The sequence below is a fragment of the Gilliamella sp. X-46 genome, from assembly GCF_057063525.1.
The window spans coordinates 115,343-346,028 of sequence record NZ_JBXSQH010000002.1 but is presented as its reverse complement, the minus strand read 5'-3'; the positions used below and the strand labels follow the sequence as shown (position 1 = coordinate 346,028).

The 230,686-nt window shown below is 35.6% G+C and carries 194 protein-coding genes, 7 tRNA genes and 10 pseudogenes (2 of these 211 cut by a window edge); 123 read left to right on the top strand and 88 right to left on the bottom strand.

Annotated features, from left to right (window positions below; translation table 11 throughout):
• Positions 1-720, bottom strand: the beginning of a protein-coding gene (ppc, locus tag ACYIAJ_RS04240) for a phosphoenolpyruvate carboxylase (RefSeq protein ID WP_483564386.1). 1,926 nt of this gene lie to the left of the window's left edge; 720 of the gene's 2,646 nt are visible here — the first part of the coding sequence; its start codon is at positions 718-720; the stop codon falls past the left edge of the window.
• A 354-nt stretch (positions 721-1,074) separates the two neighbouring features.
• Between ppc and ACYIAJ_RS04235 the strand changes: the two genes are divergently transcribed.
• From ACYIAJ_RS04235 to ACYIAJ_RS04180, 12 genes and pseudogenes are all read left to right on the top strand, one after another.
• Positions 1,075-1,566 (top strand): NADH-quinone oxidoreductase subunit J, encoded by a 492-nt coding sequence (locus tag ACYIAJ_RS04235; protein WP_483558664.1) that lies wholly within the window; start codon positions 1,075-1,077, stop codon positions 1,564-1,566.
• A gap of 1 nt (position 1,567) precedes the next feature.
• Complete coding sequence (nuoK, locus tag ACYIAJ_RS04230) at positions 1,568-1,870, top strand: NADH-quinone oxidoreductase subunit NuoK (protein ID WP_483558663.1); 303 nt, start codon at positions 1,568-1,570, stop codon at positions 1,868-1,870.
• 86 nt (positions 1,871-1,956) lie between these two features.
• Entirely contained in the window at positions 1,957-3,714 is a 1,758-nt protein-coding gene (locus tag ACYIAJ_RS04225) for an NADH-quinone oxidoreductase subunit 5 family protein (RefSeq protein ID WP_483564385.1), read from the top strand.
• Positions 3,715-3,729: 15 nt separating this feature from the next.
• On the top strand, positions 3,730-5,274 hold the full coding sequence (locus ACYIAJ_RS04220; RefSeq protein WP_483558659.1) for a complex I subunit 4 family protein: 1,545 nt from the start codon (positions 3,730-3,732) through the stop codon (positions 5,272-5,274).
• A gap of 6 nt (positions 5,275-5,280) precedes the next feature.
• Positions 5,281-7,029 (top strand): NADH-quinone oxidoreductase subunit N, encoded by a 1,749-nt coding sequence (locus tag ACYIAJ_RS04215; RefSeq protein WP_483558657.1) that lies wholly within the window; start codon positions 5,281-5,283, stop codon positions 7,027-7,029.
• A 186-nt stretch (positions 7,030-7,215) separates the two neighbouring features.
• Entirely contained in the window at positions 7,216-7,545 is a 330-nt protein-coding gene (yajC, locus tag ACYIAJ_RS04210; RefSeq protein WP_483558656.1) for a preprotein translocase subunit YajC, read from the top strand.
• Between the two features lie 60 nt (positions 7,546-7,605).
• The gene (gene secD, locus ACYIAJ_RS04205; RefSeq protein ID WP_483564384.1) at positions 7,606-9,462 is read left to right on the top strand and encodes a protein translocase subunit SecD; all 1,857 of its coding nucleotides are present in this window, start codon (positions 7,606-7,608) and stop codon (positions 9,460-9,462) included.
• 15 nt (positions 9,463-9,477) lie between these two features.
• Positions 9,478-10,473 carry a protein translocase subunit SecF gene (secF, locus tag ACYIAJ_RS04200; protein WP_483558728.1) on the top strand — a complete coding sequence of 332 codons (996 nt, stop codon included), beginning with the start codon at positions 9,478-9,480 and terminating at the stop codon, positions 10,471-10,473.
• Positions 10,474-10,600: 127 nt separating this feature from the next.
• Positions 10,601-10,676, top strand: a tRNA-Ala gene (locus ACYIAJ_RS04195).
• Between the two features lie 366 nt (positions 10,677-11,042).
• Positions 11,043-11,315 carry a chorismate mutase gene (locus ACYIAJ_RS04190; RefSeq protein ID WP_483564383.1) on the top strand — a complete coding sequence of 91 codons (273 nt, stop codon included), beginning with the start codon at positions 11,043-11,045 and terminating at the stop codon, positions 11,313-11,315.
• Between the two features lie 90 nt (positions 11,316-11,405).
• Positions 11,406-11,832: pseudogene (locus ACYIAJ_RS04185) on the top strand (ClbS/DfsB family four-helix bundle protein).
• A gap of 32 nt (positions 11,833-11,864) precedes the next feature.
• Positions 11,865-12,098 carry a helix-hairpin-helix domain-containing protein gene (locus ACYIAJ_RS04180; RefSeq protein ID WP_483564382.1) on the top strand — a complete coding sequence of 78 codons (234 nt, stop codon included), beginning with the start codon at positions 11,865-11,867 and terminating at the stop codon, positions 12,096-12,098.
• Positions 12,099-12,405: 307 nt separating this feature from the next.
• Here the strand turns inward: ACYIAJ_RS04180 and cas3 are convergent, their stop codons facing one another.
• A complete protein-coding gene (cas3, locus tag ACYIAJ_RS04175) occupies positions 12,406-15,111 on the bottom strand; it encodes a CRISPR-associated helicase Cas3' (RefSeq protein ID WP_483564381.1) in 2,706 nt (901 codons plus the stop codon).
• 307 nt (positions 15,112-15,418) lie between these two features.
• Between cas3 and ACYIAJ_RS04170 the strand changes: the two genes are divergently transcribed.
• From ACYIAJ_RS04170 to ACYIAJ_RS04150, 5 genes and pseudogenes are all read left to right on the top strand, one after another.
• On the top strand, positions 15,419-17,386 hold the full coding sequence (locus ACYIAJ_RS04170) for an extracellular solute-binding protein (RefSeq protein WP_483564380.1): 1,968 nt from the start codon (positions 15,419-15,421) through the stop codon (positions 17,384-17,386).
• Between the two features lies 1 nt (position 17,387).
• A complete protein-coding gene (locus ACYIAJ_RS04165) occupies positions 17,388-18,476 on the top strand; it encodes a microcin C ABC transporter permease YejB (RefSeq protein WP_483564379.1) in 1,089 nt (362 codons plus the stop codon).
• Positions 18,476-19,507 (top strand): ABC transporter permease, encoded by a 1,032-nt coding sequence (locus ACYIAJ_RS04160; protein WP_483564378.1) that lies wholly within the window; start codon positions 18,476-18,478, stop codon positions 19,505-19,507. Before ACYIAJ_RS04165 ends, ACYIAJ_RS04160 begins: the two co-directional genes overlap by 1 nt.
• A pseudogene (gene yejF / locus ACYIAJ_RS04155) lies at positions 19,504-21,078 on the top strand (microcin C ABC transporter ATP-binding protein YejF); the annotation flags it as partial. The gene ACYIAJ_RS04160 and the pseudogene yejF, both read left to right, overlap by 4 nt.
• A gap of 271 nt (positions 21,079-21,349) precedes the next feature.
• Positions 21,350-22,213, top strand: coding sequence for a hypothetical protein (locus tag ACYIAJ_RS04150; protein WP_483564377.1), 864 nt, complete (start codon positions 21,350-21,352; stop codon positions 22,211-22,213).
• 69 nt (positions 22,214-22,282) lie between these two features.
• Here ACYIAJ_RS04150 and frdD read toward each other — a convergent pair whose 3' ends face one another.
• Both frdD and ACYIAJ_RS04140 read right to left on the bottom strand, forming a co-directional pair.
• On the bottom strand, positions 22,283-22,639 hold the full coding sequence (gene frdD / locus ACYIAJ_RS04145) for a fumarate reductase subunit FrdD (RefSeq protein ID WP_483564376.1): 357 nt from the start codon (positions 22,637-22,639) through the stop codon (positions 22,283-22,285).
• A gap of 14 nt (positions 22,640-22,653) precedes the next feature.
• Positions 22,654-23,049 carry a hypothetical protein gene (locus tag ACYIAJ_RS04140; RefSeq protein WP_483564375.1) on the bottom strand — a complete coding sequence of 132 codons (396 nt, stop codon included), beginning with the start codon at positions 23,047-23,049 and terminating at the stop codon, positions 22,654-22,656.
• Positions 23,050-23,515: 466 nt separating this feature from the next.
• Here ACYIAJ_RS04140 and ACYIAJ_RS04135 point away from each other — a divergent pair, with 466 nt between their 5' ends.
• The 8 genes from ACYIAJ_RS04135 (at position 23,516) to yciH (ending at position 32,270) form a co-directional block, all read left to right on the top strand.
• Positions 23,516-25,516, top strand: a complete 2,001-nt coding sequence (locus ACYIAJ_RS04135) for a KUP/HAK/KT family potassium transporter (protein WP_483564374.1) — start codon at positions 23,516-23,518, stop codon at positions 25,514-25,516.
• 128 nt (positions 25,517-25,644) lie between these two features.
• On the top strand, positions 25,645-26,277 hold the full coding sequence (gene tmk, locus ACYIAJ_RS04130) for a dTMP kinase (RefSeq protein ID WP_483564373.1): 633 nt from the start codon (positions 25,645-25,647) through the stop codon (positions 26,275-26,277).
• A gap of 6 nt (positions 26,278-26,283) precedes the next feature.
• Entirely contained in the window at positions 26,284-27,267 is a 984-nt protein-coding gene (gene holB, locus ACYIAJ_RS04125; RefSeq protein WP_483564372.1) for a DNA polymerase III subunit delta', read from the top strand.
• Positions 27,268-27,339: 72 nt separating this feature from the next.
• Entirely contained in the window at positions 27,340-28,740 is a 1,401-nt protein-coding gene (locus tag ACYIAJ_RS04120; protein ID WP_483564371.1) for an MBOAT family O-acyltransferase, read from the top strand.
• A gap of 5 nt (positions 28,741-28,745) precedes the next feature.
• Positions 28,746-30,041, top strand: coding sequence for an SGNH/GDSL hydrolase family protein (locus ACYIAJ_RS04115; protein WP_483558628.1), 1,296 nt, complete (start codon positions 28,746-28,748; stop codon positions 30,039-30,041).
• Positions 30,034-31,209, top strand: coding sequence for an SGNH/GDSL hydrolase family protein (locus tag ACYIAJ_RS04110; RefSeq protein WP_483558626.1), 1,176 nt, complete (start codon positions 30,034-30,036; stop codon positions 31,207-31,209). The genes ACYIAJ_RS04115 and ACYIAJ_RS04110 overlap by 8 nt, the downstream gene beginning before the upstream one ends.
• A 28-nt stretch (positions 31,210-31,237) precedes the next feature.
• A complete protein-coding gene (pyrF, locus tag ACYIAJ_RS04105) occupies positions 31,238-31,957 on the top strand; it encodes an orotidine-5'-phosphate decarboxylase (protein ID WP_483564370.1) in 720 nt (239 codons plus the stop codon).
• On the top strand, positions 31,950-32,270 hold the full coding sequence (gene yciH / locus ACYIAJ_RS04100) for a stress response translation initiation inhibitor YciH (RefSeq protein WP_483564369.1): 321 nt from the start codon (positions 31,950-31,952) through the stop codon (positions 32,268-32,270). Before pyrF ends, yciH begins: the two co-directional genes overlap by 8 nt.
• A 56-nt stretch (positions 32,271-32,326) precedes the next feature.
• Here yciH and tmaR read toward each other — a convergent pair whose 3' ends face one another.
• Positions 32,327-32,647 carry a PTS system regulator TmaR gene (gene tmaR, locus ACYIAJ_RS04095; RefSeq protein WP_483558621.1) on the bottom strand — a complete coding sequence of 107 codons (321 nt, stop codon included), beginning with the start codon at positions 32,645-32,647 and terminating at the stop codon, positions 32,327-32,329.
• A 254-nt stretch (positions 32,648-32,901) separates the two neighbouring features.
• On the opposite strand from tmaR, the gene accD reads away from it, so the two are divergent.
• The 21 genes and pseudogenes from accD to ACYIAJ_RS03990 all read left to right on the top strand — a co-directional run bounded on the left by accD (position 32,902) and on the right by ACYIAJ_RS03990 (position 58,594).
• Positions 32,902-33,792, top strand: coding sequence for an acetyl-CoA carboxylase, carboxyltransferase subunit beta (gene accD / locus ACYIAJ_RS04090; RefSeq protein ID WP_483558609.1), 891 nt, complete (start codon positions 32,902-32,904; stop codon positions 33,790-33,792).
• Positions 33,793-33,798: 6 nt separating this feature from the next.
• Positions 33,799-35,070 (top strand): bifunctional tetrahydrofolate synthase/dihydrofolate synthase, encoded by a 1,272-nt coding sequence (folC, locus tag ACYIAJ_RS04085; RefSeq protein ID WP_483564368.1) that lies wholly within the window; start codon positions 33,799-33,801, stop codon positions 35,068-35,070.
• Positions 35,071-35,673: an SPOR domain-containing protein gene (locus ACYIAJ_RS04080; protein WP_483558606.1), complete on the top strand. Its 603-nt coding sequence runs from the start codon at positions 35,071-35,073 to the stop codon at positions 35,671-35,673.
• A 79-nt stretch (positions 35,674-35,752) separates the two neighbouring features.
• Positions 35,753-36,238 carry a CvpA family protein gene (locus ACYIAJ_RS04075; protein ID WP_483558726.1) on the top strand — a complete coding sequence of 162 codons (486 nt, stop codon included), beginning with the start codon at positions 35,753-35,755 and terminating at the stop codon, positions 36,236-36,238.
• Positions 36,239-36,256: 18 nt separating this feature from the next.
• The gene (gene purF / locus ACYIAJ_RS04070) at positions 36,257-37,774 is read left to right on the top strand and encodes an amidophosphoribosyltransferase (protein WP_483564367.1); all 1,518 of its coding nucleotides are present in this window, start codon (positions 36,257-36,259) and stop codon (positions 37,772-37,774) included.
• Between the two features lie 384 nt (positions 37,775-38,158).
• Positions 38,159-40,840, top strand: a complete 2,682-nt coding sequence (locus tag ACYIAJ_RS04065; RefSeq protein WP_483564366.1) for an inverse autotransporter beta domain-containing protein — start codon at positions 38,159-38,161, stop codon at positions 40,838-40,840.
• 114 nt (positions 40,841-40,954) lie between these two features.
• On the top strand, positions 40,955-42,037 hold the full coding sequence (locus ACYIAJ_RS04060) for a hypothetical protein (protein WP_483564365.1): 1,083 nt from the start codon (positions 40,955-40,957) through the stop codon (positions 42,035-42,037).
• 232 nt (positions 42,038-42,269) lie between these two features.
• Entirely contained in the window at positions 42,270-42,476 is a 207-nt protein-coding gene (locus ACYIAJ_RS04055) for a YheU family protein (protein ID WP_091348626.1), read from the top strand.
• 77 nt (positions 42,477-42,553) lie between these two features.
• A complete protein-coding gene (gene crp, locus ACYIAJ_RS04050; RefSeq protein WP_065560787.1) occupies positions 42,554-43,186 on the top strand; it encodes a cAMP-activated global transcriptional regulator CRP in 633 nt (210 codons plus the stop codon).
• Between the two features lie 51 nt (positions 43,187-43,237).
• Positions 43,238-43,969, top strand: a complete 732-nt coding sequence (locus tag ACYIAJ_RS04045; protein WP_160402100.1) for an isoprenyl transferase — start codon at positions 43,238-43,240, stop codon at positions 43,967-43,969.
• A complete protein-coding gene (locus ACYIAJ_RS04040) occupies positions 43,963-44,805 on the top strand; it encodes a phosphatidate cytidylyltransferase (protein WP_483558599.1) in 843 nt (280 codons plus the stop codon). Before ACYIAJ_RS04045 ends, ACYIAJ_RS04040 begins: the two co-directional genes overlap by 7 nt.
• Positions 44,806-44,818: 13 nt before the next feature.
• Positions 44,819-46,138 (top strand): RIP metalloprotease RseP, encoded by a 1,320-nt coding sequence (gene rseP / locus ACYIAJ_RS04035; RefSeq protein ID WP_483564364.1) that lies wholly within the window; start codon positions 44,819-44,821, stop codon positions 46,136-46,138.
• Positions 46,139-46,163: 25 nt separating this feature from the next.
• Positions 46,164-48,587: an outer membrane protein assembly factor BamA gene (gene bamA, locus ACYIAJ_RS04030; RefSeq protein ID WP_483558596.1), complete on the top strand. Its 2,424-nt coding sequence runs from the start codon at positions 46,164-46,166 to the stop codon at positions 48,585-48,587.
• Between the two features lie 35 nt (positions 48,588-48,622).
• On the top strand, positions 48,623-49,111 hold the full coding sequence (locus ACYIAJ_RS04025; protein WP_483558594.1) for an OmpH/Skp family outer membrane protein: 489 nt from the start codon (positions 48,623-48,625) through the stop codon (positions 49,109-49,111).
• Entirely contained in the window at positions 49,111-50,139 is a 1,029-nt protein-coding gene (lpxD, locus tag ACYIAJ_RS04020; RefSeq protein WP_483558593.1) for a UDP-3-O-(3-hydroxymyristoyl)glucosamine N-acyltransferase, read from the top strand. The genes ACYIAJ_RS04025 and lpxD overlap by 1 nt, the downstream gene beginning before the upstream one ends.
• Positions 50,140-50,247: 108 nt before the next feature.
• On the top strand, positions 50,248-51,549 hold the full coding sequence (gene tig / locus ACYIAJ_RS04015; RefSeq protein ID WP_483564363.1) for a trigger factor: 1,302 nt from the start codon (positions 50,248-50,250) through the stop codon (positions 51,547-51,549).
• 94 nt (positions 51,550-51,643) lie between these two features.
• A complete protein-coding gene (gene clpP, locus ACYIAJ_RS04010) occupies positions 51,644-52,246 on the top strand; it encodes an ATP-dependent Clp endopeptidase proteolytic subunit ClpP (protein WP_483558589.1) in 603 nt (200 codons plus the stop codon).
• 10 nt (positions 52,247-52,256) lie between these two features.
• Positions 52,257-53,531: an ATP-dependent protease ATP-binding subunit ClpX gene (gene clpX / locus ACYIAJ_RS04005; RefSeq protein ID WP_483564362.1), complete on the top strand. Its 1,275-nt coding sequence runs from the start codon at positions 52,257-52,259 to the stop codon at positions 53,529-53,531.
• Between the two features lie 166 nt (positions 53,532-53,697).
• A pseudogene (gene lon / locus ACYIAJ_RS04000) lies at positions 53,698-56,055 on the top strand (endopeptidase La); the annotation flags it as partial.
• Between the two features lie 210 nt (positions 56,056-56,265).
• A complete protein-coding gene (locus ACYIAJ_RS03995; RefSeq protein ID WP_483558585.1) occupies positions 56,266-58,128 on the top strand; it encodes a SurA N-terminal domain-containing protein in 1,863 nt (620 codons plus the stop codon).
• A gap of 154 nt (positions 58,129-58,282) precedes the next feature.
• The gene (locus tag ACYIAJ_RS03990; RefSeq protein ID WP_483558583.1) at positions 58,283-58,594 is read left to right on the top strand and encodes a ComEA family DNA-binding protein; all 312 of its coding nucleotides are present in this window, start codon (positions 58,283-58,285) and stop codon (positions 58,592-58,594) included.
• Between the two features lie 43 nt (positions 58,595-58,637).
• On the opposite strand, the gene priA is transcribed toward ACYIAJ_RS03990, so the two are convergent.
• Complete coding sequence (gene priA / locus ACYIAJ_RS03985) at positions 58,638-60,806, bottom strand: primosomal protein N' (RefSeq protein ID WP_483558724.1); 2,169 nt, start codon at positions 60,804-60,806, stop codon at positions 58,638-58,640.
• Between the two features lie 197 nt (positions 60,807-61,003).
• On the opposite strand from priA, the gene moaC reads away from it, so the two are divergent.
• From moaC to ACYIAJ_RS03965, 4 genes are all read left to right on the top strand, one after another.
• Positions 61,004-61,486 carry a cyclic pyranopterin monophosphate synthase MoaC gene (gene moaC, locus ACYIAJ_RS03980; protein ID WP_483558581.1) on the top strand — a complete coding sequence of 161 codons (483 nt, stop codon included), beginning with the start codon at positions 61,004-61,006 and terminating at the stop codon, positions 61,484-61,486.
• A 14-nt stretch (positions 61,487-61,500) separates the two neighbouring features.
• Positions 61,501-61,746 (top strand): molybdopterin synthase sulfur carrier subunit, encoded by a 246-nt coding sequence (gene moaD, locus ACYIAJ_RS03975; protein ID WP_483558579.1) that lies wholly within the window; start codon positions 61,501-61,503, stop codon positions 61,744-61,746.
• A gap of 4 nt (positions 61,747-61,750) precedes the next feature.
• Positions 61,751-62,194: a molybdopterin synthase catalytic subunit MoaE gene (gene moaE, locus ACYIAJ_RS03970; protein ID WP_483558577.1), complete on the top strand. Its 444-nt coding sequence runs from the start codon at positions 61,751-61,753 to the stop codon at positions 62,192-62,194.
• A 205-nt stretch (positions 62,195-62,399) separates the two neighbouring features.
• Complete coding sequence (locus ACYIAJ_RS03965) at positions 62,400-64,244, top strand: sulfatase-like hydrolase/transferase (protein WP_483558576.1); 1,845 nt, start codon at positions 62,400-62,402, stop codon at positions 64,242-64,244.
• 52 nt (positions 64,245-64,296) lie between these two features.
• On the opposite strand, the gene sppA is transcribed toward ACYIAJ_RS03965, so the two are convergent.
• From sppA to pcnB, 6 genes are all read right to left on the bottom strand, one after another.
• The gene (gene sppA / locus ACYIAJ_RS03960) at positions 64,297-66,147 is read right to left on the bottom strand and encodes a signal peptide peptidase SppA (RefSeq protein WP_483564361.1); all 1,851 of its coding nucleotides are present in this window, start codon (positions 66,145-66,147) and stop codon (positions 64,297-64,299) included.
• A 6-nt stretch (positions 66,148-66,153) separates the two neighbouring features.
• Complete coding sequence (gene apaH / locus ACYIAJ_RS03955) at positions 66,154-66,975, bottom strand: bis(5'-nucleosyl)-tetraphosphatase (symmetrical) ApaH (protein ID WP_483558572.1); 822 nt, start codon at positions 66,973-66,975, stop codon at positions 66,154-66,156.
• A gap of 4 nt (positions 66,976-66,979) precedes the next feature.
• The gene (rsmA, locus tag ACYIAJ_RS03950; RefSeq protein ID WP_483558571.1) at positions 66,980-67,777 is read right to left on the bottom strand and encodes a 16S rRNA (adenine(1518)-N(6)/adenine(1519)-N(6))-dimethyltransferase RsmA; all 798 of its coding nucleotides are present in this window, start codon (positions 67,775-67,777) and stop codon (positions 66,980-66,982) included.
• Positions 67,770-69,083: a peptidylprolyl isomerase SurA gene (surA, locus tag ACYIAJ_RS03945; RefSeq protein ID WP_483558569.1), complete on the bottom strand. Its 1,314-nt coding sequence runs from the start codon at positions 69,081-69,083 to the stop codon at positions 67,770-67,772. The genes rsmA and surA overlap by 8 nt, the downstream gene beginning before the upstream one ends.
• 79 nt (positions 69,084-69,162) lie before the next feature.
• Positions 69,163-71,529 (bottom strand): LPS assembly protein LptD, encoded by a 2,367-nt coding sequence (gene lptD, locus ACYIAJ_RS03940; protein ID WP_483564360.1) that lies wholly within the window; start codon positions 71,527-71,529, stop codon positions 69,163-69,165.
• A gap of 75 nt (positions 71,530-71,604) precedes the next feature.
• Positions 71,605-72,951, bottom strand: a complete 1,347-nt coding sequence (gene pcnB / locus ACYIAJ_RS03935) for a polynucleotide adenylyltransferase PcnB (protein ID WP_483558722.1) — start codon at positions 72,949-72,951, stop codon at positions 71,605-71,607.
• 417 nt (positions 72,952-73,368) lie between these two features.
• On the opposite strand from pcnB, the gene oxyR reads away from it, so the two are divergent.
• The 3 genes from oxyR to ACYIAJ_RS03920 all read left to right on the top strand — a co-directional run bounded on the left by oxyR (position 73,369) and on the right by ACYIAJ_RS03920 (position 75,484).
• Positions 73,369-74,295: a DNA-binding transcriptional regulator OxyR gene (oxyR, locus tag ACYIAJ_RS03930; protein WP_483558566.1), complete on the top strand. Its 927-nt coding sequence runs from the start codon at positions 73,369-73,371 to the stop codon at positions 74,293-74,295.
• A 39-nt stretch (positions 74,296-74,334) separates the two neighbouring features.
• A complete protein-coding gene (gene fabR, locus ACYIAJ_RS03925; protein ID WP_483558564.1) occupies positions 74,335-74,982 on the top strand; it encodes an HTH-type transcriptional repressor FabR in 648 nt (215 codons plus the stop codon).
• Between the two features lie 199 nt (positions 74,983-75,181).
• Positions 75,182-75,484: a hypothetical protein gene (locus tag ACYIAJ_RS03920; RefSeq protein ID WP_483558562.1), complete on the top strand. Its 303-nt coding sequence runs from the start codon at positions 75,182-75,184 to the stop codon at positions 75,482-75,484.
• A 78-nt stretch (positions 75,485-75,562) separates the two neighbouring features.
• On the opposite strand, the gene pntB is transcribed toward ACYIAJ_RS03920, so the two are convergent.
• Positions 75,563-76,960: a Re/Si-specific NAD(P)(+) transhydrogenase subunit beta gene (gene pntB / locus ACYIAJ_RS03915; RefSeq protein ID WP_483558560.1), complete on the bottom strand. Its 1,398-nt coding sequence runs from the start codon at positions 76,958-76,960 to the stop codon at positions 75,563-75,565.
• Between the two features lie 15 nt (positions 76,961-76,975).
• Positions 76,976-78,508, bottom strand: a complete 1,533-nt coding sequence (gene pntA / locus ACYIAJ_RS03910) for a Re/Si-specific NAD(P)(+) transhydrogenase subunit alpha (RefSeq protein WP_483558558.1) — start codon at positions 78,506-78,508, stop codon at positions 76,976-76,978.
• 317 nt (positions 78,509-78,825) lie between these two features.
• Between pntA and mukF the strand changes: the two genes are divergently transcribed.
• From mukF to mukB, 3 genes are read left to right on the top strand one after another with little or no spacing between them, the layout of a single operon-like run.
• Positions 78,826-80,148, top strand: a complete 1,323-nt coding sequence (gene mukF, locus ACYIAJ_RS03905; protein WP_483558556.1) for a chromosome partition protein MukF — start codon at positions 78,826-78,828, stop codon at positions 80,146-80,148.
• Positions 80,149-80,191: 43 nt separating this feature from the next.
• Positions 80,192-80,923, top strand: a complete 732-nt coding sequence (mukE, locus tag ACYIAJ_RS03900) for a chromosome partition protein MukE (RefSeq protein ID WP_483558720.1) — start codon at positions 80,192-80,194, stop codon at positions 80,921-80,923.
• 2 nt (positions 80,924-80,925) lie between these two features.
• On the top strand, positions 80,926-85,344 hold the full coding sequence (mukB, locus tag ACYIAJ_RS03895; RefSeq protein WP_483558555.1) for a chromosome partition protein MukB: 4,419 nt from the start codon (positions 80,926-80,928) through the stop codon (positions 85,342-85,344).
• A gap of 755 nt (positions 85,345-86,099) precedes the next feature.
• Here mukB and ACYIAJ_RS03890 read toward each other — a convergent pair.
• The 5 genes from ACYIAJ_RS03890 to secG all read right to left on the bottom strand — a co-directional run bounded on the left by ACYIAJ_RS03890 (position 86,100) and on the right by secG (position 88,812).
• Positions 86,100-86,801 (bottom strand): nucleotidyl transferase AbiEii/AbiGii toxin family protein, encoded by a 702-nt coding sequence (locus ACYIAJ_RS03890; RefSeq protein WP_483558553.1) that lies wholly within the window; start codon positions 86,799-86,801, stop codon positions 86,100-86,102.
• A 3-nt stretch (positions 86,802-86,804) separates the two neighbouring features.
• Complete coding sequence (locus ACYIAJ_RS03885; protein WP_160402071.1) at positions 86,805-87,017, bottom strand: hypothetical protein; 213 nt, start codon at positions 87,015-87,017, stop codon at positions 86,805-86,807.
• A 470-nt stretch (positions 87,018-87,487) separates the two neighbouring features.
• Positions 87,488-87,682, bottom strand: a complete 195-nt coding sequence (locus ACYIAJ_RS03880; protein ID WP_483558552.1) for a hypothetical protein — start codon at positions 87,680-87,682, stop codon at positions 87,488-87,490.
• A gap of 665 nt (positions 87,683-88,347) precedes the next feature.
• Positions 88,348-88,433 (bottom strand) — tRNA-Leu (locus ACYIAJ_RS03875).
• A 7-nt stretch (positions 88,434-88,440) separates the two neighbouring features.
• Positions 88,441-88,812: a preprotein translocase subunit SecG gene (secG, locus tag ACYIAJ_RS03870; protein WP_483558550.1), complete on the bottom strand. Its 372-nt coding sequence runs from the start codon at positions 88,810-88,812 to the stop codon at positions 88,441-88,443.
• 312 nt (positions 88,813-89,124) lie between these two features.
• Between secG and thiI the strand changes: the two genes are divergently transcribed.
• The 5 genes from thiI (at position 89,125) to ACYIAJ_RS03845 (ending at position 95,494) form a co-directional block, all read left to right on the top strand.
• Complete coding sequence (gene thiI, locus ACYIAJ_RS03865; protein WP_483558548.1) at positions 89,125-90,579, top strand: tRNA uracil 4-sulfurtransferase ThiI; 1,455 nt, start codon at positions 89,125-89,127, stop codon at positions 90,577-90,579.
• Between the two features lie 116 nt (positions 90,580-90,695).
• Positions 90,696-91,418 (top strand): response regulator, encoded by a 723-nt coding sequence (locus ACYIAJ_RS03860; RefSeq protein WP_483558547.1) that lies wholly within the window; start codon positions 90,696-90,698, stop codon positions 91,416-91,418.
• A 29-nt stretch (positions 91,419-91,447) separates the two neighbouring features.
• On the top strand, positions 91,448-92,827 hold the full coding sequence (gene cpxA, locus ACYIAJ_RS03855) for an envelope stress sensor histidine kinase CpxA (protein ID WP_483558546.1): 1,380 nt from the start codon (positions 91,448-91,450) through the stop codon (positions 92,825-92,827).
• A gap of 18 nt (positions 92,828-92,845) precedes the next feature.
• Complete coding sequence (gene trmL / locus ACYIAJ_RS03850) at positions 92,846-93,331, top strand: tRNA (uridine(34)/cytosine(34)/5-carboxymethylaminomethyluridine(34)-2'-O)-methyltransferase TrmL (RefSeq protein WP_483558544.1); 486 nt, start codon at positions 92,846-92,848, stop codon at positions 93,329-93,331.
• Positions 93,332-93,790: 459 nt separating this feature from the next.
• A complete protein-coding gene (locus ACYIAJ_RS03845; RefSeq protein WP_483564359.1) occupies positions 93,791-95,494 on the top strand; it encodes a hypothetical protein in 1,704 nt (567 codons plus the stop codon).
• 1,932 nt (positions 95,495-97,426) lie between these two features.
• Here ACYIAJ_RS03845 and ACYIAJ_RS03840 read toward each other — a convergent pair.
• Both ACYIAJ_RS03840 and gltB read right to left on the bottom strand, forming a co-directional pair.
• The gene (locus ACYIAJ_RS03840) at positions 97,427-98,839 is read right to left on the bottom strand and encodes an FAD-dependent oxidoreductase (protein ID WP_483558539.1); all 1,413 of its coding nucleotides are present in this window, start codon (positions 98,837-98,839) and stop codon (positions 97,427-97,429) included.
• A 13-nt stretch (positions 98,840-98,852) separates the two neighbouring features.
• The gene (gene gltB / locus ACYIAJ_RS03835) at positions 98,853-103,310 is read right to left on the bottom strand and encodes a glutamate synthase large subunit (protein ID WP_483558537.1); all 4,458 of its coding nucleotides are present in this window, start codon (positions 103,308-103,310) and stop codon (positions 98,853-98,855) included.
• A 378-nt stretch (positions 103,311-103,688) separates the two neighbouring features.
• Here gltB and ACYIAJ_RS03830 point away from each other — a divergent pair, with 378 nt between their 5' ends.
• Complete coding sequence (locus tag ACYIAJ_RS03830) at positions 103,689-104,870, top strand: BaiN/RdsA family NAD(P)/FAD-dependent oxidoreductase (RefSeq protein ID WP_483558536.1); 1,182 nt, start codon at positions 103,689-103,691, stop codon at positions 104,868-104,870.
• A 20-nt stretch (positions 104,871-104,890) separates the two neighbouring features.
• On the opposite strand, the gene ACYIAJ_RS03825 is transcribed toward ACYIAJ_RS03830, so the two are convergent.
• Positions 104,891-106,330, bottom strand: a complete 1,440-nt coding sequence (locus ACYIAJ_RS03825) for a sigma-54 interaction domain-containing protein (protein WP_483564407.1) — start codon at positions 106,328-106,330, stop codon at positions 104,891-104,893.
• Between the two features lie 258 nt (positions 106,331-106,588).
• Here ACYIAJ_RS03825 and dokD point away from each other — a divergent pair, with 258 nt between their 5' ends.
• Genes dokD through ACYIAJ_RS03805 form a run of 4 tightly spaced genes read left to right on the top strand, consistent with a single transcriptional unit; the run spans position 106,589 to position 112,025 of the window.
• Positions 106,589-107,986: an ornithine/lysine decarboxylase DokD gene (dokD, locus tag ACYIAJ_RS03820; RefSeq protein ID WP_483564358.1), complete on the top strand. Its 1,398-nt coding sequence runs from the start codon at positions 106,589-106,591 to the stop codon at positions 107,984-107,986.
• Positions 107,987-108,038: 52 nt separating this feature from the next.
• Complete coding sequence (locus ACYIAJ_RS03815; RefSeq protein ID WP_483558532.1) at positions 108,039-109,445, top strand: APC family permease; 1,407 nt, start codon at positions 108,039-108,041, stop codon at positions 109,443-109,445.
• A 25-nt stretch (positions 109,446-109,470) separates the two neighbouring features.
• Positions 109,471-110,577 (top strand): alanine/ornithine racemase family PLP-dependent enzyme, encoded by a 1,107-nt coding sequence (locus ACYIAJ_RS03810; protein ID WP_483558531.1) that lies wholly within the window; start codon positions 109,471-109,473, stop codon positions 110,575-110,577.
• A 53-nt stretch (positions 110,578-110,630) separates the two neighbouring features.
• Positions 110,631-112,025: an amino acid permease gene (locus ACYIAJ_RS03805; protein ID WP_483558530.1), complete on the top strand. Its 1,395-nt coding sequence runs from the start codon at positions 110,631-110,633 to the stop codon at positions 112,023-112,025.
• Between the two features lie 77 nt (positions 112,026-112,102).
• On the opposite strand, the gene ACYIAJ_RS03800 is transcribed toward ACYIAJ_RS03805, so the two are convergent.
• From ACYIAJ_RS03800 to aas, 14 genes and pseudogenes are all read right to left on the bottom strand, one after another.
• Positions 112,103-112,705: a MarC family protein gene (locus ACYIAJ_RS03800; protein ID WP_483558528.1), complete on the bottom strand. Its 603-nt coding sequence runs from the start codon at positions 112,703-112,705 to the stop codon at positions 112,103-112,105.
• Between the two features lie 144 nt (positions 112,706-112,849).
• A complete protein-coding gene (rplS, locus tag ACYIAJ_RS03795; protein WP_034900792.1) occupies positions 112,850-113,200 on the bottom strand; it encodes a 50S ribosomal protein L19 in 351 nt (116 codons plus the stop codon).
• 33 nt (positions 113,201-113,233) lie between these two features.
• The gene (trmD, locus tag ACYIAJ_RS03790) at positions 113,234-113,986 is read right to left on the bottom strand and encodes a tRNA (guanosine(37)-N1)-methyltransferase TrmD (RefSeq protein ID WP_483558526.1); all 753 of its coding nucleotides are present in this window, start codon (positions 113,984-113,986) and stop codon (positions 113,234-113,236) included.
• Between the two features lie 16 nt (positions 113,987-114,002).
• Positions 114,003-114,533: a ribosome maturation factor RimM gene (gene rimM / locus ACYIAJ_RS03785; protein WP_483558525.1), complete on the bottom strand. Its 531-nt coding sequence runs from the start codon at positions 114,531-114,533 to the stop codon at positions 114,003-114,005.
• Between the two features lie 22 nt (positions 114,534-114,555).
• Complete coding sequence (rpsP, locus tag ACYIAJ_RS03780) at positions 114,556-114,804, bottom strand: 30S ribosomal protein S16 (RefSeq protein WP_034900786.1); 249 nt, start codon at positions 114,802-114,804, stop codon at positions 114,556-114,558.
• Positions 114,805-115,030: 226 nt separating this feature from the next.
• Positions 115,031-115,105: pseudogene (locus tag ACYIAJ_RS03775) on the bottom strand (AtuA-related protein); the annotation flags it as partial.
• A 209-nt stretch (positions 115,106-115,314) separates the two neighbouring features.
• Positions 115,315-115,689, bottom strand: a complete 375-nt coding sequence (locus tag ACYIAJ_RS03770) for a DUF956 family protein (RefSeq protein ID WP_483558522.1) — start codon at positions 115,687-115,689, stop codon at positions 115,315-115,317.
• Positions 115,690-115,859: 170 nt separating this feature from the next.
• On the bottom strand, positions 115,860-116,771 hold the full coding sequence (locus ACYIAJ_RS03765) for a PTS system mannose/fructose/sorbose family transporter subunit IID (protein WP_483558521.1): 912 nt from the start codon (positions 116,769-116,771) through the stop codon (positions 115,860-115,862).
• A 16-nt stretch (positions 116,772-116,787) separates the two neighbouring features.
• Positions 116,788-117,588 (bottom strand): PTS mannose/fructose/sorbose transporter subunit IIC, encoded by an 801-nt coding sequence (locus tag ACYIAJ_RS03760; protein ID WP_483558520.1) that lies wholly within the window; start codon positions 117,586-117,588, stop codon positions 116,788-116,790.
• 20 nt (positions 117,589-117,608) lie between these two features.
• Positions 117,609-118,151 (bottom strand): annotated as a pseudogene (locus ACYIAJ_RS03755) (PTS sugar transporter subunit IIB); the annotation flags it as partial.
• Between the two features lie 56 nt (positions 118,152-118,207).
• Positions 118,208-118,583, bottom strand: a pseudogene (locus tag ACYIAJ_RS03750) (PTS sugar transporter subunit IIA); the annotation flags it as partial.
• A gap of 146 nt (positions 118,584-118,729) precedes the next feature.
• The gene (murQ, locus tag ACYIAJ_RS03745; RefSeq protein ID WP_483558518.1) at positions 118,730-119,641 is read right to left on the bottom strand and encodes an N-acetylmuramic acid 6-phosphate etherase; all 912 of its coding nucleotides are present in this window, start codon (positions 119,639-119,641) and stop codon (positions 118,730-118,732) included.
• Positions 119,628-120,815 (bottom strand): lysophospholipid transporter LplT, encoded by a 1,188-nt coding sequence (gene lplT, locus ACYIAJ_RS03740; protein WP_483558516.1) that lies wholly within the window; start codon positions 120,813-120,815, stop codon positions 119,628-119,630. The genes murQ and lplT overlap by 14 nt, the downstream gene beginning before the upstream one ends.
• Before the next feature lie 15 nt (positions 120,816-120,830).
• Positions 120,831-122,972, bottom strand: a complete 2,142-nt coding sequence (gene aas / locus ACYIAJ_RS03735) for a bifunctional acyl-ACP--phospholipid O-acyltransferase/long-chain-fatty-acid--ACP ligase (protein ID WP_483558514.1) — start codon at positions 122,970-122,972, stop codon at positions 120,831-120,833.
• Between the two features lie 188 nt (positions 122,973-123,160).
• On the opposite strand from aas, the gene ACYIAJ_RS03730 reads away from it, so the two are divergent.
• Positions 123,161-124,135 (top strand): ornithine cyclodeaminase family protein, encoded by a 975-nt coding sequence (locus ACYIAJ_RS03730; RefSeq protein ID WP_483558512.1) that lies wholly within the window; start codon positions 123,161-123,163, stop codon positions 124,133-124,135.
• 70 nt (positions 124,136-124,205) lie between these two features.
• Here ACYIAJ_RS03730 and gpsA read toward each other — a convergent pair whose 3' ends face one another.
• The 3 genes from gpsA to ACYIAJ_RS03715 are packed head-to-tail and all read right to left on the bottom strand — an operon-like array spanning position 124,206 to position 126,208.
• Entirely contained in the window at positions 124,206-125,219 is a 1,014-nt protein-coding gene (gene gpsA, locus ACYIAJ_RS03725) for an NAD(P)H-dependent glycerol-3-phosphate dehydrogenase (protein WP_483558510.1), read from the bottom strand.
• Between the two features lie 46 nt (positions 125,220-125,265).
• Entirely contained in the window at positions 125,266-125,742 is a 477-nt protein-coding gene (gene secB / locus ACYIAJ_RS03720) for a protein-export chaperone SecB (protein ID WP_483558508.1), read from the bottom strand.
• Positions 125,743-125,767: 25 nt separating this feature from the next.
• Positions 125,768-126,208, bottom strand: a complete 441-nt coding sequence (locus ACYIAJ_RS03715; protein WP_483558507.1) for a rhodanese-like domain-containing protein — start codon at positions 126,206-126,208, stop codon at positions 125,768-125,770.
• A gap of 153 nt (positions 126,209-126,361) precedes the next feature.
• Here ACYIAJ_RS03715 and ACYIAJ_RS03710 point away from each other — a divergent pair, with 153 nt between their 5' ends.
• From ACYIAJ_RS03710 to ACYIAJ_RS03655, 12 genes are all read left to right on the top strand, one after another.
• Positions 126,362-126,859 carry a DUF4952 domain-containing protein gene (locus tag ACYIAJ_RS03710; RefSeq protein WP_483558717.1) on the top strand — a complete coding sequence of 166 codons (498 nt, stop codon included), beginning with the start codon at positions 126,362-126,364 and terminating at the stop codon, positions 126,857-126,859.
• Between the two features lie 301 nt (positions 126,860-127,160).
• Positions 127,161-128,570, top strand: a complete 1,410-nt coding sequence (glnA, locus tag ACYIAJ_RS03705; RefSeq protein WP_483558505.1) for a glutamate--ammonia ligase — start codon at positions 127,161-127,163, stop codon at positions 128,568-128,570.
• Between the two features lie 75 nt (positions 128,571-128,645).
• Complete coding sequence (glnL, locus tag ACYIAJ_RS03700) at positions 128,646-129,695, top strand: nitrogen regulation protein NR(II) (RefSeq protein ID WP_483558503.1); 1,050 nt, start codon at positions 128,646-128,648, stop codon at positions 129,693-129,695.
• An 11-nt stretch (positions 129,696-129,706) separates the two neighbouring features.
• Positions 129,707-131,161 (top strand): nitrogen regulation protein NR(I), encoded by a 1,455-nt coding sequence (glnG, locus tag ACYIAJ_RS03695; protein ID WP_483558501.1) that lies wholly within the window; start codon positions 129,707-129,709, stop codon positions 131,159-131,161.
• A 221-nt stretch (positions 131,162-131,382) separates the two neighbouring features.
• Positions 131,383-132,336 (top strand): siderophore ABC transporter substrate-binding protein, encoded by a 954-nt coding sequence (locus ACYIAJ_RS03690; RefSeq protein ID WP_483558499.1) that lies wholly within the window; start codon positions 131,383-131,385, stop codon positions 132,334-132,336.
• Positions 132,337-132,347: 11 nt separating this feature from the next.
• Entirely contained in the window at positions 132,348-133,304 is a 957-nt protein-coding gene (locus tag ACYIAJ_RS03685; RefSeq protein WP_483558715.1) for an ABC transporter permease, read from the top strand.
• The gene (locus ACYIAJ_RS03680) at positions 133,294-134,265 is read left to right on the top strand and encodes an iron chelate uptake ABC transporter family permease subunit (protein WP_483558497.1); all 972 of its coding nucleotides are present in this window, start codon (positions 133,294-133,296) and stop codon (positions 134,263-134,265) included. Before ACYIAJ_RS03685 ends, ACYIAJ_RS03680 begins: the two co-directional genes overlap by 11 nt.
• Entirely contained in the window at positions 134,262-135,017 is a 756-nt protein-coding gene (locus ACYIAJ_RS03675; RefSeq protein WP_483558495.1) for an iron ABC transporter ATP-binding protein, read from the top strand. The genes ACYIAJ_RS03680 and ACYIAJ_RS03675 overlap by 4 nt, the downstream gene beginning before the upstream one ends.
• 198 nt (positions 135,018-135,215) lie before the next feature.
• Positions 135,216-136,223 carry a catabolite repressor/activator gene (gene cra / locus ACYIAJ_RS03670; protein ID WP_483558493.1) on the top strand — a complete coding sequence of 336 codons (1,008 nt, stop codon included), beginning with the start codon at positions 135,216-135,218 and terminating at the stop codon, positions 136,221-136,223.
• A 213-nt stretch (positions 136,224-136,436) separates the two neighbouring features.
• A complete protein-coding gene (gene fruB / locus ACYIAJ_RS03665; protein WP_483558492.1) occupies positions 136,437-137,609 on the top strand; it encodes a fused PTS fructose transporter subunit IIA/HPr protein in 1,173 nt (390 codons plus the stop codon).
• On the top strand, positions 137,610-138,545 hold the full coding sequence (gene fruK / locus ACYIAJ_RS03660) for a 1-phosphofructokinase (RefSeq protein WP_483558490.1): 936 nt from the start codon (positions 137,610-137,612) through the stop codon (positions 138,543-138,545). It begins immediately after the preceding gene.
• 9 nt (positions 138,546-138,554) lie between these two features.
• Positions 138,555-140,309 (top strand): fructose-specific PTS transporter subunit EIIC, encoded by a 1,755-nt coding sequence (locus tag ACYIAJ_RS03655; protein WP_483558488.1) that lies wholly within the window; start codon positions 138,555-138,557, stop codon positions 140,307-140,309.
• Positions 140,310-140,363: 54 nt separating this feature from the next.
• Here the strand turns inward: ACYIAJ_RS03655 and ACYIAJ_RS03650 are convergent, their stop codons facing one another.
• Complete coding sequence (locus tag ACYIAJ_RS03650) at positions 140,364-140,939, bottom strand: LOG family protein (RefSeq protein ID WP_483558486.1); 576 nt, start codon at positions 140,937-140,939, stop codon at positions 140,364-140,366.
• Between the two features lie 148 nt (positions 140,940-141,087).
• Between ACYIAJ_RS03650 and ACYIAJ_RS03645 the strand changes: the two genes are divergently transcribed.
• The 5 genes from ACYIAJ_RS03645 (at position 141,088) to pflA (ending at position 146,288) form a co-directional block, all read left to right on the top strand.
• Positions 141,088-141,163: transfer RNA gene (locus ACYIAJ_RS03645), tRNA-Asn, on the top strand.
• Positions 141,164-141,378: 215 nt separating this feature from the next.
• Positions 141,379-141,612 carry a hypothetical protein gene (locus tag ACYIAJ_RS03640; protein WP_483558485.1) on the top strand — a complete coding sequence of 78 codons (234 nt, stop codon included), beginning with the start codon at positions 141,379-141,381 and terminating at the stop codon, positions 141,610-141,612.
• Positions 141,613-142,058: 446 nt separating this feature from the next.
• Positions 142,059-142,907, top strand: coding sequence for a formate transporter FocA (gene focA / locus ACYIAJ_RS03635; RefSeq protein ID WP_483558483.1), 849 nt, complete (start codon positions 142,059-142,061; stop codon positions 142,905-142,907).
• Between the two features lie 68 nt (positions 142,908-142,975).
• Complete coding sequence (gene pflB / locus ACYIAJ_RS03630; protein WP_483558481.1) at positions 142,976-145,258, top strand: formate C-acetyltransferase; 2,283 nt, start codon at positions 142,976-142,978, stop codon at positions 145,256-145,258.
• 250 nt (positions 145,259-145,508) lie between these two features.
• Positions 145,509-146,288 (top strand): pyruvate formate lyase 1-activating protein, encoded by a 780-nt coding sequence (pflA, locus tag ACYIAJ_RS03625; protein ID WP_483558479.1) that lies wholly within the window; start codon positions 145,509-145,511, stop codon positions 146,286-146,288.
• 52 nt (positions 146,289-146,340) lie between these two features.
• Here pflA and rarD read toward each other — a convergent pair whose 3' ends face one another.
• The 10 genes from rarD to recA all read right to left on the bottom strand — a co-directional run bounded on the left by rarD (position 146,341) and on the right by recA (position 153,965).
• Positions 146,341-147,234 carry an EamA family transporter RarD gene (gene rarD / locus ACYIAJ_RS03620; protein WP_483558478.1) on the bottom strand — a complete coding sequence of 298 codons (894 nt, stop codon included), beginning with the start codon at positions 147,232-147,234 and terminating at the stop codon, positions 146,341-146,343.
• 66 nt (positions 147,235-147,300) lie between these two features.
• Positions 147,301-148,593, bottom strand: a complete 1,293-nt coding sequence (gene serS, locus ACYIAJ_RS03615) for a serine--tRNA ligase (protein ID WP_483558476.1) — start codon at positions 148,591-148,593, stop codon at positions 147,301-147,303.
• Between the two features lie 152 nt (positions 148,594-148,745).
• A tRNA-Arg gene (locus tag ACYIAJ_RS03610) sits at positions 148,746-148,822 on the bottom strand.
• A gap of 20 nt (positions 148,823-148,842) precedes the next feature.
• Positions 148,843-148,919 (bottom strand) — tRNA-Arg (locus ACYIAJ_RS03605).
• Between the two features lie 18 nt (positions 148,920-148,937).
• Positions 148,938-149,014: transfer RNA gene (locus tag ACYIAJ_RS03600), tRNA-Arg, on the bottom strand.
• A gap of 18 nt (positions 149,015-149,032) precedes the next feature.
• Positions 149,033-149,125: transfer RNA gene (locus tag ACYIAJ_RS03595), tRNA-Ser, on the bottom strand.
• A 129-nt stretch (positions 149,126-149,254) separates the two neighbouring features.
• Positions 149,255-149,449, bottom strand: coding sequence for a carbon storage regulator CsrA (gene csrA, locus ACYIAJ_RS03590; RefSeq protein WP_483558474.1), 195 nt, complete (start codon positions 149,447-149,449; stop codon positions 149,255-149,257).
• A 139-nt stretch (positions 149,450-149,588) separates the two neighbouring features.
• A complete protein-coding gene (gene alaS / locus ACYIAJ_RS03585; protein ID WP_483558472.1) occupies positions 149,589-152,222 on the bottom strand; it encodes an alanine--tRNA ligase in 2,634 nt (877 codons plus the stop codon).
• A gap of 197 nt (positions 152,223-152,419) precedes the next feature.
• Complete coding sequence (locus ACYIAJ_RS03580; RefSeq protein WP_483558471.1) at positions 152,420-152,926, bottom strand: regulatory protein RecX; 507 nt, start codon at positions 152,924-152,926, stop codon at positions 152,420-152,422.
• A complete protein-coding gene (recA, locus tag ACYIAJ_RS03575; protein ID WP_091349058.1) occupies positions 152,919-153,965 on the bottom strand; it encodes a recombinase RecA in 1,047 nt (348 codons plus the stop codon). The genes ACYIAJ_RS03580 and recA overlap by 8 nt, the downstream gene beginning before the upstream one ends.
• A gap of 491 nt (positions 153,966-154,456) precedes the next feature.
• On the opposite strand from recA, the gene ACYIAJ_RS03570 reads away from it, so the two are divergent.
• From ACYIAJ_RS03570 to ACYIAJ_RS03560, 3 genes are read left to right on the top strand one after another with little or no spacing between them, the layout of a single operon-like run.
• Complete coding sequence (locus ACYIAJ_RS03570; protein WP_483558470.1) at positions 154,457-155,701, top strand: PqiA/YebS family transporter subunit; 1,245 nt, start codon at positions 154,457-154,459, stop codon at positions 155,699-155,701.
• Positions 155,702-155,716: 15 nt separating this feature from the next.
• Entirely contained in the window at positions 155,717-157,354 is a 1,638-nt protein-coding gene (gene pqiB / locus ACYIAJ_RS03565; protein WP_483558468.1) for an intermembrane transport protein PqiB, read from the top strand.
• On the top strand, positions 157,354-157,938 hold the full coding sequence (locus tag ACYIAJ_RS03560; protein ID WP_483558467.1) for a PqiC family protein: 585 nt from the start codon (positions 157,354-157,356) through the stop codon (positions 157,936-157,938). Before pqiB ends, ACYIAJ_RS03560 begins: the two co-directional genes overlap by 1 nt.
• A 44-nt stretch (positions 157,939-157,982) precedes the next feature.
• Here the strand turns inward: ACYIAJ_RS03560 and pabB are convergent, their stop codons facing one another.
• Together pabB and ACYIAJ_RS03550 are read right to left on the bottom strand one after the other, a co-directional pair.
• Complete coding sequence (gene pabB, locus ACYIAJ_RS03555) at positions 157,983-159,737, bottom strand: aminodeoxychorismate synthase component I (protein WP_483558465.1); 1,755 nt, start codon at positions 159,735-159,737, stop codon at positions 157,983-157,985.
• A gap of 1 nt (position 159,738) precedes the next feature.
• A complete protein-coding gene (locus ACYIAJ_RS03550) occupies positions 159,739-160,314 on the bottom strand; it encodes an anthranilate synthase component II (RefSeq protein ID WP_483558464.1) in 576 nt (191 codons plus the stop codon).
• A gap of 290 nt (positions 160,315-160,604) precedes the next feature.
• Between ACYIAJ_RS03550 and manD the strand changes: the two genes are divergently transcribed.
• The 4 genes from manD (at position 160,605) to ACYIAJ_RS03530 (ending at position 165,768) form a co-directional block, all read left to right on the top strand.
• Positions 160,605-161,819 (top strand): D-mannonate dehydratase ManD, encoded by a 1,215-nt coding sequence (manD, locus tag ACYIAJ_RS03545; protein ID WP_483558462.1) that lies wholly within the window; start codon positions 160,605-160,607, stop codon positions 161,817-161,819.
• Positions 161,820-161,834: 15 nt separating this feature from the next.
• Entirely contained in the window at positions 161,835-162,851 is a 1,017-nt protein-coding gene (locus ACYIAJ_RS03540) for a Zn-dependent oxidoreductase (RefSeq protein WP_483558460.1), read from the top strand.
• Between the two features lie 62 nt (positions 162,852-162,913).
• Positions 162,914-164,263, top strand: a complete 1,350-nt coding sequence (locus ACYIAJ_RS03535) for an MFS transporter (RefSeq protein ID WP_483558458.1) — start codon at positions 162,914-162,916, stop codon at positions 164,261-164,263.
• 23 nt (positions 164,264-164,286) lie between these two features.
• A complete protein-coding gene (locus ACYIAJ_RS03530) occupies positions 164,287-165,768 on the top strand; it encodes a mannitol dehydrogenase family protein (RefSeq protein ID WP_091349081.1) in 1,482 nt (493 codons plus the stop codon).
• Here the strand turns inward: ACYIAJ_RS03530 and ACYIAJ_RS03525 are convergent.
• Positions 165,731-166,066, bottom strand: coding sequence for an IS3 family transposase (locus tag ACYIAJ_RS03525; protein WP_483558713.1), 336 nt, complete (start codon positions 166,064-166,066; stop codon positions 165,731-165,733). The two genes, ACYIAJ_RS03530 and ACYIAJ_RS03525, sit on opposite strands and share 38 nt — an antisense overlap.
• A gap of 13 nt (positions 166,067-166,079) precedes the next feature.
• Between ACYIAJ_RS03525 and ACYIAJ_RS03520 the strand changes: the two genes are divergently transcribed.
• The 5 genes and pseudogenes from ACYIAJ_RS03520 (at position 166,080) to ACYIAJ_RS03500 (ending at position 168,934) form a co-directional block, all read left to right on the top strand.
• Complete coding sequence (locus tag ACYIAJ_RS03520; protein WP_483558456.1) at positions 166,080-167,099, top strand: DUF4225 domain-containing protein; 1,020 nt, start codon at positions 166,080-166,082, stop codon at positions 167,097-167,099.
• 14 nt (positions 167,100-167,113) lie between these two features.
• On the top strand, positions 167,114-167,443 hold the full coding sequence (locus tag ACYIAJ_RS03515; protein WP_483564357.1) for a hypothetical protein: 330 nt from the start codon (positions 167,114-167,116) through the stop codon (positions 167,441-167,443).
• A gap of 110 nt (positions 167,444-167,553) precedes the next feature.
• A pseudogene (locus tag ACYIAJ_RS03510) lies at positions 167,554-167,742 on the top strand (hypothetical protein); the annotation flags it as partial.
• Between the two features lie 238 nt (positions 167,743-167,980).
• A pseudogene (locus ACYIAJ_RS03505) lies at positions 167,981-168,175 on the top strand (IS3 family transposase); the annotation flags it as partial.
• Between the two features lie 75 nt (positions 168,176-168,250).
• Positions 168,251-168,934 carry a GntR family transcriptional regulator gene (locus ACYIAJ_RS03500; RefSeq protein ID WP_483558451.1) on the top strand — a complete coding sequence of 228 codons (684 nt, stop codon included), beginning with the start codon at positions 168,251-168,253 and terminating at the stop codon, positions 168,932-168,934.
• Between the two features lie 83 nt (positions 168,935-169,017).
• Here ACYIAJ_RS03500 and ACYIAJ_RS03495 read toward each other — a convergent pair whose 3' ends face one another.
• Positions 169,018-169,614: a CHAP domain-containing protein gene (locus ACYIAJ_RS03495; RefSeq protein WP_091349107.1), complete on the bottom strand. Its 597-nt coding sequence runs from the start codon at positions 169,612-169,614 to the stop codon at positions 169,018-169,020.
• 282 nt (positions 169,615-169,896) lie between these two features.
• Between ACYIAJ_RS03495 and yccX the strand changes: the two genes are divergently transcribed.
• The 5 genes from yccX to ACYIAJ_RS03470 all read left to right on the top strand — a co-directional run bounded on the left by yccX (position 169,897) and on the right by ACYIAJ_RS03470 (position 173,508).
• Positions 169,897-170,175, top strand: coding sequence for an acylphosphatase (gene yccX, locus ACYIAJ_RS03490; RefSeq protein WP_174786400.1), 279 nt, complete (start codon positions 169,897-169,899; stop codon positions 170,173-170,175).
• An 81-nt stretch (positions 170,176-170,256) separates the two neighbouring features.
• Entirely contained in the window at positions 170,257-170,820 is a 564-nt protein-coding gene (lptC, locus tag ACYIAJ_RS03485; protein ID WP_091349112.1) for an LPS export ABC transporter periplasmic protein LptC, read from the top strand.
• Positions 170,821-170,823: 3 nt separating this feature from the next.
• Positions 170,824-171,366, top strand: a complete 543-nt coding sequence (lptA, locus tag ACYIAJ_RS03480) for a lipopolysaccharide transport periplasmic protein LptA (protein ID WP_483558450.1) — start codon at positions 170,824-170,826, stop codon at positions 171,364-171,366.
• 1 nt (position 171,367) lies between these two features.
• Positions 171,368-172,093, top strand: coding sequence for an LPS export ABC transporter ATP-binding protein (gene lptB, locus ACYIAJ_RS03475; protein WP_091349119.1), 726 nt, complete (start codon positions 171,368-171,370; stop codon positions 172,091-172,093).
• On the top strand, positions 172,093-173,508 hold the full coding sequence (locus ACYIAJ_RS03470) for an RNA polymerase factor sigma-54 (RefSeq protein WP_483564406.1): 1,416 nt from the start codon (positions 172,093-172,095) through the stop codon (positions 173,506-173,508). Before lptB ends, ACYIAJ_RS03470 begins: the two co-directional genes overlap by 1 nt.
• Before the next feature lie 30 nt (positions 173,509-173,538).
• Here the strand turns inward: ACYIAJ_RS03470 and ACYIAJ_RS03465 are convergent, their stop codons facing one another.
• The 5 genes from ACYIAJ_RS03465 to leuA form a co-directional block, all read right to left on the bottom strand.
• Positions 173,539-174,303, bottom strand: coding sequence for a class I SAM-dependent methyltransferase (locus ACYIAJ_RS03465; RefSeq protein ID WP_483558448.1), 765 nt, complete (start codon positions 174,301-174,303; stop codon positions 173,539-173,541).
• A gap of 46 nt (positions 174,304-174,349) precedes the next feature.
• Positions 174,350-174,952, bottom strand: a complete 603-nt coding sequence (gene leuD, locus ACYIAJ_RS03460; RefSeq protein WP_483558447.1) for a 3-isopropylmalate dehydratase small subunit — start codon at positions 174,950-174,952, stop codon at positions 174,350-174,352.
• Positions 174,953-174,963: 11 nt separating this feature from the next.
• Positions 174,964-176,364, bottom strand: coding sequence for a 3-isopropylmalate dehydratase large subunit (leuC, locus tag ACYIAJ_RS03455; RefSeq protein WP_483558445.1), 1,401 nt, complete (start codon positions 176,362-176,364; stop codon positions 174,964-174,966).
• Positions 176,365-176,450: 86 nt separating this feature from the next.
• Complete coding sequence (gene leuB, locus ACYIAJ_RS03450) at positions 176,451-177,530, bottom strand: 3-isopropylmalate dehydrogenase (RefSeq protein WP_483558443.1); 1,080 nt, start codon at positions 177,528-177,530, stop codon at positions 176,451-176,453.
• A 68-nt stretch (positions 177,531-177,598) separates the two neighbouring features.
• Complete coding sequence (gene leuA / locus ACYIAJ_RS03445) at positions 177,599-179,146, bottom strand: 2-isopropylmalate synthase (RefSeq protein ID WP_091349132.1); 1,548 nt, start codon at positions 179,144-179,146, stop codon at positions 177,599-177,601.
• 436 nt (positions 179,147-179,582) lie between these two features.
• Here leuA and nfsB point away from each other — a divergent pair, with 436 nt between their 5' ends.
• Positions 179,583-180,227, top strand: a complete 645-nt coding sequence (gene nfsB, locus ACYIAJ_RS03440) for an oxygen-insensitive NAD(P)H nitroreductase (protein WP_483558442.1) — start codon at positions 179,583-179,585, stop codon at positions 180,225-180,227.
• 65 nt (positions 180,228-180,292) lie between these two features.
• On the opposite strand, the gene ACYIAJ_RS03435 is transcribed toward nfsB, so the two are convergent.
• Positions 180,293-181,147: a hypothetical protein gene (locus ACYIAJ_RS03435; RefSeq protein ID WP_483564356.1), complete on the bottom strand. Its 855-nt coding sequence runs from the start codon at positions 181,145-181,147 to the stop codon at positions 180,293-180,295.
• A gap of 218 nt (positions 181,148-181,365) precedes the next feature.
• Here ACYIAJ_RS03435 and ettA point away from each other — a divergent pair, with 218 nt between their 5' ends.
• Complete coding sequence (gene ettA, locus ACYIAJ_RS03430) at positions 181,366-183,033, top strand: energy-dependent translational throttle protein EttA (protein ID WP_160401998.1); 1,668 nt, start codon at positions 181,366-181,368, stop codon at positions 183,031-183,033.
• Between the two features lie 93 nt (positions 183,034-183,126).
• Here the strand turns inward: ettA and ACYIAJ_RS03425 are convergent, their stop codons facing one another.
• Genes ACYIAJ_RS03425 through ACYIAJ_RS03415 form a run of 3 tightly spaced genes read right to left on the bottom strand, consistent with a single transcriptional unit; the run spans position 183,127 to position 186,692 of the window.
• The gene (locus ACYIAJ_RS03425) at positions 183,127-184,755 is read right to left on the bottom strand and encodes a DUF2813 domain-containing protein (RefSeq protein WP_483564355.1); all 1,629 of its coding nucleotides are present in this window, start codon (positions 184,753-184,755) and stop codon (positions 183,127-183,129) included.
• 16 nt (positions 184,756-184,771) lie between these two features.
• Positions 184,772-185,575, bottom strand: a complete 804-nt coding sequence (gene rfaP, locus ACYIAJ_RS03420) for a lipopolysaccharide core heptose(I) kinase RfaP (RefSeq protein WP_483558436.1) — start codon at positions 185,573-185,575, stop codon at positions 184,772-184,774.
• Positions 185,568-186,692 (bottom strand): glycosyltransferase family 4 protein, encoded by a 1,125-nt coding sequence (locus tag ACYIAJ_RS03415; RefSeq protein ID WP_483564354.1) that lies wholly within the window; start codon positions 186,690-186,692, stop codon positions 185,568-185,570. The genes rfaP and ACYIAJ_RS03415 overlap by 8 nt, the downstream gene beginning before the upstream one ends.
• Positions 186,693-186,908: 216 nt before the next feature.
• On the opposite strand from ACYIAJ_RS03415, the gene mnmL reads away from it, so the two are divergent.
• Both mnmL and ACYIAJ_RS03405 read left to right on the top strand, forming a co-directional pair.
• On the top strand, positions 186,909-187,835 hold the full coding sequence (mnmL, locus tag ACYIAJ_RS03410; protein ID WP_483564353.1) for a tRNA modification radical SAM protein MnmL/YtqA: 927 nt from the start codon (positions 186,909-186,911) through the stop codon (positions 187,833-187,835).
• A 331-nt stretch (positions 187,836-188,166) separates the two neighbouring features.
• Positions 188,167-189,822: a hypothetical protein gene (locus tag ACYIAJ_RS03405; protein WP_483564352.1), complete on the top strand. Its 1,656-nt coding sequence runs from the start codon at positions 188,167-188,169 to the stop codon at positions 189,820-189,822.
• Between the two features lie 763 nt (positions 189,823-190,585).
• Here the strand turns inward: ACYIAJ_RS03405 and ACYIAJ_RS03400 are convergent.
• Both ACYIAJ_RS03400 and ACYIAJ_RS03395 read right to left on the bottom strand, forming a co-directional pair.
• Positions 190,586-190,732: pseudogene (locus ACYIAJ_RS03400) on the bottom strand (hypothetical protein); the annotation flags it as partial.
• 15 nt (positions 190,733-190,747) lie between these two features.
• The gene (locus tag ACYIAJ_RS03395) at positions 190,748-190,918 is read right to left on the bottom strand and encodes a hypothetical protein (protein ID WP_483564351.1); all 171 of its coding nucleotides are present in this window, start codon (positions 190,916-190,918) and stop codon (positions 190,748-190,750) included.
• Positions 190,919-190,969: 51 nt separating this feature from the next.
• Here ACYIAJ_RS03395 and ACYIAJ_RS03390 point away from each other — a divergent pair, with 51 nt between their 5' ends.
• Positions 190,970-191,122 carry a hypothetical protein gene (locus ACYIAJ_RS03390; RefSeq protein WP_483564350.1) on the top strand — a complete coding sequence of 51 codons (153 nt, stop codon included), beginning with the start codon at positions 190,970-190,972 and terminating at the stop codon, positions 191,120-191,122.
• A gap of 187 nt (positions 191,123-191,309) precedes the next feature.
• On the opposite strand, the gene ACYIAJ_RS03385 is transcribed toward ACYIAJ_RS03390, so the two are convergent.
• From ACYIAJ_RS03385 to ACYIAJ_RS03295, 19 genes are all read right to left on the bottom strand, one after another.
• Positions 191,310-191,750 carry a hypothetical protein gene (locus ACYIAJ_RS03385; protein WP_483559663.1) on the bottom strand — a complete coding sequence of 147 codons (441 nt, stop codon included), beginning with the start codon at positions 191,748-191,750 and terminating at the stop codon, positions 191,310-191,312.
• 1,045 nt (positions 191,751-192,795) lie between these two features.
• Positions 192,796-193,698 (bottom strand): triphosphoribosyl-dephospho-CoA synthase CitG, encoded by a 903-nt coding sequence (gene citG, locus ACYIAJ_RS03380; protein WP_483564349.1) that lies wholly within the window; start codon positions 193,696-193,698, stop codon positions 192,796-192,798.
• Between the two features lie 101 nt (positions 193,699-193,799).
• Positions 193,800-196,796 (bottom strand): DNA translocase FtsK 4TM domain-containing protein, encoded by a 2,997-nt coding sequence (locus ACYIAJ_RS03375; RefSeq protein WP_483564348.1) that lies wholly within the window; start codon positions 196,794-196,796, stop codon positions 193,800-193,802.
• 112 nt (positions 196,797-196,908) lie between these two features.
• Positions 196,909-197,220: a gamma carbonic anhydrase family protein gene (locus ACYIAJ_RS03370; RefSeq protein ID WP_483564405.1), complete on the bottom strand. Its 312-nt coding sequence runs from the start codon at positions 197,218-197,220 to the stop codon at positions 196,909-196,911.
• A 365-nt stretch (positions 197,221-197,585) separates the two neighbouring features.
• Positions 197,586-197,723 (bottom strand): hypothetical protein, encoded by a 138-nt coding sequence (locus tag ACYIAJ_RS03365; RefSeq protein WP_483564347.1) that lies wholly within the window; start codon positions 197,721-197,723, stop codon positions 197,586-197,588.
• 83 nt (positions 197,724-197,806) lie between these two features.
• Positions 197,807-198,064: an EexN family lipoprotein gene (locus ACYIAJ_RS03360; RefSeq protein WP_483564346.1), complete on the bottom strand. Its 258-nt coding sequence runs from the start codon at positions 198,062-198,064 to the stop codon at positions 197,807-197,809.
• A gap of 145 nt (positions 198,065-198,209) precedes the next feature.
• Complete coding sequence (locus tag ACYIAJ_RS03355) at positions 198,210-198,404, bottom strand: gamma carbonic anhydrase family protein (RefSeq protein WP_483564345.1); 195 nt, start codon at positions 198,402-198,404, stop codon at positions 198,210-198,212.
• Positions 198,405-198,409: 5 nt separating this feature from the next.
• Positions 198,410-199,651 carry a Bcr/CflA family multidrug efflux MFS transporter gene (locus ACYIAJ_RS03350; protein WP_483564344.1) on the bottom strand — a complete coding sequence of 414 codons (1,242 nt, stop codon included), beginning with the start codon at positions 199,649-199,651 and terminating at the stop codon, positions 198,410-198,412.
• Between the two features lie 133 nt (positions 199,652-199,784).
• Positions 199,785-200,474 carry a 16S rRNA pseudouridine(516) synthase RsuA gene (gene rsuA, locus ACYIAJ_RS03345; protein ID WP_483564343.1) on the bottom strand — a complete coding sequence of 230 codons (690 nt, stop codon included), beginning with the start codon at positions 200,472-200,474 and terminating at the stop codon, positions 199,785-199,787.
• A gap of 21 nt (positions 200,475-200,495) precedes the next feature.
• Positions 200,496-201,227: a class I SAM-dependent methyltransferase gene (locus ACYIAJ_RS03340; protein ID WP_483564342.1), complete on the bottom strand. Its 732-nt coding sequence runs from the start codon at positions 201,225-201,227 to the stop codon at positions 200,496-200,498.
• On the bottom strand, positions 201,214-203,241 hold the full coding sequence (prlC, locus tag ACYIAJ_RS03335) for an oligopeptidase A (protein ID WP_483564341.1): 2,028 nt from the start codon (positions 203,239-203,241) through the stop codon (positions 201,214-201,216). Before prlC ends, ACYIAJ_RS03340 begins: the two co-directional genes overlap by 14 nt.
• 95 nt (positions 203,242-203,336) lie before the next feature.
• Positions 203,337-203,594, bottom strand: a complete 258-nt coding sequence (locus tag ACYIAJ_RS03330; protein ID WP_091346317.1) for a BolA family protein — start codon at positions 203,592-203,594, stop codon at positions 203,337-203,339.
• Between the two features lie 117 nt (positions 203,595-203,711).
• A complete protein-coding gene (locus ACYIAJ_RS03325; RefSeq protein ID WP_483559647.1) occupies positions 203,712-203,984 on the bottom strand; it encodes an STAS domain-containing protein in 273 nt (90 codons plus the stop codon).
• Positions 203,985-203,990: 6 nt separating this feature from the next.
• Positions 203,991-204,635, bottom strand: coding sequence for a phospholipid-binding protein MlaC (gene mlaC / locus ACYIAJ_RS03320; protein ID WP_483559646.1), 645 nt, complete (start codon positions 204,633-204,635; stop codon positions 203,991-203,993).
• 9 nt (positions 204,636-204,644) lie between these two features.
• Positions 204,645-205,235: an outer membrane lipid asymmetry maintenance protein MlaD gene (gene mlaD, locus ACYIAJ_RS03315; RefSeq protein ID WP_483559644.1), complete on the bottom strand. Its 591-nt coding sequence runs from the start codon at positions 205,233-205,235 to the stop codon at positions 204,645-204,647.
• A gap of 11 nt (positions 205,236-205,246) precedes the next feature.
• Positions 205,247-206,026 carry a lipid asymmetry maintenance ABC transporter permease subunit MlaE gene (gene mlaE, locus ACYIAJ_RS03310; protein WP_483559642.1) on the bottom strand — a complete coding sequence of 260 codons (780 nt, stop codon included), beginning with the start codon at positions 206,024-206,026 and terminating at the stop codon, positions 205,247-205,249.
• Positions 206,026-206,841: a phospholipid ABC transporter ATP-binding protein MlaF gene (gene mlaF / locus ACYIAJ_RS03305; RefSeq protein ID WP_483559640.1), complete on the bottom strand. Its 816-nt coding sequence runs from the start codon at positions 206,839-206,841 to the stop codon at positions 206,026-206,028. The genes mlaE and mlaF overlap by 1 nt, the downstream gene beginning before the upstream one ends.
• 211 nt (positions 206,842-207,052) lie before the next feature.
• Entirely contained in the window at positions 207,053-207,652 is a 600-nt protein-coding gene (locus tag ACYIAJ_RS03300; protein WP_425337775.1) for a methionine ABC transporter permease, read from the bottom strand.
• 100 nt (positions 207,653-207,752) lie between these two features.
• Complete coding sequence (locus ACYIAJ_RS03295) at positions 207,753-208,796, bottom strand: methionine ABC transporter ATP-binding protein (RefSeq protein WP_483559638.1); 1,044 nt, start codon at positions 208,794-208,796, stop codon at positions 207,753-207,755.
• Positions 208,797-209,067: 271 nt separating this feature from the next.
• On the opposite strand from ACYIAJ_RS03295, the gene ACYIAJ_RS03290 reads away from it, so the two are divergent.
• Complete coding sequence (locus ACYIAJ_RS03290) at positions 209,068-209,916, top strand: MetQ/NlpA family ABC transporter substrate-binding protein (protein WP_091346300.1); 849 nt, start codon at positions 209,068-209,070, stop codon at positions 209,914-209,916.
• Positions 209,917-209,951: 35 nt separating this feature from the next.
• Here the strand turns inward: ACYIAJ_RS03290 and ACYIAJ_RS03285 are convergent, their stop codons facing one another.
• Both ACYIAJ_RS03285 and pepN read right to left on the bottom strand, forming a co-directional pair.
• Positions 209,952-210,281, bottom strand: a complete 330-nt coding sequence (locus ACYIAJ_RS03285; RefSeq protein ID WP_483559636.1) for a rhodanese-like domain-containing protein — start codon at positions 210,279-210,281, stop codon at positions 209,952-209,954.
• A gap of 129 nt (positions 210,282-210,410) precedes the next feature.
• On the bottom strand, positions 210,411-213,044 hold the full coding sequence (pepN, locus tag ACYIAJ_RS03280; RefSeq protein WP_483559634.1) for an aminopeptidase N: 2,634 nt from the start codon (positions 213,042-213,044) through the stop codon (positions 210,411-210,413).
• A 156-nt stretch (positions 213,045-213,200) separates the two neighbouring features.
• Between pepN and pncB the strand changes: the two genes are divergently transcribed.
• The 6 genes from pncB (at position 213,201) to mdtH (ending at position 220,649) form a co-directional block, all read left to right on the top strand.
• Complete coding sequence (gene pncB / locus ACYIAJ_RS03275) at positions 213,201-214,394, top strand: nicotinate phosphoribosyltransferase (protein WP_483564340.1); 1,194 nt, start codon at positions 213,201-213,203, stop codon at positions 214,392-214,394.
• Positions 214,395-214,555: 161 nt separating this feature from the next.
• Positions 214,556-215,959 carry an asparagine--tRNA ligase gene (gene asnS / locus ACYIAJ_RS03270; protein ID WP_483564339.1) on the top strand — a complete coding sequence of 468 codons (1,404 nt, stop codon included), beginning with the start codon at positions 214,556-214,558 and terminating at the stop codon, positions 215,957-215,959.
• Between the two features lie 291 nt (positions 215,960-216,250).
• A complete protein-coding gene (locus tag ACYIAJ_RS03265; protein ID WP_483564338.1) occupies positions 216,251-217,399 on the top strand; it encodes a porin in 1,149 nt (382 codons plus the stop codon).
• A 301-nt stretch (positions 217,400-217,700) separates the two neighbouring features.
• Positions 217,701-218,843, top strand: a complete 1,143-nt coding sequence (locus ACYIAJ_RS03260; protein WP_483559626.1) for a porin — start codon at positions 217,701-217,703, stop codon at positions 218,841-218,843.
• A gap of 135 nt (positions 218,844-218,978) precedes the next feature.
• Complete coding sequence (locus ACYIAJ_RS03255) at positions 218,979-219,437, top strand: methylglyoxal synthase (protein ID WP_091346288.1); 459 nt, start codon at positions 218,979-218,981, stop codon at positions 219,435-219,437.
• Positions 219,438-220,649 carry a multidrug efflux MFS transporter MdtH gene (mdtH, locus tag ACYIAJ_RS03250; protein ID WP_483559624.1) on the top strand — a complete coding sequence of 404 codons (1,212 nt, stop codon included), beginning with the start codon at positions 219,438-219,440 and terminating at the stop codon, positions 220,647-220,649.
• On the opposite strand, the gene ACYIAJ_RS03245 is transcribed toward mdtH, so the two are convergent.
• Together ACYIAJ_RS03245 and lpcA are read right to left on the bottom strand one after the other, a co-directional pair.
• Positions 220,627-221,406 carry a class II glutamine amidotransferase gene (locus ACYIAJ_RS03245; RefSeq protein WP_483564337.1) on the bottom strand — a complete coding sequence of 260 codons (780 nt, stop codon included), beginning with the start codon at positions 221,404-221,406 and terminating at the stop codon, positions 220,627-220,629. The genes mdtH and ACYIAJ_RS03245 overlap by 23 nt on opposite strands.
• Position 221,407: 1 nt before the next feature.
• Positions 221,408-221,986 carry a D-sedoheptulose 7-phosphate isomerase gene (gene lpcA / locus ACYIAJ_RS03240; protein WP_483564336.1) on the bottom strand — a complete coding sequence of 193 codons (579 nt, stop codon included), beginning with the start codon at positions 221,984-221,986 and terminating at the stop codon, positions 221,408-221,410.
• A 394-nt stretch (positions 221,987-222,380) separates the two neighbouring features.
• Here lpcA and ribH point away from each other — a divergent pair, with 394 nt between their 5' ends.
• The 10 genes and pseudogenes from ribH to hldE form a co-directional block, all read left to right on the top strand.
• A complete protein-coding gene (gene ribH / locus ACYIAJ_RS03235) occupies positions 222,381-222,851 on the top strand; it encodes a 6,7-dimethyl-8-ribityllumazine synthase (protein WP_091346282.1) in 471 nt (156 codons plus the stop codon).
• 4 nt (positions 222,852-222,855) lie between these two features.
• Complete coding sequence (gene nusB, locus ACYIAJ_RS03230; protein WP_091346280.1) at positions 222,856-223,275, top strand: transcription antitermination factor NusB; 420 nt, start codon at positions 222,856-222,858, stop codon at positions 223,273-223,275.
• Positions 223,276-223,296: 21 nt separating this feature from the next.
• The gene (locus tag ACYIAJ_RS03225; RefSeq protein WP_483564335.1) at positions 223,297-224,352 is read left to right on the top strand and encodes a TrmH family RNA methyltransferase; all 1,056 of its coding nucleotides are present in this window, start codon (positions 223,297-223,299) and stop codon (positions 224,350-224,352) included.
• A 159-nt stretch (positions 224,353-224,511) separates the two neighbouring features.
• Complete coding sequence (nadR, locus tag ACYIAJ_RS03220; RefSeq protein WP_483559616.1) at positions 224,512-225,444, top strand: multifunctional transcriptional regulator/nicotinamide-nucleotide adenylyltransferase/ribosylnicotinamide kinase NadR; 933 nt, start codon at positions 224,512-224,514, stop codon at positions 225,442-225,444.
• 61 nt (positions 225,445-225,505) lie between these two features.
• Entirely contained in the window at positions 225,506-226,282 is a 777-nt protein-coding gene (gene ubiE / locus ACYIAJ_RS03215; protein ID WP_483559615.1) for a bifunctional demethylmenaquinone methyltransferase/2-methoxy-6-polyprenyl-1,4-benzoquinol methylase UbiE, read from the top strand.
• Positions 226,283-226,296: 14 nt separating this feature from the next.
• Complete coding sequence (ubiB, locus tag ACYIAJ_RS03210) at positions 226,297-227,838, top strand: ubiquinone biosynthesis regulatory protein kinase UbiB (protein WP_483564334.1); 1,542 nt, start codon at positions 226,297-226,299, stop codon at positions 227,836-227,838.
• Between the two features lie 98 nt (positions 227,839-227,936).
• Positions 227,937-228,155, top strand: a complete 219-nt coding sequence (gene tatA / locus ACYIAJ_RS03205) for a twin-arginine translocase TatA/TatE family subunit (protein WP_483559611.1) — start codon at positions 227,937-227,939, stop codon at positions 228,153-228,155.
• Positions 228,156-228,158: 3 nt separating this feature from the next.
• Positions 228,159-228,437 (top strand): annotated as a pseudogene (tatB, locus tag ACYIAJ_RS03200) (Sec-independent protein translocase protein TatB); the annotation flags it as partial.
• A 56-nt stretch (positions 228,438-228,493) separates the two neighbouring features.
• Entirely contained in the window at positions 228,494-229,255 is a 762-nt protein-coding gene (gene tatC, locus ACYIAJ_RS03195) for a twin-arginine translocase subunit TatC (RefSeq protein WP_483559610.1), read from the top strand.
• Positions 229,256-229,309: 54 nt separating this feature from the next.
• Positions 229,310-230,686 carry the 5' portion of a bifunctional D-glycero-beta-D-manno-heptose-7-phosphate kinase/D-glycero-beta-D-manno-heptose 1-phosphate adenylyltransferase HldE gene (gene hldE / locus ACYIAJ_RS03190; protein ID WP_483559608.1) on the top strand. Its footprint extends 48 nt past the window's final position, so the window shows 1,377 of its 1,425 coding nt (coding positions 1-1,377); the start codon lies at positions 229,310-229,312; the stop codon falls past the right edge of the window.

Below are 230,686 nucleotides of genomic sequence, written 5' to 3'. Positions count from 1 at the left end.
CACATGATCAACTGGTAATTGCTCATCAAAAGCATCTACCAATTGGTCATTAAGCTCACGCAAAAATAGAGGCACTCCTTCCCATAAGCTATCTTCAATGACCGAAAAACCCCATTTGGCTTCATCAATGGGGGTAGGGCGTTTTTTGCGGATTTCATCGGTATACCATGCCTGACAAACTAGCTGTTTTAAGCGGCGCATAATTCGTTCTATTTCATAGTCGGCTAAATCATCATGATCCAGTTGAGATAAACAGTTATTAATAGCCGTATAAGTATTTATCATGGTTCGGCGATTAATTTCGGTCGGGTGTGCAGTTAGCACCAATTCAATCGATAACTCATTAATCGCTTCTGTAATAGTTTGATTTGAAAAATTGAGATTTTTAAGTGTACTAAATAATTCAGTCATTTTTTGGGGGCTACTAGATGCTTCTCCATGGGGAGAAATACCATAATATTCAGCAGCCGTATTGACTAAATTTAAAAACTGATTAAATGCGCGTGCAACATGTAATAAATCATCATCATTAAGGTTTTCAATTAATTTGAGTAGCTTATTATGTGCTTGGGTGTTTCCTTGTTGAGCTGATTTTGATAGCTTTCTTATTTTTTCAACTAAATCAAAGGTTTCATTGCCAGTGGCGCGTTTTATCGCATTTCCCAGTAAAGTGCCTAACATATTGACATTACTTCGCATTGAGGAATATTTATGATTCATGATTTTCTCGTCTTCGATTTTATTATGCCTAAGCACCTTTAAGCTGCATGACCCAAAATGACAAATTAATGGGATAGGTATAATGATTGGTTAATGTGCTTAATTTATATACTTTATAACAATTTCGCTTTGAATTTAAATAATAAAATTTTATGGTTTTTATTTTTTTTAGTTGTTTTAATTATATTCACCATGAAAGGTTAACAAATAAAAATGTCACATTTAATTGTGATATACTCCCCCTAAATACAGTTTAATAAGCTTATTTTTCGATGAACACGGTGTTTGTAAACTGTATCTTGATATCATTTGGGTATATACTAACAGTATTATCAATACATATTGGATTATTTAATGATCGCTGTTTTTTATATTGCGTCGATTATTGCAGTTGTTGCTAGCGTAAAAGTGATTAGTTGCTTACGGATAGATAAAGCAATTTTATATCTTGTGATTTCGCTTTTTGCTTCAGCATTGATATTTATTCTACTTGATAACTATTTTTCTGCTGTTTTATATATCTTATTATTTATTGGTGGATCGGTAACTATTTTTTTACTTGTTGCTTCAATTTTGAAAATTAGTTCGGATAATGTAGAGCACAACAAACACGGTATTAGTCCAAAAATTTGGTTGGGACCGCTAATTTTAGCTTTTATTTTACTTGTTGTTCTTATTTATGGTGTAGTAAGTGCTAATTATTCAGAATTAAAAGAATCTTATGAATTAATGCATGAAATGTCCATATATGCCTACATTTTGATGGCGGAATTAGCCTTGTTTTTATTATTAGGTGCAGCCGTGATTTCTTATCATTTTATGCATCGGCTTATGTCGGAGAAATAATATGATTCCACTCATGTATTGTCTTATTTTGGCTTCTATTTTATTTGTGATTGGGCTATTAGGAGTAATGATTCGACGTGATTTTTATTTTTTATTACTTAGCCTGACCATTATGAATAATGGTGCAATAATTGCATTGTTTGCAGCAAGTAGCTATTGGCAACAATCTGATGGACAAGTACTGGCAATATTAGCGGTAATAACAACTTTAGCTGAAGTTTGTGTTGGTCTTGCATTAATGATGAAACTATTCTACCGTCGAAAAATCTTTAATATTGACTCATTGAGTGAAATGAAAGGATGAATTTACTTTATTTAACTATTATTGTTCCCTTGCTCACTTTTCTAATATTAGTTTGCTTCGGAAGGCATATTCGATCAATTAATGTGATGATTATTGGTATTAATACCATGCTATTAATTACATTAATTACTATCTTTTCTTGTATTGACTTTAGTTCAAACATAGTCCCAGACATGAGCTTAGTTTATACTAGGCCGTTGTGGAATTGGTTTTCAGTGGGCGATTTTATTGTGCCTATTTCTTTAACCTTAGATGGTTTATCACTAATTTTTTTAGTTTTAATCTCATTCTTCGGTTTTTTGATCTACTTCTTTGCGGCTTGCTATTTAACGTCAAGCAAGGATATTTATAATTTTTACGCTTACAGTAATTTATTAATTGCCAGTATATTAACCGTCATATTAGTTGATAATTTGTTTGTTCTGTTAATTGGCTGGGAAGGTGTGAGCATAAGTACTTACTTACTTATTGGTATCTACTACAAACAGGTTCGTAATGGTTATGCGGCAGTAAAAGCCTTTATCATTATGCATTTAACAGATATCTTTCTAATTATTGGCATATTTTTATTGTATCAAACACTAGAAACATTAAATATTCATGATGTATTGGCGCAAGCACATGATAACTTGGCCGTTGACTCAGACATCATATTTTGGATAACTTTAATGTTGTTCCTTGGTGCAATGAGTAAGTCTGCACTATTTCCTATGCATTCATGGTTTGCTCAAACAACTTTAGCACCAATGCCTGCGGTAGCTTTATTACAATCTTCAACAGTGATTTTAGCGGGAGTATATTTAGTTTTGAGGCTAAGTAATTTATTTATGATGTCGAGTGATGTTCTTGCTATTATATCGGTAATTTCATCATTAACTATATTATTTGCTAGCACTATTGCCTTAGTGCAATATGATATTAAACGAATTATCACCTATATTAATTTAGCGCAAATTAGCTATCTATTTTATGCTTTTTCAACGCAGAGTTGGAGCTTGTCTCTTAATTACTTAATTAATTATGCCGTAACAAGCACATTGCTGATTTTAGCTTCATCAATTTTAATCAAAAAATGCCAAGGTGAACGCGATATAAGCAAAATGGGAGGCTTAATTAAATCGTTTCCGATGTTATATTCGGTATTTTTGTTTATTATGCTATCACTGAGTGCTATGCCTTGGATCTCATCATCATTTTATATTAAGGGCGATATCATATTAGGCTTAATGACTCAAAATAAATTGATATCTGGGACTATTGGTTTATTAGGTATATTGCTTTCTAGTTTAAATATTTGGCGTTTGATTTCAATTGTATTTTATCACAAACAAAAACAGTATGATTTTGCAAAAACTAAATGGATAAGTTATTTTCCAATTTTTATATTATTGATATTCCCTACTGCGTTATTTATCTATTTCCCATTGCCAATTCGCGGTATTATTCCAATCGCCGAGTTAGACACTAACGGACAATTGCTCTTCCAGTTACTGTTAGCCGCAGTGACAGGATTAAGCTTCTTGATTGCCTATATTTTATATGCGCGTCCAAATAACGAAGTACAAGAAGTTTTAAATACGCCAATGATTAAATTCTTTTTAAGATTATGTAATAGTGATTGGCGTTATGATTATTTGTTGCATACTCTATTTGTTAAACCTTATGTCTACCTAGCTAATTTGTTAAAAAAAGATCCATTAATTTTATGGGATAGTTGGGTCATGTGGGGTATTAGAAAGATAAATGAATTCATCGTTGACTTAGAAAATGGGCAAATTCGATGGTATATGCTGTCAATGGTTATAGGTAGCATTACCATATTAATGTTACTGATTTTTATTTAAAAGGTGTAATCATTCATGTTGTTATGGCTTGTTTTTTTACCTGTAATAGGCGGATTTATTGGTTGGTTATGCCATGTATGTCTACAACGAGGTGTTGTTTCTGTCAATGTACAAATTCGTTGGTCTAAACTACCAATAATTGTGGCATTTATCACTATTTGTCTTACATTATTAATAACGATAATATTATGGATAGATGCCGTAAATGTATTAAATCAAGGGGAAAACTGGATAAAAGAAGTTAATCTGGATTGGATCCCTTTGTTAGGTATTCATTTTCACCTTGTTTTAGATGGTCTATCGATAGTCGTTATCACATCAACTCTATTCATCGTGTTATTGACGATTGCCTATTCGAGTAAAGAAAATCTAAATAATCTTGGCTTATTTTATTTATGCCTATTATTTATGACATCAGCCATTATGATGTTATTTGTAATCACTGACTTATTTTTAATGTTCTTCTTTTGGGAAGCGGTCGCAATACCTATCTATTTTTTAATTTCGCTATGGGGAAGACGAGATTCAAGCTCACAATTACGTTTTAATGGAGCAAGCAAATTTTTGATTTATACTCAATTGAGCAGCTTACTTATGCTTATCTCCATTGTATCATTAGCCTTAATTAACTGGAACTTAACAGGGCATTGGACGTTTGATTATCAGGTACTAACAAAAACACCAATTTCAAGTGATACTGAATTTTTGCTCATGCTTGGATTCTTAGCCGCTTTTATTGTGCGAATCCCTTTTGTTCCTTTTCATGGCTGGTTTATTGAAGCTCATATGGAATCTTCAACAACGGGATCAATGATGATCAGTGGTTTATTACTCAATACAGCAGCATTTGGTTTATTGCGTTTTGTTATACCACTATTTCCAAATGCTTCCATCATGATTATGCCAATTATGTTAGTTCTTGCTTTGCTTACAATTGTTTATGCAGCGCTAGTTGCATTTAATCAAACGGATATTAAAAAACTTATTGCTTATATCCATATAGCGTTAATGGGATTTGTTACAGCAATTATTTATAGTGGTTCTGTGATTGCTTATCAAGGCGTGGTTATTCAAATGATAGCCATTAATTTAGCAATAGTTGGCATGTTTATTATTAGTGGATTATTGGGTGAATGTTACTCAACACGAAACATAACTCAATTTATTGGGCTTAAAGAGCGAGTACCTTATCTATCTTCATTTACCTTGTATTTTATTTTAGCAGTATTGGGGATTCCTGGAACAGCTAATTTTGTTGGCAATTATATGATGTTACTTGGTAGTTATAGTGCCTTTTCCTTTTATACAATTTTGCTCGTAATTGGCTTATTATTGCTTTCTATTTCATTTATTGTCCGTATGCAGCCTATTTTTTATGGTGCTGTCGATAAAGGGGGAGCACCAAAATATCTTCTTAGTAAAAAAGATCTTTTGTTATTATCAAGCACCTTAATTGTCCTTATCTTTATTGGCTTGTATCCTCAAGTGGTTTTAGATATGTCTTATTCTGTTATGAATCAAACACAACAATACATAACTACAGAGCGAGTGGGAGAGTAATCACCTATGATAGCTTTATCGCCTATTTTTGTATTAAGCTTTGTCATCATTGTTTTATTATTTTTATTGTTTGTTTTTAAAATAGGTACCAAAGGGTGTGCTATTTTAACGGTATGTGGATTATCCTGCGCATTAATTTTCTCTGTGGTGGTTGGTTATAAAATTTCGTTTAGCACGCAAGCTATTACTGATATCAGCAGTGACAATATGCAAATATCGGTACCAGTTTCTGACCCTATTAAAGAACCCAATCCATCGGACGAAGAAACAATTGCAATTGATTCTGTGCCTACAGAATCGGTGGAATCACCGAATGAAAATATAAGTATTGACGATAATATTAACAACAGTGCTGTTGATAATACTAATACCGATATAAATATGGATGCTAACTCTAATTCTCATATTGATGATGGTTCTAACATTGATGACCCTTCAATGGCAGAATGGAAAGCACGCCATATCACCGCTCTTTTTACCTGTGATGGTTATGGATTACTTTATACGAGTTTGATTTTGATGATATCCATTGCAGTTGCATGCTTTGCTTATCGTTGGTTTAAACAAGAACAGGTTCAGCACGGATTATTTTATTTAATTCTGCTTTTTATGGTATTAGGTGGTGTAACACTGGTATACGCCAGCCATTTAATCGCATTTTTTGTTGGAATTGAACTATTATCCATTCCTTTTGTGGGATTAATTGGTTATCAATATACGCAGACTCATTCATTAGAAGCTGCTGTTAAATATATGATTTTATCGGCTGTTGCAAGCGTATTTTTATTGATGGGAATTGCTTTTTATTATGCAACGACAGGGGAGCTGACTTTCAGTGGGCTAAGCTATCAGCTTTCAACAATGTCTTACCCAAGCACGTTACTACTAATAGGTGTTTGTTTAATGTTGGTTGGTATTGGTTTTAAATTATCACTGGTGCCGTTTCAACTTTGGCTGCCTGATGTTTATCAAGGCGCGCCAACGGTTGTCGCCTTATTATTATCAACAGTTGGAAAAGTTGCAGTTTTCTGTGCCATCGCAAGGCTATTCCTATTGGCACCGATCGTTAATAATGAAGCTATCCGTATTATTTTAGTTATTATGGCTTTTTGTTCTATTTTGTGGGGCAATTTATTGGCGTTAAAGCAAAGTAGCTTAAAGCGATTACTTGCCTATTCATCAATAGCGCATTTCGGCTATCTATTTACGGCTTTAATTGCTGTCCAATATCAAGTACTTGCATTAGAAACTATTGGCGTTTACCTAATTGGGTATATTTTAGCTAATATCTGTATATTAGGTGCGATCAGTTTAGATTCGCATTCTAACGAACTGCAAGATCATGAAAGCGAAATTGATCTTTCAGGGCTATTTTGGCGCAGACCAATTCTTGCATTAGCGATGGGCATTGGGTTTTTATCTTTAGCAGGGACACCACTAACAGCGGGGTTTGTTGGGCGATTTTTACTGGTGTTATTAGGTGTAACTGCTGAATTATGGTGGTTAGTTGCCGCCGTAGTTATTGGTAGTGCATTGGGGCTTTATTTTTATGCTCGTTTAATTATCAATCTTTATATTAGGCCGCCTTGTCGTGATGGACAAATGTTAAGTGGAACTTCAATTAAATTAAAATGGAAAGATATTAGAATAAGTGAGTTAATCATCGTATTATGTGCCTTATTGACACTGCTTTGTGGAATTTACCCTAGATGGTTATTTAACTTAGTTAGTATGGCGCAATATTTAACTACGTAATTAACGTTTATCCGCCTTCAATCGCTTAGTTGGCGGAGTTATATTAACCAAAGTAGCTTAAAGCACTTTTTATACTAAAACGCATGCTTTCCTGAAATTTTTTGACAAGAAATAGTTAATAACAGATTTATTTATTGTGTTATAATTCCGACCTTTGAAAATTTAGTTTGAAACAAGAGGACCAGTATGGATTTTTTAATCTCTAATGCCTATGCAGCCGATGGTAGCCAACCAGGTGGCGATTATTTGATGCCAATTATGTTAGTTGTGTTTGGTTTATTTTTCTATTTTATGATTATGCGCCCACAGCAAAAACGCGCTAAAGCACATCGTGAGTTAATGGCATCAATTTCAAAAGGTGATGAAGTTTTAACCAATGGCGGGCTTATCGGTCGTGTATCAAAAGTTAACGAAAATGGTTACATCGCGTTAGAATTAAATGATACGACTGAAGTTGTGATCAAGCGTGACTTTATTACATCAGTTTTACCAAAAGGAACAATGAAATCACTATAATAGGCTGTTATCTATTATCTTTCATTGTATTAATTACCTAATCCTACAAGAGAATATGTCGTGTTAAACCGCTATCCTTTGTGGAAGTACATTATGTTGGTCGTTGTCATTTGCTTCGGCCTTCTTTATGCACTTCCAAATATTTATGGTGAAGATCCCGCTATACAAATTTCAGGTTCAAATACTACTGAAATCGATGTTGCTACACGAGATCAAGTTAAAAAACTTTTGTCTGATAATCATATCCAACCGAAATCATTAGTTTACGATAATAAATCGATATTGATTCGTGTTGGTGATAACGATACCCAGCTTAAAGCAAAAGAACTTATATCTGAAGCATTGGGTGAAAAGTATATTGTTGCATTAAATTTAGCACCAGCAACGCCTACATGGCTTACTGTGTTAGGTGCAGAACCTATGAAATTGGGTCTTGATTTGCGTGGTGGTGTTCACTTCTTAATGGAAGTCGATATGGCCACCGCATTAAGTAAACTCACTGAACAATCTATCGAAAACATCAAAGCTGAATTTACTAATAGCAAGTTAAATTATAAAACGATCAGCAAAGATAGTGATCAGCAAATTGTAATGCAATTTGATAATACTGAAGATCGTAATAAAGCCATTACCAAGATCAATGGGATACAAGATTATAAAGTGATATCCCAACGCGACAACAGTATCGTCATCAATGTCAGTGAACAACGTTTACAGCAAGCGAAAAATGATGCTGTCCAACAAAACACTACCATTCTACGTAATCGTGTTAACCAACTCGGTGTTGCTGAACCAATCGTTCAACGTCAAGGGGCAGATCGCATTGTCGTTGAATTACCCGGCATACAAGATACTGCATTAGCCAAGCGTATTTTGGGAGCAACAGCAACATTAGAATTTAGACAAGTTAACGAAGAGAGTACGTCTAATTTGCCAGCTATTCTAAATGGTGAGATGCGTATTCCTTATGGTTCAGAAATTCAGTATATGGAAAACGGTCGTCCTGTACTACTGTATAAACGTATTGTATTAACAGGGGATCATATTACCGATTCTTCATATCGTGTTAATCAATATGGCCAACCCGAAGTAGCTATTACACTTGATGGTTCAGGGGGTAAAAGAATGCTTGATTTTACCCAAAAAAATCTTCATAAAGCGATGGCAACCCTATTTGTTGAATACAAAGATACCGGTAAACGTGATGAAAACGATAAACCGATCTTTGAAAAACAAGAACGAGTTATCAACGTTGCGACTATTCAAGGTATTTTTAGTGATCGCTTCCAAGTAACCGGTATTGGTAATATTGATGAAGCTAAAAATTTATCACTATTATTACGTGCTGGGGCATTAATTGCACCAATTCAAATTATTGAAGAACGAACAGTAGGGCCATCAATGGGTCAAGAAAATATTACCCAAGGTCTAGAATCTTGCGCATGGGGTTTAGCAATTTCTGTCATCTTTATGCTAGTTATGTATCGTTTGTTTGGCGTGTTTGCTAGCCTTGCATTAGTTGCAAACTTAATTTTAATTGTTGGTGCAATGTCTTTACTTCCTGGGGCAACGCTAAGTATGCCTGGTATCGCAGGTATTGTGTTAACTGTGGGGATGGCAGTTGATGCTAATGTACTGATTAATGAAAGAATAAAAGAAGAACTTAGTAATGGACGTGGTGTTCAGCATGCAATTAATGAAGGGTACGCGGGCGCTTGGAGCAGTATTTTTGATGCCAACCTGACCACTTTAATTACTGCTGTTATTCTTTATGCAGTTGGTACAGGATCAATTAAAGGTTTTGCCATTACACTAGGCATCGGTATTGTAACATCAATGTTTACATCGATTGTCGGTACTCGTGCATTAGCCAATCTTATTTATGGCGGTCGTCGCGTTAATAAGTTATCAATTTAGAGGTTTATTGTGAGTATTACTAAAAAACAAAATCATGATGTTAGAGAGTTAAATCATGGCCGCAGAGTCCTCGACTTTTTAAAATTTGGCTTTATTGCTTTTGTTATTTCAATGTTATTAGTTGTCGCATCGTTTGTGGTTATTTTTGTTAAAGGATTTAATCTAGGACAAGATTTCACTGGCGGTACAACTGTCGAGCTCACCGTAACAAAAGCCGTTAACCTTGATGACCTTCGTAACAGCTTACGCAATGCTGGCTACCACGAACCGATAGTACAATATTACGGTAGTAGTAAAGATATCATCATTAGATTACCTTCGGCCAAGCAAGAAGATGGTAGTGCCTCATCCGCTATTGATAATGCACTAGGCACCAAAATTTCCAATTTAATTCATAAAGATATTGATGCAGATGCTCAAATTAAACGGATTGAATTTGTTGGTCCAACTGTTGGTTCTGAACTTGCGCAAGATGGTGTTTTGGCAATCTGTGCCGCATTAGTGTGTATTTTAATCTATATTGCCTTTCGTTTTGAGTGGCGATTTGGTACAGGTGCAGTTGTGGCCTTAGCGCATGATGTTATCATCACCGCAGGTTATTTATCGCTATTTGAACGAGAACTTGATTTAACAATCATTGCTGCGATGTTATCGATTATTGGTTATTCTCTTAACGATACCATTGTTGTTTTCGACCGAATTCGCGAGAATTTTAGAAAGATTCGCCGAGCAGAACCTTACGATGTTATTAATATTTCATTAACACAGACATTGCATCGTACTTTAATGACATCAGGTACAACTCTTGCAGTGGTCGTTATTCTGTATATCTTTGGCGGTTCAATGTTAAAAGGCTTCTCTGAAACATTAGGCGTTGGTATTGTGCTTGGTACAATCTCATCAATTTATGTAGCGGCTTATATGTCACTTAAATTGGGCGTAAAACGTGAACACTTTATGCCACCTAAAATTGAAGCCGAAGGTGCAGATCAACCTTCAATATTACGTTAATTATATAAACTCTGCCATCAATAGGCAGAGTTTTATCAGGCTGTTTTTCAAACAAATAATATCAAATCGATTGACACTTATTATTTAGTTGCATATTATTAGCCACAGTTTTATCCCTTACTATTTGGGGGCCATAGCTCAGCTGGGAGAGCGCAACGCTGGCAGCGTTGAGGTCAGGGGTTCGATCCCCCTTGGCTCCACCAAATCAATATTCTGTAAGATTCTTTAAAACCCATTAAAAAACACAAAATCTGCGCCTCCTTGACTAGAAGGTATATAAACAAAATTTTTAGTTATATTATTGTGTTATTGGGGGGTATCAATATAGAACAAAATTGATTTAATAAATAAAAAAATCAATTAATTGTTGAATATCTCCAAATATGAAACTCAATTCTATTAAAAGTGAATGATCAATTTTGTATATATAAATATAGTGCAACGATGAAACCCACTAAGTGATACTTTTGTACATAATCTAATAGTGATAGGATATAAAAAGTTAAATAAACAAAAGGTATAAAATCGTGAATTATAAGCCTACCCAAGCGCCAAACAAATGTGAGAATATGAACCACATTCGTGCCGAAATAGATCGGATTGACCATTCCATAATTAAATTGCTTGCTACACGTTTTGAATACGTCAAAGCTGCCAGTAAGTTCAAAAAAAATACCACTGACGTACAAGCCAAAGAACGTTTTGACAGTATGCTAGAACAACGAAAACAATGGTCGAATGAATTAGGGCTCAATGGAGAAATCATCAAAGATCTATATGCAAATTTAGTACGATATTTTATCGATGAAGAATTGAAATATTTCAAAAACAAAGAAAAATAAAAACAGAAATTTCATTAAAAATAGTTATAAAAAATATTTATTTTATATGATATTTTAACAATATTAATGATCTCATAAGGAAGAGGTAACATGGCTTATACAAATAAACAGCAGTTATTAAATGAAATAAACAAAACAGCCAAGTTATTTATTGATGAGTTTATAGTTTTATCTGAATCACAAAAAGACATCTTAGTGGAGGGGGTTGATCGTACTCCTGCACAAATGATTGCTTATCAACTCGGTTGGCTTAATTTGGTGAAATCTTGGGATGATGATGAACTTGCTGGTCAAACACCTGAATTACCGGCTTCTGGATACAAATGGAATCAATTGGGTAATTTGTATCAGCAATTTTATAAAACATATCAATACCTATCATTACAGGCATTAATTCAAGCATTTAATCAGCAAATTACCATTTGGAATGATTGGATTCAATCTCAATTCTGTGGCGCCGGTTAAATCGTTTAGAGCAAAAATCAGAAAGTGGAAAAAGCTAAATGCATCAGTTTAAAATTATATTCAATATAATGTAAGGAAAATAATATGTCATTTACAGAAACAGAACGACAGCAATTGATGGAACTTAAATTCGTGGGTGCCAAAATTATTGAAAGACTTGAAGAGATGAGCTTCGATTCTTTCGATAAATTGCGTAATGCTAGTTTAGATGAAATCCTTAATAAAGGTGCGTTATTAACAGGTTCAACTTGTTGGAAAAACAGTCATCAAGCAAAAACGGCAATAAGTAATATTTTGAGTTTGGTTAACAATACTTAATATTCCTTGTATAGGCGGTAAGTGCATCCAACCGTTCAATTGAACAATGATAATCAATTTTTGGGTTTAAGATATTTATACTGAAACGTATAGTTATCTGAAACTTTTTTACAAAAATTAATTATCTCTAGTGTTCAAGGAACAGCGGCATTTCGACGGAAATACTGTTTTCTAACTCAGTTTATTCCCACACATATAGGGAGCAGACTAATTATCGCTAATGGTTATATAATTAAAATAAAAAAGTAAAACTCCACCAAATTTTTAATTTGATTTTTAATCATATTATTAGTAAATATATACGTAATTAACTTGCATAAAATCCTATCTCTTTTGAGTAAAAAGTTGAGTCTTTACCTTGTTCAATTAAGATAATAATGGCTTGAGGTCTATGTATTTGCAGTCTAATCTTTTCTAAGCTTTGTTGATCAAGTTGTGGGATAGCCTTTTTTATTTTTTCCCATTTTGAAATGCTTAGCGGAACACGACTTTGTTCCCACGCATATTCACTATTGGTGCAATAAGGTATTATTTTATCTTCTAGCTTATAAGCTAAATACAGATCGACGTTATCTTCTGATAGTCGGGTAGATAGTTCAATACTCTTTTCCCATCCGTTGCAAGAGATTTGATTATATCCATCATTAAGCTTTAATAAACTTTGATTTGCGATCGAAGCTTGGCCAAGTGATTTTCCTTGTGCAGAATAAAAGGCTTCTTGTAATCCTGTTGGTGGTTCAATGTCTTGTGCATAAACTGACTCAATTAACAATCGGGCATCTTCAGGCATTTTGATAACGCGTTGAGTCAGTAATATTTTTTGGGTAAACCATAAATAAGCATGGTTAGGGTAGACATAACTGGTATTGCGAAAGGTTGGATTATCAAGCCAATCTTTTTGGGGATCGTCCTGCCAATGTGGCGCAAGTACAGTTAAAATGGGTTGTCCACGATCATCATAAGGCTGAGTTTTTTCATCAAAAGGTTTAACATTACCTTGTTGATCTCGTACATGGCGTCTTAAACGGCCGGCACGTTGTATCAATAAATCAATTGGGGCAATATCACTAATCATCTCGTCAAAATCAAGATCTAACGATTGTTCAATAACTTGAGTTGCAATAATCACCTTTGCGTGGCGAGTATTACGGTTAGATGTTTTACCTGCCCATTTTAGTGTTTTTTGTTCAATTTCAAGGCGATCACAAAAAGCAAAACGACTATGAAAAAGTAATATATTATTGCTATCTATCTCTAACTTTAATTGCAATTGTTGATACAAACTAATTGCATCGTCAATACTGTTTTTGATCCAGCAGATAATTTTACCTTGTGCTATCGTGTGGCGGATTTTGTTTATACCTGCATCAATATCATCTATCCATTCAATGTTTACTTGACGTTTGACTTCATCTCGAGTATCTATTGCTTGTTCTATTAAACCATTATGATTTAGTTGTGTTATGAGAGGGAAAGGTAAGTTATGGTTTAAAAGTAGATTTCGAGGGTGATTTGTTAAGCCTGTATAAAATGCATTGAGTAACTTTTCACGTAAAAAATAGGGTAAGGTAGCGGTAAGAATAATGGCACTACCACCTTGTAAGGCGTGATAATGCAATAACGATTCTAATAATTTAACCATGTAACTATCATAAGCATGAACTTCATCTAATATGAGTAACTTATGCCTTAGACCTAATAATCGTAATGATTGATGTTTAAATGGCATAACCGCCATTAATGCTTGATCCAAGGTCCCGACACCAACTTCAGCTAATAATGCTTTTTTTCGAGTATCAACAAACCATTCCTGACACTCTGCGCTAATGGTCTGTTCACCTTTAGGATATAGTTGTTCGCTGTTATCCTCGCTGCTGATAATTGATTGATTAAAATGAGGGTTCATATAGCTAGTACCATGCGCTAATACTAGCGAAGGGCGACTATCGTCTTGATATAACTGACCATAAATTCCCGTTGTACGCTGATAAATGGCATTTGCGGTTGCTTGGGTTGGTAAGCCAATATAAATACCTTGAGCTTTTTTAGCTGTCATTAGTCTATGTGCTAAAACCATTGATGCTTCGGTTTTCCCTGCTCCTGTAACATCTTCCATAATAAATAATTCCGGACCAGAATCAGACAATTGGCATGATAATGCTTGCTGTTGCAGTGGTGTGGGCTTTTCAATAAATGGAAATAGATTTTTGATATCAATAAAAGGGGCGATGGGCGATATTTTGGGTAAAGTGGATATCGCTTTTTCTGCTTGAATAATAGCATGCTTATGCCAATATTCAGCAAGCGGTATTACTTGGGAACAAAAGGGAAAAAATGATTCGTTAGATCCTAACCAATCACTAATAACGGTTAAACCAGCAATTAACCAACTTATTTGATTAAGTTTTTTTTGCAATTCTTTATCAAAAAAGAAAGAGCAATAGTCTGCTAATTTATGTTCGCTAATAAAAAACTCATTAATTGCTTTTATATAATCTAATGCTGCTTGTTTATCTTGTTGATTAAATGACAAATTTCCATTTACTCCCAATTCTGGTGGCTTGCCATGATGCCCTGTCATGATGAGTAACCATATATCCAAAAAACGGTTTATCTTCCTATTATAGTTAGATAACTGAATTTCGGTTTTATCCATAAGAAAAGTATCCCATAACCAAAATCCAAGAGAATCATGTCTGGACATATATCTTTTTGCGGGATCAGCAGCAACGAGTTGAGGATTGTTGTGCTTAAACAACTGTTGGAACCCATTGGCGAATTTTCCTATATCATGCCAAGTCAAAAAATAGGCAAACCAGAGGGCTGCCTTTTCATTGTCTTGTGGAGTAAAGCCGATTTGCATAAATAGTTCAGCTGAATTGAAATAGTTGTGTTTAACTATTTGGTATCCACAAGCGGCTACGTCTAAATTATGATATGGGAGTAAATGGTAGTTATTATTATCAGAGCCTTGACGACATTTTCCCCAATATTGATAAAACGATTCGGACATTGAGTTTTATTCCTTTATTACTATTTAGAAATAGATGTTGTACAACGTATGTTTTTAATTATATAACGATACTCATTATTTATAATTAATTTAATGCAGCTTTTTTAATATCAAAATAAAGGTATATTTAGGCTGCATTATTATTTTAAATTCACTTTATTAATTAGGTTTTGCTCATTTAGTTGAAGTTTGGCAAAATAGGCAACTTAATTAAGGATTGTGACTGCCTTAAATGACTGATTTGTTAATAATCAATAAGAAGTTACATAAATATGCTATTATTAAATAAAGTAGGAACGGAATTGGGATGATGAGTCGAATTAAACAATTAATAAAAACATTATTCGTCTTGAGCTGCCTAAGTGGTATAGTCATTTGTTCTGCACCGGTTTCTGCTGATGAAGAACAGCCAGTGCTTCTTCAAGCAGAGTCTCAAACCGAGGTCGAAGTGGGTGTTAATCCCCTAACTCAATTACCTGAAACGAAGCAAATTGATATTGTTGGTCCACACCAAATACATGAGGAAATTTATCATAAGACTATCTATTCACTTTCAGGTCACCCTAAGTATCCAGATGATTTTCAACATCTTGATTATGTCAATCCTAATGCACCAAAAGGTGGTGTGATTAAACTGGCCGAAATTGGCTCTTTTGATAATTTGAACCGCTTTGCTAGCCGTGGTGCACCTGAACGTAATTCTGGGGCGCTATATGATAGTCTTTTTACTAATACTGAGGATGATATTACCAGTTTTTATCCACTTATTGCGACGTCAATTACCTATTCTAACCAATATCGCTGGGCAGAAGTGGCGATTAATCCTAATGCCCGTTTTCAAGATGACAAACCCATTACGGCACACGATGTTGTGTTTACTTTTGATAAATTTATGACTGAAGGGGTGCCTCTATATCGTGTTTATAATAAAGGTGTTACGGTTAAAGCGATAGATGATTACCATGTTAGGATTGATATTCCAGAGTCAGATCGTGAGAAGCTTCTTTCATTTGTTGGTAGTATGCGAGTTATCCCTAAACATTTTTGGCAACATCATGATTTTTCAGAGCCATTAAGTACGCCGCCAGTTGGTAGTGGTCCTTACTATATTAGTGATTATAAAATGGGGCAATATGTTGTTTATCGACGTAATCCCAATTATTGGGCGCGCGATTTGCCAATTAATAAGGGCTTAGATAATTTTGATGAAAAGCGTATTGATTACTATATGGATAATAGCGTTTCGTTAGAAGCCTTTAAAGCGGGCGAATATGATTTACGCGATGAAGATCAACCTAAAAATTGGTTTACTCAATATCAAGGTAAATATTTTGATGCTAACCATATTATTAAACAAGAAAAACCGGTTAAAACAGCAACCGACACTAAGTGGCTTGCATTTAATTTACAAAAAGAGCTATTTAAAGATATTAAAGTGCGAAAAGCTATCACACTGGCGTTTGATTTTGAATGGTTAAATCATGCCTTTTATTATGACAGTTACAAAAGACCTTATAGTTTTTTTGAAAACACTATTTATGCGGCAAAGGGTAAACCAACAGAGCAAGAATTAAAGTGGTTAAATCCTTATAAACATATTATTCCAGAAGCCGTTTTTAAGAATGCTTATTCTATTCCAAAAAGTGATGGTAACGGCTTTAATCGTGATAATTTATTAAAAGCTGCTGAATTATTAAAACAAGCCGGATGGGTGATTAAAGACGGTAAGTTGATTAACGATAAAACGCAGCAACCGTTTGAATTTGAGTTGATCAGTTATCTTGGTAACGATATTAAATATGCGGTTCCATTTCAACAGAATTTAGCCCGTTTAGGGATCACCATGAAAATCAGCTTATTAGATTCAGCACAACACTTACGTCGTGTTCGTGAGCGTGATTATGATATGGTTGCACGTGATTATTATGCTGTAAATTATCCAAATTCTAATTTGTTGATGTTTTGGGGTAGTGAGTATCTTAACTCGTCATGGAACGCTTCTGGTTTACATAATAAGGCTATCGATAGCATTATCGCTGAAATTATTAAAAATGTGGATAATCAAGAAGCACTTGTCCCATTAGGGCGTGCGCTTGATCGTATTTTAACGCAAGAATATCCAATGATTCCTATGTGGTATAATAGCAAATCGTACTATGCATACTGGAACAAATTTGGGCAACCAACTATACAGCCAACTTATGCGATAGGGGTTGATAGTTGGTGGTATGACGCAGAAAAAGCAGCTAACCTGCCTAAAAATCGGGAACATTAATATGCTAAATTACTTTATTCGTCGATTGTTACTGATTATTCCAACATTATTTGTGATTTTAACAATCAACTTTTTTATTGTGCAAGTGGCGCCAGGTGGACCGGTCGATCAGGCGCTTGCTATGATTGAAAATGGACCGCAAGCAGGGCAAGGGCTATTGCCGGGGAATGATGGTACGTCTACATCAGTACATCAATATAAAAATGAGTCAAACTATCGTGGATCACGTGGGCTTGATCCACAGGTTATCTCGATGATCGAAAAACAATACGGCTTTGATAAACCAATATTTGAACGTTATATCGAAACGCTAAAGAAATACATATTATTTGATTTTGGTAACAGTTTTTTTAAAAGTGAATCGGTATTAGGATTGATAGTCAAAAGTTTACCTGTTTCAATTTCATTGGGATTATGGAGTACGTTAATTGTCTATCTAATCTCAATTCCTTTAGGTATTCGCAAAGCGGTGAAAGATGGTTCAGCATTTGATTTTTGGTCAAGTACCTTAATTATTATTGGTTATGCCATACCACCTTTTTTATTAGCAGTGTTGTTAATTGTATTGTTTGCCGGTGGTAGTTATTGGGATGTTTTTCCACTTCGCGGGCTTATTTCGAATAATTTTGATCAACTTGACTTTTGGGGCAAGGTAAAAGACTACGCATGGCACATGTGCTTACCGACTATTACTATGTCAATTAGTGGTTTTGCTTCCTTGACAATGTTGACAAAGAACTCGTTTTTAGATGAAATCCGCAAGCAGTATGTAATCACTGCACGAGCGAAAGGGTTGAGCGAAAGGCAAATTATGTATAAGCATGTTTTTCGCAATGCAACGTTACTGATTGTATCGGGATTTCCTGCTGCTTTTGTGGGTATTTTATTTACCGGTTCGTTACTAATTGAGATCATATTTTCTCTTAATGGGCTTGGCTTATTGGGCTATGAGGCAATTATTCAACGTGATTACCCTGTGATTTTTGGGACGCTTTATATTTTTACATTAGTTGGACTCATCACAAAACTGCTGTCTGATTTATCTTACATGATGATAGACCCACGCATTGACTTTGAGGCTAGAAACTGATGACCACTCATTATTCTTTTAATCAACAACGCTGGCAACGATTTAAACATAATCGTCGTGGTTATTATTCACTTTGGTTATTTTCGATCTTTTTTGTGATTAGCTTATTTGCTGATTTTATTGTTAACGATAGGCCCATTTTTATTAAATATCAGGATAATTACTATTCACCAATTTTTCATTTTTATCCAGAAATGGAGTTTGGAGGGAAATTAGAAACGCAAACCAATTATCTTGATCCTGCCGTGCAAAATAAAATAGAAGCGAATGGCTGGATTTTATGGCCGCCGTTTCGCTACAGTTATAGTACGCTAATCTATGATACGCAAAATACTTTCCCTACTCCGCCTTCAACATCGCATTGGTTAGGTACAACTGATGCGGGTTTCGATGTACTGGCTAATATCTTATATGGTTTTCGTATTTCGATGTTTTTTGCTATTTTTTTGACGTTGTTTACTTCATTTATTGGTGTCAGCATCGGTGCAATCCAAGGTTATTATGGTGGAGCAGTAGACCTGATAGGGCAGCGATTTATTGAAATCTGGTCTGGTTTACCGGGTTTATTTGTGATTATTTTATTAGCCAGCATTTTGCCACTTAATTTTTGGTGGTTGTTGGGTATTACTGTTTTATTTGGTTGGATGGGGCTAGCCAATGTTGTGCGTACCGAGTTTTTACGGACTCGCAATTTTGATTATATCCGAGCAGCTAAAGCAATGGGGATTAGTGATAGTAGCATTATGTTTAGACACATCTTACCTAATGCGATAGTGGCAACATTAACCTTTTTACCGTTTATCCTTTGTGGCGCTATTACGACGATAACTTCGTTGGATTTTTTAGGTTTTGGCTTGCCGATTGATTCACCATCTCTTGGTCGATTATTGCTGCAAGGTAAAAATAATTTACAAGCTCCTTGGCTTGGTATTAGTTCATTTTTAATTATAGCTACGTTACTTTCTTTACTTATTTTTATTGGTGAGGCAGTAAGGGATGCATTCGATCCAAGCAAAGGAGCGTATCGATGAGTTCTCCTTTATTATCCGTTCAGGATTTAAGTATCGCTTTTAAATGTGGTGCGCAAACTATATCACAAGTCGTGAATCATGTTAGTTTTGATATTCATGGGCAAGAAACATTGGCTCTTGTTGGTGAATCAGGTTCTGGAAAAAGTGTTACCGCGCTGTCTATCTTACGTTTGTTAGGTCAAGAGCAAGTGGTTTATCCTACTGGCGATATTTTGTTTGAAGAAATCTCTTTGTTGCATGCGCCAGACAAAGCTCTTCGTAAAGTACGCGGTAATCAAATTAGCATGATATTCCAAGAGCCGATGGTGTCATTAAACCCTCTACATACGGTTGAAAAACAACTTTATGAGGTTCTGGCGTTACATCGTGGTATGCGCCACAACGATGCGCGTTGTGAGATTTTGCAATATCTTGATCGTGTGGGAATTAAAGAGCCAAAAAGTAAATTATCGGCTTATCCCCACCAGTTATCAGGTGGCGAAAGGCAGCGAGTTATGATTGCTATGGCAATTTTAACCCACCCAAAGTTATTAATAGCAGATGAACCAACCACCGCTTTAGATGTGTCAGTTCAAGCTCAAATTATTCAGTTATTAAAAGAGTTAAAAAACGAACTGAATATGAGCATGCTATTTATTTCGCATAATCTTACCATTGTTAAAAAATTGGCCGATAAAGTAGCTGTTATGCAAAAAGGCGAAATTGTTGAATATAATAATAAGCAGCGTATCTTTTTACGTCCAGAACATAAATATACGCAAACACTATTAAATTCACAGCCAAATGGTGATCCGGTACCTTTGCCTGATACTCCTGGAATACTGCTTAATGTAAATCACCTGAGCGTTGAGGTTATTGCCAAAAAACGTTTATTTAGTAGTCAAAAAAAACAAATAGTTAATAATATTGGTTTTACTGTGCACCAAGGTGAAACTGTTGGGATTGTTGGTGAATCAGGATCGGGAAAAACGACCGCTGCACTAGCCATTTTACGCTTGATTAAATCACAAGGTAACATTGTATTTGATAGCCATTCTATACAAAACCTAACTGGCAAAAAACTATTACCATTTCGAAGCCGTATTCAAGTTGTGTTCCAAGATCCGTTCTCATCACTTAACCCACGCTTTAATGTCGAGCAGATTATTTGTGAAGGGTTAATGACACACAAAAAACTAAGCAAAACTGAGCGTGAAAAGGCCTTAATTGATATTATGCAAGAAGTTGGTCTTGATCCTGAAATGCGTTATCGCAATCCTACTGAATTTTCGGGTGGTCAGCGTCAGCGTATAGCCATTGCCCGAGCTTTAATTTTACAACCAGAATTATTGATTTTAGATGAGCCAACTTCATCGTTAGATCATACCATTCAAAAACAGATTATTCATTTGTTAAAGTCATTGCAAGAAAAGTATCAGCTTAGTTATTTGTTTATTAGTCATGATTTAGCGTTGGTTTATGCAATGTGTCATCAAGTAGTTGTAATGAAAGAAGGCCGAATTGTTGAGCAAGGTACGCGTGAAAAGGTTTTCTACTCTCCAGAAGAAGAATACACCAAGGCGTTACTTTCATTTTTAGACAAACGACCTCGTAAACAAAGTAAAATCTTGATACATCAGGAAAAGATTGAAGCTGAAAAAGTAGAAACTACAGCAAAATTTGCTCATAGCGATGATACTCAACAACATCAACAGAAAAATAAGGAGCCAGATAAAAAGGTCAATTGGGGCGATGCGCTGTTAATGCGTAAAAAATAAATATCTAAATCCGTATTTTAGCAATGATTTATATGACAAATCATTGCCAATAAATCAATATATTAATCTATTTAGCAGGTCGATTATGCAAAAACGAATACTACCTTTTTTATTAACACCTTGTTTATCACTGATGTCGATAAATGCGCTAGCGTTAACTTGTAGCGAAAACCCAGCTCAAAATATAGTTGAAGCAAATAACTATATTTTTCAAATTTTGGATTATATTGATTCGCCAGTAAAAGGCATTAAACAAGAGATTAGAACTTCAACGACTCAATTGGGTAGTGATGCCAATGGTACGACCGCTAAGCACTCATTAGAATATGATCCCAATGGTCTTATTACGCAAAGCAATTATGATCTTTATTCCGATAAAAATATCCGAGTTTATTCTGAACATCTACAAAAAAATAAATCGGGCTGGGAAAATATCATTGAAGATATAGAAGACAAAACCAATAGCATTATCCAATTTAATACCGATGAACAAGGCAAAATTGTCTTTTCACTACAAACCAAAAAAGCTGTCGATTTTGTTTTTATTGAAATGGATAATTATGTGTATGACAATAATCATTGCCTCATTAATAAAAATGTACAATGGCAACTAAAAGAGATTGATGAGAACGGTAAATACACAGGTACAGATCAAAAAGGGTCTTCAAGTTATACCTTTGGATATCGAGAGCAACAGCTTGCTAAAGTGTCGTACCAATTTAGTAACAATATGACAAACGAAAGTGATTTTTCGTATCAATATGATAACGATCGTCATCGATTAACTACCATTGAATCTTCTTACTTATCATCAGGAAAAGAAGTTTCACATTATTTAACTAAATTTTTAACTTTTAATGAAAAAAATGATTGGCTTATGGCAAGTAAAGTTAAAAATAATCAAGAGAATAAACAAACTAATATTACCCGCGAACTCACATATTATTAGTTTTTGAAAATATAAAAAGCGTTATTTTGTTTATGACGCTTTTTATATTCCTATAACTAAAAATGCCAGCTATACCCGAATAAACAATATATAAATAGCATGTATTGTCCATGCTAATGCTAAGCCAAAAGTCAGTAACTTTTCGCGTTTTGGATAGATTTTACGCTCGTGCAAAAGCGTTAAAATTTGTTGTAATCCACACCAGATAGGTAATGAAATCATCGAAAATAAAAACAATTTCCCCATTTCAGTATTGGCTATTTTTAGAATATGAGAACGTGTTGCTACATCACCAAAAGAAATCATAAATGTCATAATGATTAGCACAATAGGTGAAAACATAGCAGCCCATGTTCCGCCAAGTGTAAACAAACTTTTTATTACTTTTCCATCTGTGTTTTTTGTTTGAATTTGTTCATTTTTCATTGATGCAATACCACTTATTTCAATACAAGTAAAAATAAAAAAATCGATACAGTTAGCATAACTGTCCATAGCCCTACAGTCAGTAATAATCTGTTAGATTTTTTATTGAACATTGCACTAGGAATCGTTTTAGAGACTAAATTAAACCAAGTTATCGTATGGAAAACACTAACCAATAACACAATACAATTAAGCACGACAACAAAAGGACTATGCAAAAAGAAAATAAAACGGTAAAACTCATCTTGCCCAACGGTATTTGTGTGCATACACACTACACCATACATTAAAATTAAACTTAGCCAAATCATGGAAAAAGGAACTAATTTGTGCATAATAGTAATTATAAAGGGACGTTTTACATCGGTTTGAACAGCATCAAGGCGATGATTGTTATTTTGTTGATTCATAAATTTCTCTAGGTTGTATTACATTTTATGCTAGTTATTGTTTGGTGGGGTTATTGTTCATTTGGTTATTATAAGCGTTAATCTATTTTATGTCGTTAGTTTAAAGTAAGTTATAATATAGCCTTTAATACCGTAATGCTATGCAAAAAATGCGTCATATTTTAATGAAGCTATATTTAGGCAATAAGTAATTAAATAGATAATCAAATAAAAAGGACGCTTAATATTGAGTAAGGTATCTTATAGAATTTTATAAGATTTATATTATATAAATATATTTTGACGATTTTAATTTATTCATGAACAATTGTTGTTAAATAGAATGAAAAAGAAAAGTTTTGAGCAATTTTGCTAATTTCACTGTAATTGATAATTAAATGTAAATTATCAAAAAACTTTATGTATATTATTTTGATTAGCAGTATCATTCTGAGCTTTATTGAGAATAATTTTAAGTCATACTAAAATGAACAACTCAAATCATAAAATCCCAGTTGGAATTGTTGGTATTATCAGTGCTATTGGCATTGTATATGGTGATATTGGTACTTCTCCTCTTTACGTTTTAAAGTCTATTATTCACGGATTACCTGATAATCAGTGGGCTAATCCATTTTATATTTTGGGGGCAGTATCGTGTGTGATTTGGACATTGACTATTCAAACCACTTTGAAATATGTCATTATTACATTACGTGCAGATAATAAAGGTGAAGGTGGCATTTTATCTTTATATGCTTTAATTCGTCGGCGTTATAAATGGACATTTGTTATTGCTATTATTGGCGCTGCGGCGTTACTTGCAGATAGCGCCATTACTCCAGCAATTACTATTATTACGGCGATTGAAGGGTTAAATGTTATTTACCCTCATATACCTATTATCCCGATCACGCTGTTTTTGATTCTTACCTTGTTTGTTATTCAGCCTTTAGGGACTGGCGCATTGGGAAGATACTTTGGTGTTAGTATGGCAATTTGGTTTACCATTCTTTGCTTATTAGGGCTATATCGATTATTACCGCATTGTGATGTTTTAGCTGCTTTTAATCCTATTTATGCAATTAAATTTATTATTGAAGCACCAGATGCATTAGTTATTTTAGGTGCTATTTTTATGTGTACTACAGGTGCTGAGGCGCTCTATTCTGATTTAGGACATTGTGGGCTCAAAAATATTCGTATTTCATGGGGCTATGTAAAATTTTGTTTAATTATTAATTATCTAGGCCAAGCGGCCTGGGTTATTTATAATCCTCACTTAATTAATGCTGATATCAATCCATTTTTTATGATAATGCCTGAATGGTTTAGATTAATTGGTATTATTATGTCAACTTGTGCAGCCTTTATTGCATGTCAGGCGTTAATTAGTGGATCATTTACTATCATTAGCGAAGCGATGTCATTAGATCTGTGGCCATATGTTCACGTTCAGTATCCTACCTTAATTAAAGGACAAGTTTATATTCGTTCAATTAATTATATTTTGTGTGCACTTTGTATTACGATGGTACTTGGTTTTCGTTCATCAACTAATTTAGAGGCAGCTTATGGCCTAGCGATTACTTTGAGTATGTTGATGACGACAGTCTTATTGTTTTTCTATTTTATGAAGAATAATAAACCACTTTGGTATAGTATCCCGTTAACCCTCTTTTTTATGTTGATTGAAGGTGGCTTTTTTATCGCAAATATTCAAAAATTCTTCCACGGTGGTTTCGCCTCGATTCTTATAGCTGGTTTTATTTTTATTATTATGTATGCGTGGATAACCGGGAGAAATTTAAAGCGTGAACATAACTCGTTTGATAAACTGGATGATGAATATTTGGCTAAAATTATTGCTGTCAGTCATGATAAAAGTATTGAAAAAATAGCGACACATCTGTTTTATTTAACACGCGCCCAAAGTGCTCATGCGGTTGAAAGTAAAATTACTTACTCACTATTCGAACGAAAACCAAAACGTGCAGATACTTATTGGTTTATATCGATCAACCGCATGGATGAGCCATATCAATTCGAATATGAAATTGAAGTGTTAGTTCCATATAAGGTTTTTCGTATTGATTTGAATATTGGTTTTAAAGTAGATATGCATGTTGAACAGTATGCCCAACTCATTGCGACACGCACGGAACAGCAGAATTTAGTTAATTTATCTTCACGTTATTCTTCCGTTAAAGATCGTCGAGGTGATAGTTTATATGTAATTGTTGAGAGAACATTACGTAATGTAGATATTAATTTTATTAACCGCCCAATTTTAGCTATTTACTCATTCATTAAGCGTCAATTTACTTCGGATATTGACATGTTTGATATCGATCCCTCTACAGCATTAGTTGAATTTGTTCCAATTGTTGTTAGTGAATATGAGAACGACAATAAAACATTAAAACAACTTATTGAGCAATCGAAAATGAGTGTTACAGGTAATTTAGAATCGATAGATAAAGAATAACACATTGATAAATTTAGGATAGTAATCCCTAAAAATAAAAATTAGTGTACAATAATGCAATTTAGTGGGAAAAGTTCTCCTGTGTTGGTTATATTTAAAAGTATCATAATAAATAATAGGAACTAAGCATGACAGGTAAATTTATTGTCATCGAAGGACTTGAAGGGGCTGGTAAAACAACAGCTATTAACACCGTTGCACGCATTTTGAATCAACACAATATTGACGATTTGCAATTTACCCGAGAGCCGGGTGGAACACCGATTGCTGAAGCATTACGTCATATGATTAAAAATGGTTTAAACAAAGAACCTTTGACTGATAAAGCCGAATTGTTAATGCTATATGCAGCGCGTATTCAACTGATTGATAATGTCATAAAACCAGCACTTGAGGCTGGTAAATGGGTTATTGGTGATCGTCATGATTTATCAACACAGGCTTATCAAGGTGGTGGGCGTCAGTTAGATAAAAACTTTATGGCGACATTAAAAGAACAAGTATTGGGTAACTTTAAACCTGATCTTACTTTATATTTGGATATCGATCCTGAAATTGGTTTGATGCGTGCAAGAACGCGTGGTGAACTCGATCGTATTGAGCAACAATCATTGCCATTTTTTGAACGAATTCGTCAACGCTATTTAGAAATTGCTAAGCAAGACAAAACAGTTATAACTATTGATGCTGAAAAATCAATTGACGATGTGACTAAGCAAATTGAACAAATTTTAACAAAATGGCTAACAAAACAGGTTTAATATTCAATGATCTTAAATGACTATCCTTGGCTTTCGTTACCTTATCAGCAATTAGCATCAGGAATTGTACATAAGCGCGCTCATCATGCTTTGTTAATTAATTATGTTCAAGGTAGTGGTGAAGACCAATTTGTTTCAAAACTTGCAAGCCGTTTATTATGCCAATGTTCACAGCAATTAGAACCGTGCTTAAAATGTCATAGCTGCCAACTGTTTTTGTCTCACCATCATCCTGATTATTATGTAATAACTAATGAACAAGGTAAGCAGTCAATAGGTATTGATCAAATCCGTAATATATCCAGCAAAGTTTACGAAAAATCCCAACAAGGTGGTAATAAAGTTCTTTGGATTAAACATGCGGCTTTAATGACAGAAGCTGCTGCTAACGCCTTGCTTAAAACGTTAGAAGAACCACCCCAAAAGACATATTTTATTTTAAGCGATGAACATAATAGCCAATTATTGCCAACAATTCATAGCCGTTGTTTTTCTTATTGTTTGCCTGTTCCTAAATTGGAACAATCTATTGAATGGTTAAAAAAACAATATAGCCAACAATACAGCGATAATGAACTTGCCTCTGCATTATTATTAAGCGAAAATGCACCACTAAAAGCAGCTGCACTATTAATGCCAGAAAAGTGGCAACAACGAAAAGCGTTTTGTGAACATTTATTAGAAGTTGTACCGCAAAATAATTATTGGCAGTTGGCTAAAACTTTTGATAACGAAGATTTTATTGAACGCATTATTTGGTTTTGTGCATTATTAAGTGATGCACTTAAAGCGAAGCAAAAAGTAGGGCGTTTTATCGTTAATCGTGATCAAGTACCATTAGTTCGATTACTTGCAACTAATAGTAATGAGAGGCTTTCTGAGCTTTATAATTTATGGTTACAAGCAAGAAACCAGCTGTTAACAATTACTGGATTGAATAAAGAACTCATTATTTGTAATGTTCTTGCTCAATCCGAATTAGTTGATTAAGTAAAAATGAAGTAATATAAGGCAAGGTGTGTTTTTATTTTCAGGCATACGTTTAAGTAAAAAAGGATGACCGTGAGTTATTTATCTATTGAATTTGGTTTACTTTTTATCGCTTTTTTTGCCCTATATTGGGGATGCCGTTTATCGCCTAAAATCCAAAATGGACTACTTTTAGTATCGAGTTACCTTATTGTTGGTAGTTATAGCTGGCAATTTGCGCTTATCCTTTTTATTTATACTTGTGTGATTTATTTGTTTTCGTTGTTGATTGCGGCATCGGAACATCATGCAAAACGATGGCTCGTTTTAGGGTTATGTGCATCAATTATTAATCTTGCGTTGTTTAAATATTTTGATTTTTTCCGTTATGAGCTGCAATATTTGTTTAATTTATTAAATTTTCCTATTTTATTGCCTGCTATCACTTTATTAATCCCTATTGGCATCTCATTTTATACTTTCCATTCGGTAAGTTATTTAATTTCGGTAAAGAAAAAAGAGTTACCGGTTGCTAAATTTTGGGACTTTGCTCTATTTTTGTCATTTTTCCCAAGTATTATTGCAGGCCCGATTAACCGTGCTAAAGACTTTATGCCGCAAATCAATGTTGCCCAACCTCGCGAAATTTTGGAACCGTTTCGTGCATTTACATTGCTTATTTTGGCTGTTATTAAGGTTTACTGTGTAGGTGGTTTAATTAGCGAATATTGGGTTAAACCAATTTTTGCCAATCCATTAGAATTTAGTGTGATTGATTTGCTTGTTGGGCTTTATGGTTACGCAATGCAGATTTATTTGAATTTTTCTGGCTATACTGATTTAGTTACAGGTATTGCTTTATTGCTAGGATTTCGTTTGCCAATTAATTTCAATTTACCATATTTAGCACTGAATTTAAGAGACTTTTGGGGGCGCTGGCATATTAGCTTGTCACGTTGGATTCGTGACTATATTTATATTCCTCTTGGTGGAAATCGTCTAGGGTTTGTGCAAACGCAAATTAATGTCATGCTTGCCATGTTATTATCGGGATTATGGCATGGTGCAGGGATTAATTTTATTATTTGGGGTGCATGTCATGGTATTGGTATCGTAGCACTTCATATTGGTGATCGTTATTTAGGTAAAGATTGGGTAACACGACGTTCGCCAACGGTGGCACGATTACTAACATGGCATTATGTTTGTTTTACATGGCTCTTTTTTTATTGTGAAAGTTTGCCCGATGCTTTGGATTATTTGACCGCATTAGTGCATAACTTTTCGATACAACCACTTTATGCAGGGGATTTTCTCGTTATTTGTTTTATCTATTTTGTCTATCCAATGTGTAAAAATTTCACTCAATGGTTTATTATACAACTAACTCAAATACCTCTTATTTTTTTGCCTTTTGTTTTTATTTTTATTTTATGGATGGTTATTTATATTGCACCATCAGGTATGCCAAACTTTATTTATGCTAATTTCTAATTATGATGATATATAAAAAATCGTTTTCAAAAAATAACAAAAAAACAAAATCGAATTTGAAAAGACAACGTCATAAATCGCGGAATAAAATTGCGCTTAAAAAGGATCCTCAAAAAAATAAAAAGACAAATCCCCATTCTGCTCTTGTTATTAAACATTTATCTGTCTGTTATATATGGATAACATTATTTGTTACTGCAATAGCACTAATGGCACTTTATTACAAATCCATATTGATTTATTGCCAGCAAGCATATCATCTCGATTTATTTGATAGTGATACGTTTTTCGTTCAAGAAACATCTACTCAAGTGCTTGAAGAAAGCAAAAATGACGAGTCAAATGTTCAACAAGTTGATGTTATGTTGCCTATCATTGAAAATGAAGACTCAAAATTAAACTCTCCTCAGTTTCAAAATGTACAACAACATAATGAGCTTGAAGCGGTACAAAAAGTAAATACAGAAACAGAAATAAACGTAAAAAGTGAGCAACAAGGTAGTATTGCAAATGGTAAATTAGACGCCGATTTAAAAACACATTTAGAAATTATTGAGCAAAACAAACCTGCTCCCGAGCTTGTATTGCGAGATAAACCTAAAACTACACAAGTAGATATTGAGTTACCCCATGAACCACTACCTATTGTATTAACGAGTAACGATAAAGTGTTTTTTGCTGGTGATTCTTTAATGCAAGGCGTTGCACCATATGTTAAAAAAATGTTGTTTAAGCAGTATAAAATAGAAAGCCTTAATTTGAGTAAACAAAGCACTGGGCTTGCTTATCCGAGCGCTTTTGATTGGTCAAAAACAATTAATGATAATCTAATTGCCGACCCTTCTATTAAATTACTTGTTGTTTTTCTTGGCGCAAATGATCCTTGGGATTTCCCAGTTAAGGGATATACAAAATATGCTAAATTCAAATCTGAATTGTGGGAAGAGCAGTATCGTTTGCGTATTGAATCTATCTTAAATAGCGCTATAGAACATAATGTTCAAGTGCTTTGGCTTGCTGCCCCTTGTATGCGCAAAGCAAAATTAAACGAGGGCATGGTTTACTTAAATAACTTATATAAGTCTGAAATAGAAAAAGTTCAACAACACTTTTTAACAACAAATGAATTATTAGGTTGTACGTACGAAAAATTCAGTAATTTTATCGAAACCGGTAAAACAAAAATTAAAGTAAGGGTTGATGATGGGGTTCATTTTACTCCAACAGGCCAAAAAATTCTGGCAAAGACCATTATGGAAAAAATAATCTATAAAGAATTAGAGGATCCCCATAGTGATTAAATTTTTAAAATATATTACAGCTGTAATTGCCATAACCATTACTGTTGGGTGTAGTATTGCTGAAAGTAAAACGTCTAGCGTATCTGCTGTTGTTGATTTTGGTGATCCTAATGCTAAACAATTTGCTAAACGTTTAAAATTGTTAGCGAATAACAAAAAAGCTAATCAAGTGATTAATATTACCCAATTTGGTGATTCTCATTCAGCAGCCGACTTTTTTACTGGTGAATTTAGAGCACTAATGCAACAAAAGTATGGTAACGCAGGTATTGGTTGGATAACGCCTGTTGCTATAAAAGGGCAAAACCATACTGCAGTGACGTGGAAATCTAATAATTGGGAGGTGTTAAGTAGCCGAACGTTAAATAATTTAGATTTTCCTATGGGCGGTTTTATAGCTAAGCCCAATAAAGATTCATCTACTATCCAAATTATACCTCGAGCATTAAATAATCAAACTTGGCAAGTTAAGCTAACTTTTAAGATGCTTAAAAACAATTCAAATTCACTAACGCTTTATGATGTAAATAATAATAAACTTGATTTAAGTTATATGCCCAAACCAAATATTTGGCAAACTTCAACGGTTGTATCTAAATTACCTTTAGTTATAAAAGGTCAAAAAGATCTTGAGCTTGGTGGAATTTGGTTAACTCACTATCAACAACCTGGAGTTATTGTTTCATCGATTGCTACTAATGGTGCTAAGCAAGCAATTTGGCAAAAGTGGGGACAAAATTGGCTTAAAGAACTAGGTGTATCAAAAAGTGATTTAGTCATTCTTGAATACGGGACGAATGAAAGCTTTGATGAAACATTAGATGTGAATCAATATCGAGATAATTTAGTGAATAATATTAGGCTGATTCGTAAAACATTACCTAATGCGGCAATTTTGATAATGACACCACCAGACACAATGGCAAATGAAACAGATATGCCTCTATCTTTTACTAAAATAATAAATATTCAGAAACAAGTTGCCAAATCTGAAAAAACATTATTTTGGGATTGGCAAGTGGCGATGGGCGGTAAGTTTGTCATTAAACAGTGGCGTCAACGAGGGCTAGCTCGTCCAGATCTCGTACATCAAACTCTACAAGGCTATAAAGAAAGCGCTCGTATTTTTTATGCCGATTTAAATGAATTTATTAGAAAAAACAGCTAAATTTTTTATTAAAAGGAATAAATGAGTTATGTTATCACCAATTATCGTTGCAGTTGATTTTGCGGATGTTAAATCAGCATGGAATTTTATTGATCAAGTAGATCCTAAAGATTGCCGTCTTAAAATCGGTAAAGAGCTTTTTACATATGCTGGGCCTGATTTTATCAAGCAGATTATGAAAAAAGGTTTTGATGTTTTTTTAGATCTTAAATTTCATGATATTCCAAATACTGTTGCAAAAGCAATTGTAGCCACTGCTGATCTTGGTGTTTGGATGACCAATGTGCATGCTAGCGGTGGTTCTCGTATGATGACAGCCGCTAAAGATGCGCTTTATTCATATGGTAAAGATGCGCCAATTTTGATTGCTGTGACAGTATTAACCAGTATGGAATCACCTGATCTTAAAGAAATCGGTATCAACGTATCGCCTTTAGAACAAGCGACTAGATTAGCGATGCTAGCTAAAAACTGTGGGCTTGATGGTGTAGTGTGTTCGGCAAAAGAAGTTCAAAGTTTCAGAACACGCTTGGGGGGAGATTTTAAATTGGTGACACCAGGTATTAGACCAGCAGGAACCAATCCGGATGACCAACGCCGAATTATGACACCTCAGAGAGCTCAAGCGGCTGGTTCTGATTATTTAGTTATTGGACGCCCAATTACTCAAGCAGAAGATCCAGCCAAAGCGCTACAAACAATTTTAGCAACACTGGATACAAGTAAGAGTGAGCCACATTATGTCTAGTAATCCACTTGTATATTCAACTGATAAAGGTCGAATTAAACCTGCTGAAGCTATCATCTCTCGCCCTAAGGGGGATGGTATTATTCGAATTCAACGACAAACATCAGGCCGTAAAGGGAAAGGTGTTTGTGTTATTACAGGGTTTGATATCGATGATGCTCAATTAATACAGTTGGCTGCAGAATTAAAAAAACGTTGTGGTTGCGGTGGTTCAATTAAAGATGGCATTATTGAAATTCAAGGTGATAAACGCGATTTATTAAAGTCATTGCTGGAAGATAAAGGATTTAAAGTTAAATTAGCAGGGGGATGATTTATCACTAAAATAGCGTCCATAATAAAAAAGACGCTATTTATAAAAATAGCCTTTTAATTAGAGCGATAACTACGCATTTTTTTGCTAATTTCGCGACGCTCTTTAGAAATTTCAGCATTTTTAATAATATAATCATCAACACGATCATCATAATCGCTTTTCATATTAGCAATAATCGCTTGAAGCTCTTCGTAAGTCATATCTGGCTTAATATATTCACTTAAATTTTCAAGTAATAGCACTCGTTTTTGGTTGTCACGAATTTTTTTTTCGTTATCCGAAATTTCGCGTTTTAATTTATTTAAGCGACGCGATAAACGAATGTATTCTAGTACGTCTTGAAACGATGGTGTAGTTGATTTTTCCTTGTCCATCTATAACCCCTTATTTCAAAAAATGGAAAATAAACTTTCATCAATTATATACCAATAATTTTTTAAGGTCATATTAATTATATTTTAAAACGTAAATGATATTTTTAGTATTAACTATTTTATTTTTATGCCGTGTTTTCCCACAAAATTTATTTACAAAATAAGATAAAAATAAAAACAACTATTAAGAATTAGAATAAAGTATTGTACAATAGCCCCAAATTTATAAAGAGTGCCAGAGTGCGAGAATCATAATGAGCTGGATTGAAAAAATTCTTAGTAAAAATAATATATCGTCAGATCACAAAAAGGCGAATATTCCCGGTGGTGTTTGGACAAAATGTAGCAACTGTGAACAAGTCATTTATCAAGTTGAACTTGATCTTAACTTACAAGTCTGTCCAAAATGTGACCATCACATGCATATTCCTGCCCGTGTGCGTTTGTACCGTTTTCTAGACGAAGGTTCAGATGTAGAGATTGGCTCAGATCTTCTGCCTAAAGATATCTTAAAATTTAAAGATACTAAAAAATATAAAGATCGTTTAACAGCTGCACAAAAAGAGACACATGAAAAAGAAGCAATGGTTGTGATGAAAGGCTCATTGTTTGGTATCCCTGTCGTTGTTGCTTGTTTTGAGTTTGCGTTCATTGGTGGGTCAATGTCTTCTGTTGTTGGTGCATTATTTACGCGCGCAGCAGAACAAGCCATTGCAGATAAGTGTCCATTAATTTGTTTTTCAACAAGTGGCGGTGCGCGAATGCAAGAAGCTCTATTTTCGTTAATGCAAATGGCAAAAACCAGCGCTATTCTTGCTAAAATGCAAGATGAAGGTTTGCCTTATATTTCAGTAATGACCGACCCTACCATGGGGGGCGTATCGGCAAGTTTGGCAATGCTAGGTGATATTAATATTGCTGAACCTAAAGCATTAATTGGTTTTGCAGGCCCTCGAGTGATTCAGCAAACAGTGCGTGAAACATTACCTGAAGGGTTTCAGCGTAGTGAGTTTTTACTTGAAAAAGGCGCAATTGATATGATCATTCATCGCAAAGATATGCGACCTAAAGTTGCCAGTTTAATAGCAAAATTAATGAAACTAACCGATCCGTTTAACGATGTTATCCTTAACGAGACAGTTTAATTGAGAATGCAAAAAACACAACCAAATGCCATGTCGAATTTAAACACATGGCTTTGTTATTTAGAGCAATTACATCCTACTACTATTGATTTAGGTTTAGAACGAGTAAAGACGGTTGCTCAGCGTCTTGATTTATTACAACCAGCGCCTTATGTTTTTACCGTTGCAGGTACCAATGGCAAAGGAACCACTTGCCGAACACTTGAAATGATACTGCTTGAGAAACCTTTGCAGGTTGGTGTTTATAGTTCTCCTCATTTATTACGTTTTACTGAGCGTGTGCGTATTAATAACCAAGAGTCAAGTGAGCAAGAAACCGTAAAAGCCTTTGTCGAAATAGAAAAAGCTAGAGGTGATATATCACTTACTTATTTTGAATATGCAACGCTTGCTGCGCTTTATCAATTTAAAAAAGCAAAATTAGATGTTGTTATATTAGAAGTGGGACTTGGTGGACGGCTCGATGCAACGAATATAGTTGATGCTGATGTGGCAATAGTTACAACAATTGGTATCGATCATGTTGATTATTTAGGTGACACCCGTGAAAGTATAGGACGTGAAAAAGCAGGCATCTTTAAACCTAAAAGTATCGCTATTGTGGGTGAACCGGAAATGCCAACATCTATTTTAAATGTGGCTAAATCGGTCAACTGTCCTATCTATGTAATGGGTTGTGATTGGTGTTATCAACCAATTAACAAAAATTTATGGACGTTTGAATCGCCAATAAAACAGTATAAAAATCTACCTATTGCTAATGTTCCTTTAGCTAATGCCGCAACAGCAATTGCCGCCTTAAGTTTTTCATCACTTGAAGTAACACAAGACCAAATAACTAAAGGATTGGAAAATTCCAATTTGACAGGGCGTTTTCAAATTATTCAACGATTGCCACTTGTGATCCTTGATGTAGCACATAACCCACATGCAGCAGTTTATTTAACACAACAATTAGAAAAACTAAAAGCAGAATATTTGAATGTGGGCAAAGTTAGATTTGTTGTTGGTATGCTTAAAGATAAAGATATTAAAAGTACTTTATCTATCTTAAAAGGCGATAAATGGTATTGTGCTTCACTTTATGGTGAACGAGGTTGTGAAGCCGAGGTATTAAAACAACACTTATTGAATAAAGGTGAGCTTAATGTATCAACATTTGATACAGTTTCTAAGGCTTATCAAAAGGCAATATATGATGCAAAAAAAGACGATATTATTGTCGTATGTGGTTCTTTTCATACAGTATCTGATGTTTTAGCTGAAATTGAGCATTAAGTGAAATTAATCATGATGAACAATCAGCAAATTAATCCCAAAAATCAAAATAGAGTAAGAAATCGGCTTATTGGTTTCGCTACATTATTACTTATTATCGCAATATTTGCTCCATGGATAATAACGGATAAGCCCAACTTACGAACATCAGCAATGCCTATTTTGCAATCAGAAGTTATTAATCATCAAAAGACTGCAACATCACCTAGTAGTATTGATGATAGTTTTACCAATAATATTCCAGATATCCCTTACATACCTGATTCTGAGCAAAATCCAAGTTCAGATAATTCATCAGATAGTATTGATGATGCTGATATCTCCACAATACAAACTAATCATTCTATGTCTCAACAGACACAGCAAGAGTCTAAGCCTTATATGATTCAACTTACAGCGTTAAAAAATCGGCAAAAAATAGAAGAGTTAGTTGCATTATTAAGGTTAAATAATTATAGCGTTAGAACAGTTCCTCAAAAACCTGAACCTAATCAGTTAATTAAATTACAGGTTGGTCCTTATGCTAAAAAAGAACAAGCAGAGCAGGTGATTATTAACTTAAATAACCTAACAAAATTAAAAGGTATTATCGTTTCTAATTAATCGTTGCTTTGTTTTTTTGTGTTGTAAACAATAATTAAAATAAAATATTAATAATATAAAGTTGTGAGCTATTATGATGATGAATTGGGTTGATTTTACAATTATTGGTGTGATTGCTTTTTCTGCATTAATTAGCATAGTGCGGGGATTTGTACGAGAAGCATTATCACTTATTAGCTGGGTTTTAGCTTTTTTTATTTCTAGTCGATTTTATATCTATATTACCGATTATTTAACTTATTTTGATAGCGATGTTATCCGTATTGCAGTTGCAATTGTTATTTTATTTATCGCTACATTGTTGGTCTGTTCAATTGTGTCGTATATTATTGGTCAATTAGTTCAAAAAACGGGGTTATCTGGCACTGATCGTGTATTGGGTATTTGTTTTGGTGTGCTACGAGGAATTTTAGTTGTAGCTGCTGTTCTCTTTTTGGTTGATACGTTTACGCCGTTATCACAATCGGTGTATTGGACCCAATCACAACTCATCCCTCATTTTCATTTTATTATCCGCTGGTTTTTTGATTTTATACAACAGTCATCTTCGTTTTTAGTGCAATAAATTTGAGGTAATCATAGTATGTGTGGTGTTGTTGGTATTGTAGGGTGTACTACTGTTAATCAATCTATTTATGATGCATTGACAGTATTACAACATAGAGGGCAAGATGCAGCCGGTATTGTTACTATTGATAATCAAAATCGCTTTCGTTTACGCAAAGCGAATGGTTTAGTTAAAGATGTGTTTCAAGAACATCATATGCAGCGATTGCAAGGTAATTTGGGCATAGGGCATGTTCGTTATCCTACCGCCGGTAGCTCTAGTCCATCCGAAGCTCAACCCTTTTATGTCAATTCGCCTTATGGTATTACGCTTGCTCATAATGGTAATTTAACAAACACAGAGAAGTTACGTGATAAAGTATTTGAACTAGCACGAAGGCATATTAATACGAATTCTGATTCTGAAGTTTTACTCAATATTTTCGCTAGTGAGCTCGACAAATTCCCAACTTATCCACTTACCGCAGATAACATTTTTACCGCAATACATAATGTACATAACATAATTAAAGGCGCCTATGCTTGTGTTGCAATGATTATTGGCCATGGTCTTGTCGCTTTTCGTGATCCTTATGGGATTCGACCTTTAGTCATTGGAAAACGGATACTTGAGAATCAAAAAATTGAATATATGGTTGCATCCGAAAGTGTTGCATTGGATATTCTTGATTTTGAATTTATGCGTGATGTCCTGCCGGGCGAAGCAATTTATATTACACAAGATGGGCAATTATATTCTCTACAATGTTCTGATAATCCTCAATATTATCCATGTATTTTTGAATATGTTTATTTTGCAAGACCAGATTCATTGATGAATGGTGTATCGGTTTATCAATCACGCATTTTAATGGGGCAAAAGCTAGGGGAAAAAATAGCAAGAGAGTGGAAGGATATTGATATTGATGTTGTCATTCCTATTCCTGAAACATCATGTGATGCAGCTCTTGAAATTGCTCGTATTTTAAACAAACCTTACCGACAAGGGTTTGTTAAAAATCGCTATGTTGGTCGTACATTTATCATGCCAGGGCAAACAGCCCGTAAATTATCGGTAAGAAGAAAACTTAATGCTAATCGTATTGAATTCGAAGGAAAAAATGTACTATTAGTTGATGATTCTATTGTACGAGGTACCACTTCAAAAGAAATTCTTGAGATGGTACGCTCAGTTGGTGCTAAAAAAGTCTACTTAGCTTCTGCTGCACCAGAAATTAGACATCCAAATGTTTACGGTATTGATATGCCTGTTGCCAGTGAACTTATTGCTTATAGCCGGACGGTTGATGAAATAGCGAAAAATATTGGTGCGGATAAACTTATTTTTCAAGATTTATCTGATTTAATTGATTCAATCACAGAACAAAACCCGAATATTCGCCATTTAGAGTGCTCTGTTTTTGATGGAAAATATATTACCGAGGGAGTTGATGAAAACTACCTATTATTATTAGAACAAAAAAGAGGTGAAAATAAAAAATATCCAGTTTCTAAAGAATCTGAAAACTTAGATATTTATAATGAAGGTCAATAAATAAAGATAATCATTATGAAAAAATTTTATCTAAAAGCTAAAAATTACAAATTTAGTTGTTATTTATTTATTTATTGTAATTTTTATTTAAACTTTTATCTGTTATTTTCCCTAATTTCTTAATAATAACCGTAATTTTAATTGATTAATTTATTGTATTTTATTAATATAAAATGCAATTTATGAAAAAAGTCAAAAAAAGAAAAAAATAATTTGGATAAATGACTTTTCTGTAATACAATTACAGAAGCTGTAATGTAAAGAAATGTAAAGCGCGTGAAATATAAAAATAAATGAACACATAAATGTTTAATGAAGACAAGTTAGTCTTAGCTATAAGTTTTGTGTTATGTTGGTTTTCGTAGGAAAATAAGGAATGTTAAGATGAGGAAAAATCTTAATTTGACAATTATCTCTGCATTTGTCATTGCTACATTAGGATGGCAGTCAGCTTTTGCAGTTGATTCTCAAATGTCGCAAGATTCTGTAGATAGCAGTAAGGTAATTAAATTAAAAGATGGTTCAAAAGCTCGTGAGATGATAAATAATCAACAACGTAGCCTTTATCAAATAGCTCTTTTAAGTAGTATTTCGGTTTCGGAGTTACGGGCAATGAATGCAGGGCGCTTTGATAAAAAAGATATAGTTGAAGTCGGAGAGCGTTTAGTCTTACCTGAAAACTCGCCTTTATTACCTGCAGTTAAACAAAAAAATGATAAAAATGACAAACATGCCAATTTGCCTCAGCTAGGCTCGGATGAAAATTATAATGTAAAAAAAGATAAAGACGCACTTTCGACCCAAGTGGCTTCAACATTACAAACCTTAGCTAATCAAGATTGGAAACAAATAACTTCGTCGGATAACGGTGGTTTATCTGGGCATTTAAAGAATAGAGGTAAAGATTACGCAGACAGTTATGTGCGTAATGGAGTTAAAAATCAAGTTGTAGATCCTGCTCGTAGCGCCGTTCAAGACTTTCTAGGGCGTTTTGGTACAGCTCAATTGCAGTTTGATTTGAGTGACAAAGGTACATTTAATAATGTCAACTTGAAGTTATTTAGCCCATGGTACGATACCGAAGATACATTAATATTTAGTCAAGTGTCGTTTCAAGAATATGAACATAACCGTCGAATAGGTAACTTTGGTATTGGTCAACGTTGGGATGTAGATAATAAAAAATGGTTACTTGGTTATAACGTATTTTTTGATCATGATTTTCAGCGCTCGCACAATCGTTTAGGTGTCGGTGCTGAGGCATGGACTGATTATATGAAGTTTGCTGCCAACTATTATCATCCTTTATCTGATTGGAAGGATTCTAAAGACTTCGATGATTACTTAGAACGAGCTGCAAGAGGTTTTGACGTTCGATTCCAAGGTTATTTACCACAATATCCACATTTGGGCGGATCACTTATGTATGAGCAATACTATGGTGATAAAGTCGCATTATTTGGTAAAGATAATTTACAAAAAGATCCAAGAGCTGTTACGGTTGGGCTCGATTATACACCAGTTCCTCTTTTTACTATCAAAGCAGATCATAAACGAGGGCAAGATAACAAAAAGGCAACTAAAGCTGAGTTAACGATGAACTATCGTATTGGTACTCCATTAAAAGATCAATTAGATCCAGATATGGTTCAATCTGCCCGTTCTTTGAAGGGGAGCCGCTATGATTTAGTCGATCGTAATAATTACATTGTTCTTGAATACAAAGAAAAGAAAATGTCTGTCGATTTGGGGCTTGAACAAACTCAGTTAATTGAGGGCCAAACTTATCCATTAAATGTTAGCGTTCATAATGCTAAAAACTTAACAAGTTTAGCATGGGCAGGTAATATGCTTGACATTGATGCTGGTGGTGGTTTTTTATGTGCGACAGTGGGGGCATGTACTGCTTCTTCATGGCTTAATCCACCAATTGATACAAATAACTGGAAAATTGTTGCCCCTAGTTATGTTAATGCAAATGGGCAGCGACTACCTGTTAGTACAAGTGGAAAATATTCCTTATCTCTATCTGTCTCAGATAGTCGCGGTAAATCTGCAACATCCAATACTGTTAGTTTTGAGGTATTACCAGATCCAGTGATGCGTAAAATTGGTGTATGGGCAGTTGATACTTTTGGGAACAAAACGGTAATGACGTCTGAAACCGCTGATGGCTTAACTAGTTTGACAGTATTAGCAACTCTTGTTAAACCTAAAGTGTACAATGGCGCAATCAACACATCTCAAGATGTAGATGGATTTAGTGATGAAAATGTAATGAACAGTGTTCCTGAAACATTTAGCGAATTTTCAAAGTTGTGGACGGCAACGAGTAATGGTAGAAAAATTGCTTTAATTGACGGTACTTCTGGCAATATCAATCAATGTCCAGGGCAAATTGCTTGTGTTATTGTGAAATCGTTTGAAAAAATAGCGAAAGACCATAATGTATCATCTCGCGCTTCTACTGCTGCTGGTTTACAAGTAATTGGCGATAGTTATGCATTGGATGTTGCTTCAAATATTACTGGAGCAGTTAATTTTTCAATTTCTCTAGAACAGTATGGTTTGGGTAAGTCATTTAATAGTGCTACTGTTGATTTTATCGGTGGTAGTGCTGCTCGTCTTGAAGTTTGGAATACTTCTGGAGTACTAGTTGCTAGAAGTTCAGGCTCTTTACTTCAGTTTGACCCTGCAGGTCCAAACGAATGGCGTGTTGGTCAGGAATATCTTGTTAAAGCCTTTGCAGCTGATGGTACTCCAATCGTTAATCCATATGTGATTTGGTCATTGGTTGGTTCAAATGCAGATGCTTGTCTTGGTGTTGCCCCAACAATATTACCAAATGCTGCTAGTAATCCAAATGGACCTTGGTTTAACGTTGCAATGGGAACTGATGTCCATTATACGATAAAAGGTAGAAACAGCAGTTATGCAACATCAGGTACTAGTATTCCAGCGGCACAAGGTGCACCAAATAATCTAGATTTAAGGCAAGTAACATCTTCTCCTCTTGCATGTGCTGGGGACCAAGGGTTCAAATTGCAAGTAACAGTTTTAAGATAAGTAAAAGTTTAGATTACCGATAATTGTCGGTAATCTAGTAGAAGGGACACCAACTTAATGGTGTGTTTGTATAACTATAATACATTAGTTTATAGAAAAAATAGGAAGTTAAATATGAAAAATCTTACAATTAAAAAAGTTGCACTAGGCTTGTTTTTAGCTGGCTATGCAGCAAGTAGTGCGTTTGCTGCGTTACAGAAAGAAACTGCTAATCTTATCAACGGTAATGCACCAGTATTGAAATCCCGTGCAGATGTAGCTAACAAATTGACTGTCGATATAATCCATGCGGATGGCTCAGCATATGTTGCAGGTGACGTAGTTAGAGTAGGTGATAAAGTTCATATCAAATATCGATTAGCCGATTTAGATGGTGATACTGATAATAGTACTGCAGGAAAAGTAAAAGCGTCACTCGAAGTTTCTGGAAAAGATTCAAATAATACTTGGACTGTCATTCCAACACCTACGGTAGTATCAACTTATGATCCTGCCGACCCGGAATTAGGTGAACTTGTATTTGAATTTACCAATGATTTCGTTGGTAAAAGCAGCATTGGTTTCAAGCTTAGAGCAGAAACTGAATTTGGTCTTCCTACAAAAGGTCAGTGGGCATGGACAAGCGATATCTTTGGGGCAGGCATACCTAATCATGATGATATTAATCCAAGTAACCCTGGAGCTCCAGATTCTAATGGTACCCTTCCTGGAGGGCCTGGTGAAGGTAACTCTAGTAATAACGGTAATGGTACAAATCCTGGCCCTGTTATGCCTTCAAGTGGTATGTTAGGTATTTTCCTAGTTGATAGCACAGGTAACCTTTTAAATCGCGAAAGCTATACTAATTTAGGTTCTACTTTAGTACCTAAATATGGCGAAAGATATGCAGCTATAGTATGGGATGATGCAAATACTGATGGTATTTATCAAGCTACTGAATCTGAGTATACTCGTGGCTTTAGGTTTGAATGGCATGTAACAGGTAATAGTAATGACGTCCCAGCTACAGATGGTTTTATAGGTAATAATATAACAGCTGACACAACTGCTCTTACCGGTAATGGAAATAGATTAGGCACAAATGATACTATCTTCTTAGGTTCTGATACCTCTGGTACTAAGCATAACAGTGTTTATAGCTTTAGCACCCATAAAGCAGGTATTCAAGGTTACAAACTTCAAGTTAAAACAAACTAATTGTAAGCTAGATTCTTACATTATAAAAGCCACTCTTCGGAGTGGTTTTTTATTAGCTTGTGGTTTTAATTTAATATTGAAGGTATTAGGTAAAATACAGTTTGTATCTTGTCTATTTTAGTCTTGATATAAAACCGATAAACTCAGTAAAACTATAATAATTAAATTCTCACTTCTTATTATTAACTTAATGATTTAAAATGGCACTAAATTTAACTCGATGTAATTTACAATGAATATTCCTTGGCAAGATCTTGACCCTGAAACGTTAAATAACCTTATAGAATATTTTGTATTGCGTGAAGGTACTGATTACGGTTTACACGAAACATCATTACAAGAAAAAGTTAACGATGTTAAACTTCAGTTAGCAAATGGTTCTGCAGTCATATTTTGGTCACAATTACATGAAACAATTGATATTAAACTAATTAAATAATGATTGTATGTTAATATATGATTTATTGTGTAACTTTGTTATAGTGTCTTGGATGTAAATTAAATAGAGAGGTAGCAATAATGATTGGTAAACCGCAATCGGATACAACGTTAGAATGGTTTTTATCTCACTGCCATATTCATAAATACCCAGCTAAGAGCACCCTTATACACCAAGGTGAAAAAGCAGAAACTCTCTATTATATTTTAAAAGGTTCTGTCGCTGTTTTGATTAAAGATGATGAAGGTAACGAAATGATTTTGTCTTACTTGAATCAAAATCAGTTTTTAGGTGAATTAGGCCTTTTTGAAGAAGGCACCGAGCGAAGTGCTTGGGTTAAAGCTAAAACAAGTTGTGAAGTGGCCGAAATTTCATACAAAAAATTTAAACAACTTGTCCAAGTTAATCCTGATATTTTAATGCGTCTTGCGAGCCAAATGGCAAGTCGATTACAAGTAACTTCTGAAAAGGTCAGCAATTTAGCATTTTTGGATGTAGCTGGACGCATTGCACAAACACTTTTAAATCTTGCAAAACAACCTGATGCAATGACTCATCCTGATGGTATGCAAATTAAAATTACACGGCAAGAAATAGGGCAAATAGTTGGTTGTTCACGAGAAACAGTTGGCCGAATTTTAAAAATGCTTGAAGATCAACATTTGATTTCTGCACATGGCAAAACGATTGTCGTTTATGGTACACGTTAATTGGTCAAAATAATAAATTGATAAAATGATTGATACAATACGAGATATGGCATGACTCAAGAAAGATGTATTCCAAGTCATGTGGCTATAATTATGGATGGAAATGGACGCTGGGCACAACAACGTAACCAATTGCGTGCCATTGGTCATCGAGCAGGTTTAAAAACTGTACGGAAAATTGTTGCTTATGCGGCAAGATTGAAGGTGAAAGTCCTTACTTTATACGCATTTAGTAGTGAAAACTGGAAGCGTCCGCCTAATGAAGTTTCAGCTCTGATTTCCCTTTTTATTTATGCATTAAATCGAGAAATCAAAAACTTACATAAAAATAATGTTCGCTTGAATATTATTGGTGATATTTCTCGGTTTAGTGAACATTTGCAAGAAATGATTGTTCGCGCAGAAGATCTAACCAAAAACAATTCAGGCCTTGTTCTGAATATTGCTGCCAATTATGGTGGACGTTGGGATATCTTACAATCTGCAAAAAAAATGGCTATGCAAATAAAAAAGGGGGAAATCACTTTAGAACAAGTGACAGAAGATCGTTTTGCTTCAATAATGTGTATGGGAAAATTTCCCGAAGTTGATTTAGTTATTCGTACAGGTGGCGAATATCGGATTAGTAATTTTTTACTATGGCAAATTGCTTATTCTGAGCTTTACTTTACCGATACCTTATGGCCTGATTTTAATCAGACTTTATTTGATGAAGCAATCAATGTATTTAATGCCAGAGAACGACGTTTTGGTGGCATTCATAATAAGGAACACTCATGTTAATCCATCGTATATTGGCCGCAATTGTGCTTATTCCGCTTGTTATAGCGGTTGTTTTTTTTGTCCCATTATCAGTATTTTCTTTAATTATTATTCTGGTTTGTGGACTAGCAGCGTGGGAATGGGCTCAGTTTCTTCATATTACTAACAAGTATTCAAGGTTGATTTTTGCGGTTTCAATCGTAGTTTTGCTAAGTATACTTTATTTGATTCCCAACTCCTGTGAATTAAAAATAAGGTTATTTGGCGTTATTTTATTTTTATCGATTATATGGTGGATAATTGCTTTGTGTTTAGTACTTAGCTATCCCGATACAACTAAATATTGGCGTAATTCAATTGTTATAAAATTGTTATTTGCTTTTTTTACACTAGTGCCGTTTTTTATTAGTATGATTGAATTACGCTCCATTAACTATAATTCTAATTCTTACATAGGCGCAATTTGGCTGCTTTATGTCTTTGTGCTAGTATGGGCTACAGATACTGGTGCTTATTTTGCAGGGCGAACATTTGGTAAGCGAAAATTAGCAGCAAAAGTATCACCAGGTAAGACTATAGAGGGCTTTATTGGTGGTGTTAGTTTGGCAGTCATTATTAGTCTAATTGCTTACTTTTTTAATTTGTTTGATATGGCATTTAGCGTATTTTTTATTAGCTCTTTGTTAGCAATTTTTGTTTCAGTATTAGGCGATTTAACTGAAAGTATGTTTAAGCGTGAAGCTGGTATTAAAGATAGCGGTCATTTAATTCCTGGGCATGGCGGTATTTTAGATCGTATTGATAGCTTAACTGCTGCTGTTCCTGTTTTTACTGCATTATCTTTTTGTTTACTATAAAAGGTGATAGATTTTGCTGTGGTCACTATTATTATTTGTAATTACTATCAGTATATTAGTTACTATTCATGAGTTTGGGCATTTTTGTATTGCTCGCTTATGCAAGGTTAAAGTTGAATGCTTTTCAATTGGTTTCGGTAAAAAAATTTGGTCACATAAATTTTTAAGTGGAACCGAGTTGGTAATCGCTATGATTCCACTTGGTGGTTATGTTAAAATGCTTGATGGAAGAGCAACAATCTTATCAAGCAATGACGAAAAATTTGCATTTGATAAAAAAAAGATTTGGCAACGTGCTTTAATTATTTTTGCCGGTCCATTTGCTAACTTTATCTTGGCTTTGATTATCTATTGGATTATTTTTTTGATAGGGGTAGTACATTATCCAGTTAAAGTTAAAGATGTGATACCTAACACACCAGCAGCTTCGGTCGCAATTCCACCTGGCGCTGAGTTGAAGACCATTGATAATGTTAAAATTGAAAATTGGAATGATGTCAATTTGGCCTTAATTGCTGTAATGGGTAAGACAAATATAACTTTTTCTTATATTGATAGTACTGATAATAGTAATCAAAAAGAAGTGAAAAAAAGTGTAGATATTAACAATTGGCGTTTTGATATAGAAAAAGATTCGGCTATTATGGCGTTTGGTTTTGTGCCTAAAGAGTTGGAAATTTATCCGATTGTGAGTAAAATTGTACCAAATTCTGCTGCTGAGCGGGCTGGTTTACGTGTTGGCGATAAAATTATTGGTTATAATGAGCAATCGTATGTAGATTGGAATGATTTTTCCAATACAATTAAAAAAGCTCAAGCTATCATTTTAAAGGTTAATCGAGCAAATAAAGATATTTATCTTAAACTGGTACCGACTGTTCAAAAGAACGGAGAAGGTGTTGCGGGTTTATATCCTACATCTGATGCAAGAGTTGTTCAGTATGGTTTTTTAGATGGGTTTAATAAGGGTATTGCGCAAACACTGTTAACTACAAAGTTAACAATTCGTTCGCTTTATCAATTAGTAACAGGGGTTATTGGACTAAAACATTTATCAGGACCAATAACAATAGCAAAAAGCGCAGGGCAAACAGCAAGTTATGGTTTTACTCCTTACTTATATTTTCTAGCCTTTATTAGTATAAGTTTGGGGATTATCAATCTTGTTCCATTACCTATGTTAGATGGCGGCCACCTTATTTTTTTATTGTTTGAAAAAATAAACGGAAAAGCCTTATCAAATAAAGCACAAGAGCGTTTTTTTCGTATTGGCTTTTTTTTATTAATGGTAATAATGGGAATTGCACTATTTAATGATATTTTACGATTGTGATGGAATGAGGTTATAAACATTTACGATGAAAATAAATAAATTACTTATAGCATCTTTGCTGTTCAGTACTACAGCCGTATATAGTTCCAATGCATTTTGTGTTGATGATTTTGTGGTGAAAGATATCAAATTTGAAGGTTTGCAACGTGTGACAGTTGGTGCTGCATTACTTGAAATGCCAATTCAAATTGGTGATTATGTTAATGAAGCTGATTTAGGCCGTATCATCAAATCACTTTATTCTAGTGGTAACTTTGATAATATTACTGTTTCTCGTGATGGCGATCAGCTAATTATTCATGTTGAAGAACGCCCTACTATTGCTAGTATCACTTTTTCTGGTAATAAATCAGTGAAAGATGATATGCTCAAGAAAAACCTAGATAGTTCAGGTATCCGTGAAGGCGAAGCGTTAGATCGCACAATGCTTTCAGGTATAGAAAAGGGCTTAGAAGATTTTTATTACAGTGTTGGTAAGTACAATGCTCAAATTAAAGCTGTTGTAACTCCTCTATCTCGTAATCGTGTTGATTTAAAGTTAGTTGTTGCTGAAGGCAAATCGGCGTTAATTGATCAGATCAATATTGTTGGAGCTAAAGCTTTTTCATCAGAAGAACTCATCGCACGCTTTACTTTGCGTGATGAGGTTCCTTGGTGGAATATGCTTGGCGATCGTAAATATCAAAAACAAAAATTATCTTCAGATTTAGATGAACTGCAGAGCTTTTATTTAAATCGGGGTTACGCTCGTTTTAATATAGAGTCAACACAAGTTAGTTTAACGCCAGATAAAAAAGGCATTTACGTTACAATTAATATTCATGAAGGTGAACAGTATAAATTATCTCAACTTGAATTTATGGGTAATTTTGCAAATCATAAAGATGCGATTGCTAAAATTGCTAATGAAAAAGTAGCGATTGGTGAACTTTATAATGGTAAAAAAATAACCGAAATTGAAGATAATATTAAGCGTTTACTTGCTAATTTTGGTTATGCATATCCTAGAGTTTCAATCCAACCAGAAATGGATGATAGTGCACATACAGTTAAATTAAATGTACTTGTTGATGTAGGTCAACGTTATTATGTTCGTAATATTAAAATCGTTGGTAATACGGTAACAAGCGAAACCGTAGTGCGTCGTGAACTGCGCCAAATGGAAGGCGCATGGTTAAGTAATGGATTAGTTGAATTAGGTAAAGAACGTTTAAGTCGACTTGGTTTTTTTGATACTGTTGAAGCAAATACTGAACGAGTACCAGGCGTAGATGATCAGGTTGATATCATTTATAAAGTTGCTGAACGTAATACTGGTAGTATTAAATTTGGTGTCGGTATTGGTTCTGATAGCGGTCTTAGTTTCAATGCCGGTATTTCTCAAGATAACTGGTTAGGTACGGGGAATAGTGTTTCATTTGATGTTAACACTACAGATACAGATAAAACTGCATCTATTTCTATTGTTGATCCTTATTTTACAGTTGATGGAGTAAGTTTAGGCGGCAGTATTTACTATAATACCTATAAAAATGACGATAAAGATGATGAGTCAGAATACTCAAGTAAAACATGGGGAGCATCGGCAAATTTAGGTTTCCCTATTAGTGAAAATAATTTTGTTCGATTTGGTTCGGAATTTGCCAATCATAAATTATCGGATATGCAACCACAGTATAGTATGTGGCGTTATTTTGATTCTATGGGTAAAAATGTAAAAGATAAGAATTCATTTACGTATGATACAAATGATCTATTGTTGAATGCTTATTGGACATACAACTCTTTAGATCGTGGATTCTTTCCTACTGACGGTTTAAAAATGACTGCTAGTGCAAAAGTCACCGCACCTGTATTTGATAATCGATTCTATAAACTGATATCAGACGCATCTTACTATTATCCAATTGACAATGATCATAATTGGATATTTTTAACCCGTGCCCGATTTGGTTATGGAGGTGGTTTAGGTGGTAAAGAGTTGCCATTTTATGAAAACTTCTATGCTGGTGGGGCATCAGTATTGAGAGGGTTTAAATCAAATACCGTTGGTCCTAAAGCCGTATATTTTAATAAAGCTGGCGTTTGTGATAGTTTAGAACATACATCAGGATGCACAAAATCAAAAGATGCCGTAGGTGGTAACGCTATAGCTTTTGCTAGTACAGAGCTGATTGTTCCAACTCCATTTGCTGGAGAAAAATACGCGGATAACATTAGAACATCGCTATTTTTTGATGCGGGTACAGTATGGGATACTGAGTGGAACTTAAAGGGGAGAGATATTCCCGATTATAGCTCTCCATCTGATATTAGAATGTCAGCTGGTCTTGCTGTTCAGTGGATGTCACCATTAGGTCCTTTGGTATTTTCTTATGCTCAACCATTCAAAAAATATGATGGTGACTCATCACAACAATTTCAGTTTAATATAGGTTCTACATGGTAATTCATGTTATAAACAAAAATACATAGGTGATTAAAGTGAAAAAAATTATAGCTGTTTTAGGTATTAGTGCTGCATTACTTTTTGCTGGATTTGCTAATGCTGAAGTTAAATTTGGTGTGATTAATGTTGAATCAGTATTAGAACGGATGCCTCAACGTGAATCAGTAAGTAAAATGTTGAAAAATGAATTTGAAGCAAGAGCCAACTCATTGAAAGAAGAAGAAAAAAAATCTAAAGAAGCTATCGCTCGTCTAAAGAAAGATGGTTTAACATTATCTTCTTCTGAAAAAGCTAAATTAAATAAGGTAATTTCTGATTTTGAAAATAAAGCTGATGCGTTTTCAGTAGATTATCAAAAGCGTCAAAAAGAAGAATTTGAAAAATTAATTACTAAAATCCAAGAGGCAGTTAAAAATATTGTTGCAGCAGAAGGATACGATGTTATTTTAAACGCTGGAGCTACATTGTTCGCATCAGATGCAGTTGATATTTCAGATAAAGTGTTGGAAAAGGTTAAAAACTAATGTTTTCCTTTCGTTTAGAGCAATTAGCTAAGCAACTTGATTCTGAGTTACATGGTGATGGTAATATAACTATCACCGGTATAGCATCAATGAAAAGTGCGGTATCTGGGCAAATTACTTTTTTGTCTGATAAAAAATTACAAAGTAATTTATCAACATGTAAAGCTTCTGCTGTCGTAATGACTAGAGAGAGTGTTGAACATTGGGGCGGGGCTGCTCTTATTGTTAAAAATCCTTATCTTGCATACGCAAAATTAGCGCAAATCCTTGATACCACGCCAACACCAGCAAAAGATATCGCACCGACAGCTGTAATTGATTCAACTGCTAAGCTAGGTAGCAATATTTCGATTGGTGCTAATGCTGTTATCGAAAGCGGTGTCGTGTTAGGTGATAATTGTATTATTGGTGCAGGTTGCTTTATTGGTAAAAATACAATAATCGGTGCCGGTACAAAATTATGGGCTAATATTTCTATTTATCATAATTGTGTTATTGGTGAAAATTGCTTAATTCAGTCTGGAACTGTAATTGGCGCTGATGGATTTGGTTATGCTAATGATAAAGGTAAATGGATTAAAATTCCCCAACTAGGTCGTGTTGTTATCGGTAATAACGTTGAAATTGGAGCCTCAACAACAATCGATCGTGGTGCTCTTGATGATACTATTATTGGTAATGGTGTTATTATTGATAATCAATGCCAGATTGCTCATAACGATATTATTGGCGATCATACTGCAGTTGCTGGTGGTGTTATTATGGCAGGGAGTTTAACTATTGGTCGTCATTGCTTAATTGGTGGAGCTAGTGTGATTAATGGACATATGGAAATATGTGATCAAGTTACCGTAACTGGTATGGGGATGGTAATGCGCCCAATTACACAGCCGGGTGTTTACTCATCGGGCATTCCATTGCAAGAAAATAAAGTATGGCGTAAAACTGCGTCGTTAGTTTTACATATTGACGAGATGAATAAACGCTTGAAAGCACTTGAGAAGAAACAATTAAATGTCTCGACGTAGACGATTACGGTCGGTATAATGCATGCCTATTTTTAATATTTTTTTAGCTCAGTTATCGTTTTTATATAATTATGGACGAATAACATTCAATAATTTCGAGGTATAAAGATGCAAGTTTCGGTAGAAACAACAAAAGGTTTAGGTCGACGTTTATCAATTACAATTAAATCAGAAGACATCAAAAAAGCGGTTGATAAAGAACTAATTAATACTGCAAAAAAAGTACGTATTGATGGTTTTCGTAAAGGAAAAGTACCTTTAAAGATTGTTGAACAACGTTATGGGGCTTCTATTTTACAAGACGCATTAGGCGATTTGATGCAACGAAATTTTGTTGAAGCAATTATTCAAGAAAAATTAAATCCAGCAGGCGCCCCAACTTATACTCCACAAGAATATAAAAATGGTGAAGATTATACCTTTACTGTTGAATTTGAAGTATACCCAGAAATCAAAGTTGAAAATTTAGATAAAATTGAAGTTGAAAAACCTGTAGCAGAAGTTGGAGATGCTGATATAGAGACTATGATCGAAACTTTACGCAAACAACAAGGTGCTTGGAAAGAGGTTAAAAAAGCAGCTCAAGATCAATATCGTGTTACTTTGGATTTTGTTGGTCAGGTTGACGGTGCGGAGTTCGAAGGTGGTAAAGCCAATGATTTCGCGTTGGTGTTAGGTCAAGGCCGTATGATTCCGGGGTTTGAAGATGCAATTATTGGTCATAAAGAAGGTGATCAGTTTGATATTAATGTGACCTTCCCAGAAGATTATCATGCCGAAAACCTAAAAGGTAAACCTGCTATATTTGCAGCAACACTTAAAAAAGTTGAGGAACTTGAATTACCAGAGCTTACAGAAGATGTTATTAAACGTTTTGGTATCGTTGATGGAACTGTTGAAAGCCTACGAGCTGAAGTTCGTAAGAACATGACTAGAGAGCTCAATGCAACAATTCGTAATAAAGTCAAAACACAAGCTATTGATGGTTTAGTTAAAAATAATGAAATTGATGTACCTGTAGCATTAATTGACCGCGAAATTGATGTATTACGTAAGCAAGCTTTATCTCGTTTTGGTGGTAATGTAAAACCCGGTATGGAGTTACCTAAAGAACTATTTGAAAACGAGGCAAGAAGACGAGTGGCTACTGGTTTATTATTTAGTGAAATCATTGAAAGTAATAAACTAACTGCGGATGAAGCGCGTGTTCAGGCATTAATTGATGAAATTGCAACTGCATATGAAGATCCAAAAGAAGTTTTAGAATATTATCGTAAAGATAAAAAAGCGATGGAGAATATTCGAGCTGTAGCATTAGAGGATCAAGTTGTTGATCTATTATTAGCTAGCGCAAAAGTAACGGAAAAGAATTACTCGTTTTCTGAATTAATGAATCAGCAAATAGCTTAACCTATTAGCTTTTTTCATTTAGTCAAAAAAGAGCACTTTAAAGCCCAAATAAGGAATATCTGTTTGGGCTATTTTGTTTAATTAGGAGATAAAAATGCCTTTAGAATCATATATGGGTGTTATTCCAATGGTTGTTGAGCAAAGTTCTCGTGGCGAAAGAGCTTACGATATTTACTCACGATTATTAAAAGAACGAATTATATTTTTGACAGGGCAAGTTGAAGATAATATGGCAAATCTTATTATCGCTCAAATGTTATTTCTAGAAGCGGAAAATCCTGATAAAGATATTCATTTGTATATTAATTCACCGGGTGGGGTGGTTACAGCTGGTATGGCAATCTATGATACTATGCAGTTTATAAAACCAGATGTCAGCACAATCTGTTTGGGGCAAGCATGCTCAATGGGTTCATTGCTTTTAACAGCGGGAACTAAAGGTAAACGTTATTGCTTACCTAATGCTCGTGTCATGATTCATCAGCCATTAGGTGGTTTTCAAGGGCAAGCTTCTGATATTCAAATACATGCACAAGAAATTTTACAAGTAAAGAGTCGTTTAAATAACATTTTAGCAATGCACACAGGTCAAGATATAGGTGTAATTGAAAAAGATACCGATCGTGATAACTTTATGTCTGCCGAAAAAGCAGTTGAATATGGTTTAGTTGATGCCATATACAATAAACGATCTTAATATTAGATAGGTGGTAGAAGTGAATAAAGAAAGTTCAGAAAAATTACTCTATTGTACTTTTTGTGGTAAAAGTGAGCATGAAGTCCGTAAACTTATTGCTGGGCCATCATCTATTTATATCTGTAACGAATGTATAGGATTGTGTAATGATATCTTAAAAGAAGAGACAAAAAGTTTTCTTTCTCATGAAGAGTTTATCAGTAAGCCATTACCAACACCACATGAAATTAGAGAGCATCTTGATGAGTATGTAATTGGTCAAGAACGTGCAAAAAAAGTTTTATCCGTTGCTGTTTATAATCATTATAAACGATTGCGTAATTATGCAAGTAGAAGTGATGTTGAATTGGGCAAAAGTAATATTTTGCTTATAGGACCTACAGGAAGTGGTAAAACGTTATTAGCTGAAACATTAGCTCGTTTTTTAGATGTTCCTTTTGCAATGGCAGATGCAACAACATTAACGGAAGCCGGTTATGTAGGTGAAGATGTAGAAAACATTATTCAAAAGCTATTACAAAATTGTGATTATGATGTTGAAAAAGCTCAACGTGGTATTATTTATGTTGATGAAATTGATAAGATTTCACGAAAATCAGATAATCCATCTATTACGAGAGATGTCTCTGGCGAAGGTGTTCAACAAGCTTTATTGAAAATTATTGAGGGAACAATTGCTTCAGTCCCACCAAAAGGAGGGCGTAAGCATCCTCAACAGGAGTTTTTACAAGTTGATACTTCAAAAATTTTATTTATTTGCGGTGGTGCATTTAGTGGTCTAGATAAAGTTATCGAAAACCGCGTATCAACTAATACAGGAATAGGTTTTGGTGCTGATGTAAAAAGTACGAAAAATAAAATTTCTGAGTCAGAATTATTAGCGCAAATAGAAGCAGAAGATTTAGTTAAATTTGGATTAATTCCAGAATTTATTGGGAGATTGCCTGTTATTGGTACTTTATCGGAGTTAGATAAGAATGCTTTAATTAATATTCTAACTGAACCTAAAAATGCGTTAACTAAGCAATTTCAAACTTTGATTGAATTAGATGGCGTTGAGCTTGAGTTTACAGAAGAAGCACTGGACGCTATCGCTATAAAAGCAATGCAACGTAAAACAGGGGCAAGGGGATTGCGTTCAATTGTTGAAAATATATTATTAGATACAATGTACGATTTACCGTCAATGAATTCTGTTAAAAAAGTGATTGTAGAAAAAGAAACGGTCGAAAGATATCAAGCACCAAAGTTAGTGTACCGCGAAGATGCTGAACTATCTGCTTGAAATATAAATTTGCCATCATAAAAATATGATGGCAAATTTATAGCCTCAAATTAGTACTAAAATAAAGTTACTTTAAAAACTGTCAATATGTCCCAAAAATAGGCTTGAATGTCTAAAAACGATCCCAATATTTATCTAATGGGTTTGTACTACTAGAGAGAAGAAAATGAAAATAAAACGAACTAAACACATGATTATGCCTATTTTACCATTGCGTGATGTTGTTGTATTTCCACATATGGTAATTCCTCTCTTTGTTGGTCGAAGTAAATCAATACGTTGCCTAGAAAGTGCAATGGAAATGGATAAGCAAGTTTTTCTTGTAACCCAAAAAAATCCTTCTCAAGATGATCCTGATGTAGATGATTTATATGAAGTCGGAACAGTGGCTAATGTCGTACAATTACTTCAATTACCTGATGGAACTGTAAAAGTTCTTGTTGAAGGTGTTGAACGTGCCAAAATGATGGATATTGCTGTGCATGAAAATAATGAATTTTTTATTGCAAAAGTCAAGCCATTAAGCGAAGTTAAAAAGGCAGAAGATATAAGTGAAGCTATGATCCGCTTAACTTTATCTAACTTTGATGAATATTCAAAACTTAATAAAAAAATAACTCAGGAAGTTGTTGATTCTATCCGTTTAGTGAAAGAACCATCGCGTTTAGCTGATTCTATTGCTGCTACGCTTTTTTTAAGAGTTGAACAGAAACAAGAGATTCTAGTTGCAGCTAATCTTGTAAAGCGTTTTGAGTTGCTTATTTCATTAATGGAGTCAGAAATTGATTTATTACAAGTCGAAAAAAATATTCGACAACGTGTTAAGCAGCAAATGGAAAAGGCTCAAAAAGAGTATTATTTGAACGAGCAAATTAAAGCTATTCATAAAGAGTTAGGTGATATAGACAATAAACCTGATGAATATGAAGAGTTAAAAGAAAAAATTATTAAAGCTAAAATGTCAAACGAGGCTACAGATAAAGCATTAGCCGAACTTAATAAATTAAAAATGATGCCGGCAATGTCTGCTGAAGCGACAGTAGTTCGAAGTTATATTGATTGGATGATTCAAGTTCCTTGGTATAAGCGTAGCAAAGTTAAAAAAGATATTGAAGGTGCACAAAAAGTTCTAGATAAAGATCATTATGGACTTGAACGCGTAAAAGACAGAATTTTAGAATATTTAGCTGTTCAAGGCCGTGTTAATAAAGTTAAAGGTCCTATTTTGTGTTTGGTTGGGCCTCCAGGTGTAGGTAAAACATCGCTAGGTCAATCGATAGCTAAAGCAACAGGCCGTCAGTATATTCGCATGGCTTTAGGTGGAGTGCGCGATGAGGCTGAGATTCGTGGACATAGACGTACTTACATTGGTTCAATGCCGGGAAAATTAATTCAGCGTATGGCAAAAGTAGGTGTTAAGAACCCATTATTCTTATTAGATGAAATTGATAAGATGGCATCGGATATGCGTGGTGATCCTGCATCAGCATTATTAGAAGTGCTTGATCCAGAGCAAAATAATGCTTTTAGCGACCATTATTTAGAAGTTGATTACGATTTATCTGATGTGATGTTTGTTGCAACGGCTAACTCTATGAATATTCCCGCACCATTGTTGGATAGAATGGAGGTGATTCGTCTTTCTGGTTATACAGAAGATGAAAAATTGAATATAGCTAAGCAACATTTAATTACTAAGCAGATAGAAGATAATGGTTTAAAGCCAAAAGAAATTAGCATTGATGATTCAGCCATCATCGGTATTATCCGCTATTATACTCGTGAGGCGGGTGTTCGAAGTTTGGAAAGAGAGATTGCAAAAATTTGCCGTAAAGTTATTAAACAGTTAGCATTAGACAGTAAATTGAAACAGGTAACTGTGACACAAGACAACTTAAAAGATTTCTTGGGAATACAGCGTTTTGATTACGGTAAAACGGATAGTGAAAATCGCATCGGCCAGGTTGTTGGTCTTGCTTGGACAGAAGTCGGAGGTGATTTACTCACTATTGAATCGGTAAGTGTACCTGGAAAAGGGAAATTAACTTATACAGGTTCATTAGGTGATGTGATGCAAGAGTCAATACAAACGGCATTGACAGTTGTTCGGTCTCGTGCAGAAAAATTGGGTATTAATAGTGATTTTTATGAAAAACGTGATATCCATGTGCATGTACCAGATGGCGCAACACCAAAAGATGGGCCAAGTGCTGGTATTGCTATGTGTACATCATTAATTTCAACATTAACGGGTAATCCAGTTCGCTCAGATGTTGCTATGACGGGGGAAATAACATTACGTGGTGAAGTTTTACCCATCGGTGGACTAAAAGAGAAGTTATTAGCTGCGCATAGAGGTGGAATTAAAGCTGTATTGATACCGATTGATAATGTTAAAGACTTAGAAGAAATCCCTGAGAATGTGAAGGCTGAAATTGATATACATCCTGTAAAATGGATTGATGAAGTATTAACAATTGCATTACAAAATAATCCATTAGGTATAGAGTTCGTAGCTAAAAAAACGACATTAAAGCAACCTGTAAAAAAGGCTATTAAAAAAATAAAAAATAGTGTTGGCCGTTCTGCTAGCTTAAATTAATTATTTTTTTATTTGAAAAAGATCAACTTGGTGTTGATCTTTTTTTGGACTTAATATTCTGACAATAGTTAATTTAGTTAAATATGCTATACTTTCAAAATTAAATATTAGGTATACGGAGAATCGCAAGAAATGATGGAAACAATCCGAACAGCAGCAAATAATCTTGTTGTTAAAATTATTTTTGCAATAATTATTTTATGTTTTATTTTCACTGGCGTCGGATTTTTAGGTTTTGGCGGTGGTAATAGTAGTGCACGTGATCAGCAACAATACATCGCAAAAGTTGATGGTGACGGTATCAGCCGCACTGAATTTGAAGCCCAAGCTAGACGAGCAACAGCAAATACTGGAGGGGATAGTTCTTTTATCAAACAGATACGTCGGGGTGTATTATCAAATCAAATTGATAATTATTTAGCTTATAAATTTTCAGAAAAGATAGGTGTAACTATTAGTAATGAACAGATTAAAAATTTCATTAAGAAACAAAGAGATTTTTTTAGAAATGGTAAATTTGATACTCAAAAATATTTAACCCTTCTAGCTGAAAATAATATTACTCCAGATGCTTATGCCGAAATTATAAGAACTGTATTGCAGCAACAACAGGTGATTAATGCTTTGACAAATAGCAGTTTTGTTTTGCCAATCGATTCTGAAATATCTTCACTCAAAAATCAAACTAGAAGCGTATATGCTACTTCAGTTAATACTTCAATAAGTGATATTGATGAAACACGTATTACGATAGATGATGAACAAAAATACTATAACGAAAATTTAAAAGAGTTTTTTAGGAAAGAGAGAGTAAAAGTTAAATATATTTTTGTATCAGAAGATGCTATAAGAAAAACAATTGACGTTACTGAAGACGAGATTAAGAATGAGTATAATAAAAATATTAAAACTTATTCATATCCAGCTAAGAAAGCCTATAGTGTAATTTTTGTTACTGATGAACAACAAGCTAATAAAATTGCAAAGGATCTTTCTTCTGGAGCTGATTTTGATAATATTGCTAAAACTGTCAATCAAAATCATGATATTTCTCCATACGGTAAAAATGGTTCATTAGGATGGTTTGCTGATGATGACTCTTTACCTCAAGTTTTTAAAAATGCTCAGTTGAAAAAAGTAGGGCAAATTTCATCACCAATTAAAGTTGACGGCGGTTATGCAATCGTGAAATTAGATGATATACAGGCCTCTAAGGTTATGGATTTTGATTTTGCGAAGTATCAAATTGATTCAAAACTGACTCAACAAAAAATACAGCAGACTTTGGAAAATGACGAAAATAAAATTAAAATTGCATTACATGACTCTCCTAAAAGTATTGAAGAGCTTGCTAAGAAAGTTGGACTAGAAGTAAAGACCTCTGATTGGATATTTTTCAACGATAGATTTGGAATAACTACTCATCCTGAAGTTAGTGACGTAGTTTTTAGTGAAGAAATGATAGCCGATGGTAAAGCGACAGGGCAAATTTCTGATTTAATCATAGCTGAAAGGGATTATGGTAGATATGATTTTGTTGTACAAACAATTGATTATCGTCCTGAAGGTGTTGCGCCGTTTGATGAGGTGAAAAATCAAATTCATGAAAAACTCTATGCAAAAATGGCTCAAAACCAGTTTAAATCTAGTGTCGATAATATATTGACTCAATTAAATGAAACAGGAGAAGCTAAAAATGTTCAGTTTGCACAAAAATACACCTTGAAGCGGAGTTCAACCGAACTCGACCCAAAAGTTGTTAATATGGTATTTAATTTAAATCCATCAGCATCAGGAAAGAGGGTTTTTGGTTCGGAATTTATCGATGATAAAAGTGCTTATATTGTTGTGCTAACTAAGGTAGATACCCCAACAAAATATGAAGATATTTCTTCTGAGTTGTTACCTTTATTCATTAGTGAAATGCATTATTATCTTGCTGCTGACATACGCTCTAAAGCTAAGATAGAAATTATGCCTGATGCTAATCTGTGATTTAGTTCTCAAAATAGTAGCAATTATCGAAAAAAAGAAAAGTCACTTAGGTGGCTTTTCTCATTCTTGCCATTCATGAAATTTGTTTTATTTGATTAAGTGAGATAGTTATAAAGCAAATTTATTTGCGTAACTATTTTTGGAGATTAATCAAATGAAAGTATTTTCACTATTATGTATTTTATTATCAAGTTTTGTTTTTTCTAACATAAGTTTTGCTGATTCCACTCCAGTGACATCGGCTAAAGTTAAACAGGAACAAAAACAAGTTGTTCAAGTAAATATTAATACTGCAACGGCAGAAGAATTATCAAAAGTATTGACGGGGATTGGGGCAAGTAAAGCCCAAAAAATTATCGAATATCGGGAAAAATTTGGTCCTTTCGTTTCCGTCGAGCAGTTAAAGGAAGTTTCTGGTATTGGTCAAGCAACACTAGATAAGAATGCCGGTAAAATAATTTTATGATTTATTATTTCCACCAATTAATATTGGTGGAAATAATATCAATCTAATTATCAGTAGGATCGACATCAATACTCCATCTCACTTTCGATGTTTCATTCCATTGACCTATTTCCGTTAATAGTTGATCTAATATTTGCTGCAAATATTGCCTATTTGTATGTTGAAGCAGTAATTGCCAACGATGGTACCCCGCTTTTTTGGGTTGGCTTGCAGGCATTGGCCCAAGTTGCCATAATGTATGATTATAATGTGCTTTTAACCAATCATAAATATGTTGTAAAAGTGTTGGTGCGTAATGATTATTGCGATCTGCTGCACGAATCAATGCTTGGTAACTAAATGGTGGTAGTTGGGTTTGTTGTCTTTCTTGTAATGTCAGTTTGGCAAATTTTTGATAGCCTTCAGTTAGTAAAACATTAAGTAAAGGATGATCAGGATGATATGTTTGTAAAATGACTTGACCTGCTTTTGCTTCACGGCCAGCCCTTCCTGATACTTGTGTATAAATTTGCGCAAATCGTTCAGTTGCTCGAAAATCACTTGAAAATAAAGCCCCATCAACATCTACAATTCCAACCAAAGTTATATCAGGGAAGTGATGTCCTTTTGCCAAAATTTGTGTGCCAACTAAAATGTGTGCACCACCTTGTTGAATACTGTGTAAATAGTTATCTAATGCACCTTTTTTACTAACTGTATCCCGATCAATACGACTAATTTTGATGTTAGGAAAAAGAATCTCAAGTTGTTGTTCAAGTTGTTCTGTTCCAAATCCAATCGGCATTAAATGAGTAGAGCCACATTTTGGGCATTGTTTGGGAATTGCTCTTGGTGTATCGCAATAATGACAAATCAGCTTGTGTTGTTTCTGATGAAATGTATAGGGTCTATCACAACGAGGACATTCAGCAATCCAACCGCAATCATGACATATTAATAATGGTGAAAAGCCTCGACGGTTTAAAAATAACATTACCTGGTTATTATTAGATAAATGTTTTTTTATTTCCTCAATTAATGGTTGTGATAAACCAGCAGTAAGTACTAACCCACGCAAATCTAAAATTGACTGTTTGGCTAACGTTGCATTACCGGCTCTTTCTGTTAATTGTAGTAAGCGGTACTTGTCGTTTTGTGCATTATTGAGTGTTTCAAGCGATGGTGTTGCAGAGCCTAAAATAATTGGAATATTGTTAAATTTAGCTCGTATAATTGCTAAATCTCGTGCATGATAGCGCCAACCTTCTTGTTGCTTATAGGAGCTATCATGTTCTTCATCAATAATAATTACCCCTAAGTCTTTAAATGGAGTAAAAAGTGACGAACGAGTACCTACCACAATAGCATTTTCTCCATTTTTGCTTCTTAACCAAACAGCTAGTCTTTGTTTATCAGTTAGTCCCGAATGAAGAATATCAATTGGTGCATTAAAACGTTGTTTAAAACGTTTAATTGTTTGTGGTGTTAAACCAATCTCAGGCACAAGTACTAATGCTTGTTTACCGGCAGTTAAAATATTTGTGAGTATATTCAAATAAACTTCAGTTTTACCTGAGCCAGTTACACCTTCCAGTAAAAATACCTCAAACTGGTGATTTTGTTTATTGACTGTTTCTATCGCATAATTCTGCTCTTTATTTAACTGAATTGAACTAGCATTAGTTGAAAAGTTTGTTTGCCATGGAATGTAATCTGGTTGGCAGCTTACTTGCTCTATAAGCTGCTTTTTCTGTAATTCGTGATAGACGGCGTTACTTATGTTAGTGTTAGAAATAGTATTATTTCTAAATGATGATAGTAATAATTGTTGTTTTGGGGCTCGTGATAGCGATTCTAAATCAATTTGCTTCCCCAATTTGGTTAATTGCCATTGTTTGGTTTCTTCTTTGACTGCATGGCGCCCTTGTCTTAACAAAATAGGCATAGCATGAAACAGAACCTCTCCGATGGGATAGTGGTAATAACTAGCAGCCCAGTTCAATAGCTGCCAAATGGAAGGTGAAAAAACTGGTTCACTATCGATAATTGCCTTAATGGTTTTTAATTTTTTAACATTAAATTCGGTTTTTTCATCAATGTTGACAATAATACCTATTGTATCTCTTTTACCAAAAGGAACTTTAACCCGCATTCCAACTTGAGCTGGCATCGTTAAGCTATAATCATAAAGTTGGTAGAGCGGTACGGGTAAGGCTACATGAGCAATAAGCATTGAAAAGTCACAATTATAATTAATCAAAAGTTATATTGTACGCAGTTTTCGTTTAACTCGCAAAACCTAACCTGATATATTCTATTTTAACAATTTTCGTGTGTTATTGATCTAATCAAATGTGGTGGTATCTATTTATAAAATTTGCTATCTTGGCAATACAATATAGTTTTACTTTTTTGAGGAATATATAGCAGATGTCTGAATCATTTTCACACATTAATCGTCAAGGCGATGCCCACATGGTTGATATATCAAATAAACCGAGCACTACTAGGGAAGCAAGAGCTGAGTCCTTTATTATGATGAATGCTAAAACATTAAATAGTATTATTGAGGGGAAACACTATAAAGGTGATGTTTTTGCAACGGCAAGGATTGCGGGCATTCAGGCTGCAAAAAAGACGTGGGAACTTATTCCTTTATGTCATCCTCTTTTATTGAGTAAAATTGAAATTAATATTGAAGCTGATTTAGTGAATTGTTGTGTGAAAATTGAATCTATTTGTCGATTGAATGGTCAAACTGGTGTCGAAATGGAAGCGTTGGTAGCAGCATCTGTTGCTGCGTTAACTATATATGACATGTGTAAATCTGTTCAAAAAGATATGGTGATTACTCAAGTAAGATTATTGACAAAGAAGGGTGGTAAATCTGGCGATTTTATAGCTAAATCATAAATATAGTGAATAGTATGAATAAAATTATTTTTTTTGCCCAAATTAGAGAATTAATTGGTGTGGAGAGTTTGATGTTAGATGCAGATCAACTTTCAATTTTTCGTCTTATTGAACAATTAAGTGAGCGTGGTGATCAATGGTTATTGGCTTTCAAGGAGCGTTCTGTTTTATGTGCTGTAAATCAAACATTGGTTGATTTTGATTATATTGTTCAAGCTGGCGATGAAATTGCATTCTTTCCTCCTGTGACTGGAGGGTAATATTATGGACCTTATCAAAGTCAGCCAAGAACCTATTGATGTTAATAAGCTAACTGATTGGCTTTCACATTTACCACAAGATGGTGCTATTGTTACTTTTATGGGCAAAGTTCGTAGTATTGAAAAATATACAATAAGCCTATTTTTAGAGCATTATGCAGGAATGACTGAAAAGGTTTTGGTTAATATTATAGCTCAAGCTAGAGAACGGTGGCAATTAAGCCGAGTAGCTATTATTCATCGTGTAGGTAAAATTAATGTTAATGAACAAATTGTATTTGTGGGGGTGAGTAGTGTACATCGGGCTGATTCATTTGCAGCAGCTGAATTTATTATGGATATATTAAAAAACGAAGCCCCTTTCTGGAAAAAAGAGAGAACTACTGATGGCGATATATGGGTTGATGCAAAAAAATCCGATGCTGAGGCATTGAAAAAATGGTATTAGTGGTTATTTAGGTTATAATGGTATTAAGTTATATCATGTATTTTTACGAGAGGTGATTAATGAAAAATTATTTACCTAACGCCTCAAATTTTGAATAGGAAGGTAGCCGCCTTCAATTTGTTTGAATTAAATAAAGGGCTCTGAATTTGAGCCTTTTTTGTATATAAAATTCTTATCATTAAGTCATTACTCAATAGCGAATACTATGAAAAAATTATACTATTTTGTTCTAATTAATATCTTTATTTCATCAATACTAGCAATTCGATTTTTTATTGTACCAGGTGCATCATTTAATTGGGCTGGAGTGTCATTTTCAGTATTTGCTGTATTGGGGCATTTTTTCTCTGCTTATCTATTACTTTTTATTATTTGTATACCTTTTCTTTGGCTTAAACAGTCTATTCGGAATATTATTCTTGCTGCAATATTTAGCTTTATTCAAATTGGATTATATATCGATACTATTGTTTTTCAACAGTACCGATTTCACGTAAATCAATCTGTTTTAGCAATGGTTTTATCTGGTCAGGTTGTTGATTTTTCAATAATTACTTATTTATTGATGTTGACTGTTATTATTGTTTCATTCTGTGCTGAATATTTTATTCTTTATCTTGTTAATAAAAAATTCACTGTACAGCATAATAAATCAAGAATTCTTTTGATATCAACAATATTTCTTTTTAGTTCATTTTTAGTGAACCATGTAGTACATATGGTTGCCTTTTATTATGCTTATTCACCTATTATGGTTGTGAAAGAGTATATTCCACTTTATAAGCCATTTACGTCGAGAAAGATCATGAGCTTTTTTGATGCAAAAGGGCAGAGAAAAGTCGTATATAACAAGAATAATGACAATGCTGGTGTTGATTATCCCAAAAAAGCATTGGTGATTAATCCTGAAAATAATAAGCCACAAAATATTATGTTTATTGTCTTAGATTCTTGGCGATATGATACCTTTAGTGAAGATATCTCTCCTAATACATTCCGTTTTGTTAACCAAAATAATGGTGTGGTTTTTGATAATCATTACTCAACAGGAAATGCAACTCGTACAGGTATCTTTGGGCTATTTTATGGTATTCCTGGTACGTATTGGGATTCATTTTTACGAAATAGTATTCCTTCACTGTTTATCACAACGTTACAAAAAGAAAACTATAATATCGGCATCTTCACTTCAGCCAAAGTTTCTGCTCCAGAATTTGATCGAACGGCGTTTGTCACCATCAAAAATTTAAGAATTAGTAGTAAAGATGGTTCGGCATCTAGTCGTGATAAACAAATCACAGAGGATTGGCTTGCATGGTATAGAGCACGTGATACTTCTCGACCGACATTTTCTTTTTTATTTTATGATGCTCCTCATGCTTATGACTTTCCTGCCGATTTTTCGGTGAAGTTTAAACCTATTGGGGATCTGAATTATATAACATTGAATAATGATACAGATCCTTTGCCAATTTTTAATCGTTACAAACAAAGTGTTTATTATGATGACTATTTATTACAAAATGTCTATGATGAGCTTGCTAAATCAGGTTCTTTAGATAACACAATATTGGTTATTACTGGTGATCATGCTCAAGAAATGAATGATAATAAACTCGGATTTTGGGGGCATAATGGTAATTATACTGATGCACAAACAAAGGTTCCTTTTATTATTATTGGTGCAAGAGAGTTAGAAAATCTTAAAAATAATAGTGCAAAATTAACTAGTCACGAAGATGTCGTTCCTACCTTAATGAAACATTATTTATATGTGAAAAATGATATAACCGATTACTCGACAGGTTATGATTTATTTAGTCCTATAACTAATCGTAATTGGCTTTTGATGTCAAATTATAGTTCTTATGCAGTTAGAACGTCTGATCATATTTATTTCGTGAATCGATTAGGTATTAATCATTATATGGATTTACATAATCGTGAAACAGATGAAACACCAAATTATCAATACATTCAAGAAGCGATGAACCATATGCGTTATTTTTCCCAATCAGGGCTAAATAGTTTAAAAGATAAAAACAATTAGGTATAAATTGGCGAGATCATTATCTACCACGAGAGTGGTAGATAATCTGTGATTAGTGCACATCGGCACAATTTAGACAATAAATATAGCGATTTTGCGGGTCTTGAAACTTATTCCATAAAGAAACATGCTCTTTAAGTTGTTTCGCTGCTGGTAGTTGTTCAAAAAATATTTCTGCAGTGGATTTAGGTAACATAGCTATCATATCCGAATAAAATGCATTAAACCAATTTCCTTTTGGTTTTTGCCAGTCAATTTCATAATCAGTTACATTCGCTAATGTTGCAGCAGTTTCAATAGCATCATCTATATCGCCTAACTTATCAACAAGTCCAATTTTGCTTGCTTCTGAACCTAACCAAACTTGGCCTTGTCCTATTTTATCTACTTGTTCGGTTGTCATATTTCTTGCTTCTGCTACTAACGAAATAAATGTTTGATAACCGTTATCAATATTCATTTGAATTAATTGACTCATTTCTTTAGGTAGATCCTGCGTTGAAGTGTTGCTTGCTAATGGTGATGTAGTTATACCATCACTATAAACACCAATATGAGATAAAGAATTTTCGAAAGTTGGAATAATACCGAAAATGCCAATAGAGCCAGTAATTGTATTTGGGTTTGCAACTATGTAATCAGATGCGGTGGATATCCAGTATCCACCCGAGGCAGCCATTCCTCCCATAGATACAACAATAGGAATCTGATAATCACGTAATGCTTCTAGTTCACTACGAATTGCTTCAGATGCATCTACACTACCTCCAGGGCTATTTACACGTAATACTATTGCTTGTATGTTATGTTTGTTTAAGTTTTTACGGATATTTCTCAGCTGTTCAACTATGTCTTGGCTACCAGCGACATTACTACTATTTTCACCATTGGTAATAGTACCATTGACAAATACAACTGCAATCAGTGGTTTTTTCCCCTTGGAGTCACTGTCTAATTTTTCATTTTTTGATTTAAGCTGATAATCATAAATGCTAACCTCATGTTGGTTATTGAACTCAAGTTCATATTGGTAGTTAGATGCAATAGCATCGACTAATCCATTAGATATAGCGTATTGAGCCATGTTACCATTAGCTTCTTTTAAAGCTGTTAACATAATATCTGGGGCGGGAACTAATTGTGTATCGGCTTTTTTCCGTTGTGTTGAAATGTCATTAAGATAGTTATTCCACATAAGTGTTAACCAGCGTGTCGTATTACTTTTTGCTTCTTCAGACATGTCATTGCGAATAAATGGTTCAATGGCTGATTTATAAGTACCTACTCTAAAAACATGTGTATTGATTTTTAAATTATCAAGTAAGGTTTTATAGTATAGATTATTAGCGGATAGCCCATATACATTAACAGAGCCAAGTGGTGCTAAGTATATTTTATTAGCATAGCTAGCTAAATAATATTGGCTTTGATTGAAATTTGAACCAAAAGCATAAATAGGTTTCTTTGCCTCGCTAAATTTGGTTAAATATTTGCCAATATATTGTAGCGAACTTATATCGGCACCAGCAAAATTATCTAATTTAAGGACTATACTTGTAATTTTGGGATCTGTAGTAGCTTGAGCTATTTTTTGAGTTAATTCAAATAAACTATTTTCACGGGAAGTATTGACTTTTTTGCCATAAATCTTGTTTTGTAAAGCATAGATTTCATCACTGTAAAGTGTATTGTCAACAATAATACCTTCGATATCTAAAACTAATGAACCATATTGTGGAACAATTTCTTGTTTTTGTGCTTCTTTTACTAATGCAATAAAGCTAAATATCAAAATAATAATAATTAGAAAAATTAAGTTAAGAAATATTTCTCTAATAAAGTTAATTATTTTCCATATTGATTTAATGGCAGATAAAGCAGACATAATCATTGATCCTTTCATAATGGTTTACCTAGTTTTTATTTCGATGTTTTTCTTTTTAAAATATTTTCTATCTTCAAATCGCAAGCATGTCAGTTTTCCACCCCAACAACATCCTGTATCGAGTGCATAAATGTTTTCTGGTGTACCTTTTCCGTTTAATGCCGCCCAATGTCCAAAAGCGATACTATATTCGTTTGGGATTTTACTGGGTAATAAAAACCAAGGTTTAAGTTTTGATGGCGCTTGTTCGGGTGATTTTTTATAGTAGAAATCTAGCCGCCCATCCTCATAGCAAAAACGCATACGAGTTAATGCATTAGCAATATAACGTAGCCTATCTAAGCCTTGTAATTCTGGTTGCCATTCATCAGGAAAATTACCATACATTTTATCAAGGAATAGGATATAAGAATCGCTAGATAACATAGCATTCAAATCATTGGCACATTTTTTTAGTGTTTCAATATCCCATTGTGGTGAAATACCTGCATGAGTCATAATTAGTTTTAATGATTCGTCGATTTGAACTAATGGTTGTTTACGTAACCAATTCATTAATTCATCAAGATCTGTCGCACGGATGATTTCTTCGAGATTATCCTTCTTTTTGGGCTGCGTAATATTGGCATAAATCGATAATAAATGTAGGTCATGATTACCTAATACCAATCGAATCTGGTTGGAATTATGTTTAACAAATCTTAGAACATCTAATGATTTTGGACCTCTAGCAACAAGATCACCAGTTAGCCATAAAGTATCAGATGATGAGAATTTTGCTTTTTCAAGTAACCGCATAAATTCATCATAACAGCCATGAATATCGCCAATAAGTAGATTTGCCATAATATTATTTCCATGCATTAGCTAGTTGGCAGTATTGTTGTACTGTTAAGTTTTCAGCACGTAAATTTGGGTCAATATTCAATTCAACTAACTGTTCAACAGTAAACATATTACTTAAGCTGTTACGAATAGTTTTACGTCGTTGGTTAAATGCCTCTGTAGTTACACGAGAAAGTGTTTTTATATCATTAACAAGATAAGGTTTTTCTTTATACGGTACTAATCTAACTACTGCAGAATCAACTTTTGGTGCAGGTTTAAATGATGTTGGTGGTACTTCAAGAACCGGAATGATTTGACAATAATATTGAGCCATTACGCTCAATCTACCATAATCTTTACTGTTAGGCGCTGCAACTAAGCGAGTGACTACCTCTTTTTGTAGCATGAAATGCATATCGGTGATGATATCTGCATGTTCAAATAAATGGAACATCAAAGGGGTTGATATATTATATGGTAAGTTACCAAATACTCTTAATGGTTTATCTAATTGCTTGGCCAAAAGATTAAAGTCAAAGGTCAATGCATCTTGTTCAATAACGGTTAGTTTATTATGTAAAAATGGATTTTCAATTAATCTATGGGCTAAATCTCTGTCGATCTCTATAACAGTTAAATGATCAAGATATTTACTTATAGGTACAGTTAACGCTGCCAGTCCTGGACCAATTTCGACTAGGGCCTGATCTTTTTTAGGTTGTATAGCTGCAACAATATTTTCGATGATATAGTTATCATGTAAAAAGTTTTGCCCGAATCTTTTACGGGCAAAATGCCCTTGGTGAACACGATTATTCATGTTTATCTTCACCTGTAATTTTGATGTAAGCGTCACCTTTTACTTCTTGAATCCAAACTTGAGCTTCTTCTGAAAATTTACGATTAAAAATAAGTCGATAAGCCTGATCTTTTTTCATCGCATTTGTTCCATCAATTTGTCTTGTATCGATTAATTGGATTAAATGCCAGCCATAAGATGATTTTATTGGTTGACTAATTTCTCCTTTTTTTAGCTGAGCCAAACCGTTTCTAAACCCATTATCATAAATTTCAGGACGATTCCAACCTAAATTGCCTCCTTTCTCGGCTGTACCTGTATCTTGAGAATTTGCCTTAGCTGCAGCTTCAAAGGTTATTTTGCCATCAGTAATTGATTTGCGAATATCGGTTAGTTTCTGTTGAGCGATTTTGTCGGTAACTAATACGTTTGTTTTAATCAAAATATGACGAGCGTTAACTTCTTGAATTTTAATGTCTTTTGGTGCTTCTGAACGAGTGTCATCAACTTTTATTATGTGTAGACCAACGCCTGAACGGATTGGGCCAATAATACTACCTTTTGGTGCACGTACTAAGCGTTCTTCAAAGAGAGTTGGCAATTCATTTAGTTTATGCCAACCCATGCTGCCGCCTTTTAAAGCAAGATCGTCATTTGAATAAGAGGTAGCTAATTTAGCAAAGTTTTCCCCTTTTTGTGCTCGATTGATAATATCTTGTGCTTTATTTGTGGCATTGTCTATTTGTTGTTTAGATGCTTTTTCTGGAATAGAAATCAAAATATGACTGATTTTTACATCGATATTATTGGCTGGTTGGCTAGTAATATTTTTTGCTAAGTTTTCTACTTCTTTTTCTGAAATTTTGATTCTAGGTCTTACTTCATGCATTCGAGTTTCTTCAATCAACATATCATTGTGGATCCTTTCTCGATAAGAGCTATAACTGATCCCCATTGTTGAGAGTTTGCTTCGAAGTTGATCAATGGTCATATCATTTTCAGACGCAATTCTATCGATTGCACTGGTTATTTCGTCATCACTAACTGTGATTTTAGCTTTAGCTGCTTTTTGTAAAATTAGGTTTTCAATAATTAAACGATCAATAATTTGTTGTCTAAGTATTTTGTCATTAGGTAGATTTTGGGCGTCAGTGCTTGCTTTAATTGTTTTTAGCATATCATTAACATCACTTTCTAAAATGACATTGTTATTAACAATCGCAGCAACCTTTTCTACCATTTTTGGTGCGGCATTCGCAGATAACGGAGTTATGATTCCTAAGCTTATACTTAGGTTTAATGTGATAAATAGTTTTAATAATTTCATGTTCACTCAACTCACTTTGTTGTTGTGGCATTGGTAGCCTACAATAAATTTATCAGTAATGTATAGTTACAGAAGTATTTTATTCAAATGTTGTTGTATATGGTAGCTTACCGAAATTTAACATTTTAGCTTTGGTATCTCGGTTGTTTCCTAAACCTTGTAATTCGAAGTTAATAGACAATTTATTTTCATATTTACTTTTTCGAGAAATATTGTCCCAATCTGTTAGCTTTCTACCATATTGTATTGTCATCCCCCAACAACAATCACTATAATGCAAACCAACAAAGCTATCTGCAGTTTGTTTTAATTTAACATCATAATAATATGAACCAACAGCACTAACTGTTTGCGATAATGGCCAAGCAGTCATTATTCCTGCTTGAGAAATATTTTGCTTATAGCCTCTATAAGAAGGGTTTTTATCTACAATGTCAATATAGTTATGGTTTGCATATCGATAAGATAATTGCATTAACTTATCACCTGATGGTCGGTACTCAAATATTGTATTAGCTAATGAAATCGTATCAATTCGAGTATCATATTGAACACCACTTCGAAAGATTATATCATCACTTATGCGCCAAAAATTATCAGATGCCCAAGTAATGCTACCTGTATCAGATTTTTCATCTAAATCATTATTATGTTCACTAGTTTTTGATTTAGTAAAATAAGTAATTTGTCCAATGGATAAGTTAAATTTTTCAACCTTGTTATTATCATAAAACCGAGTTGTTACACCAGTTGATATTTTATTTGTTGAGGCAATTCTATCTAGACCACTATAAGGTTGATCTCTAAATAGACCTATATAATCTGATTGTAATATAGTGGAATCATAGGCGCCAATATTGGATTGATTTCGATATGGAATATAAATGTATTTTACTCTCGGTTCCAATGTTTGGGTATAACCATCAATAAAACTCACATCACGTTCAAAAATGACTTTACCATCGATGCTGAATTTAGGTAAAAAACGATTTACAGTTTTGTCTAAGTTTATATCTCTATCTCTATCTTTATCGATTCTATCTTGATTATAATGTGTTGCCATAAAACCAGCTTCAGTGGTTAATGATGACCAAGAATTGGTTAAGGTATAGTTTAGAGTTGGTTCGACATGAGCTCGCCATGCTTTAGGTTTATTTTCCCCTGATGTCAGAAAACGAGATATTTGAGAAAATGTTCTAAATTTGAATGGTCCCAAATCATTATTATAATAACTCATATCCAACTGCGGTTCGGTTTGATAAAGCGAGTCTTTTAGTTCTGAATGAAATGGCTGAAAGTGCCTATAGCCTAAATTAATATCCCAATTTTCATCATTATAAGCGATTTTGTAAAACTGTGTTAAATATCCAGCAGTTTGAGAAGCGTATTTAGAATTTAGATTAGTAAGATACTGATTGTCACTAACTCGAGTTGTATCGGCATAAAAACGCCAATTATAGTTAATTAACTCTTCATTTTTCCAATGGAACAACCAACGATGGTTATTATCATCATAATTGTTACCATTAACATGATTGCTTCTATCTTCATTATATTTATTATCATGTTGTAGCCAGTCAAATGCGAGTGTACCTAATCCTAATTCATTTAAATAGCGAAATTCTGTTTGTAATTGCACACCACGGTTTTGCAAAGCTCTTGGTGTAAAAGTGGCATCATAATTTGGTGCAATATTCCAATAAATTGGCATTGAAAAATCAATACCATCGATACTGTCATAGCCTAAATTAGGCATCAATAAACCTGAACGGCGTTTATCTCCAGTTGGTAGCTGTAAATACGGTGAGTACAGGACTGGGACTTTGCCAATACTAAATATGGCATTCCAAACTTCTAGTAATTGTTCTTCATTGTCATGAATAACCGTTGTTCCCTTAATGTTCCATGTACTGTCATTAACAGGACAAGATGTGTAACTGCCATTTTTTAAAATAACATATCGATTTTTTTCAAGCTTCATTTGATCAGCATTGCCGCGACCTAGTCTATTTACAAGCTGATACTGACTTGGGCTCATATTTGCATCATTGTTATTTAAATTCATTGATGCATTATCGCCTTTCATTTGTATTAAATTATCTTGATAAGTAATATCACCTTCTAAGGTTACTGCTCGATTATTGTTATCTTGAGTATCGATTGTTACGGTATCTGCTTGGACTGTGCGGTTACCTTGTTCTATTAATACATCACCTTTATATATGGCAATATTTGGGTAGAATACTTCCAATCGGTTAGCTTGAGCATTTACAGGTAAGCTGTTTATGTCTCCATTGACTAAAGGGCGATCAAACCTAGGAACATCTATAAGACATTGAGGGTTATTGCTAATGGCGGCTTTGGGTAAATCTATAGCATAACTAGAGTCGTTATACAAAGAAAGAGTAACAGCTATTGCAATAAGAGAAGGCGCTAATTTTTTCATCAATGATTAAAAAGTTGTTATGATTATTTTAATTACAGCATTATAGCTGTTATTTATAAAAGTGCGAATTAAAAATTAACGTTTCCCCTTGCGTTTATTCATTTTGTTTAGCTGTTTTACCATCACTATTCTTTTTTCGAGTGAAGTGTATTGAAACTCATCCCACCATTTAGCTAATTCCAAAAGCTCACTTTTTTCGATTGATGCTCGTATTTCTAAAAGATCATAGGCAGCTCGAAACTTAGGGTGTTCTAAAATAGAAAATGCTCGTTTCCCATCTCGTTTTTTCATACGTAGCTGCAAACGCCAAATGTCTCCCATTATTGTGGTTAAGCGTCTAGGTATAGCGATATTTTTACATTGTTCACTAAGCACTTCATTAATTGCCATCGAAAACGAATCATAAAATGGCAAACCGCTTTCAACACTTGTTGCTTTTGCTTGTTCAATAATTGGATACCAAAAAAAGGCAGCAAATAGGAATGCAGGATTGACTCGTTTATTGTTGGCGATACGATAATCAGTATTTCTTAAAACTTGCTCAATGATTTTTTCTAAATGACTATTTTGATTGTTAGCCAACAAACGCTCAATAGTCGGAAATAATTGTTCAAAAAGACAATATTTTCTTAGTAACTGGTAAGTTTTATAACCATGTCCTGCTTGTAATAGTTTAAGGGACTCGTCAAAAAGCCGAGCAGAAGGAATATTTTTCAATAATGGTGCAAGATCTTTAATTGGCCCTGAGGTAGCTGGCTCAATTTCCATATTCAGTTTTGCAGCGAAACGGACGGCTCTTAGCATTCTAACGGGATCTTCTCGATAACGTGTTTGTGGATCGCCAATTAGTTTAATAATGCCTTTTTGTAAATCTTTTAATCCTCCACAATAATCGCGTAAAGTGAAATCATTTGCACTATAATAAAGTGCATTCATAGTGAAATCGCGACGAATTGCATCTTGTTCAACGGTTCCGTAAACATTATCACGTAACAGCATACCAGACTGTGAACGTTTAGATATATTGTTTTGCCCATCCTTAGAATCATGATCTCCACGGAAAGTCGCTACTTCAATAATCTCTTTACCAAACATAATATGGGCAAGACGAAATCGTCTTCCTACCAATCGACAGTTGCGGAAAATTTTTTGAATCTGTTCTGGTGTTGCATTAGTTGTGATATCAAAGTCCTTTGGCATTTTGCCTAATATGAGATCTCTGATGCATCCTCCAACTAAATAAGCTTCGTACCCTTGTTTGTTTAATCGATGAAGGACTTTTAATGCATTTGCACTAATATCTTTACGGGATATATTATGCTCATTACGTGCAATAGACACATAACCAATTTTTTGTTGTTTGTTGTTTTTTTCTTCATTGCGAAAAAATTTTCGATAAAAACGTGAAACTTGTCTAAAAATAGCGCACCTCAAAAGTGTTTTTGGCTTAATAACAACTATAGCGCGCGATTATATCGTAATTGCCAATAATTTTCCATGTTTCTTAGCATTGGTACTTATTAGCGCAATAAATTGTAATTTTATTAAATAGTTTAAATATTATATTTGATTTTTTTAATATAATTATCAACAATAGTAATATTGGCAGTATTTAATTAAAAGCGACAGATTTTGTTTTGCTCTGATTAGAGTATTTTAATTAGCTGATTAAGACTAAATAAAACTATACTCGGCATTTCTTTTTATTTATTTGTTTTACAGAATATAAATTATAAAGCATTATAGTTTAAGAAATTATGAAGAATGTTATTTGTTATAACTTTACATATGGAAGTTGTTTGAGTATATACTATTAACTGATAACTTATTGGGGACATTATGAATATTCGTGATTTGGAATATTTTGTTTCATTAGCTGAATTTCGTCATTTTCGTAAAGCTGCTGATGCTTGCAATGTGAGTCAACCAACTCTTAGTGGTCAAATTAGAAAATTAGAAGATGAACTAGGCGTAATGTTATTAGAACGTACTAGTCGCAAAGTATTATTTACTCAAACAGGCATGATGCTGGTTGAGCAAGCTAAAGAGATTTTGCGTAACATTCAAATTCTAAAAGAGATGGCAAGTCGTCAAGGTGAAGAAATGTCAGGACCAATGCATATCGGCTTGATTCCTACGATAGCACCTTATCTTTTACCTCATGTGATTACTGTGTTACATGAATGTTTTCCTCAGTTAGAGCTTTATTTGCACGAATCTCAAACCGCTAGCATTGTTGCTCAGCTTGAAAGTGGAAAACTTGATTGTGCCATTGTTGCTCAAGTTAAAGAAACCTCACAGTTTATTGAGTTACCATTGTTTGACGAACCAATGTTTTTAGCTGTCCCAGCAAGTAATGAAATTGCTAACAAAAAAGTCGTTAAATTATCTCAGTTAAAAGGGCAAAAATTCTTAATGTTAGAAGATGGTCACTGTTTGCGAGATCATGCAATGGGTTACTGTTTCCAAGTTGGTATTGATGAGGATAAACAGTTTAAAGCAACCAGTCTAGAAACACTTCGTAGTATGATTGCTGCTGGTCGTGGTATCACTTTATTTCCAGAGCTTGCGGCACCTAATGAGCGAGTTCGAGATAATATTTGCTATATTCCGTGTGCAGATCCAGTACCATCACGCAGTATTACTTTGATCTATCGTCCTGGTTCGCCATTACGTTCTCGCTATGAAACTATAGCTAAAACTATCCGAGAGCATATGCCGAAAGTGTTTGCTGAAAAAGAGAGATTATTAAAATTAGCAAATTAATATTAGGTTAAATATAAACAACTAGGATTGAGCTATAAAATGAAAAATACCAAGATCGGCGGCGGTGTTCGAGCTCAACAGAAAGAAAGAACCCGCCGTACGTTAATTGACGCGGCATTCAATCAACTTAATGCTGAGCAAGGTTTTGCTAGTTTAAGTTTAAGAGAAGTTGCCCGCGAAGCAGGTATTGCTGCAACTTCGTTTTATCGCCATTTTCGCGATATGGATGAATTAGGTTTGGCCATGGTTGATGAAAGTGGTTTGACTCTTCGTCAATTATTGCGACAAGCACGTAAGCGTATTGAAAAAGGTGGTAGTGTACTACGGACATCTGTTACCACATTTATTGAGTTTATTGATAAAAATCCCAAAGTCTTTTTATTACTTCTCCGCGAAAAAGCAGGTACGTCATCGGCTTTCCGCTCTGCTATTGCTAGAGAAATTCAACACTTTATTGTAGAGCTTGTTGATTATCTCGATAATGCTAACCAGATGCCTCATCATTACAATGAGGCTCAAGCAGAGGCAATGGTTACTATTGCATTTAATGCTGGCGCTGAAGCGATTGATTTTGACACCGTACAGCGTGAAAAATTAATTGAAGATCTTATTTTTCAACTTCGAATGGTTTCGCGTGGAGCTTATTATCTTTACCATAAAGAACAAATCAAAAAAGATAATCATTAATTATTATAATCCCAAGCCTATTTCTAAATTAGTAAATTATTAGCAATATTAAAGTTTTATACCATTTATTATATTATTCATTATTTGCATAGGTAAAAATTGAAAGGGATATATTTTAAAACAGTAATTAATTTAATTGCTAAACTATATTTTTATTGCCTTATTTTGTTTTCCTTTTTTCAATTATGCCTATTAAAATGTGGTATTTAAAGAAATCTATTATAGCAAAGAGGACTGTAGGTCTTTAAATATTGCAATATGGTATCCGACTAATAATCGACAAAAGAGAACAGTCATTGGCGATAATGCAGTTTTTTATGGTTTTAAAGTTATTTCTAATGCAATGCATTTTAGTTTTATACTAATTTGTAAATTAGGTGCTATAGATATTTTAGAGCAAGACGCTAAAAGAGAAGAAATAATTTGTAAAGGCGGCAGAAATCAAACAAGGATTGAGATACATCGTGAAATAATAGATCGAATAAATGATTTTTTTATCTAAAGTGAATTTAAATTAGGTTCCTTAGTATTTTATAAAATTACTGCGGCAAAAGCCGCAGTAATTTTAATAAATTAATTATTAAAGATTTTGTAGTACTTTTTCAACACTATCTTTAGCATCACCAAATAGCATATAGCTATTTTCTTTAAAGAATAGTGGATTTTGTACTCCTGCATAACCAGTATTCATTGAGCGTTTAGATATAATGACGGTTTTTGCTTTCCAAACTTCAAGAACTGGCATGCCTGCTATTGGGCTATTTGGATCTTCTGCTGCTGCAGGGTTTACCGTATCATTTGCTCCAATAACCCAAACAACGTCAGTATCAGGGAAATCATCATTGATTTCATCCATTTCTAATACAATATCATAAGGGACTTTTGCTTCAGCTAATAATACGTTCATATGACCAGGTAAACGTCCTGCAACAGGATGAATACCAAATCTTACTTCAATATCCATTGCACGCAGTTTTTCTGTTATATTACTTACAGCACCTTGTGCTTGCGCAACAGCCATCCCATAACCAGGAACAATAATAACTGAACGAGCTTCTTTTAATGTTTGCGCAACTTCGGCTGGTTGCATTTCACGGTATTCACCTTGTTCTTCGTCTGATGAACTAGCTGTGCTACCATCGCTACCGAAACCGCCAGCAATAACACTAATAAATGAGCGGTTCATTGCTTTACACATAATGTAAGACAGAATTGCCCCTGATGAACCAACTAACGCACCAGTTACAATTAATAGATCGTTACCTAACATAAAGCCCGCTGCTGCTGCTGCCCAACCAGAATAAGAGTTTAGCATTGAGATTACCACTGGCATATCAGCACCACCAATTGAAGCAACAAGATGGAAGCCAAATACAAATGCAATTATTGTCATAATTAATAGACTAATGAGTGCACCTGTTCCTTTTTTTTCTTCAATGAAGGTATACATTAATATGATCGAAACAACAATCGCAGCTAAATTCCAATAATGTTTATTTGGAATAGAAAGCGGTTTAGAGCTAATACGGCCATTTAATTTACCGAATGCAACAACAGAACCTGAGAAAGTTACAGCACCAATGAATACACCCACAAAAATTTCGACTAAATGTACAGTAAGCTCATTACCATGAAATAGTTGTGAATGATCGTTTAAGTCTAAAAAGCTATTTAAACCAACAAGTACAGCTGCCATACCAACAAAGCTATGTAGTAGCGCAACAAGTTCTGGCATTTGCGTCATTTCAACTTTCTTAGCAAGGTATAGCCCAATTGTTGCACCAATAATCATTGAGATTACGATCCAGTGTAACCCACCTTTGATACTAGCTACTGCTGCAATAAGTGCAATAGCCATACCAATCATACCGTAGATATTTCCTGATTTGGCTGATTCTTGGTTAGAAAGACCACGTAAACTAAAGATAAAAAGTAATGCAGCAATAACATAGGCTGCTTGAATGATTCCATTACTCATGGTTTATTCCCTCCCTTACTTGCCACGTTGAAACATTTTCAGCATTCTTTGCGTAACAAAGAATCCGCCAAAAATATTAATGCTAGCGATTAAAATAGCAACAAAGGCAATTGCTGTACTTAGACCGTTGTCATCACCGATTTGCAATATTGCTCCGACTAAAATAATACCAGAAATTGCATTAGTTACTGACATCAGTGGAGTATGTAGAGAGTGCGTAACATTCCATACAACGTAATAACCAACCACGCAAGATAAAGCAAAAACAGTGAAATGCCCTAAAAAGCTTTCGGGTACAGAATTCGCAAGCCAGAAATAGGCTAGAATGGCTAATGCAAAAATTCCATATTTTTTGCGTGGATCCATTGGTTTTGGTTCAGGTTTAGCAATTGGCTCAGAAGTTTTTTTCTGAGGTTGTGCTGATACTTGAATTGGTGGTGCTGGCCAAGTTATTTCTTTTTCTTTAACCACTGTTACACCACGGATAACAACATCTTCAAAGTTAATATTAATATTGCCATCTTTTTCTTTAGCTAGCAGTTTTAATAAGTTAACAATGTTAGTACCATAAAGTTGTGATGCTTGAGCTGGCATACGATTAGCTAAATCGGTATAGCCGACAATTTTTACATTATTTTCAGTTTCGAAAACTTCGCCCGGTTTAGTTAATTCACAGTTACCTCCAGTTAATGCTGCTAAATCAACAATAACACTACCTGGTTTCATGGATTCAACCATCTCTTTAGAAATAAGTTTTGGTGCCGGTTTTCCCGGAATTAAGGCCGTGGTAATAATGATATCTACATCTTTAGCTTGTTCAGCAAATAGCGCCATTTCAGCTTCAATAAAGGCTGCTGACATTTGTTTAGCATAGCCATCGCCAGAACCGGCTTCTTCTTCAAAATCAAGCTCTAAAAAGTCAGCTCCCATGCTGTTAATTTGTTCAGCAACTTCAGGGCGGGTGTCAAAAGCACGAACAATCGCACCTAAACTTACTGCAGCACCAATTGCTGCAAGGCCAGCAACACCAGCACCAATAACTAACACTTTGGCTGGAGGGACTTTACCCGCAGCGGTAACTTGACCAGTAAAGAAACGACCAAATTGGTTTGCTGCTTCAATAACTGAACGATAACCAGCAATATTAGACATTGAACTGAGCGCATCTAAAGATTGTGCACGTGAAATACGTGGTACACAGTCCATTGCCATTACAGTAATATTTTTAGCCGCTAGTTTTTCTAATAACTCTTTGTGTTGCGCTGGGTAAATATAACTGATGAGAGTTAACCCTTCTTTCATTAATGCGATTTCATCATCAGTTGGCGCATGAAATTTCAAAATTAAATCATTTTGCCAAATGTCTTGTGTATTTTGGATTGTGGCTCCAGCATCAATAAAAGTTTGGTCTTCAAAATGAGCAGCATGCCCAGCACCTTGTTCTACAGAAACTGTAAAACCAAGTTTTAACAGTTGTCCAACAGTTTGGGGAGTTGCTGCAACTCTAGCTTCATTGGCTAACCGTTCTTTAGGTATACCGATATGCATTTTGTTACATCCTTACGTTAGTTTATATAGAGTATATTAATTTTAGCATAAATAGGTATCAGTGCGAGTAGGGAATCTATTTTTTATGCAAGAAATAAGATTTTAATTTATTTTGATGATATTTATTAATTAATATTATTATAAGTTTAGATTTAAGTCGCCATAATGTTAATAATACAGTTTTAATTCTTTCATCGAATTCCGTTACAAATTTACTCTATATTGTTATATAATTGACGATATTTTTGTTTATACCGTAAACAATGGAAGCTCTACGGTATGTTTCGATTTTGTTCTCCTTGAATTGAGGAACTTTTATGATTGATTTTTCCCAATCAGTGCCGGAACTGGTCTCTTGGGCAAAAAAGAATGATTTTTCGATCACTTTGCCAGTTGAAAGGTTAGCTTTTTTATTGGCTATTGCCGTATTAAATAGTGAACGTTTTGATGGTGAAATGACAGAATCTGAATTGATTGATGCTTTTAGGCATGTTTCACAAATTTTTGAACAAAGTGAAGATACCATCACTATACGAGCCAATAATGCAATTAACGATTTAGTGCGTCAGCGTTTTATTACGCGGTTTGCAAGTGATATGACTGATGGCTTTTCAATTTATCGTTTAACGCCATTAGGAATAGGTATTTCTGATTATTATATTCGCCAGCGTGAATTTTCAACATTGCGCTTATCTATTCAATTATCTATTGTTGCACAAGAATTAAAACGTGCTGCAGATGCAGCTGTCGAAGGTGGTGATGATTTACATTGGCACCGAAATGTCTTTGCACCGTTAAAATATTCGGTCGCAGAAATTTTTGATAGTATTGATATCACCCAGCGCGTCATGGATGAACAGCAAGCCGATGTGAAACAAAACATCTCGGCGTTATTAAGTCAAGATTGGCAAGCCGCAATTACCAGTTGTGAAGGATTACTTACCGAAACATCGCAAACATTGCGTGAGTTACAGGATACTTTAGCAGCTGCTGGAGATAAATTACAAGCCAGCTTACTGTTGATACAAGATGCGACGCTTGATAAACCTGAACTAGATAAAATTAACAACGTAGTCATGGATCTACAAGGTAAACTTGACCGCATTATTGGTTGGGGACAAAAAGCGATAGATCTTTGGATAGGTTACGATCGTCACGTTCATAAATTTATTCGGACAGCTATCGACTTAGATAAAAACCGTGTATTTTCACAACGTTTACGCAAATCGATTCAAGGGTATTTTGATTTACCTTGGTCACTCACTTTTGCTAATGCCGAGCGCTTACTTGATATGCGTGATGAGGAGTTAGCGTTACATGATGCCGAAGTGACAGGGGAATTACCAACAGAGCTTGAATTTGAAATGATTGAAGAAATTCAAGAACATATCATTTCGCATATTGAACAAAATTTATTGGTTTTTAAACAAGAAAATAAACCACTTGATATGGGTATTGCCATTCGCAGTTATTTAGCTCAGTTCCCACGTGAGCAGCATTTTGATATTGCAAGGTTATTTATTGATCAAGCTATTCGTCTCGGTATTGCCGAAGATGATCTGCTTGGTATTCCTGCTGAATGGAAACTTATTAACGATTATGGAGCTAAGGTGCAAGCACATGTCATCGACAGATACTAAAGATTTAGAAATAGAACAAACGGCTCATCATCTTGATGATGTCATGGGACGCATTGCGGCAAGTTCACAGGCGTCCATAGATAAATATATGCCTGTAAAATTGGCTCAAGCGATTGCTAATCCTATTTTTCCAGAGCTGGACAGTTTATTACGTTCAGGCCGTCATGTTGGTATTGATGAACTTGATCATCACGCGTTTTTAATGGATTTTCAACTTGAGCTTGAACAATTCTACCAACGTTATAATGTTGAATTAATTCGAGCTCCTGAAGGTTTTTTCTATCTTCGACCTCGTTCAACAACATTAATTCCAAGATCTGTTTTATCTGAACTTGATATGCTTGTTGGTAAAGTTCTTTGTTATTTATATCTAAGCCCTGAACGATTAGCACACGAAGGTGTTTTTACCCTACAAGAGCTATTTGATGAACTAGTTTCGTTAGCCGACGAAAGTAAATTACTTAAATTAGTGAATCAACGCTCAACGGGGTCAGATTTAGATCGCCAAAAATTATTTGATAAAGTAAAAACGGCGTTAAATCGCTTACGACGGCTTGGTATGATTTTTTTTATGGTTGGGAACGACAGCTCACGCTTTCGTATTAACGAAGCTATTTTCCGATTTGGGGCAGATGTTCGTAGTGGTGATGATGCGCAAGAAGCTCAATTACGTTTAATCCGAGATGGTGAAGCAATTAAAATTGAATCGACCTTAATCTTGGATAATGATAACAGTGAAGAACAAGATGATGATGTTAATGAGGAGATAGAATAAACATGATTGGACACGGCAAATTTCACTCATTAACTCTGATAAACTGGAATGGTTTTTTTGCTCGAACGTTTGAGCTTGATCAGCTAGTCACAACCTTATCTGGTGGTAATGGTGCAGGTAAGTCGACCACGATGGCGGCTTTTGTTACAGCATTGATACCCGATTTAACCCTATTGCATTTTAGAAACACCACCGAAGCAGGGGCAACATCAGGCTCACGTGATAAAGGTTTGCATGGTAAGTTAAAACCAGGTGTTTGTTATTCAATACTGGATGTAATTAATTCTCGTAACCAACGAATTATCTGTGGTGTACGTTTACAACAGGTTGCTGGGCGTGACAAAAAAGTGGATATTAAACCGTTTTTACTGCAAGGTTTACCTGTCGTTATTAGTCCTACAGAATTAGTTACTGAACGTTTAAATGATAAACAAGCACGCATTTTATCGTTGCCAGAGTTAAAAGATAAAGTCGAATCAATGGACGGCATTATCTTCAAACAATTTAACTCGATTACTGATTATCACTCAGTTATGTTTGACTTTGGTATATTACCTAAACGTTTACGTTCTTCATCTGATCGTAGTAAATATTATCGCTTAATTGAAGCCTCGCTGTATGGTGGGATTTCAAGTGCGATTACTCGTTCACTACGCGACTATTTATTACCTGAAAATGGTGGTGTACGTAAAGCTTTCCAAGATATGGAAGCGGCACTGCGTGAAAACCGAATGACACTAGAAGCGATTCGAGTTACACAATCCGATCGTGATTTATTCAAACATCTTATTACTGAATCGACCAATTATGTCGCGGCCGATTATATGCGTCATGCTAACGAACGCCGAGTGCATATTGAATCGGTACTTGGCTTGCGTCGTGATATGTTTAAAACGCAAGATCAGCTTATAAGTAATCAATACCGCCAAGTAGAAACGGCGAAAGAACTTAAAGAATATCAAGAAGCGCAAAGCGATTTGGAAACTGATTTACAAGCCGCTAATGATCACCTCAACTTAGCACAAACAGCGCTACGCCAACAAGAAAAAATCGACCGCTATCAAGCAGATTTAGATGACTTAAATTTAAAGCTTGAAGAACAAAACGAAGTGGTACTTGAGGCGAATGAACAATACCAAGTTTACCGTGATCAGGTTAACGAAACAGAGCAAGAAGTCGATGAAATCAAAACACAATTAGCGGATTATCAGCAAGCACTTGATGTTCAACAAACACGAGCAATTCAATACCAACAAGCTTTACAGGCACTAAAAAATGCTCAGTCATTATGTCAGCTACCAAAACTAGGTATTAGCAATATTGAAGATCACTTTGCCGTGTTTGATGAAAAGCAAAGAGAGATCACTGAACAAGTTCTTGAACTTGAACAAAAATTAAGTGTATCTGATGCCGCCATTAATCAATTCGATCGAGCTTATCAATTGGTCGTTAAATTGGTTGGTGATGTAACTCGTAGTGATTCTTTTGTAGCTGCTAAAGAAGCATTAAGACAATGGCCATCACAATGTTATCAAGCTGAAAAAGCAGAACATTTACAGCTACAACTAGATGAACTAGAACAACGCTTTTTTGAACAAAAAGAAGCGGAATCATTATTAACACAATTTTGTAAACGTATTGGCCGACAAATTAATTATGATGAGCTTGACGAATTAAAACAAGAGATCGAATCCCAGTTAGATGAGAATGCTGAGCGAGCTAACGAATCAAGCGAAAAACGTATTGAATTTAGGCAAGAACTTGAACAAATTCAATCGAAAATTGCTGATTATCGACAAAAGGCACCATTATGGTTAAAAGCCCAAGATGCGTTAATTGCTTTGCAAGAACAAACCGGAGAAACGTTTAAGAACAGCCAAGCTGTGACACAACATATGCAAAAGCTGCTTGAGCAAGAGCGAACATTAGTTACTGAACGAGATCAAATTAGCTTTAGACGTAATCAATTAGATGTCCAAATTGAACAACTTAACCAACCTAGTGGTGTTGATGATGGTCGTTTATCTGCATTGTCTGAACGTTTCAACGGTGTATTACTTTCTGAAATTTATGAAGACGTAACCATTGATGATGCGCCTTACTTTTCAGCCCTCTATGGTCCAGCAAGGCAAGCTATCGTTGTACCAGACTTATCATTAGTTAAACAGCAATTAGAAAGTCTTACCGCAAGCGATGAAGATTATCCAGAAGATATCTACTTTATTGAAGGTGATCCTTCATCATTTGATGATAGTGTTTTTGACTGTGAGGAAATGAATAAATCCGTACTAGTCAAAACAGGCGATCGTCAATGGCGATTTTCGAGTTTCCCAAGTGTACCACTATTTGGTCGTGCCGCGCGTGAAGTTCATCTTGAAAAACTATCGGCTGAACGTGATGAATTACATGAACGTTATGCAACGATTTCATTTGATTTACAAAAATTACAACGCATTGAGCAAAATGTTGGACAATTTATAGGACAATATCTGGCTGTTGCTTTTGATATTGACCCTGAAGCGGAAGCACAAAAATTAGCAATAAGACGCACCGAAATTGAGCGTCAATTATCATCTCAAGAAAGCATTGATCAGCAAAACCAACAACAAGTTATTAATTGCAAAGAGCAATTAGTTACCGTCAATAAGCTTGTTGCTCAGATGCACTTACTTGCAGATGATGATTTAGCGGATCGGGTTGATGAATTACGTGAGCAATTGGTTGCAGCGCAAGAATCTGCACAATATGTTAACCGTAATCGTAACACTGTTTCAGAACTTGAACCTTTAGTGGCAGTCTTACAAAGTGATCCTGAACAAAATGAATCGCTTCGTGAACATTACAACACAGTTAAAGCACAGCAACAAACGATTCGTCAACAAGTCTTTGCTTTAACTGAAGTCATGCAACGCCGAGCTCACTTTAGTTATGAAGATTCGGCCGGCATGTTGAGTGAAAATAGTGATTTAAATGAAAAATTACGGTCTCGATTAGAAGTGGTTGAAGCTCAAAGAGCTGAAGCGCGTAGTCAGATGCAGCAGTATCAAGATAAATACAATCAATATAACCAAACGCTTGCCTCGCTTAAAAGTGCATTTGAAACTAAGCGGGATATGTTGCAAGAACTACAAAAAGAGATCGAACAAATTGGCGTAAAAGCGGACGCGATCACAGAAGAACGAGCGCGATTACGCCGTGATGAAGTCCATCAAAAATTAAATAATAACCGCCAACATTGTACATCGCTTGAAAAACAACTGATTATGTGTGAAAGCGAAATGACACAGATGCAAAAACGCTTAACTCAAACACTTCGCGATTATAAACAACTTCGCGAACAGGTAGTACAAGCGAAAGCAGGATGGTGTTTAGTATTAAGGTTGGTTAAAGAAAATAGTGTTGAACGTCGATTGCATCGCCGAGAACTTGCTTACTTAAGTGCTGATGAGCTACGTTCTATGTCCGATAAGGCGTTAGGTTCGTTACGTCTAGCTGTTAATGATAATGAACATTTACGTGATGTATTAAGACTATCAGAAGATCCAAAACGGCCTGAACGTAAAATTCAATTTTATATTGCAGTTTACGCTCACTTACGCGAGCGAATTCGTCAAGATATTGTCAAAACTGATGATCCTATTGAAGCAATTGAACAGATGGAAATTGAATTATCACGTTTGACCGAAGAGTTGACATCTCGTGAGCAACAATTAGCGATCAGCTCAAAAAGTGTGTCTAACATTATTCGTAAAACGATTCAACGTGAGCAAAATCGTATCCGCTTACTTAACCAAGGTTTACAAGCAGTGGCTTTTGGGCAAGTTAATGGTGTGCGTTTAAATGTCAATGTTCGTGAAGCCCACTCCTCACTGCTAGTCGCATTGTCTGATGAGCAAAATGAGCATCAAGATCTGTTTAGTAATAATCGCATTACCTTCTCTGAAGCGTTAGCTAAACTCTATCAACGCTTAAACCCACATATTGATATGGGGCAACGTACTGCTCAAAATATTGGTGAAGAACTACTCGATTACCGAAATTACTTAGAAATGGATGTTGAGGTCAATCGAGGTGCTGATGGGTGGCTACGTGCTGAAAGTGGCGCATTATCAACAGGTGAAGCAATTGGTACAGGGATGTCGATTTTACTGATGGTGATTCAAAGTTGGGAAGATGAATCTAAGCGTCTGCGCAACAAAGATATTTCACCATGCCGATTATTATTTTTGGACGAAGCTGCGCGTCTTGATGCCAAATCAATTGCAACATTGTTCGAGCTATGCGAACGGTTACAGATGCAATTGATTATAGCTGCACCAGAAAACATCAGCCCAGAAAAAGGCACAACTTACAAATTGGTTCGTAAAGTGATCAATAACCAAGAACATGTTCATGTGGTTGGTTTGAAAGGTTTTGCGTAATTTTCTATTATGTTGTAACGTTTTCGCCGACAAATTGTCGGCGAAATTTTATTTTTAACTGCAAGTAGCCTATTAGTATCTTCTTTTACTAAATTATATAAATAAAACGTTATGATAGCCTAAATAAAAGTGACTACTTGGCTAATCTTGCTGATTGGTTTCTTCTCTCTTGTGCCTTTAGGTTCTTTAATGTTTTTGACATTTTCAGTCGCTATAGACGCCATTTTACTCATAGTATCCCTTAAGATTTTGCCATCATCAGTTTTAAATGATGCAAGTTATTCTAGTCCATTTTGATCTACTTCAAAATAGATTGCTTCAACATACGAGCTATACGTAAAAGGTATTATTACAAGAATTATAAGCTGCTTTAAGTTGCTGAAATAGTCTTCAAGGCTTTTTATTGCTGGATTTGATGTGCTTTATAGGATTTAAAAGAATGTTACTGTTTATTGATTTGGTGCGTGGGCGGGACTTGAAAGAAGCTTTTCGATTTCAACCATTATACTTAAATCTATATATTCTAACTGCCACCAATGAAAAATATCCCACATTTTGCAATTAAGTAATTTAGCGGCTCTTTCAAAAGTACAATACGTGGCGGTAATGCCATACGCCCCTCACGTCCCTAATAGATATTTGCGCCAGTTTGCTAGGGTTGCGAATGTTTGGGGATCGACCTAGACTCAAATAATACATTAATATACAGTTAGGTACATTATAGCACTGTGTTTATATACATGGAATGGGGATGGTTACTTTTGGTTTTCTAGATAGGATAAAAGCTTATTTAAGCTATCATTTAGTATGATGTTTATATTTTGTTCAGATATACCTAAATTAATACAATTCGTTGAATATTTATCTTTATTTTTTTCTATATCATTAGCCGCTATCTTTAACCCATTTATAATGCTATTGCCATAAATCATCTTTGCATTTAATAAGGCAGATTGAGGTATACTTCCCCAACAATGGAGCATAAATAAAATATCAATGATATCTTTATAGGGTGGTTGTGTGGCTCTGTCGGCATTAGCTAAAAGCTTAGTGTAGAAACAGCTCTCTTTATCTAAATATGGTATAGGAAATAATTTGCCTTGTTTTCCTGTTAACTGATATTTTTCAAAGCTAACAATTTCAAGTTTTATGGGTTTTGGATTTTCTTTAATAAACGCACGTACAGCATAACGGTCAAAAGATATCTCTCTAATATATTGAAATTCTTTTTTTACCAACAATCCTAAACTATCTGAGGTTACCGTATTTCTTACTGCTCTGTAGGATTCAATAGTAGGGCACAATAAATCTATATCAATTGATTCCCTAAACTCATTTAATTCTAATGCTATTCGAGTTCCGCCACCAAAATAAATATTGTTGTCCACTAAAAAATCGATATTAAAATTATTTAATAAATGGTCTATTATTTGGTGATGAGTTAACTTATATGACATAAACTAAACGCATGTAGGTAGGAAATAGCCATTTCCATACTCTTTAATAAGTTTATGGATTAATTTTTTTTCGTTGGCAGCAAGCTTTACATCTTTAATAAAGCACCATCTTCTTTCATAAATTTTGAAAGCTTCGTCTTCTGGAATTGTTTGCCCTTGATAGTCCCACAAAATTTTATTTAACGCAGGATATCTATTTACTTGGATATTTTGCATTTATTGTCTCGTTAAAATAAAAATCGCATTTAAATAAATTGACGGTGACCATTTAATAGATATGCAGGTTCTCATAATACCCTGTATTTAAAAGTATATAACTGAATATATATGAACACAACTTAATTATGTTAAAATTACAGAATTAAAATAACATTTTAGGGTAAATAAATGAGAGCATTTGCAAAAAATAGCAATAAATATTTAAGCCGTCGCGCCGCTTCAAAGCATAAAGCACGTTTATCAGCAAAATAATAAGACCCTATCGGGCTTTTTTTAATTCAACTCCATAAAAAAGACTATAATTATAAGATGTCTTCATAATAAAGATAACTGTCTCCATTTTTTGTGGAAGCAAGCATTAGCAATTATTCCCGCTTTTGCTTAGATTAGTATCCTTTACTTTAATGTTTTTTCACTGGATACCTATTTTATAGATTTATTAACACTAGTGATTATATACATGAAATTTATTCATCTTTTTTAGTAGATTTAGATTTAATGTCATTAATATAAAGTTTAGGATTATCTAATATTTTTTGTAAATCTTTTAGTTGTATATCTTTTAGTAGCTCATTACTTCGCTGTTTTTGTTTATTTTTACATTGCTTAATACCAAATAAAACAATAGATAATATCATTAAAACTATCTTAAATTTATTCATTTCTATTTAGCTTCTCAATTATCGCCAATCTCACAAACTCAGAACGGTTTTTACTGGCTAGATGACTTCTATCATGTTTAATAAAGTCGTCTATTTCATCAACTATTGATTGTTCAATCGATACAATTAATCTTATGTTTGGTACACCATGAAAATAGCAATTTATCTTTTTCTTTTCTAACGTGTCTTTAAATCATCAAAGTTACTGTACCATCCTCTTTTTTATGGACTGACAAAATTATAATTTTAATCAGTCCAGATGTAATTATATTAATAAAAAGTATTATTTGTAAAAACACCCCATGCAATCAAAGTTATTATATTTTTCTAACATGCCAGAAAATTCTTCAAGCCAAGTCAGCAGGAGGTGGTAAATTTCTGCAATTTTTAGGCTTCCAAACCGCTCACCCTGCTTTTTATGCAAAACCACGAATTGAAATAATTTTTTGACTATCACTGAGCAGGTGATTGTTATTATTAAATGGGTAACCTAAATAGCTATTGTTGAGTAATTCAATCTAATTTTTGTTTTCGAACTATAGCGTAAAAGGTATTATTACAAAAATTACAAACTGCTTTAAGTTGCTGAAATAGTCTTCAAGGCTTTTTATTGCTGGATTTGATGTGCTTTGTTGGATTTAAAAGAATGTTACTGTTTATTGATTTGGTGCCGTGGGCGGGACTTGAACCCGCATGCCCTTAGAGCACTACCCCCTCAAGATAGCGTGTCTACCAATTTCACCACCACGGCGCCGTTTTTATTCTGGAATATCTGATGTCGAATTTTGTTGCACTGGTTGAACAAGTGGTGCTGTTACAGGTGCTGTATTGTCTTCGTTTGATTGTGTTGTTGGTACAACATCATCAATGATGTTAAATTCATTGGTTGAAGTGACGCTAGGTTTGCTACCTAAATTTGATAGTAAAATGCTTATCACAAAAAACAAAATACCCAATAGTGTTGTAGCACGGGTTAAAAAATTCCCACTTCCTGAAGAGCCGAATAAAGTTGCCGATGCGCCTGCACCAAAAGATGAGCCCATATCTGCACCTTTGCCTCGTTGTATTAGAACTAATCCAATGATAACAATTGCAATAATTAAATAGATTATAATTAAAAACTCGTACATTTCAACCTGTCAATTTTATGTGTTATACAACAGAATTTATTGATGCGAAATATTAGCGAAAGACAGAACAACAAGCAAGTAAAATTTAAGATATCATTGATATGTTTTGAACATTTATCCAATTTAATAAGTAAAAACACGCTATTTATAGCTGAAAATTATCTTTTTACATAAAGTATTATTGCTTTATTAAAAAATAAACTCATTGGAACTTTCTTCATTTTATAATTTCACTATTTTTCATAATCGATTGTATGTTTTGGAGGAAAACCAGTATAATGTCGCCATATTTATATAGTTCGCATTGATTTTATGAAATTTATTGTTAAGCTCTTTCCTGAAATCACCATTAAAAGTGATTCTGTCCGTTTACGCTTTATTAAAATATTAACGAGCAATATTCGCAACATTTTAAAGCATCACATCGAAAATGTTGCTGTTATTCGTCATTGGGATTTTATTGAGGTTCGTCCAAAGGTTGAAAATAGCGAGGCTCAGATACTTGAGCTATTAACACGTATTCCAGGTATTCATCACATTCTAGCTGTTGATGAACTTACCTTTGTTGACGTTCACGACATATTCGAAAAAGCATTAAATTATTATGCACCATTAATTGAAAATAAAACCTTTTGTGTGCGAGTTAAACGCCGCGGAAAACATGACTTTACTTCAATTGATGTTGAACGCTATGTTGGCGGTGGGCTTAATCAACATGTTGTGTCGGCTAAAGTGAAATTAACTAACCCTGATATCACCATTAACCTTGAAATTGACAAAGACAAATTACTACTAGTCAAAGGGCGACATGCTGGGATTGGTGGTTTTCCAACAGGCACACAGGAAGATGTTTTATCGCTCATATCAGGTGGTTTTGATTCTGGCGTATCAAGTTACATGTTAATGCGTCGCGGTAGTCGGGTGCATTATTGCTTTTTTAATCTAGGTGGAAAAACTCACGAAATTGGTGTCAAACAGATGGCTCATTATTTATGGGAGCGATTCGGAAGTTCGCATAAAGTGCGTTTTATAGCCGTTGATTTTTCTGATGTTGTGGGTGAAATACTTGAAAAGATTGATGATGGGCAAATGGGGGTCATTTTAAAAAGAATGATGATCCGCGCCGCATCGAAAATTGCTCAACGTTATAATGTCGAAGCGCTTGTCACAGGCGAAGCATTGGGGCAAGTATCGAGCCAAACACTAACTAATTTACGATTAATTGATAATGTAAGTGATACATTGATTTTACGTCCACTTATCACGCACGATAAAGAAACAATTATCAATCTTGCACGTCAAATAGGCACTGAAGACATTGCTAAAACAATGCCAGAATTTTGTGGTGTTATATCCAAAAGTCCAACGGTTAAAGCTATCAAAGAAAAAATTGAAGCTGAAGAGTTGAATTTTGATTTTGCCATTTTAGATAAAGCCGTTGAGAATGCTGAAAATATCGATATTCGTGAAATAAATAAACAAACTAACACCACAATTACCTTGGTTGAAACGGTTACGATGCTTAATCCAGATGATGTTGTTATCGACATTCGCTCTCCGGAAGAGCAAGAAAATAATCCACTCATATTGAGCGACAATGACATCAAACTTATCCCATTTTATAAGTTAGCAACGAAATTTGGGGATTTGGATCAATCAAAACAATATTTGTTATATTGTGAACGAGGCGTTATGAGTAAATTACAAGCACTTTATTTAATTGACCAAGGTTTTAATAACGTAAAATATTTTGCATATAAAACTTAACAATACTTTACTATATTATTGGTATTTTTTACATATATAATGGGCGTTATATATGGAAATTGTATTGGTTATTAAGGTAAAAAGTATCAAAAATGTATTATATAAAGAGGACTGTAATGAGCAGTAAATTACTTGTAGTTGATGATGATCCTGAAATTGCTTTATTATTGCGCGAACTACTTGAATTAGAGGGATATCAAGTTGAAGTAGCCAACAATGGTATTGAAGCTTTAGAGAAGTTTGACAGCACAATAGATCTCATCTTACTTGATATTATGATGCCTGAAATGAATGGATTTAGTGTATTGTCTCAACTTAGAGGTAAGTTTACTGTTCCTGTTATATTTTTAACGGCTAAAGATAATGAGTATGATAAAGTTATTGGGCTTGAACTAGGTGCTGATGACTACATCTTAAAGCCATTTAATGATAGAGAGCTTATTGCTCGAATTAATGCACTTTTACGCAGAACTCATTGGGATAATATTATTGATGAAGATTTAAGTAAACCGAATCAATATACTATTGATAAACTGAATGTAAATCGAAAGCAACAATCAGTCTATTTTGATAACAAATATATCGGATTAACGGGCATGGAGTTTCAAGTGTTAATTAAACTCCTTGAAAATGCAGGTAAAATAATTTCGCGCGATACATTAAGTGAAACAGTTTTAGGCAAAGAGTTTGTTCCACTTGCTCGATCGATTGATGTTCATGTTTCTAATTTACGAAAAAAACTTCCGCCTAGGAGTGATGGTTTGCCGTGGATTAAAACATTACGTTCTAAAGGTTATTTATTTGTCATTGATCAAAATGATGATTTGTTGCAAGGCTAAGATAATATTTATATGAAGGTCAGTTAAAAATGTGGCTTTTTGATCGCCTAACAATTAGAATTTTTACTATATTTTTACTGACTATAGCGTTTTTTCTCATGTTAATTATGGTGTTACCAAGTCTTGATTCTCGAAATTTGACTTATTTGGCAAATAAAGATAAAGAAAGTGGTAACCTATTAGCTAACCAAATTGAACATGATCTTGTTAAAATACCTAAAGATAGCTTTCGGTGGTGGATGCGTTTCATCGTTGCTATGGATAGTCATCAAAAACCAGGGCAATCTTTATTTATTGTTACACCTAATGAACAAATCATTACAGCTGAAACTAAAAATATTGATTTAATCAAAAATTTCAGTGAAAAATCGCATAATGTTGCCGATCCAGCAAGAAAAATCTATGATTCTCAAGAAATTATAGGACCTTTTTTACTTCATTATGCTAATGCAGAATATCAACTATATATTTTGCAACAAGCCACAGATACACAATCTCAATTTGTTAACTTCATCTTTGATCACCCTTTGCTATTATTAACCTTGACTATGCTTGCAAGTTCTCCATTTTTACTTTGGTTATCTTGGAGTATAGCTAAACCAGCACGACGCTTAAAACAAGTAGCAGATCAAGTAGCAAAAGGAAATTTACAAGAAAGGCCAGAGCTTGAACAAATCGGATCGTCTGAATATAAAGCAACGGGGGCTAGTTTTAACCACATGTTAAGGGAACTAAAGCGAATGCAAGATGTGCAACAGCGCTTGTTTTCTGACATTTCTCACGAATTACGTACGCCTTTAACTCGCCTACAACTTGCGACCTCGTTATTGCGACGCAAACAAGGTGAAAGTAGCGAAGTTGTACGAATTAATAATGAAGCATTAAAACTTGATTCAATGATTGGGGATTTGCTCTTATTGGCAAGACAGCAATATGACAATAACGAAATTAGAGAATTTAATAAAATTAATGTACTATTTAAACAAGTGCTTGATAACGCCAGTTTTGAAGCAGAACAGATAGGGAAAACATTTTCAGTCGCAACGCCACCAAATAGCCAGACCATATTATGCTATCCCACAGCCCTATGTAGCGCGCTTGAAAACGTGATTCGTAATGCATTTCGTTATTCAAATAAAGAAGTTATTATCAATTTTACGGTACAACAACAAAAAATAACCATAACCATCGATGACGATGGCCCTGGTGTTTCAGAAAGTGAACTTGAGCAGATTTTTAGGCCATTTTACCGCACAAGCGAAGCTCGCGACCGCGAATCAGGCGGAACAGGGCTAGGGCTTGCTATTGTCGCTAATGCCATCATCCGCGATCACGGCACTGTCAAAGCAGAAAAAAGTCACCTTGGTGGACTGAGAATTGTGATAATATTACCAATTCATAAATATTAAAAATAGAAGAGAAAAGTTTTGTCCACATCAGCTTTAAACATCGTTTTATTTGAACCCGAAATTCCAGCCAATACTGGTAACATTATTCGTCTATGTGCTAATACAGGCTTTAACTTACATATTATTGAGCCTATGGGATTTTTTTGGGACGACAAAAAGTTAAGACGAGCAGGACTAGATTATCAAGAATTTGTGGATGTAAAACGCTACAAAAACTTTAACTGCTTTATGGACGAAAACCAAATAGACCTACAAACTCAACTTTATGCACTAACCACAAAAGGACAAAAACCACATAGCGAAGTCAATTACAAACCAAATGACTTTTTAATATTTGGTCCCGAAACCCGAGGTTTACCTGCAACCATACTCGACTTATTACCCCAAAACAAAAAAATACGCATTCCCATGCTAGCAACAAGCCGCAGTATGAATTTATCTAACTCGGTAGCGGTTGTGGTATACGAATCGTGGCGCCAATTAAATTACTTAGGTGCAAAATAGAGTATTCACTTTCAAAAAAACTAATTCCATAAAAAGTTGGTCAGGAAAGGCATTGATTTTATTGAAGTTTTTGTTTTGCTATTTTTAAGCTAAATCAATCACTTACACAACCTAAGCAAGGTTCCGGCATACAAAAAATCAACAAAACTACGAATAGCATATTTTAATAACAGCCGTTTAATCACCTAAAAATTGGTCAGAAAAGGTACTGATTTTATTAAAGTTTTTATTTTGTGTTTTTTTTATTTAAAAACTCCGCCAAAACCATTCCCCAAAACCATTCCCCAAAACACACCACCAAAAGATCAACATTATACACTTAACAAAAATTTACAAATTTTTAACAAAAAAAGTAGCGCATTATAAATCAACCGGTTATAATTTAAGCGCTTTAAAGCAAAGGAAAGCTCGTTAGTGAGCAGTTAGTTATAAAAAAATGTAAATAAAACAAAAATTTACTTGACAGGACGATCGAAATGCATTACCATGTATGGCACATGGCACATGGCCTGCCAAACCTATGCCCTAAATCTTTTTCAATTTCACTGTAGTCGAAATCAGGCACAGTTCTTATTTTCATCACCGAAGTTATCGAGTTCATCGCGTTTGGCGAGGTTGCCGAATTTATCGCGGTCTTCGGGCTTGGCATTATTGCCGAGGTTATCGTTGTGGTTAAGTTTTTTACTTAGCTTACTTAGTTTTTCTAATTTTTCTATCTTACTTAGGTTAGCTGGTTTATTTAGGTTATCTAAATTACCAAGCTTACCTAGATTCTTGTTATTCTTCTTCGTGCTGCTCTTATTGTCATATACACAGAGTTCTGTGGCATTAACGGCGCATACATCAAGAGTCATTGAAGGTACTCCGCCATATTTAACGTTCGACGGTGGTCGAACAAAGGTAACAGATGCAGACAGTTTGTTGTCTATTAGGTTGCAGGATGGTCGGGTTATCACGCCATCTACTAATCCATCAAGTGCAGCAAATCCGATAAGTTTGCCGTATGTGGGGAGTAATTTAGGCCATATAGCAATGGTCATTCCTTCGTCACAAAGTTCAATTAGTATAAATGATTTGGTTGTTCAGGGTAATTGGGGAGATGATGATGGAGATGGACAGGGTACAAGTGGTGTTACCGCATCGGGGAGTATATCGGTATCGTTTACGGATAAGGATGGCAATACGGTTAATCGTAGTGATGCATTGGATATATGTAATGCTCCTTATAGGGTAAGGTTAGTAAGTACAGAAGGACGTTTAACTACTCAGTATGGAGTGCCAAGGAGTAGTAGTTTTAGTGGAGCTACGGTGGATTATTATATCAAGCCGTATAACACTGTTGCTCGTATTTGTCACGCAAGGCCGAATCTTACTTATGGCATAATCTATCGCGCCGGCCCATCTAACATATGGTCTCCTACAAAAGGTTTTTTAGTTCAGTCAACAAGTCCATCATCTTACAACCGAAACTTTCCGACAATGGGTGCTGATGGGTTGTATTTTGATTTGCACATAGAAGGAGTCGATGCAAGTCAGTTGACGTGGTCTGTTGTCACGAATGGTAGTATAAAAGCAACGGTAAGTTGGAGGCAGCCAAATCAAGGCAAAAACGAAGATGAATGGATTAAAGATAAATCCAGTTATGTCACACGGGTAACGTTAAGCGGTCCTAGGGCGGATAGCACTCAGGTACAGTCAGCTACTCCTAATCCATTGATTGTGCCATCTTTGCCACAGACGTTTGAGTTAGTCGGTAGGGATGGTCGTGGTAATGAGGTGAGGTATGGATTTGTGTTAAAGCAGTGGTTCGTCCATCGGGGTGGTGAATTCGATACTCCGTCTAACCACTCATCTTGGTGTAGTCGTTTGGGTTATCGTATTGCTAGGGTAAGTGATTTAACCAATGCAGTCAGAACAGATTTTCCTAGTATTTCTATTGCCACGCCGTCATCAGGTTATAATGGTTACTCGCGACAAATAGGTGCAGGATTTTTTTCTGAGTGGGGTTGGATGGACAAATACACTAATGCAGGCTTCGCCAACTACTTCTACTGGACGAGTGACTCGGTAGGTAATAATCAGTTCTATGTCAACTCGACCGACGGCTACATCACTTACAACCACATATTCTATAAAAGCAATGGCGTTTGCGTCACACCTTAGCTTTTGATATTTAATCCTTGGGCCGCGGGGGCGGTTATGGTGCTTGAGAGGGCAATCTAACAAAGAATAAAGCCCCCGCGTCAGTTGGGGCATTTTCCCTTCGGGTTGTGCTGTTGCGGCGAAGCCACAATAGCGCCGCCCCCGCCGCCAACGCTGAAAGGTGGTTGGCAGTCCTAGTGATTACACTGTGGCGGTTTAAATGTGTGCTCTATTTATAGTGCAACAAGGTTTCGGACGTTTTGACCTTTAGTGAACAAAATAGCTACAGTGACCACGTCCAAGCAAAGGAAATTAAAGCGAATTCCCTTTGCAATCCCACGCTTTGGCTGCAGAATGTGGCCTGCGGCACTACTCGTATCATCCTGATACTCGCCTCTACGAGGCCATCTTCGCTGTGCTCAGATGTTCAAATTTATTCCAGACAAATTTGTCAGACACACCACAAACACGCCAAACATCCCTGTTTGGCGTGCTAACCTCGCTCTGTTGTCGGCACATTCTGACGCCGGAATAAGACAAATAACATAATCTTAGGTGTTTTGAGTGAATTGTTTTTTGTTAAAAGTAATGTAATTACATCCAAAAAGTGGTTAGGAAAGGTATTGATTTTATTGAAGTTTTTGTTTTTGTATTTTCAAGGAAAATCAATCGCTTAAACAACCTAAGCAAAGCGCCGACATACAACAAATCAACAAAACCACGAATAGCACCCCAATAACAGCAATTTAACCGCTCCAACCCCTTTTTTTAACGACAATTTAAAATTAAATAAAATCAATAAATTATAAAACAGCTCAAAAAAAGAATTTTCAAAGATGAAATTGTTGTTTATCTTTATACAGCAAGATTTATCAAATCTTGAGCTCTACCTTAACGCCGTGTAGGCGGTTTAGAAATTTCCAGTTAAAACGCTCAAACAGAGACCACGCCTTAACGCGTGCAGGCGTTTAATTAAAATAAATTATATAATTATAAAAACATAATATCTTCCAAAAAAGATGGTTGTGTTGTTTGTTTTATTCCGGCGTCAGAATGTGCCGACAACAGAGCGAGGTTAGCACGCCAAACAGGGATGTTTGGCGAGGCTATGCTTCGCTTGGAGCGAATCATAGCCGGTGCGTTAAGACCGAGCGCCGGCGTCGGGCAGCCGAAGGCCACATTCTGCAGCCAAAGCGCGGGATTGCTAAGGGAATTCGCTCTAATTCCCTTAGCTCGGACGTGGTCACAATAGCTATTTTGTCCACCCAAGGTCAAAACGTCCGAAACCACCGCACCTAATTCATTCTATCCACCAACCCAAAAAAAGACCTGATTTTCCGCCAAAAATCGGTCAGAAAAGGTGTTGATTTTATTAAAGTTTTTTGGGCTGTTTTTTAACAAAAAAAACCTTATAAAAACACAATAACCCATCCCAAAAACGATGGTTATGTTGTTTGTCCTATTCCGGCATCAGAATGTGCCGACAACAGAGTGAGGTCGGCACGCCAAACAGGGATGTTTGGCGAGTTCTGCTGCGTCTGGAACGACAAATTTGTCTGGAACAAATTTGAACATCTGAGCACAGCCGAAGATGGCCTCGTAGAGGCGAGTATCAGGATGATACGAGTAGTGCCGCAGGCCACATTCTGCAGCCAAAGCGTGGGTTGTTAGGGAATTCGCTTTAAATTCCCTAACTCGGACGTAGTCACGATAACTATTTTGTTCACCCAAGTCCAAAACGTCCGAAACCACCGCACCCAATCCATCCTATTCACCAAAACAAAAAGGCCTGATTTTCCGCCCAAAAATCGGTCAGGAAAGGTATTGATTTTATTAAAGTTTTTTTGGTGATTTTTAACCAAAAATACCCCAAAACCCAATTAAAAAGCCCGCTTATAACAAGCGGGCTTATACTAATATCTAATTTAATTTTAATTTAAACTACAACAACCTTCAAACTTCCAAATAACTCAAAATACCTTCAGCCGCTTTGCGCCCTTCACTAATCGCCGTTACCACTAAATCCGACCCCCGAACGGCATCGCCACCGGCAAAAATTTTAGCATTACTCGTTTGGTAACCGTTAGCTTCTGGCGCAATGATTCGACCTTGTGCATCAAAATTAACCCCTTGTTCTTCCAACCATGGCATAGCATGTGGCTTAAATCCAAATGCCATTACCACTGCATCGGCAGGGAGGACAAATTCTGAACCTTCAATTATGACTGGCGAACGTCGACCTTTTGCGTCGGGCTCGCCAAGCTCGGTTCGGACCATTTTTACGCCTGTCACTTGCCCAGTGCTGTTAATTTCAATGCTTAGTGGTTGTACATTAAATTGAAACTGTGCGCCTTCTTCTTTGGCGTTTTTTACTTCTCGCTTTGAGCCTGGCATATTGGCTTCGTCTCGGCGATAAGCACAAGTGACTTCGGTAGCGCCTTGGCGAATCGAGGTACGTACACAGTCCATTGCCGTATCACCACCACCAAGCACAACCACACGTTTATTTTTCATGTCAATGTAAGGCGTATCTTGGCTTTGTTGATGTTGCATGAGGTGCTTGGTATTGGCAATTAAAAATGGTAGTGCATCGTAAACACCATTAGCCTCTTCGTTTTCAAGTCCTGCTCGCATTGATTGATAAGTACCTGCACCAACAAATACGGCATCAAATTCATTGATTAAGTCGGCTAATTGCACGGTTTTGCCTACTTCAGTATTTAGTCTGAATTCAATGCCCATTTCGGTAAATATGCGGCGTCGGTTAATGAGTACTTCTTTGTCTAATTTGAAAGCAGGGATACCAAATGTCAGTAATCCGCCAATTTCAGGGTGACGGTCAAACACCACTGGTGTTACACCATTGCGCACTAAGACATCAGCACATGCAAGGCCTGCTGGGCCTGCACCAATAATGGCGACTTTTAGCCCTGTTTGTTCAACATTCGATAGGTTGGGTTTCCACCCCATTTTAAAGGCTTCATCAGTAATATAACGTTCAATATTTCCAATGGTAACCGCACCAAATTCGGCATTTAAGGTGCAAGAGCCTTCACAAAGGCGATCTTGTGGACAGACTCGACCACAAACTTCCGGCAGGCTGTTGGTTTGGTGCGAGAGTTCTACCGCTTCTAGAATTTTACCTTCGTTAACCAGTTTTAACCAATTGGGAATATAGTTATGTACAGGGCAGCGCCATTCACAATAAGGATTACCACAAGCTAGACAACGATCGGCTTGTGCTTGTGATTGCGAGGCAGAAAAGCCCTCATAAATTTCAACAAATTCAATTTTGCGGATGTTTAACGATTTTTTAGGCGGATCAACACGTTGTAAATCGATAAACTGATAAACATTTTGACTCATTTTCGTGTTCTCCTTACTGTGCTTGAACGCGCAGTTCTGCCGATGAGCGACTGCGGTGTCCAAGTAATGCTTTGACATCACTGGATTTTGGTTTGACTAGGGCAAATTGTTTAGCAAAATTGTCCCAATTGGCCAAAATATTTTCGGCTCGTGATGAGTGGGTTAGTTGAGCATGTTCCATAATTAAACCTCGAAGGTGTTCTTCATGAATGGCGTAATTTGCGACGTTTAGCATTTCGACCAGCTCTTTGTTGATGCGTTTGTGTAGTTCGCCATCTTCATCTAAGATATAAGCAAACCCACCTGTCATACCCGCACCGAAGTTGACCCCTGTTTTTCCAAGTATACAAACAATACCGCCTGTCATATATTCACATCCATTATCACCAATGCCTTCAACAACGCTGATGGCACCGGAATTACGTACGGCAAATCGTTCACCTGCTCGGCCGGCGGCAAATAATTTGCCACCTGTTGCGCCATATAAGCAGGTGTTACCCGCGATGGTTGCTTCATGACTTAAAAATGCCGAGCCTTGCGGTGGGCGAATGACAATGCGTCCACCAGCCATGCCTTTACCAACATAGTCGTTGGCATCGCCAGTTAGGGTTAGATCGACACCACCAGCATTCCATACACCAAAACTTTGCCCCGCCGTGCCGTTGAAGTTTAGCGAGATCGGATCGGTGACTAAGCCTTGATCGCCATATTTTTGAGCAATATAGCCTGATAGGCTTGTGCCAACCGAGCGATCGGTGTTTTGAATGTCAAAATAGAAGCTTTTGCTTTGACGGTTATCAACAAATTGTTGTGCTTGTGTGAGGATCTCTTTATTGAGTACCCCTTTATCAAAGGGTTTGTTATCTTCTATGCAGTAAACCGGTTTGCCTTCAAGTGGGGTGGCGGTTTTTAGCAGTCCAGATAGATCTAGTTTTTGTTGTTTCGCAGTGATGCCGTCAAGTTCTAATAATAAATCAGTCCGTCCGATTAAATCGACAATTCGACTTACGCCTAGTTCTGCCATCACTTCCCGTGTATTACGTGCAATAAAGCGGAAGTAGTTCATGGCTTTTTCTGGCAGGCCATGATAGTGCTCGCTACGTAATTTTTCATCTTGTGTTGCAACACCTGTTGCACAGTTATTAAGGTGACAAATACGAAGATATTTACAACCCAATGCGACCATTGGACCAGTTCCAAATCCGAAGCTTTCCGCTCCTAAAATGGCAGCTTTGACAATATCGGTACCAGTTTTTAATCCACCGTCAACTTGTAGACGGATTTTGTGGCGTAACCCATTGGCGACTAAGGATTGTTGTGTTTCAACCAGTCCAAGTTCCCACGGTGAGCCGGCATATTTAACCGACGTTAATGGGCTAGCACCGGTTCCCCCGTCATAGCCAGAAATGGTGATGAGGTCAGCATAAGCTTTAGCAACACCGGTTGCAATGGTTCCAACCCCAGGTTCAGATACTAATTTGACCGAAATCATTGCGTTAGGGTTAATCTGTTTAAGATCAAAAATAAGTTGTGCCAAGTCCTCAATTGAATAGATGTCGTGATGAGGCGGCGGCGAAATCAATGTGACACCCGGTACCGAAAAACGTAATTTTGCTATATACGGTGTGACTTTATCACCAGGTAGCTGACCGCCTTCACCCGGTTTTGCTCCTTGTGCGACTTTAATTTGAATAACATCAGCATTCATTAAGTAACTTGGCGTTACGCCAAAACGGCCTGATGCAACTTGTTTTATGCGTGAAACTTTTATGGTGTTGTAGCGTGCTGGATCTTCACCACCTTCACCTGAATTGGAGAAACCTCCGAGTGTATTCATGGCTTCGGCAAGCGATTCGTGCGCTTCAGGGCTCAGCGCACCAATTGACATGGCGGCTGAGTCAAAGCGTTTGAATAGCGATTCTTCAGGTTCGACTTGTTCCAGTGGAATAGCTGCATCTTTAGGGGGATTGAGCTTTAATAAATCACGTAATGTAGCAATAGGGCGATTATTGACGATATCAGTATAACGTTTGTAATCGTCATAATTGCCATTATTGACCGCTTTTTGTAGTGACTGCACCACATCAGGGTTATAGGCATGATATTCGCCACCATGAACAAATTTAAGTAGTCCACCTTGTTCTAATGGTTTTCTTTTTAACCATGCACTTTTCGATAAGTTAAATTGGTCTTGCGTAAAATCATCAAAATTAGCGCCACTAATACGGCTAGTAACACCTTGGAAACAAAGTTCAACCACATCCTTATGTAATCCAACCGCTTCAAACAGTTTTGAGCAGCGGTAAGAGGCAACGGTTGATATCCCCATTTTAGACATGATTTTGTATAGGCCTTTATTAATCCCATTGCGGTAATTAAGAATTGCTTCGCGATAAGATTTATTTATTGTGCCATTATCGACCATTTGACCTAAGGTTTCATAGGCTAAGTAAGGGTAAATTGCTGTTGCTCCAAAACCAAGCAGTACTGCAAATTGATGTGGGTCACGACAACTTGCGGTTTCAACAATGATATTGGCATCACAACGTAAATTCTTTTCAACTAAACGCTGTTGTACAGCACCCACCGCCATTGGTGCCGGAATTGGTAAGCGATCGGCCGCGATGTTTTTATCTGATAAAATCAGTAATACTGTACCATTACGAACTTTTGCCTCGGCATCACCACATAATTGTTCAATGGCATCACGTAAGCTGCCATCAATGTCATAGGTGATGTCTAATGTTTCTGATTTGTAGTAACGCGATTCTAACGCGGTTAATTGTTGTAAATCAGAATAAACTAAAACTGGATATTTAAATGCCACACGATGCGCTTGACCTTCTGCTTCGGCAAATACATTCATTTCTCGACCGATGCTGGTTGAAAGTGACATAACATGCGCTTCACGTAGTGGATCGATAGGCGGATTTGTGACCTGTGCAAATTTTTGGCGGAAATAATCATAAATTAAACGAGGTCTACTTGATAATACGGCAAACGGCGTATCATCACCCATTGAGCCCGTGGCTTCTTGCCCATTTTCACCGAGTACACGAATGCATTGGTCAAGTTCTTCAGCGCTATAACCAAACTGTTTTTGATAAGTGGCAAGTAACGTGTCGTCGTAATTGCGTGAACCAATGTTATCATCAGGTAGGTTTTCAAATGGTATTAGCTGTTTAACATTTTTTGCCATCCATTCTTTATAAGGATGACGTTTTTGTAAATCGTTGTCTGTTTCAGACGATTGTAGTATGCGACCTTCTTCGGTATCAATAACTAATAATTCACCCGGACCAACACGACCTTTAGTGACGACTTCGTCAGGTTGGTAGTCCCAAATACCAATTTCAGAGGCGCAGGTAATAAGTTTGTCTGTCGTTATTACATAACGTGCAGGACGTAATCCATTACGGTCTAAATTACATGCCGCATAACGTCCATCAGACATGACAATACCCGCAGGTCCATCCCAAGGCTCCATATGCATTGAGTTGAAATCGAAAAAGGCACGTAGGTCTTCGTTCATGTCAGGGTTATTTTGCCAAGCAGGGGGAACAAGCAGGCGCATAGCTCGTACAATATCCATTCCACCAACAAGGAATAGCTCTAGCATGTTATCTAATGAACTCGAATCAGAACCAGTGACATTAACAAACGGTGCGGCATCTTGTAAGTCTGGAATGAGTGGCGTTTTAAATTTGTATGAGCGCGCTTTTGCCCATTGTCGGTTACCTTCGATGGTATTGATTTCACCATTATGCGCCAGATGGCGAAAAGGTTGCGCTAATGGCCAACGTGGCACGGTATTAGTTGAGAATCGTTGATGGAATAAACAAATAGCCGTTTCCATGCGGATATCAGCCAAATCTAAATAGAACCGAGGTAAATCTTTAGGCATACATAAGCCTTTATAGATATTGACCTGATTGGAGAAGCTGCAAACGTAAAATGTATCGTCTTTCACCCGTTTTTCAATTCGACGACGCACCATATATAAACGACGCTCTAAATCGATTTTTGTCCAACCGGCAGGGGCGTTGACAAACACTTGTTCTATTTTTGGTAGTGATGATAATGCTATTTCGCCCAGTACGCTTTTATCAATCGGTACTTCACGCCAACCTAGAATAGATAAGGTTTCTTCAGCGAGTTCTTGTTCAACAATCTCGCGGCTTGCTTGTGCTTCTTTTTCGTCTTGGCTTAAAAACAGCATACCAACGGCGTAATTGGTCGCTAATCGCCAACCTGCATCTTGTGCTACTAATCTAAAAAAACGGTCAGGTTTTTGTAATAAAAGACCGCAACCATCGCCTGTTTTTCCATCAGATAAAATGGCGCCACGGTGTTGCATTCTGGCTAAACCGTGAATTGCTGTACGCACCACTTTATGACTTGGTTGCCCTTCAATGTGAGCAATTAGCCCAAATCCGCAGTTATCTTTTTCATGATGCTGGTTATATAACATATCATTGCCTCTAGTTCATCGCTTTTATAATTTGAAAAAGTATAGGCATTAATCCCATATTGGCTATGAAATTAAAGAAAAATCGTATTTTGGTCAAATAAATATTACTTATAAGTCAATCTTTTAATAACTGTTATTGGCGTTATTAATAAAGCTAATAATGGTAATTATTGCTATGATTTTTAATGGTTTTATAAGTCAATACTAGATTTTGGTAATTTTGGTGGATATGTGGGATATAAGTTCTTTTTCTTTTTTGTTAAAAAGTTTCATAAAAAATTGTCTTTTAGTATAAAACATATCGCAAAATTCAATGGCTATTAGTGGTGGTTGTATACTGTTATAATTTATTATCTGTAAATTTTTAATATCTCAATTATGCAAACGAAAATTACAATTGTAGGCGCTGGCGCTGCAGGGCTTTTTTGTGCCGGCTTGCTGGGGCAAAAGGGCTATGATGTTACTGTGATTGATAATGGTAAAAAAGTAGGACGCAAAATTTTAATGTCTGGCGGGGGGAAATGTAATTTTACTAACTTGAATATTGAGGCTAAGCATTATTTGTCCCAAAATCCGCATTTTTGTAAATCGGCATTAAAACGTTATACGCAGTGGGATTTTATTCATTTGGTTAATCAATATCATATCGCTTATCACGAAAAAGAGCATGGGCAGCTGTTTTGTGACGATTCAGCTCAACAGATTGTGAATATGTTAGTTAAAGAGTGTCAAAAAGGTGGCGTGAGTTTTATGTTGCAAACGCAACTTAATGATATTGAATCTGATACTGAGAAATTTAAATTACATACTTCAAAAGGTGTAATTGAGAGTGATAAAGTTATTATTGCAACAGGTGGATTATCTATGCCTGCGTTGGGTATGACGTCGGTAGGATATAAAATTGCCGAAAAATTTGATCTGCCAGTTGTTGCTGTAAAGGCTGGCTTAGTGCCTTTTACACTGCATAAACCTTTGTTAGATGTGCTGTCAACGCTGTCTGGTATTTCGGTGCCGGTTGAAGTGTCGAACTCAAAAATTTGTTTTAAAGATAATCTGTTATTTACTCATCGGGGATTATCAGGTCCTGCCATTTTGCAAATTTCAAGCTATTGGCAAACTGGTGAAGCAATTAAGATTAATTTGTTACCTGATAGGCAATTCGAAACGGAATTTAAACCATTACTTGAAGCAAATCGCAATCAAAATATAAAAAATTGTTTAGCGCAGATTTTACCTAAAAGACTCATTGAAGCATTAATACAATTAAATTTAGTGTCTGATTTAACGGTGAAGCAACTTACTTCTAAACAGCAACAAAATCTTTATGATACTTTGACGCAATGGTCCATTGTCCCTAATGGTACGGAAGGGTATCGTACTGCCGAGGTAACATTAGGTGGGGTAGGTACTGATGCGTTATCATCAAAAACTATGGAGACAAAAAAACAGCCTAATCTTTATTTTATTGGCGAAGTCGTTGATGTGTCAGGTTGGCTAGGAGGGTATAATTTTCAATGGGCTTGGAGTAGTGCTTTCGCTTGTGCTCAAGCGTTTGATTGATTGTTTTGGGGGTGATTAGATTAATCACTAATTACCCCCATTTGAATACGATATTTTTTGACTTTATATTGTAAAGTTGTGCGTGAAATATTTAATATTTTTGCAGCTGTGATAATTTTACCATTGGCTTGATTTAAGGCATCAATGATAAGTTGTCGTTCATAGTTTTCTACTTGTTGGGTTAAGTTGTTTCCATTTGGTGATGTGTTTTGTGTTGTTTTGTCTGGTTTACTGCTGTTCTCGTCCTGATAAAATGAACTATTGAGATCAAATAGCTCTTCATCAAGTGTGATATGCTGTAATTCACCAGGTTCGCTTTGTAATACCATACTTCTGACTATTGCATTTTCAAGCATCCGGACATTGCCAGGCCAAGGAGCTGATATTAGTTGTTGTAGCGCATGTTCGCTGATACCGCTGATGATGATATTTATATCGTTTTTATGCTTATCAATAAAATAACGCGCTAAAACGGGGATGTCTTCTGTTCTGTCGCGTAAAGCTGGGAGCTTTATTAAACCAACGTTTAATCGATAAAACAGGTCGTTTCTCATTTTTCCTGTTTTTAGTAATTCTGCTGGTGATTCGTTCATCGCTGCAACAATACGAACATCAGAATACATTTCTTTATTACCACCTAGTGGCCAATAGGTCTTTTCTTGTAGGAATCGTAATAATTTGCTTTGCATATCTAAAGGCATGGCATTTAATTCATCAAGAAATAAGGTACCACCATTGGCAAGTTCTAAATAACCTTGTCGAGTTTCTGCTCCTGTGAATGCACCTTTGACTGTACCGAATAATGTGCTTTCAATTAGTGTCGTCGGTAATGCGCTACAATTAAGGGATATGAAGGGTTTTTGTCGGCGTTGGCTTGTTTGGTGTATTAAACGGGCAAATAGCTCTTTACCTGTGCCTGTTTCGCCAACAATTAATACAGGAACATCATTTGCACCTAACACATTGGTTTGATCGATAACCTGTTGCATTTTTTGTGAAACAAAAACGATTTCGGGTAATGGCTGTTCTTTGTTTTGGTATAACTTGCTATTTAGGGTAAAAACTTGGTCTTGCAATTGCCTTACAGTAGATAAATTTCGTCCTATTTCTATTGCACCGATAATTTCTTTATTTGTGTTATAAAGTGGCACTGTTGTGTGCATGTAGTCAACAAGCTTGCCGACATGATTGTAATAGCTTTGGTAATTATCTTGATATTCTTTGCCTTGTTGTAGAGCTTGCAGCATGGTGCTGTCTTCTTTTCTCATCTTTGGATAAACTTTGAGTATTGGTTTGCCAATAGCTTGTTCCATCGGATAACCATCTAGTTCTGCACTTTCTTGATTATAATAAATATATTTTCCTTCCTTATTGATAATGGCTATTGGTTGATGGATTAGATCAAAAAAATGTTTAAATATATCTAGCGATTGTAATAATTCAGGATCGATTGTCATGATATTAGTGCCTTTTAATTTTGAATTATTTTTTAAGTCTTGCTTAGGTTAATTTAAATCCTTTTCAACTCTCACTGGAATGACGAATTTTTGTCATAAAGATATATTTTACACTATATGACTAATTTTGTTTGTGGTGATTATTTTTTAACTTTATGATTATTATTTATTTTTTATTTGGCATACTGATTGCATTACAGGTAAGAAGCCATTTTTCTTATTCATTATGTTCTTTTTATGTATTAATTAACTGGAGGTCATATGTCTGACTCAATTATGTCAAATTATAACAAAATACGTACAGATCTTGTAACTAAAGATCGTCGTTTTAGTGCTGAAAGTGGCAAACTATGTTTTGATGGTATTAATTTAGAAAAGTTAGCCGAAAAATATCCAACTCCTTTTTATGTGTTTTCTGAAAAGGAAATTGATCGTAATGTGCAAGAAATCAAAAATGCATTTAAAGCGCATCCAAATACAAAAATTTTCTATGCGTCAAAAACCTGTTCTGTAATGGGCGTGCTTAAAGCGATTAAAGATGCCGGTATTTACGCAGAAGCCAACTCAATGTTTGAAGTGCGTAAATGTTTAGAGATCGGTTTTCCAGGTAGCCAAATTGTTTTCAATGGTGTTGTTAAAAAACCTGTGGATTTAGAATTTGCTATCCAAAATGATCTTTATATTATCAACGTAGATAGTTTATATGAACTTGATATTATTGATGACATATCAAGACGTTTGAAAAAAGTAGCAAATGTTTGTGTGCGTGTTGAGCCAAATGTTCCATCAGCAACTCACGCAGAATTGGTAACGGCTTATCATGCTAAATCAGGTATTGATTTAGAACAAGCAGAAGAGACATGTCGTCGTATTTTGGCAATGCCATATGTGCATTTACGTGGTTTACATATGCATGTTGGTGATCAGGTGCCTGAAGCAGAACCTTTTGCTAAAGCAACGAAGGTTTTAGTTGATGAATCACGTCGCTTAGAAGAAGTGCTTGGTATTAAATTTGATTTAATCAATGTAGGTGGGGGGATTCCTGTTCCATATAAATATGATGAAGAAAATGGTAATCCATTAGAAGATAACATGTATGCAGGTATTACCGCACAAGATTTTGCTGATGCTGTTATTAATGAAGTGCACAAGTGGCGCACTGATGTTGAAATCTGTATTGAGCCTGGTCGTAAAGTAACTGGCTCTGCTGGTGTGCTTGTAACTGAAGTAGCCTGCGAAAAATGTAAAACTAATTACGATTTGGACGGTAATATTGAAGAACATGTTGAATGGAAATTTGTTGATGCAGGCTATAGCGTTTTATCTGATAGTCAACATTTTGATTGGTTCTTCTATGTTTATAATGCCTCTAAAATCAATGAAACACATGATGAATACATCAAATTAGCAGGTCCTTTATGTGATGGTGGTGACTATTTCCACGTTGGTGTTAAAGGCGAAGAATTCTTAATGCCAAAAGACACTCAAATTGGCGATATTGTTGCTTTCCTTGATGCTGGTGCTTATACCATCGAAAGCCAAACTGTTTATAACAATCGTCCTCGTACTTCTGTTGTAATGATAGATAAAGAAGGTAAAGATCGATTGATTCGCCGCGAGGACACTTACGAAGATATGGTTGGGTACGACATCTATTAATCATCAATATCTGGGGCATTTTATGCCCCAGATATTATAAAGTGAGGTTATTATGAGTGATTCTAAAGATTCAAGTTTGCTGGGTATTAAAGACATTGTATTTATGAATGTCATTGCAATACTGAGTTTACGACAAATTCCAAATGTTGCTCCATATGGCGCATCAGCAATGGTACTTTGGTTACTTGCCGCATTTTGTTTATTCTTTCCATTAGCGATGGTGTGTGGTGAACTTTCAACCGGTTGGCCAAAAGATGGTGGGATTTTTGTTTGGGTAAAAGAAGCATTTGGTAAACGTATTGGTTGGATTGTTGTTGTTTGCTTTTTGTTTTCTTGTGTGCTTTTCTTCCCATTAATGTTGCAATTTGGTTTTACTGCAATAGGGTATATGTTTAGTGCTGATTTAGCCCAAAACCAAGTATTTATTGGTGTTGGTTCTATGGTTGTCTTTTGGATTTTGACACTAATGAATATTAGGGGAATGCAATGGACTAAAATTATCAATAGTGTTAGTGCATGGCTTGGTGTATTTATTCCTGCTGCTATTCTTATTGTTTTAGCTATTGTATGGTTGTTAATGGGTCATCCAATGGCAACGAGCTATAGCCATGTTAGTGATTGGATTCCTGATTTAAGCAGTTGGGATACTATCGTATTTTTATCAAGTATGATGTTTGCGTTCGCAGGTCTCGAAGTGGCGCCAATGATTGCTGGACGGACACGTGATCCTCAGCGTGATTTTCCAAAAGCGATGTTGGTTTCAGCTGTTGTAATTGTTGGTATTTATATGGTGGGTTCATGGGCAATTAATACGTTGTTACCTGCAGAAGATACTGATATTGTTGCTGGTGTTATGCAGGCGATGGAAGCTGCTGCCAATGAATTACATATGCCTTGGTTATTACCTGTTATGGCAATTTGTTTATTCTTTGGTGCATTAGGACAAATTAACTCGTGGTTAGTAGGCCCTATTTATATGTTACAAGAAGCATCAAAAGAAGATAATTTGCTTGGTGAACGTATAGGTCGTTTACACCCAGTATATAAAACACCTGCTTTTGCTTTAATTATTCAAGCAATTATTGTGACTGTGCTTTGTTTTTCAACATTTGTGTCACCAAGTATTGCAGCGGCATATTGGATGTTAACAGCACTTACAACAATTTGTTATTTTATTCCGTATTTAGTGATGTTTATTGCGTATTATCGTTTACGCTTTACTCAATCTGATGTACCGCGTAGCTTTAAAATCCCAGGTAAGGTTATGCCGATTGTTTTACCTGCATTAGGGTTTTTATCAACGCTATTTGCTGTAATTTTGGTCTTTATTCCACCAGCCCAAATTGATATGGGAGGGTATGTTGAGTATATCGCCAAAATAGTAGGTGGTGCTGTGCTTGCTATTGGTTTAGCTGAGTGGATTTACTATCGAGCACAAAAACGTAACCGTTCGCAATAGTAACAATATATAGAGGAGTAATTGTATGTACAAACCTATATTAGAAATTGATTTGCGTAAATTAAGAAATAATGCTCGTGTTGAAAAAGAGTTATTAGCTAAACACGGCATTGAAGTGATGGCTGTCAATAAAGTTTTTGATGGCTGCATAGAAACCGCCAAAGCTGTGCTTGACGGCGGTATTGATGTGATTGCCGAATCAAGAACTTACAATTTAAAAAAATTGAAAGAAGCTTTAAATTGTAAAACATGTTTATTGCGTAGTCCTTGTTTAAGTGAAATTAGTGATGTGGTTAAATATGCTGATATTAGCTTAAATAGCGAAAAACAAGTTATTCAAGCACTTTCTGATGAAGCGGTTAAGCAACAAAAAGTTCATCAAGTTTTACTGATGGTAGATATGGGAGATTTACGAGAAGGAATTTGGTTTGAACATATTGATGAAATTATTGATACGGTTAAATTAATTCTTTCTTTACCAGGTGTTGAGCTCTATGGGCTTGGCACCAATTTTAACTGCTATGGTACCGTTTTACCAACAGTAAAAAATGGAGTAGACTTTTTACATATTGCGCGTAAAGTAGAAGAGTCTTGTAATATTAAAATTAAATATTTATCGGCGGGTAATTGTACAAGCTATCATTTATTAGATAAAGGTATTTGGCCTGAAGGGTTGAATCATTTAAGAATAGGTGGATTGCATGAGTTTGGTATTGAGTATGTAGATATGAAATATCTTGATGAATTTCATCATTCAAACAAGCCTGTTGATAAAGCATGTAGTAATTTATATAAATTATATGCGCAAGTTATTGAGGTTAATAGCAAGCCAACGGTTCCTGTTGGTGAGTTAGGTGTAGATGCATTTTTAAACAGTAAAACGTTTGTTGATAACGGTACACGCAAACGAGCACTTCTTGCCTTTGGACGGCAAGATGTACCAGCTGAAAGCTGCGTACCTATCAATGATAAGATTACTGTTTTAGGGCAAACGAGTGATCATACTATTGTTGACATCGAAGATGTTTCTGAAACATTACATGTCGGTGATACGATCGGTTTTGAACTTGATTATACCGCTTTACTTATGGCTTGCCAAACAAATGGTGTAGAAAAACGGTTTATTTATTAATTGTGTTAGCTGCTGGGCAACCAGCAGTTTTTATTGATTATTAGGCGGTTTACATGACAACATCAGAATCACAAGAAAACCCTTATCCCAGTAGTTTAAAGAAAAACTTAAAAAATCGTCATCTTTTGATGATTTCTTTAGGTGGTTCGATTGGTACTGGGTTATTTATCGGTATCGCATCTCCACTTAGTACGGTTGGGCCATTAGGAACTATTATCGCCTATTTAATGGCAGGCTGCATAATGCTTTCAACTATGTTATGTTTAGGCGAGCTTTCTTGTGCATTCCCTCATGCAGGCTCTTTTCAACATTATGCGTTAATGTTTATACCCAATCCAATTTGGAGTTATACAATAGGTTGGTTATATTGGTTAAGTTGGGTGTTATCTATGGCTGCCGATTTGACTGCAGCATCAATGATCGCTAACCAAGTTTTTCCTTCCATTCCTATCTATCTTTTTAGCCTTTTCATTTTAGTTATCATTACGTCAGTGCATTTAATTTCGGTTCGTGCATTTGGCGAAAGTGAGTATTGTTTTTCAACGATCAAAGTATTTGCGATTATTGCTTTTATTTGTATTGGTGTTTATTTACTTTATCATCAATATACCCAAACACAGGTATTGCCAACATTCAGAACAGAGAGTGGGTGGTTTCCCAATGGTTTTTTTTCAATTTTTGTTTGTATGACTATTGTGACTTACTCATTTCAAGGCATCGAATTAATTGGGAATGCTGCAGGTGAAGCGCAATCTCCTCAATCAGTATTACCTAAAATTATTACTGGCGTTGCTTTTCGTGTTATTTTATTTTATGTTTTAGCTATTGCCGTTTTAGCCCTTGTTTACCCATATGGAACAGTACATGATGAAATTAGCCCATTTGTATGGGTATTTAATCAAGCTGGAATTACATTTGCTTCGTATATGATGCTTTTTGTCATTTTTTGTGCAGCTATATCTGCAGCCAACTCAGCAATTTACGCTAGTTCAAGAATGTTATGGTCTATGGCTCAAGATAATTTAGCACCAAAATATTTTTCAGAAGTCAATCAACGAGGTGTGCCAACAAAAGGTATATTATTTATTGCTATTATTGCATTAGTCTCTTTGTTTTCTAAGTACATTGCAGCAGAAAAGCTTTATATTTATTTAGTCGCAAGTACTGGCCAAGTTGGGTGCTTTGCGTGGATTATTATTGCTTGGTGCCAGTATCAATTTCGTCACGGGGTGAATAGTGGTAAATATCCTAAGGAGATGATTAAGTTCAAATCACCATTGTTTCCTTGGCTTGCTGTCATTTCTATTATTATGAATATTGTTATTATTGTTGGAGTGTGGTTTGGTGAGTCGGGTTACTTTATTTTGTTGTCAGAAGTGGTATTAGTTATCGCTATTCTTATCTCTTACTTTTTTTATAAAAAGCGAAATCCAATTAAAAGTTATTAATGTAATTTGTATGTAATCACCTAGCAATATTATTTAAGTGTGATTACATACAATCAGTTTTGAATTATTTTGTTTGGTTATTTTAAAAAGGCGGATATTCCCGTAAATACAACTTGTGCGGCAATGGCTGATATGAGTAATCCTGTTAGTTTTGATAGAATCGCAATGCCTGTATTTTTTAATACTTTTGCAATACTTTTGGCGCATAACAGCATAATGTAAATACCCATTGAGGCAACAAATAGTGAAATAGCACCAACCGTATTTGATACAATTCCAATTGAGCTTGTTCCCATAACGATGATGGTACCAATAGATGCAGGCCCCATACATAGTGGGATAGCAAGTGGGACAACGCTAATATCATCATCACTGTTAATTTTGTTTTTTTCTGGCGAATCGTTCATAAGTGCAACTGCGGTGATAAATAATAATGCTCCTGAACCAATGCGAAATGCATCAAGAGTAAAGCCGAAAACGCTAAACATGGTGTTACCAAAAAAGAATAGTACAATACCAATGATAAAAACAGAACAAGATGTTTTGAGTGCAGTTTTGCGTCGTAGCTGTTCATCATATTGTTTGGTGCCACTTAAAAATGCACTCAAGACAGCAGGCGGCGTCATTAATGCAAATAATTTTACTGTTGTGGACAAAATAGCAAAAATATAGTCAATCATAGCTTATCTTTTATATTAATTTTTTTAACTACGTTAATTTGTCAACGTTATTGCTGCGTTGACATTATTTTTATCATATATAAAAACGGTCACCATAAAGGTGACCATCTTAATCTGATATTTTTATTGATAGCCAATAAAAAATTAGTTAAGGCGCTCTTTAATTCGAGCTGCTTTACCACGAAGTTCGCGTAAGTAGTAAAGTTTAGCTTGACGTACTTGACCACGACGTTTCACAGTAATTGAATCAACAATTGGTGAGTGAGTTTGAAATACTCGTTCAACACCTTCGCCATTCGAAATTTTACGTACTGTAAATGCAGAATGTAAACCACGATTACGAATCGCAATGACGACACCTTCATAAGCTTGAAGACGTTTTTTATTACCTTCAACAACCCATACTTTTACTTCAACCGTGTCACCAGGGCGAAAAGACGGGATGTCTTTTTTCATTTGTTCTTGTTCTAATTGCTGAATAATTGCATTTTTCATAATGTTATCTCTTATGCTAGTTACACTGAAATATTAATCGCTTTGTTTATTACTGTATTCATGTTTAAATTCAGCAAGTAAACATTGCTCTTCATCAGTCAGAGCTAGATTTGCAAGAAGATCTTCTCTTCTTAACCAAGTTCGTCCTAGTGATTGTTTTAATCGCCAACGACGAATCGCTTCATGGTGACCAGACATTAACACATCAGGCACCGCCATTCCATCTAACACCTCAGGCCGAGTATAGTGTGGACAATCAAGTAAACCGTTAGCAAAAGAGTCTTCTTCTGCTGATGATTGATGATTTAATACACCAGGAATAAACCTTGCAAGTGCATCAATCATTGTCATCGCCGGTAATTCACCGCCACTTAACACGTAATCCCCAATTGACCATTCTTCATCAATTTCGGTTTGGATAACGCGTTCATCTATGCCTTCGTATCGTCCACAAATTAAAATTAATTTTTCATTTTGGGACAATTCGCAAACACCTTGTTGGTTTAATTTGCGCCCTTGTGGGGAAAGATAGATTACTTTTGTATCGTCCCCAGCTACTGCTTTTGCCGCATGAATTGCATCTTTTAGTGGTTGTACCATCATTAACATGCCTGGACCGCCACCATAAGGTCTGTCATCAACAGTCTTATGCTTGTCATGCGCAAAATCGCGCGGGTTCCAATAATCTATTGTTAACAGTCCGTTTTTAACTGCTCGACCAGTCACACCATAACAGGTAATGGCTTGAAACATTTCGGGAAAAAGGCTAATAATGCCAATCCACATAGCTTTACCTTACCGATTAAAAAGCAGGATCCCAATCGACCACAATCGTTTTTGTTGTTAAATCTACTTGTTTAATAAATTGATCTTCAACAAAAGGAATCAAACGTTCTGTTGCTCCAAATGCATCTTTTAGATTTGCTTTAACGACCAATACATCATTAGAGCCGGTTTCCATTAAGTCTGTTACCAGACCTAAATCATAACCGTTAATTGTTTTAACTCGACAATCAATGAGATCTTTCCAATAAAAATCACCATTGCTAAGCGCTGGTAATTTTTCTGCATCAACAAATACTTCAGCATTGGTTAATGTATTAGCCTGATCACGATCATCAATGCCTTTGAGTTTCACAATCATGTCATGATTATGCGGTTTAAAGCTTTCTACGATTACTTCTTGCCATTGTCCAGCACGCTGGATATACCAAGGGGTGTAATCAAAAATGTTATCTGGAAATTCTGTAAACGAAAAAATCCTGAGCCACCCACGAATGCCGTAGCTTGAACCAAGTTTACCAACAACAATGAGATTCTCAGTATTCATCATTACAGGACTATTAATTACTAAATTAAGCAGCTTTTTGTGCTTGTTTGATCAATGCGTTAACACGATCAGAAACTGTTGCACCTAAACCAACCCAATGATTTACGCGATCAAGATCTAAACGTAATTCTTCTGCTTTACCTTGTGCAATTGGATTAAAAAAGCCAACGCGCTCAATAAAACGACCATCACGTGGGTTACGGCTATCAGTGACAACTACTTGATAAAAAGGGCGCTTTTTAGAGCCACCACGAGCTAAACGAATAGTTACCATAACATCCTCTTAAATTAAAAAATAATCTTTTTTCTGCCCAACACGGACAAAATCAAAGCCCCAGAATTATACTCTTTCTAGCAAAAAGTGCAATGGCTGTTTCTTATCAATACCGGTAGTAGCTTAAAAAGTATATTTATTGAAAAATAGAATAAATAAACATCCCAACAACTGACCTTGTCGGGATTTTTAAGTCCTAATATCCAATGTAAATATAGGAAAAGCGTTATTCTATATCCATCAATGTAGCACTAAGGCCTTTACCATGCATATCAAGAGCTAAAGAGCATGTAATGCAACCACTTAATGCTTCATAACTACAGGGTTAACGTTGTTCTAGTTTGAACATGGGAATATTGCTATTATCCTCTTTAAATGCCTTTCATTAAAGTGGGTAGTATATTTGATTAGGAAAAAAGAAAGGCAATTATCTTAACAAGCCGAAAACACGTTATAATCTTATTAAGAATAATCATATTAATGATTAATCAATAATTTTTTATGTATACATTATTTTTTTGTTTTTTTCTTTATAAAAGCCCGTTTTAAGACATCAAAGAAACCAAGTGATCTGACCATTTTTTGCCCGTCAACATAAACTCGAATGGCTTTTAATACTTTTTTGGGCTCTTTAGATGCAAAGGTAAAAGTTCCATTTTTCTTTGTCTGAATTGAATAACGGGGAATCCATTTGCCACCCAATAGTACTGATGCAACAACATAATCGATTTCATTCCACGGTATTTGAATATATTTGCGAGGGTCATGCTGGTGGTAAAATTCAAAGGCTTTGTCACCAATCATAATGTTGCCATACTCTGAAAAACCAACGAAAGCAGTTGCTTGAATGGTTAAGTCTACTTTAGTGTTTAATGATTGAGCCATTATTATCCATAAGTAAGTTTGTGTTTTGTAAATTATACTACTATTTAAACCATAAAGTGGGTTGAAAATAGCTACTTTATTGAGGTTTTATAAAAAAGATGACGATATATAAAAAGCACTATATATAAAAATATAGTGCTTTTTAAGAAAATTTTATAAAACGTTATGTTTTATAAAAGGCCAATTACATGGCCAACGACACCAACAATAAATAATCCAAGGATAATTAAAATTGGTGATACTTTTTTGCGAAGTAGCCACATACATAAGAAAGTTAATAGTAATGGTACTAACCCTGGTATCAACTGATCCAAGTTATTTTGTAAGGTGGTGACCTTTTCTTGGGTTAGTGATAATCCGCTTTGCATTTGTTGTAACGCTTTTTGAATGCCTTCTGCGCCTATTGGTAATGTATTCCAATCAATAAATGCACCTTTATCTAATTTTACAGTCGAGACAATAGGTTGGAATTTTATTGATACCCACCTTTGTACTAAGGCAGCGAGGATAAACATCCCTAAAATAGAGGCTCCTTTAGTAATTTTTTGCAGTAAACCGCCCGATAAATTATCAGTAATTTTAGAACCTGTACGGTAACCAAATTCTTGGGTATACCACATAAAGGAACATCGAATAATATTCCATAATAAAAAGAATAAAATAGGGCCAATGTAATCACCAGTTATTGCTAGTGAAGCACCCAGAGCTCCAAGCATTGGTCGAACGGTAAACCAGAATACAGGATCACCAACTCCCGCTAATGGTCCCATCATTCCCACTTTTACCCCTTGAATAGCAACATCATCAACGGCTGCTCCATTGGCTCGTTCTTCTTCAAGAGCAAGTGTTACGCCTAGCACTGGGGAAGCTAAATATGGGTGGGTATTAAAAAATTCTAAGTGGCGTTTTAGTGCCGCTGAACGATCTTCTTTAGTAGTATATAATTTTTTGATAGCAGGAATCATTGAATAAACCCAACCACCATTTTGCATACGTTCATAATTCCAAGAACCTTGAAGGAAAGTTGAACGCCAAGCAACTGCTAAACGATCTTTTTTACTTAATTGAATTCTATCAGTCATTTTTTTCTCCAAGTTTCTAGTAATCATTTAAAATGTCATCAAGTGGGTCACCTTTACTGCCACCATTTGATGAATTGCCGCGTTCAGAAAGATTGAGATAAATCAATGCTAATGCAATACCTAATGCACCAAGTGCAATTAGCGTAAGTTGTGATATGGCCGCTACCACAAAACCAATAATGAAAAATGGCCATACTTCGCGGTTTGCCATCATGTTGATTACCATTGCATAACCGACAGCAACAACCATTCCACCACCAATAGCCATTCCCGTTGTTAGCCATTCAGGCATTGCTTCTAGTGCGCCTTTGACGGCTTCAGCAGGAATAAAGAGTAATGCTGCTGCTGGAATTGCGATTCTTAAACCTTGTAAACAGATACCTAAAATTTGTAATGATTCAATTTTTCGGAAATTGCCTTCTTCTGCTGCTGTATCCATCATATGCACTAACGGGACGGCAATGGTTCGAACTACCATAGTTAAAAATAGCCCTGCAACTGCTAAAGGAATAGCAATAGCAATGGCGGTAGATACACCAGCAACGCCTTGTCCACCTAATACTAAAATAATAGACGAAGCAATAGAGGCAAGCGCTGCATCCGGAGCAACAGCTGCACCAATATTAGCCCAACCAAGTGCTATCATTTGCAATGAACCACCTAGTACAACGCCAGCTTCTAAATTACCTGTTACTAGTCCAATTAACGAACAAGCAACTAAAGGTTGATGGAATTGGAACTGATCTAAGATGCCTTCCATTCCTGCTAAAAAGGCGATAACTATCACCAAAATAATAGCAACAATTGATAATGTCATAATATAACCCCTTAAATAAACTAATTTTTTTGTTCAGCTAATTCTTCTTTCGCTTTTTTTAGCAATTCGTCCATATTGCTATTAGAATCGTTAGGTACTTTGCGAACATCAAATTTCACATTTTTTGCTTTCAATTTTTCAAATGTTTTAACATCTTCAGCATTCATTGATAGTACTTTATTTACCATAACTTTACCTACTGAATGTGCCATTGAACCTACATTAATAACATTAATATCGACACCGCCTTCTATAGTTCTTAGTACATCTTCTGGGTTTTCAAATAGTAATAATGCCTTGGTATTACCAAAACGAGGATCGTGAGAAACCTCAATAATTTTTTTGATAGGAACGACATTCGCTTTTACACCAGGAGGTGCGGCTTCTTCAATGAGTTTTTTTCTTAACTCATCTTTGGATACTGAATCAGAAACAACGATAATACGATTAGGGTTGGTTGATTTAGTCCAAGCTGTAGCAACTTGCCCATGCAATAAGCGAGAATCTATACGTGCTAATACAATTTTCATTTTTCCATTACCCAGTACAGTGCCTTCTGGAATGGTTGATGATTGTTTAGTTGATTGAGTGTTGGCAGTTGGTGTGGCGACTGTTGTGCGTACGCCTTCTTTGGCTGGTTCAATAATTGCTGCTGCAATTTCTTTTGCTGTTTCCATCGAAAATCGAGAAGAATAAGCTTCAATTAGCATGGGTAGATTTAACCCTGCTACAATAGCCCAATTACTATGTTCTCCGCACAAATTGTTAGCTTGATTAAATGGTGTTCCCCCCCATAAATCGACTAAAAAAAGTATTTCATCTTGATTATCAAATGTAGCTATTGCTTCAAGCATTCGTTCTTTCAAACTTTCTGGACTATCACTTGGATGCAAGGTAACTGCTTTAACATTTTCTTGCTCTCCAAATATCATTGTTCCTGATTGTAGAATACCTTCTGCAAACTCACCATGAGTTGCAAGGATAATTCCAACCATATAACTACCTCCTAATTTTTATATTAATTACATAATATAAAGCCTATAAAATAAAAATACCTAGTTATTTTACACTACAAATAAACTAAGAAATATGTGTTTATTACATTTTGGTAAAAAAATTAAGCTTTTATTGTTCATTAAAGCTAATCTTGTTTGTTTTGTAATGCTTGGCGAATAAAACCATGTTCTTTTATAATTTTTTGTTTGGCCTGTTCTGCATTTATATCTAAAAGAATCATTAAAATGGCAATTTTACAGTGTTTTTTACTTTGGTTTAATGCTTGAATAGCAACTTCCCGACTACAATCAGTGGCTTGCATGACTATTGATATTTGTCGTTCAATGAGTTTTGCATTGGTTGCTTCAACATCGACCATGAGATTGCCGTACACTTTGCCTATTTTAATCATGCTGGCTGTGGTTAGCATATTTAGCACTAATTTTTGTGCAGTTCCGGCTTTCATTCTTGATGATCCAGTAATTACTTCAGCACCGACAATAGGGGTGATTGCTATATCTGCTATGTTGATCATCGGGGCTTTAAGATTGCAGCATAAACTGATGACAGTGGCTCCGATTGATTTGGCATATTTCATACCGCCTATGACATAAGGGGTGCGCCCACTAGCTGCTATGCCGACTAAAATGTCATTTGCGCTAAAATGGATATTTTTTAAGTCATTAACTGCTAATTCAGGGGTGTCCTCGGCATTTTCAACTGCTTTAAAAATAGCTTGTTTTCCCCCAGCAATTAACCCAATAACTTGTTCATGTGGGGTGCCATAAGTTGGTGGGCATTCACTTGCATCTAAAATACCTAATCGACCAGAAGTCCCTGCACCGATATAGATTAATCGCCCTTTATTTGAAAACCTTTGACTAATTGCATCAACAGCTTTTGCTATGTTTACTAGCTCCTTTTCAACAGCAAGCGCGACTTGCTTATCTTCATTATTGATGATTTGAAGTATTTCCAACGTTGAACAGTCGTCTATTTTTTCACTATTAGGATTACGACTTTCAGTTAACATACCAGATAGGTTAATTTGTTGCATTTTTTCTTAATCCTAACCATAACAAAAATATCACTATAGCAAATAAACTACCAAAGCCAACACCGATAGTAATAACTGATAATTTCTTGTATATAGCTAATGCATAAAGTCCTAGCATTAGCATCATTGCCGTATATTCGCTTAAGTTTTGTACCGAAATGATACTGCCAGCACCGACTAAATCTTTACCTATTTTTTGAATAAAAGCATTCAATGGTACTAAAAAGAAGCCACCTAATGCCCCAATGACAATAAGTAAAATATAAGATGCAATGATATTGCTTTGCAATGTGAAGGCGATTACTGCTATGCCCATCATTATCCCTGCTGGAATGCAACGTAACGTGTTCTTGATTGAAATAAATGTACTTGCCAGCCCGGCTCCAATAACAATGCCGATAGCGACAATCGCGTTTAGATTTGTTGGTGTTGCATTGTCGTGTATGTTTAAAATAGCAGGAACCCAACTAATTAACAAAAAGCGTAAAGTAATACCCGCTCCCCAAAATAAACTAGTACCTAATAATGTGAATAAGACATGCTCATCGGTGAAGATAATTTTAATTGTGTTTGCAAAATCTTTTATCATACCCATAAATTGCCATGGAATATTTTGTCGTGCGGCAGGTAATTTAGGAATAAAAAGGTTAGCAATAATGGCTAGCCCATACATTAATACACAAATCAATATAGATATGCTTACATTAAGATCGGCAATATGACCACCCGCTAGCGAGCCAAGTAAAATTGCCGCAATGGTTGATGCTTCAATTAAACCATTTGCTTTAACCAAATTATCGCCCGTGGTGAGTTCGCCTAGAATACCATATTTAGCTGGAGAGTATGCCGCTGCACCTACCCCAACTAAAAAATATCCAGCAAAAGGACTAATGTTTAAACAGATACAACCAGCACCGAGTAATTTTATACTATTTGAAATCATCATAGCCTTGCCTTTTGACATGCTGTCGGCAAATTGACCAACAAAAGGGGAAAGAATGATGAATGGCAGCACAAAACTAATTTGTAATACTGATTGGTTCCAAGCTGGATAATGTAGATTTTTTATGAGAGCAAGGATAGCAAAAAAGATGGCGTTATCGGCAAATGCTGAAAAAAACTGCGCCAGCATGGTTGCGACCATGCCTTTGCTTAAAAGAGAATATTGATTCATGTGGTATCCTTTTATTTATTCGTCAGCCATTTTTCGTAGTGTAATAAAGTCGATTTTACCTGTACCAAGTAGTGGTAATTCTTTAACTACACGAATATCACGAGGAATAGCTAATGCAGGAATACCAAGTTCTTGAGACACTTGGTTAAGTTGCTCTCGATTTAATTTGGTCGAAGTAGTAAATAAAACAATAGCTTCTCCTTTTGCTGCATCGGCTTTAACTGTTGCGCCGTGCATGGCATCAATGTCGACTTTTTTTGCCAAGGCTTCAACACTTTCTAATGAAACCATCTCTCCCGCAATTTTAGCAAATCGTTTTAAGCGCCCTTTAATTGTGACAAAGCCTTCGTTATCAATAGCAACGATATCGCCGGTGTCATACCAACCTTTTTCTGATTGTCCATGTTCATCGATTGCAATTGGTTCTTCAAGTTTGCCTGGATTTTCAACACGTAAATAGCCTTTCATCACATTAGGGCCTTTAACTTGCAATTGACCGCCATCACTAATACCTGGAACATGAATTAATCTTGATGTCATACCTGGCAATAATCGACCTACTGTACCGGATTTAAACGCCATTGGGACATTAAGTGCCACTACGGGCGCACACTCAGTAACACCATAGCCTTCTAAAATACGGATACCATATTTATCTTTCCATTGCTCACGTACTGTGTCTGATAATTTTTCTGCCCCAGCAACAACATAGCGTAAACGCATAAAATCATATGGATGTGCGTAACGAGCATAGTTTGCTAAGAAAGTCGGCGTACCAAATAAGACAGTGCAATTTTGATCATAAATTATTTCAGGCACCATACGATAATGTAATGGATTTGGATATAAAAATGTGCGGCTACCAGAAAACAGCGGTAAAAACAATCCAGCAGTAATACCAAAAGCATGGAATAACGGTAGTGCAGACATAAAGCGATCGGCTGGCGTTGGATCAATAACGGTTCGAATTTGCTCAACATTAGCAAGCAAGCTACCATGACTATGGGCAACACCTTTAGGATTACCTTCTGAACCCGATGTAAACAAGACGAGAGCTTCGTCATCACTTGATTGAGAGCGTTTAACCAAACGAGGGATATACTGATGAACTGCGACATAAAGTTTATCTGTAAGAGTTAAACTGTTACGTAAATCTTCAAGAAAACACCATTTAACATCTTTTATTTGTTCAAGGAGATGATCAAGCTTTCCTTTTTGAATAAATTTTCGTGAAGTAATGATAGTTTTAATTTCAGCAGCTGCAATTGCACAAGTCAGCCCTTTGGTACCAGCAGTATAATTGAGCATAGCTGGAATTCGGTTTTTAACCGATAAACCAAAAATTGTCGCAACGGTAATGGTTGCATTAGGTAATAAGACGCCAACACGTTCTTTTTTCTGAGTGATTTTAGCGACAATACAGCTAACACCAATGATTTGTTTTAATAAATTACGATAAGATGCTTCATGAGTTGTCGGATCTTGGACCATTCGCGATTTGACACCATAGCGGACTTGCGCTTCAAGCAAAGCTTCAAATAGCGTTAATTTGGGGCGGCTTGCCATACGCGCATTCATCATAATTTGATGAAGTTTTTCTCCTGCAATATAACGTCTTTCACTAGCCTTAGGCGCATCAGGCATAGCTATAGATGTCGGCTCAAGCACATGAATGGTTATTTTAGGAAATAAACGACGTTTAAATAATCCTTTTAAACGACTGGTTAAAGTAAATTCAGCTCCTTCAATCCAGACAGGTACAATTGTTGCTTGAGAACGGGCTGCAACAAAAGCAGCACCATCATAAATTTTCATTAATGAGCCAGTTACAGTAATTCTTCCCTCAGGGAATATGACTATTGGGCGGCCTTTTTCAACTTCGCGAACTAATCGCTTAATTGCCATTGGGCTCAATGGATCCATAGGCACAAAATCAACATAATGCTTTGCTAAACGGACCAACCAGTGATTAATATAGCCAGCATAAATAGCAAATACTGGTCTTACAGGTAAAAACATGCCGATTAGGATACCATCGAGGAAAGATACATGGTTAGGAGTGATAAGAAGTCTATCTTGCTTTAAATTGTCAAGATTGCCATGAATTTTGACATGGAATAAAAACTTTAAAAAAAATTTTAATATTTTAAATAACATCTGATTTCTCAATTATCGTACAAAATTGTACTCTGTAATAATAGTGAAAATATATAAAATATACAAGGAGGTGTGTTTTTTAATATAAAACAAATTGTTAGAATTTAATTAATAATGATTCTTGATTTAAAAAATAGATAATGGATACTAACTATAAAATAAATATAAAAAGCAATTAAGGAACAAAAATGCTCATTTTAACAGCTAAAGATATTGAACAGTTTTATACAATGAAAGATGCGATAGCAGCAGATAAGCAAGCTTTAAAAATTTATACACAAGGGAACTGTGATGTGCCATTGCGAATCAATTTTGATATGCAAAAAGGCCAATGTTTGTTTATGCCAGCACATATTAAAGGTAGTGATGTTGTGGGTATCAAAATTGTTTCAGTTTTTCCTGAAAATTCTAAGTTAGGCAAGCCATCAGTACCTGCTCAAGTTTTAATGTTAGATCCACAAACAGGTGAAGTTTGTGCCATGTTAGATGGTACTTTTGTAACCCAGCTTCGTACAGGGGCTGTTCAAGGTGCGGCAACTGATTTATTGGCGCGTAAAAATGCTAGTCGTGCAGTGTTGATTGGTACTGGTGGGCAGGCGATATCCCAACTGGAAGCGATGCTAACTGTGCGTTCACTGACTGATGTTGCTATTTTTGATATTGATACTCAAAAAGCAAAACAATTTACGAATGATATGAAACAACGTTTCGCTCATTTTTCGACTAATCTTTATTTTTCACAAAATTTGGATGAAGACATTAGTCAAGCCGATATCATTACTTCGGTTACAACATCAAAAGTTGTTACGTTTAATGGTGATAAAGTAAAATCCGGTACACATATTAACGGTGTCGGTGCTTATACACCAGAGATGCACGAAATTCCGAAGAGCATTGTTGAAAAAGCTAATATTCGAGTGCTTGATACCAAAGAGGGGGTGTTTGCTGAAGCAGGTGATATTATTGATCCAATTAAACAAAAATTAGTATCGGAAGATGATTTTTTAGAGTTAGGAGATTTAGTGCTAGATCCAACTCAATGTCGCCAAAATAATCAACAAATTACTTTATTTAAAACGGTTGGAACTGCAGTATTAGATGTGTATATTGGTTACGATATCTATCTTAAAGCCAAAGAAAAAGGAATTGGCACATATTTATAGTAATTACTTGTGGGATTAAGGTGCTTTTTTGTCAAAAAATTTCAGGTAGCTAAGCTTTTTTAGTATAAAACTAGCTTTTTAGTTCTGCTTTTTGTGAACGCCCAAGTAATGCCATTGCTGCTTGTTTTGGATCTTTATTCTCATAAAGGATTTGATAAATTTGTTCCGTGATCGGCATATCAACATGATATTTTTGAGCTAGTAGCCAGACTTCTTTGGTGTTATTACGACCTTCGACAACTTGAGCAATAGCATCTTGGGCTTCCTGAATTGATTTATTTTGACCAAGTAAAATTCCAAAACGGCGATTACGGGATTGATTATCTGTACAGGTTAAAACGAGATCGCCCAGCCCAGCCATCCCCATAAAAGTTGCAGGATCTGCACCTAATGCAGCTCCTAATCGCATCATCTCAGCAAGGCCACGGGTAATTAATGCTGTTCTAGCATTGGCACCAAAACCAAGACCATCAGATAATCCAGCACCAATGGCTATAACATTTTTGATTGCACCACCAAGTTGTACTCCAATAAAATCTCTGCTGCTATAAACACGGAAACTTTTACTACAATGGAATAGATGTTGTAATTCTGTTAAGAAGTTCTTATCCGTTGAGGCAACAGTTACTGCTGTGGGTAATCCTGACGCCACTTCTTTGGCAAACGTTGGACCAGAAATAACGGCTAATGAAATTTGATTGCCTAAAATTTCTCTTGCGACATCTTGCAATAATCGACCGGTATTGACCTCAAGTCCTTTTGTTGCCCAGACTATTTTAGAATCTTGCCGTAAAAATGGTTTGATTTGAGTTAAAATACTTGCAAAAGCGTGACTTGGTACCACAATAAGTAAAATAGATGCAGCTGAAACTGCTGTTTTTAAATCGCTTTCAATTTGTAGCAAATCAGGAAAAGGAATATCAGGTAAAAATTGTTTATTTTGCCTATCATGCTGCAAAATGACCATTTTATCAGGGTTATGACCCCATAATAGAGTTGAGTGGCCATTTCGTGCCAGTAAAATAGCTAAAGAGGTTCCGTAAGATCCTGCGCCAATTACTGTAACTGCAGCATTTTTTTTCATAATAATCCAATAAACTTATCGTTAACTAACTAAAATATAATAATTATTATTGTAATGTTTCAGTAGATTTGGCTTGTTGTTGCTGTTGTTGAAGATAATTAATAAATAATGCTTCAAAATTTACTGGCTCTAAATTTATTTGAGGGAATGTCCCTTTATTGACTAAACTAGAAATGACCTCACGTGCGTAAGGGAATAAGATGTTTGGACAATAGGCACCTACACAATGTTGAATTTGACCTTCATCAAATCCGATAAGTGAAAAGATACCCGCTTGAGTCACTTCACAAATATATACTACTTCGTCTTGTTGTTTTACTGTTACAGTGACGCGAAGCGCAACTTCATACACATTTTCGCTTAGCCCTTGTGAAGATGAATTTAATTCAATATTTAATTCTGGTTGCCATTGTTTTGTAAAAATTTCAGGAACATTATTAGTTTCAAATGAAATATCTTTAGTATAAATACGTTGAATAGAAAACTGTGTTTCAGGTTGTTGTGTATTGTTTTGTTCTGTCATGATAACACCTTATTTTAAAATTATATTATTTTCTAACTAATGGTAAATTTTCGCCATTCCATCCAGCAATGCCATCTTTTAAAGCATGCACATGTAAAAAACCTTGTTTGACCAGTGACTCACCAATGCCAACGGATGATAGGCCATTTTCATCAATTAAAATGATGGGAATTTCTTTAAATTTTTCAATTGATTTTGCACTCGCGTTTTTTATATCTATCGGTAAAATATTATAAGATTCAGTAACATGACCTTTTTTAAAACTATCACTAGATCGAATATCAATAATAACCGCGTTTTGTTTGTTGATCATATGAATAGCTTGCACATTATTTATAATTTGGACCTTAGATAATTTACTTTTAATTGTTAATACAATGATTGCAATAAATAAAACGATCCAACCTAATGAAAGCAAAAGATGATTTTTTATAAAAGGTATAATTTCGAGTGTAATAAATTCCATACTTGTATGATTACCTAATTTTTTCAATTTTAAGGTGAGATTATAACGATAATGCGTAATGAAATATAGTGCCAATAATTGAAAAATTGTTTTATAGTGAATTGTTTTATTTTAAAAGGTTATAAAATGTGTTGGATATAAGGAAAAATTTTGATGCAATTTAGAGTGCCTATCTTACTATTTTTATTATTTTTTTTTGTTTCTTCTGTGATTGCTAATGGTAATTACGATGTAGTTTTAGAGCAAGTTAGTGGTGAAAAACATGCTTCACTTATTGAACCTTCGAGTTATGATCCAGATTTGACTTGCCGTGATTTTTTACGTGAATTTGATGATGCTGCACCGGATTATTTTCAATATGAACGTTGTGATGTTGATGATTATGGGCAAACAAGATCGATTGAAGCCATTTATAAAATAGAAGGAAAAGATGCAAAACAAGCTCAAGAGTATTTAACTCAGAAAATGGGAATGACTGAACTAAAGTTGGTTTGTTGCCATTGGGAAATGGGCGGTCAGAATGTAACGATAATTAATCCAAAAGATAATATGTACTATTATGTTGTATTGGTTTCAGAAGAAACCGTTGAACATGATCAGGATAAGGTAACATTTTACTTAATTGTCTCTGGTGATAGATCTCCAGTGTAGTTTTGGGAGTATTATTCGGCAAGTGATCTGCAGCGTGGTAATTTATCATCAATTCAAGTGTAAATATTGTCGATTTAGACGATTAAACGATTGTGGAAGTATGATGAATTATTTTGGTGCATTAAGTTGGTGCTTATCTAACCATTATGGTGCAACATTAAGATCTATGTTACTATTTGTGATGCTTGCTTCATGAATGCACCGTTGAAAAATTGGCATTATATTTGCATAGGTTATAACAGTTTGGCAAAAATGCCTTGAAAACTGAACAATTATTATTTGTCCTTAATGGAGAAGATACATGTCTACACAAAAAGTTTTAACACTAATTAAAGAAAACGACGTTAAGTTTGTTGATTTACGTTTTACTGATACTAAAGGTAAAGAACAACACGTGACAATTCCTGTTAGTCAAATAGATGCCGATTTTTTTGAAGATGGCAAGATGTTCGACGGTTCATCCATTGCTGGGTGGAAAGGGATTAATGAGTCAGATATGGTGTTAATGCCTGATGCTTCAACAGCCGTAATCGATCCATTTTTTGAAGATACAACGTTAAACCTTCGTTGTGATGTATTAGAGCCAGCAACTTTACAAGGGTATGATCGTGACCCTCGTTCAATCGCTAAACGTGCCGAAGAGTATCTAAAATCATCGGGTATTGCTGATACTGTGATTTTTGGGCCTGAACCGGAATTCTTCTTATTTGATGATGTTCGTTTTGGTTCACCAATGTCTGGTAGTTTTGTGCATATCGATGATATTGAAGCGGCTTGGAACTCTGGTACAAAATATGAAGAAGGTAATAAAGCGCATCGTCCAGGCGTGAAAGGTGGATATTTCCCACTTCCACCAGTTGATTCATCGCAAGATATCCGTTCTGAAATGTGTTTAATTATGGAGCAGCTTGGCTTAGTGGTTGAAGCTCACCATCATGAAGTTGCAACTGCGGGTCAAAACGAAATTGCATGTCGCTTTAATACGCTAACTAAAAAAGCTGATGAAGTGCAAATCTATAAATATGTCGTACAAAATGTGGCTCACGCTTATGGTAAAACAGCGACATTTATGCCAAAACCAATGTTTGGTGATAATGGTTCTGGTATGCACTGTCACCAATCATTAGCGAAAGATGGTGTAAATTTATTCGCTGGGGATAAATATGCAGGTCTTTCAGAAATGGCATTATTCTATATTGGTGGTATTATCAAACATGCTAAAGCCATCAATGCATTTACTAATCCTGCAACTAACTCTTATAAACGTCTGGTACCGGGCTATGAAGCACCAGTTATGCTTGCTTATTCTGCACGTAACCGTTCTGCATCAATTCGTATTCCTGTTGTGACTAACCCTAAAGCTCGTCGTATTGAGGTTCGCTTCCCAGATCCAGCAGGTAACCCGTACTTATCATTTGCTGCGCAGTTAATGGCTGGTTTAGATGGTATTATTAATAAAATTCACCCTGGCGATGCGATGGATAAAAACTTATACGATTTACCACCAGAGGAATCTAAATTAATTCCTCAAGTTGCAGGTTCGCTTGAAGAGGCACTTAATGCATTAGATGCAGATCGTGAGTTTTTAACACGTGGTAATGTCTTTACTAATGATACTATTGATGCATACATTGATTTAAAACGCCAAGATGTTGATCGTGTACGTATGACGCCACATCCGGTTGAATTTGAATTGTACTATAGCTTATAAATTATTTTTTATATAACTTAGTGTGTTACCCACCGCTTATTAGCGGTGGTTTCTAATCAGGACGGAAATCCAACGATGACATTTAATAATGAATCTGATGCTAATCTTGTTCTTGATTCTATGATTACAAGTATTTTATTACTTGATACAAAGCTCAATATTCTCTATGCCAATACCGCTGCACAGCAGTTATTAGCACAAAGCTCTAAAAAATTATTAGAAAGTTACTTTCCTGATTTATTGGGGTATTTTTCTTTAGATATTAATTTGATGCTCAGTGCATTAGCTCAAAATCAAGGTTTTACAGATAATGAAGTTAATTTAGTTATTAATAATGAATTACATATTTTATCGTTGACAGCTCAGCTGTTAGTTAATGGTCGAATTTTGATTGAAATGGCACCGTTAAATAATCATAAACGCCTTAGCCAAGAACAATTACAACAAGCTCAACAAAGTGCCGCTCGTGAATTAGTTCGAGGACTTGCTCATGAAATTAAAAATCCATTAGGTGGGCTCAGAGGTGCAGCTCAGTTATTATCACGAGAGTTACCTAAAAATGAATTGCAAGATTATACAAAAATCATTATTGAACAAGCAGATAGATTACGTAATCTTGTAGATAGATTATTAGGTCCGCAACAACGGTTGCAACAAAAAGAACAAAGCATTTACCAAGCAATAGAGCGTATCTATGCTTTGCTGTGTTTGGAAAAGCCCATCAATATTGAAATTTTACGTGATTATGATCCAAGCTTACCCGATTTTATTCATGACTCTGAACAAATAGAACAAGTAATTTTGAATATTGTTCGCAATGCTTTGCGGGCTATTGGTTCGAATACTGGCACAATTACCATTAGGACAAGAACAGCTTTCCAAGTTACTTTACATGGACAACGTTATCGGTTATGCGCTCGTATTGATATCGAAGATACGGGACCAGGTGTGCCAGTTCATATACAAGATACTTTATTTTACCCTATGGTGAGTGGGTATAAAGATGGTACAGGTATTGGGCTTTCGATTGCTCATAATATTGTTGATCAACATTGCGGTAAAATTGAATTTAATAGTTGGCCTGGGCATACAGTGTTTTCTGTCTATTTGCCAATTAAGCAGTGAGGTAAATTAAAATGAATGTTTGGATTGTTGATGATGATAGTTCAATTCGTTGGGTATTAGAAAAAGCATTAACTCATGCCAATTTCAAGTGTGTCAGCTTTTCAACTGGTCAAGATGTGATGGATGCTTTGATCACTTATGCTGAAAAGCCAGCGGTATTAATATCAGACATCAAAATGCCTGGGATTGATGGTTTAACATTGCTCCACTATGTTAAAGAAAAATTACCTCATTTACCTGTTATTATTATGACTGCACATTCGGATCTTGATGCGGCAGTAAATGCCTATCAAAAAGGTGCTTACGATTATATCCCAAAACCCTTTGATGTGGATGAAGTTATACAACTGGTTGAGCGTGCAATTTCACAAACTCAAAGCAATAAAACCAGCAATAATACAACAGCAAAAGCATCAACAGGTATTATTGGTGAAGCACCTTCAATGCAAGAGGTCTTTCGTATTATTGGACGATTATCTAAATCGTCAATCAGTGTATTAATTAATGGTGAATCAGGGACTGGTAAAGAATTAGTTGCTAAAGCACTACACACCCACAGCCCTCGTTCACAATCCCCTTTTATTGCATTGAATATGGCGGCGATTCCTAAAGAGCTGATTGAATCTGAGCTTTTTGGGCATGAAAAAGGCGCATTTACAGGTGCTGCTCAAATTAGACATGGGCGTTTTGAACAGGCTAATGGTGGTACTTTATTTTTGGACGAAATTGGTGATATGCCACTTGATGTTCAAACCCGATTATTAAGGGTGCTTGCCGATGGGCAGTTTTATCGTATTGGTGGCTATTCTCCCGTTAAAGTTGATGTGCGTATTATTGCCGCTACACATCAAGATTTAGATGCAAGAGTCAGGGAAGGCAAATTTAGAGAAGACTTGTTTCATCGTTTAAATGTTATTCGTATATTACTTCCACCTTTACGCGATAGAGCGCAAGATATTCCAAAACTTGCTGAACATTTTTTACATACAACGGCAAAAGAGCTTGGAGTAGAAAGTAAAATACTAAGCTTAGAAGCATTAGATGTATTATGCCAATTTAATTGGCCTGGTAATGTCCGACAGCTTGAAAACACCTGTCGTTGGGTTACAGTAATGTCTTCAAATAAAGAGGTTTTTGTTAAAGATTTACCTCCAGAGTTGTTGCAGTTATCAACAACTAAAACCATTGCTACAAATGAACATATTACATTATCTGCTAGTCACTTACCACAACAACAAACAGATTGGAAAATGTCACTAGAACAATGGGCAAAACAAGCGCTTACAAGTGGCCAAACGGGCATTTTAACTGAAGTAATGCACGATGTTGAATGTATCTTATTAAAGAGTGCGCTCAATTTTACACGGGGACATAAACAAGATGCTGCTCATCTATTAGGATGGGGACGTAATACATTAACTCGTAAGCTTAAAGATTTATCAATTAATCCAAATCAGGAATTCTAACTATTGATATTCACTATGCTACCGAAATAAATCGGTAGCTTTTAGTCTGGTTATTATCGTTTTACTTCTATTTAGTCTGTCTTTTATTGCATATTATGGTTTTAAACACTTAAAGTTCATTGAACCTTATATCTTTTTTAGTTACAATCTTAATGTAAATGATAATTATTATAATTTATCGTTTTGTTGATTTTTATTTAGGCTGATAATTAGGAGTTATAATGTATTCATATATCAAAGCTAAATCCGTAGTTTTACTTACGGTATTACTTGTTTTAGTTGGATGTGACAATAAAAAAGAACAGCAACCATCTGTAAAAACGGTTACCATTGAACATTCTCAAGGCAAAACTGAAGTACCTGACAACCCTAAAAAAGTTGTTGTTTTTAATACAGCAACGCTTGATATTATGGATGCATTAAATATTCCTGTTACAGCAGTGCCTCAATCAGACGTACATTTCCCAACTTTCTTATCCAAATATGACAGTAAAAAATACACTAATGTGGGTACTTTATTTGAACCAAATTATGAGGTTTTAAGTTCTATTCAGCCTGATATTATTATTGCTGGTGGTCGAGCCAATGATGCTTATAATAAATTAAATGATATCGCGCCAACGATTTCGTTAGATATTGATTACAACAATTTTTTAGGAAGCATAACGCAAAGAACCCAACAATTAGGTGATATTTTTCATAGGCAAAATGAAGCTAATAAGTTATTGGCTGATTTTAATCAAAAAATAGAACAACTAAAACAAAAAACAAGCACGGCAGGAAGTGCATTAGTTATCATGGTTAATGGTGGCAAAATGTCTGCTTATAGTGAAAAATCTCGTTTTGGTTTTGTATTTGATGTATTAGGATTCAAACCAGCCACAACTTTCCAAGAAGCAGGACGCCACGGTAATGCTGTGACTTCGGAATTTATCTTAAGTGTTAATCCAGAATGGTTATTTGTTTTAGATAGAGATAATGCAATTGGTAATAAAGAAGCACAATCAGCACAGCAAGTATTGAATAATGAATTAATTCAAAAAACCTCAGCATGGCAGCACAATCATATTGTTTACTTAGATTCAACATCGATCTATATTTCTGGCGGTATTCAAACTTATAGCCATTTAATGGATCAAATAGGTGTTGCTTTGCAAACTGAACCAGCTCATTAATGTAAAGCATGATTAAATCTTTTTATTTTATTGCAGGCATTTTCATTTTATTGATCATGACTGCAATAAGTTTGTTTATTGGTGCTGGGAATGTGACGCCATTGGATTTATGGTCTGATAGCAACATGTGCGAAATTTTCTTTGTTAGCCGTGTACCTAGAACGGTTGCTTTATTATTAGCAGGTAGTGCCATGAGTGTTGCTGGCTTAATAATGCAACTATTAACTCAAAATCGATTTGTTGAACCCTCTTTAGTTGGCACGACGCAATCAGCGAGTCTTGGTTTATTAATTATGATGGTGTTAGCTCCTAGCGCAAGTGTTATGACTAAAATGACTGTTGCCAGCTTATTTGCAATGGTTGGTACGATGGTTTTTATGATAATTTCTCGTAAAATCATTTTTAAATCAGCATTGATGGTGCCTCTTGTTGGTATTATGTTAGGGGCTGTTATTAGCGCTGTTACTACATTTTTTGCTATGTATTTTGATTTGCTACAATCACTAGGAGGATGGGAATCCGGTGATTTTTCTGGTATTTTGCAAGGTCGTTATGAATTATTATGGTTAGTCGGCGGATTAACGCTACTTGCTTGTTGGAGTGCTGATCAATTTACCGTTGTTGGCTTAGGTCGAGATTTTTCCATCAATGTTGGGCTTAATTATCGTAGAGTTATGTTGACAGGACTCATTGTTATTGCATTAATCGGTGGTATTGTCGTTGTTGTGGTCGGTGTTTTACCCTTTCTTGGATTAATTGTACCAAATATTGTCAGCTTATTATTTGGTGATAATGTTCGTAAAACCATTCCATGGATCTGTTTGTTTGGTAGTGGGCTGGTTTTAATTTGCGATATCATTGGACGAATAATTCGCTATCCTTTTGAAATTCCTGTGAGTGTTATTCTTGGCGTAGTCGGTGCTATTATTTTTTTAATCTTATTGAGTCGAAAACGCCATGTTAATTAATCAAAAACGTTATCTTTCAAGTCAAAAAAGAGTCTTTTGGTTATTTATAATTGCGTTAATTTGTATTACTTGCTTTATGACGATAGGCCTTAAAGGTAATATTAGCTATATTTTGATGCATCGAACTTGGATTATGCTGACGATGATTTTAGTTGCTTTTTCGGCAGCAACATCAACATTGCTTTTCCAAACTGTCACGAACAACCGAATATTAACTCCTTCTATTATGGGGTTTGAATCGCTGTTTGTATTAATACAAACTCTTGTGATCTTTTTTATTGATACACAAGGTATTCCCTATATTGGTATGGTTGGTAGATTCATCTTTGAATCACTTTTATTAGTCTTATTTTCATTATTTTTGTATCGAGGATTATTTACTAAGCTAAAGCAAAATTTACATTTGGTATTATTAATTGGTATTATTTTAGGAACATTATTCCGCAGTTTATCTAATCTATTACAGCGTTTAATGACACCGTCTGAGTTTGCGATATTACAAAGCCGCATTTTTGCAACCTTTACCCGTGCCGAACCGATATTGATCGTCTTTTCATTAGTGATTATTGTTATCATCGGTTTGTTTTTATGGATAATGCGATATCAGTTTGATGTTTTGGCTTTAGGGCGTGATAATGCGATAAATTTAGGTATTGATTACCAAAAAAGTATTACGATTATTTTATTGTTAGTCTCTGTTTTGGTCTCAATATCTACAGCATTAGTTGGACCTTTTACTTTCTTAGGGCTTTTAATTGCTAATTTAGCTTATAGTGTTAGTGGATCAAGCAAACATCGTTTTTTACTTCCTACTGCTTTTTTATTAGGTGTTATTTTTCTTGTTGGCGGGCAGATGTTCTTAGAGCGGATATTAAATATGGTTGGTGCATTATCTATTGTGATTGAATTTATTGGCGGTTCATTGTTTATCTTCTTATTATTGAAAAAGGTGCCGATGTGATAGAAATTAATAATATTAGTAAAAACTATCAAACAATACCTGTATTAAAAAACGTCAACGCGACAATTTCAAAAGGTGGCATTACTGCAATCATTGGTCCAAATGGAGCAGGTAAATCGACATTATTATCGATCATAAGTCGACTTTTATCTGCTGATAAAGGGCAAGTTAAAATTCAAAATATGGATGTTGTGAACACACCAAGTGATAAGTTGGCCACCTATTTATCCGTATTAAGACAAGAGAATCGTTTTACTAGCAGATTAACTGTTTTTGAATTAGTTGGATTTGGGCGTTACCCTTATAGCAAAGGGCGATTAACTGCTGATGATTATGAATATATCCACCGAGCTCTTGATTTTTTAGATCTTACGCAATATAAAGATCGCTTTTTAGATGAGCTTTCTGGTGGGCAAAGGCAACGTGCTTATGTTGCCATGGTGTTATGCCAAGATACGGAATATGTATTACTTGACGAACCACTCAATAACCTTGATATGAAACATGCTGTCGCAATGATGAAGCAATTACGCCGTGCTGCCGATGAGCTAGGTAAAACAATTGTGATCGTTATTCATGATATTAACTTTGCATCCGTCTATTCAGACTATATTTTAGCCATGAAAAATGGAGAACTGGTATATCAAGGTAACCCACAACAGATTATGGATGCTATTATTTTAGAAGATATATTTGATACACCGGTCAAAATTGAAAATGTTCATGATCAAAATATTGCTATTTATTACTAATGATTAATACGTTTATTATTATGGATATGATTTAGATATTAACTAAATTTTATTTTTTGGAGATTAATCATTTTTATCTTTAGGCTTTTTTATAAAACGTGAAATCAAGCTAACTTATTGAGTAAAATTATAATTATTATTTACAAATTATTTTGATTCAGGTTAAATAACTAACTATATTCTAGTTGGGATAGCGTTATGAAATTAGAACAAATCGCACTTTTAGCTGGTGTTTCAAGGACAACTGCAAGTTATGTTGTTAATGGAAAAGCCAAAAAGTACCGCGTTAGTGATAAAACAATCGAAAAAGTAATGGCGGTTGTCAAACAGTATAATTATCGACCTAATGCAGTAGCAGCAGGGCTTAGAGCAGGTAAAACGCGAACTATCGGCATTATTATTCCCGATTTGGAAAACAACAGTTATACTCGCATCGCCAATTATTTAGAACAATTAGCCAGAAAAGAAGGATATCAATTATTACTGGCATGCTCAAAGGATAACCCACAAATTGAAAAAGAATGTGTCAAGCATCTTCAACAACGTCGTGTCGACGCGTTACTGATTTCATCGTCATTCGTTTCTAATCAAGATTGTCTTTTTTATGATGACTGGCAAAACGAAAAAATTCCTCTATTTGCGCTAGATAGAGTATTGTCTACATCGAAATTTAGAAACATTGTAGGTGCAGACAAACAAGACTCAAAATCGCTAGCTCAAGCATTCAATAACTTTGTACAAGATTCTGTCGTATATATCGGGGCTTTGCCTAATTTATCTGTTAGTCAACTTCGTTTAGATGGTTTTAACGATATCAAACTTAATCATTGCAATAAAGTTGATTTTTTATATGCAAATAATTATAGTCGTCACGATGCTGATTTTGCTTTTAGTCAATGGCTAGAAAGTCACGCAATGCCTAATGGCATTTTTACAACTTCTTTTTCTTTATTACAAGGAACCATTGATGCAATTTTAAGAAAGTTTGGACGTTTACCCGAAACCTTAACAATTGCTACTTTTGGTGATAACGAACTGTTAGATTTTTTGCCATGTAAAGTAATATCACTTTCACAAGATCATAAAGAAGTTGCTAGCGTCACAATAAAACTATTTTTAAATTATTTGCATAATCAAAACTATCAATCTGGTACCACAATAATCCCAAGACGCTTAATTTATAGGGGTAGTTTAGGTCGTAAATAAATTGATAAATAAAAATTTTATTATTTATTTTAAATTAGTTTAAATAAAAACAAGATCCAGATCACAAATAAATTATTAATAGACATAATTTATTGGATAATTAATGTTAATCAATTCATTATTGCTGAAACGATTCAATTAAGGTTAATTAAAGGATTTGCTTTTGTGCGAATTTTTAAATCTACCTACATTTAACCCAGAGGTATTTATGATATGTTTCATTTAGTTAAAGAGAATATTCATTTAAATGAACAAGCCACTAATAAAACTGAAGCGATAAAAAAAATTGCTGCAACCTTAACTAATGCAGGATTTGTTGAACAAGGTTATGTCGACGGAATGCTTGAACGAGAATCTCAAGCGGCTACCTATCTAGGTATAGGTCTTGCTATTCCTCATGGCACAACCAAAACTCGCCATTTAGTCAAAAAAACAGGGGTGCAAGTCTTTTGCTTTCCTAATGGTGTTGAATGGGGAGATGAGGGGGAAAAAGCCTATCTTGCAATCGGTATTGCTGCAAGTTCTGATGAACATTTAGAATTGCTTCGACAATTAACCCATATACTTAGTGCAGATGGTGTTGAAGAACGAATTAAAAAGATCCAAACTGCCGACGAAGCCATTGCCATTTTAACTGGCAAAACAAGTGCTCAAGACAGCCAATTTACTATTGACTCATCATCATTGCTACTTGATATTCCCGCAGATAGTTTAACTATGATGCAAGCATTGAATGCCTCACGTTTGAAACAACAAAATGCGGTAAATGCAACTTTTATTACTGACGTGTTAGACAGCAAGCCAAATTACCTTGGAAGCGGTGTTTGGTTAAATGATAGCAAAAATGGCAATATAAAAAATGCCATTGCCATTAGCCGTACAACTAGCAATCTAAACGAAATCGGAAACCCGGTTAAATTACTTATCACAATGTCTGTTGTTGATGATGCTATTTCTGACGTTGTCAGTAATATTGCCTCTTTAGTTTACAATCAAAAACTAGACCAACTAGTATCAGCTAATGCTGATAAACTCATTAATTTGTTGCTTTCTGAGCAGCAGGTATCAACTTCAAATTCTGCACTACAGACAAGCTCAAATAACGACGGGCTCACTTGTGAATTTATTGTTCCTAACGAAAACGGCTTACATACCCGTCCATCGTCGGTTTTAGTCAAACTCGTTAAAGAATTTAACTGCAAAGTGACTGTTGCTAATTTAGACGGTAAAGGTGAACCAGTAAGTGCAACGAGCTTAATGAAAATTGTTGCACTAGGTGCCAAAAAAGGCAGTCGATTACAATTTACCGCCGTTGGAGATGATGCCGAACAAGCACTTGAAGCAATTGGAAAAGCGATTGAAAGCGGTTTAGGTGAGGGTGTTTAAATGACTTATCGTATTGCAACAATTACATTAAATCCTGCTTATGACCTTTTAGGTTTTTGCCCAAAAGTGGAGCTTGGCGATGTTAATTTAGTTCAAACTAATGCGTTACTTGCTGCTGGTAAAGGCATCAATGTTGCTAAAGTTTTGTCGGATTTAGATGTTCAATTAACCGTTGGTGGTTTTTTAGGTAAAGAAAACCGTGATGGATTTAATTTATTATTTAAATCATTACATGTGGTTGATAAATTTGAAACAATTGAAGGCCGTACACGTATTAATGTCAAATTGACCGAAGAAAATAGTGAAGTAACAGATCTGAATTTTTCGGGCTTTACTATTAGTGAGCAAGATTGGCAAAGCTTTGTAAAAAATTCTCTTGAATGGTTAAAAAACATTGATATGGTTGCTATCTGCGGTAGCTTACCTGCTGGGGTATCACTTGATAAATTTACAAATTGGATGGAACAAGTTAAAGCGATTTGTCCAAAAATTGTATTCGATAGTAGTCGAGATGCATTGGTCGCAGGATTAAAAGCAAAACCATGGTTAATCAAACCAAATGATAAAGAGCTTGAAATGTGGATAGGTCGTAAATTATCGACATTGGATGATGTAAAAAAGGCTGCTATGGAGTTAGTTAATGGCGGCGTTGACAATGTTATCATTTCGCTTGGAAGTAAAGGTGCATTATGGGTCACTAAAAATGAAGCATGGTTAGCAAAACCACCTAAATGCCAAGTGGTTAGTACGGTGGGTGCTGGCGATTCAATGGTCGCTGGTTTAATGTATGGTTTAATCACTGAGCAATCAATTAAAGACACTTTAGTCTTTGCATCAAGTGTTGCGGCTCTATCGGTTGGACAGGCTGGTGTGGGTATTGCTGAGCGCCAAGCTGTAAATAATATGCTAGAAAAAATTGAAATAATTGCTGCATAAGGAGTATTCATGAATATATATATTATTGAAGGTAGTCATGCAGGTCCAGTTAATGGACGTTTAGCTAAAGCAGAATTAGCTTTAGCGGCAAATGCCTTAAATTTAAACATCGTTGACACTGCTGCATCAGCAGATATTATTGTTGCTGTCGGTTCGGGAACCATTAGTGATAAATCTGTGGTTGGCAAAAAAGTGTATGTGGTTGAAGAGTTAAATCAACTTTTTGCTAATCCAAAACAGATTTTAACTGATGCACAAAGTAAAGCGAGTGTCTATGAACAATCTGCTGAGGTGGCACCAACAGCAATGCCAAGTCATGGTGTAAAACGTATTGTTGCTGTTACTGCTTGTCCAACAGGCGTTGCTCATACTTTTATGGCGGCAGAAGCCATTGAAGAAGAAGCCAAAAAACGTGGTTGGTGGTGTAAAGTTGAAACTCGTGGTTCAGTTGGTGTTGGTAATGAATTAACGCCAGAAGAGGTCGCATCTGCCGATGTGGTTATCGCTGCTTGTGATATCGATGTCGACTTAAGCAAATTTGCGGGTAAAAAACTTTATCGCACCAAAACAGGTCCGGCCCTGAAAAAAACAGCACAAGAATTTGATAAAGCATTTGAAGAAGCAACCGTGTATCAACCAAGTGCTAATGCTTCGGTAGCTAAATCTAATAAAGAAAAAAAAGGATTTTATCAACACCTTTTAACGGGTATTTCGTACATGTTACCAATGGTTGTAGCTGGCGGTTTGATTATTGCTCTATCATTTGCATTGGGTGAATTTCGAGATGTACCAAAAACGGTTGAGGTCTTAGAAAATGGCGTAAAAGTAGTAAAAGAAATATTAGTTAACGAGCTTGTTGGAGAGCCGCACTTAAAACAAATTGGCGATATAGCTTTTAAACTTATGATTCCACTATTAGCTGGATATATTTCTTATTCTATTGCTGATAGACCAGGACTTGTTCCTGGACTTGTTGGAGGAATGATAGCTGAGTCAACCAAGGCTGGATTTTTAGGAGGTATTTTTATTGGTTATTTTGCCGGATATTTTGTTTTGCTCATGACGAGATATCTGCGATTACCAAAAAGTATGGAAGCGTTAAAACCGATTTTGATTATTCCTTTATTAGCAACCCTAATAACAGGTCTTACGATGGAATATACAGGGATCCCTATCTCATGGTTAATGGCTTTCTTGAATTCATGGCTAGATTCGCTGAATTCAAATCCAAATACTGCTGTGCTTTTGGGGGTAATTCTAGGTGGAATGATGTGTACTGATATGGGAGGACCTATTAATAAAGCAGCATATTTATTCGGAACAACATTAATTTCACAACATCAATATATGCCAATGGCAGCCGTTATGGCCGGCGGCATGGTTCCACCTTTAGCAATGGGACTTGCAACACTTATTGCACGCAAGAAATTTGCTAAACCTGAACAAGAAAGCGGTAAAGCTTCATTGGTATTAGGCTTATGCTTTATTTCAGAAGGAGCAATTCCATTTGCTGCGCGCGACCCATTACGTGTTATCCCATGTTGTATTATTGGTGGTGCTATTACTGGTGGTATGGCGTTAGCCTTCGGTTCAACATTAATGACGCCGCATGGTGGTTTATTTGCTTTAGCAATTCCGGGGGTTGTTAAACCAGTGGTTGGCTACTTATTATCTATTGTTGTTGGTGCCGTTATTGCTGGTGTGGCTTATGCATTTATTAAACAACCAGAGCCAGAATCAACTAATGAAGTTGAAACAGTTTAATAACTTATATCAACAAAAACGCCATCAAATGATGGCGTTTTTTTATTCTTCAAACTACTTCTTAACCCAACGTTGCAAATCTTTAGGAACAAAGTTATCCATTTTTTCAAGCATACTTTCAGGGTTATTATCAACAATTAATGTGTTGTAAAAGGTCTCACGGACAAAACCTTCATTCACCACATGCTGTAAAAAATTGAGCATAGGCTGCCAAAATTCAGCTGGATTAAATAAAGCCACCGGCTTTTCGTGATAACCGATTTGCATACCCGTCCAGACTTCAAAAATTTCTTCTAGCGTACCTGTTCCGCCCGGCATTGCAATAAAGCCATCGGCAAGCTCAGAAAGTCTTGCTTTGCGCTGATGCATATTATCCACCACTTCTAAACGAGTGATACCGTGGTGAGCCGTTTCGGCTTTGACTAAACGTTCAGGAATGATGCCAATTACCTCGCCTCCATGAGCTAAGACTGCGTTAGCAATAATACCCATTAAGCCTTTATTACCACCACCATAGATTAAACGCCTGTTTTGCTCAGCTAATATTTTACCTAATTGTTCAGCATGAGTCCGATATTCTAGACGACTACCATCGCTTGCACCACAAAAAACACAAATATTTTTTTTCATCAATTTTATTCTACCTTTTATATCTCTTACCTATTATTTTAACACAGTAATCACAGAATTTGCTTACAAGCTGAGCAGTTGATTCTGTTTAGTGTTTTAAAGATTGACATTGTCATTATAAATAGTTAATATTCTGCGTGTTAAGTGTTCCTCCATAGTTCAGTCGGTAGAACGGCGGACTGTTAATCCGTATGTCACAGGTTCAAGTCCTGTTGGAGGAGCCAATTTCCGAATCCTTAAAACCTGTTTATAAACAGGTTTTTTTTATGTCAATAATATACGTATTGATTCCTTTCATTGTTGCAGTAAATACGCTTAAAACCACATCTTTTATTAGGTATTTATCTAATTTATATATCATTATTATAAAAATATATTTGGAGAGTATCTAAGTTTAGTGATAATTTTTTAACATTTTTATTTAAATCAAATTCAAAATATGTCAAAACTAGAAATTCATTTAATTTGTATAACATTATCGACCTTATTTGTCTTTATTTTTTGGTTTTATCCTATTTCTAATGCAAAATATACGATAAACGACCAAGGAGCAAATGGTAATTACACTTATTCCGTCAACACAAAAAAACACGGTGCTAAAATCAAAATGATAGTGAGTGAAAAGTCTTTATTCAACATGCATGAAAATAAAAGCGATATAGCTGATTTATAGCATCTTGGGATTAAAATTACTGATTATGATCAAACGCTATTACCCAACAATTTGATTAATTTATCATTAATATTAGAACCGAAAATCTACCTTTTATCGAAATTAAACCAGTAAAAGCAATTCGAAGTTGTGTTAAGCAACAACTCTCTCCATTGAACTCATTAATAATAGCGAGTTTATTGCTCAGCTAAAAAGGTATTTTTTGTAAAAATATTTAATAACATATTAATTTTATTTGTTTTTGTTAAAAACAAACGTCTCCAAATCAAAAATTCCTACTTTCCCTTAGAAAAAATCGCCTATGAAATTTTTATTATTAGCAACTTCTTTAATAAACATAGATTTTTTTAGTTTTAAAGTTTTTTCATAAAAAAAAACGTGATCTGCCTCAATTTTTGAGTATACTATGCGTCTCATAAAACCCTAGTTTTTTTGAGGATGTTAGTTTGAGTACTGATAAACTTGTGGATTCCAATTCTCCCGCACAAATGACGAAAATTGCCGAAGATATTGGTAATTACAAAGTAAATAAGCCCCTATGTAGCACAATTTTATCTGCGATTCTTGCGGGTGTTTTTATCTCTATTGCTTTTGTGTTTTATATTACCGTAACAACCGGAACCGCAACCGTCGCTTTTGGTTTAGCAAAATTGGTCGGTGGTATCTGTTTTTCATTAGGACTAATGCTGGTTGTTTGTTGTGGTTCGGACTTATTTACTTCAACCGTATTAACCATTTTACCTAAAATGACTCACAAAGTGAGCTGGGCGAAAATGATCCGTAATTGGATTTTTGTCTATATCGGTAACTTTATTGGTGCTATACTGTTTGTCACAGTTATTTGGTTTTCTGGTCAGCATATGGTTGCTAATGGTTTGTGGGGATTGAATGTTCTGCAAACAGCTGATCATAAATTACATCACACCTTTATTGAAGCTGTGTGTCTTGGTTTTCTCGCTAATTTAATGGTTTGTTTGGCTGCTTGGATGAGTTATGCTGGACGTAGTTTACTCGATAAAATGCTCATTATGGTATTGCCTGTCGCTATGTTTGTCGCTAGCGGTTTTGAGCATAGCATTGCAAATATGTTTATGATCCCCATGGGCATTGTCATTAACAATTTTGCTTCTCCTGAATTTTGGCAAGCAGCTGGTGTATCACCTGATGCATTTAAAGAGCTGACAGTAACGCATTTTGTATTTAATAATTTAATTCCAGTGACAATAGGGAATATTTTAGGTGGTTTAGCTGTGGCGCTACCTTATTGGGCTTTATATTTACGTAAGCCGCATTGATTTTATAATCTTTACCCTCATATATAAGAGGATAAATAGATATTTTTGTAAACCTGAGGTGAAAAACTATGAGTAATTTAAACGAAGTACAAGCAGCTGCTTGGAAAGGCTTTAAAGATGGTGATTGGCAAAATAATGTTAATGTCCGCGATTTTATTCAAAAAAACTACACGCCATATGAGGGCGACGAGTCTTTCTTAGCTGGCGCAACCGAAGCCACAACTAAGTTATGGGATAAAGTAATGGAAGGCATTAAAATTGAAAATGCTACCCATGCCCCTGTGGATTTTGATACTAGTGTTATTTCGACAATTACTGCTCATGATGCAGGTTATATTGAAAAAGATTTAGAAAAAATTGTTGGTTTACAAACTGAAAAACCACTAAAACGTGCGATTATTCCGTTTGGTGGTATCAAAATGATCGAGAATTCTTGTAAAGCTTATAACAGAACTCTTGATCCTTTAGTTAAAAAAATCTTCACAGAATATCGTAAAACACATAACCAAGGTGTTTTTGATATCTATACTCCAGATATTCTTCGTTGTCGTAAATCTGGTGTTATCACTGGTCTTCCGGATGCTTATGGTCGTGGTCGTATTATTGGTGATTACCGTCGTGTTGCACTTTACGGTATTGACTACTTAATGCAAGACAAATTTGCACAATTCAATTCATTACAAGCAGATTTCGAAAACGGTGTTGATTTAGCAATGACTATGCAACGTCGTGAAGAAATCGCAGAACAACATCGTGCGCTTGGTCAAATTAAAGAAATGGCCGCTAAATATGGTTATGATATTTCAGCTCCAGCTAAAACTGCACAAGAAGCAGTACAATGGACATACTTTGGTTATTTAGCTGCGGTTAAATCACAAAATGGTGCAGCAATGTCATTAGGTCGTACGTCGACTTTCTTTGATATTTACTTCCAACGAGATCTTGAAGCAGGATTAATTACTGAAAAAGATGCGCAAGAAATTGTCGACCATTTCGTTATGAAATTACGTATGGTTCGTTTCTTACGTACTCCTGAATATGATGAATTATTCTCTGGCGATCCAATTTGGGCAACTGAATCTATCGCAGGTATGGGGGTTGATGGTCGTACTTTAGTTACTAAGACTTCTTTCCGTTTCTTAAATACTTTATATACAATGGGTCCATCACCAGAACCTAATATGACTATCCTTTGGTCTGAAAAATTACCAAGTGGATTTAAAGAGTTCGCATCTAAAGTATCAATTGATACTTCATCATTACAATATGAAAATGATGATTTAATGCGTCCTGACTTTAATAATGACGACTATGCTATTGCATGTTGTGTAAGCCCAATGATTGTGGGTAAACAAATGCAATTCTTTGGTGCTCGTGCAAACCTTGCTAAAACACTTCTATACGCAATCAACGGCGGTGTGGATGAAAAATTAAAAATGCAAGTTGGTCCTAAGGAAGCCCCAATCACTGATGAGTATTTAGATTTCGATACAGTATTTGCCCGTTTAGATCACTTTATGGATTGGTTAGCAAAACAATATGTAACAGCATTAAATGCTATTCACTACATGCATGATAAATATAGTTATGAAGCATCATTAATGGCACTTCATGACCGCGATGTTATTCGTACTATGGCATGCGGTATTGCGGGTCTTTCTGTTGCTGCTGACTCACTTTCTGCGATTAAATATGCAAAAGTGAAAACTATCCGTGATGAAGATGGTTTAGCGACTGACTTTGAAATCGAAGGTGAATATCCACAATTCGGTAACAATGATCCACGAGTCGATGATATTGCTGTTGATCTAGTTGAACGTTTCATGAAGAAAATTCAAAAACTTAAAACTTATCGTAATGCAATTCCTACTCAGTCAGTATTAACTATTACTTCAAACGTTGTTTATGGTAAGAAAACGGGTAATACTCCAGATGGTCGTCGTGCTGGTGCACCATTTGGCCCAGGTGCTAACCCAATGCACGGACGTGACCAAAAAGGTGCAGTGGCTTCATTAACATCAGTTGCTAAATTACCATTTGCCTATGCTAAAGACGGTATTTCTTATACTTTCTCTATCGTTCCAAATGCATTAGGTAAAGATGATGATGTGCGTAAGCGCAATTTAGCTGGCTTAATGGATGGTTACTTCCATCACGAAGCAACAATTGAAGGTGGTCAACATCTAAATGTTAACGTATTAAATCGTGATACATTATTAGATGCAATGGAGCACCCTGAAAAATATCCACAATTAACTATTCGTGTTTCTGGATATGCTGTACGCTTCAACTCATTAACTAAAGAACAACAAAATGACGTAATTAATCGTACATTTACGCAAGCAATGTAATTGAGTTAATTGATTAACTGAATCAAAATAGCGTCCTTTAAGGGCGCTATTTTTTTTATCAAATTTAAAAGAATATTGATGACAACTTTAATTAAATATCAATATGATGAGAATAATTGAATATTGTTAATATTTATTCGGTATAATTAAACAAAATATAATTAGGGTCGATTAATATAATTGGTGTAAGCCAAATGCTATCGGCGTTAAAATTATTAAAAGCAATATGAGCAATGATTAGAGATTATCTATGGAACAACAAAATATTATTATGACAACCAAATCACCTATTAAAGGTCGTATTCACTCTTTTGAATCCTTTGGCACTGTTGATGGTCCAGGAATCCGCTTTATTGTTTTTTTTCAAGGTTGTTTAATGCGTTGTTTGTATTGCCATAATCGTGATACTTGGGATTTAAAAGAGGGAAAAGAAGTTACTGTTGATGAATTGATGAAAGAGATTGTTTCTTACAAGAGCTTTATTATGCCTAATGGTGGTGGTGTGACGGCTTCTGGTGGTGAGGCAACGTTACAAGCTGAATTTGTTACAGAATGGTTTAAAGCCTGTCATCAAGAGGGGATCAGCACTTGTTTAGATACAAATGGTTATGCAAGACAGCTCGATCATGTTGTTGATGAACTTTTAGATGTCACTGATTTAGTTATGCTTGACTTAAAACAAGTCAATGATGATATTCATCAAAAATTAGTCGGTGTCCCTAATAAGCGGGTTCTTGAGTTTGCCAAATATTTACAAAAAATCAATAAACGAACTTGGATACGCTATGTGGTTGTTCCTGGATGGACCGATGATGATGATTCAGCACATTTACTGGGGCAATTTATTCAAGGGATGGACAATATTGAGCGTGTAGAATTGCTTGCTTACCATAAAATGGGGGCATATAAATGGGATACGCTTGGTGATAAATATAAATTGGAAGGGGTTGAAGCACCACCAAGAGAGACTCTTGATAGGATAAAAGGCATCATAGAGAGTTATGGTCATTATGTGACTTTTAGTAAATAAAAAAATAACCGGTTGATAAAAGGCACAATGAATTGCGCCTTTTTAGTATCCATTAAATTCTTTTGCGTTTTATTGCTCGCATAACAAAAATCCCACCCTCCAAAGCTAGAATACCAACTGATAACCAAATAAATCCATATGATACAATATGCTTTGATGAGACTGTTTCGTGTAAAAACACTATTGAAATAAGTGTTAGTAGTATGGGTTCTACATATCCCAGTAAGCCAAATAATCCCATGGGCAATAAACGACTAGCAACGAAATACATTGCAAAAGCAACCGCAGTGATGATACCTAACATAGGGATATAAATATGAAAATGAGAAATATCACTGATTACTTTGCCTAAATGGTAGTTTAAAGCACAATATATAAGGCACCCTAGGAAGATAAACAAAAAATCAGAAAACGTGCCAGAAATGCCATCTATTTGCAATTTTCGCCTTACTATAAAGTATATTGGGTACCCTAGGGCAATAACAGCTGTTTCCCATGAAAATGCCCCAGTAATGTAGATTTCAATAGCAACGCCTAATACAGCGAGTCCAACGGCTATTTTTTGCAAAAAGCTGAGCTTTTCTTTATAAACGATCTGTCCAGAAATCACCATCGCTAGCGGTAATAAAAAATAGCCTAGTGAGGCTGATAACCCATGCCCATTAAGTGGTGCCCAGATAAAAATCATCATCTGTATTGTGAGCAAAGCCGAAGAGAATAATAATCCTAATAAAAAGAGTGGCTGTTGTTTTATTCGTCTAAAAAGTGTAGTTATAGCTGACCACTGTTTTCCTACAATGATCAATACAACTATTGCAGGAAATGAAGTTAATAATCGCCAACAAAAAATATCAACAACAGATAAGGGATGTAACAAAACGGGATAGTAATAAAGTAACCCAAATAAACATGATGCAAGTATTGAAAGTACTACACCTTTTATCATTTTTTCCACCGTTGTTAATAAAAAAGCGCTAACAAGTAGCGCTATTATCTACATGAGAAAGAGTGTTTATTTAATAAACTCAACACCATTCATATAAGGTACTAAAACTGATGGCACTTTAATTGACCCATCTGCTTGTTGATAGTTTTCCATAATTGCAACAAGTGTACGTCCTACAGCTAAACCAGAACCATTTAGCGTATGTACTAAATAGGTTTTATTGTCAGCTTTATTACGATAACGAGCTTGCATACGTCGGGCTTGGAAATCCCACATATTTGAACAGGAAGAGATCTCACGATAGGTATTTTGAGCCGGTACCCATACTTCCAGATCATAGGTTTTGCATGAACCAAAGCCCATATCACCAGTACACAGTACAATTTTTCGATATGGCAGTTCAAGTAATTGTAGTACTTTTTCTGCGTGAGCAGTTAGTTCCTCTAGCGCCTTCATAGACTCTTCAGGCTTAACAATTTGAACCAACTCTACTTTATCAAATTGATGCATACGAATTAAGCCGCGAGTGTCTTTACCATAAGATCCCGCCTCAGAACGGAAGCAAGGAGTATGTGCTGTCATTTTTAATGGTAATACACTTTCATCAAGAATTTCATCGCGTACAAGGTTAGTGACTGGCACTTCAGCTGTTGGAATTAACGCATAATTGCTGCTGTCTGCTTCTTCATCTAGTGGTTTAGTATGAAATAAATCACCTGCAAATTTAGGTAATTGTCCTGTACCAAAAAGTGTTGCTTGATTTACAAGATACGGTACATAAATTTCGGCATAGCCGTGTTGTTCGGTGTGTAAATCTAACATAAATTGGGTGATAGCACGATGCAAGCGTGCTATTTGTGATTTCATAACCACAAAACGGGCACCTGTTAGTTTTACTCCAGCTGCAAAATCAAGCCCACCAAAACGTTCACCTAATGCAACGTGATCTTGAACTGGAAAATCAAACGTTCTTGGTGTACCAAAACGTGATATTTCGACATTATCATTTTCATCTTTACCATCAGGTACAGAATCGTCAGGAATATTCGGGATAGTAGAGGCAATATCTTTAATTTGATTGAGTAATGTATCAAGCTCTGTTTTTGCTCTATTAAGTTTTTCACCTAGTTTGTTGACTTCTTCACGAACAGTTGTGATATCTTCACCACGAGCTTTTGCTTGACCAATAGCTTTTGAGCGAGCGTTACGCTCAGCTTGCAAGTTTTCAGTTTCAACTTGTAATACCTTGCGCTTTTCTTCTAGATGACGAATAGCATCAACATCTAATTTAAATCCACGACGTGCTAATTTATTAGCGACAAGATCCAATTCATTTCGGAGTAAATTTGGGTCCAACATACATAATGTCCATTATTAATTAGGGAATATCTTTCTACTTTGTTGTTATTCTAATATAGATAACAGAACATATAAATCAAAAGTAGATTGATTTATTGATATTAAAATTTGTGAGCTTAGTATACTAGAATTATATCGGGATTCAACCTAAATGGCGCACCCGAAGGGATTCGAACCCCTGACCGCTCGGTTCGAAGCCGAGTGCTCTATCCAGCTGAGCTACGGATGCGTGTAAGTTCGTTAAAAAAATGGTGCATCCGAAGGGATTCGAACCCCTGACCGCCCGGTTCGTAGCCGGGTACTCTATCCAGCTGAGCTACGGATGCGTTTTGAATTTATTAAAATGGTGCATCCGAAGGGATTCGAACCCCTGACCGCCCGGTTCGTAGCCGGGTACTCTATCCAGCTGAGCTACGGATGCATATTTTAATTTTTTAAATGGCGGTGAGAGAGGGATTCGAACCCTCGATGCAGCTTTTGACCGCATACTCCCTTAGCAGGGGAGCGCCTTCAGCCTCTCGGCCATCTCACCAAAACATCATGACTTTGCTTGAACAACAAAATCATAATGTGTGGCGCACATATTACTTTTTACAAAAAATAAGTCAAACATTTTTTTATTTATACGTGCTGGTTGTTTATTTCCTGCCCAATATTACCATCAGGATTTGGGTGATTCATCGTTTATTTCTTGTGGTTGATGAATTCTGTTATATATTTCTTCTCTATGAATAGAAACTTCTTTTGGTGCATTAATACCAACTCTGACTTGATTACCTTTTACGCCCAAGATGGTAATAACTACATCGTCACCAATTATTAGTGTTTCACCTACTCTCCTAGTTAAAATTAACATTAGATCTCCTAATATCAGTTAAGTATATATCCAACAATTTTAAGATATAGCTTCGTTAGCCTCCATCTATAAAAACAGAAAGATGGAATTTTAAAGAAAAACTCTAATATTTAATTATCAAACATTTGAGTATATATGGCTAACTTGCTTGTAATTTGCTACTGATTTCTTTTTTCACCGAAGATAACGCTTCTGGTAACGCTGAGAGATCCGTTCCTCCTGCTTGAGCAAAATCAGGTCGCCCACCACCTTTACCACCTATCTTTAATGCTAATTGAGAAACTAATTCGCCTGCTTTAACAATATTGACTAAATCATTGGTTACACCAGCAGCTAAATTAATTTTGCCATCATTAACGGCAGCTAAAACAATTACACCTGTTTTTAATTGATTTTTAAGATCATCAATCATTGTCCGTAATAATTTTGCTTCGACGTTATCCAGTTTAGCAATAAGCAAATTTTTGTTATTTATTGTTTCACATTGATTAAGCAATTGTGTACTTTCTTGGCTAGCTTTCTGTGCTTTTAATTGTTCAATCGTTCTTTCAAGCAGCTTAGTTTGATCAAGTAATTGTTCAATGCGTGTTATAACTGCAGATTTGTCACTTTTAACTAATTGCCCAATTTGAGTTAATAGATTAGATTCATTATGTATCAGATCCATTGCATTTTGTCCTGATGTTGCCTCGATACGGCGTACACCAGATGCAATGCTTGACTCTGTTATTATTTTAAATAAACCAATATCGCCAGTTCTATCTACGTGAGTACCACCACACAGTTCAATTGAAAAATCGCCCATTGTTAGAACTCTAACAATATCTTCATATTTTTCACCAAATAAAGCCATAGCACCTTTATCTTTAGCCTTATCAATTGGCATTAGCTCAATATCTACTGGTAAATTACGACGAATTTGCTGATTAACTAAGTTCTCTATTTCAATAATTTGTTCTGGTGTAATGGATTGATTATGTGAAAAGTCAAAACGCAGATAGGTATCATTAACTAAAGATCCTTTTTGATGAACATGGCTACCTAAAACACGTTGTAAAGCCGCTTGTAATAAATGTGTAGCGGAATGATTACGGCGAATACGTTCGCGTAACTCGATATCAATAGCAGCAGTGACATTATCGCCAATTTTTAAAGAACCTTTAATTATTTTTCCTAAATGGCCAATACTTTTACCATATTTTTGGCTATCAAAAACGCTAAATTCAAGATTAGCTGCTGTTAATAAACCTTTATCACCAATTTGACCACCTGATTCTCCATAAAATGGTGTTTTGTCTAAAACGACAATCGCTTCATCGCCAGCACTAATATTTTCAACTTTCTGGCCATTTTTAAATATAGCAATAACTTTTCCTGAGGCTTCTGTTGCTTGATAGCCTAAAAACTCAGTTTTATCATCAAGTTTAATAACATTGCTATAATCGACATTAAATGAGCTTGACTCGCGGGCTCGTTTTCTTTGCTCTTCCATGCATTGATTAAAACCCGCTTCATCAATAGTGATATTTTTTTCGCGACATACATCAGCCGTTAAATCTAACGGGAAGCCGTAAGTATCATAAAGTTTAAATGCAATATCACCAGGTAATATTTGACCAGTTAGCTTTGCTAATTCTTGATCAAGTAAAAATAACCCGCGCTCTAATGTTTTTAAAAACTGCTCTTCTTCAATTTTTAGCGCATCTTCAACTAATTTTCGATTAGTTTCTAGTTCAACCGCTGCGCTTCCCATAACATCAATTAAGGGTTTAACAAGTTTGTAGAAGAAAACATTTTTTGCACCTAGCATATGCCCATGGCGCACAGCACGTCGAATAATACGTCTTAAAACATAACCTCTACCTTCGTTTGAAGGTAAGACCCCATCCGAAATTAGAAAAGCACAAGAACGAATATGATCAGCAATAACGCGTAGAGATTTACTTTCTAAATCTTTAGTTTGAATAACGTGGGCTGCATCATTAATTAATTTTTTGAATAGATCTATTTCATAATTAGAGTTGACATGTTGCAATACTGCCGCAATACGTTCTAGTCCCATACCAGTATCGACTGATGGTTTAGGTAATGGTTCCATTGTACCGTCAGGATGGCGATTAAATTGCATAAAGACAATGTTCCAAATTTCGATAAATCGGTCACCGTCTTCTTCAGCGCTACCAGGAGGTCCTCCCCAAATATGATCGCCATGATCATAGAAAATTTCGGTACAAGGGCCACAAGGTCCAGTATCTCCCATCTGCCAGAAATTATCTGAGGCATACGGGGCACCTTTATTATCACCAATACGAATTATGCGTTCTTTAGGTATTCCTATTTCTTTTTCCCAAATTGCATAAGCTTCGTCATCTGTCTCATAAACGGTAACGGTTAATTTATCTTTAGGTAGATTAAACCACTCTTTGCTAGTTAACAATTCCCATGCAAAATGTATGGCATCATGCTTAAAATAGTCACCGAAACTAAAGTTTCCTAACATTTCAAAAAAAGTATGGTGTCGGGCTGTATAACCAACATTGTCTAAATCATTATGTTTACCACCAGCACGGACGCAACGTTGTGATGTTGTTGCTCTAGTATAAGAACGTTTATCAATACCAAGAAATACATCTTTAAATTGATTCATTCCAGCATTAGTAAATAATAATGTTGGATCATTGTGTGGAACAAGGGAACTACTTGCGACAACTTCATGTCCTTTGTCACGGAAAAAGTCAAGAAAATTTTGACGAATTTCTGCTGTGCTTTTCATTTATGCTTCCATATAAAACGATAGATATTTAAATGTAGTAATATACCTGTTACAACAAAAGTTGAAAAGTAAATATTCTTATATTGGGGTGGAGCTAATTAATACTACAAGTAAATAAGGAAAAAAGAATTAGTGAGCTTTTATTTGTAATCGGTTTTACTAAATTGTATATATTCTATTCTAGATATTATCACTATTTAAGTCAATAAATTGTACACTGCTTTAATATCATCTTGTGTATAACCTCTTGCCATTAAAAATTGAATACCTTTTTGTTTTTTATTGTTATTTTTAGAATCAATTTGTTTTAGCTTTTTTAGCAATTGTTCATATGCTAGATTGGCCCAGTTGATATTAGCCATTTGCAATAGTTGTTGAGTTAAATGAACGGATAAACCTCTTTGTTTAAGTTCCATTGCAATTTTATATTTTCCATAACCTTTATTGGCACGCATAACAATATATTTTTCAATATATTGCTCATCATTAATCCAATTTTGATTAATACAATGCTCAATTACATCTCGTATTTCTGTTTTTAGTTTGGCTAACAGATCATGATATTCTTCATCTGTACTTTGTTGTTTCTTTGCAAAAAAAAATGTTATTTTTTGGCTTAGCTCATATGAAGAGTGATCGCGCTGTGCAAGTAACTGCACAGCTTTATTTAGGATTAATTTATTGAGTTTTTTCTCATTATTCAATGCTTTCATCCTCAGATGAAATATTTTCGTCATCAGCTGTAAAAACTGCTGGACTATTTAGTAATAAATCACGTAGTTTGATTTCGAGTTCTTTAGCAATTTCGGGATGTTCTTGTAAAAACTTAATTGAGTTAGCTTTACCTTGCCCCACTTTCTCGCCATTGTAGCTATACCATGCTCCAGCTTTATCGACCAATTTGTGTTTAACCCCTAAGTCAATTAGTTCACCTTCTTTTGAAATCCCACAACCATACAAAATCTGGAATTCAGTTTGTCTAAATGGTGCAGCAACTTTGTTTTTAACCACTTTTACTCGAGTATCGCTACCGATAATATCTTCGCCTTCTTTCACTGAACCAATACGACGAATATCAAGACGAACAGAGGCATAGAATTTAAGCGCATTACCACCGGTTGTTGTTTCAGGATTACCAAACATTACACCGATTTTCATACGAATTTGGTTGATAAACACAACTAAACAATTGGCGTTTTTGATGTTTGCGGTAAGCTTACGCAAAGCTTGTGACATTAAACGAGCTTGTAATCCCATATGAGAATCGCCCATTTCTCCTTCAATTTCAGCCTTTGGTGTTAAAGCAGCAACGGAGTCAACAATAATTACATCAACAGCACCAGAACGAACTAAAGCATCACAAATTTCAAGTGCTTGTTCACCAGTGTCAGGTTGAGAAACTAATAGATCATCAACTTTTACACCTAATTTTGCAGCATAAATTGGATCGAGAGCATGTTCAGCATCAATAAATGCACATGTTTTACCTTCTTTTTGAGCTTGTGCTATAACCGATAAGGTGAGTGTTGTTTTGCCGGATGATTCTGGTCCAAAAATTTCAACGATTCGACCCATTGGTAAGCCGCCGATACCTAATGCAATATCTAGCCCTAAAGAACCAGTAGATACCGCATCCACATCTAACGTTTGGGTATCCCCTAAACGCATAATTGAACCTTTACCAAATTGTTTCTCGATTTGACTTAATGCAGCGGAAAGTGCGCGTTGTTTATTTTCGTTCATATTATAAAATTCCAATGAGTTAGGATACGGATATATTATACTGTATTATTATACAGTATCAAGTTTTTTTTATACACAAACAGTTATTTAGTTAGTTATGGGAGCTTGTTCACAGTTTTTTTACCAATAGTCCATTTGGTGTAATAATTGAAACTAACAGATGGTGATGAAATATTAATATTCAAGATTAAATTTATTGGATTATTCTACTCATTTTATGATTATAATACTCAAACAAATTTAAACAAATAATGATTGTTTAAATATAAATAAGAAAAGCGGTGTATTTTATAAAAATTGTTATATATAAAATCTAATAATAATCAAATTTTACTAATTTAATTCAGTAATACTTACAAAATATTCAATTTGACAAAATGAGATTTGAAGTGTTTTTAACCTAATTTTATTTGTTTAAGTATTTATACTTAAGTTTAGTATTAATTTGAAATATCTTTATAGGTTAAATATACATCAGAAAAAGGAAAATAATGATTATTGATAGACAACATTATGTTTTATGCTCACACTGTGATTTGGTCATCGAATTATCAGATATAACGATAGGGCATAAAGCTGTGTGCCCACGTTGTAATACAACGTTAGCTAAAAATAATAGTAATATGAAGTTTAGTGCAGCTATGTATGCAATATGTTCATTAATTATGATTATTGTAGCTTATGGTTTTATCTTTATTGATATCCGTATTGTGGGTAATTTCATCGGTGTTAGCGTATTAGATATTCCTAAAACCCTTTTTTCTGATAATTATAGCTATATTTCAGCACTTTTTATCTTGTTTGTTTTACTTTTTCCTATATTCAATTTATCAATTATTGTTTTACTCTGTTCCAAACTACAGTTAACAAAGTATCGTAAACGAGATCTGCTTGTTGTTTATGAAAAGTGTCAACATTGGTGTATGCCTGAAATATTTCTTACTGGTATTTTAGTTAGCTTTGTTAAATTAATGAGTTATGGCAGTATTGGTGTGACAGGTACATTTTGGGCGTTTTGTCTATTTGTCTTTTTTTATATAAAGTCTTTAGTGATTTTTTCACCGGAAACAATTTGGGACGAAATTCATCGTAGTAATTTTGCTACCGATATACCAAAAGTTGGTAAAACTGGCATTTGTCAAAATTTAAAACTATGCAAATGCTGTCAGGCTATATTGCCAGTGCACTATGTAAAATGTCCAAGGTGTAAACAAAAAAGCAAGGTCAGAGATCTTGATAAAATACAATGGACCCTAGCCTTATTGGTTACTTCATTAATTCTTTACATTCCCGCCAATTTATTTGGAATTATGATAACTGTTGTTTTTGGGGCGCCATCAACTTCCACTATTATGGATGGCGTTATTTATATGTGGCAAGCCGGCGATGTACCTGTTGCACTTGTCATTTTTATTGCGAGTGTTGTTATTCCAATCTTAAAGATTATTTCACTTAGTTGGCTTTGTTATTTTGCATTAGCAGTAAAACGAAAAAACAAACATAATTGCTTAAAAATGAAAAGATTGTACACTGCAGTTGAGTTTATTGGTAAATGGTCAATGATTGATATATTTGTGGTTGCTGTTATTTGCTCTTTAGTTAGAAATCAGCAAATGATGGGCGTTTACCCAGATATTGGTGTTACATTTTTTGCAACTGTCGTTATTATCACGATGATTGCATCACAAAAATTCGATCCTCGGTTAATTTGGGATCGTCCGCAAAAAAGAAAATAGATTAATAGGAACAATATGGCAACATCAAGTAAATTAGCAAAAATAATTAAAATTAGAGCTATTTCAGCTATATGGATTATTCCGATTGTTACTGCAATTGTGGGTATTTGGATAATCTATGCCCATTTTGCTGATAGAGGTACCTCGTTCACATTGCTCGCAAAAGACGCAAGTGGCATTATTGCAGGAAAAACGGTAATTAAAAACCGTAGCGTTGATGTTGGTATAGTTGATGAAGTAACTTTATCTGATGACTACAAACAAGTGGTAATAAAAGGCCGTATTTATAATGACATGGTTCCGTTACTTAAAAATGACTCAATTTTTTGGGTTGTTAAGCCTGAAATTGGTCGTGATGGAGTGACTGGACTAGGTACTATCTTATCGGGCGTTTATATCGAATTAGTTGCGGGAAGCGATACGCATAGTTTTCAACATAAACCTTTCGTGCTTTCTGATACACCACCATTGTCTGATCCAAGTATTAAAGGAATTCGTTTAAATTTAGAAAGTGAGCAAAATGGTGTGATCCCTCGAGGTGCTTCTGTTATGTTTCATGGCTATCGTGTAGGTAATGTTGAGACATCAGAATTTGATATTGAAGCACGTAAAATGAAATATCAAATATTTATTACAAAACCTTACGATGTGCTAGTAACACAAAATGTTCGTTTTTGGAAAGAAGGGGGGATAAATTTAACACTTTCATCTCAAGGTGCAAGCCTAGATGTACCTTCTTTAGATGTGTTAATGTCGGGGGGAATCAGTTTTGATTTACCAGATGGTTCTAAATTAGGTGCTCCTGCCGAACAAAATGCAGTTTATAAATTATATGAAGATAAAAAATCTATTAAAGATTCGCAATATACTGAATATAAAGAATTTCTTGTTATGCTTTCCGATTCTATATCTGGATTATCAGAAGGTGTACCAGTTGAATATCATGGTATTAGACTAGGTACAGTATCTAAAGTACCATTTTATACTGCAGAAATGTTAAAAAGATCCTCAATTTTAAATAAAAGGGTACCAATATTAATTCGAATTGAACCAGATCGCTTATCTGAATTAGTTGATGAAAAAATTGATATTGCCGCATTGATTATGAAAGAACAAGAAAATGGATTAAGAGCTTCACTAAAAACATCAAACATGTTCACCGGTGCGATGTATATAGATCTTGATTTTTATCCTGATCTGAAAAATAAATATGATCCAAAAATGGCAAAACAATTTGGTTACGATACTATTGAGGCGACTTCAACAGGAATTGCTCAAATTCAATCAAAAGTTATGCAGTTATTAGATAATTTTAACAATTTGCCTATTAATAATACGGTATCACAGCTTAATCACTCGCTCGCTTCAAGCCAACGCTTAATGGATTCATTAAATCGAGTTATGGCAAGTAAAGAGATGCAGAATATGCCAAAAGATCTGCAAAAAACATTACGCTCATTAAATGAAACAATGAAAGAATTACAACCAGGTTCTGAGCTCAACAATCAAATGAAAGAGAGTTTACAAAAAGTGCAACAGATGATGGATGAACTCACTCCATTACTCAATACGCTTAATGATAAGAGTAATGCACTAATTTTTTCTGCTCCATCGAAGAAAGATCAAGAACCCCAAGCAAAAGGTAAAAAATAATGAACAGAATATATAAAAAGTTATTTATAGCTATATTTATACCATTATTTGCCATATTAGTGGGTTGCTCAGCTGGTAACTCAAGTAAAAGTTATTTTCAACTCACTAGCAATTTACAGATTCCTGTATCGCAAAATATGAAAACCACGAATCAATTTATTTGGATTGAGTCGATTGATGTGGCGAGTTTTTTAAATAAACCTGGCATTGTATTACAAACCGATAATATCAAATATGAAACAGCAACGAACCATTTATGGATATCGACGCTATCTCAGCAATTACAAGACCGAGTAACGCAGGATTTAACTGCTATGTTACCCAATTATTTAGTGTCCAGTAAATCAATTACAACACCAACAATAACGGTAAAATTATTTATAGATAGCTTTCATGGCAGTTATATGGGGGATGCGATAATTAAAGGCCGATGGGTTGTTACTGACCGTAAAAATAATATTGAAATCAAACCATTTGAGCGCCATATTCCTTTAGCAACCAATGGTTATGATGCTTTAGTTAAAGCGTTATCAAAAGGATGGCAAGATGAAGAACTAGACTTTGCAAACTCAATAAAACATTAGTGTTACACTGACATTCCGTCAGCACGCTGACGGAATGTCTAAACTTAAATGGCAATAGATCTTAGTGACAATTTAAATTGACTAAAAACCTTATCATCAATGTCCACCCATTTACGAACACTATTGATAAAAGCGATTTTTTGGGCATTTACCAGATCATCTTTTAAAATCGTTTTTTCTAACAATTGATTGTGATCCAGATAAAATTGCCGCATGGTTCCAGCTAATAATCCCGATTCTTTTTTAGGTGTAACCCATTGATCATTAATCAATAGCGCGATATTACCATTAACAAATTCAGTTATCTCATTGTATTGATTAAAATTAATATATTCTTTTCCTACAGTTAAATCCGGAAAGTGCTCACGATTTGATGTTTTATGATACAAATAGACATTTTGGTTATCAACGCACTGTGTTGCAAGTTGAATTTCATTAATTTCTATCGGCCTGTTAATGATCTCTTTACTAATAGTGTAATGCCCATCTTTTTGCTGTAAGATTCTCACTTTATAAAGGTTGTTAGGCACTGAATTTGCTAACTTAATAAGTTGCAACTTAATTGTATTAATATCACAGTTAAAATCAAAATAATCAGCTGATTGAGCAAGTCTGCTTAAATGTTCATCTAATAATAAAAATTGTCCTTTTTCAAGCAACAACGATTCAATAATATATTTTGGGATAGAAGTAGTGCGATTTAAAATGGCTGTTTTCGCTAAGATCTCACTATATTCGTCTTGAGATGTTGAATCCCAAGTGATTCCACCACCAACACCATAGTGCATTTGTTTATTGTGTATGGTTAATGTACGAATTGGGATATTAAATATAGCTTTATTCATATAAGGTTCAACATAACCAATTGTCCCACAGTAAACTCCCCTGTGGGAGTTTTCAATATCTGCGATAATTTGCATGGTACTGGTTTTTGGGGCACCGGTAATTGAGCCACAAGGGAATAGGGCTTGAAAAATTTGATATAAACTGACATCTTCCTTCATTTCAGCTTGAATCGTTGAAGTCAATTGCCAAACGGTTGGATATTTTTCCGCTGAAAATAATTTCGGAACTGTCACCGTTCCTGGTTTTGCAATGCGACTTAAATCATTACGCAACAAATCAACAATCATCATGTTTTCAGCTTGATTTTTTTCAGAAAATAATAACTTTAATTGTTGTTTATCTTGTTGAATATTTAGGCCACGTGCTGTGGTCCCTTTCATTGGTTTTGTCGTAATAATGGTATTGTCTAACTTAAAGAATAATTCTGGTGAAATCGATAAAATATGATAATCGTCAAACTCAAGATAAGCGCAATAATCAGCCTGATTGTTTTTTTGTAGAAAATGGTAATAATCCATAGCGCTTTCATTAAATGGTGCGGTAAATTGAATGGTATAGTTGGTTTGATAAGTATTACCTGATTCAATTTGTGATCGAATAAAGGCAATTTTTTGATTATATTCATCTCTTGATGTATCGCTTATTAAATCAAAGCTTGGAGGTGTATAATCATTTAGTTCTATTTGTTCAACGATAGAAAAATGATCAAAAATACCAAATAACAATAGTGGTATACCTTGATGGACATCATTATTATGTTTTGTTTTATTTTCATTATTTAGCCCCGTTGCACTTTCATAAGCGAGATACCCAACCGCATAAAAACCTTGTTGCGTAAATTTTTCGATTAAATCGAATTGTTGTTGAATTGTCGAGTAATCATTTGATCTTAAAATGGCAATAGGATTGCAAAAATATTTATGCTGACCTTCAAAATCTATATAAATTTTCATATTAAGATTGCTCATGGACAAAATTATTAATCATTTGTAAACCTGATTCGGTTTTTATCGCTTCAGGGTGGAATTGAACTGACTCAATGGGTAACGTTTTATGACGTAATCCCATAATCAACCCTTGATTGTTTCTAGCGGTTACAATCAGGTGAGAATCTTCTTGTGAAAAATTATCACATGCAATTAATGAGTGATAGCGAACCACTGAAAGCGGGTTTTTGACTCCTTTAAATACCCCCTGACCATCATGCATTATTTCATCAACTTTACCGTGCATCGGTGTTGGTGCTTTGGCAATGTGGTACCCATAATATTGTGCAATGGCTTGATGTCCTAAACAAATTCCCAATATCGGATAAATATGAGCAAATTCGGCAATAATAGCAAGTGATATTCCTGCATTAACTGGTGCCCCTGGGCCAGGAGAAATGATAATTTTAGAAAAGCTTAGTTCTTTTATTTGTTCGATTGTTAGTTCGTCATTTTTGATAACTTTAACTTCGGCGCCAACTTGGCATAAATAATCGTTAATATTAAATGTAAAAGAATCATAATTATCTATTAATAATATCAAAATACAGTCCATTAATTACAAAACATATTGATTTAAAAACCGGTAACTGTAACAGTTAAAATCCAGTCGTAACAGGCTTTATTATATCGTTAATACACTTAAAAGAAGAAATCATTGCGATTTTACCCTCTTTTTATCTCTCTTTTATACTTAAACAATATTTTTAATGAAACTTTTTTACAAAAAGCAGTTTTTCTGTGATTGATTTCACAAAAACATACAACTCTACTTGTATGGTAGTATTTGAGTTGTTATTTTAATAACGTCTAAATTTACACGAGAGGTATTGAATGAAAATTGTAAAAGCAGATGTTTTTGTATGCAGTCCAGGAAGAAATTTTGTCACATTAAAAATAACCACCGACGAAGGAGTTTATGGTGTTGGTGATGCAACGCTTAATGGACGTGAATTGGCCGTAGCTTCTTATCTTAAAGATCATCTGTGCCCTCAACTAATTGGGCGTGATCCGCATCAAATAGAAGACATCTTCCAATATTTCTATAAAGGCGCCTATTGGCGTCGTGGTCCTGTGACTATGTCAGCTATTTCGGCCATTGATATGGCTCTGTGGGATATTAAAGGAAAATTAGCCAACATGCCTCTTTACCAGTTATTAGGAGGCGCGTCGCGCACAGGAGTTATGGTTTACTGTCATACTACTGGTGCAAGCATTGACGAAGCATTAGATGACTATGCTAAACATAAGGAAATGGGGTTTAAAGCAATTCGTGTGCAATGTGGCATACCGGGTATGAAGACAACCTATGGTCAAAGTAAAGGGAAAAACCTAGCTTATGAACCTGCCACTCGTGGCAACTACCCAGAAGAACAATGTTGGGCAACAGAGAAATACCTCGATTTTATGCCTAAATTGTTTGATGCCGTACGAAATAAATTTGGTTTTAATGAGCATCTACTACATGACATGCATCACCGTTTAACACCAATCGAAGCTGCTCGTTTTGGAAAAAGTATAGAAGATTACAGGCTGTTTTGGATGGAAGATCCGACACCGGCCGAAAATCAAGAATGTTTTCGTTTGATACGCCAACATACAGTCACTCCAATTGCAGTTGGTGAAGTGTTTAATAGCATCTGGGATTGCAAACAACTTATTCAAGAGCAATTGATTGATTATATTCGAACTACAATTACCCATGCTGGCGGTATTACTCATATGCGCCGTATTGCTGATTTTGCTGCACTTTATCAAGTAAGAACAGGATCCCACGGACCATCTGATTTATCCCCTATTTGCCATGCAGCTGCACTGCATTTTGATATGTGGGTACCTAATTTTGGTGTGCAAGAATTTATGGGTTATTCAGAGCAAATGCTAGAAGTCTTTTCACCAAACTGGACTTTTAATGATGGCTATATGCACCCAAGCGATAAACCAGGCCTTGGTATAGATTTCGATGAAAAACTTGCCGAAAAATATCCATACAAACCAGCTTACTTACCTATTGCTCGTTTAGAAGATGGTACGTTGTGGAATTGGTAAATTATAGGAGGTTATATGAAAAGTATTGTAATCAAACAACCTAATGAATTGGTAATTGAGGAACGAGAAGTTCCTCAGCCTGCAAATGGGGAAGTAAGAGTAAAAGTAAAATTAGCAGGTATTTGTGGTTCAGATAGCCATATATACCGCGGACATAACCCATTTGTTAAATATCCACGAGTTATTGGTCATGAATTTTTTGGTGTGATTGATGAAGTTGGTGAAGGGGTTGATAGATCTAGAATTGGAGAAAGAGTATCTGTCGATCCAGTTATTAGTTGTGGGCACTGCTATTCTTGTTTAGTAGGTCGTCCTAATGTTTGTACATCTCTTACTGTATTGGGTGTTCATCGAGATGGTGGATTTAGTCAGTACGCAGTAGTTCCAAGTAAAAATGCTTATGTTATCCCAGATGAAATTAGTGATGAGTTTGCAGTGATGATTGAACCATTTACTATCGCAGCAAATGCAACCAGCCATTTAAAACCAACTGAAAATGATATTGTACTAATTTATGGTGCAGGCCCAATGGGACTAACTTCAGTACAAGCGTTAAAAGGAGTTTATAACGTTAAAGAGGTCATTGTTGTTGATCGAATTGAAGAACGTTTAAATATGGCAAAAATTAGTGGTGCTGACAGAGTAATAAACAATACCTCTTTATCTTTAAAAGATGAGCTGGATAAGCTCAGTATTAAACCGACGGTTATTATAGATGCAGCCTGTCATCCATCCATTTTGCAAGAAGCAATTAGTATTGCATCACCAGCAGCAAGAATCTTGATTATGGGGTTCTCAAGTGATGCCTGTCAGATAACTCAGCAAGGTATTACAAGTAAAGAATTATCTATTTTTTCATCTCGATTAAATGCTAATAAATTTCCAGTTGTAATTGATTGGCTTAAGAAAAAATTAATTGACCCGCAAAAGTTAATCACACATCAATTCGATTATATGCAAGTCATTCAAGCGATAGAAACTTTTGAAAAAGATCAAAAACAGTGTTGCAAGGTGTTACTAACTATTAGCTAGGAATTTTTAAACACATTTTTATTGATGATCTTTTATATATAAAATTATAAGGCGAGTAAAATATGAATAACATAGGAAAGATTAAATGTGAAAGAAATGCTTCAGATTTAGTTAAAGCGGCTGTTTCTGGATGGCTTGGAACAGCATTAGAATTTATGGACTTTCAATTATATTCTTTAGGCGCTGCACTAGTATTTCGTGAAATATTTTTCCCCGAACAATCGGCAATTATGGCACTAATCTTAGCTATGGGAACCTATGGGGCAGGATACATTGCCCGAATTGTTGGTGCTTTTATCTTTGGACGAATGGGAGATGCAATTGGTAGAAAGAAAGTATTATTTATTACAATTACTATGATGGGTATTTGTACAACACTAATTGGTGTATTACCAACTTATGCTCAAGTAGGTATTTTAGCTCCTTTAATGTTGGTTCTCTTACGAATAGTTCAAGGTTTGGGTGCTGGTGCCGAAATTTCAGGGGCAGGCACTATGCTTGCAGAATATGCACCTATAGGAAAAAGAGGAATTATTTCTTCATTAGTTGCAATGGGCACTAATTGCGGTACATTGAGCGCTACCGCAATTTGGGCAGTTATGTTTTTTTGGTTAGATAAAGAACAGCTAATTGCATGGGGATGGAGAGTACCTTTCCTTGTAAGTGCGATCGTTATGATTTTTGCGATATGGCTTAGAATGAACTTAAAAGAAAGCCCTGTATTTGATGGTGTTAATGATGTAAATACCCAATCAATTAATGACAAACAACCAATCAAACACATTTCATTAGTTGAAATGATAAAAAGTAAATCATTTTGGCTAGCAACTGGTTTACGTTTTGGGCAAGCAGGAAATTCAGGGTTAATTCAAACTTTTTTAGCAGGTTACTTGGTGCAGGCTTTATTATTCGAAAAAGGTATACCTACAGATGCTTTAATGATTAGTTCTATTGTAGGATTTGTTACTATTCCTTTTTTAGGGTGGTTATCTGACAAAATTGGTCGACGAATTCCATATATTGTTTTGACTGTTTCTTCAATTATTCTTGCTTATCCAATGCTATCTATTGTTGTTGATAAAAGTTATTCAGTTAGCACTATAATGTTATGCTTAATTATTATTCATAACATTGCAGTACTAGGGTTATTTGCGCTAGAAAATATTACTATGGCGGAAATGTTTGGTGCTCGTAATCGCTTTACTCAAATGGCAATATCTAAAGAATCCGGAGGTCTTATTGCAGTTGGGTTTGGTCCTTTATTAGCCGGAATTTTCTGTAATATTGTCAACGATTGGTGGCCAATTGTTGTTATGATCATTGTTTATTCTTGTATTGGTCTGATATCAGCGATTTTTATGCCAGAAATTAAAGATCGTGATTTATCTGATTTAAATGATGCTGCATTATAATTTAAGGTTTTGAAGGAAAAATAATGAAACTATCAAATCTAACTTTATCACAACTACCTGAAAAGGTAGTTGTACCGAACTATGATAGAAATAAGCTTAAAACTAAAATAGTTCATCTTGGTTTTGGTGCTTTTCATCGTGCTCATCAAGCCGTTTTTACTGACATTTTGGCAACAAAATATGGAAGCGATTGGGGATATTGTGAAGTTAATTTAATCGGTGGTGAAAAACAAATTGAAGATTTAAAGCAGCAAGATTACCTATTTAGTGTGTGTGAAATGGCTTATGATAATTGGAATTCACGAGTTGTCGGGGTTGCCAAAGAGGCATTACATGCTGATATTGATGGTATTGCAAAAATATTAGAAGTTATGACACGCCCTGAAATCGCTATCATTTCAATAACTGTGACTGAAAAGGGATATTGTTATTTACCGTCAACGGCATCAATTGATCTAAATAACCCGCTGATTAAACACGATATTGAAAATGCAGCTAAACCGAAAACTGTTCCGGGTCTGATCGTTGAGGCATTACGTTTACGTAAAGAAAAAGGTTTAAAACCGTTTACGGTAATGTCTTGTGATAACATGCCAGAAAATGGTCATGTGACACGTAATGTTGTTTTGGCGTTAGCCAAACAACGTGATCCAAGTTTGGCTAGTTGGATCGACCAAAATGTGACATTCCCATCAACAATGGTTGACCGAATTGTACCTGCCGTGACACCTGAAACCATGGAAAAAATCCAAAAACAACTGGGTGGTATTGAAGATCCGGCTGGGGTTGCCGGCGAGCCATTTAAGCAATGGGTTATTGAAGATAACTTTGTTGCTGGCAGACCCGAGTGGCAAAAAGCCGGTGCTGAACTTGTTAGTGATGTCTTGCCTTATGAAGAGATGAAGCTACGTATGTTAAATGGTAGTCACTCGTTTTTAGCTTATTTAGGCTATTTAGCAGGTTATTTACATATTGATGAATGCATGCAAGATCCTAATTATGTGAAAGCTGCAAGACATTTGATGATAAATGAACAAGCAAGCACATTACGAGTAAAAGGAGTTGATTTACAGGCTTATGCCGATTCGTTGCTTGATCGTTATCGCAATACAGGTTTAAAACATCGTACTTGGCAAATAGCCATGGATGGTACTTTAAAATTACCCCAACGTATGCTCGATTCAGTCCGTTTTCATTTAGCGAATAACACACCTTTTGATTGTCTAGCTTTAGGTATTGCAGCTTGGATGAGATATGTAAGTGGGACTGATGATGCAGGTAAGATGATTGAGATAAGTGATCCAATTGCTGATAAGTTGAAAGAACTAGTAGCAAACAGCCAAGATAATCAAGAACGGGTAAAATCGCTATTGTCATTATCACATGTATTTGGTGATGATCTACCTAACAATAAATGTTTTGTTGAACAGGTAACTAAAGCTTATTTAGCTTTGCGGGATACTGGCGCTAAAAAGTCAGTTGAACAATTAGCAGAAAGTTTTTAAAGTTTTTTTTAAACATTACTAACACAACTAACATAATTAATAAAAACAAAGTGTAATTACCTGCAAGGGCGTTACACTTTTCACTTGTACTCCAATTTAGTACAAATAACCTTTCTATATTTATTTCATTGAAATAGCAACACATTTCAAACAAAAAATTAAGGCGTAAGTGTTTTTTAAATTCAACGGAAGGCAAGTAGCCTAACGAAGAATGTAATCGTTTATGATTGTACCAATAGGCATAAGCCGAAAAAGCGCGTTGTAACTCAGCCGTTGAGTTTAAGCGATTAACTCTTATTCTTTTTGTTGATGTGGCACCCTATTATACAAATAAGTCAAATTCTATTAATAATACATTTTCAACAATCGCGCAAAATGATATTCACACACAAATTAATTCATTAGTAGCATCAAATGAAGATAAAATAAAGATTCGCCTTGACACTCAAAATTTACTTGATTGTGCGCATGAAGTTTGTGAAAAACACCTTTACCATGATGATATAAAACAAGATTTTATTGATGATATTAATAATTTTGCCACGCACATTGTAAATCAAGTCGAAAGCGGAGCGATGAGTTATGAACAAGGCTCAGAAGCGATAAAATCTGAAGAAAAGAGTTTATGGGATCAAAGTATTCACTGGATAGGTCGGGGACTAAGTGTTTTAGGTGGTGCAGGCTTGATGGTGACGGGGGTTGCAATGTGCACAACTGGTATGGGTTGTATACTTGGCTCATATGTAGCAGCGCATGGAGTTAATAGTATTCAAGAAGGGATAACCGATGAAGATGGTTTTTTAAAATCAGTGTATCAAAATGCGGCGGTAGGATTAGGAATGTCTAAAGAGGCCGGTTCTTTGGCTTATGATTTAGTTGATATCGGTATATCCGTACATGGTAAACTTAAATTAGTTCCTAAAATAGATAAAAGTTTTGCAATTAATCAATTTAATCGCGCTAATTCAGCAAAATTCAAATTATTTCATTATGGTAGAAAGGATTTGACACGAGCATATAGACAGATGAATAAATGGTTGTTAGGTTCTGAAATATTTAGTGATGGTATATCATTATATGAAATTTATCAAGAGGCTGAAAATATATTAGTTAAAGATAATGAAAGTAGTGAGACAAATTTATATATTTCAAAACCAGAAAAGATTGATAATATAGAGAAAATTGTAGATAGTTGTACAATAGTAATACGTGTTACAGGTAGTGAATCTGATGTAGATGACCAACCTAATTACTCGTTGTGTACGCGCTTGGATGGTACTACATATCGGCAATATTTTGATGGCCATATTGAAGAAGGTTCTATTGAATAACAGGAATAACACAGATGATTATATTGATTTACATTGCGTATTACTTTTTCTCTATTTTGCCTATTATTATTACTTATCGCTTTAGAAAATATACAATAAGTGATTATCAATATAATAAAAAGTTGAAATGGCAAAGGTGCATTATGTTGGTTTTCAATTATATTGCTGCAGCTGTTCAAATTATAATTGGATATGAACTTAAACGTATCGCTCGTTCTAATCAAGATTATGGTCCTCTTTTATTATCAGCATTTATATTTCTAATTGTTTATAGTCTTTTTCCAATATCCTGGTTAGAAAGCCCAAAAGAGTATTTAAAAAAGAAAAAGAAAAAATGGAAATAATAATGAATTTAGTGAAGTTAGCTTTCCACCATTAACAACTGTCGCATTACCTTCCAAACAAATTGTAGAAATTCCTCACATTGTTTACAGTAATTTGAGAAACGACTGTAATGAATATACATAAAAAAACAAAATTAACGCCTTATCACAGACAAGAAATATGGCGCTTATATCATAAAGAAAAAATAACGGTCACCAATTTGGCTAAACGCTATAACAAAATCTATCCGGGTGAAATACTACACGTTGATACCAAACGTTTACCTGTACTTAAAAATGAAACAAAACAGCAAACTCGATAATACCGTCTATTGATATCAATTTGATGTTAATTGGTTTTTTACATAAACATGGTGCGATCCTAAAACTTTTTCACAAAAATGACGCTGTCTTGATTTGTTTAGATAAACTGCGTGATAACCAGCGTATCAATCAAAAATCGACAAAAATCACCTGCAACGACAATTTGATGTAGGTGATAAAGAACAAATTGTTGTTGCGGATTTAACCTAATGACAAAGGGTAGCGGAAGCGACATTTAAAACAATTAAAACGGAATTTGTAAAAGGCCAACGTTTCAACTCAACGGCTGAGTTACAATGCGCTTTTTCGGTTTATGCTTATTGGTATAATCATAAACGATTATATTCTTCGTTAGGCTATTTGCCTCCCGTTAAATTTAAAAAACACTTACCCCTTAATTTTTTGTTTGAAAATGTGTTTCCATTCTAATCAAAAAAACTTTTCTTATACCTAAAAATATCCTACTATTCTCCCTTATTTTGTTCCTTACCATAAGAATGATATATGTTTAAATCTGCCGACTTAAATATTTCAGAACCAGTTAATCAACAAATTTACCGTAAATTAAGAAAAGCGATTATTACTTGTCAAGTATTGCCTGGTGTTTTACTGTCAGAAAAAGAAATTTCTAGTCAATTTAGTGTTTCAAGGCAACCGGTTAGAGAAGCGTTCATTAAATTAGCTGAAGCGGGACTTGTGCAAATTCTTCCTCAACGAGGAACATTTGTTACAAAAATATCGATTAAAAAAGTTATTGATGGCCAATTTATCCGAGATGCTGTTGAGTGTGCAATTATTAAACAAGCTGCACTAAGGATTAGTGAGGCAGATATTTTATTGCTACAAAAAAATCTTGATGAACAAAAAGAAGCTAATAAACATAAGAATATTCATTATTTTCTTGAAAAAGATGATGAGTTTCATCAAATTTTAATGAATGTGATAGACTGCCAAATGGCTTGGGAAAGTGTCGAGAACATTAAAGCAATGATGGATAGAGTCAGATTTCTTTCATTAGAACAGATTTCTCCGCCAGAGGATCTTGTTAAACAACACGAAAAAATTCTGATAGCTTTAAAAAATCATGATCCTGAGCTTGCTGCTATAGCTCAACATGAACATTTATCGGCTATTTTAGAGACAATAAAAATAGTGTCTAAGCAGAAAAATGAATGGTTTGTTGATTAGTATTTATTAAAGCTATGGATTGTTCTTTTTGTTGTAAATAAATATGTCGTTTATCTTTTTTATAACTTGATTTATTTGAATGATTATTTATTTTTACGCAAATAGCCTAAAGCGCCAGCAATCTTTATTGTCCATATTCCATTTTTAAACATTAAAGGAAACGTTGCTCGACTGCTTGCATTAGGTCCTGGGTTTTGTTGCACTATTTCGATTTCGGTATCAGTTACTTTACTGATAATAGCTACATGCCCATAGCTAGACCAATTAAGGACAACAATATCATCCACCTGCGGTTTAGTAGGTGAGCCATTGTGGAATTGTAATAAATTGCGTTGTCGATTAATTTTGCCATCAGCAACTAATGGATCAAAGAAATCTTTTGCATGCCCATAGCTATTAGGCATTTTGTGATTAAAGCGTTGATAATAATAGCGTTTAATAAATTCAACACATTGATATTTCAAACCTAAGTTATAGCCGTCTTTAGCAATATTTCTTCCACTTACATTATTGATGCTACCGTTATAATAGACTTTCACACCATTAAATTCGTCAACGACTTTACCAATTTGGGGGTTATTAATTTCAACATTGGCAAAAGCACACGAATAAAGTATATAGTAGCTTAATATTGATAATAGCAAAAATAAGAACAGACTTTTTTTATAGTTTAATAGCATTTTTTATTTCCATTGTTTTTATAATCTATTATTAATTCTAATTGTTATTTTATTAAAAAAACAAAATAAAAAAAATCTAAATAATAACAACTTAATAGTAATATTATTACGTTATTTTATATTAAACGTACTAGTGTAGTAATTATGAGTACAATAACATCTATTTTTGTATAAGTTAGTGACTTATGATCATGAATGATTATTTTCTGCTGACAATTTGTATAATCCTATTCATCATTACGATAACTATGTTTGAGTTAATAATAGCGGAGGGATTGTAGGATGATTAAGAAAGTTAAAATAAATGTGAAAGGACGAGTGCAAGGTGTTGGATTTCGTTTTTTTACATATCAGCAAGCGCAACAGCTTGGTTTGGTTGGATATGTCCGGAACTTAGATAATGGCGAGGTTGAAATTATTGCTCAAGGTAATAGTTTACAAATAGCAAAATTAACACAATGGATTGAAAATGGCGGACCTGCTTCGTCACGTATTTCGCATGTAAAAATTTATGAATTATTGCCACAAAACGATTTAACTTCTTTTAATGTTCGATATTAATTTAACGAAAAATAAAGTAAAATATATAAAATTTTGAACATTCGAAATAATAATTTCTTATTAACGTGATTAACGTATGTTATGAATAAAAAAAATCTGATCTGCCTTTTACTTCTTATTGCTGTTATCGGTGTTTATTACAATTATCAAAAAGGAGATGGGGTTGCAAGCCAATCTACCCAAGATATATCAGATAAACCGATTTATCAAAGTGATGAGATGTTGACAGATATTTACGACTTATCAGGTGAACTTGTGTATAAAATTGAGTCGAGTCATGTTAGGCATTATGATGATTCAGATAATACTGAATTTGATTTGCCTAATTTCACCATTTATGATCAACAGAATGTAGCTACATGGCATATTAAAGCAAAGAAAGCGACGTTAACGAGTAATAAATTTTTGTACCTTTATCATGATGTACAGTTAGATAATTTGACACAAGAAGCTCAATTAAAACAAGTGAAAACAGATAATGCAGTGGTAGATTTAACTTCACAGTTAGTTACATCAAAAGATCCTGTCATCATTAATGGGGTGGGGTTTTATTCAACCGGTATTGGTTTAGCTGGCGATTTACGTGCAAAAACGGCTAACATACTTGAAAATGTAAAAACATATTATAACACCGAGGCAAAATAAAACATGAGTTCGCTAAAAAAAATTGTTTGCTCCTTCATTTTATTGCTACCTATCTCTTTAAGTAGTTTTGCAAATGAACCGATTACGCAATCAGAAAATCCTAAGATATTTGCCGATAATAAACCCATTGCAATTGATGCTGATAATCAACAAATTGATATTGAAAATAATACTATTACATTTATTGGCAATGTGGTGATTGTTCAAGACGGATTAACCATAAAAGCGGATAAAGTTGTTATCACTGAAATGCAAGATACAGAAAAACAAAAAATTACAGCTTATGGTAATCCAGTGAATTATAAGCAAATTTTGCCTCAAAATAATAAAGTTGTCACAGGACATTCTTCACAAGTGATTTACAATGTCAAACAAAATAATATTGTTTTACAAGGTAATGCTGAATTATTTCAACAAGATAATCATATTATTAGTGATCAGATTACTTACGACGTCAAAAAACAGCAAATATTTGCACAGCCAGGTAAAAATGGGCGAGTAAAAAGCACTATCATCCCAAATCAAGTTAAAGAGATGAACAAGTAAAATGTCAATTTTAAAAGCGGAAAATCTAGCCAAAGTATACAAAAAACGACGTGTTGTTGAAGATGTCAGTTTAACCGTTAATTCAGGCGAAATCGTTGGACTATTGGGGCCTAATGGTGCTGGTAAAACCACCACTTTTTATATGGTGGTTGGTATTGTGACCTTAAATGCGGGTAAAATTTACCTTGATGATCATGATATCAGTATTTTACCTTTACATGAGAGAGCACAAAAAGGCATCGGCTATTTACCGCAAGAGGCCTCTATTTTCAGAAAATTGTCTGTAATTGATAACATTATGGCAATTTTAGAAACGCGCAAAGATATTGATAAAAATGAAAAAATTGACCGTGCTGAAGAATTACTTGAAGAGTTCCATATTACGCATATTCGTGACAGTATAGGGCAATCTTTATCAGGTGGTGAAAGGCGACGAGTTGAAATTGCTCGCGCGTTAGCGGCTAATCCTAAATTTATTTTGCTTGATGAGCCTTTTGCTGGTGTCGATCCGATTTCGGTCATCGATATCAAAGGTATCATTAAACATCTCCGTGATCGGGGTTTAGGTGTATTAATAACTGATCACAATGTGCGTGAAACGTTAGATGTTTGTGAGCGTGCTTATATTGTAAACAAAGGACATTTAATTGCTGAAGGTTCGCCTAATGATATTTTAAGTAACGAATATGTAAAACGCGTTTACTTAGGAAACGAGTTCAGGCTATGATAAAACCTAGTTTACAACTGAAAGTATCTCAACAATTGTCTATGACGCCACAATTACAATTGGCGATTCGGTTACTACAGTTGTCAACTTTAGAACTCCAACAAGAGATTCAAACTGCTCTAGAAAATAATCCATTGCTTGAAATTGCTGATCAATATGACGAAATTAACGTTGAACAAAGCGATGACATTGAACATATTGATACGCGGGAAGCTTTAGATAGCCGAGAGATCCCCGACGATATCCTATTAGATGCATCGTTAGATGATATCTATACCGCAGGAACCCCATCAGGAACGAATTCAGATTATCGTCATGATGAGTTACCTATTTACCAAGGTGAAACTCACGAAACATTACATGATTATTTAGAATGGCAGCTTGAACTCTCTCCATTTAGTGATACTGATAGGGCTATAGCCATTTCGATTATTGAAGCTATTGATGAACGGGGCTATTTAACGGTTACCACAGAAGAAATACTTGAAGGGCTGGGTAATGATGAAATTGAGCTTGCTGAAGTTGAAGCCGTATTAAAGCGCATTTTAAATTTTGATCCGATTGGCGTTGGGGCCAGAACTTTGCAAGAGTGTTTGTCTATTCAAGTGCAACATTTAACACCACCGTTATTTGTTCATCAACTAATTGATAAATACATCGATTTATTGGCTAGTCATGATTATAGAACATTAAAAAAAATATTAGGCGCTAGCGATGAGCAGTTAAAAGAAGCAGTCAATTTTATTCAAAATTTACAGCCATATCCTGGTGATTCAGTTAATACTACACCACCAGATTATGTGATCCCTGATGTTTTAGTAAAAAAAGTGAATGGAAACTGGGGTGTCGATTTGAATAATGACACCATGCCGCGCTTACGTATTAATCAGCAATATGCTGCAATGGAAAAGATAGCAAATGAAAGTGATAGTCAGTATATTCGATCACATTTGCAAAATGCGAATTGGTTTATTAAAAGTATTGAAAATCGTAATGAAACATTACTTAAAGTAAGTCAATTTATTGTTGAGCATCAGCAAGCATTTTTTGAACACGGTACTGAATACATGAAACCAATGATTTTGTCTGATGTTGCAACGGCAATTGATATGCATGAATCAACGATTTCCCGTGTGACAACACAGAAATATTTACAATGCCCTACAGGAATATTTGAATTAAAATTCTTTTTTTCTAGTCATGTAAACACAGAATCAGGTGGTGAAGCCTCATCGACGGCTATTCGTGCTTTAATTAAAAAATATATATTAGCAGAAGATAGCAAAAAACCGTTAAGTGATAGTAAATTGGCCGCAATGCTTGAAGAGCAAGGTATAATTATTGCTCGTCGAACTGTAGCAAAATACCGCGAAGCCTTATCAATTCCTTCATCAAGCCAACGTAAACAGCTTTAAATTTAAAACTGTTTACGGCAACGGATTATTTTAAATGACTTTTTCAGTTTCAATAATCATCATATCCGTAGTAAAAGAACCATCAGCTTGAAGTTCAAAATAACTTTTTGTATCGTCAGCTGCTGTTTCTTGGTAAATTCGTATTGCCTCAATTAACTGTTCAGGAGTACGCATTCGTTTAACCCATGTATCAAAAGAGAGTGTTAAACGGTGGCGAGCTATATTATTAATGACAAAACCTGATTCAGTTAAAAAGGTTAACCACTCACCGGGGGTATAGTCGCGAACGTGTGATGTGTCACGCAAGGCTTCAACAGTTTGTAGCCAAATATCTAGTACAGGATGACCAGGTGAAACAACATCCATAATAATTAATTTACCACCAGGTTTAGTTATGCGATGGAGCTGTCGAATACTTTTGCCCACATCATGCCAGTGATGTGCTGAATAACGGCTGACAACAATATCAAATTGATTATCAGCAAAAGGTGGATATTCAGCATAACCCTGCTTAACGGTTATATTTTGTAAACCGCGCTCTTTTGCTGTTTGCTCTACAACCGATAACATTTCATTTGAAAGATCATAGGCAGTAACATGTTTAACATATTTTGCTGCAATAAAACTGACATGACCTGCGCCACATCCCATATCAAGTAGACTTGCCTCGGAATGTGGTATAAGTAGGTTAGATAAATATTCAAGATCAGGCCCTTGAGCATGTACTTTACTGGTTAAATAAGCATTGGCTTGTTCGCCAAACTGCTGTTTTACATTGTCATGATGTGTTGCCATTGTTTATTCTCATTATTGGGCGCAAATAAGCGCCCAAAAGTTAAAGTTAAGCTAAAAATGAAGGGATTTTCTGTTCAAAGTCGCTAATCGCTTCTTCATGTTGTAAGGTTAAGCCAATATTATCTAACCCATTTAACAAGCAATGACGTTTAAAAGCATCGATTTTAAATGTATATTGCTTGTCGCCGGCAATAACAACTTCATTGACTAAATCAATGGTAAACTCAATGCCTTCATTGGCTTCGACAATTTTAAACAGCTCATTGACATCCTCTTCGGATAAATTAACCAATAATAACTGATTGTTAAATGAGTTATTGTAAAAAATATCGGCAAAGCTTGAACCAATAATAGTCTTAAAACCATAATCAGCTAATGCCCAAGGGGCATGTTCACGAGAAGAACCGCATCCAAAATTTTCACGTGCTAATAAAATGCTGGCACCTTTATAGCGGGGTTTATTCAAGACAAATTCAGGATTAGGCTGTTCGCCAGCATCATCTAAAAAGCGCCATTCATGAAAGGCATGTTGACCAAATCCAGTACGTGTTACTTTCTGTAAAAACTGTTTTGGAATGATTGCATCTGTATCAACATTAGCCGCATCCAAAGGAACAACTAATCCGGTATGTTTTGTAAATTTAGCCATGACAAGTCTCCTTAAAACGGTTTGCGAATATCAGTAAAATGACCAGTAATAGCCGCTGCAGCAGCCATAGCAGGGCTGACTAAATGTGTTCTGGCATCCCGCCCTTGGCGGCCTTCAAAATTACGATTACTAGTTGATGCGCAGCGATCCCCTGGTGCTAATTTATCGTCATTCATTGCAAGGCACATTGAACAGCCCGGCAACCGCCATTCAAAACCAGCGTCGATAAAAATTTTATCTAATCCTTCGGCTTCGGCTTGTTCTTTGACAGGACCTGAGCCTGGCACGACTAATGCTTGTACACCTTCTGCCACTTTACGACCCTTAGCAATTTGCGCCGCTGCGCGTAAATCTTCAATTCTCGAATTTGTACATGAGCCAATAAACACTTTATTGATCTTAATATCTGTCATTTTGGTGCCTGCGGTTAATCCCATATAAGTTAATGCGCGTTCTGCGGAATGTTTCTCGATAGGATCAGAAAAAAACTCGGGATTGGGTACTGTTGCATCAATGGACGTGACTTGACCCGGATTTGTTCCCCAAGTGACTTGAGGTGCAATATCTTTACCTTCAAGTGTGACCACGGTATCAAACTGCGCACCGTCATCGGTTTTTAGAGTTTTCCAATAGGCAACAGCTTTTTCAAAATCTTCCCCTTTTGGTGAAAATTGACGACCTTTTAAGTACTCAAAAGTCACTTCATCTGGCGCAATAATGCCAGCTTTAGCCCCCATCTCGATTGCCATATTGCATAATGTCATGCGTCCTTCCATTGATAATGATTTAATGGCATCACCACAAAATTCAACCACATGCCCAGTACCACCAGCACTAGTGGTTTTACCAATAATCGCTAATATAATATCTTTGGCCGTGATTCCTTCAGCTACTTGACCTTTGACCTCGATTTTCATGGTTTTAGCCCGACCTTGTTTTAAGGTTTGAGTGGCTAAGACATGCTCAACTTCAGAGGTGCCAATCCCGAATGCTAGTGCGCCAAATGCACCATGAGTTGCGGTATGTGAATCACCACACACAATAGTCATACCGGGTAAAGTCATACCTTGTTCAGGACCGACCACATGGACAATACCACGTAATGGGCTTTGTAAATCATATAACGAAACACCAAACTCTTTGGCATTTTTTGCCAGTTCAGTTAATTGAATGCGAGCCATTTCGCTGCAAGCATTTAAATCATTACTTTTGGTTGAAGTATTATGATCCATGGTTGCAAAAGTTTTATGAGGCTGACGCACTTTACGATTCATTGCACGCAAACCATCAAATGCTTGTGGAGAGGTGACTTCATGCACTAAATGACGATCAATATATAAAATAGGTGTTTCGTTTGGTGCTTCATAAACGACATGTGCATCATATAATTTTTGATACAGTGTTTTTGACATTGCATATTCCTTATTATTTTTACAACAAGTACTAACGAATTAGTTTATCGCATTATTTTATTTACGGTTGTAATCAAACCATGCGGTTAAATCAACTTACAAATAATATCACCCATTTCATCGGTCGATACTGGCTGTTCTTTTTGGGCTAGATCAATAGTACGATAGCCTTGCTCTAATGCTTTATTTACGGCTGTTTCGATAGCTGAGGCAATATCATCTCTTTTTAAGCTATAACGTACTAGCAATGCTAAAGATAGAATTTGTGCTGCTGGATTGGCAATGTTTTTACCAGCAATATCTGGCGCACTACCGCCTGCAGGTTCGTATAATCCAAATCCTTGTTCGTTAAGGCTGGCAGAAGGTAACATCCCCATAGAGCCCGTTATCATAGCGCATTCATCAGACAAGATATCACCAAATAAATTTGAACATAAAATAACATCAAACTGTGAAGGATCTTTAACTAATTGCATAGTGGCATTATCAATATACATATGTTCAAGAGCAACATCTGGATAGTTTTTAGCAACTTCACTCACCACTTCACGCCATAAAATTGAGGTTTGTAATACATTAGCTTTATCAATTGATGTCACTTTCTTACGGCGTAAACGCGCGGCTTCAAAGCCCATTTTGGCGATGCGTTCGATTTCAAAACGGTGATACACTTCAGTATCAAAAGCCTTTTCTTGCGCACCACTTCCTTCTCGTCCTTTTGGTAGACCAAAATAGATACCGCCAGTTAATTCGCGCATACATAAAATATCAAAACCACGCTCGGCAATATCGGCGCGTAATGGGCAAAGATCTTCTAATCCTTGATATAAGCGAGCAGGGCGCATATTAGCAAATAATTTGAAATGTTTGCGTAGTGGCAATAACGCACCGCGTTCAGGTTGTTGGTCGGGTGGTAAGTTAGTCCATTTTGGTCCGCCCACTGAGCCAAATAAAATAGCATCCGCTTTTTCGCATCCTTCTAGTGTTTCTTTCGGTAATGGACAGCCATGAATATCAATTGCTGCACCACCGACATCATATTCGCTAGTAGTAATAGAAAGTTGATATTTTTGGCGGATAACGTCCAATACTTTATAGGCTTGTTTCATTACTTCAGGGCCAATGCCATCGCCAGGCAGTACTGCAATATGATAGTTTTGTGACATTTTTTATTCCTTTATAATCTCATTTAATCTTCTTATTTTGCTGTTAAACGAGCAAAACAAATAATTTTTTAATCTTGGTGTAATTTTTGTTTTTCTTGGGCAACTTGATTTGCTCTATACACATTATTTAATACATTAATTAAAGCCAACGCCGATGAGTGAACAATATCAGTTGCAAGTCCAACACCATGGAACTTACGCCCCTTATATTCGGCAACAATATCCACTTGGCCTAACGCATTTTCGCCTTGTCCTTTAGAAGCTAACTGGTATTTGACAATCGAAATCGGCTCGCCAGTAATCCGATTTATGGCTTGGTAAACTGCATCGACCGGGCCATTACCTGTTGCTGCATCGGAATACTTTTTATCGCCAATTAATAAACTGACTGAAGCAGTTGAAACCACTGTTGAACCCGACTGAACATTAAAATAATCCAAAACATAATGTTCTTTTTCATCTTTCAATTGGTTGATAAAGATTAATGCTTCTAAATCATAATCAAACACTTGACCTTTTTTATCAGCCAGTTCTAAAAACGCTTCATAGACTTGATCTAAGTTATAATCTTTATCGTGATAACCCAGCTCTTCTAAACGATGTTTAACCGCGGCGCGTCCAGAGCGAGAGGTTAAGTTTAATTGAATCTGATTTAAGCCGATTGATTCAGGGGTCATAATCTCGTAAGTTTCACGATTTTTTAAAACCCCATCTTGATGAATCCCTGATGAGTGAGCAAAAGCATTACTACCAATAATTGCTTTATTGCCCGGAATTGGCATGTTAGTAATTTGGCTGACAATTTGGCTGGTACGATAAATCTCTTGATGATTGATATTGGTATGAACATTTAAAATATTTTGGCGAACTTTGATTGCCATAATCACTTCTTCAAGTGCGGTATTACCTGCACGTTCGCCTAAACCATTCATCGCCCCTTCAATTTGCCGAGCGCCTTCTTGAACCGCGCTAATCGAGTTAGCCACCGACATGCCCAAGTCATCATGGCAATGCACAGAGATAACCGCTTGATCAATGTTCGGGACACGTTCAAATAAGGTATGAATAATGCCACCAAATTGATAAGGGACAGTATAACCGACAGTATCCGGAATATTGATCGTTCTTGCCCCGGCTTTAATTGCTGCCTCAACGATCCGACATAAGTTATCAATTGGGGTACGACCTGCATCTTCACAAGAAAACTCCACATCATTAGTATAATTACGTGCACGTTTAATACAGTGCACCGCCCGTTCAATGACATCATCAAATGTCATTTTTAATTTATCTTTAACATGTAAGGTTGATGTTGCCATAAAAGTATGAATTCGAAATTGATCAGCAACTTTTAATGCCTCGGCAGCAACATCAATATCTTTATCAACACAACGAGATAAGGCACAAACACGGCTATCTTTAATGGTTTTAGCAATCGTTTGTACCGATTCAAAATCACCGGGTGATGATACAGGAAAGCCAACTTCCATCACATCGACTCGCATTCGCTCCAGTGCAAGCGCTATTTGTAACTTTTCTTTAACACTTAAACTTGCTTGTAATGCTTGTTCGCCATCACGTAACGTTGTATCAAAAATAATGACTTGATCGCTCATTGTTTTTCCTTTTATATATTTTAGCGCTATTACGGTATTTCAAGTTAAGAAAACAAAAAAACCCGCACTTTAGCGCGGGTTCTTGTAATTTGTTGAGTCTTTATTTAACTACTTCTTTTACTCCACACACAAGCTATCCGCGCAAATTGATGCGAGGAGGAGGCTGAGGTCGAGTGATAAATAGTTAACAAACATAAAAATCTCTATTTTGATTGTAATTAATACAGACTAAAACTGATGATATTTTTACCAAATGATATTAGTGGTGTCAATGATTATTTGCAGCCAATCTTAATATATTCTATTTTTATTAAAACAAAGTACCCAATACTAATAAGCATTGCTTCGCTATTTGACAAATCTATTAAAATAATAAGTTGAGACATAATGAAACCGAATTATAATAATGAAAAGAATAACTCACGAGGGTATAACAATGAACATAGTTGATATTTCTCAAAAACGCTATACGACCAAACATTATGATCCAACCAAAAAAATTCCTGCCGACAAGATTGAACAATTATTAACTGTTTTAAGAAATAGCCCATCATCAGTTAACTCACAACCATGGCATTTTTATGTTATTGATAGTGATGCGTCAAAAAATAAAATTTTACCGGCTATACTTGAATTTAATCAACCAAGAGTGACTGGCGCTTCGCACACTATTGTCTTTTGTATTAAAACACCATTAGACGAAGCTCATTTAGTCAATCTACTTAATCAAGAAGAGAAAGACGGTCGATATCCTTCAACCGATCTTAAACAAGCACAAGATCAAGGTCGTCGGCACTTTGTAAAGCTTAATAGCACAACCATTGAATCGCAACAATATTGGGAAAGTAAACAAGCTTACCTCGCATTAGGGCAACTGCTTTTTGCAGCAGCGGCAATAGGTATTGATTCAACGGCTATTGAAGGATATGACGCCCAAAAAATGGACGAGATTTTAGAGCTCAAAAGCAAAGGGCTTAAAAGTGTTATTGTAGCCACATTAGGCTATCGAGCCGAAAATGACGGCAATGCGCATCGACCAAAATCACGCTTATCGAAAGAGCAACTTTTTACGTTTTTATAAACAAAAATAACGTTTCCAAATTATCCCACCTAGTAAAAGGTGGGATACCTTAAAATGGCTTTATATCATTTTTGATAATAATTTTGATATTGCTTGAGTTTATCTTCTAGTACTTGTTGTTGTTCTGGAGTAAAGTCTTCGTTAAAACAGAGATAACAAGCATATTTTTGAATATAGAACAAATAGCCTTTGTTGAATTTTTCAATTTTATAAAATTGAAAATATTTTATATTAAACGTTAATATTATATTCTTAGGTATGAATTCAATGCGATCTTCATAAAAAATACAACTCATATTTTGAAATGAATCATCTAATGTTTTAACACTATTTTTTGCGAATTCTTTTGTACTATTTTTAGAACAAATAACTGACAAAAATGAGAGTAAAAACAGCAAGCCAGATACAAGAAAGTTTTTTGAAAAAAATAAAACACTACCAAGAAAAAAGAAACACGCTACTATCATAAAAAATAAGGATGTTTTACGAAATACATAACGAGCCAAAGTATAAATTCGGTGATAGTCCAGTACGTAATTTTTAATTACTGCTATTTGTGTTTCTTGATTTTTAGAAAAGTAAGGCTCTAAATAGCGTTTAACCATAATTAGATCATCAGGTTTAAACAGATCATAGCTTACAAAGTCAAAATACGTTTTATTGATAAAAAAAACAAAACCTTTTTGTGCTTGATGTACCTGATACAAGTCAGAGTAATAAAATGTATTGACTTCATTTTTATCTTTATTTCGTTTTACCCATTTTTCATTATCGAAAGTGATGGCAAAATTCCGCATATTATTGGCAATTGAGTTGTTTAATTTTTGCGTGAACTCTTCGTCTAAAGAACCAAGATATGCACAATAAGAATCTTGTATATATTGATGATCAATGTGATACTCAACGACTATTTCTTGCATAATAAATACAATCTAATTTAAGGTATTGTTGATTATATATGCACATGGGGTGAATTTGAACGGTTTTATATAAATCTACCGTTAACACCATTTAACCAAATTACTCACATTATTACAAATAACCCTAGACCCAATCTTCAGAATCGCTACAATATACGCCATTAGTCATATAGCAAATGCCTTTTGCTATTTTTAACCCAATAAACGGATGATGTTTTATGGCGCAATATGTTTATACCATGAATCGCGTTGGGAAGATTGTTCCTCCTAAACGCTATATTTTAAAAGATATCTCTTTAAGCTTCTTTCCGGGTGCCAAAATTGGTGTGCTTGGTTTAAATGGGGCGGGTAAATCCACCTTACTGCGAATTATGGCAGGGGTGGATACCGAAATCGAAGGTGAAGCACGCCCACAGCCTGGCATTAAAATTGGTTATTTACCACAAGAGCCGAAATTAGATCCTAAACAAACCGTACGCGAAGCCGTTGAACAAGCGGTTGGTGATGCTAAAAAGGCGTTAGCACGATTAGACGAAGTGTACGCAGCTTATGCTGATCCTGATGCTGATTTTGACAAATTAGCCAAAGAACAAGCGGAACTAGAAGCCATAATTCAAGCACAAGATGCGCATAATTTAGATAACCAATTAGAACGAGCTGCTGATGCACTGCGTTTACCTGATTGGGATGCAAAAATTGAAAACTTATCAGGTGGTGAACGCCGTCGTGTAGCTATTTGTCAGTTATTGCTAGAAAAACCTGATATGTTATTAATTGACGAACCAACCAACCACTTAGATGCCGAATCGGTTGCATGGTTAGAACGATTTTTACATGACTACGAAGGTACCGTTGTTGCGGTAACCCACGATCGCTACTTTTTAGATAACGTAGCTGGTTGGATTTTAGAACTTGACCGTGGTGAAGGCATTCCTTGGGAAGGGAACTACTCATCTTGGCTTGAACAAAAAGATCAGCGTTTAGCGCAAGAAGCTTCGACCGAATCAGCACGTCGTAAATCGATCGAAAAAGAACTCGAGTGGGTACGGCAAAATCCAAAAGGGCGCCAAGCAAAAAGCAAAGCCCGTTTAGCCCGTTTTGAAGAACTCAACAGCAACGATTATCAAAAACGTAACGAAACTAACGAACTATTTATTCCACCTGGGCAACGTTTGGGTGATAAAGTGATTGAGGTCAATAACCTAACTAAATCGTATGGCGATCGCGTGTTGATTGATAACCTCTCTTTTAGCATTCCAAAAGGGGCAATTGTTGGCATTATTGGTCCAAATGGGGCAGGTAAATCCACGCTATTTAGAATGCTATCGGGCAAAGAGCAACCCGATTCAGGTACCATTACTTTAGGTGAAACCGTGCAGTTAGCTTCGGTTGATCAGTTCCGCGATAACATGGATGATAAAAAAACCGTTTGGGATGAGATCTCAAATGGTCAAGATATTATGCGTATCGGCAATTTTGAAATTCCAAGTCGTGCTTATGTTGGTCGTTTTAACTTTAAAGGTGTTGATCAGCAAAAACGTGTAGGTGAACTTTCAGGTGGTGAACGTGGACGCGTGCATTTAGCCAAATTATTGCAAGTAGGCGGTAATGTTCTGTTACTTGACGAACCGACCAATGACTTAGATGTCGAAACGCTACGTGCGTTGGAAAATGCATTATTAGAGTTCCCGGGCTGTGCCTTAGTGATTTCGCATGACCGTTGGTTCTTAGATCGCATTGCCACCCATATTTTGGATTATCAAGATGAAGGCCATGTTGAATTTTTTGAAGGTAACTTTACCGAGTACGAAGAGTGGAAAAAACGCACACTAGGTGCTGAGGCATTAGAGCCAAAACGCGCTAAATATAAACGAATCACCAAATAGATTTAACCTTCATTCCATTCCGCTGAAATGATGCCAGCGGAATGGTTTATCTTCTTGATATCAATCTTAAACTATTTTTTACACGTTAGTGACTTAAACTAGCGCCTTAGATACTTTAATAATTTTGGCAAAGGTATCAGTTAGCAAACGTGGTATAGCGTTTATACCACGTGATTTTGCATCATCACAAATGGCAATCGCAAGATCAGGTTTTGAACTTTTATGAATCGCTTTTTGAATAATTTGATGTACAGGCAGATCAATATGCTGTGTTGTATTATAAGCAGCAAGTTTATAAACATGACTAAAACCATGTTTAAATAAAAAGTTTTCAATATCTCGGGCTGGTAAAACGGTTAAGTAATCATCGGGATTTTTATCGTCACCACATAGCGATTTTACGGTATCGGCATATTTCTTGCCAGCCATATCTCCATCGGTTATCACATACCAATGAATGCCCATTTTATTAGCATATTTAATCAATGGTTTTAAACCACATTGCGCAAACTCAATTAACTGAACGCCTTCAGAACTTAAATGGTAACCGCTCTGTTCAGCCAATTCACGCAGTAGCCAAACTTCGGTTTCTCCTTCGACTAACAGCCAACAACGGGCAAACAGTGCACTGGCACGGCGGTAAAAAATATGGAACAAAATGCGCCGGCTATCATCAATCCCAAAAGATTGGGGCGTGATATATTTGGGCACAATTTTATCGGGTAGACGAATCAATCGGTACAGACACTCTAATGGAAATAACGAAACTAAATCACTTGAATTAGACGTAATGATTTTTTGTGTTGGCAGATGCTTCAACAATCGAAAGCCAACCGACAAAATAATCGGATGTAACTGACTTTCTGGCTCTTCTAAAATCAAAATAGGCACAGCGTGTTGTGAAAGCGTATTATGGCCTTTGGCATTAATGATCGACCCCAAAATCCCTAACAGTGCAGTTCGCAAATAGTCGTTATCAAGATCATCTAACACATTATTAATTCGCTCAAGCGAATTCCAATCTTCACTACGTGGTGAGCCTTTTTGGGCAACATGCTTATAATGGTCACGGTGCTCTTGATCGGCAAAATAATACTCTAAAAGCGCTCTAGCAGCTTGCAAACCGCGGTGTAACTCATCTTGTGTCAATTGTGTCGAATACGCTTTTAATTGCTCACAAAGTTGCAAAGTATAGTATTCGGATAAGGGCTGATTGGTAATGGGTAAATTCTGCAGACTAATCGAGCTCTTTAGTGCCATAACAGGGTTAAGCATAATTAAATGGGCAATTAACGCCTTGTGATCAGCAAAAGCGAAAGTTCTTTGTTGCAAATCCACCAAAGAGTGTTGGGTTATAATCTTATCGGCTTGTTTATTGGCGGTAATAAGGTAAGTGATTCGACGCAGTTTATCTTGATCAACAGTATAAGCAACGGGTAATAGTCGTTGATAGATGGGATTATTAAGTTCATTAAAATAGGACTCACAATAGGTTATTTTAATCACAATCTTATTGCCATAGACATCGTATTTATCGTGATAAAAATCAGAATCCACAAATTGATAAAACTGATTATCAAGTGACAGCAATTGCAAAGCGCTAATCAAACTTGACCGACCCCAACGGTTTTCGCCCATTAGCACGCTAACGCTTGGATTTAAGGTTAAAGATAGCGATTTGATACCTTTAAATCCTGAAATATCCATTTGCTCAATAAACATGGTACCTCCTTATGCTTTAAAGATGATACTTTTCTGTCCTTTTACGAATTCGTTCAACTTTTTGATGCGTACTAGCCATTAACTTAGCTTCATTACGCAAAATCGTTTTTAAAGGTTGATTAAAATACACTTTCAAAAATCGCCAAATATCGCGATCGGTTAGCCCAATATTCATGGCTGAAAAATAAAGCCCAATTAAATCTTTATCACGCCAACGTACAGGAACCGTTTTACGAACCTGAGCACGGTGTAAATCAATCACCGATAATTTTATTTGCTGATGATTTTCAAAAAGTGGAATATCAAGCAAAAAGTGACACAAATAACAATCACGATGATTAACCCCAGCGGCGTGCATTTGGGCGACCATTTTTGCCAAATAAATAACTAAACAACGCTTTATATGATAGCTAGGTGGGTTAGTTAACCATGGCTTGGTAAAATCTTCTAAACTCACAGTCGGGTTAAGATCTCTTGTCACAATAAACGAATGACGAGTCAGTGGATTTAATCCCTTACGACCAAATGCACGCCCATCCATCGTATTAACGCCAACTTGCTCCAAACGCTCAATCGCATCCCACTCTTGCTTAGCATCTAAAACAGGTAAACGTAGCGAAATAAGATTCTTCACAATCTCTTTTATTGTTGAACCGCGGTGAATTTTAATAAAATACGATTCGCCATCAAGCTCAAAATTCAACGTCTTACGTTGCTTAACCGCGCGATAAACTTTACCCGAGATTAACTCAACTTCCGCAAACGGATCTTTATCTTTCCACAAAGCATCAAAAGGGGATTTTAACTTCAACTCATTCATAATGATCACAACCTAAAATAATATCTGCGGCACGCTGAGCTAAATGATATAAATCAGCCGTCTGGCCATAGTGTACCGCATTGTTATGCCATGTTAGTAATTGATCGTGATTGGTTATGGCATTTTGCACCGCGTGATTGAGATCTGCTTGTACAAAAGGCTCGGCAAGGATCACCCCAGCATTTGCATCGTGTATATGATAAGCATACCCTGAAATGCCCGATACAATAACTGGCACACCAGCGGCCAATCCTTCAACCAAAACCATACCGGCGGCTTCTTGCCTTGCAGGGTGTAATAGCAAATTTGCTGCAAATAAAAAGTCAGGGATATCATTACGTCCTGCAAAAAAACGAACTTGATGCCCAATGCCCAGTTTTGCAGCTAGTTTTTGATAAGCATCGGGTTTGTCTTGCCCTACCACTAAAAAAGTGACTTTTTGCTTTAATTCATCAGGTAAAGCGGCAATGGCAGTTAACGAACGATCCACCCCTTTACGTTTAAAATCCGATCCAATTTGCACAATCACAAAATGATCTTCATCAATTTGATTGGCTTGCCTAAATTGCTTACCTTTAGCTAGCGACTCATGATTGTATTGGCGATCTTGCGCAATACCGGGTGGCAAAAGGTAAAATCGAGACGGATCAGTATGGTAATAGTGATCAAAATCACTAATTTGCTGTTTAGTCAAAACCATGATTTTGGTTTGGCTATGTTGATTAAATACCGCATCTTCAAAAGCCAAATAATGCTTACAGCGTTTAGACAATTTATAAAAAAAGCCCTTATGCGATACTTTTTCAGCAAAGCAGGTATCCCCTGCAAAATAGACATCAAGACCGGGCATTTTATTAAAGCCAACCACACAATCAACCGGATTCGCTTGTAAGTGTGCCTTCACCCAATGGTAATAAGATAGATTACGGCTATGGTTCGACCAACCCTTTTTAGGCACTAAAATAATATCAAACCCAGCAGGTTTATCGCCTTGCCACGCCATTACATAAATCCGCACATGGTGACCACGAGCTTGACAAGCCTTAGCAATTTGCAAAAAATCGCGTTGCAAACCACCAAAAGGGAAATACTTATAAATACAAAACGCCAGTTGCATGCAGATTGCCTCAAGTTAGAAAGGGCTATTATATACTTGTTGATAAGCAAGGTGCAAAAATAGCGACAACGGTTACAATATGCACAAAAATCGGTCAGGAAAGGTATTGATTTTATTTAAGTTTTTTTAATGAGCAAAAAGTGCAATCTAACAAATCTAGCTTGAAGTCAGCCCACTAACTCCGTAAAATACCCAAAACGCTTATTTTGGTCTATTATGCAACTTCATCTTGTGGTTAACACCTTTGGCTCTGATCTCCAACGTCGATACGGCGAAAAGATCTACAAGCTCACCCTACACGGAGGGTTTAGCTGTCCTAATCGTGATGGCACTATCGGAATGGGGGGGTGTACTTTTTGTAATGTGGCATCGATCATCGATGAATCAATACAAGTTAAATCAATTGCCGATCAACTGGTATCGCAAGCTCATCAAATGAAAAAATCCAAACGCTATCTTGCATACTTTCAAGCCTACACCAGTACTTATGCTGAAGTTGCAATCCTAAAAAATATGTACGAACAGGCGTTAAATAGTGCCGATATTGTTGGACTTTGTGTGGGGACTCGTCCTGATTGCGTACCGAATGAAGCACTTGATTTACTGGCAGGTTATCAATCTCAAGGTTTTGAAGTATGGTTAGAACTGGGTTTACAAACGGCTCACGATAAAACCTTGCACGACATAAATCGTGGACATACTTTTAACGATTATCATCAAACCGTACAAAAAGCTCGTAATCTTGGTATAAAAGTGTGCACGCACTTAATTATTGGCTTACCCAAAGAAACCAAACAAGATAATTTAATCACGCTTGAACGGGTATTAAATAGTGGCGTTGACGGCTTAAAATTGCACCCTTTGCATATTGTTGATGGCAGTATTATGGCAAAAGCATGGCGAGCTGGTCGTATCAATATTTTATCATTGGATGAATATGTTGATATTGCAGGCGACATCATCAGACAAACCCCAGCCAATATTTTATATCACCGCATATCCGCCAACGCCAGAAAGCCAACCTTGCTAGCGCCAGATTGGTGCGAAAACCACTGGCAATCAATGAACGCAGTCGATCACAATTTGCGTCAATATGGTGTTCAAGGCAGTGCCATTGGGGATGAGTATTGTTTTAAGGAGTAGCAGGAATGTTTTTGTGGAAAAAAACAATGCAATTACATCCAAAAAGTGGTCAGGAAAGGTATTGATTTTATTAAAGTTTTTATTTGGTGTTTTTTTATTCAAAAAAACTCACCAAAACCATTCCCAAAAACACACCACCAAAAGATCAACTTTATACACTTAACAAAACTTTACAAATTTTTAACAAAACAGGTGGCGCATTATTAGTCAAGCGGTTATAATTTAAGCGCTTTAAAAGCAAGGGAAAGCTCGTTAGTCGAGCAGTCAGTTATAAAAAGTGTAAATAAAACAAAAAATTACTTGACAGGATAATCGAAATGCGTTACCATTTATGGCATCTGGCATCTGGCATCTGGCATGCCAAACCTACGCCTTAAAACTTTTTCATTTTCACTATAGTCTAAATCAGACACAGTTCTTATTTTCATCACCGGGGTCATTTCGCGTAGCGAAATCGGAGACGTTATCGGCAGGGTTATCGCCGAGGTCAAGGCGTTTACCTCTTCTATCTAAATTTTCAGGTTTACCAAGTTTACCAAGTTTACCAAGCTTATCAGGCTTATCAGGTTTACTTAGATTATTTAGATTATTTAGATTCCTTAAATCGGCGTTGTTCTTCGTGGCATTGTTGTTGTCGTATACACAGGGTTCTGTGGCATTAACGCCTTGTTCACAGCCATTCATGGCGTGTACTTCAAGGACAATAAAGGGTAGTGCGCCGTATTTAGCGTTCAACCATGGTCGAACAAAGGCAACAGATACAGACAGTTTGTTGTCTATTCGGTTGCAGGATGGTCAGGTAATCAGGCCATCTAGTAATACATCAAGCGTATCAAATCCAATAAGCTTACCTTATGAAGGAAGTACTTTGGGAGATATAGGAATGATATTCCCACGAACAACAGCTAGTTCAGTGAGTTTAAGTGATTTAGCCACAAGGTATAATTATTGGCGAGATGATGATGGAGATGAGCCGGCTGCAAATGGTATATCAGGGAGTATATCGGCATCCTTTACAGATAAGGATGGCAATGATGTTAGTTTTAATGAAGAATTAAGTGGATGTAAGGCTCCTTATAGGGTAACTTTAAGTAGTACAGGGGGATATTTACAGACCCAGTACGGTGTTCCTAATAGGACCAATTTTAGCAGTCAGCGGGTGACATATTATATCAATCCGTATGGTGTTACAGGTCCTGTTGCTTGTTACTTTGTGAGTTACGCAAGGCCGAGGCTCGCCCGTGGCACAGACAATTACGCAGGCCCATCTAACATATGGGACCCTAATAAGGGTTTTTTAACTCAGTCAACTGATTCATCCTCTTACGACCGAAATTTTCCTACAACGGGTGCTGATGGGTTGCATTTTGATTTAGAGATGCCTGCAAGAGTGAGTGGAAGTCGGTTTACGTGGTCTCCTGTTGCTCGTGGTGGAATAACAGCTACAGTCCGCTGGCAGTCAAATAATGCAAGTGCACGGGTAGTATTAAACGGTCCTAGGGCTGATAGTACTCGGGTAAATTCAGATAATCCTAGTCCGCTAGATGTCCCATCTTTGCCACAGACCTTTGAGTTGGTCGGTAGGGATGGTCGAGGTAATGAGGTTCGGTATGGATTTGTCTTAAAGCAGTGGTTCGTCAATCGGGGTAATAAAGAGGGTACTCAGTCTAAACAATCCACTTGGTGTAGTAGTTTGGGTTATCGGATGCCTAGGGTCAGCGATTTAACCAATGCAGTCAGAACAAATAATCCTTCTATTTCTGGCGCCTTGCCTCATTCATCTGGTAATCATTATATGCGTCACATAGGTTCTGGTTTTTTCACGGAGTGGGGCCGCATGTACTACTACGTTGCGGGCTTCGTCGACTCCAGCTACTGGACAAGCGACGCAACAGGTAGCGGTGGGTTCCGTGTCGGCTCGGACAACGGCACTGTTGTCAGCTTCAGTGCTAGCTCTAGCCGCTCTGGCCTTTGTGCCGCACCTTAGCTTTTATATCTTAGTCCTTAATCCTTGGGCCGCGGGGGCGGTTATGGTGCCTGAGAGGACAATCTAACAAAGAATAACGCCCCCGCGCAAGTTGGGGCATTCCCTTAGGGTTGCGCTGTTGCGGCGAAGCCACAATCGCGCCGCCCCCGCCGCCAACGCTGAAAGCGTGGTTGGCGATGGCTCAAGGGTAAAATAAATAAGAATAACCAAGCAGTTGGTGGTAATGATAAGTGTTTGCTGTGTACTTTAATATAGTGGTGTTAATGCAACTGATGGCATCTATTCAATGCTAGGCATAGTATGCCTAACAGTAAAATGAGCACTACTAACATAGCACTTATTCATCACCCAAGACTTTCAACCTAAAATTGTCAGCAAGCTTGCTGATAAAAAGGACGAAAGTAAGGGGATATTGTTAAATCAGCGATATACGCATCTTAGGCTGCAACTTCCCAACTGGAGTGCGAAAGGTTTTTGATTTTGCTTATATCAAAAAACATCAACTGACTTGGCCCTCAAAACAAAGTTAAAAAACAACTACACGGCAATCTGTAAAAATGACATAGTAAAAATCGGTCAGAAAAGGTATTGATTTTATTGAAGTTTTTATTTTACTGTTTTTAAGATAAATCAATCACTTACACAACCTAAGCAAAGTGCCGACATACAACAAATCAACAAAACCACGAATAGTGCCCCAATAACAGCAATTTAACCGCTCCAAACCCTTTTTTTAACGATAATTTAAAATAAAATCAATTAGTTAATGTTTTTTAAAGATGAAGTTGTTGTTTATTACACCAAGTACAAACGTTACTTTACCGTCTATATTGTCAACTGATAGCCTTGGTATTGGTTGTGAGCCAGTGCGACTTAATTCAATGTCTTTTAACTTATATGGATACGGTAAATATTTTTTACCTTATCATTTTATTGATGGTAAATTCTCAGTGGCAAATGACGCCCACCCGTCAGGCGAAATATTATGAGCATGAAATCTCAGTATTTCATCAAACCCCAATTTTGTGTCTTCCACTTTTATTAGTTGTATAAGCTGTTTACCCTCAATGGCTTGTAAATCTAGTGTTATTGGCATAATTTTCTCCAGACGTAATACATAAATATTGGCTAGAAAAGAAAGAAATAGATGAGCTTGCTAACAGGTGTACCAAACGAAGTTGTTGATATGGTTTTTGATAATAATTATTCTCCAGCACAAGCATGGCGTGAGTATTTAAAATTATCCCAAGTTGAAGTTGCGAATAAAATAGGTACTAGCCAATCAGCTTATTCTCAATAGGAAAAAAGCCAAAAGTTAAGAAAAGCAACTTGGATTAAAATTGCCAAGCACTACAAATCAAGCCTGAGTTACTAAATTTTTAATAAAAACTCTCTAAGGGGGGATTGAATTGCTTTGGTGGTTAATAATAAATTAACTAAATTTAAATAAGCCCTTTCGGGCTTTATTTTAGTAGTGATGAGAATGCTTATTTTATTCGGGTACAAATCACTTCTGTTTTGGTTCTAAGATCAATAACATTATTATTGTTACTATTAATTTTGTTTATTTCATTCAAAATTGTGAAATTAAAAGTGTCACTATTAACAATTTTTGTTGTTGTTTTTGTGTTAATCTTGGCGTTTTCTGTAACTTCATTTTTATTAGTGTCCATTTTATTTGGGTCAATCAAGATTTTTGTTCCATCCTCATTTATTTGATAAAGTTCATTATCTAACATTTTAAATGTCATTGTTTTTTCTGACGACGACACTGAATCACCAAAATCTTCATTAGCGTCACTGTTTTCCTTTTCATACTCATTACCGACACAATGCCAATTACCTAAAAGATACTCTTTTGTAATTTTATTTTCTCCACAGCCGAATAAAGCAAGACTAACTAAACTTATTATCAATATTCTTTTCATACCATCTCCTTAATTTTTTGATAATAGTATGAAATTTGTTAGCCAAGTGCAATAAAAAAAACGCCAGAAAGGTATTTAATTTAAATAAAATCAATTTTATAACTATAAAAACATAATATCTTCCAAAAACGATGGTTATATTGTTTGTCTTATTCCGGCGTCAGAATGCGCCGACAACAGAGCGAGGTTAGCACGCCAAACAAGGATGTTTGGCGAGTTTGTGCCGCGTCAGGAACGCGTCACAAACGGTGCGTTAAGACCGAGCGACGGCGTCGGACAAATTTGTCTGGAACAAATTTGAACATCTGAGCACAGCGAAGATGGCCTCGTAGAGGCGAGTATCAGGATGATACGAGTAGTGCCGCAGGCCACATTCTGCAGCCAAGCGCGGGATTGCTAAGGGAATTCGCTCTAATTCCCTTAGCTCGGACGTGGTCACTGTAGCCATTTTATTCACCCAAGCTCAAAACGTCCGAAACCACCGCACCCAATTTATTCTATTCACCAAAACAAAAAAGGCCCGATTTTTCGCCCAAAAATCGGTCAGAAAAGGTATTGATTTTATTAAAGTTTTTCTGACTGTTTTTTTAACAAAAACTGCCTTACAAAAACACAACAATCTTTCTCAAAAACGATGGTTATGTTGTCTGTTTTGTTCCGGCGTCAGAATGTGCCGACAACAGAGCGAGGTTAGCACGCCAAACAGGGATGTTTGGCGAGGCTATTCTCCGTCTGGAACGGATAATAGCCGGTGCGTTAAGACCGAGCGACGGCGTCGGACAAATTTGTCTGGAACAAATTTGAACATCTGAGCACAGCGAAGATGGCCTCGTAGAGGCGAGTATCAGGATGATACGAGTAGTGCCGAAGGCCACATTCTGCAGCCAAGCGCGGGATTGCTAAGGGAATTCGCTCTAATTCCCTTAGCTCGGACGTGGTCACGATAGCTATTTTGTTCACCCAAGGTCAAAACGTCCGAAACCTGCGCACTTAATTTATTCTATTCACCAAAATAAAAAAGACCTGATTTTCCGCTAAAAATCGGTCAGAAAAGGTATTTATTATATTGAGACAAAAACCAAGTGATCGCAATTAAATCAGCCGAACCACCCGGGCTTAAATTGCGTTTTATTAATTCGGTATCAAGTTGATACAAATTTTCCCGTACTTTGGGATTCATTATGCCACCTTGTTTGATGAGTTTTTTCGCTTGTTCTTGCACAAAAGCCAAGCCATCAAGGCCGCCTCGTGAAACCAGATTAGTATCTTGATTAAAAGCCAGTAAATATAACATCGCTTGTAATAAGCAAGTTTCTTCATCATAACCACTGTTTTGCATTTGTTGATAGATAGGTAGTGAAATGTTTCGAACTGTTGCATAACCTGATTCTGCTTCGCCACGTGCGCCAGATAAGTGATGACGTTTAAATAGCTTTTCGCCTATCGAATTAGCTTGGTTATTTTGCTGTAGTTCGCTTTGAACTATACCTTGGCAAATGGCTGAAACTTGGTCACAGATGCTTTGTGCATGGGTGGGTAAGCCAAGTTGTTCTAATCGTCCAATTGCACCCAATAGCAATCCAAAAGCAAATATGCCGCCTTTATGGGTATTAACTTGATTGGTGGCTTGGAACATGGCTTGTTCACACTCAATACCAATCGGTCTAATCCCCGCTAAAAATAGTTTGTTATCGTGTAAAGCGGATGCTTTGCCATATTGATAAAAACGTTCAAACCAGTTGCTAATGGCGCTGATACTGTGGACAAAGGTTTGAAAATCCATGTCGCGGTGGGCGCCACTGTTATTCATGTCAACTAATCCCGGCTTAGGTGATAGGCAAATTTCTTTAATTAATGCTTGGGTTGCTAATTGTGCAGGTAAGCATCGATTGGAGTCATTATTGAGTTTTAGTTCTAATAATGCTATTTGCTGATAATAAGCGTTCATTATTATTTGTTACCTATTGGGGATGATAGTTATTCTGTTGTGCGCTGTAATGGCGTAATAAACCAATCCATTGTTTTAAATGGCTTGGTTTATTATAAGGATTAATAATCACTATGCGTTGATACCGCAAGTACTTCTCGATTACCATTGTGGCTTGGGGCGCTAATAATGCCTTCTACTTCCATCTGTTCCACAATGCGGGCAGCTCGGTTATAGCCAATTCTAAATTTGCGTTGTACGCTAGAAATTGACGCTCTTCTTGTTTCAACAACAAAAGCGACAACTTGATCAAATAATGGATCGAGCTCTTCACTCAACATATCTGCGTTACCGTTTTCACTTTCGTCGGTTGCTACAGTGACATTTTCGATATATTTTGGTGTGCCACGTGCTTTCCAATCTTGTACAACGGCGTGCACTTCTTCATCACGGACAAAGGCACCGTGAACGCGAATTGGAATGGAACTATTAGGGGCTAAATAAAGCATATCCCCCATACCAAGTAGCGATTCAGCGCCCATTTGATCTAAAATAGTACGCGAGTCAATTTTACTTGATACTGTAAAGGCAATGCGTGTTGGAATATTCGCTTTGATTAAGCCGGTAATAACATCAACCGATGGGCGTTGGGTTGCTAGTACCAAGTGAATACCAGCCGCCCGTGCTTTTTGCGCAAGCCGTGCAATTAACTCTTCTACTTTTTTACCAACGGCCATAATAAGGTCAGCAAACTCATCAACCATAACCACAATGTACGGTAATTTCTCTAGTGTCGGCATGTTAAGATCCATGCTATCGGTTGGTTTCCAAAGCGGATCGGGAATAGGCCTGCCCATTTGTTCTGCTAGTTTGATTTTTTCGTTATAACCGGCAATATTACGAACCCCTAACGCCGACATGAGTCGATAGCGTCGTTCCATTTCGTTAACACACCAATTAAGCGCATTGGCAGCATCTTTCATATCGGTTACCACTTGGGTTAATAAGTGTGGTATCCCTTCATAAATAGATAGCTCAAGCATTTTCGGGTCGATCATAATGAACCTGACATCTTCAGGCTGTGATTTATACAAAATACTTAAAATCATTGCATTAACGCCGACTGATTTACCTGAACCTGTCGTACCAGCAACTAATAGATGTGGCATCTTTGCCAAATCAGCAACCACTGATTGCCCAGCGATATCTTTCCCTAATACTATCGTTAGTGGTGATTGCGCATCTTTAAACTGTGGACTATCTAAGACTTCTCTAAAATAGACCGTTTGGCGATTTTTATTGGGTAATTCAATGCCAACATAAGGCTTACCTGGAATGACTTCGACTACACGTACTGATGGCATGGATAGTGAACGCGCTAAATCACGGTCTAGCGTTGAAATTCGTGCCGCTTTAATACCCGGTGCCAGTTCAATTTCAAAACGAGTAATTACAGGCCCCGGTAAATAATCAACTACTTTAGCTTTAACGCGGTAATCCGATAAACTTTTTTCTATTAGTTCAGACATGGCATTTAAAGCAGCATGATCGACTTCGATTCGCGCTGTTGGTGGCGCAGTTAATAAGTTTAGTGACGGCAAAGGTGTAGTTGGTTTTGGTAATGGTTTATCATTTCGTCGTAATAATGGATGAATTAAACTTTCTTCGTCGCTTTCGTTGGAATGGTAGTGTTGTACATCTTCAACACGATCTTCTTCAGGATAGATGTCGTCAATGATTGGATTGGCTTTTTTTAGTGCTTCGGTATCAATATATTCCAGTTGTTTGGCTTCTGATTCTGCTTTTACTTCTGTGTCAGCTTCTGTATCTGCGATGTCTACTATGCTAACAATATTTGCTTGGTCAGTATTAACCTCTGGTTCTTGGATAAATGGTTGCTTAGATTCAATTATTTCAACCTTTGCTACGTCTATAGCAGGTTCAATGTGTGTTTGTTCATGAGTGAATTTAATTTCAGGCTCATTATGTACCGAAGTAAATAAGGGTTTACTTGGAGCATCAGAAATAGTGTATTTGTCTGGCTCTTCAAATGATAATTTTTCTGCTGATTTTTGCGTTTGTATTACCTGTTTTATTTGCTCCATTGATGAAGACAATGCTTGTTCTTGATCGGGTGTAGCTTTGGCCGCATTTATGTTTTGAATAATCGATTCAAGGCGAGATAAAATTTCGTCTGGATTGAGTTCTTTTCTTGGCGGATTGTCAATTGTTTGCGAGGTTATGGTTGACGGTGGTAATTGAGCTTCTTCGTGCGATGCTCCTATTAATTCCGCAGTAGTTTTGATTGAAATTTCTTCATGGCCAGTCGATTCGGTAGTATTTGATGACTGCTCTTGTGATACTTCATTGCTTGGGATAGTAGTTGATGTTTGAATAATATGAGGATTATCATTTTTTGTTTCAAACGGTATTGTAAATTGAGGTGATTTTGTTTCCTCATCAGACTGTACTATTGTTTTTTCATGAAGTGAATCAGGTCGTTCATATTTATTTGTTGGGCGAGATTTAATTAACCATCTAATCGGTAACAGTAGAAGCATGACAAAAGCACCTAGTTTTTCGGTTAGATTGAGCCATGATAATCCAGTTAATAACGTGACACAAGCTAGGCAAGTACCAAGAAGAATGAATGATAAAGCAACGTTATTTATAATGGGTAAAAGGCTTTCAATGACTATCGCACCCAGATAACCACCCGCTTCGAACTGTTCAGAATCACGAATATTTAAAGCAAAAAATCCTGTAGCACTAAATATAAACGCTAAAACTCCAATAATCCGAAATGAAAGGCTAAAGTAGTTAATAGGCTCATTAGCATGCTTATAAAAATAGATGATTGACTGTAAACAAATAAAAATAGTAATGAAAGGTAGGCTGTAAGCGATAAAACCTAAAAATTGAAAAAGAATATCACAGGTATATGCCCCAATATAGCCGCCAAAATTACTAATAGGATCGTGCCAAGCAGTACGAGACCAACCAGGATCAGACGGATCGTAACTGTACTGTGATAAAAATAAACAAACAGCTAACCCGATTATTGTAAATAGAATAAATTGAGTTGTAATTTGTTTTCTTGTAATTTTGGGCTTTTTCAAACACGTACCTAAACATTGTCGCTATTAAAATTGTGGGCATTTTATCATAAATTGCACTCTCTCAAAGAGCGAATAAAAGATAAAACCGCATTTATTATTATCAATAGTGTCGTTATGGATTAACTGGGGTTAGATTTTGGTTAAATCGTTTTCCATTTTGTACATAATGTTGTGCATTTTTTATATTGCCGTTGATTTCTGCTTCGGTTAATTTTCGGATAATTTTCGCTGGTGATCCCATAATTAGACATCCTTCTTCATAAGGTATAGTATGTGTTACTAGCGAGTTAGCTGCAACAAGACAATTTTTTGCAATTTTGGCATTGTTTAATATAGTACTACCCATACCAATTAATACATTTTCTTCAATTGTGCAACTATGTAGGATAACATTATGCCCAATAGTGACATTCTTGCCAGTAATGCAAGGGATATCTGTTTTAATAAACGATGGGATGACATCTGTATAATCAGTATTATTATCTATTCTTATGACATAAGGCTGTAGTTGTTTTAACGGAAATAAAAAACACTAGCGACAATACATATTAATTTTCTAGATTATTAAACATGTTCTTTTCGAAAGTTCTACTTTATTTTGTTAATAACAGTACAATTGTATCTCCACCGTTAACGGCTAACTCCTTAAACTGTTTTACAGATGCAATTGTAATATTTATCAATCCGTTTGTATCAAATGCGATAGAAGTAATTATAGATATCGTTAATATTCGATGTAAATTTTCTGATATGGCAAATCGCCTTTATCCCAAGGCGATATTAATAGATTTAAAAGTTACCCATAGCAATATAAAAGTACCATATACTTCTTATCGTATTTGTTATTCTCAAAACTTCTGGTGGACTTTCTATCCCCTGCAATGTTTGATCAACAACGCTCTGCAAAGAAGAAAAAACACCTGCCATTTATTATTTCCTATTTAACATCTATCGGACTTTTTGAAAGAGATATCCTTTCATTCTTAGAATTACCTATCATGCATTTCTGTTTATTTTCTATTAAGTTTTTCTTTCAAAGTGTCATGCAAACCTTGGAAAAAATCTGTTGTCGGATCTCTTGAAAGAGATATCCTCGCATTTTCACAGTTTTGAGAATCTCTGTTAATATCTCCATTCGCACATTTTCTCAAATAAACATTTCTTTCTTCTTTATGAGAGTTCCAATATTCAACAGTGTAATTCTTTTCACAACCAAGCAAAAAAAAGGTTGTTGTTGTAATAATAAAGATAGATAGTAATTTTTTCATTTCATTCTCCTTGAATTGATTAGACTTTCTTGATTTTTTTCTATTAAATTCGTTTTGCAATTCTTGAAAAAACTCCGTTGTAGGTTGTAAATTTTTCTTTTCTGATGCAATTTCTCTTTGTTTATCTATTAAATTTCTATTTAACTCATTGGATGGTAGTGTTATCTTGTACGTTACTATTTTTGCCAATACGTATGGGGGCTATATCACCCCGTAAAACAGCGTTACACCAAATAGATACGCCTTCTTGTAATACAACATCACCAATGATATCGGCAGATTTTGCGATAAAACGATTTTGATGAATTTGTGGGGGTAAATTACCTATTTGATAGACCATAATTATTAACTTTTATTATTTTTGACACTCAAAAATAAGCTAACAGAAAGAAAATTACATAACACCATAGAGCCAACCATTAGGCACTCGGTTGTATTATTGACCGTTATGGATTGAGCAGTTGGTGTTGATACTAATAATGATAATATTATACCTATTGCTCCAGCGATTGCAAAACGAATTGTACCGGCAAGAGATGAGGCTGTACCTGCAATATAGGGATAAAAGTCTAAAACGACGGCCATGCTATTGCCTCCAATGGTTGACATACAACCAATATAACCAGCAACACAAGCAACAAGATAGGCAAATCCCAAATTAAATACTGTGACGAGCATCAGCCCTATTGCCATAATAAATTGGAGCAAAAGACCGAGCCGCATCATTTTTATAGCGCCAACATGTTTAACAAATCGACTATTTAATGTATTCATGAAAACCATCACTATGATATTGAACGCAAAGTAGTAGCCAAAATTAGTTGATGCAACACCATGCAGATTCATATAAACAAAAGGCCCTAAGCTTAAAAATGAAAACAATCCTGCACCAGAAAACGCACCTATCATCATATAAGTTAACACTTGTCTATGGCGAAATAGTGTAATGAAATTACTTAATATACGCATTAAACTGAATTTATTGCGTTTTGCTTTGGCTAGTGTTTCAGGAATCAAAGTAATGACTAGAACAAAGCAGGTCAAAGCAATCACGCTGATAGTGTAGAAATTGGCTTGCCAATTAAACCAATATAAAATAAATCCACCAATAATTGGCGCTAATAATGGTGCAACATTAGATATCAGCATCACAAATGACATCATTTTAGAAAATTCATCTCGATCTCGATAAATATCTTTCATTAGCGCATTAATCACAATTGTTGTTGCTGCTGCCGCAATGCCATGAAAAAAGCGGGCAGTAATTAATTGATTAATATTGACTGCAATACCACAGTTTAACGCTGCAACTATAAAAATAATTAGCCCAAAAATTAATATGTTGCGTCGCCCATAGCTATCAGTGAGTGGCCCAAATAAAAGTTGTCCAACAGAAAATCCTAATAAATAGCAGCTAATGGTTAGCTGTACAGCCGAATCAGCTACATGAAAATCACGAGCGATAGTTGGCATACTTGGTAAATACATATCTATGGATAAAGGCATTAACATAGAGAGTAATCCAAGAATAAAAATCAGTACTTTTTTAGAAATTTTAAGATTAACTAAAGTATTTTGAGTTGGCACGTCGTACTTCCTTTAAATTTTATTCAAAATGCACATAACAAAATGCGCGACAATCAATGACACAAAATTATTTAAAAAATCTTTAATTATCTAAATGAAAAGTTGTGGTTTAGATCTCTGTAAATTGTACCTATCAATTAAACGAGTTGATTTCATCTTGCGTAAGTGGTCGATATCCCCCTTCAGGTATATCAAGGATTACTTTGCCTATCTGTTTGCGATGCAACGCAACAACATGATTATTGACTGCAGCAAACATGCGTTTAACTTGATGATATCGTCCTTCACTAATGGTTAATTCAGCATGAAAATCATCAATAATATGTAATTTAGCGGGTTTAGTGAGTGATTTCTCACTTTTTAATTGAATGCCATTTTTAAATATATCAATCAGTTCAATGCCTAATGGTTGTTCAACCGTGACGGCATAGACTTTTTCACAATGATGTTTAGGTGAGGTAATTCGGTGTGACCATTTACCATCGTCAGTCAGCAATACCAGCCCAGTCGTATCAAGATCAAGCCTGCCAGCTGCATGCAATTTTTCAGGCATCGGCTCATCAATAAAATAAAGAATAGTGGGATGGTCGGGATCATCGGTTGAACAAACATAGCCTTGAGGCTTATTGAGCATGAAATAGCGTTGGTTGGTAACTTGTTCGATTTGATAACCATCATAATGAACAATCTGTTTTGGCGATAATTGATAAGCGCCTGATTTTATAATCTCACCATCGACAGTCACTTTTTTCGCCTTGAGTTCTTTGGTGACAATTGTGCGACTGGCGCCTAAGTGATGAGCAAGAAATTTATCTAATCGCATAATTTAAAACGTGTTCCTGTGTTACTTTAAAGGTGTATATATATCAAAACGGTGATTTTTAGTTTTTATTTCAGCCGTTGGTTTTTGATTAGCTAAAAACGGCGCATAATCGGGTCTTTTTACTACCACTCGTTTTTTAGCTAATTTTCTTGCTGGTTCTAATAAACTATCCGCATCATTATCACTACCAACCAGTTGTTGAAAAATGCGCATCTCTTTTTTGACAAGTGCACTTTTTTGACGATGTGGAAACATGGGATCGAGATAAATCACATCGGGTTTTTCAGGGTAAGTACTTAATCCCTCAATGCTTGAATGATAAATTAAACGTAAATGCTGCTTAAGCCAACTACCAATGTGGGGATCTTGATAGGCACGCTGTAAACCATCTTCTAATAATGCAGCAACGACAGGGTGCCGCTCAAACATAGTGACATGACAACCGATAGATGCTAAAACAAAGGCATCTCGACCAAGCCCAGCTGTGGTATCAACAACGGTAGGTAAATACTCACCTTTTACCCCGACTGCTTTAGCAATTGCTTCACCACGACCACCACCAAATTGACGACGATGAGCCATTGCCCCTGAAACGAAATTAACACATATCAAACCTAATTTGGGTTCGTCCGTCTTTTGTAACTCAAGTTGATTGTTTTGGGTAATCAGAGTGAACGGTAAATCGGCATGTGCCGATAACCACTGCTCAGCTAATAATTTTAGCTGAGCTAAGTTAGGACTAGTGGATACCATAATGACGAAGTAATGCTTCAAGTTGAGGTTCGCGGCCTCGGAAATTTTTAAATAGTGTCATTGGTTCATCGCTACCGCCTTGCGATAAGATGTTATCAAGAAAGGCATTACCGGTTTTAGCGTTGAAGATGCCTTCTTCTTCAAAACGTGAAAATGCATCAGCAGATAATACTTCTGCCCATAAATAGCTGTAATAACCTGCAGCATAACCACCAGCAAATATATGACTAAATGCATGCGGGAATCGACCCCATTCAACAGTAGGCACAACAGCGACTTGCTTTCTTACTTCGGCTAATGTGTTTAAAATATCTGGATCTTTTTGTGTATGTAATTTAAAGTCAAAAAGGCCAAATTCCAATTGACGTAAAATAAATAGCGCGGCTTGGTAGTTTTTAGCATCTAGCATTTTTTCTAACATTTCTGCTGGCAGTGGTTCGCCAGTTTGATAATGTCCTGATATAAATGCAAGCGCTTCGGGTTGCCAACACCAGTTTTCTAAGAATTGACTAGGTAATTCAACCGCATCCCAAGGTACACCATTAATACCTGCGACAGATGAAGTATCAATTTCGGTTAACATGTGGTGTAAACCATGACCAAACTCATGAAATAGGGTGGTGACTTCATCGTGCGTAAATAGCGCTGGTTTGTCGCCAACCGGGTGATTAAAGTTACAGGTTAAATAGGCAACTGGTTTTTGTACATGTCCGTCAGCAAAACGCATACGACCAATACAATCATCCATCCAAGCGCCACCACGCTTGTGCTCGCGTGCATATAAATCAAGATAGAAGCTACCTTTTAATTCACCGTTAGCGGCAAACAGATCATAAAATTTTACTTCAGGATCCCAAACTTCAACGCCTTGTCGTTCTTTGGCTGTCATACCAAAGATGCGGTGTACTACCTCAAATAAACCACTGATTACTCTTTGCTGTGGAAAATAAGGACGCAACTCTTCATCGTTAATACTGTATAAATATTGCTTTTGTTTTTCACTATAGTAAGCCACATCCCATGGTTTGATATCACTAGCACCAAAAAACTCATAAGCATAACGTTTAAGTTCAGCTAGCTCTTTTTCGCCTTGAGGTTTAGCTTTAGTTGCTAAATCATTTAAAAATTCGATGACTTGCGAGGTAGATTCAGCCATTTTTGTTGCAAGTGATTTATCAGCATAAGTATTGAAGCCTAGTAATTGTGCAAGTTCATGACGTAGCATTAAGATTTGTTTGATGATCTCTGTATTATCCCACTTACCAGCATGAGGGCCTTGATCTGATGCTCGAGTCGTATAGGCTTGATAAATTTCAAATCGTAAATCACGGTTATCACAATAAGTCATAACAGGAAGGTAACTTGGCATATCTAAAGTCAGTAACCAACCCTCTTCGCCTTTTATTTTGGCTTGTTCTTGAGCAGCAGCAAGCGCGCTTTCAGGCATGCCAGAAAGTTCTTTGATATCAGTAATTAATTTTGACCAACCCATGGTCGCATCAAGTACATTATTGCTATATTTTGAGGATAATTCTGATAATTTTGCGACAATTTCACCATAGCGTTTTTGTTTATCATCAGGTAAACCAATTCCAGATAATTCAAAATCACGTAATGCATTATTAATAACTTTTTTCTGTGCTTTGCTTAATGTTGCGTATTGTTCGCTTTCTTTGAGTTGTTTATAGGCTTGATATAAAGGTTTATGTTGTCCAACCCATGTGCTGTATTCAGATAATAATGGCAGACAAGCTTCATAAGCTTCGCGTAGTTCTGGGCTATTTTTAACTGAATTAAGATGGCTAACTGGCGACCAAGCTCGACCAAATTTTTCGTCTACTTCATCAATTGGTTGGATTAAGTTATCCCAAGTGTATTGGCTATTTTGTTTTAGTACTGTTTCAATTGTATTTCTGCAGTTTTTTAAAGTTTCTTGTATAGCAGGCAAAACATGCTCGGGCTTAATTTGTGAAAAGAGTGGTAATGGTGCATCTGTTAATAATGGATTAGTCATGTAGCGATACCTTTATACACATGGGTTGTCTATTGATAGAACATAATATGGTGGCAAATTCAGTTAATTCAAGAGAATGTCATGCTTGGGAAGCATTATAATCCCATCAATTTGCGTTCGCGCTGCCATTCAGTAGGGGTATAAGTTTTTATAGAAAGAGCATGAATACGGTTGTCATGGATGAATTCTGCCAAAGGGGCATAAATTGCTTGTTGTTTTTTTACGCGACTTAAATCGGCAAATAATTCACCGACAGCAATAACTTGAAAATGACTACCATCGTCGGTTAGGACATGTACATCATCAAGCTCAAGCGAACTTTTTAATTTATCTATAATTTCTTGTTTATTCATTAGTAATACTCATCATTAATATAAATTTAAAGACTATTTTTTGTTAAAAGGCTTTGGTAATTCTGCGTTGTAGTGCCGTTTTTTAGCTTGGTATTTCAGTACAAAACCTAATATATTTTAAATGTTGATTACAGGTTGTAAATCATACAAGGTAATGAGCGTTTGCAATTGAGGGTTAATACCTTTGAGTTTGACATGATATTTATTGCAAAAGTAAATTAACGTCGCGAGCCCTGAAGAGTCAACCCGAGTAAGTTGCTCTACATCAATGCATTTTATACCATTTAAAATAGAGTCTTGTGTTGACCATAAGTCGTTTAAGGAGTGAACATCAAGTTCACCCTGTAAACATAATATATCTTGTTGTTTTTCTGTTTTGATTCGCGACATTATCGACTAACCTTTTTGTTTAGCATTTGGATCAATATTGCGATTTGAAAGTTCAGTTAATTGTTTGGTTAATGCATCAATACCATCTTGACGTAAAATAGTTGACCACTCATTTTGTTTTGTGGTGATCATGCTTACACCTTCAGCAACTAAATCATAAGCTTTCCATTCGCCTGTGATAGAGTTTTTACGCCATTGAAAATCAATACGCAATGGTTGTTGATTTTTATCCGGTTGATTTAATAAAACACGAATAGAAATAAGTGTTTTGCCAGTTAAATCTTTAGGCGATTCAACTTGATAGGTTTGACCATTATACATAGATAATGCTTGAGCGAAAGCTTGTACAAGGTAGTTTTCAAAAGCTTCAAAATAAGCCGTGCGTTGTGCCTCTGTTGCACTTTTATAATAATTACCTAAAATCAATGCGCCAGCATATTTTACTTGCACATAAGGTAACAGATCCGATTTTACAATCTCTTTGAGTTTGTTAGGATTTGATTTTAATGCTGCGGATTGTGCATTCATGGTGCTAAAAATCTTATCAGCAGAAACTTGCATTTCTTTATAGGGATCGTTTTCAGCAAAGGCTGTAGAACTAAACAATAAAGCTAATACTAAAAAAATAGTTGTTTTAAATTTGTTTAACATGTTAACTCCTTAGTTTTCAGTTGTATCTTCTTTTTTATCTTTGTTGGCTTTGTCTTTATCTGATGAGCCTCCTATACTGTAAAGGAATTTACCAATCAGATCTTCTAAAACGAGAGCAGGTGTGGTGTTTTGCACAACAAAACCTTCGAGTAAGTATGGCGGAGTTTTATTTTTTTTTGCTTTAGCTAAAATAGCTGGATCAACGCCTGATGCGTCAATACTAAATTCTGTTTCTCTATCAACGCCTATATTGATATCAATAAACTGTTCTCCAAGTATTCCAGATGTCTTAATTGAAAGTGAACTTGAACTTGGAATTTTATCATATTGTGCATCAATATCCATGGCTACATAAGGTTTGTATTGATTGCCATTTGACGAATTTAGCGAAATATTACTGACGCGACCAATGACTACCCCACCAATTTTGATCGGAGAACGTGCTTTTAATCCCCCAATATTCTCAAATACAGCATAAACTCGATAGGAATTATGGCTTGCAAATGATGTTGGATCGGTTACTTTAAAACATAAAAATAGCACTGAACAAATGACCAGTACCATAAATAATCCTACTGTAATTTCGATTTTACGACTCATGTTTAATGACCTCAATGACTAAACATTAATGCGGTTAAAATAAAATCTAACCCCAAAATAACTAATGATGAATAAACAACAGTGCTTGTTGTTGCTCGACTAATTCCTTCTGATGTTGGTACACAATCGTAACCATTAAAAAGTGCAATCCAAGTGCTAGCGATGGCAAATGCAAAGCTTTTGATAAAACAGTTTCCTAAATCATGCCACCAATCAACATTGCTTTGAATAGATGACCAAAAAAAGCCCGCATCAATACCTTTCCAATCAACACCAACAAGCGAGCCACCTAAAATGCCCACGGTGACAAAAATTGCAGTTAAAAACGGCATACTAAAAAATCCAGCCCAAAAACGCGGAGCGATAATACGTCGTAGTGGATCAATTGCCATCATCTCCATACTTGATAACTGTTCAGTTGCTTTCATTAAACCAATTTCGGCTGTTAAGGCAGAGCCTGCACGGCCAGCAAACAGTAGACCTGCGACAACAGGCCCTAATTCGCGAAGTAGGGCTAGAGCAACCATCATTCCAATGCTTGCTTCGGCTCCAAAGGTGGTTAGTATAAAGTAACCTTGTAGAGCCAGAACCATGCCTATAAAAAGACCAGAAACAATAATGATGGTCAGTGATTGTACTCCAACAAAATAAAATTGCTTAATGAGTAATGGAAATTGTTTATTAAATTGTGGCTTACCAATTAATGCCCCAAACAGCATAACACCGGAACGGCCAATCATCGCAATGATATTGATAAACCATTGCCCTAATTTTGCCAGTAAATTCAACATTATTTTATACCTCTGCTTAGGTCTAATCGGTAATCATCAGCAGGATAATGAAAAGGGACGGGTCCATCAGCCAAACCGTCAAGGAACTGTTTAACCCGTGAATCGTCATTATCACGCAATTGCTGCGGTGTACCACCTGCAATAATATGTTGTTCAGCTACAATATAAGCATAGTCTGCAATACTGAGTACTTCGCTCACATCATGGCTCACAACAATGCAGGTTAATCCTAATGATTGGTTAATTTCGGATATCAGTTTAACAATTACACCCATTGAGATAGGATCTTGTCCTGCAAACGGTTCGTCAAACATGATTAAATCGGGATCCAGCGCTATAGCTCTAGCTAAAGCGGCTCGTCTTGCCATACCACCAGATAATTCTGATGGCATCATTTGAGCTGCGCCACGTAAGCCAACCGCTTGTAATTTCATTAACACTAAATTATGCAATATAGGTTCAGGTAAGTTAAGGTGTTCGCGTAATGGATAGGCGACATTGTCAAATACTGTTAGATCAGTAAATAAGGCACCGGATTGAAACAACATGCTCATGCGTTTACGTACTTCATACAATCTTGAACGCGACATGCTGGGTATATCTTCACCATCAAATAAAATTTTTCCTGATTGCGGTTTTAATTGTCCACCAATTAGGCGTAATAAGGTGGTTTTACCAATGCCTGATGGCCCCATAATTGCCGTGACTTTTCCTTTTGGGACATTCAGATTCATATTTTTATAAATAGGTCTTGTTCCACGATAAAAAGACATATCATGGATTTCAACCAAATTCTGCTGTAATGTGTTTGTCACAGTGATTTCCTACACTACTGATCTAAAATTGGAGCTATTTTACTTGATAATTGAGAATAAAGGAAATGTATTAAAGTTATTGTTTTATACTAAAATGCTAACAATTGATATAAAATGCACATCACATTCAATAATGAATCAGAGCAAAAAAGGCAAAATGTATTTTGCCTTTTAGTGTTATGGTATTGATGTTTTTATATTGTGTTATGTATTATTCGTGCCTGACTTTTCGTGCTAGATAGTTTCCAAGACTTTGAATAAATTGTATAACAATAACCAAAATTACCACGCAAATAATAGTGACGGCCGTATCAAAACGTTGATAACCGTACGAAATAGCCAAATCACCAATCCCTCCAGCGCCAATTGCACCAGCCATTGCCGTTGCACCAATTAAGCCAATGGTGGCTGTTGTTATGGTTAAAATTAACGAGCTGAAGGCTTCAGGTAACATAAAATGCCAAATAATTTGTAATGTTGTTGCACCCATGGATTGCGCAGCTTCAATAATACCATTATCAAGTTCAAGTAAGGAGTTTTCAACTAATCGGGCTATATAAGGTGCAACATAAATGGTTAAAGGCACAATAGCTGCTAGTGTGCCAAATGAACTACCAACGATCAGTTTAGTTAGTGGATGAATGGCGACAAGTAATATAATAAAAGGAAGCGATCTTAGTGTGTTGATGATTGGATTTAATATTCGATAAATCAGTGGGTTTTCTAATAACCCTGTCGGTCTTGTTGTGACTAAACAGATACCAAGCGGAATACCTAATAATACCCCAACACTTAAGGAGAAAAAGACCATAATAAAGGTATCATAAAATGCCTGAATAAATTGCTCTGTTGTGACTGTCGTTGTAAAGTAAGAGGCTAAATAATGAATAATGGTATTGAATTGTTCCATTTTAGTTGCTCTCCCAATGGTTAATTTCGGTGACTTGTACACCATGCTGACACAGATAATTCACTGAATCATTAATATGATTATCATTTCCTTTTAATTGCACAAACATGCTGCCTAGCACGGTATTTTGAATCTCGGACATATGGGCAAATAAAATATTGACGATGACCTTTTGTTGCAGTATTAGCTTATTTACTACGGGCTCTGATGCTGAACTACCCAAAAATTCAAGTTTGAATAATCGAATATTGTCTTTTGTTTTTTCTAGCGCGAGCAAGTTTTTGACCACTCCATCAGGGATTTGATCATTAATCACGGTACTTACAAAATTTTGTGTTGTTTGGTGTTTTGGATGACCAAAAACATCAAGTACATTGCCATGTTCAATGATTTCTCCTTTTTCCATGACGGCTACTTTATGACAAATTTGCTCAATAACATGCATTTCATGAGTGATTAGTACGACTGTTATTTGATATTTTTCGTTAATTTTTTTGATTAAATCTAGAATGTCTTGAGTTGTTTGTGGGTCAAGTGCAGAGGTGGCTTCATCACATAATAAGATATCAGGGTTATTTGCTAAAGCACGAGCAATACCAATCCGTTGTTTTTGCCCACCTGATAGCTCTTTAGGATAACTATTGGCTTTTTCACTTAATCCAACAAAAGCTAAAAGTTCATGAACTCTTTTTTGTATAGTTTGTTTTTTTTCTTTAAGTAAAATTAGCGGTATGGCTATATTTTCAAATACAGTTTTTGATTCTAATAAATTAAAATGCTGAAAAATCATACCAATTTTTCGTCTTACTTGCCGTAATTCACTATTTGATAATTGGTTGAGAACTTGATTTTGGATAATGACATTACCTTTTGTCGGTTTTTCAAGAAAGTTAATTAACCGAACTAATGTGCTTTTACCCGCTCCACTATAACCAATGATACCGTAAATATCGCCTTTACGAATGGTTAAATTAATATTGTTTAATGCTTGTGTGGTGATGCCATTTCGCTCATATTGTTTAAAAACATTTTCAAATCTAATCATTATTTGTAACCCATTTATTTTGTTTGAGTTGAATATTTGGATAAATAATTAACCAAAGGCATTATCATGATATGGTGAATTTTAAATTTGGGATTATTATTCAACGATGTAATTTATGTTTATTTAACGGTAACATAGGTTAGTTTTCTGCCCTAATAATCGTTTTTTATATCTTATTCCTTAAAGTTATAAGATAGAATCACTTGGAATAAATGAACCGCTTTTTTTGTGCTACAGTGTTTTATGTTTGCAACTTATAGGGGTATTTTTTATGAAAACATTTTTTACTGAACACAAATTTTTTAGGTATATTGCCTTCGCATTGGTGGTTAGCTCAATAAGTTTGATTACGGCTTGCGATAAATCATCAAACCAAGCTAATAATCAAACAAAAAAAGAGATCAGTATGGGAGTATCGCCAGGGCCTTATAATGATTTGTTTAATGATGCTGTTAAGCCAATACTTGAATCCGAAGGTTATAAAGTTAAACTAGTTAGTTTTCCACATTTGCTTGAATCTGATATCGCTCTAACTGAGGGTAGTATCGATTTAACCGTTGCACAGCATACAGCTTATATGGACGTATTTAATGCACAACGTAAGGCACATTTAAAGTCGGTTGTTCATGTGCCATCGGTGCCTGCTGCAGTATTTTCGAATAAATATACCTCATTAAAGCAAGTTTTTTCGGGGGCTAAAGTGGCTATTCCGCAAGATGCTTCTAATGCAGCTCGCTCATATAATTTATTAGAAAAGGCAGGATGGATAAAATTAAAGGAAAACACTAACCCTATTATTGTGAGTAAAAATGATATAGCTGAGAATATCGCAGGTATTGAAATCATTGAAATGGATTCGGCTAACATTCCTCGTGTATTAGATGAGTTAGATTTTGCAGTAATCCCAGGTAGTATCGTTTATTCTGCCAATATAGATTCAAATAAAGCACTTCTTTCAGAAACTATCATTCCAGACTTAGAGATTATGGTGGTAGTTAATGAGGGAAACGAAAATAGCCAATGGGCACAAGATATTAAACGCATTTATCAGTCCCAACAGTTTAAGGATTATATGAAAACACATAATCAAAATGGTTATTGGGTAATGCCTAAAGAATAAACGAGAAAAAATAAAGCCCGTTGATAACGGGCATTTTAATATCTTGCCATTTGTTGATCAATTATGCATGCCCAAGCATCAATTCCCCCTGTAAGGTTATAAAGGTAATCGTTATCAAAACCATTTTCAGCTAAATAGTTAGCGACATTAAGGCTTCTTATGCCGTGATGACAATAAATAATAATATCGATTTCATCAGGGATTTTGTCTAAATACAAGGGAATTAGGTTCATTGGAATATGCGTTGCACCATTAATTTTGCAAATAGCGACCTCGTTAGCTTCGCGTACATCAAGTAAGAAAATATTATCAGACTGGCTTAGTTTTTGTGCCAGTTCTGTTGGTGTGATTTCTTTTATTGTCATTATTTAAGACTCATGAGAATAATTGTCAAAAAATTTCAGCTAGACATGTGTTTGAGTATCAAACTTCAATTTTTCATTTATGTTATACCATCCTGTAAGGATATTACAAGATGGTAATATTTTTGCGATTTATGCTTCTAATGCTTTGCTAATTTTTTCAAATAAATCTTTAGATAAATTTTCAATTTTTAGTAAGTCTTCAAGTGCTTTTCGCATCTGTTGTTGACGTTTTTCATCATAACGTTTTAATCGAATCAGCGGATCGATGAGTCTAGCTGCAACTTGCGGATTTTTTTGGTTTAACTCTGTGAGGATTTCAACTAAGAATTGATAACCACTACCATCTTTAGCATGAAATGCCACAGGATTATTATTTACAAAGGAACCAATTAATGCACGGATGCGATTTGGATTACTGAGCGTAAATGAGCGGTGAGTTAATAATTTTTTCACTGTAGCAAGGACATTTTTATCTGGGCTTGTTGCGTTCAATGCTAACCATTTATCCATAACAAGTCCATCTTGATGCCATTTATCATCAAAGTTTACTAATAGCTCTGTTCGACAATCAAGTTCAGCTTTTACCGCTACATTTAAGGCAGCTAAACAATCAGTCATATTATTTGCTTGATGATATTGTTGGCTAACTAATGTATTAGCGTGCGAACTATCATCGGCATAGGCTAATAAAGTTAAACAACAGTTTTTAAGTGATCGCTTAGCAATATCATTATGTTTAATTTGATATTGTGAAGTGTTATTGTGGTGATAAACGGCTAATAATTCATCATAAAGTTCGTTTGCAAATTGAGTTAGTAAAAACAGACGGACTTCATGAATAGCGATTGGATCAACCACAGTAAATAAATTAGCTAATTCGTTTTCAGATGGCAAGGTCAAGATCTGCGCGATAAGGAAAGGATCAGTATTTTCTGATAGCAATACCGCTCGAAATGCATCTAATACTGAATCAGGTAGTGCTAATTTTTGATTTTCTTGATAATTTTTTACATTTAAACGAACATATTTTGCCAATAGCATTTGCGCTGCATCGTAGCGGCTAAATGCGTTAGTCGCGTGCTGCATTAGGAAAATGAGATCATTATCTTGATAATCATAAGTCAACTTAACGGGTGCTGAAAAATCACGTAATAATGAAATGATCGGCTTTTCAGTCACGTTATCAAAGATAAATTGTTGTGTGCTCTGTGTTAAATTTAAAACATGGTGAATAGGTTGGCCTTGGTATTGCAATGTAATAACTTTGCCATCATGTTGATATAATTCAATATCAAGCGGGATATGTAATGCTTGTTTTTGATTTTGATCTTGTGTTGCTGGCGTATATTGTTCTACCGTTAAAGTATATTGTTGGTTTTTTTCGTCGTAATTATCGGTAACGGTTAGTTCAGGTGTACCTGATTGACTATACCATAATTTAAACTGAGTTAAATCGATACCTGAGGCATCTTGCATGGCTGCAACAAAATCATCACACGTTGCGGCACTGCCATCATGGCGTTTAAAGTAGAGTTTCATGCCTGCTTGGAATTTTTCTTCACCTAACAAGGTATGCATCATACGAATAACTTCAGCTCCTTTTTCGTATACGGTGACTGTATAAAAGTTATTCATTTCAATGACTTGTTCAGGGCGAATAGGGTGAGACATAGGGCTGGCATCTTCGGCAAATTGAACGGTACGTAAAAGTTTTACATCTTCAATTCGTTTGACTGCACGAGATCCCATATCGGCGCTAAATTCCTGATCACGAAATACCGTTAATCCTTCTTTTAAACTGAGTTGGAACCAGTCACGACAGGTGACTCTATTACCTGTCCAGTTGTGAAAATATTCATGACCAATTACCCCTTCAATACCTAGATAGTCATCATCTGTTGCTGTTTGTGGTTTGGCAAGCACATATTTTGAATTAAAGATATTTAATCCTTTGTTTTCCATTGCTCCCATATTGAAAAAATCGACTGCAACGATCATAAAAATATCTAAATCATATTCAAGTCCAAAACGTGTTTCGTCCCAACGCATGGCATTTTTTAAACTTGTCATTGCCCAGTGCGAACGATCTAAATTACCTTTATCAACATAAATTTCTAAATCAACTGTGCGTTTGGATTGCGTGATAAACTGATCTTTTAAAATATCAAAATCACCAGCAACTAAGGCAAATAAGTAAGCAGGTTTAGGGAAGGGATCTTGCCATTGCACCCAATGACGTCCATCAGCAAGTTCGCCTTGTGCGATGCGATTACCATTCGAAAGTAGGTAAGGATAGCGTTGTTTATTAGCAGTAATGCGTGTTGTAAAGCGTGCAAGCACATCGGGTCGGTCAAGATAATAAGTGATATGACGGAATCCTTCCGCTTCACATTGAGTACAAAGCGCTTCGCCTGATACATATAATCCTTCAAGTGCGGTATTATCAATTGGTTTGATTTCGTTAACAATCGTTAAAGTAAACTCAGCAGGCACGTTTTGAATGATTAATCCTGTTTTCGTGATTTGGTAATCATGCCATGGTTGCTCGTCGATATTAATGGAAATCAATTTAAGGTCTTCACCGTCTAAAATTAAATCGTTCGCTTGCTGATTTTTTTGAACGATGCGGCTACGAGCTGTTACTGTTGTTATTTCTGGCGCTAAATCAAAATCAAGATCAATGTCGGTAATAGTAAAATTAGGCGCCTTATAATCAAGACGGTTTTTTGCAATAGGTTGTGATTCAGGTATTTTTGTATTCATGTTGTTATGACCTTTTGGTTTGGACTCAATTTATATGTTGTGCTAGCGAATATTATAGCCGATTAAAACAATCTTATTACATAATTAATCTATATCTTCATTATTATTCTGCTATAATCTCTGGAATTTTCTTTAAAGTAATAGCACTAAATTTACATGTTACCAGCGATAATTACATCAATATTAGATACTGATGCTTATAAGTTGCATATGCAACAGGCCGTATTTCATCACTATCCTGAAGCAACCGTGGTTGCACAGTTTCGTTGTCGTAGTGATGATCTACTTGGGCAATATGCAGATCAAATAATACATCAAGTGAAATTAATGGAATCATTAGCTTTGTCTGATGATGAATTTGACTATTTATCAAATATCATCTTTTTTAAATCTGACTATTTAAATTGGCTTAAAAAATGGCGTTTTAATAGTAATTTGCTTACTATAAAAAATGAAGATGGAATGCTTTCCATTACCATTAAAGGTAAATGGTTAGATGTCATTTTATGGGAAGTGCCATTACTTGCTGTTATTAGTGAGATTGTCCATAAAGATCGTTCGCCAAATATTGGCGTTCCTGAAGCATTGGCAAGGCTAAAAGATAAATTAGCCTTGTTTAATGAGAAAACAGCTAATATGGATATGTCGGGTTTTAATTTAATGGATTTTGGTACTCGTAGGCGTTATTCGTTTGCGGTGCAAGAGGCTGTTGTTAGTTATTTGAAAACGCATTTTAATAACTTTCACAGTACTAGCAATTATTTACTTGCCTATCGTTTAGGGCTTACTCCTGTTGGAACTCAAGCACATGAGTGGTTTCAAGCTCATCAGCGTTTAAGCTATAGTCTTCAGGATTGTCAAACAAATGCGCTTCAGGTTTGGTTAGATGAATATCCTCATGACTTGGGAGTGGCATTGACCGATTGTATTACAATGGATGCGTTTTTACGTGATTTTGACCTGCACTTTGCGTCTCACTATCAAGGGCTTCGTCATGATTCGGGTGATTCAATTGAGTGGGGAGAAAAGGCGATTGCGCATTACCAGCAGTTAGGCATTGATCCTAAAACAAAGTTATTGGTATTTTCAGACAGTTTGAATTTTGATAAGGCACTTAATATTTATCAACATTTTAATCATCGCGTAAAATTATCTTTTGGCGTAGGTGGTTTTTTGGCTTGCGATATTCCTTCTAAAGAAGCGAATACTAAAGCATTGAATATTGTACTTAAATTAACGGAATGCAATAATCAGTCCGTTGCAAAACTATCAGATAGTCCAGGGAAAACAATATCTCAGGATTTAGATTTTATTGATGAATTAAAACGAACTTTTAGTGTTAAAATTTGATAATAATTAATATTTAACCTATCGTTCATATTAGAAAATAGAGATCAGTAATCAAGATTTTATTATTTAAGAATTCCATTTTGCTATGGAATAACCGTTAGAATAGATCTGTATTACTTTAAAGATTACTTAAACAATTAATGTAGAGATGGATAATTAAAATGACTTCAGTTGCACCTATTGTTGATGTGTTACAAGGCAAAATTGCTGTTGGTAGCACAATTTCCGTTCAAGGTTGGGTAAGAACTCGGCGTGATTCTAAAGCCGGCATTTCATTTTTAGCCGTTTATGATGGCTCTTGCTTTGATCCTATTCAGGCGGTTATTGAAAATAATTTACCTAATTATGAACAAGAGATCTTACGTTTAACAGCTGGTTGTTCGGTTAAAGTCACGGGTAAAGTGGTGGAATCACCAGGTCAAGGTCAGAAATATGAATTACAAGCAACACAAGTTGAAGTATATGGCTTTGTTGATGATCCTGAAACTTACCCAATGGCAGCTAAACGTCACTCTATTGAATATTTGCGAGAAGTGGCTCATTTACGAGCAAGAACCAATATTGTTGGTGCGATAACACGTGTACGCCATACACTTGCACAAGCTATTCACCAATTTTTCGATGAACGTGGCTTTTATTGGTTATCAACACCAATTATTACTGCATCAGATACCGAAGGGGCGGGCGAAATGTTCCGTGTTTCAACACTTGATATGTTAAATCTGCCTAAATCGGACAACGGTAAGGTTGATTTTGATAAAGACTTTTTCGGTAAAGAAGCTTTTTTAACTGTTTCTGGGCAACTAAATGCCGAAACTTATGCTTGTGCACTTTCTAAAGTTTATACTTTCGGTCCAACATTTAGAGCTGAAAACTCAAATACAACTCGCCATTTAGCTGAGTTTTGGATGATGGAGCCTGAAGTGGCGTTTGCTGACCTCAATGACAATGCTAAACTTGCCGAAGACATGCTGAAATATGTGTTTAAAGCTGTGTTAGAAAAACGAGCTGATGATATGCAATTTTTTGCTCAGCATGTTGATAAAGAAGCAATTAATCGCCTTGAGAACTTTATTAATGCTGATTTTGCTCAAGTTGATTACACTGATGCTATCACCATTTTGCAAAACTGTGATGCTCAGTTTGAAAACCCTGTCAGTTGGGGAATTGATTTAGCCTCAGAACATGAACGTTACTTAGCGGAACAGCATTTTAAAGCACCAGTGGTTGTCAAAAACTACCCTAAAGACATTAAAGCATTTTATATGCGTATGAATGATGATGGTAAAACAGTTGCAGCGATGGACGTTTTAGCTCCGGGGATTGGTGAAATTATTGGTGGTTCACAGCGTGAGGAGCGTTTAGATATGTTGGATAAACGTATGGAAGAAATGGGACTTAAAAAAGAAGATTATTGGTGGTATCGTGACTTACGCCGTTATGGTACAGTACCTCACTCTGGATTTGGTCTTGGTTTTGAACGTCTGATTGTTTATGTCACCGGCGTGCAAAATGTACGCGATGTGATCCCATTCCCAAGAACACCGCGTAATGCAAATTTTTAAGCTGATTAAATTTCCCGATCTGACATAGGATTGGGATTCTTTGTTAATTAAGTTTTAGCTCAAAAATGATTAAAAAATAATCAAACAGTCTTGATTTTAGGCTTTGACAACGGGTTTTATGAAAAGTTCGCTTGATTTTAAAAAAAATTTATACATAATTTACGCTACTGTAAAAAGTAAATAAAGATAATAGCAATACTATTATCTTTGGGATGAATAATTTTTAAACAAAAATTGACACTAAACTTATGGGATGTGTCTTTTTTAGAAAAATAACCATGAGGGTAAAAAATGAAACGTAATCTATTAGCAATCGCTATCCCTGCTCTTTTAGTAGCAGCAGGTGCAAATGCGTCTATCGAAGTTTGGAACAAAGACGGTAATAAAGTTGACTTTTATGGCCGAGTAAAAGCAGCTAACAACATCACTGATCGTGGACAAGCAGGTGAAGGTGATGATACTTCAGCTCGTTTAGGTATGTCTGGTCAAACTCAAATTACTGATAGCGTAACAGGCTATGGTCGTTGGGAATACGAAGCGAAAGCAGGTAAAAACTCTAATAACGAAGTTCGTTATGCATTTGCTGGTTTAAATTTTGGTGATGCAGGTTCATTCGACTATGGTCGTAATGACGGTGTGTTAAAAGCAATCACTGCTTATACTGACGTATTACCACAATTTGGTGGTGATGCAGCAAACAACAATTGGAACGTGTTATCTGCACGTACTAAAGCAGTTGCTACTTATCGTAACAATAACTTCTTCGGTTTAACTGATGATTTAAGCTTTGCATTACAATATGCTGATAATGGTGATAATTCAAACACTGAAGATAGCATTAATGATGGTTCAAGAGAAGCTTATGGTGCAAATATTCAATGGAATATTTTTGATACAGGTTTAACTGCTGGTGCAGGTTATGCTCAATCAGCATCAAGTGAAAATCGTCACAGCACTTGGACTGGTGGTATTAAATATGATAATTATAATTTATATTTAGCAGCTAACTACTTCCAAAGTAAATTAAAAAATCGTTCTATGTTTATTGTGGCAAATAACGTTCCACTATATCTTGGTGATACCGATATAAAATACAAAGGTTTTGAATTAGTTGCTCAATACGGTATTGATTTAGAAGTTGGACGTTTAACTCCTTCTTTAGCTTATGTTCAACACAAACGTAAAACTGACTCCTTTGGTTATTATGCTAATCCTACATTACGTATTGATTCAACTAACTCACCAGAAGTTAAATATGTATCTGTAGGTGCAACTTACGATCTAAACAAAAACTTCAGTGCAATCGTTGAATACAAATTCAATCTTCTTGATCGTAAAGACATTGGTGCAGCACATAATACAAAAGTGCAGCGTGATCGTCACTTGAATAAACCAGGTACTAAAGATGTGTTAGGTGTTGGTTTAATTTACCAATTCTAATCTCTTAATATCTTATAAAAAGGCACTTAGGTGCCTTTTTTTATTTCTTAATCTTTTTCAATCTAAAAGCACATTTTATGCTTAAAAATTTTTACATTAAGTATTAAAATATTCGCAAATTCGCAGAAATAATCTAATTAACATTATTAAATAGTGAATGTGTACAATAAAATCTATTTGCTATCTAGTAAAATAGATATCACACTTATAATATAATTGCTATTTATTAGCTGTTATTTATTAAACCAAGAGCAAAACTATTTGCATCTTTAATAATATAAAACACCTACGAGGGTAAAAAATGAAACGTAATCTATTAGCAATCGCTATTCCTGCACTTTTAATTGCAGGTACAGCAAACGCTTCTATCGAAGTGTGGAATAAAGACGGTAATAAAGTTGACTTTTATGGACGTGTTTATGCTTTAAACTATATTACTGATCGCAATAATCAAACAGGCGAAGGTGATAAAACCACTGCACGTTTAGGTATGTCAGGTCAAACTCAAGTGACTGATAGTGTTACTGGCTATGGGCGTTGGGAATATGAAGCTAAAACAGGTACTAATGCCGATAATGAAACACGTTATGCATTTGCTGGTTTAAACTTTGGTGATTTTGGTTCATTCGACTATGGTCGTAATGATGGCGTGTTAAAAACGTTAACGTCTTATACTGACGTATTACCTGAATTTGGTGGTGATGCTTCAGATAATGATCTTTATGCATTAACAGCTCGTACAAAAGCCGTTGCTACTTATCGTAATGCTGATTTCTTTGGCTTAGTTAATGGTTTACGTTTTGCAGTTCAATACGCTGATAATGGTGATAATAGTTCAACTAGTCATTTCAATAAACATGCTAGTGACGATAAACGTGATAGTGCTGAAGCATGGGGATCAGTTGTTGATTGGGATGTGCTTGATACAGGCTTATCTGTTGGTGCTGGTTATGCTCAAACTGGTGGTCATAAAGATGCTAAAGCGTGGTCAGCTGGTATTAAATATGACAACGATAACCTTTATTTAGCAGCATTATATATCCAAGGCAAACAAAAATATGGTTGGGATAATGCATCAACTACTCACAGTGCAAGTGATTTAAAAACTAAAGGCTATGAACTTGTTGCACAATATGGTATTGACTTTGAAGTGGGTCGTTTAACACCATCTGTTGCTTATATTCAACATAAAGTTAAAGATGCATCTAATTATTCAAGTGATGCAGGACTTAAAAGTAATGATTTAGTTAAATATGTTGATGTTGGTTTAACTTATGATTTTAACAAAAACTTACAAGCTATTATCGATTATAAAATCAACTTGTTAGATAAAGATGATATCGGTGCACGCCGTGCTTTATATGAAGATCACTCATTTACCAAATCGCAAATCAATGGCACAACCAAAGATACAGTTGCACTTGGTTTAATTTATCAATTTTAATTGATTGTATGTGATTTTTTTAAAAGGCACTTCGGTGCCTTTTTTATTATCTGTTACCAATTAAATACTCCTTGCACTTTAATTGATACTCTGTTAAAAAATCGATAAAGATAATAATAAATTAGGATAACAATAATGCTCTATACCACACGTAGATTATTGGCTAGAAAAAACATTGCATTAGTTGCTCACGATCACTTGAAGGAATCTTTGCTAAATTGGTGTAACAAAAATCGCGAAATACTCTCTCAGCATAACTTATGCGGTACAGGTACGACAGGGACATTAATTAATAAAGAGACGGGTTTAGATATCAATCCAATGCTTAGTGGACCAATGGGGGGTGATCAACAAATTGGTGCATTAATTGCAGAAGGTAAAATTGATATCCTAATCTTTTTTTGGGATCCACTGAATGCAGTACCCCATGATCCCGATGTCAAAGCACTTTTACGGTTATCGACGGTTTGGAATATTCCTGTTGCCACTAATCAAGCAACAGCCAATGCATTAATTCAGTCTGCTATTTTTACGCAAGAAGTTGATATTGAAATTCCTGATTATCAAAGTTATTTAGCTGACAGAGTCAAATAAATGCCAATACCCTCTCAAATTCGCAAAACAGGTCGACAAATATTACTACTTGATAATTTGTTTATTGTCTTAGGTTTTTATGTCGTTTTCCCACTTGTATCAACCCATTTTGTTAGCCAAGTGGGCTGGAGTGCACTCTTTGTTGGTTTTGCGTTAGGATTTAGGCAATTTGTTCAACAAGGTTTTGGTATTATTGGCGGTGCTATTGCCGATCGATTTGGTGCAAAACCTATGATTGTTGTAGGTATGTTTTTACGCTGTGTTGGTTTTATTTCCATGGCGATTGCAGGTGAGCCTTGGTTATTATTACTTTCTTGCTTACTTTCAGCGTTAGGAGGACTATTATTTGATCCGCCTCGTATGGGACTAACTATTAAATTTACCCGTCCACATGAGCGAGGTAAGTTCATATCACTGTTAATGATACAAGATAATGCTGGAGCAGTAATAGGTGCTCTTATTGGTGGAATTTTGATTGATTATGACTTCCATTTAGTATGTTGGTGCGGTGCTTTTATTTTTTTCTTATGTGGGATTTTTAATATTTTCTTCCTACCGGCTTACCATATTGCTGTTGGTAAAGTTCCTATTGTGAATGGTATGAAAATGGTTGTGAAAGATAAAAAATTTACACGCTATGTTCTTACATTGACTGGTTATTATGTGCTATGGGTGCAAATTATGTTGATGTTACCTTTAACAATCACAAACGTATCAGGTAGCCCAAGTTATGTAAAATGGATGTATGCCATTCAAGCTAGTATTTCACTCATATTGCTTTATCCATTAGCTCGTTGGAGTGAAAAATATTTCAGATTAGATCAGCGCCTTAAATTTGGTTTATTTTTGATGTCATTTGCTTTTATCATTATTGGGTTTACAACACAATTAACATTATTATTATCACTTATTGCGTTATTCTATTTAGGAGCAATTATTGCAGAACCGGCCCGTGAAACCTTATCAACAGTACTAAGTAATCCTAAGGCAAAAGGTAGTTATATGGGATTTAGTCGTTTAGGGCTTGCTCTCGGTGGATTTATTGGTTATACCGGTGCTGGTTGGTTATATGATATCGCTATACAAATGGGATTCCCTCATTTGCCATGGATAGCGTTGACCACAATTGGTCTATTAACTTTAAGCTATCTGCAATATCAATTTAAAAATGAGCCACCAATGCAGCGTGTTAAAATGAGGAAGATTGGTTAATCTTACCATCTTTAAATAAGATTGCCTCGCCCGTATTGAGCTTATGCCATGTTTCATTTGAAGTTAATGGTAATGTAGAAATAATCGTAACAACGTCATTCGGTGTTGTATGTTGTTGAAAGTCAATTTCGACATCTTCGTCCAGCAATTTTGCTTTGCCAAAAGGCGCTTTACGGGTTATCCAATGTAAATTGGTTGAGCAGTAGGCAAACACATATCGCCCATCAGACAATAGCATATTAAATATACCAAGTTGGCTTAACTGATTGGCACATTGTTGAATAAAATTAAATAGCTCAAGATCATTAGTCGGTTTTTGCGAATACTTTTGATGTAGTTGATTTATTAAGTAACAGAAAGCATATTCGCTATCGGTTTCACCAATGGGTTGAAATAGCCCTGTATCTAAATGTTGGTAATCAGTTAATTGCCCATTGTGCGCAAAAGTCCAGTTCTTTCCCCATAGTTCGCGGGTGAATGGGTGGGTATTTTCTAGGGCAACACCACCTCGATTTGCTTGTCGAATATGGGCAATTACGGCTTTAGATTTGATGGGATATTCTTTCACCATTTTAGCAATAGGTGAATAACTGCATGGCTCGGGATCTTTGAATGTTCGGCAGCCTTTTCCTTCATAAAAAGTAATTCCCCAGCCATCTTTGTGGGGACCTTTGTCCCCACCACGTTTAATTAGGCTGGTAAAACTAAAGCAGATATCGGTTGGCACATTAGCGCTCATACCCAATAATTCACACATATTATTTAGCCATCTCTTTTTCAATAAGTAGGATTAGAATATGAATAACTTTGATATGAATTTCTTGCACACGATCTGCATAGCCAAAATGCGGAACACGAATATCGACATCAGCAAGTCCATTCATCTTACCGCCATCTTTACCCGTTAATGTAATGACTTTCATGCCTTTCTGTTTTGCTGCTTCAATTGTTTTCAACACATTAGCAGAATTACCTGAAGTTGAAATACCTAAAAGCACATCGCCTTTTTGTCCAACACCTTCAACATAACGAGAAAAAATATAGTCAAATCCATAATCGTTACCAACACAAGAAATATGACTTACATCAGATATTGCTATTGCAGGGTAAGCCGGACGATTGTCACGATAACGCCCGGTTAATTCTTCAGCAAAATGCATCGCATCACAATGAGAACCACCATTACCACATGATAAAACTTTGCCTCCTTGTTTAAACGAATTGGCAATTAAAATTGCGGCTTGTTGAATCAGTTCAAGGTTTTTATCGTCTGAAACAAATTTAGTTAATACGTCAACGGCTTGATTTAACTCATTACGAATATTGTTAATGTACACTACCATTTCTCCTTAATAAATTTATATACCATTTTAATTCGTTCCAAATAGCTTGCAAGTGATAAAAATAAAACTCCTAATTTTGAACAATATTTTCAGGAAAGAATGTGTTTAAGTATAAAAATGAATATCTAAATGAAAATAAATTAAAATCATTACTAGTAGCAAGAAATAAAATAACAACAAAATTTAAATTAATTTTAATATTAACAAATAATATATTTGCAATAGTGAAATTATTTGCATTTTTTTTAAATAATACCTTGTATATAACTTGGTCGTAACGCTATTTGCCAATAGGATAAGTCTTTAATTTGTGATACAATTTGGTTAGTATTTTTTCACTTAAAAGAAAGTGAAATAACTTTTAAAATAGAATCGATAAGGAATTAATATGCAAACAATTGAAGGTAAAGTGGCTGCACCAAAAGCCAAAGTTGCAATTGTGGTGGCACGTTTTAATCATTTTATTAATGATAGTCTAGTAAGTGGTGCAATTGATGCATTAACACGTATTGGTCAAATTGATGATAAAAACATTACTGTTATCTGGGTTCCTGGTGCTTATGAAATTCCACTTGCCGCAAAAGTTGCTGCGCAGTCGAAAAAATATGATGCAATTGTGGCATTAGGCACGGTTATTCGTGGAAGCACTGCGCATTTCGATTTTGTTGCAGGTGAATCAAGCTCAGGTTTATTAAGTGCAAGCTTAGATAACACTATTCCAGTTGGATTTGGTATTTTAACTACCGAAAGTATAGAACAAGCTATTGAACGTGCAGGCACAAAAGCGGGTAATAAAGGTGCTGAAGCGGCATTAACTGCGCTGGAAATGCTAAATATTATTAAAGCAATTAAGGAGTAATTTAGTGGCATTAGTCAATCCTCGTCGTCGAGCAAGAGAGTGTGCGGTACAAGCAATCTACTCTTGGCAAGTTTCTAAAAACGATCTTGCCGATGTTGAGACCAGTTTTATTGCAGAACAAGACATGAAAGGCGTTGATGCCAAGTATTTTCGTGAGTTATTAAACGGTGTGGCAAAAAATACCATCGAATTAGATGAAAAAATGGCGCCATACCTCACTGAACGCACTGTTGATGAATTGGGGCAAGTTGAATTAGCGATACTTCGAATCGCACTGTATGAATTAATGAAACGTCAAGATGTACCTTATAAAGTAGTGATTAATGAAGCCATTGATCTCACAAAAACGTTTGGTGCAGCTGACAGTCATAAATTTGTTAATGGTGTATTAGATAAAATTGCCCCAACCATTCGTACGCGATAACCGATTAATAGTGAGATTGATATGAACGACAATACCGAAAAAAGCAAACCAACTATTTTTTATGCTAAAAATAGTGAACCGAAAAAGTACTCTCGCTCAGCTAAAGAAAAGCTTAGTGGGTGGAAAGGTAAGCGTAAAGATGATTTATCTCCGTTTAACGCTAAACGTGATCATAATGACCGTATTGAAACGTTCAAACCTCGAAATGATAAATCTGAGTTTGTCAAAAAGAGTTTTACTGTTGAACTTAATCAATCTCAATCAGCCATTGCAAATGATTCTCCATGGCAAAAAAAAGTACGTACTAATGATCAAGCGCCTACATTTGGGTATGATGGTTATCGTCAGTGTAAAGAAGAAACGTTAGTTTATAGTGAAAATAGCTGTAAAGCGGTTTTTAAACATCGACGCACAGCCATTATAAAGCTATTTATTACCCAAGAGATGACTTATCAGTTTAAGAATTTAATCGACTGGTTAGTCAAACAGCGGCTGGGTTATGATGTTGTCTCTAGCGAGCAAATTAGCAAAATAACCCAAACTCAGCACCATGGTGGTGTTTGTTTAATTGTTAAAAAGCGTGTGCCGCTCACATTATTGGATTATTTAGAAAAAAGCAATGATAAAGATCATGATTGCATTTTAGCCATTGACGATGTTAACAATCCTCATAATCTAGGTGGGCTAATACGAAGTGCTGCTTTTTATGGAGTAAATGGCGTGATGTTACGCCAAACCAATTTACTTGATAGTGGTTCAGCTATGCGAGTAGCAGAAGGTGGGATAGAAGCCGTTGCAGCAATTAAAAGTGATGATTTTATTGCTTCAATTGATATGCTTAAACAACATGGCTATCAAGTTGTTGCATTATTACCTTGCCAATCAAAGTCTATTGCATCAAGCGAATTGCACAAAACTCGGTTTAACAAAAAGGTGGTTTTAGTTATCTTTCAGCAAATCAACATGAAGTTGATTAATAATGCTGATGTCACCTTACATATACAAGGTAATGAGAATATGCCCGCGCTTAATATTTCAGTGGCAACAGGCATTTTATTATCAAATTTGAAAAAATAAGCCATGAGGAATTTAGCTTTTATCATCGCCTAATCTATCATTGAAGTGATAAAAGCTATTTTTAATTATTGATAGCTATCAAATAGCATCATTTGGTTAGAAATTGCGTTTTTTTTCTGTAGAGTATTAACAAGTATTTGAATATGGTCGGTAGTAGCTATGGCTAAGTATAAAGTTGGTTTAATTTTTGGTAAGTTTTATCCTTTACATTGTGGTCATATTTATTTGATTGAAAAGGCAATGAGCCAAGTTGATGAATTACATATCCTGCTTGGTTGTGAAGCATCACGCGATAAACAACTTTTTGATAAAAGCCGGCTCCCCAAATACCCTCAAGTAAGTGATCGTTTTTCGTGGTTAAAAGAAACGTTTAAAGATCGCCATAATATTCATATCCATGTACTTGATGAAGCAGGTATTGAGTTTTATCCTAACGGTTGGCAAGATTGGAGTGATCGTGTTAAGCAGCTGCTTGCTGAGCATAAAATTATCCCAAATGTTGTTTTTACCAGCGAACCTCAAGATGTCAAAAATCATGAACACTATTTTGGTTGTTCGGTGGCCATTGTTGATGCTGATCGACATTTTATGAACATTAGTGCCACACAAATCCGTGAAAACCCTTATAAAAATTGGTCTTTTATTGCACAAGCAGCAAAACCATTTTTTGTTAAAAAAGTGGCTATTATAGGTCAAAATGGATTTTGTGATTTACCGATTCAACTGGCTAATATTTATAATACGCAATATGTACCAAATGGATATATTAATTATATTGAGCGGGAAATTTCTATCCACCATAACAAACGCTATTTAAGTGAATCTGATTATATTAAAATTGCAATGTTACACGTTGAACGAGTTACAAAAGCAGTAGAAACAGCAAATAAGATTATTTTTACCGCGATTGATTTTGAAACATTAGCGCAGTATTACAGCCAAATCTTCGATAAAGAAAACGATGTTTTAAAAGCTCTAAAAGACAGTTATCATTTTGATTTAGTCATTCACGAAAAAGACTTAAAACCACTACATTCCCAACTTGAATATTTTGAAACAGTCTCAAAGAAGGTTGAAGCATTATTGATTTAGTTCATCACATTTATTATGGCTTATGCTAAAATAAGGTAAATCTTTGTGATAGGTAAATTTTATGTCTCAACCTTTTGATAATAAAGACAATATAAATCAAGAAAAAATTGATTTTGGTTACACGCAAGTTCCAAAACAAGAAAAAGTAAAACGTGTTGCTGAAGTATTTCACTCTGTTGCCGATAAATATGACGTTATGAATGATCTCATGTCATTCGGTATTCATCGTATTTGGAAAAAAATCACCATTGAATATAGCAGTGTGCGTAAAGGCCAAAAAGTTCTGGATCTTGCTGGTGGCACAGGTGATTTAACGGCAAAATTCTCACAACTGGTCGGTGACGATGGATTAGTTGTTTTAGCTGACATTAATGAATCGATGTTAAAAGTTGGACGAGATAAACTCCGTGATAAAGGCTTATTTAAAAATATCGAGTATGTACAAGCTAATGCGGAAGAATTACCCTTTTCTGACAACTATTTTGATTGTATCACTATCTCATTTGGTTTACGTAATGTCACCGATAAAGAAAAGGCTTTACGATCCATGTGGCGGGTACTGAAGCCTGGCGGACGCTTATTAATTCTTGAATTTTCTAAACCACAATATCAAATACTAAATAAAGCGTATGATTTGTATTCATTTTCCATGTTACCGCTAATGGGGAAAATTGTGGCAAATGATTCTGAAAGTTATCGCTATTTAGCCGAATCAATTCGTATGCATCCCGATCAAAACACCCTGAAAAAAATGATGGAAGATGCAGGATTTGTTGATGTGAAATATCACAATATGACCGGTGGTATTGTTGCGTTACATACTGGCTTTAAATTTTGATGCGATGAATAATAATGACCTTTTTTAGAATTTTTAAAATCTTAACTGTATTTCGAGCCTATAAGTTAAAAGAATTGTTGCCAAAACATCGTTCATCAAAATGGCTTCGCACTTTATTATTCTGCTTTTTTTGGGTTAGACCTAAGGCAAAACATCAAGAAATTGGCGAACGTTTACGACAAGCATTACAAGAATTAGGTCCCGTTTGGATCAAGTTCGGGCAAATGATCTCAACTCGGCGTGATGTTCTACCTAAACACATAGCCGATGCTTTAGCAAAATTACAAGACCAAGTTCCCCCTTTTGACGGTAAAATAGCGAAACAACTGATTGAACAAGCATTAGAACAACCAATTGATTATTATTTTTCCAACTTTGATGAAACTCCGTTAGCGTCAGCATCAATTGCACAGGTGCATACTGCGGTATTAAAATCTAGCCAAGCCGAGATTGTCATCAAGGTTTTACGTCCTAATATTTTACCTATTATCCAAGCTGATATTGGTTTAATGTATTGGGTCGCTAAACAATGTACGAAGCGAATAAAATCAGGCGAAAGGTTACGTGCGGTTGAAATAGTGCATGATTATGAAATGACACTATTAAAAGAGTTAGATTTACGCAAAGAGGCTTACAACACAGCAAGACTACGCGATAATTTTATCAATAGCGATATTCTGTATATTCCTTATGTATACCAAGATTTATGTCGAAAAAATGTCATAGTCGAAGAACGCATTAAAGGCGTACCCATCGCCGATATTAACCAGCTAAAACAACATAAAGTCGATATGAAATTGCTGGCAGAGCGGGGTGTTCAAGCCTTTTTTACCCAAGTTTTCCGCGATAACTTCTTCCATGCTGATATGCACCCGGGCAATATCTTTGTTGATATTACCGAGCCACAAAATCCACGTTATATTGGAATTGATTGTGCCATTGTTGGCATATTGAGTGATGATGACCAGCACTATCTTGCCGAAAACTTCTTGGCATTTTTTAATCGAGATTATCGGAAAATAGCCGAAACTTATATCGCATCGGGTTGGGTGCCAGAAACTACTGATGTTATCGCACTTGAAATGGCCATGCGCAATGTCTGTGAGCCTGCATTTGAAAAACCACTAGCTGAAATATCATTTTCACAGATTTTACTACAGTTATTTCAAGTTGCACGGCAATTTGAAATGGATATTCAACCACAACTTACACTTCTTGAAAAAACGCTATTTTATATCGAAGGGCTTGGACGTCAACTTTATCCTGAACTTGATTTATGGCAAACAGCAAAACCATTTTTAGAAAAGTGGTATCAAGATAAATACAGTGCAAAAAAGATACTACAACAAGCGTTGGAATCGCTACCTAAATGGCGCAACATATTGCCACAATTACCTAAAAAATTAAATGATTACGAACGAATCACTAAACAGATGAATGCGCAATTAAAGCAAATTGATCAACAACTACAGCGTAGCAAAAAACGTGAACGAAATCTGTATGGAATGCTGGGATTAATTTGTGCTTTATGCATTACGATATTAGTCATAAATTAATGATTGAAAACTAATAATTACCTATTAAATTGGTCATATTGGGAATATTATAATTTACGTGTATAATTTGGTTAAATACCACCATTGGAGACAATCAGATGCCAAGCTTACCGCAACTACTCATATTAATCGCTGTAGTAGTATTATTATTTGGAACAAAAAAATTACGTTCATTGGGTTCGGATCTTGGTGAGTCGATTAAAGGCTTTAAAAAAGCAATGAATGATGATGATGGTAAAAAAGATAGTGATAAGTCACAAAAAATCGAAAATACCGACTCATTTGATACTAATACCGATAATAACAAAAAAGAGTAATCCGTGTTTGACATCAGTTTTGGGCAATTACTATTAGTATTAATTATTGGCCTGGTGGTATTAGGGCCAGAACGATTACCTATTGCAATAAAAACCGTCGCAGGGTGGATAAAAGTACTACGCCGAATGTCAGCCACGGTACAGCTAGAGTTGAATAAAGAACTTAAACTGCAAGAATTACAAGACAGCCTAAAAAAGGCTGAACAAAGTGGGCTAACAACGTTGACGCCAGAAATTCAAGAATCCATTAACGATTTAAAGCGTGTAACTGAATCATTACAAAACGAAATCGACTCAGCAACGCAAATCGATCCACAAACACATTCAGATAAAAAATCATGACAGACGACGCTACTCAACCATTAATTGGACATCTTGTTGAACTCAGAACACGGCTTTTACGTTGTATTATCTGTATTTTATTGGTATTAATTTGTTTACTTTATTTTTCTAATGATATTTATCATATTGTAGCAAATCCGCTCATCAGCCAGTTACCACAAGGTAGTAGCATGATAGCAACTGACATTGCCGCGCCATTTTTTACACCGATTAAACTGACTGCGGTGGTTGCGATATTCATCTCTATTCCGTATGTGCTATACCAAATTTGGGGCTTTATTGCGCCAGCACTCTACCAACACGAAAGACGTTTGGTGATGCCTTTAATAGTATCAAGCACGATCCTATTTTATATGGGGATAGCGTTTGCTTATTTTGTGGTGTTTCCATTAGCGTTTTATTTTTTTATTCATACTGCACCGGTTGATGTTGCAATCAATACTGACATTACCAAATACCTCGATTTTGTCATGACTCTTTTTGTGGTATTTGGCTTTGCTTTCGAAGTGCCTGTGGCAATTATTTTGCTTTGCTGGACTGGAATCACTACACCTAAAAGCCTACGTAAAAAACGCCCTTATATTATTGTTGGTGTTTTTGCCGTTGCAATGTTTGTTACTCCACCAGATGTCTTTTCGCAAATATTATTAGCTGTACCTATCTGTTTATTGTTTGAAATTGGCACCTTTTTTGCTCGTTTTTACCAACCGCGTCAAAATGACAATATAGAAGACGATAGCCAAGAATCTGAACAATAGACATAAACAGATAACCAATGAATTAAACAGAACAAGTAAGGATAACGAGTCATAATGAAAACATCATTACCTGATTTTAATTGCGCCAATGTATTAGTTGTGGGCGATATTATGTTAGATCGCTACTGGTATGGGGGGACTAATCGCATATCACCTGAAGCCCCGGTACCTGTCGTTAAAATTGACTCTTTAGAAGAACGCCCAGGCGGTGCAGCCAATGTTGCCATGAATATAACTTCACTTTGTGGTAACGCGCGACTGATTGGCTTAACAGGCATTGATGAACCAGCTAAAATTCTTGATGAACAACTCAGTAAACATAACGTTCACTGTGATTTTGTATCCGTTTCAACGCACCCAACTATCACCAAATTGCGAGTCCTATCACGCAATCAACAATTAATTCGTATCGATTTTGAAGAAGGGTTTGGCAATGTTGATGCAACACCTATTCTTGAACGCATTCAAACAGCATTAACGACTTATAAAGTGTTGGTTCTGTCGGATTATGCTAAGGGCGCATTATCGGCAGTTCAAGAAATGATTAAGCTTGCCAATCAAGCTAATGTACCGATTTTAGTTGATCCCAAAGGTACGGATTTTGAGCGTTATCGTGGAGCAACATTATTAACGCCAAATATGACTGAATTTGAAGCCGTGGTTGGGCATTGTCAAAACGAAGAAGACATTGTCGAAAAAGGTTATCAGCTTATCAAAAAGTATGATCTTAAAGCCTTGTTGGTCACACGTAGTGAAAAAGGTATGACATTACTACAATTAGACAAACCAATTTACCACCTGCCAACTCAAGCCAAAGAAGTTTTTGATGTCACCGGTGCCGGCGATACCGTAATTGCGACATTAGCTGCGGCTTTAGCTGCTGGGCAATCTTTAGAAGAAAGCTGCTTTTTAGCTAATGCCGCAGCCGGTGTGGTTGTTGGCAAACTTGGCACATCGACCGTTTCACAAGTCGAACTAGAAAACGCCATCCGTGCACGAGCTGATGATGGTTTTGGTGTTATGAGCGAAGACGAGCTAAAAGAAGAAGTCCGAAAGGCGCGCATGCGTGGTGAAAAAATTGTCATGACCAATGGCTGTTTTGATATTTTACATGCAGGGCATGTTTCTTATTTGGCAAATGCTCGGAAACTTGGCGATCGCCTAATTGTTGCTGTAAACAGCGATACCTCGGTAAAAAAACTAAAAGGCGAATCCAGACCAATTAACCCACTCATGCAACGAATGATTGTACTAGGTGCACTTGATTCGGTTGATTGGGTTGTTCCATTTGAAGAAGAGACCCCTCAACGACTCATTGCTAATGTCTTGCCCGATGTCTTAGTCAAAGGTGGCGATTATAAACCCGAAGATATCGCTGGGGGCAAAGAAGTTATCGCTGCTGGCGGTAGCGTTAAAGTGCTTAACTTTGAA

What these genes read in the sequence shown, in the direction of transcription:
- oxyR (WP_483558566.1), top strand. Translation starts at nt 73,369, where the DNA reads ATGAATATTCGTGATTTGGAATATTTTGTTTCATTAGCTGAATTTCGT.
- mukE (WP_483558720.1), top strand. Translation starts at nt 80,192, where the DNA reads ATGGGACGCATTGCGGCAAGTTCACAGGCGTCCATAGATAAATATATG.
- ACYIAJ_RS03355 (WP_483564345.1), bottom strand. Translation starts at nt 198,404, where the DNA reads ATGGTCTATCAAATAGGTAATTTACCCCCACAAATTCATCAAAATCGT.
- ACYIAJ_RS04235 (WP_483558664.1), top strand. Translation starts at nt 1,075, where the DNA reads ATGATCGCTGTTTTTTATATTGCGTCGATTATTGCAGTTGTTGCTAGC.
- yccX (WP_174786400.1), top strand. Translation starts at nt 169,897, where the DNA reads ATGATTAAGAAAGTTAAAATAAATGTGAAAGGACGAGTGCAAGGTGTT.
- lptC (WP_091349112.1), top strand. Translation starts at nt 170,257, where the DNA reads ATGAATAAAAAAAATCTGATCTGCCTTTTACTTCTTATTGCTGTTATC.
- glnG (WP_483558501.1), top strand. Translation starts at nt 129,707, where the DNA reads ATGAATGTTTGGATTGTTGATGATGATAGTTCAATTCGTTGGGTATTA.
- nuoK (WP_483558663.1), top strand. Translation starts at nt 1,568, where the DNA reads ATGATTCCACTCATGTATTGTCTTATTTTGGCTTCTATTTTATTTGTG.
- ACYIAJ_RS04225 (WP_483564385.1), top strand. Translation starts at nt 1,957, where the DNA reads ATGATTATTGGTATTAATACCATGCTATTAATTACATTAATTACTATC.
- mlaE (WP_483559642.1), bottom strand. Translation starts at nt 206,026, where the DNA reads ATGTTGAATTTACTGGCAAAATTAGGGCAATGGTTTATCAATATCATT.
- nfsB (WP_483558442.1), top strand. Translation starts at nt 179,583, where the DNA reads ATGAACATAGTTGATATTTCTCAAAAACGCTATACGACCAAACATTAT.
- asnS (WP_483564339.1), top strand. Translation starts at nt 214,556, where the DNA reads ATGACTTCAGTTGCACCTATTGTTGATGTGTTACAAGGCAAAATTGCT.
- cra (WP_483558493.1), top strand. Translation starts at nt 135,216, where the DNA reads ATGAAATTAGAACAAATCGCACTTTTAGCTGGTGTTTCAAGGACAACT.
- ACYIAJ_RS03800 (WP_483558528.1), bottom strand. Translation starts at nt 112,705, where the DNA reads ATGATTGACTATATTTTTGCTATTTTGTCCACAACAGTAAAATTATTT.
- lptD (WP_483564360.1), bottom strand. Translation starts at nt 71,529, where the DNA reads ATGAAAAAATTAGCGCCTTCTCTTATTGCAATAGCTGTTACTCTTTCT.
- pabB (WP_483558465.1), bottom strand. Translation starts at nt 159,737, where the DNA reads ATGAAAATTTATATAGATTTTGAAGGTCAGCATAAATATTTTTGCAAT.
- ACYIAJ_RS03360 (WP_483564346.1), bottom strand. Translation starts at nt 198,064, where the DNA reads ATGAAAAAATTACTATCTATCTTTATTATTACAACAACAACCTTTTTT.
- manD (WP_483558462.1), top strand. Translation starts at nt 160,605, where the DNA reads ATGAAAATTGTAAAAGCAGATGTTTTTGTATGCAGTCCAGGAAGAAAT.
- gpsA (WP_483558510.1), bottom strand. Translation starts at nt 125,219, where the DNA reads ATGAAAAAAAATGCTGCAGTTACAGTAATTGGCGCAGGATCTTACGGA.
- ACYIAJ_RS03650 (WP_483558486.1), bottom strand. Translation starts at nt 140,939, where the DNA reads ATGAAAAAAAATATTTGTGTTTTTTGTGGTGCAAGCGATGGTAGTCGT.
- ACYIAJ_RS03560 (WP_483558467.1), top strand. Translation starts at nt 157,354, where the DNA reads ATGAACAGAATATATAAAAAGTTATTTATAGCTATATTTATACCATTA.
- mdtH (WP_483559624.1), top strand. Translation starts at nt 219,438, where the DNA reads ATGCCAATACCCTCTCAAATTCGCAAAACAGGTCGACAAATATTACTA.
- ACYIAJ_RS03465 (WP_483558448.1), bottom strand. Translation starts at nt 174,303, where the DNA reads ATGGCAACACATCATGACAATGTAAAACAGCAGTTTGGCGAACAAGCC.
- rarD (WP_483558478.1), bottom strand. Translation starts at nt 147,234, where the DNA reads ATGATAAAAGGTGTAGTACTTTCAATACTTGCATCATGTTTATTTGGG.
- ACYIAJ_RS04065 (WP_483564366.1), top strand. Translation starts at nt 38,159, where the DNA reads ATGAGGAAAAATCTTAATTTGACAATTATCTCTGCATTTGTCATTGCT.
- ACYIAJ_RS03990 (WP_483558583.1), top strand. Translation starts at nt 58,283, where the DNA reads ATGAAAGTATTTTCACTATTATGTATTTTATTATCAAGTTTTGTTTTT.
- ACYIAJ_RS03365 (WP_483564347.1), bottom strand. Translation starts at nt 197,723, where the DNA reads ATGGCAGGTGTTTTTTCTTCTTTGCAGAGCGTTGTTGATCAAACATTG.
- ACYIAJ_RS03495 (WP_091349107.1), bottom strand. Translation starts at nt 169,614, where the DNA reads ATGCTATTAAACTATAAAAAAAGTCTGTTCTTATTTTTGCTATTATCA.
- recA (WP_091349058.1), bottom strand. Translation starts at nt 153,965, where the DNA reads ATGAACGAAAATAAACAACGCGCACTTTCCGCTGCATTAAGTCAAATC.
- sppA (WP_483564361.1), bottom strand. Translation starts at nt 66,147, where the DNA reads ATGAAAGGATCAATGATTATGTCTGCTTTATCTGCCATTAAATCAATA.
- ACYIAJ_RS04170 (WP_483564380.1), top strand. Translation starts at nt 15,419, where the DNA reads ATGATGAGTCGAATTAAACAATTAATAAAAACATTATTCGTCTTGAGC.
- ubiB (WP_483564334.1), top strand. Translation starts at nt 226,297, where the DNA reads ATGACCTTTTTTAGAATTTTTAAAATCTTAACTGTATTTCGAGCCTAT.
- ACYIAJ_RS03655 (WP_483558488.1), top strand. Translation starts at nt 138,555, where the DNA reads ATGAATATATATATTATTGAAGGTAGTCATGCAGGTCCAGTTAATGGA.
- ACYIAJ_RS03810 (WP_483558531.1), top strand. Translation starts at nt 109,471, where the DNA reads ATGTACAAACCTATATTAGAAATTGATTTGCGTAAATTAAGAAATAAT.
- ACYIAJ_RS03435 (WP_483564356.1), bottom strand. Translation starts at nt 181,147, where the DNA reads ATGCAAGAAATAGTCGTTGAGTATCACATTGATCATCAATATATACAA.
- ACYIAJ_RS04140 (WP_483564375.1), bottom strand. Translation starts at nt 23,049, where the DNA reads ATGAATCAACAAAATAACAATCATCGCCTTGATGCTGTTCAAACCGAT.
- ACYIAJ_RS04160 (WP_483564378.1), top strand. Translation starts at nt 18,476, where the DNA reads ATGACCACTCATTATTCTTTTAATCAACAACGCTGGCAACGATTTAAA.
- aas (WP_483558514.1), bottom strand. Translation starts at nt 122,972, where the DNA reads ATGTTATTTAAAATATTAAAATTTTTTTTAAAGTTTTTATTCCATGTC.
- bamA (WP_483558596.1), top strand. Translation starts at nt 46,164, where the DNA reads ATGAAAATAAATAAATTACTTATAGCATCTTTGCTGTTCAGTACTACA.
- murQ (WP_483558518.1), bottom strand. Translation starts at nt 119,641, where the DNA reads ATGCAACAAATTAACCTATCTGGTATGTTAACTGAAAGTCGTAATCCT.
- rpsP (WP_034900786.1), bottom strand. Translation starts at nt 114,804, where the DNA reads ATGGTAACTATTCGTTTAGCTCGTGGTGGCTCTAAAAAGCGCCCTTTT.
- rplS (WP_034900792.1), bottom strand. Translation starts at nt 113,200, where the DNA reads ATGAAAAATGCAATTATTCAGCAATTAGAACAAGAACAAATGAAAAAA.
- lplT (WP_483558516.1), bottom strand. Translation starts at nt 120,815, where the DNA reads ATGAATCAATATTCTCTTTTAAGCAAAGGCATGGTCGCAACCATGCTG.
- tmk (WP_483564373.1), top strand. Translation starts at nt 25,645, where the DNA reads ATGACAGGTAAATTTATTGTCATCGAAGGACTTGAAGGGGCTGGTAAA.
- ACYIAJ_RS03995 (WP_483558585.1), top strand. Translation starts at nt 56,266, where the DNA reads ATGATGGAAACAATCCGAACAGCAGCAAATAATCTTGTTGTTAAAATT.
- dokD (WP_483564358.1), top strand. Translation starts at nt 106,589, where the DNA reads ATGTCTGACTCAATTATGTCAAATTATAACAAAATACGTACAGATCTT.
- tig (WP_483564363.1), top strand. Translation starts at nt 50,248, where the DNA reads ATGCAAGTTTCGGTAGAAACAACAAAAGGTTTAGGTCGACGTTTATCA.
- cpxA (WP_483558546.1), top strand. Translation starts at nt 91,448, where the DNA reads ATGTGGCTTTTTGATCGCCTAACAATTAGAATTTTTACTATATTTTTA.
- leuA (WP_091349132.1), bottom strand. Translation starts at nt 179,146, where the DNA reads ATGAGCGATCAAGTCATTATTTTTGATACAACGTTACGTGATGGCGAA.
- ACYIAJ_RS03515 (WP_483564357.1), top strand. Translation starts at nt 167,114, where the DNA reads ATGATTATATTGATTTACATTGCGTATTACTTTTTCTCTATTTTGCCT.
- ACYIAJ_RS03245 (WP_483564337.1), bottom strand. Translation starts at nt 221,406, where the DNA reads ATGTGTGAATTATTGGGTATGAGCGCTAATGTGCCAACCGATATCTGC.
- ACYIAJ_RS03890 (WP_483558553.1), bottom strand. Translation starts at nt 86,801, where the DNA reads ATGTCATATAAGTTAACTCATCACCAAATAATAGACCATTTATTAAAT.
- lpxD (WP_483558593.1), top strand. Translation starts at nt 49,111, where the DNA reads ATGTTTTCCTTTCGTTTAGAGCAATTAGCTAAGCAACTTGATTCTGAG.
- clpP (WP_483558589.1), top strand. Translation starts at nt 51,644, where the DNA reads ATGCCTTTAGAATCATATATGGGTGTTATTCCAATGGTTGTTGAGCAA.
- moaC (WP_483558581.1), top strand. Translation starts at nt 61,004, where the DNA reads ATGTCTGAATCATTTTCACACATTAATCGTCAAGGCGATGCCCACATG.
- lptA (WP_483558450.1), top strand. Translation starts at nt 170,824, where the DNA reads ATGAGTTCGCTAAAAAAAATTGTTTGCTCCTTCATTTTATTGCTACCT.
- ACYIAJ_RS03325 (WP_483559647.1), bottom strand. Translation starts at nt 203,984, where the DNA reads ATGTCGCGAATCAAAACAGAAAAACAACAAGATATATTATGTTTACAG.
- ACYIAJ_RS04135 (WP_483564374.1), top strand. Translation starts at nt 23,516, where the DNA reads ATGAACAACTCAAATCATAAAATCCCAGTTGGAATTGTTGGTATTATC.
- ACYIAJ_RS03640 (WP_483558485.1), top strand. Translation starts at nt 141,379, where the DNA reads ATGTCAAAACTAGAAATTCATTTAATTTGTATAACATTATCGACCTTA.
- rimM (WP_483558525.1), bottom strand. Translation starts at nt 114,533, where the DNA reads ATGATGAATACTGAGAATCTCATTGTTGTTGGTAAACTTGGTTCAAGC.
- ACYIAJ_RS04215 (WP_483558657.1), top strand. Translation starts at nt 5,281, where the DNA reads ATGATAGCTTTATCGCCTATTTTTGTATTAAGCTTTGTCATCATTGTT.
- ACYIAJ_RS03770 (WP_483558522.1), bottom strand. Translation starts at nt 115,689, where the DNA reads ATGGCTCAATCATTAAACACTAAAGTAGACTTAACCATTCAAGCAACT.
- mlaD (WP_483559644.1), bottom strand. Translation starts at nt 205,235, where the DNA reads ATGAGTCGTAAAATCGAAATTACAGTAGGATTATTTATGGTACTGGTC.
- ACYIAJ_RS04045 (WP_160402100.1), top strand. Translation starts at nt 43,238, where the DNA reads ATGACTCAAGAAAGATGTATTCCAAGTCATGTGGCTATAATTATGGAT.
- ACYIAJ_RS03540 (WP_483558460.1), top strand. Translation starts at nt 161,835, where the DNA reads ATGAAAAGTATTGTAATCAAACAACCTAATGAATTGGTAATTGAGGAA.
- ACYIAJ_RS04040 (WP_483558599.1), top strand. Translation starts at nt 43,963, where the DNA reads ATGTTAATCCATCGTATATTGGCCGCAATTGTGCTTATTCCGCTTGTT.
- glnL (WP_483558503.1), top strand. Translation starts at nt 128,646, where the DNA reads ATGACATTTAATAATGAATCTGATGCTAATCTTGTTCTTGATTCTATG.
- leuC (WP_483558445.1), bottom strand. Translation starts at nt 176,364, where the DNA reads ATGTCAAAAACACTGTATCAAAAATTATATGATGCACATGTCGTTTAT.
- citG (WP_483564349.1), bottom strand. Translation starts at nt 193,698, where the DNA reads ATGAACGCTTATTATCAGCAAATAGCATTATTAGAACTAAAACTCAAT.
- rfaP (WP_483558436.1), bottom strand. Translation starts at nt 185,575, where the DNA reads ATGAATGAGTTGAAGTTAAAATCCCCTTTTGATGCTTTGTGGAAAGAT.
- cas3 (WP_483564381.1), bottom strand. Translation starts at nt 15,111, where the DNA reads ATGTCCGAATCGTTTTATCAATATTGGGGAAAATGTCGTCAAGGCTCT.
- mnmL (WP_483564353.1), top strand. Translation starts at nt 186,909, where the DNA reads ATGCAACTTCATCTTGTGGTTAACACCTTTGGCTCTGATCTCCAACGT.
- ACYIAJ_RS03290 (WP_091346300.1), top strand. Translation starts at nt 209,068, where the DNA reads ATGAAAACATTTTTTACTGAACACAAATTTTTTAGGTATATTGCCTTC.
- ACYIAJ_RS03885 (WP_160402071.1), bottom strand. Translation starts at nt 87,017, where the DNA reads ATGCAAAATATCCAAGTAAATAGATATCCTGCGTTAAATAAAATTTTG.
- mukF (WP_483558556.1), top strand. Translation starts at nt 78,826, where the DNA reads ATGATTGATTTTTCCCAATCAGTGCCGGAACTGGTCTCTTGGGCAAAA.
- ACYIAJ_RS04165 (WP_483564379.1), top strand. Translation starts at nt 17,388, where the DNA reads ATGCTAAATTACTTTATTCGTCGATTGTTACTGATTATTCCAACATTA.
- ACYIAJ_RS03760 (WP_483558520.1), bottom strand. Translation starts at nt 117,588, where the DNA reads ATGACATTATCAATTGTTGCTATTATTTTGGTGATAGTTATCGCCTTT.
- ACYIAJ_RS03880 (WP_483558552.1), bottom strand. Translation starts at nt 87,682, where the DNA reads ATGAATAAATTTAAGATAGTTTTAATGATATTATCTATTGTTTTATTT.
- ACYIAJ_RS03860 (WP_483558547.1), top strand. Translation starts at nt 90,696, where the DNA reads ATGAGCAGTAAATTACTTGTAGTTGATGATGATCCTGAAATTGCTTTA.
- ACYIAJ_RS04060 (WP_483564365.1), top strand. Translation starts at nt 40,955, where the DNA reads ATGAAAAATCTTACAATTAAAAAAGTTGCACTAGGCTTGTTTTTAGCT.
- ACYIAJ_RS03710 (WP_483558717.1), top strand. Translation starts at nt 126,362, where the DNA reads ATGCAATTTAGAGTGCCTATCTTACTATTTTTATTATTTTTTTTTGTT.
- glnA (WP_483558505.1), top strand. Translation starts at nt 127,161, where the DNA reads ATGTCTACACAAAAAGTTTTAACACTAATTAAAGAAAACGACGTTAAG.
- leuD (WP_483558447.1), bottom strand. Translation starts at nt 174,952, where the DNA reads ATGGCTAAATTTACAAAACATACCGGATTAGTTGTTCCTTTGGATGCG.
- ACYIAJ_RS03425 (WP_483564355.1), bottom strand. Translation starts at nt 184,755, where the DNA reads ATGTTTATTGAGCAAATGGATATTTCAGGATTTAAAGGTATCAAATCG.
- fruK (WP_483558490.1), top strand. Translation starts at nt 137,610, where the DNA reads ATGACTTATCGTATTGCAACAATTACATTAAATCCTGCTTATGACCTT.
- moaE (WP_483558577.1), top strand. Translation starts at nt 61,751, where the DNA reads ATGGACCTTATCAAAGTCAGCCAAGAACCTATTGATGTTAATAAGCTA.
- ACYIAJ_RS03840 (WP_483558539.1), bottom strand. Translation starts at nt 98,839, where the DNA reads ATGAGTCAAAATGTTTATCAGTTTATCGATTTACAACGTGTTGATCCG.
- ACYIAJ_RS03330 (WP_091346317.1), bottom strand. Translation starts at nt 203,594, where the DNA reads ATGAATAAACAAGAAATTATAGATAAATTAAAAAGTTCGCTTGAGCTT.
- ACYIAJ_RS03830 (WP_483558536.1), top strand. Translation starts at nt 103,689, where the DNA reads ATGCAAACGAAAATTACAATTGTAGGCGCTGGCGCTGCAGGGCTTTTT.
- ACYIAJ_RS03260 (WP_483559626.1), top strand. Translation starts at nt 217,701, where the DNA reads ATGAAACGTAATCTATTAGCAATCGCTATTCCTGCACTTTTAATTGCA.
- pntA (WP_483558558.1), bottom strand. Translation starts at nt 78,508, where the DNA reads ATGCATATCGGTATACCTAAAGAACGGTTAGCCAATGAAGCTAGAGTT.
- apaH (WP_483558572.1), bottom strand. Translation starts at nt 66,975, where the DNA reads ATGGCAAATCTACTTATTGGCGATATTCATGGCTGTTATGATGAATTT.
- purF (WP_483564367.1), top strand. Translation starts at nt 36,257, where the DNA reads ATGTGTGGTGTTGTTGGTATTGTAGGGTGTACTACTGTTAATCAATCT.
- ACYIAJ_RS04150 (WP_483564377.1), top strand. Translation starts at nt 21,350, where the DNA reads ATGCAAAAACGAATACTACCTTTTTTATTAACACCTTGTTTATCACTG.
- surA (WP_483558569.1), bottom strand. Translation starts at nt 69,083, where the DNA reads ATGAAATTATTAAAACTATTTATCACATTAAACCTAAGTATAAGCTTA.
- yajC (WP_483558656.1), top strand. Translation starts at nt 7,216, where the DNA reads ATGGATTTTTTAATCTCTAATGCCTATGCAGCCGATGGTAGCCAACCA.
- fruB (WP_483558492.1), top strand. Translation starts at nt 136,437, where the DNA reads ATGTTTCATTTAGTTAAAGAGAATATTCATTTAAATGAACAAGCCACT.
- ACYIAJ_RS03965 (WP_483558576.1), top strand. Translation starts at nt 62,400, where the DNA reads ATGAAAAAATTATACTATTTTGTTCTAATTAATATCTTTATTTCATCA.
- ACYIAJ_RS03570 (WP_483558470.1), top strand. Translation starts at nt 154,457, where the DNA reads ATGATTATTGATAGACAACATTATGTTTTATGCTCACACTGTGATTTG.
- ACYIAJ_RS03805 (WP_483558530.1), top strand. Translation starts at nt 110,631, where the DNA reads ATGACAACATCAGAATCACAAGAAAACCCTTATCCCAGTAGTTTAAAG.
- csrA (WP_483558474.1), bottom strand. Translation starts at nt 149,449, where the DNA reads ATGTTAATTTTAACTAGGAGAGTAGGTGAAACACTAATAATTGGTGAC.
- pflA (WP_483558479.1), top strand. Translation starts at nt 145,509, where the DNA reads ATGGAACAACAAAATATTATTATGACAACCAAATCACCTATTAAAGGT.
- ribH (WP_091346282.1), top strand. Translation starts at nt 222,381, where the DNA reads ATGCAAACAATTGAAGGTAAAGTGGCTGCACCAAAAGCCAAAGTTGCA.
- priA (WP_483558724.1), bottom strand. Translation starts at nt 60,806, where the DNA reads ATGCTTATTGCTCATGTAGCCTTACCCGTACCGCTCTACCAACTTTAT.
- ubiE (WP_483559615.1), top strand. Translation starts at nt 225,506, where the DNA reads ATGTCTCAACCTTTTGATAATAAAGACAATATAAATCAAGAAAAAATT.
- rsmA (WP_483558571.1), bottom strand. Translation starts at nt 67,777, where the DNA reads ATGAATAATCGTGTTCACCAAGGGCATTTTGCCCGTAAAAGATTCGGG.
- ettA (WP_160401998.1), top strand. Translation starts at nt 181,366, where the DNA reads ATGGCGCAATATGTTTATACCATGAATCGCGTTGGGAAGATTGTTCCT.
- ACYIAJ_RS04075 (WP_483558726.1), top strand. Translation starts at nt 35,753, where the DNA reads ATGAATTGGGTTGATTTTACAATTATTGGTGTGATTGCTTTTTCTGCA.
- mlaC (WP_483559646.1), bottom strand. Translation starts at nt 204,635, where the DNA reads ATGTTAAACAAATTTAAAACAACTATTTTTTTAGTATTAGCTTTATTG.
- leuB (WP_483558443.1), bottom strand. Translation starts at nt 177,530, where the DNA reads ATGTCACAAAACTATCATATTGCAGTACTGCCTGGCGATGGCATTGGC.
- pyrF (WP_483564370.1), top strand. Translation starts at nt 31,238, where the DNA reads ATGTTATCACCAATTATCGTTGCAGTTGATTTTGCGGATGTTAAATCA.
- ACYIAJ_RS03680 (WP_483558497.1), top strand. Translation starts at nt 133,294, where the DNA reads ATGTTAATTAATCAAAAACGTTATCTTTCAAGTCAAAAAAGAGTCTTT.
- alaS (WP_483558472.1), bottom strand. Translation starts at nt 152,222, where the DNA reads ATGAAAAGCACAGCAGAAATTCGTCAAAATTTTCTTGACTTTTTCCGT.
- ACYIAJ_RS03730 (WP_483558512.1), top strand. Translation starts at nt 123,161, where the DNA reads ATGCTCATTTTAACAGCTAAAGATATTGAACAGTTTTATACAATGAAA.
- ACYIAJ_RS03395 (WP_483564351.1), bottom strand. Translation starts at nt 190,918, where the DNA reads ATGCCAATAACACTAGATTTACAAGCCATTGAGGGTAAACAGCTTATA.
- yciH (WP_483564369.1), top strand. Translation starts at nt 31,950, where the DNA reads ATGTCTAGTAATCCACTTGTATATTCAACTGATAAAGGTCGAATTAAA.
- ACYIAJ_RS03690 (WP_483558499.1), top strand. Translation starts at nt 131,383, where the DNA reads ATGTATTCATATATCAAAGCTAAATCCGTAGTTTTACTTACGGTATTA.
- ACYIAJ_RS04115 (WP_483558628.1), top strand. Translation starts at nt 28,746, where the DNA reads ATGATATATAAAAAATCGTTTTCAAAAAATAACAAAAAAACAAAATCG.
- ACYIAJ_RS04190 (WP_483564383.1), top strand. Translation starts at nt 11,043, where the DNA reads ATGAACCACATTCGTGCCGAAATAGATCGGATTGACCATTCCATAATT.
- tatC (WP_483559610.1), top strand. Translation starts at nt 228,494, where the DNA reads ATGACAGACGACGCTACTCAACCATTAATTGGACATCTTGTTGAACTC.
- ACYIAJ_RS03340 (WP_483564342.1), bottom strand. Translation starts at nt 201,227, where the DNA reads ATGGTATCCACTAGTCCTAACTTAGCTCAGCTAAAATTATTAGCTGAG.
- lptB (WP_091349119.1), top strand. Translation starts at nt 171,368, where the DNA reads ATGTCAATTTTAAAAGCGGAAAATCTAGCCAAAGTATACAAAAAACGA.
- tatA (WP_483559611.1), top strand. Translation starts at nt 227,937, where the DNA reads ATGCCAAGCTTACCGCAACTACTCATATTAATCGCTGTAGTAGTATTA.
- holB (WP_483564372.1), top strand. Translation starts at nt 26,284, where the DNA reads ATGATCTTAAATGACTATCCTTGGCTTTCGTTACCTTATCAGCAATTA.
- pqiB (WP_483558468.1), top strand. Translation starts at nt 155,717, where the DNA reads ATGGCAACATCAAGTAAATTAGCAAAAATAATTAAAATTAGAGCTATT.
- ACYIAJ_RS03765 (WP_483558521.1), bottom strand. Translation starts at nt 116,771, where the DNA reads ATGACTGATAGAATTCAATTAAGTAAAAAAGATCGTTTAGCAGTTGCT.
- ACYIAJ_RS03285 (WP_483559636.1), bottom strand. Translation starts at nt 210,281, where the DNA reads ATGACAATAAAAGAAATCACACCAACAGAACTGGCACAAAAACTAAGC.
- accD (WP_483558609.1), top strand. Translation starts at nt 32,902, where the DNA reads ATGAGCTGGATTGAAAAAATTCTTAGTAAAAATAATATATCGTCAGAT.
- frdD (WP_483564376.1), bottom strand. Translation starts at nt 22,639, where the DNA reads ATGAAAAATGAACAAATTCAAACAAAAAACACAGATGGAAAAGTAATA.
- serS (WP_483558476.1), bottom strand. Translation starts at nt 148,593, where the DNA reads ATGTTGGACCCAAATTTACTCCGAAATGAATTGGATCTTGTCGCTAAT.
- secB (WP_483558508.1), bottom strand. Translation starts at nt 125,742, where the DNA reads ATGACAGAACAAAACAATACACAACAACCTGAAACACAGTTTTCTATT.
- ACYIAJ_RS03405 (WP_483564352.1), top strand. Translation starts at nt 188,167, where the DNA reads ATGGCATCTGGCATCTGGCATCTGGCATGCCAAACCTACGCCTTAAAA.
- ACYIAJ_RS03500 (WP_483558451.1), top strand. Translation starts at nt 168,251, where the DNA reads ATGTTTAAATCTGCCGACTTAAATATTTCAGAACCAGTTAATCAACAA.
- pntB (WP_483558560.1), bottom strand. Translation starts at nt 76,960, where the DNA reads ATGAGTAATGGAATCATTCAAGCAGCCTATGTTATTGCTGCATTACTT.
- ACYIAJ_RS03530 (WP_091349081.1), top strand. Translation starts at nt 164,287, where the DNA reads ATGAAACTATCAAATCTAACTTTATCACAACTACCTGAAAAGGTAGTT.
- pncB (WP_483564340.1), top strand. Translation starts at nt 213,201, where the DNA reads ATGTTACCAGCGATAATTACATCAATATTAGATACTGATGCTTATAAG.
- ACYIAJ_RS03815 (WP_483558532.1), top strand. Translation starts at nt 108,039, where the DNA reads ATGAGTGATTCTAAAGATTCAAGTTTGCTGGGTATTAAAGACATTGTA.
- nadR (WP_483559616.1), top strand. Translation starts at nt 224,512, where the DNA reads ATGGCTAAGTATAAAGTTGGTTTAATTTTTGGTAAGTTTTATCCTTTA.
- secG (WP_483558550.1), bottom strand. Translation starts at nt 88,812, where the DNA reads ATGTACGAGTTTTTAATTATAATCTATTTAATTATTGCAATTGTTATC.
- fabR (WP_483558564.1), top strand. Translation starts at nt 74,335, where the DNA reads ATGAAAAATACCAAGATCGGCGGCGGTGTTCGAGCTCAACAGAAAGAA.
- pflB (WP_483558481.1), top strand. Translation starts at nt 142,976, where the DNA reads ATGAGTAATTTAAACGAAGTACAAGCAGCTGCTTGGAAAGGCTTTAAA.
- ACYIAJ_RS04180 (WP_483564382.1), top strand. Translation starts at nt 11,865, where the DNA reads ATGTCATTTACAGAAACAGAACGACAGCAATTGATGGAACTTAAATTC.
- trmD (WP_483558526.1), bottom strand. Translation starts at nt 113,986, where the DNA reads ATGTGGATTGGCATTATTAGCCTTTTTCCCGAAATGTTTCAAGCCATT.
- ACYIAJ_RS03715 (WP_483558507.1), bottom strand. Translation starts at nt 126,208, where the DNA reads ATGGAATTTATTACACTCGAAATTATACCTTTTATAAAAAATCATCTT.
- ACYIAJ_RS03390 (WP_483564350.1), top strand. Translation starts at nt 190,970, where the DNA reads ATGAGCTTGCTAACAGGTGTACCAAACGAAGTTGTTGATATGGTTTTT.
- mukB (WP_483558555.1), top strand. Translation starts at nt 80,926, where the DNA reads ATGATTGGACACGGCAAATTTCACTCATTAACTCTGATAAACTGGAAT.
- ACYIAJ_RS03300 (WP_425337775.1), bottom strand. Translation starts at nt 207,652, where the DNA reads ATGGTCTTTTTCTCCTTAAGTGTTGGGGTATTATTAGGTATTCCGCTT.
- ACYIAJ_RS03415 (WP_483564354.1), bottom strand. Translation starts at nt 186,692, where the DNA reads ATGCAACTGGCGTTTTGTATTTATAAGTATTTCCCTTTTGGTGGTTTG.
- ACYIAJ_RS03385 (WP_483559663.1), bottom strand. Translation starts at nt 191,750, where the DNA reads ATGAAAAGAATATTGATAATAAGTTTAGTTAGTCTTGCTTTATTCGGC.
- tmaR (WP_483558621.1), bottom strand. Translation starts at nt 32,647, where the DNA reads ATGGACAAGGAAAAATCAACTACACCATCGTTTCAAGACGTACTAGAA.
- ACYIAJ_RS03225 (WP_483564335.1), top strand. Translation starts at nt 223,297, where the DNA reads ATGAACGACAATACCGAAAAAAGCAAACCAACTATTTTTTATGCTAAA.
- moaD (WP_483558579.1), top strand. Translation starts at nt 61,501, where the DNA reads ATGAATAAAATTATTTTTTTTGCCCAAATTAGAGAATTAATTGGTGTG.
- ACYIAJ_RS03265 (WP_483564338.1), top strand. Translation starts at nt 216,251, where the DNA reads ATGAAACGTAATCTATTAGCAATCGCTATCCCTGCTCTTTTAGTAGCA.
- pepN (WP_483559634.1), bottom strand. Translation starts at nt 213,044, where the DNA reads ATGAATACAAAAATACCTGAATCACAACCTATTGCAAAAAACCGTCTT.
- ACYIAJ_RS03535 (WP_483558458.1), top strand. Translation starts at nt 162,914, where the DNA reads ATGAATAACATAGGAAAGATTAAATGTGAAAGAAATGCTTCAGATTTA.
- ACYIAJ_RS04055 (WP_091348626.1), top strand. Translation starts at nt 42,270, where the DNA reads ATGAATATTCCTTGGCAAGATCTTGACCCTGAAACGTTAAATAACCTT.
- rsuA (WP_483564343.1), bottom strand. Translation starts at nt 200,474, where the DNA reads ATGCGATTAGATAAATTTCTTGCTCATCACTTAGGCGCCAGTCGCACA.
- prlC (WP_483564341.1), bottom strand. Translation starts at nt 203,241, where the DNA reads ATGACTAATCCATTATTAACAGATGCACCATTACCACTCTTTTCACAA.
- folC (WP_483564368.1), top strand. Translation starts at nt 33,799, where the DNA reads ATGCAAAAAACACAACCAAATGCCATGTCGAATTTAAACACATGGCTT.
- ACYIAJ_RS03295 (WP_483559638.1), bottom strand. Translation starts at nt 208,796, where the DNA reads ATGATTAGATTTGAAAATGTTTTTAAACAATATGAGCGAAATGGCATC.
- thiI (WP_483558548.1), top strand. Translation starts at nt 89,125, where the DNA reads ATGAAATTTATTGTTAAGCTCTTTCCTGAAATCACCATTAAAAGTGAT.
- ACYIAJ_RS04220 (WP_483558659.1), top strand. Translation starts at nt 3,730, where the DNA reads ATGTTGTTATGGCTTGTTTTTTTACCTGTAATAGGCGGATTTATTGGT.
- ACYIAJ_RS03255 (WP_091346288.1), top strand. Translation starts at nt 218,979, where the DNA reads ATGCTCTATACCACACGTAGATTATTGGCTAGAAAAAACATTGCATTA.
- gltB (WP_483558537.1), bottom strand. Translation starts at nt 103,310, where the DNA reads ATGTTATATAACCAGCATCATGAAAAAGATAACTGCGGATTTGGGCTA.